Annotated in this window: 197 protein-coding genes and 23 pseudogenes (2 of these 220 cut by a window edge); 112 read left to right on the forward strand and 108 right to left on the reverse strand. The window is 70.2% G+C overall.

Annotated elements, in window-relative coordinates:
• The 3 genes in view from OG462_RS40085 to OG462_RS40095 are tightly spaced (at most 2 nt apart) and all read right to left on the reverse strand, a layout consistent with a single transcriptional unit that may run on beyond the window.
• Positions 1–576 carry the 5' portion of an ABC transporter ATP-binding protein gene (locus OG462_RS40085; protein WP_406066892.1) on the reverse strand. 174 nt of this gene lie to the left of the window's left edge, so the window shows 576 of its 750 coding nt (coding positions 1–576); it begins with the start codon at positions 574–576; its stop codon lies off the left edge, out of view.
• Between the two features lie 2 nt (positions 577–578).
• Positions 579–1,673 carry a peptidoglycan-binding protein gene (locus OG462_RS40090; RefSeq protein WP_406065720.1) on the reverse strand — a complete coding sequence of 365 codons (1,095 nt, stop codon included), beginning with the start codon at positions 1,671–1,673 and terminating at the stop codon, positions 579–581.
• The gene (locus OG462_RS40095) at positions 1,670–2,161 is read right to left on the reverse strand and encodes a hypothetical protein (RefSeq protein ID WP_406065722.1); all 492 of its coding nucleotides are present in this window, start codon (positions 2,159–2,161) and stop codon (positions 1,670–1,672) included. Before OG462_RS40095 ends, OG462_RS40090 begins: the two co-directional genes overlap by 4 nt.
• A gap of 89 nt (positions 2,162–2,250) precedes the next feature.
• Here OG462_RS40095 and OG462_RS40100 point away from each other — a divergent pair, with 89 nt between their 5' ends.
• The gene (locus tag OG462_RS40100; RefSeq protein ID WP_406065724.1) at positions 2,251–2,910 is read left to right on the forward strand and encodes a response regulator transcription factor; all 660 of its coding nucleotides are present in this window, start codon (positions 2,251–2,253) and stop codon (positions 2,908–2,910) included.
• 56 nt (positions 2,911–2,966) lie between these two features.
• Positions 2,967–4,187 carry an ATP-binding protein gene (locus OG462_RS40105; protein ID WP_406066893.1) on the forward strand — a complete coding sequence of 407 codons (1,221 nt, stop codon included), beginning with the start codon at positions 2,967–2,969 and terminating at the stop codon, positions 4,185–4,187.
• 245 nt (positions 4,188–4,432) lie between these two features.
• On the opposite strand, the gene OG462_RS40110 is transcribed toward OG462_RS40105, so the two are convergent.
• Entirely contained in the window at positions 4,433–4,633 is a 201-nt protein-coding gene (locus tag OG462_RS40110) for a VOC family protein (RefSeq protein WP_406065726.1), read from the reverse strand.
• Between the two features lie 176 nt (positions 4,634–4,809).
• Here OG462_RS40110 and OG462_RS40115 point away from each other — a divergent pair, with 176 nt between their 5' ends.
• Entirely contained in the window at positions 4,810–6,150 is a 1,341-nt protein-coding gene (locus tag OG462_RS40115; protein WP_406065728.1) for a glycosyltransferase, read from the forward strand.
• A gap of 174 nt (positions 6,151–6,324) precedes the next feature.
• Here the strand turns inward: OG462_RS40115 and OG462_RS40120 are convergent, their stop codons facing one another.
• Positions 6,325–6,675, reverse strand: coding sequence for an RICIN domain-containing protein (locus tag OG462_RS40120; RefSeq protein ID WP_406065730.1), 351 nt, complete (start codon positions 6,673–6,675; stop codon positions 6,325–6,327).
• A gap of 19 nt (positions 6,676–6,694) precedes the next feature.
• Complete coding sequence (locus tag OG462_RS40125; protein WP_406065732.1) at positions 6,695–7,972, reverse strand: MFS transporter; 1,278 nt, start codon at positions 7,970–7,972, stop codon at positions 6,695–6,697.
• Between the two features lie 155 nt (positions 7,973–8,127).
• Between OG462_RS40125 and OG462_RS40130 the strand changes: the two genes are divergently transcribed.
• The 7 genes from OG462_RS40130 to OG462_RS40160 all read left to right on the forward strand — a co-directional run bounded on the left by OG462_RS40130 (position 8,128) and on the right by OG462_RS40160 (position 15,563).
• Positions 8,128–9,165 carry an ABC transporter substrate-binding protein gene (locus OG462_RS40130; RefSeq protein ID WP_406065734.1) on the forward strand — a complete coding sequence of 346 codons (1,038 nt, stop codon included), beginning with the start codon at positions 8,128–8,130 and terminating at the stop codon, positions 9,163–9,165.
• Positions 9,155–10,351, forward strand: coding sequence for a FecCD family ABC transporter permease (locus OG462_RS40135; RefSeq protein ID WP_406065736.1), 1,197 nt, complete (start codon positions 9,155–9,157; stop codon positions 10,349–10,351). The genes OG462_RS40130 and OG462_RS40135 overlap by 11 nt, the downstream gene beginning before the upstream one ends.
• Positions 10,348–11,160 carry an ABC transporter ATP-binding protein gene (locus OG462_RS40140; protein ID WP_406065738.1) on the forward strand — a complete coding sequence of 271 codons (813 nt, stop codon included), beginning with the start codon at positions 10,348–10,350 and terminating at the stop codon, positions 11,158–11,160. The genes OG462_RS40135 and OG462_RS40140 overlap by 4 nt, the downstream gene beginning before the upstream one ends.
• Before the next feature lie 19 nt (positions 11,161–11,179).
• Entirely contained in the window at positions 11,180–12,055 is an 876-nt protein-coding gene (locus tag OG462_RS40145; RefSeq protein WP_406065740.1) for a Rossmann-like domain-containing protein, read from the forward strand.
• On the forward strand, positions 12,052–13,212 hold the full coding sequence (locus tag OG462_RS40150) for a GHMP kinase (RefSeq protein WP_406065742.1): 1,161 nt from the start codon (positions 12,052–12,054) through the stop codon (positions 13,210–13,212). The genes OG462_RS40145 and OG462_RS40150 overlap by 4 nt, the downstream gene beginning before the upstream one ends.
• A complete protein-coding gene (locus OG462_RS40155; protein WP_406065744.1) occupies positions 13,170–14,249 on the forward strand; it encodes a pyridoxal-phosphate dependent enzyme in 1,080 nt (359 codons plus the stop codon). Before OG462_RS40150 ends, OG462_RS40155 begins: the two co-directional genes overlap by 43 nt.
• Before the next feature lie 84 nt (positions 14,250–14,333).
• Entirely contained in the window at positions 14,334–15,563 is a 1,230-nt protein-coding gene (locus tag OG462_RS40160; protein WP_406065746.1) for a sensor histidine kinase, read from the forward strand.
• Positions 15,564–15,624: 61 nt separating this feature from the next.
• On the opposite strand, the gene OG462_RS40165 is transcribed toward OG462_RS40160, so the two are convergent.
• The 6 genes from OG462_RS40165 to OG462_RS40190 form a co-directional block, all read right to left on the reverse strand.
• On the reverse strand, positions 15,625–17,577 hold the full coding sequence (locus OG462_RS40165) for a hypothetical protein (protein ID WP_406065747.1): 1,953 nt from the start codon (positions 17,575–17,577) through the stop codon (positions 15,625–15,627).
• The gene (locus OG462_RS40170; protein WP_406065748.1) at positions 17,574–21,254 is read right to left on the reverse strand and encodes a vWA domain-containing protein; all 3,681 of its coding nucleotides are present in this window, start codon (positions 21,252–21,254) and stop codon (positions 17,574–17,576) included. The genes OG462_RS40165 and OG462_RS40170 overlap by 4 nt, the downstream gene beginning before the upstream one ends.
• Complete coding sequence (locus OG462_RS40175; protein ID WP_406065749.1) at positions 21,251–22,405, reverse strand: AAA family ATPase; 1,155 nt, start codon at positions 22,403–22,405, stop codon at positions 21,251–21,253. Before OG462_RS40175 ends, OG462_RS40170 begins: the two co-directional genes overlap by 4 nt.
• Positions 22,406–22,635: 230 nt before the next feature.
• The gene (locus OG462_RS40180) at positions 22,636–27,552 is read right to left on the reverse strand and encodes a DNA-binding protein (protein ID WP_406065750.1); all 4,917 of its coding nucleotides are present in this window, start codon (positions 27,550–27,552) and stop codon (positions 22,636–22,638) included.
• Positions 27,549–28,442 (reverse strand): DUF4132 domain-containing protein, encoded by an 894-nt coding sequence (locus OG462_RS40185; RefSeq protein ID WP_406065751.1) that lies wholly within the window; start codon positions 28,440–28,442, stop codon positions 27,549–27,551. The genes OG462_RS40180 and OG462_RS40185 overlap by 4 nt, the downstream gene beginning before the upstream one ends.
• Positions 28,443–28,685: 243 nt before the next feature.
• Complete coding sequence (locus OG462_RS40190) at positions 28,686–29,384, reverse strand: D-Ala-D-Ala carboxypeptidase family metallohydrolase (RefSeq protein ID WP_406065753.1); 699 nt, start codon at positions 29,382–29,384, stop codon at positions 28,686–28,688.
• 411 nt (positions 29,385–29,795) lie between these two features.
• Between OG462_RS40190 and OG462_RS40195 the strand changes: the two genes are divergently transcribed.
• A complete protein-coding gene (locus OG462_RS40195; RefSeq protein ID WP_406065755.1) occupies positions 29,796–30,515 on the forward strand; it encodes an esterase/lipase family protein in 720 nt (239 codons plus the stop codon).
• A gap of 237 nt (positions 30,516–30,752) precedes the next feature.
• Here OG462_RS40195 and OG462_RS40200 read toward each other — a convergent pair.
• Both OG462_RS40200 and OG462_RS40205 read right to left on the reverse strand, forming a co-directional pair.
• Positions 30,753–31,175 (reverse strand): annotated as a pseudogene (locus OG462_RS40200) (lytic polysaccharide monooxygenase); the annotation flags it as partial.
• Positions 31,176–31,258: 83 nt separating this feature from the next.
• Positions 31,259–32,380: a GH12 family glycosyl hydrolase domain-containing protein gene (locus OG462_RS40205; RefSeq protein WP_406065757.1), complete on the reverse strand. Its 1,122-nt coding sequence runs from the start codon at positions 32,378–32,380 to the stop codon at positions 31,259–31,261.
• Between the two features lie 324 nt (positions 32,381–32,704).
• Between OG462_RS40205 and OG462_RS40210 the strand changes: the two genes are divergently transcribed.
• Entirely contained in the window at positions 32,705–34,945 is a 2,241-nt protein-coding gene (locus OG462_RS40210) for a glycoside hydrolase family 9 protein (protein WP_406065759.1), read from the forward strand.
• Positions 34,946–35,011: 66 nt separating this feature from the next.
• Here the strand turns inward: OG462_RS40210 and OG462_RS40215 are convergent, their stop codons facing one another.
• The 3 genes from OG462_RS40215 to OG462_RS40225 all read right to left on the reverse strand — a co-directional run bounded on the left by OG462_RS40215 (position 35,012) and on the right by OG462_RS40225 (position 38,482).
• The gene (locus tag OG462_RS40215; protein ID WP_406065761.1) at positions 35,012–35,419 is read right to left on the reverse strand and encodes an ASCH domain-containing protein; all 408 of its coding nucleotides are present in this window, start codon (positions 35,417–35,419) and stop codon (positions 35,012–35,014) included.
• 137 nt (positions 35,420–35,556) lie between these two features.
• A complete protein-coding gene (ligA, locus tag OG462_RS40220) occupies positions 35,557–37,599 on the reverse strand; it encodes an NAD-dependent DNA ligase LigA (protein WP_406065763.1) in 2,043 nt (680 codons plus the stop codon).
• Between the two features lie 163 nt (positions 37,600–37,762).
• Positions 37,763–38,482 (reverse strand): hypothetical protein, encoded by a 720-nt coding sequence (locus OG462_RS40225; protein WP_406065765.1) that lies wholly within the window; start codon positions 38,480–38,482, stop codon positions 37,763–37,765.
• Positions 38,483–39,030: 548 nt separating this feature from the next.
• Here OG462_RS40225 and OG462_RS40230 point away from each other — a divergent pair.
• Entirely contained in the window at positions 39,031–40,221 is a 1,191-nt protein-coding gene (locus tag OG462_RS40230; RefSeq protein ID WP_406065767.1) for a serine hydrolase domain-containing protein, read from the forward strand.
• A gap of 258 nt (positions 40,222–40,479) precedes the next feature.
• Here the strand turns inward: OG462_RS40230 and OG462_RS40235 are convergent, their stop codons facing one another.
• Positions 40,480–41,016 carry an NUDIX hydrolase family protein gene (locus OG462_RS40235; RefSeq protein WP_406065769.1) on the reverse strand — a complete coding sequence of 179 codons (537 nt, stop codon included), beginning with the start codon at positions 41,014–41,016 and terminating at the stop codon, positions 40,480–40,482.
• 552 nt (positions 41,017–41,568) lie between these two features.
• On the opposite strand from OG462_RS40235, the gene OG462_RS40240 reads away from it, so the two are divergent.
• Together OG462_RS40240 and OG462_RS40245 are read left to right on the forward strand one after the other, a co-directional pair.
• On the forward strand, positions 41,569–42,717 hold the full coding sequence (locus tag OG462_RS40240; protein WP_406065770.1) for a tetratricopeptide repeat protein: 1,149 nt from the start codon (positions 41,569–41,571) through the stop codon (positions 42,715–42,717).
• An 11-nt stretch (positions 42,718–42,728) separates the two neighbouring features.
• The gene (locus OG462_RS40245; RefSeq protein ID WP_406066894.1) at positions 42,729–43,841 is read left to right on the forward strand and encodes a polyprenyl synthetase family protein; all 1,113 of its coding nucleotides are present in this window, start codon (positions 42,729–42,731) and stop codon (positions 43,839–43,841) included.
• A gap of 132 nt (positions 43,842–43,973) precedes the next feature.
• Here the strand turns inward: OG462_RS40245 and OG462_RS40250 are convergent, their stop codons facing one another.
• The 7 genes from OG462_RS40250 to OG462_RS40280 form a co-directional block, all read right to left on the reverse strand.
• On the reverse strand, positions 43,974–44,579 hold the full coding sequence (locus tag OG462_RS40250) for a SixA phosphatase family protein (RefSeq protein ID WP_406065772.1): 606 nt from the start codon (positions 44,577–44,579) through the stop codon (positions 43,974–43,976).
• A 122-nt stretch (positions 44,580–44,701) separates the two neighbouring features.
• Positions 44,702–45,955: an FUSC family protein gene (locus OG462_RS40255; protein WP_406065774.1), complete on the reverse strand. Its 1,254-nt coding sequence runs from the start codon at positions 45,953–45,955 to the stop codon at positions 44,702–44,704.
• A gap of 341 nt (positions 45,956–46,296) precedes the next feature.
• A complete protein-coding gene (locus OG462_RS40260) occupies positions 46,297–49,002 on the reverse strand; it encodes a LuxR C-terminal-related transcriptional regulator (protein WP_406065776.1) in 2,706 nt (901 codons plus the stop codon).
• Positions 49,003–49,100: 98 nt separating this feature from the next.
• A complete protein-coding gene (locus OG462_RS40265; RefSeq protein WP_406065778.1) occupies positions 49,101–50,018 on the reverse strand; it encodes an alpha/beta hydrolase family protein in 918 nt (305 codons plus the stop codon).
• 233 nt (positions 50,019–50,251) lie between these two features.
• Complete coding sequence (locus OG462_RS40270) at positions 50,252–51,406, reverse strand: DUF2254 family protein (RefSeq protein ID WP_406065780.1); 1,155 nt, start codon at positions 51,404–51,406, stop codon at positions 50,252–50,254.
• A gap of 291 nt (positions 51,407–51,697) precedes the next feature.
• Positions 51,698–52,321, reverse strand: coding sequence for a hypothetical protein (locus tag OG462_RS40275; protein ID WP_406065781.1), 624 nt, complete (start codon positions 52,319–52,321; stop codon positions 51,698–51,700).
• Positions 52,318–53,991, reverse strand: a complete 1,674-nt coding sequence (locus OG462_RS40280) for a serine/threonine-protein kinase (RefSeq protein WP_406065783.1) — start codon at positions 53,989–53,991, stop codon at positions 52,318–52,320. Before OG462_RS40280 ends, OG462_RS40275 begins: the two co-directional genes overlap by 4 nt.
• Positions 53,992–54,292: 301 nt before the next feature.
• On the opposite strand from OG462_RS40280, the gene OG462_RS40285 reads away from it, so the two are divergent.
• From OG462_RS40285 to OG462_RS40300, 4 genes are all read left to right on the forward strand, one after another.
• A complete protein-coding gene (locus OG462_RS40285) occupies positions 54,293–54,583 on the forward strand; it encodes a hypothetical protein (RefSeq protein WP_406066935.1) in 291 nt (96 codons plus the stop codon).
• Positions 54,584–54,668: 85 nt separating this feature from the next.
• Complete coding sequence (locus OG462_RS40290; RefSeq protein ID WP_406065785.1) at positions 54,669–55,394, forward strand: alpha/beta fold hydrolase; 726 nt, start codon at positions 54,669–54,671, stop codon at positions 55,392–55,394.
• A 1,039-nt stretch (positions 55,395–56,433) separates the two neighbouring features.
• Complete coding sequence (locus OG462_RS40295) at positions 56,434–56,973, forward strand: hypothetical protein (RefSeq protein WP_406065787.1); 540 nt, start codon at positions 56,434–56,436, stop codon at positions 56,971–56,973.
• 124 nt (positions 56,974–57,097) lie between these two features.
• On the forward strand, positions 57,098–58,009 hold the full coding sequence (locus OG462_RS40300; RefSeq protein WP_406065789.1) for a transposase family protein: 912 nt from the start codon (positions 57,098–57,100) through the stop codon (positions 58,007–58,009).
• 241 nt (positions 58,010–58,250) lie between these two features.
• Here OG462_RS40300 and hemC read toward each other — a convergent pair whose 3' ends face one another.
• From hemC to OG462_RS40315, 3 genes are all read right to left on the reverse strand, one after another.
• A complete protein-coding gene (gene hemC, locus OG462_RS40305; RefSeq protein ID WP_406065791.1) occupies positions 58,251–59,183 on the reverse strand; it encodes a hydroxymethylbilane synthase in 933 nt (310 codons plus the stop codon).
• A 196-nt stretch (positions 59,184–59,379) separates the two neighbouring features.
• Positions 59,380–60,042, reverse strand: coding sequence for a response regulator (locus OG462_RS40310; RefSeq protein ID WP_406065793.1), 663 nt, complete (start codon positions 60,040–60,042; stop codon positions 59,380–59,382).
• The gene (locus tag OG462_RS40315) at positions 60,039–61,166 is read right to left on the reverse strand and encodes a sensor histidine kinase (RefSeq protein ID WP_406065795.1); all 1,128 of its coding nucleotides are present in this window, start codon (positions 61,164–61,166) and stop codon (positions 60,039–60,041) included. Before OG462_RS40315 ends, OG462_RS40310 begins: the two co-directional genes overlap by 4 nt.
• 198 nt (positions 61,167–61,364) lie before the next feature.
• On the opposite strand from OG462_RS40315, the gene OG462_RS40320 reads away from it, so the two are divergent.
• The gene (locus OG462_RS40320; protein ID WP_406065797.1) at positions 61,365–61,787 is read left to right on the forward strand and encodes a DUF6223 family protein; all 423 of its coding nucleotides are present in this window, start codon (positions 61,365–61,367) and stop codon (positions 61,785–61,787) included.
• A 122-nt stretch (positions 61,788–61,909) separates the two neighbouring features.
• Here OG462_RS40320 and OG462_RS40325 read toward each other — a convergent pair.
• Positions 61,910–62,008 (reverse strand): annotated as a pseudogene (locus OG462_RS40325) (DUF6233 domain-containing protein); the annotation flags it as partial.
• Between the two features lie 217 nt (positions 62,009–62,225).
• On the opposite strand from OG462_RS40325, the gene OG462_RS40330 reads away from it, so the two are divergent.
• Entirely contained in the window at positions 62,226–62,615 is a 390-nt protein-coding gene (locus OG462_RS40330) for a VOC family protein (protein ID WP_406065799.1), read from the forward strand.
• A gap of 170 nt (positions 62,616–62,785) precedes the next feature.
• On the opposite strand, the gene OG462_RS40335 is transcribed toward OG462_RS40330, so the two are convergent.
• Complete coding sequence (locus OG462_RS40335; RefSeq protein WP_406065801.1) at positions 62,786–63,394, reverse strand: TetR/AcrR family transcriptional regulator; 609 nt, start codon at positions 63,392–63,394, stop codon at positions 62,786–62,788.
• Between the two features lie 77 nt (positions 63,395–63,471).
• On the opposite strand from OG462_RS40335, the gene OG462_RS40340 reads away from it, so the two are divergent.
• A complete protein-coding gene (locus OG462_RS40340) occupies positions 63,472–63,909 on the forward strand; it encodes a DUF4345 domain-containing protein (protein WP_406065803.1) in 438 nt (145 codons plus the stop codon).
• Between the two features lie 10 nt (positions 63,910–63,919).
• On the opposite strand, the gene OG462_RS40345 is transcribed toward OG462_RS40340, so the two are convergent.
• From OG462_RS40345 to OG462_RS40360, 4 genes are all read right to left on the reverse strand, one after another.
• Positions 63,920–64,207, reverse strand: a complete 288-nt coding sequence (locus OG462_RS40345) for a hypothetical protein (RefSeq protein ID WP_406065805.1) — start codon at positions 64,205–64,207, stop codon at positions 63,920–63,922.
• Between the two features lie 56 nt (positions 64,208–64,263).
• Positions 64,264–64,674 carry a RidA family protein gene (locus OG462_RS40350; RefSeq protein ID WP_406065807.1) on the reverse strand — a complete coding sequence of 137 codons (411 nt, stop codon included), beginning with the start codon at positions 64,672–64,674 and terminating at the stop codon, positions 64,264–64,266.
• Between the two features lie 174 nt (positions 64,675–64,848).
• Positions 64,849–66,024, reverse strand: a complete 1,176-nt coding sequence (locus OG462_RS40355) for a PQQ-binding-like beta-propeller repeat protein (protein ID WP_406065809.1) — start codon at positions 66,022–66,024, stop codon at positions 64,849–64,851.
• 249 nt (positions 66,025–66,273) lie between these two features.
• Positions 66,274–66,636 carry a DoxX family protein gene (locus OG462_RS40360; protein WP_406065811.1) on the reverse strand — a complete coding sequence of 121 codons (363 nt, stop codon included), beginning with the start codon at positions 66,634–66,636 and terminating at the stop codon, positions 66,274–66,276.
• Positions 66,637–67,101: 465 nt separating this feature from the next.
• Between OG462_RS40360 and OG462_RS40365 the strand changes: the two genes are divergently transcribed.
• Together OG462_RS40365 and OG462_RS40370 are read left to right on the forward strand one after the other, a co-directional pair.
• Positions 67,102–67,938 carry a LysR family transcriptional regulator gene (locus OG462_RS40365; RefSeq protein ID WP_406066895.1) on the forward strand — a complete coding sequence of 279 codons (837 nt, stop codon included), beginning with the start codon at positions 67,102–67,104 and terminating at the stop codon, positions 67,936–67,938.
• A 308-nt stretch (positions 67,939–68,246) separates the two neighbouring features.
• A complete protein-coding gene (locus tag OG462_RS40370) occupies positions 68,247–68,891 on the forward strand; it encodes a GAP family protein (protein ID WP_406065813.1) in 645 nt (214 codons plus the stop codon).
• Positions 68,892–69,129: 238 nt separating this feature from the next.
• Here OG462_RS40370 and OG462_RS40375 read toward each other — a convergent pair whose 3' ends face one another.
• The 3 genes from OG462_RS40375 to OG462_RS40385 all read right to left on the reverse strand — a co-directional run bounded on the left by OG462_RS40375 (position 69,130) and on the right by OG462_RS40385 (position 71,271).
• The gene (locus tag OG462_RS40375; RefSeq protein WP_406065815.1) at positions 69,130–70,392 is read right to left on the reverse strand and encodes a serpin family protein; all 1,263 of its coding nucleotides are present in this window, start codon (positions 70,390–70,392) and stop codon (positions 69,130–69,132) included.
• Between the two features lie 172 nt (positions 70,393–70,564).
• A complete protein-coding gene (locus tag OG462_RS40380) occupies positions 70,565–70,786 on the reverse strand; it encodes a helix-turn-helix domain-containing protein (protein ID WP_406065817.1) in 222 nt (73 codons plus the stop codon).
• Positions 70,786–71,271 carry a DUF2975 domain-containing protein gene (locus OG462_RS40385; protein WP_406065818.1) on the reverse strand — a complete coding sequence of 162 codons (486 nt, stop codon included), beginning with the start codon at positions 71,269–71,271 and terminating at the stop codon, positions 70,786–70,788. Before OG462_RS40385 ends, OG462_RS40380 begins: the two co-directional genes overlap by 1 nt.
• Positions 71,272–71,556: 285 nt before the next feature.
• Here OG462_RS40385 and OG462_RS40390 point away from each other — a divergent pair, with 285 nt between their 5' ends.
• The 5 genes from OG462_RS40390 (at position 71,557) to OG462_RS40410 (ending at position 75,355) form a co-directional block, all read left to right on the forward strand.
• Positions 71,557–72,135: an RICIN domain-containing protein gene (locus OG462_RS40390; protein ID WP_406065820.1), complete on the forward strand. Its 579-nt coding sequence runs from the start codon at positions 71,557–71,559 to the stop codon at positions 72,133–72,135.
• Positions 72,136–72,291: 156 nt separating this feature from the next.
• Entirely contained in the window at positions 72,292–72,954 is a 663-nt protein-coding gene (locus tag OG462_RS40395) for a M15 family metallopeptidase (RefSeq protein ID WP_406065822.1), read from the forward strand.
• 74 nt (positions 72,955–73,028) lie between these two features.
• The gene (locus tag OG462_RS40400; RefSeq protein WP_406065824.1) at positions 73,029–73,658 is read left to right on the forward strand and encodes a ferredoxin; all 630 of its coding nucleotides are present in this window, start codon (positions 73,029–73,031) and stop codon (positions 73,656–73,658) included.
• Between the two features lie 240 nt (positions 73,659–73,898).
• A complete protein-coding gene (locus OG462_RS40405) occupies positions 73,899–74,501 on the forward strand; it encodes a TIGR03086 family metal-binding protein (protein ID WP_406065826.1) in 603 nt (200 codons plus the stop codon).
• A 317-nt stretch (positions 74,502–74,818) separates the two neighbouring features.
• The gene (locus OG462_RS40410; RefSeq protein ID WP_406065828.1) at positions 74,819–75,355 is read left to right on the forward strand and encodes a hypothetical protein; all 537 of its coding nucleotides are present in this window, start codon (positions 74,819–74,821) and stop codon (positions 75,353–75,355) included.
• Between the two features lie 166 nt (positions 75,356–75,521).
• On the opposite strand, the gene OG462_RS40415 is transcribed toward OG462_RS40410, so the two are convergent.
• The 4 genes from OG462_RS40415 to OG462_RS40430 all read right to left on the reverse strand — a co-directional run bounded on the left by OG462_RS40415 (position 75,522) and on the right by OG462_RS40430 (position 80,133).
• Complete coding sequence (locus OG462_RS40415; protein ID WP_406066896.1) at positions 75,522–76,556, reverse strand: hypothetical protein; 1,035 nt, start codon at positions 76,554–76,556, stop codon at positions 75,522–75,524.
• A gap of 309 nt (positions 76,557–76,865) precedes the next feature.
• The gene (locus OG462_RS40420) at positions 76,866–77,066 is read right to left on the reverse strand and encodes a hypothetical protein (RefSeq protein ID WP_406065830.1); all 201 of its coding nucleotides are present in this window, start codon (positions 77,064–77,066) and stop codon (positions 76,866–76,868) included.
• 47 nt (positions 77,067–77,113) lie between these two features.
• Positions 77,114–79,216 (reverse strand): histidine kinase, encoded by a 2,103-nt coding sequence (locus tag OG462_RS40425; protein ID WP_406065832.1) that lies wholly within the window; start codon positions 79,214–79,216, stop codon positions 77,114–77,116.
• A 236-nt stretch (positions 79,217–79,452) separates the two neighbouring features.
• Positions 79,453–80,133: a response regulator gene (locus OG462_RS40430; RefSeq protein ID WP_406065834.1), complete on the reverse strand. Its 681-nt coding sequence runs from the start codon at positions 80,131–80,133 to the stop codon at positions 79,453–79,455.
• Positions 80,134–80,290: 157 nt separating this feature from the next.
• Here OG462_RS40430 and OG462_RS40435 point away from each other — a divergent pair, with 157 nt between their 5' ends.
• Genes OG462_RS40435 through OG462_RS40465 form a run of 7 tightly spaced genes read left to right on the forward strand, consistent with a single transcriptional unit; the run spans position 80,291 to position 87,702 of the window.
• Positions 80,291–81,676 (forward strand): hypothetical protein, encoded by a 1,386-nt coding sequence (locus OG462_RS40435; RefSeq protein WP_406065836.1) that lies wholly within the window; start codon positions 80,291–80,293, stop codon positions 81,674–81,676.
• A 37-nt stretch (positions 81,677–81,713) separates the two neighbouring features.
• Positions 81,714–82,457, forward strand: coding sequence for a 2OG-Fe dioxygenase family protein (locus OG462_RS40440; protein ID WP_406065838.1), 744 nt, complete (start codon positions 81,714–81,716; stop codon positions 82,455–82,457).
• A 15-nt stretch (positions 82,458–82,472) separates the two neighbouring features.
• Positions 82,473–83,390 carry a drug/metabolite exporter YedA gene (gene yedA / locus OG462_RS40445; protein WP_406065840.1) on the forward strand — a complete coding sequence of 306 codons (918 nt, stop codon included), beginning with the start codon at positions 82,473–82,475 and terminating at the stop codon, positions 83,388–83,390.
• 4 nt (positions 83,391–83,394) lie between these two features.
• Complete coding sequence (locus OG462_RS40450) at positions 83,395–83,940, forward strand: formyltransferase family protein (protein WP_406065842.1); 546 nt, start codon at positions 83,395–83,397, stop codon at positions 83,938–83,940.
• The gene (locus OG462_RS40455) at positions 83,940–85,142 is read left to right on the forward strand and encodes an argininosuccinate synthase (RefSeq protein ID WP_406065843.1); all 1,203 of its coding nucleotides are present in this window, start codon (positions 83,940–83,942) and stop codon (positions 85,140–85,142) included. The genes OG462_RS40450 and OG462_RS40455 overlap by 1 nt, the downstream gene beginning before the upstream one ends.
• On the forward strand, positions 85,139–86,035 hold the full coding sequence (gene ddaH / locus OG462_RS40460) for a dimethylargininase (RefSeq protein WP_406065845.1): 897 nt from the start codon (positions 85,139–85,141) through the stop codon (positions 86,033–86,035). The genes OG462_RS40455 and ddaH overlap by 4 nt, the downstream gene beginning before the upstream one ends.
• Complete coding sequence (locus tag OG462_RS40465) at positions 86,032–87,702, forward strand: flavin monoamine oxidase family protein (protein WP_406065846.1); 1,671 nt, start codon at positions 86,032–86,034, stop codon at positions 87,700–87,702. Before ddaH ends, OG462_RS40465 begins: the two co-directional genes overlap by 4 nt.
• A 113-nt stretch (positions 87,703–87,815) precedes the next feature.
• Here OG462_RS40465 and OG462_RS40470 read toward each other — a convergent pair whose 3' ends face one another.
• Complete coding sequence (locus OG462_RS40470; protein WP_406065848.1) at positions 87,816–88,787, reverse strand: helix-turn-helix transcriptional regulator; 972 nt, start codon at positions 88,785–88,787, stop codon at positions 87,816–87,818.
• 148 nt (positions 88,788–88,935) lie between these two features.
• Here OG462_RS40470 and OG462_RS40475 point away from each other — a divergent pair, with 148 nt between their 5' ends.
• Complete coding sequence (locus tag OG462_RS40475) at positions 88,936–89,331, forward strand: RidA family protein (protein WP_406066897.1); 396 nt, start codon at positions 88,936–88,938, stop codon at positions 89,329–89,331.
• A 163-nt stretch (positions 89,332–89,494) separates the two neighbouring features.
• On the opposite strand, the gene OG462_RS40480 is transcribed toward OG462_RS40475, so the two are convergent.
• From OG462_RS40480 to OG462_RS40500, 5 genes are all read right to left on the reverse strand, one after another.
• Complete coding sequence (locus tag OG462_RS40480) at positions 89,495–90,217, reverse strand: dienelactone hydrolase family protein (protein ID WP_406065850.1); 723 nt, start codon at positions 90,215–90,217, stop codon at positions 89,495–89,497.
• A gap of 311 nt (positions 90,218–90,528) precedes the next feature.
• Complete coding sequence (locus tag OG462_RS40485; RefSeq protein ID WP_406065851.1) at positions 90,529–91,746, reverse strand: serine hydrolase domain-containing protein; 1,218 nt, start codon at positions 91,744–91,746, stop codon at positions 90,529–90,531.
• 94 nt (positions 91,747–91,840) lie between these two features.
• Positions 91,841–92,509, reverse strand: a complete 669-nt coding sequence (locus OG462_RS40490) for a DUF4097 family beta strand repeat-containing protein (protein ID WP_406065853.1) — start codon at positions 92,507–92,509, stop codon at positions 91,841–91,843.
• Between the two features lie 104 nt (positions 92,510–92,613).
• Positions 92,614–93,591, reverse strand: coding sequence for a GNAT family N-acetyltransferase (locus OG462_RS40495; RefSeq protein ID WP_406065855.1), 978 nt, complete (start codon positions 93,589–93,591; stop codon positions 92,614–92,616).
• 102 nt (positions 93,592–93,693) lie between these two features.
• Positions 93,694–94,236, reverse strand: coding sequence for a carboxymuconolactone decarboxylase family protein (locus OG462_RS40500; protein ID WP_406065857.1), 543 nt, complete (start codon positions 94,234–94,236; stop codon positions 93,694–93,696).
• A gap of 80 nt (positions 94,237–94,316) precedes the next feature.
• Between OG462_RS40500 and OG462_RS40505 the strand changes: the two genes are divergently transcribed.
• Positions 94,317–97,250: an AfsR/SARP family transcriptional regulator gene (locus OG462_RS40505; RefSeq protein WP_406065859.1), complete on the forward strand. Its 2,934-nt coding sequence runs from the start codon at positions 94,317–94,319 to the stop codon at positions 97,248–97,250.
• A 185-nt stretch (positions 97,251–97,435) separates the two neighbouring features.
• Here the strand turns inward: OG462_RS40505 and OG462_RS40510 are convergent, their stop codons facing one another.
• Positions 97,436–98,488: a helix-turn-helix domain-containing protein gene (locus tag OG462_RS40510; RefSeq protein WP_406066898.1), complete on the reverse strand. Its 1,053-nt coding sequence runs from the start codon at positions 98,486–98,488 to the stop codon at positions 97,436–97,438.
• 265 nt (positions 98,489–98,753) lie between these two features.
• Here OG462_RS40510 and OG462_RS40515 point away from each other — a divergent pair, with 265 nt between their 5' ends.
• Positions 98,754–102,437, forward strand: coding sequence for a S8 family peptidase (locus OG462_RS40515; RefSeq protein WP_406065861.1), 3,684 nt, complete (start codon positions 98,754–98,756; stop codon positions 102,435–102,437).
• Positions 102,438–102,689: 252 nt separating this feature from the next.
• A complete protein-coding gene (locus OG462_RS40520; RefSeq protein WP_406066899.1) occupies positions 102,690–103,904 on the forward strand; it encodes an MFS transporter in 1,215 nt (404 codons plus the stop codon).
• 285 nt (positions 103,905–104,189) lie between these two features.
• Here OG462_RS40520 and OG462_RS40525 read toward each other — a convergent pair whose 3' ends face one another.
• Together OG462_RS40525 and OG462_RS40530 are read right to left on the reverse strand one after the other, a co-directional pair.
• The gene (locus OG462_RS40525; protein WP_030303759.1) at positions 104,190–104,405 is read right to left on the reverse strand and encodes a DUF6243 family protein; all 216 of its coding nucleotides are present in this window, start codon (positions 104,403–104,405) and stop codon (positions 104,190–104,192) included.
• A 365-nt stretch (positions 104,406–104,770) separates the two neighbouring features.
• A complete protein-coding gene (locus tag OG462_RS40530; protein ID WP_406065863.1) occupies positions 104,771–105,223 on the reverse strand; it encodes a winged helix-turn-helix transcriptional regulator in 453 nt (150 codons plus the stop codon).
• Positions 105,224–105,317: 94 nt separating this feature from the next.
• Between OG462_RS40530 and OG462_RS40535 the strand changes: the two genes are divergently transcribed.
• Complete coding sequence (locus OG462_RS40535) at positions 105,318–106,583, forward strand: MFS transporter (protein WP_406065865.1); 1,266 nt, start codon at positions 105,318–105,320, stop codon at positions 106,581–106,583.
• A gap of 37 nt (positions 106,584–106,620) precedes the next feature.
• Here the strand turns inward: OG462_RS40535 and OG462_RS40540 are convergent, their stop codons facing one another.
• Both OG462_RS40540 and OG462_RS40545 read right to left on the reverse strand, forming a co-directional pair.
• Positions 106,621–107,046: a hypothetical protein gene (locus OG462_RS40540; RefSeq protein ID WP_406065867.1), complete on the reverse strand. Its 426-nt coding sequence runs from the start codon at positions 107,044–107,046 to the stop codon at positions 106,621–106,623.
• An 86-nt stretch (positions 107,047–107,132) separates the two neighbouring features.
• Positions 107,133–107,309: a hypothetical protein gene (locus OG462_RS40545; RefSeq protein WP_406065869.1), complete on the reverse strand. Its 177-nt coding sequence runs from the start codon at positions 107,307–107,309 to the stop codon at positions 107,133–107,135.
• A 9-nt stretch (positions 107,310–107,318) separates the two neighbouring features.
• On the opposite strand from OG462_RS40545, the gene OG462_RS40550 reads away from it, so the two are divergent.
• The 3 genes from OG462_RS40550 to OG462_RS40560 all read left to right on the forward strand — a co-directional run bounded on the left by OG462_RS40550 (position 107,319) and on the right by OG462_RS40560 (position 110,963).
• Positions 107,319–107,480 carry a hypothetical protein gene (locus OG462_RS40550; protein WP_406065871.1) on the forward strand — a complete coding sequence of 54 codons (162 nt, stop codon included), beginning with the start codon at positions 107,319–107,321 and terminating at the stop codon, positions 107,478–107,480.
• Positions 107,481–107,705: 225 nt separating this feature from the next.
• On the forward strand, positions 107,706–108,128 hold the full coding sequence (locus OG462_RS40555; protein WP_406065873.1) for a hypothetical protein: 423 nt from the start codon (positions 107,706–107,708) through the stop codon (positions 108,126–108,128).
• Positions 108,129–108,260: 132 nt separating this feature from the next.
• On the forward strand, positions 108,261–110,963 hold the full coding sequence (locus OG462_RS40560; RefSeq protein ID WP_406065875.1) for an AAA family ATPase: 2,703 nt from the start codon (positions 108,261–108,263) through the stop codon (positions 110,961–110,963).
• 192 nt (positions 110,964–111,155) lie between these two features.
• On the opposite strand, the pseudogene OG462_RS40565 reads toward OG462_RS40560, so the two are convergent.
• The 3 genes and pseudogenes from OG462_RS40565 to OG462_RS40575 all read right to left on the reverse strand — a co-directional run.
• Positions 111,156–111,281: pseudogene (locus tag OG462_RS40565) on the reverse strand (IS5/IS1182 family transposase); the annotation flags it as partial.
• A gap of 42 nt (positions 111,282–111,323) precedes the next feature.
• Positions 111,324–111,671, reverse strand: a complete 348-nt coding sequence (locus OG462_RS40570; RefSeq protein WP_406065876.1) for a hypothetical protein — start codon at positions 111,669–111,671, stop codon at positions 111,324–111,326.
• 143 nt (positions 111,672–111,814) lie between these two features.
• Complete coding sequence (locus OG462_RS40575) at positions 111,815–112,186, reverse strand: hypothetical protein (RefSeq protein ID WP_406065878.1); 372 nt, start codon at positions 112,184–112,186, stop codon at positions 111,815–111,817.
• A 114-nt stretch (positions 112,187–112,300) separates the two neighbouring features.
• On the opposite strand from OG462_RS40575, the gene OG462_RS40580 reads away from it, so the two are divergent.
• Positions 112,301–113,929 carry an ISAzo13 family transposase gene (locus OG462_RS40580; RefSeq protein ID WP_406053500.1) on the forward strand — a complete coding sequence of 543 codons (1,629 nt, stop codon included), beginning with the start codon at positions 112,301–112,303 and terminating at the stop codon, positions 113,927–113,929.
• Positions 113,930–114,144: 215 nt separating this feature from the next.
• Positions 114,145–114,576 (forward strand): VOC family protein, encoded by a 432-nt coding sequence (locus OG462_RS40585; protein ID WP_406054140.1) that lies wholly within the window; start codon positions 114,145–114,147, stop codon positions 114,574–114,576.
• 66 nt (positions 114,577–114,642) lie between these two features.
• On the opposite strand, the pseudogene OG462_RS40590 reads toward OG462_RS40585, so the two are convergent.
• Positions 114,643–115,409: pseudogene (locus OG462_RS40590) on the reverse strand (transposase).
• Between the two features lie 99 nt (positions 115,410–115,508).
• Here OG462_RS40590 and OG462_RS40595 point away from each other — a divergent pair.
• Positions 115,509–117,137: an ISAzo13 family transposase gene (locus OG462_RS40595; protein ID WP_406053500.1), complete on the forward strand. Its 1,629-nt coding sequence runs from the start codon at positions 115,509–115,511 to the stop codon at positions 117,135–117,137.
• 43 nt (positions 117,138–117,180) lie between these two features.
• Here the strand turns inward: OG462_RS40595 and OG462_RS40600 are convergent, their stop codons facing one another.
• The 3 genes from OG462_RS40600 to OG462_RS40610 form a co-directional block, all read right to left on the reverse strand.
• Entirely contained in the window at positions 117,181–117,951 is a 771-nt protein-coding gene (locus OG462_RS40600) for a hypothetical protein (protein WP_406065880.1), read from the reverse strand.
• On the reverse strand, positions 117,935–119,164 hold the full coding sequence (locus OG462_RS40605; protein ID WP_406065882.1) for a hypothetical protein: 1,230 nt from the start codon (positions 119,162–119,164) through the stop codon (positions 117,935–117,937). Before OG462_RS40605 ends, OG462_RS40600 begins: the two co-directional genes overlap by 17 nt.
• A gap of 516 nt (positions 119,165–119,680) precedes the next feature.
• The gene (locus tag OG462_RS40610; RefSeq protein WP_406065884.1) at positions 119,681–120,442 is read right to left on the reverse strand and encodes a metallophosphoesterase family protein; all 762 of its coding nucleotides are present in this window, start codon (positions 120,440–120,442) and stop codon (positions 119,681–119,683) included.
• Positions 120,443–121,232: 790 nt separating this feature from the next.
• Between OG462_RS40610 and OG462_RS40615 the strand changes: the two genes are divergently transcribed.
• From OG462_RS40615 to OG462_RS40625, 3 genes are all read left to right on the forward strand, one after another.
• Entirely contained in the window at positions 121,233–122,453 is a 1,221-nt protein-coding gene (locus OG462_RS40615; protein ID WP_406065886.1) for an alpha/beta hydrolase family protein, read from the forward strand.
• Between the two features lie 1,086 nt (positions 122,454–123,539).
• Positions 123,540–123,938 (forward strand): hypothetical protein, encoded by a 399-nt coding sequence (locus OG462_RS40620; RefSeq protein ID WP_406065887.1) that lies wholly within the window; start codon positions 123,540–123,542, stop codon positions 123,936–123,938.
• A 244-nt stretch (positions 123,939–124,182) separates the two neighbouring features.
• Positions 124,183–124,620 (forward strand): hypothetical protein, encoded by a 438-nt coding sequence (locus tag OG462_RS40625; protein ID WP_406065889.1) that lies wholly within the window; start codon positions 124,183–124,185, stop codon positions 124,618–124,620.
• Between the two features lie 571 nt (positions 124,621–125,191).
• Here OG462_RS40625 and OG462_RS40630 read toward each other — a convergent pair.
• Positions 125,192–126,100 (reverse strand): squalene/phytoene synthase family protein, encoded by a 909-nt coding sequence (locus OG462_RS40630; RefSeq protein ID WP_406065891.1) that lies wholly within the window; start codon positions 126,098–126,100, stop codon positions 125,192–125,194.
• 940 nt (positions 126,101–127,040) lie between these two features.
• Between OG462_RS40630 and OG462_RS40635 the strand changes: the two genes are divergently transcribed.
• Both OG462_RS40635 and OG462_RS40640 read left to right on the forward strand, forming a co-directional pair.
• Positions 127,041–127,766 carry a hypothetical protein gene (locus tag OG462_RS40635; RefSeq protein ID WP_406065893.1) on the forward strand — a complete coding sequence of 242 codons (726 nt, stop codon included), beginning with the start codon at positions 127,041–127,043 and terminating at the stop codon, positions 127,764–127,766.
• A 24-nt stretch (positions 127,767–127,790) separates the two neighbouring features.
• Positions 127,791–128,663 (forward strand): hypothetical protein, encoded by an 873-nt coding sequence (locus OG462_RS40640; RefSeq protein ID WP_406065895.1) that lies wholly within the window; start codon positions 127,791–127,793, stop codon positions 128,661–128,663.
• Positions 128,664–129,218: 555 nt separating this feature from the next.
• Here OG462_RS40640 and OG462_RS40645 read toward each other — a convergent pair.
• The 3 genes and pseudogenes from OG462_RS40645 to OG462_RS40655 form a co-directional block, all read right to left on the reverse strand.
• A pseudogene (locus OG462_RS40645) lies at positions 129,219–130,062 on the reverse strand (IS5 family transposase).
• 38 nt (positions 130,063–130,100) lie between these two features.
• Positions 130,101–130,307: pseudogene (locus OG462_RS40650) on the reverse strand (IS5/IS1182 family transposase); the annotation flags it as partial.
• A 42-nt stretch (positions 130,308–130,349) separates the two neighbouring features.
• On the reverse strand, positions 130,350–130,910 hold the full coding sequence (locus tag OG462_RS40655; protein ID WP_406065897.1) for a hypothetical protein: 561 nt from the start codon (positions 130,908–130,910) through the stop codon (positions 130,350–130,352).
• 197 nt (positions 130,911–131,107) lie between these two features.
• Here OG462_RS40655 and OG462_RS40660 point away from each other — a divergent pair.
• Both OG462_RS40660 and OG462_RS40665 read left to right on the forward strand, forming a co-directional pair.
• Positions 131,108–131,914 (forward strand): annotated as a pseudogene (locus OG462_RS40660) (IS5 family transposase).
• Between the two features lie 151 nt (positions 131,915–132,065).
• On the forward strand, positions 132,066–132,443 hold the full coding sequence (locus OG462_RS40665; protein ID WP_406065898.1) for a hypothetical protein: 378 nt from the start codon (positions 132,066–132,068) through the stop codon (positions 132,441–132,443).
• Between the two features lie 265 nt (positions 132,444–132,708).
• Here OG462_RS40665 and OG462_RS40670 read toward each other — a convergent pair whose 3' ends face one another.
• Entirely contained in the window at positions 132,709–132,912 is a 204-nt protein-coding gene (locus OG462_RS40670) for a hypothetical protein (protein WP_406065900.1), read from the reverse strand.
• A gap of 379 nt (positions 132,913–133,291) precedes the next feature.
• Here OG462_RS40670 and OG462_RS40675 point away from each other — a divergent pair, with 379 nt between their 5' ends.
• From OG462_RS40675 to OG462_RS40690, 4 genes and pseudogenes are all read left to right on the forward strand, one after another.
• Entirely contained in the window at positions 133,292–133,696 is a 405-nt protein-coding gene (locus OG462_RS40675) for a hypothetical protein (RefSeq protein WP_406065902.1), read from the forward strand.
• 230 nt (positions 133,697–133,926) lie between these two features.
• Positions 133,927–134,550, forward strand: a complete 624-nt coding sequence (locus tag OG462_RS40680; protein ID WP_406065904.1) for a hypothetical protein — start codon at positions 133,927–133,929, stop codon at positions 134,548–134,550.
• Between the two features lie 44 nt (positions 134,551–134,594).
• Positions 134,595–135,371 (forward strand): annotated as a pseudogene (locus OG462_RS40685) (transposase).
• Positions 135,372–135,449: 78 nt separating this feature from the next.
• A complete protein-coding gene (locus OG462_RS40690; protein ID WP_406065906.1) occupies positions 135,450–135,824 on the forward strand; it encodes a hypothetical protein in 375 nt (124 codons plus the stop codon).
• 731 nt (positions 135,825–136,555) lie between these two features.
• Here the strand turns inward: OG462_RS40690 and OG462_RS40695 are convergent.
• Positions 136,556–137,011, reverse strand: a complete 456-nt coding sequence (locus OG462_RS40695; protein ID WP_406065908.1) for a hypothetical protein — start codon at positions 137,009–137,011, stop codon at positions 136,556–136,558.
• Between the two features lie 634 nt (positions 137,012–137,645).
• Here OG462_RS40695 and OG462_RS40700 point away from each other — a divergent pair.
• On the forward strand, positions 137,646–137,957 hold the full coding sequence (locus OG462_RS40700; protein WP_406065910.1) for a cupin domain-containing protein: 312 nt from the start codon (positions 137,646–137,648) through the stop codon (positions 137,955–137,957).
• 98 nt (positions 137,958–138,055) lie between these two features.
• Here OG462_RS40700 and OG462_RS40705 read toward each other — a convergent pair whose 3' ends face one another.
• Positions 138,056–138,460: a type II toxin-antitoxin system PemK/MazF family toxin gene (locus OG462_RS40705; RefSeq protein ID WP_128382092.1), complete on the reverse strand. Its 405-nt coding sequence runs from the start codon at positions 138,458–138,460 to the stop codon at positions 138,056–138,058.
• 155 nt (positions 138,461–138,615) lie between these two features.
• Between OG462_RS40705 and OG462_RS40710 the strand changes: the two are divergent.
• Positions 138,616–138,837 (forward strand): annotated as a pseudogene (locus OG462_RS40710) (IS701 family transposase); the annotation flags it as partial.
• Positions 138,838–138,852: 15 nt separating this feature from the next.
• Here the strand turns inward: OG462_RS40710 and OG462_RS40715 are convergent.
• Together OG462_RS40715 and OG462_RS40720 are read right to left on the reverse strand one after the other, a co-directional pair.
• The gene (locus OG462_RS40715) at positions 138,853–139,461 is read right to left on the reverse strand and encodes a transposase (protein WP_406066281.1); all 609 of its coding nucleotides are present in this window, start codon (positions 139,459–139,461) and stop codon (positions 138,853–138,855) included.
• Positions 139,347–139,907, reverse strand: coding sequence for a winged helix-turn-helix domain-containing protein (locus tag OG462_RS40720; RefSeq protein WP_266977486.1), 561 nt, complete (start codon positions 139,905–139,907; stop codon positions 139,347–139,349). The genes OG462_RS40715 and OG462_RS40720 overlap by 115 nt, the downstream gene beginning before the upstream one ends.
• 90 nt (positions 139,908–139,997) lie before the next feature.
• Between OG462_RS40720 and OG462_RS40725 the strand changes: the two are divergent.
• Positions 139,998–141,104, forward strand: a pseudogene (locus OG462_RS40725) (IS701 family transposase); the annotation flags it as partial.
• Positions 141,105–141,202: 98 nt separating this feature from the next.
• Here OG462_RS40725 and OG462_RS40730 read toward each other — a convergent pair.
• Positions 141,203–141,583 (reverse strand): hypothetical protein, encoded by a 381-nt coding sequence (locus OG462_RS40730; protein WP_406065912.1) that lies wholly within the window; start codon positions 141,581–141,583, stop codon positions 141,203–141,205.
• A gap of 90 nt (positions 141,584–141,673) precedes the next feature.
• Here OG462_RS40730 and OG462_RS40735 point away from each other — a divergent pair, with 90 nt between their 5' ends.
• From OG462_RS40735 to OG462_RS40760, 6 genes and pseudogenes are all read left to right on the forward strand, one after another.
• On the forward strand, positions 141,674–142,489 hold the full coding sequence (locus OG462_RS40735; protein ID WP_406065914.1) for an IS5 family transposase: 816 nt from the start codon (positions 141,674–141,676) through the stop codon (positions 142,487–142,489).
• 1,407 nt (positions 142,490–143,896) lie between these two features.
• On the forward strand, positions 143,897–144,148 hold the full coding sequence (locus tag OG462_RS40740) for a hypothetical protein (RefSeq protein ID WP_406065916.1): 252 nt from the start codon (positions 143,897–143,899) through the stop codon (positions 144,146–144,148).
• A gap of 545 nt (positions 144,149–144,693) precedes the next feature.
• A pseudogene (locus OG462_RS40745) lies at positions 144,694–144,827 on the forward strand (cold-shock protein).
• Between the two features lie 327 nt (positions 144,828–145,154).
• Positions 145,155–146,330, forward strand: a complete 1,176-nt coding sequence (locus tag OG462_RS40750; RefSeq protein WP_406065918.1) for a cytochrome P450 — start codon at positions 145,155–145,157, stop codon at positions 146,328–146,330.
• A 283-nt stretch (positions 146,331–146,613) separates the two neighbouring features.
• Entirely contained in the window at positions 146,614–146,835 is a 222-nt protein-coding gene (locus OG462_RS40755; RefSeq protein ID WP_406065920.1) for a hypothetical protein, read from the forward strand.
• Positions 146,836–147,151: 316 nt separating this feature from the next.
• Complete coding sequence (locus OG462_RS40760; RefSeq protein WP_406065922.1) at positions 147,152–148,540, forward strand: hypothetical protein; 1,389 nt, start codon at positions 147,152–147,154, stop codon at positions 148,538–148,540.
• A gap of 78 nt (positions 148,541–148,618) precedes the next feature.
• On the opposite strand, the gene OG462_RS40765 is transcribed toward OG462_RS40760, so the two are convergent.
• Positions 148,619–148,930, reverse strand: a complete 312-nt coding sequence (locus OG462_RS40765) for a hypothetical protein (RefSeq protein ID WP_406065924.1) — start codon at positions 148,928–148,930, stop codon at positions 148,619–148,621.
• A 599-nt stretch (positions 148,931–149,529) separates the two neighbouring features.
• Between OG462_RS40765 and OG462_RS40770 the strand changes: the two genes are divergently transcribed.
• Together OG462_RS40770 and OG462_RS40775 are read left to right on the forward strand one after the other, a co-directional pair.
• Entirely contained in the window at positions 149,530–149,961 is a 432-nt protein-coding gene (locus tag OG462_RS40770) for a subtilase-type protease inhibitor (protein WP_406065925.1), read from the forward strand.
• A gap of 153 nt (positions 149,962–150,114) precedes the next feature.
• Positions 150,115–150,396 (forward strand): annotated as a pseudogene (locus OG462_RS40775) (IS630 family transposase); the annotation flags it as partial.
• Positions 150,397–150,515: 119 nt separating this feature from the next.
• Here OG462_RS40775 and OG462_RS40780 read toward each other — a convergent pair.
• Positions 150,516–152,645, reverse strand: a complete 2,130-nt coding sequence (locus OG462_RS40780; RefSeq protein WP_406065927.1) for a collagenase — start codon at positions 152,643–152,645, stop codon at positions 150,516–150,518.
• A gap of 1,048 nt (positions 152,646–153,693) precedes the next feature.
• Here OG462_RS40780 and OG462_RS40785 point away from each other — a divergent pair.
• Positions 153,694–154,035, forward strand: a complete 342-nt coding sequence (locus tag OG462_RS40785) for a hypothetical protein (RefSeq protein WP_406065929.1) — start codon at positions 153,694–153,696, stop codon at positions 154,033–154,035.
• A gap of 138 nt (positions 154,036–154,173) precedes the next feature.
• Here the strand turns inward: OG462_RS40785 and OG462_RS40790 are convergent, their stop codons facing one another.
• Positions 154,174–154,623 (reverse strand): MarR family winged helix-turn-helix transcriptional regulator, encoded by a 450-nt coding sequence (locus OG462_RS40790; protein WP_406065931.1) that lies wholly within the window; start codon positions 154,621–154,623, stop codon positions 154,174–154,176.
• 118 nt (positions 154,624–154,741) lie between these two features.
• Between OG462_RS40790 and OG462_RS40795 the strand changes: the two genes are divergently transcribed.
• Positions 154,742–155,869, forward strand: coding sequence for an NADH:flavin oxidoreductase (locus OG462_RS40795; RefSeq protein WP_406065933.1), 1,128 nt, complete (start codon positions 154,742–154,744; stop codon positions 155,867–155,869).
• A 675-nt stretch (positions 155,870–156,544) separates the two neighbouring features.
• On the opposite strand, the gene OG462_RS40800 is transcribed toward OG462_RS40795, so the two are convergent.
• On the reverse strand, positions 156,545–156,742 hold the full coding sequence (locus tag OG462_RS40800) for a hypothetical protein (RefSeq protein WP_406065935.1): 198 nt from the start codon (positions 156,740–156,742) through the stop codon (positions 156,545–156,547).
• On the opposite strand from OG462_RS40800, the pseudogene OG462_RS40805 reads away from it, so the two are divergent.
• Positions 156,733–157,078: pseudogene (locus tag OG462_RS40805) on the forward strand (transposase); the annotation flags it as partial. The gene OG462_RS40800 and the pseudogene OG462_RS40805 sit on opposite strands and share 10 nt — an antisense overlap.
• Here OG462_RS40805 and OG462_RS40810 read toward each other — a convergent pair.
• From OG462_RS40810 to OG462_RS40830, 5 genes and pseudogenes are all read right to left on the reverse strand, one after another.
• Positions 157,015–157,263 (reverse strand): hypothetical protein, encoded by a 249-nt coding sequence (locus OG462_RS40810; RefSeq protein ID WP_406066936.1) that lies wholly within the window; start codon positions 157,261–157,263, stop codon positions 157,015–157,017. The pseudogene OG462_RS40805 and the gene OG462_RS40810 overlap by 64 nt on opposite strands.
• Before the next feature lie 319 nt (positions 157,264–157,582).
• Positions 157,583–158,335 carry a DUF4232 domain-containing protein gene (locus OG462_RS40815; protein ID WP_406065937.1) on the reverse strand — a complete coding sequence of 251 codons (753 nt, stop codon included), beginning with the start codon at positions 158,333–158,335 and terminating at the stop codon, positions 157,583–157,585.
• Between the two features lie 384 nt (positions 158,336–158,719).
• Positions 158,720–159,507, reverse strand: a pseudogene (locus OG462_RS40820) (helix-turn-helix domain-containing protein); the annotation flags it as partial.
• Positions 159,508–159,614: 107 nt separating this feature from the next.
• Positions 159,615–160,426: pseudogene (locus tag OG462_RS40825) on the reverse strand (alpha/beta fold hydrolase).
• A 549-nt stretch (positions 160,427–160,975) separates the two neighbouring features.
• On the reverse strand, positions 160,976–161,539 hold the full coding sequence (locus OG462_RS40830) for a hypothetical protein (protein WP_406065939.1): 564 nt from the start codon (positions 161,537–161,539) through the stop codon (positions 160,976–160,978).
• A 473-nt stretch (positions 161,540–162,012) separates the two neighbouring features.
• Between OG462_RS40830 and OG462_RS40835 the strand changes: the two genes are divergently transcribed.
• On the forward strand, positions 162,013–163,167 hold the full coding sequence (locus OG462_RS40835; RefSeq protein ID WP_406065941.1) for a hypothetical protein: 1,155 nt from the start codon (positions 162,013–162,015) through the stop codon (positions 163,165–163,167).
• Between the two features lie 69 nt (positions 163,168–163,236).
• On the opposite strand, the pseudogene OG462_RS40840 reads toward OG462_RS40835, so the two are convergent.
• Positions 163,237–163,896, reverse strand: a pseudogene (locus tag OG462_RS40840) (leucine zipper domain-containing protein); the annotation flags it as partial.
• A complete protein-coding gene (locus tag OG462_RS40845; protein WP_406065943.1) occupies positions 163,893–164,864 on the reverse strand; it encodes an oxidoreductase in 972 nt (323 codons plus the stop codon). The pseudogene OG462_RS40840 and the gene OG462_RS40845, both read right to left, overlap by 4 nt.
• 55 nt (positions 164,865–164,919) lie before the next feature.
• On the opposite strand from OG462_RS40845, the gene OG462_RS40850 reads away from it, so the two are divergent.
• From OG462_RS40850 to OG462_RS40870, 5 genes are all read left to right on the forward strand, one after another.
• Positions 164,920–165,342, forward strand: a complete 423-nt coding sequence (locus OG462_RS40850) for a MerR family transcriptional regulator (RefSeq protein WP_406065945.1) — start codon at positions 164,920–164,922, stop codon at positions 165,340–165,342.
• Positions 165,343–165,787: 445 nt separating this feature from the next.
• Positions 165,788–166,465 carry a class I SAM-dependent methyltransferase gene (locus OG462_RS40855; RefSeq protein ID WP_406065947.1) on the forward strand — a complete coding sequence of 226 codons (678 nt, stop codon included), beginning with the start codon at positions 165,788–165,790 and terminating at the stop codon, positions 166,463–166,465.
• Positions 166,466–166,733: 268 nt separating this feature from the next.
• Complete coding sequence (locus OG462_RS40860) at positions 166,734–167,981, forward strand: ABC transporter substrate-binding protein (protein ID WP_406065949.1); 1,248 nt, start codon at positions 166,734–166,736, stop codon at positions 167,979–167,981.
• Positions 167,982–167,993: 12 nt separating this feature from the next.
• Entirely contained in the window at positions 167,994–170,861 is a 2,868-nt protein-coding gene (locus OG462_RS40865; RefSeq protein ID WP_406065950.1) for an ABC transporter permease subunit, read from the forward strand.
• Positions 170,858–171,622, forward strand: coding sequence for an ABC transporter ATP-binding protein (locus tag OG462_RS40870; RefSeq protein ID WP_406065952.1), 765 nt, complete (start codon positions 170,858–170,860; stop codon positions 171,620–171,622). The genes OG462_RS40865 and OG462_RS40870 overlap by 4 nt, the downstream gene beginning before the upstream one ends.
• 328 nt (positions 171,623–171,950) lie before the next feature.
• Here OG462_RS40870 and OG462_RS40875 read toward each other — a convergent pair whose 3' ends face one another.
• Complete coding sequence (locus OG462_RS40875) at positions 171,951–172,946, reverse strand: hypothetical protein (protein WP_406065954.1); 996 nt, start codon at positions 172,944–172,946, stop codon at positions 171,951–171,953.
• Between the two features lie 838 nt (positions 172,947–173,784).
• On the opposite strand from OG462_RS40875, the gene OG462_RS40880 reads away from it, so the two are divergent.
• On the forward strand, positions 173,785–174,900 hold the full coding sequence (locus OG462_RS40880) for a PP2C family protein-serine/threonine phosphatase (protein ID WP_406065956.1): 1,116 nt from the start codon (positions 173,785–173,787) through the stop codon (positions 174,898–174,900).
• A 322-nt stretch (positions 174,901–175,222) separates the two neighbouring features.
• On the opposite strand, the gene OG462_RS40885 is transcribed toward OG462_RS40880, so the two are convergent.
• A complete protein-coding gene (locus OG462_RS40885) occupies positions 175,223–175,828 on the reverse strand; it encodes a hypothetical protein (protein ID WP_406065958.1) in 606 nt (201 codons plus the stop codon).
• Positions 175,829–176,085: 257 nt separating this feature from the next.
• Positions 176,086–176,448: a hypothetical protein gene (locus OG462_RS40890; RefSeq protein ID WP_406065960.1), complete on the reverse strand. Its 363-nt coding sequence runs from the start codon at positions 176,446–176,448 to the stop codon at positions 176,086–176,088.
• A 447-nt stretch (positions 176,449–176,895) separates the two neighbouring features.
• Between OG462_RS40890 and OG462_RS40895 the strand changes: the two genes are divergently transcribed.
• The gene (locus tag OG462_RS40895) at positions 176,896–178,098 is read left to right on the forward strand and encodes a serine/threonine-protein kinase (RefSeq protein ID WP_406065962.1); all 1,203 of its coding nucleotides are present in this window, start codon (positions 176,896–176,898) and stop codon (positions 178,096–178,098) included.
• Between the two features lie 289 nt (positions 178,099–178,387).
• Here OG462_RS40895 and OG462_RS40900 read toward each other — a convergent pair.
• Positions 178,388–178,603: pseudogene (locus OG462_RS40900) on the reverse strand (IS5/IS1182 family transposase); the annotation flags it as partial.
• Positions 178,604–178,778: 175 nt separating this feature from the next.
• Here OG462_RS40900 and OG462_RS40905 point away from each other — a divergent pair.
• On the forward strand, positions 178,779–179,021 hold the full coding sequence (locus OG462_RS40905) for a DUF6332 family protein (protein ID WP_406065964.1): 243 nt from the start codon (positions 178,779–178,781) through the stop codon (positions 179,019–179,021).
• A gap of 639 nt (positions 179,022–179,660) precedes the next feature.
• On the opposite strand, the pseudogene OG462_RS40910 reads toward OG462_RS40905, so the two are convergent.
• Positions 179,661–180,158: pseudogene (locus OG462_RS40910) on the reverse strand (transposase family protein); the annotation flags it as partial.
• A gap of 34 nt (positions 180,159–180,192) precedes the next feature.
• Between OG462_RS40910 and OG462_RS40915 the strand changes: the two are divergent.
• Complete coding sequence (locus tag OG462_RS40915) at positions 180,193–181,059, forward strand: alpha/beta fold hydrolase (RefSeq protein WP_406065966.1); 867 nt, start codon at positions 180,193–180,195, stop codon at positions 181,057–181,059.
• Between the two features lie 861 nt (positions 181,060–181,920).
• On the opposite strand, the gene OG462_RS40920 is transcribed toward OG462_RS40915, so the two are convergent.
• Positions 181,921–182,541 (reverse strand): phosphoribosylanthranilate isomerase, encoded by a 621-nt coding sequence (locus tag OG462_RS40920; protein WP_406065968.1) that lies wholly within the window; start codon positions 182,539–182,541, stop codon positions 181,921–181,923.
• Between the two features lie 347 nt (positions 182,542–182,888).
• On the opposite strand from OG462_RS40920, the gene OG462_RS40925 reads away from it, so the two are divergent.
• The 6 genes and pseudogenes from OG462_RS40925 (at position 182,889) to OG462_RS40950 (ending at position 187,791) form a co-directional block, all read left to right on the forward strand.
• On the forward strand, positions 182,889–183,515 hold the full coding sequence (locus OG462_RS40925) for a DUF4232 domain-containing protein (protein ID WP_406065970.1): 627 nt from the start codon (positions 182,889–182,891) through the stop codon (positions 183,513–183,515).
• Positions 183,516–183,931: 416 nt separating this feature from the next.
• On the forward strand, positions 183,932–184,360 hold the full coding sequence (locus tag OG462_RS40930; RefSeq protein WP_406065972.1) for a nuclear transport factor 2 family protein: 429 nt from the start codon (positions 183,932–183,934) through the stop codon (positions 184,358–184,360).
• Between the two features lie 83 nt (positions 184,361–184,443).
• Positions 184,444–184,854 (forward strand): annotated as a pseudogene (locus OG462_RS40935) (transposase); the annotation flags it as partial.
• A pseudogene (locus OG462_RS40940) lies at positions 184,812–185,251 on the forward strand (IS701 family transposase); the annotation flags it as partial. The pseudogenes OG462_RS40935 and OG462_RS40940, both read left to right, overlap by 43 nt.
• A gap of 321 nt (positions 185,252–185,572) precedes the next feature.
• The gene (locus OG462_RS40945; protein ID WP_406065974.1) at positions 185,573–186,175 is read left to right on the forward strand and encodes a DUF485 domain-containing protein; all 603 of its coding nucleotides are present in this window, start codon (positions 185,573–185,575) and stop codon (positions 186,173–186,175) included.
• Positions 186,172–187,791, forward strand: coding sequence for a cation acetate symporter (locus OG462_RS40950; protein WP_406065976.1), 1,620 nt, complete (start codon positions 186,172–186,174; stop codon positions 187,789–187,791). Before OG462_RS40945 ends, OG462_RS40950 begins: the two co-directional genes overlap by 4 nt.
• Before the next feature lie 237 nt (positions 187,792–188,028).
• Here OG462_RS40950 and OG462_RS40955 read toward each other — a convergent pair whose 3' ends face one another.
• Positions 188,029–188,394 carry a hypothetical protein gene (locus OG462_RS40955; protein WP_406065978.1) on the reverse strand — a complete coding sequence of 122 codons (366 nt, stop codon included), beginning with the start codon at positions 188,392–188,394 and terminating at the stop codon, positions 188,029–188,031.
• A gap of 1,072 nt (positions 188,395–189,466) precedes the next feature.
• Here OG462_RS40955 and OG462_RS40960 point away from each other — a divergent pair.
• Positions 189,467–189,904 carry a glutaredoxin domain-containing protein gene (locus OG462_RS40960; RefSeq protein ID WP_406065980.1) on the forward strand — a complete coding sequence of 146 codons (438 nt, stop codon included), beginning with the start codon at positions 189,467–189,469 and terminating at the stop codon, positions 189,902–189,904.
• Between the two features lie 449 nt (positions 189,905–190,353).
• Here the strand turns inward: OG462_RS40960 and OG462_RS40965 are convergent, their stop codons facing one another.
• Positions 190,354–191,265 (reverse strand): LysR family transcriptional regulator, encoded by a 912-nt coding sequence (locus OG462_RS40965; RefSeq protein WP_406065982.1) that lies wholly within the window; start codon positions 191,263–191,265, stop codon positions 190,354–190,356.
• 146 nt (positions 191,266–191,411) lie between these two features.
• On the opposite strand from OG462_RS40965, the gene OG462_RS40970 reads away from it, so the two are divergent.
• Positions 191,412–192,464 carry a YncE family protein gene (locus OG462_RS40970; protein WP_406065984.1) on the forward strand — a complete coding sequence of 351 codons (1,053 nt, stop codon included), beginning with the start codon at positions 191,412–191,414 and terminating at the stop codon, positions 192,462–192,464.
• Between the two features lie 290 nt (positions 192,465–192,754).
• On the opposite strand, the gene OG462_RS40975 is transcribed toward OG462_RS40970, so the two are convergent.
• Entirely contained in the window at positions 192,755–193,642 is an 888-nt protein-coding gene (locus tag OG462_RS40975) for a LysR family transcriptional regulator (RefSeq protein ID WP_406065986.1), read from the reverse strand.
• A 139-nt stretch (positions 193,643–193,781) separates the two neighbouring features.
• On the opposite strand from OG462_RS40975, the gene mgrA reads away from it, so the two are divergent.
• The 3 genes from mgrA (at position 193,782) to OG462_RS40990 (ending at position 197,597) form a co-directional block, all read left to right on the forward strand.
• Positions 193,782–194,774, forward strand: a complete 993-nt coding sequence (gene mgrA / locus OG462_RS40980) for an L-glyceraldehyde 3-phosphate reductase (RefSeq protein WP_406065988.1) — start codon at positions 193,782–193,784, stop codon at positions 194,772–194,774.
• Positions 194,775–194,998: 224 nt separating this feature from the next.
• A complete protein-coding gene (locus tag OG462_RS40985) occupies positions 194,999–195,940 on the forward strand; it encodes a hypothetical protein (RefSeq protein WP_406065990.1) in 942 nt (313 codons plus the stop codon).
• A 205-nt stretch (positions 195,941–196,145) separates the two neighbouring features.
• Entirely contained in the window at positions 196,146–197,597 is a 1,452-nt protein-coding gene (locus OG462_RS40990) for an RNB domain-containing ribonuclease (RefSeq protein WP_406065992.1), read from the forward strand.
• A 646-nt stretch (positions 197,598–198,243) separates the two neighbouring features.
• Here OG462_RS40990 and OG462_RS40995 read toward each other — a convergent pair.
• Positions 198,244–199,149 (reverse strand): S41 family peptidase, encoded by a 906-nt coding sequence (locus OG462_RS40995; RefSeq protein WP_406065994.1) that lies wholly within the window; start codon positions 199,147–199,149, stop codon positions 198,244–198,246.
• A gap of 57 nt (positions 199,150–199,206) precedes the next feature.
• Here OG462_RS40995 and OG462_RS41000 point away from each other — a divergent pair, with 57 nt between their 5' ends.
• Positions 199,207–199,758 carry an ArsR/SmtB family transcription factor gene (locus OG462_RS41000; protein WP_406065996.1) on the forward strand — a complete coding sequence of 184 codons (552 nt, stop codon included), beginning with the start codon at positions 199,207–199,209 and terminating at the stop codon, positions 199,756–199,758.
• 66 nt (positions 199,759–199,824) lie between these two features.
• Here OG462_RS41000 and OG462_RS41005 read toward each other — a convergent pair whose 3' ends face one another.
• Both OG462_RS41005 and OG462_RS41010 read right to left on the reverse strand, forming a co-directional pair.
• Entirely contained in the window at positions 199,825–200,703 is an 879-nt protein-coding gene (locus tag OG462_RS41005; protein WP_406065998.1) for a GNAT family N-acetyltransferase, read from the reverse strand.
• 188 nt (positions 200,704–200,891) lie between these two features.
• On the reverse strand, positions 200,892–201,224 hold the full coding sequence (locus OG462_RS41010) for a hypothetical protein (RefSeq protein WP_406066000.1): 333 nt from the start codon (positions 201,222–201,224) through the stop codon (positions 200,892–200,894).
• A gap of 365 nt (positions 201,225–201,589) precedes the next feature.
• On the opposite strand from OG462_RS41010, the gene OG462_RS41015 reads away from it, so the two are divergent.
• Complete coding sequence (locus tag OG462_RS41015; protein ID WP_406066001.1) at positions 201,590–201,730, forward strand: hypothetical protein; 141 nt, start codon at positions 201,590–201,592, stop codon at positions 201,728–201,730.
• Positions 201,731–201,954: 224 nt separating this feature from the next.
• Here OG462_RS41015 and OG462_RS41020 read toward each other — a convergent pair whose 3' ends face one another.
• A complete protein-coding gene (locus OG462_RS41020; RefSeq protein ID WP_406066003.1) occupies positions 201,955–204,105 on the reverse strand; it encodes a WD40 repeat domain-containing serine/threonine protein kinase in 2,151 nt (716 codons plus the stop codon).
• Positions 204,106–204,718: 613 nt separating this feature from the next.
• Here OG462_RS41020 and OG462_RS41025 point away from each other — a divergent pair.
• Positions 204,719–205,678: a MerR family transcriptional regulator gene (locus OG462_RS41025; protein ID WP_406066004.1), complete on the forward strand. Its 960-nt coding sequence runs from the start codon at positions 204,719–204,721 to the stop codon at positions 205,676–205,678.
• Positions 205,675–206,031 (forward strand): hypothetical protein, encoded by a 357-nt coding sequence (locus OG462_RS41030; RefSeq protein ID WP_406066006.1) that lies wholly within the window; start codon positions 205,675–205,677, stop codon positions 206,029–206,031. Before OG462_RS41025 ends, OG462_RS41030 begins: the two co-directional genes overlap by 4 nt.
• Positions 206,032–206,211: 180 nt before the next feature.
• On the opposite strand, the gene OG462_RS41035 is transcribed toward OG462_RS41030, so the two are convergent.
• Entirely contained in the window at positions 206,212–207,318 is a 1,107-nt protein-coding gene (locus tag OG462_RS41035; RefSeq protein ID WP_406066008.1) for a LuxR C-terminal-related transcriptional regulator, read from the reverse strand.
• A gap of 143 nt (positions 207,319–207,461) precedes the next feature.
• Between OG462_RS41035 and OG462_RS41040 the strand changes: the two genes are divergently transcribed.
• Positions 207,462–208,958, forward strand: a complete 1,497-nt coding sequence (locus tag OG462_RS41040) for an FAD/NAD(P)-binding protein (RefSeq protein WP_406066010.1) — start codon at positions 207,462–207,464, stop codon at positions 208,956–208,958.
• 162 nt (positions 208,959–209,120) lie between these two features.
• Here OG462_RS41040 and OG462_RS41045 read toward each other — a convergent pair whose 3' ends face one another.
• Together OG462_RS41045 and OG462_RS41050 are read right to left on the reverse strand one after the other, a co-directional pair.
• Positions 209,121–209,537 (reverse strand): hypothetical protein, encoded by a 417-nt coding sequence (locus OG462_RS41045; RefSeq protein ID WP_406066012.1) that lies wholly within the window; start codon positions 209,535–209,537, stop codon positions 209,121–209,123.
• A 257-nt stretch (positions 209,538–209,794) separates the two neighbouring features.
• Positions 209,795–211,057, reverse strand: a complete 1,263-nt coding sequence (locus OG462_RS41050; protein WP_406066014.1) for a saccharopine dehydrogenase C-terminal domain-containing protein — start codon at positions 211,055–211,057, stop codon at positions 209,795–209,797.
• A gap of 124 nt (positions 211,058–211,181) precedes the next feature.
• On the opposite strand from OG462_RS41050, the gene OG462_RS41055 reads away from it, so the two are divergent.
• Positions 211,182–211,895: a TetR/AcrR family transcriptional regulator gene (locus OG462_RS41055; protein WP_406066016.1), complete on the forward strand. Its 714-nt coding sequence runs from the start codon at positions 211,182–211,184 to the stop codon at positions 211,893–211,895.
• Between the two features lie 63 nt (positions 211,896–211,958).
• Here OG462_RS41055 and OG462_RS41060 read toward each other — a convergent pair whose 3' ends face one another.
• Positions 211,959–212,276 carry a hypothetical protein gene (locus OG462_RS41060; RefSeq protein ID WP_406066018.1) on the reverse strand — a complete coding sequence of 106 codons (318 nt, stop codon included), beginning with the start codon at positions 212,274–212,276 and terminating at the stop codon, positions 211,959–211,961.
• A 469-nt stretch (positions 212,277–212,745) separates the two neighbouring features.
• Between OG462_RS41060 and OG462_RS41065 the strand changes: the two are divergent.
• Positions 212,746–213,027, forward strand: a pseudogene (locus OG462_RS41065) (transposase family protein); the annotation flags it as partial.
• A 542-nt stretch (positions 213,028–213,569) separates the two neighbouring features.
• A complete protein-coding gene (locus OG462_RS41070) occupies positions 213,570–214,118 on the forward strand; it encodes a DUF1062 domain-containing protein (protein ID WP_406066020.1) in 549 nt (182 codons plus the stop codon).
• A 51-nt stretch (positions 214,119–214,169) separates the two neighbouring features.
• Here OG462_RS41070 and OG462_RS41075 read toward each other — a convergent pair whose 3' ends face one another.
• Both OG462_RS41075 and OG462_RS41080 read right to left on the reverse strand, forming a co-directional pair.
• Positions 214,170–214,505: a hypothetical protein gene (locus OG462_RS41075; RefSeq protein ID WP_406066022.1), complete on the reverse strand. Its 336-nt coding sequence runs from the start codon at positions 214,503–214,505 to the stop codon at positions 214,170–214,172.
• Positions 214,506–214,561: 56 nt separating this feature from the next.
• A complete protein-coding gene (locus OG462_RS41080; RefSeq protein WP_406066024.1) occupies positions 214,562–215,377 on the reverse strand; it encodes a hypothetical protein in 816 nt (271 codons plus the stop codon).
• A gap of 88 nt (positions 215,378–215,465) precedes the next feature.
• Here OG462_RS41080 and OG462_RS41085 point away from each other — a divergent pair, with 88 nt between their 5' ends.
• From OG462_RS41085 to OG462_RS41100, 4 genes are all read left to right on the forward strand, one after another.
• A complete protein-coding gene (locus OG462_RS41085; RefSeq protein ID WP_406066026.1) occupies positions 215,466–216,347 on the forward strand; it encodes an arginase family protein in 882 nt (293 codons plus the stop codon).
• Positions 216,348–216,467: 120 nt separating this feature from the next.
• Positions 216,468–216,650: a pentapeptide repeat-containing protein gene (locus tag OG462_RS41090; RefSeq protein ID WP_406066028.1), complete on the forward strand. Its 183-nt coding sequence runs from the start codon at positions 216,468–216,470 to the stop codon at positions 216,648–216,650.
• Between the two features lie 32 nt (positions 216,651–216,682).
• Positions 216,683–216,940: a pentapeptide repeat-containing protein gene (locus tag OG462_RS41095; RefSeq protein ID WP_406066030.1), complete on the forward strand. Its 258-nt coding sequence runs from the start codon at positions 216,683–216,685 to the stop codon at positions 216,938–216,940.
• Positions 216,941–217,043: 103 nt separating this feature from the next.
• Positions 217,044–217,307 carry a hypothetical protein gene (locus tag OG462_RS41100; protein WP_406066032.1) on the forward strand — a complete coding sequence of 88 codons (264 nt, stop codon included), beginning with the start codon at positions 217,044–217,046 and terminating at the stop codon, positions 217,305–217,307.
• A 321-nt stretch (positions 217,308–217,628) separates the two neighbouring features.
• On the opposite strand, the gene OG462_RS41105 is transcribed toward OG462_RS41100, so the two are convergent.
• From OG462_RS41105 to OG462_RS41125, 5 genes and pseudogenes are all read right to left on the reverse strand, one after another.
• Positions 217,629–218,252: a hypothetical protein gene (locus OG462_RS41105; protein ID WP_406066034.1), complete on the reverse strand. Its 624-nt coding sequence runs from the start codon at positions 218,250–218,252 to the stop codon at positions 217,629–217,631.
• A 171-nt stretch (positions 218,253–218,423) separates the two neighbouring features.
• Positions 218,424–219,068 (reverse strand): RICIN domain-containing protein, encoded by a 645-nt coding sequence (locus OG462_RS41110; protein ID WP_406066900.1) that lies wholly within the window; start codon positions 219,066–219,068, stop codon positions 218,424–218,426.
• A gap of 1,975 nt (positions 219,069–221,043) precedes the next feature.
• Positions 221,044–221,249: pseudogene (locus OG462_RS41115) on the reverse strand (IS701 family transposase); the annotation flags it as partial.
• A gap of 561 nt (positions 221,250–221,810) precedes the next feature.
• Positions 221,811–223,661 (reverse strand): N-acetylmuramoyl-L-alanine amidase, encoded by a 1,851-nt coding sequence (locus OG462_RS41120; protein WP_406066036.1) that lies wholly within the window; start codon positions 223,659–223,661, stop codon positions 221,811–221,813.
• A 187-nt stretch (positions 223,662–223,848) separates the two neighbouring features.
• Positions 223,849–224,157 (reverse strand): annotated as a pseudogene (locus OG462_RS41125) (IS5/IS1182 family transposase); the annotation flags it as partial.
• 242 nt (positions 224,158–224,399) lie between these two features.
• Here OG462_RS41125 and OG462_RS41130 point away from each other — a divergent pair.
• Entirely contained in the window at positions 224,400–224,540 is a 141-nt protein-coding gene (locus OG462_RS41130) for a hypothetical protein (protein ID WP_406066038.1), read from the forward strand.
• Positions 224,541–224,545: 5 nt separating this feature from the next.
• On the opposite strand, the gene OG462_RS41135 is transcribed toward OG462_RS41130, so the two are convergent.
• A complete protein-coding gene (locus OG462_RS41135) occupies positions 224,546–225,217 on the reverse strand; it encodes a hypothetical protein (protein WP_406066040.1) in 672 nt (223 codons plus the stop codon).
• A gap of 87 nt (positions 225,218–225,304) precedes the next feature.
• Here OG462_RS41135 and OG462_RS41140 point away from each other — a divergent pair, with 87 nt between their 5' ends.
• Entirely contained in the window at positions 225,305–225,556 is a 252-nt protein-coding gene (locus OG462_RS41140; protein WP_406066041.1) for a hypothetical protein, read from the forward strand.
• A gap of 25 nt (positions 225,557–225,581) precedes the next feature.
• Here the strand turns inward: OG462_RS41140 and OG462_RS41145 are convergent, their stop codons facing one another.
• On the reverse strand, positions 225,582–226,577 hold the full coding sequence (locus OG462_RS41145) for an SDR family NAD(P)-dependent oxidoreductase (protein ID WP_406066042.1): 996 nt from the start codon (positions 226,575–226,577) through the stop codon (positions 225,582–225,584).
• Between the two features lie 99 nt (positions 226,578–226,676).
• Here OG462_RS41145 and OG462_RS41150 point away from each other — a divergent pair, with 99 nt between their 5' ends.
• Genes OG462_RS41150 through OG462_RS41160 form a run of 3 tightly spaced genes read left to right on the forward strand, consistent with a single transcriptional unit; the run spans position 226,677 to position 228,736 of the window.
• Positions 226,677–227,870, forward strand: coding sequence for a sensor histidine kinase (locus OG462_RS41150; RefSeq protein WP_406066044.1), 1,194 nt, complete (start codon positions 226,677–226,679; stop codon positions 227,868–227,870).
• The gene (locus OG462_RS41155) at positions 227,867–228,520 is read left to right on the forward strand and encodes a response regulator (RefSeq protein WP_406066046.1); all 654 of its coding nucleotides are present in this window, start codon (positions 227,867–227,869) and stop codon (positions 228,518–228,520) included. The genes OG462_RS41150 and OG462_RS41155 overlap by 4 nt, the downstream gene beginning before the upstream one ends.
• A 12-nt stretch (positions 228,521–228,532) precedes the next feature.
• Positions 228,533–228,736: a hypothetical protein gene (locus OG462_RS41160; protein ID WP_406066048.1), complete on the forward strand. Its 204-nt coding sequence runs from the start codon at positions 228,533–228,535 to the stop codon at positions 228,734–228,736.
• Here OG462_RS41160 and OG462_RS41165 read toward each other — a convergent pair.
• Positions 228,709–229,161 (reverse strand): phospholipase, encoded by a 453-nt coding sequence (locus OG462_RS41165; protein WP_406066050.1) that lies wholly within the window; start codon positions 229,159–229,161, stop codon positions 228,709–228,711. The two genes, OG462_RS41160 and OG462_RS41165, sit on opposite strands and share 28 nt — an antisense overlap.
• Before the next feature lie 277 nt (positions 229,162–229,438).
• Between OG462_RS41165 and OG462_RS41170 the strand changes: the two genes are divergently transcribed.
• On the forward strand, positions 229,439–229,612 hold the full coding sequence (locus OG462_RS41170; RefSeq protein WP_406066052.1) for a hypothetical protein: 174 nt from the start codon (positions 229,439–229,441) through the stop codon (positions 229,610–229,612).
• Positions 229,613–229,738: 126 nt separating this feature from the next.
• Complete coding sequence (locus OG462_RS41175; protein WP_406066054.1) at positions 229,739–230,158, forward strand: MmcQ/YjbR family DNA-binding protein; 420 nt, start codon at positions 229,739–229,741, stop codon at positions 230,156–230,158.
• A gap of 166 nt (positions 230,159–230,324) precedes the next feature.
• Here the strand turns inward: OG462_RS41175 and OG462_RS41180 are convergent, their stop codons facing one another.
• Positions 230,325–230,686: the 3' portion of a DUF5954 family protein gene (locus OG462_RS41180; RefSeq protein ID WP_406066056.1), read on the reverse strand. 328 nt of this gene lie beyond the right edge of the window; 362 of the gene's 690 nt are visible here — the last part of the coding sequence; its start codon lies off the right edge, out of view; the stop codon is at positions 230,325–230,327.

Here is a 230,686-nt window from a genome sequence, read left to right on the forward strand (position 1 = left end):
CACCGCCTCCCCGGACGCCGAGTCCAGCGCCCCCGTAGGTTCGTCGGCGAGGAGCAGGGCCGGTTCTCCGACCACGGCCCGCGCGATGGCGACGCGCTGCTTCTGCCCGCCCGACAGTTCGTGCGGCCGGTGGCGCATCCGGTCGGCGAGACCCACCCGGGCCAGCGCGTCGGCGGCCATCTTCCGCCGCCGGGCCCGGGGCAGCCCGGAGTACAGCAGCCCCTCGGCGACGTTCTCCAACGCGCCCACTCCCGGGACGAGGTGGAACGCCTGGAAGACGAAGCCGATACGGCGGGCGCGCAGCGCCGACAGTCTGCGGTCCGTCAGGGCCGCGATGTCGTGTCCGGCGATCTCGACCGTTCCGGCGCTGGGCCGGTCCAGGGTGCCGACGATGTGCAGCAGCGTCGACTTGCCGGAGCCGGACGGCCCGACGATCCCGAGCAACTCCCCTTCCCTGATGGTGAGATCGACACCGTCGAGGGCGCGGACGCCACCCGCGTACTCCTTGGTGACCCCGCGGAGCCGTACGACCGTGGTCGGGGGCAGGGCCGGGGCCGTGGTCATCGTCGTGGTCATGGTCACGCGGACGGCACCCCGACCTTCATGCCCTCGCGCAGCCCGTCACCACTGACCTCGACCCGGCCCTGCCCGAACATGCCGAGCTCGACCTCCAGGTCCCGGGCCGTTCCGCTCTCCACTACCTGGACGCCGAAGCCGCCGCCGGGCAGCGCGAGCAGCGCGTTGACCGGCACGGTGAGGACGTCCCGGCGCGTCTCGCCGGTGAGGTCGACGGTGACCGGGGACTGGTCGATGCCCTTGACCTTCTCCGGCTGGTCGAAGGAGACCGTGACGGGGATCTTCGGGGTCCTGTCCTGCGGGTCGTCGCCCGCCGACGCGGTCTTCCCGACGGCCGACACCTTCCCCGGAAGTTCCGTACCGTCCGGCAGCCGGACCTTCACCCGGGTCCCGGTCTTCGCCGAATCGGCCTCCGACACCGGGATCTCGAAGCGTACGACACGCTCGGAGCCGGTCACGGTGAGCACCGGTCCGCCCGGCGCGACCCGGTCGCCGGGTGCGGAACCCGCCTCCTTGACCCGTACCGCACTGCCCGCGAAGGCGATCAGGGCCGGGCCGACGGTGCCGGTCTGCTTCAGGTCGTGGGACTTCTGCCAGCGCTTGACGGCGGCGGCCGTCTTCGCCGTGTACTCCTCGTCGACGTCGAATCCGACGTAACCGAGGGCGGAGAGGTTCTCCTCCAGCTGACGGACGTCCTTGCCCTTGTCGCCGGTCTTCAGCGTCCGGTACATCGGCTCGACGCCGTACATCAGTCGGACCGGGCGGCCCTCGACCTCGTACAGCCGCTCGTCCCGCTCGACGACCGAGCCGCCGGCCGCGATCCAGGTCAAGACCCCGGCCGGGCCCGCGTTGATCTTCCGCTCGCCGAGGTGGCCGAGGGTGCCGTCCTGCTGGGAGCTGTTGCTGAGGTCGCCCCGGGTGACGGGTGCGGTCGCGGCCGGCAGCCCCTTCGAGCCGGCGGAGCTTCCGGAGCCGTCCTGCGCCTTGTCGGGCGCGGACACGGCGGTGACGGCCGCTCCGCCGCCCGCGACGGCGACGATGGCCGCGAGGGCGAGGACCAGCCGGCGCCGGGCCATCGGCCGTTCGCTGCCGCTCATCGGGCCACGCTCTCGCACGCCTTGGCGGCCTTGTCGAACTTCTGCTTCTCCGCGCCCTGAGGTATCGGCATGGCCGCCTGCGCGCCGCTGCCGAACTTCGGGTCGGGCATGTTGAAGCCGTTCTCACGCATGCACTTCGCGTATGCGAGCGCCTTGTCCTTGTCGGCCTGCGTCGGCTCCTTGCCGAACCCGGCGCCGCCTGCCTTGTCCTGGCAGGCCTTGAACGCCTTCTCCATCTTCTCCTTCGACATGCCGTCACCGCCGATGGTGAGCCCGACGCCCTGCTCGCCCGGCTTCGGCTCGGGCACGTCGAGACCCTGCTCGCGCAGACACTTGCGGTGCTCGAAGGCCTGGTCGGCCTTCTTGCCCTCCTCGCTCACGCTTTTCGAGGCGCCGGTGTCCGATCCGGAACAGGCGGTGGCGAGGAGGGCGAGGGCGGCGGCCAGGGAAGTGGTGGCGGCGGCCCGGGTGATCCGTCGAATCGTCATGGCGTGGAGCGTGCCGCGAAGGGGTGTTTCGTTTCCCTCAGCGGTTTCGTTTACACCGGCGAAAGGTCCCTTTCGGATACACAGGGGGCATGCGCGTACTGGTGGTGGAGGACGAGGCGTTTCTCGCCGAGATGATCGCCGAGGGGCTGCGCCGCGACGCGCTCGCCGTGGACATCGCGGTCGACGGCCTCGAAGCCCTGCGGAAACTGCAACTGGGGGAGTACGACGTACTCGTCCTGGACCGTGACCTGCCCGGGATGCACGGCGACGACGTCTGCCGCCGCGTGGTCGAGCAGCGGCTCATGACCCGGGTGCTGATGCTGACGGCGGCCGGCACGGTACGGGACCGGGTCGAGGGCCTCGGCCTCGGCGCCGACGACTACCTGGCCAAGCCCTTCGCGTACGACGAGCTGCTCGCCCGGGTCCTGGCCCTGGGCCGGCGTGCCCGGCCCGCACTGCCTCCCGTACTGGAACGGGCCGGGATCGTCCTGGACACCGCCCGCCGCCAGGCGAGCCGGGACGGGCGCCATCTGCAGCTGTCACGGAAGGAGTTCGCCGTCCTGGAGGCGCTGCTGCGGGCCGAGGGCGCGGTGGTCAGCGGCGATGACCTGATCGAGCAGGTCTGGGAGGAGCACACCAGCTACCGCACGAACGCGGTGCGGGTCACGCTGAGCAAGCTGCGGGCGAAGCTGGGCGAGCCGCCGGTGGTGGAGACGATCCCGGGCTCGGGCTATCGGATCGGGTCGTGAGGCCGGTCATGAGGGCGGTCGTGAAGCGGGTCACGAAGCCGGTCATGACGCCGGCCATGAAACGGGTGACCACAGGGGAGCGGGCCCGGCTGACAGCCCTGTACGGCGGGCTCCTGCTGTTCGCGGGCGCCCTGCTGACGGGCGTCGTGTACTTCCTGGTGAAGGAGGGCCTGTACTCGTCCATCAGCCTGGCTGTCACCGGGACCGTACCGGCACGGCGACTCGAGGAGCTGCCGAGCGCGTATCCGACGGATCTCTCCAGCGCCGCGCCGGCCAGTGCGGTACCCGCGAGCCCGGCCCCGAGCGGCGCCACCCAGCTCCCCAGCGAAGTGCTGGCGATCACGCGGTCGGTGAGCGGTGCGGCGGAGTCGGCGGCGCTGGAGCGCCTTCTGACGGTGTCACTGATCGTGCTGCTCGTGTACGCGGTGCTCTCCGTCGTGCTCGCGTGGTGGATGGCGGGCCGGGTGCTGCGGCCGGTGGCCGTGATCACGGAGACCGCGCGCCGGCTGTCGGGCGAGAACCTGCACGAGAGGATCGCGCTCGACGGGCCGCCGGGCGAGCTGAAGCGGCTCGCGGACACCTTCGACGGGATGCTCGGTCGGATGGAAGGACTGGTCTCCGCCCAGCAGCGGTTCGCCGCCAACGCGGCGCACGAGCTGCGCACGCCGGTCGCCGTGCAGCGCGCGGCTGCCGAGATCGGGCTCGCGGGGGAGCCGTCGCCGGAACGGGTCGCCCGCATCCGGGCGAAGCTGATCGAGGTCGCCGACGACAGCGAACGGATCATCGAGGGGCTCCTGCTGCTCGCCGCCTCCGACCAGGGGCTGCGGGAGCGGGGCCGGGTGGCGGTCGACGAGGTGGCCCGCCAGGCGGTGGACGCCCTGGCGGCGGAGGCGGCGGAACGGGGGGTGGCGGTGTCGGTACGGGCCCGGCCGCTGACCGTCGACGGCGACGGGGTGCTGCTCGACCGGCTGGTCCACAACCTGGTGGTGAACGGCCTACGTCACAACGTCCCGGGCGGCCGCGTGGACGTCCGTACGGGCCCGGAGGGCATCGAGGTGTCGAACACCGGTCCCGACGTGCCGCCCGGCACGGTCCCGTTGCTGTTCGAGCCGTTCCGCCGACTGACGGAGCGCACCCACACGCCCGGCGAGGGGGCGGGGCTGGGTCTTTCGATCGTCGAGTCGATCGCCAGGGCCCACGACGCCACGACGGAGGCGTTCGCGAACCCGGAGGGCGGCGGCCTGACGGTACGGGTGCGGTTCGGCGCGCGCGGCTGAGAGAGGGGCCCGGGCGGGGGCCGCAGGCGACGATCTGTCCCGCTGGACCACGGCACCTGGGACTGCCCGGCGCCGTCGCCCAGCACGTCGAGGTAGTGCGGGTTGCGCATGATGCCGAGGATGTTGCCGAAGGGGTCGAGCACCGCTCCGGCGCGGAAGTCGCCGTAGTCGTGCAGCGGTTCGTGTTCCTTCGCGCCGAGGCTCAGCAGCCGCGCCGTCTCGGCGTCGACGTCGTCCACGTGCCACTAGGCGACGACTCCGGCCGGGGCGGAAGGGGTTCGGGAGATGCCGAGCTCCGTGCTGTGGTCACCGAGCCGGAACTCGATGTAGTCGGGGCGCTCGAAGTAGGGATCCAGGCCCAGGACTTCGGTGTACCAGGACCGGGCGGCGGCCAGGTCGGCGACGTGAAGGCGGATGGTCGCGAGCCCACGGAATGTCGTCGTCACGGGCGCAGCCTCCCCCGCATCTGGGCCAGTTGCTGTCCTAGGTCATGCCCGATCCGCGAGAGATCCTGCCTCCTCCATGATCAACATATAGTTCACTCGGGGGCTTGTGGCAAGCCCCGGGTCATGGCGCAGAATCGCCGACCTGAGCCAGAACCTGCTGACCATGGAGCTGCGGAATGCGTGTGTTGCTGTCGACGTACGGAGGGCGCGGGAGCGTCGAGCCGATGGTGGGACTCGCCGTGCGGCTGCGGGAACTCGACGTCGAGGTGCTGATGTGCGCACCGCCGGACGAGGAGTTCGTGGAGCTGCTGGCGGATGCCGGGGTGGAGATGGTGCCGGCGGGCAGGCCGGTGCGCCCGGTCGTGACCACGGTGAAGCCGGGGTCGGCGGTGGGCCTGGCGCAGCGCGCTGCCGAGCTGATCGCCGAACAGTTCGGGCCGGTCGCCCTGGCGGCGAGGAAGTGCGACGCGCTGGTGGCGACCGGTCCGCTGCCGGTGACGGCGGCCGCGCGGTCGGTGGCGGAGAAGCTGGGCATTCGCTATGTGCATGCGAGCCACCAGCCCGTCAGCACGCCCTCACCGCACCAGCCGCCGCCCGCACGGCGGGGGAAGGCGCTGCCGCCGGGGGTGGCCGACAACAGCGAGCTGTGGGACATGGACGCCCGGAACGCGAACGAGATGTTCGGCGCGGAGATCAACGCCCAGCGCGCGGCGATCGGGCTTCCCCCGGTGGACAACGTCCGCGACTACGCCTTCACCGACGAACCGTGGCTGGCGACGGACCCGGTACTGAGCCCGTGGCCGGGGCGGAGGCGTCCGACGGAGTCGGGGGAGCCGACGGAGCCGATGGAGCCGGGTGAGTCGGCCGGGCCGGAAGGGCGGGCCGGACGGACGGCTCCGGCGTGGCCGGGCGTCGTGCAGACCGGTGCCTGGATCCGGCCGGACGACCGCCCGCTTTCCCCCGAGCTCGTGGAGTTCCTGGAGGCCGGAACCCTTCCGGTGTACGTGGGCTTCGGCAGCATGCCCTTGGGCGGCGGCGCCTCGAAGGTCGTGGCTCGGGCGGCGGTCGAGGCGATCCGCGCGCAGGGCCTCCGCGTGGTCCTCGCCCGTGGCTGGGCCGGTCTGGAGCCGATCGACGGCCGGGACGACTGCTTCGTCGTCGGCGAGGTCAACCAGCAGGCGCTGTTCGCCCGAGTGGCCGCCGTCGTGCACCACGGCAGCGCGGGCACCACGACGACGGCGGCCCGCGCCGGAGTGCCTCAGGTGGTGGTGCCCCAGGGCGGGGACCAGCCGTACTGGGCCGAGAGGGTCGCCGACCTGGGCATCGGCGTCGCGCACGACGGCCCTGCCCCGACCCCCGCGTCCCTGTCCGCCGGACTCGCGACGGTCCTCGCCCCCGAGATCCGCGCGAGGGCGCGGGCCGTGGCGGACACGGTCCGCACCGACGGAGCGACGGTGGCCGCGAAGCTGCTGCTGGACGAGGTGGGCCGGGGGAGGCGGGGGCCGTTGCCCGAGTGAGCCCAAGGGGACCGACCCCCTCCCCTGGTCACGGCGGGCCGGCTCGGCCACGGCCTACGGGGTGACTTGTCGATCGGACCGGGCTCGCGGCGTGATCGACAAGACGCTCCCCAGGTCGTGTTGGGAAGGTAGCGCCGTCTGCCCGCAGGCCGGGCGGGACACTCCGGACACTCCCTAGGGGCGCGGCATCCTCGGTGATCCGGTCGAGAGGAGCCGCCAGGACTGGTTCGTCCCCTCATGGCAGGTCCAGATCTGCAGGGGGGATCCTTGCCCGGGCGCGGTCAAGGCCGAGTTGTGGGCGTCGAGGCACTTGTTGCTCTGGAACGAGCGGATCCGCCAGGTGTCGTCCGCACGACGTTCCAGGTACCACCGCTGGTCGGGTCCGCCGTGGCAGGGCCACTGAACGACCTTGGCCCCGTCATGCGTCCCGAACCCCGCCACCTCCAGGCGCTGATGCCCTGGTGCACCCGTGCCCTTCCCGCCGCGCGCCCGAGACGGGCCGTGCCGGCCGGGCCGTCGGCGCATGGGCGGGCGGCCCGGTTCGTCAGTCCGTCGAGTCCCGATCCGTGCGCGCGAAGTGGCGGGCGGTGGGCACGAGCGCCGCGGCGGCCGGTACGAGGAAACACGCCGCCGCACATGCGGCGAGTACCGCCGTGACCCCGAAGAGGTCGATGGCGGGGGCGATCAACGCGAGCCCGACGGGCGCGAGTCCGTAGGACACCAGGAAGTCCAGCGAGGAGACGCGGGCCAGCTTGTCCGGGGCCACCTCGCGCTGAGTGGCGGTGAACCAGGGCACGTTGAAGAGCTCGATGCCGATCCCGGCCACGGCGTACGCGACGACGACCACGGCCGGATGCACGGGCAGCATCAGACTCAGCGGCGCGACACCGTACGCGCCGAGCCCGGCGAACGCCGCCCAGCCCTGGGAGCGCGGCCGCAGGCGGGCGATGACCAGTGCCCCGCCGAGCGCGCCCACGGTGTACGCGGTCATGGCCGCGGCAAGAACCCACTGGGTGCCGTAGCGGTCCCGGCTGATCAGGGGCAGCGCGACGCTGGTGGCGGAGTAGCCGAGCGCGATGACGGCGACGAGGGCGCCGAGTCCCGCGAGGAACCACGGGTGGCGACGCGCCTCGCGTATGCCTTCCAGGAACTCGGCCCGGAACCCGGCGCGCGGGGCGGAGCCGACAGTCGACGGATCGGCCGGCTCCGTCGTCCGCACCGCCCCGCGGCCGGGGACGAGTGCGGCGGCCAGCCACAACACCCCGATGCCCAGCAGCAGGGTCCGCACGTCGAGGAGGGCCGCGAGGAGCGCGGTGAGTGCGGGTCCGGCGAGTGTGGAGCTCCGTACGGCCAGGGTCATGGCGGCGTTGGCCTGCTGACGGCGTTCGGGCGCGACGGTCTCGGCGGTGAGCGCCTGGAACGCCGGTCGGCAGGCGCCCTGCCCGGCGCCGGCGAGTGCGGCGGCCGCCGTCATCAGCCCGAGCGAGTGGCCGAGACCGGCGGCGAGGAGGGGAGCGGCGGCCGCGGCCGCGAGGCCGGACCAGAGGACGACCGTGCGGCGCGAGTGCCGGTCGGCCAGGACGCCGCCGACGGCGACGGCGACGAGGAAGCCCGCGGTGCGCGCGGCGAGCACCAGGCCGAGTGCGGCGGCGCCGAGGTCGCGGTGCAGTACGGCGAGCCCGAGGACGAAGGGCAGGGCCCAGGTCGCGAGCCCGGAGGCGGTGGTCCCCGCCCACAGGCGCAGGAACGCAGGGTCCCGGATGATCGAACGCGGGGGCGGGGCAAGGGACTTGGCCGCCGTCGGGGCGGGTGTGGTGGACACGGTGCGATGGCTCCTCGGAGGTGGGGGAGCGGCTCGTGGAACCGCCCCCGGTGTCACTAATGAAAATGATTGCCATTACAGTACCCTTCGAACGCGGCACTCCTGCCCGGTGCACGACAACACCCATGCCCGTACCTCCCAGACCGGAGAACCCCATGCGCCACCCCGCCCGTCTCGGCATCGCCCTGACGCTCGCCCTCGCCACCGCGGGCTGCTCGACCGCAGCCGGTGACCGCCCCGCAGCTGAGCCGAAGCCCGCCACCGGAGCCGGCGCCCGCAAGGCGGCCGCCGTCACCAGCTGCGGCCGTCAGGTCTCCCTGGCCGAGCCGCCGCGGCGGACCGTCGCCCTGGACCAGGCCTCGACGGAGACCCTGCTCGAACTCGGGCTCCAGGACCGGATGGCGGGCACGGCCAACCTGAAGACGAAGATCCCCGCTCCGTACGCGGCGGCCTACGCGAAGGTCCCGGTCATCGCCCCGAAGATCGCCACCGGTGAGCAACTGCTGGCCTCCACCCCCGACTTCGTCGTCGCCGGGTCCGCCGACCTCTACACCAAGGACCGCGCCGGGACCCGCGAGGAGCTGGCCGCCCTGAAGCTCCCCACCTTCGTCAGCGCCGTGGACTGCCCGCAGCACAACCCGCCCGGCACGACCCCCTTCGAGCTGCTCTTCTCCGACTACGAGAACCTGGGGAAGCTCTTCGGCGCCGAGGAACGCGCGCGCAAGCTCGCGGCCGACCAGCGCGCGGCGGTCGCCAGGGCGGGGGCGAACGCCGCCGCGACGCCCCGGGGCGAGAACCGGCCGACCGTCGTCTTCCTCTACTCCGTCTTCAACGGCATGCCGTACGTGGCCGGCGGGACGAGTCTGCCCAGTGAGATGAGCAGGATCGTCGGCGCGAAGAACGCCTTCGACGACGTCGCCGAGGACTGGCCCGAGGTCTCGTGGGAGGAAGTCGCCCGCCGTGACCCGGACTTCATCGTGATCGGCGACCTGTCCGAGCGCGGCAGGCCCGGCGACAGCGCCGCCGAGAAGCGGGGCACGATGACCGGCCACCCGGTGATCTCCCGGCTGGCGGCGGTCCGCGACAACAAGATCCTCGAGGTACCGGGCATAGAACTCGACCCCTCGGTGCGCTCCGTGCACGCCCTCGGACTGCTCGCCCAGGGCATGAAGGACCTCGGGCATGCCCACTGACCCGCCGCCCGGTGGGCCCCCGGGAGGCCTCCTCGTCCCGGCTCAGCCCGCGAACCCTGGTGGGCCCGCGAACCCTGCCCAGTCCATCAACCCTGCTCAACCCGCCAACCCCGCTCCGTCCACCGAGGCAGCTCCGCCGCCCAAGCAGCCCAAGCCCGCACGCACCGCCCCACCCCGTCCCTTCCCCCCGCTCCTCACGGCTGCCACCGCCGCCGCCGTCCTGGTGGCCTCCCTCGCGGCAGCCGTGCGCATCGGCACCGCCGACATCGGCTGGGGTGACCTCGCCCGCGTCCTCGCGACCCACCTCGGTCTGGACGTCGAGCCCCTGCCCCCGCTCGTCGACTCGCTCATCTGGGACCTACGGCTGCCGCGCGTCCTCATGGCCGCCCTGGTCGGGGCGTCGCTCGCCGTATGCGGCGCCGTGCTCCAGGCGGTCACCCGTAACGCGCTCGCCGACCCCTACCTGCTCGGTGTGTCCTCCGGCGCGTCGACCGGAGCCGTCACCGTCGTCGTCCTCGGGATCGGGGCGGGCACGCTCGGCGTCACCGGCGGCGCGCTCGCCGGCGCGCTACTCGCCTTCGGCCTGCTCCTCCTCCTGCTCCGGCGTACCGGACTCGACTCCGTCCGCATCGTCCTCACAGGAGTGGTCGTCGGTCAGCTCCTCACCGCGCTGACCTCCCTCGTCCTGATGGCCTCGGCGGACGCGGACACCACCCGCGCCGTCACCCACTGGCTGCTGGGCTCGATGGCACCGGCCCGCTGGAGCACCGTCATGGTCTGCGCGATCGTCACCCCCCTGGGGCTCACCGTCGCGTGGCTGTGCTCGAACGCCCTCGACGGGCTCGCGTTCGGCACCGACACCGCCGCCTCCCTCGGCATCGGCGTACGGCACACCAGGATGCTGCTCCTGGTGGTGACGGCCGCGCTCACCGCCGTCGCGGTGGCGACCGTCGGCGCCATCGGCTTCGTCGGGCTGATCGTCCCCCACGGGGTGCGGTTCCTCGTCGGTCCGCTGCACCGGGCGCTGTTGCCGTACGCGGCGCTGGCGGGCGCGGTGTTCCTGGTGTGGACGGACGCGCTCGCGCGGATCGCTTTCGCACCCCGCGAGGTTCCTGTCGGCGTGATCACCGCGCTGCTCGGCGTACCGCTGTTCCTCCTCGTCCTGCGAAGGAGGGGCGAGCTGTGAGGATCGCCGCCGAGAACCTGAGCTGGTCGGTCGCGGGCACACCGGTCGTACGGGAGGTCAGCGCGGCCGTAGCGCCCGGTGAGACGGTCGGACTGCTCGGCCCCAACGGCTCGGGCAAGTCCTCCCTGCTGCGCTGTCTCGCCGGGCTCCGCGCCCCCGACACGGGCACGGTCCGCTACGACGGCGAGTCCGTACGGGACTGGAGCGCGCGCCGGATCGCCCGCCACGTCGCGTTCGTCGCGCAGGACTCGGGCGCCGACAGTGACCTGCGGGTCGCCGATGTGGTGGGTCTGGGCCGGACACCGTTCCGGGACCGCTGGCGCGGTCCGGACGCCGGCGACCGCGCGATGACGGCGGCCGCTCTGGAGGCGGTCGGTCTCACCGCGCTCGCCGATCGCTCATGGAAGGCGCTGTCCGGCGGCGAACGCCAACGCGCCCACATCGCCCGCGGGCTGGCCCAGCAACCGCACGCACTGCTCCTCGACGAACCCACCAACCACCTCGACGTCAAGCACCAGCTGGAACTGATGGAGCTGCTGACCGGAACCGACCTCACCGTCCTGGTCGCCCTGCACGACCTGTCGCTCGCCGCCCGGTACTGCGACCGGCTGCTGCTCCTGCACCACGGCCGACTGGTCGCCTCCGGCACGCCGGCCGAGGTGCTGACGGCAGAGCGGCTCGCCGAGGTCTTCGATGTCGACGCCGAACTCACCGCCGATGCCCTGGGACACCCGGCCGTCACCTACCGCGGACCGCTCGGCGCTCAGCGCCTCACCTCACTCCGGGCACTCCGACCCACAACCCTCTGAAACGAGCACAAGGTCCCTGATGAACAGCACTCCCCAGCCCATCACCACCACGCAATCAGCCCTCACCACCACCTCCGCGGCCTCCGTCGACCAGCTCATAGCGGCGGTCCTGGCGGGCGAACACGGCACGCTCCCTTCGGAACTCGTCGCCACCAGCGTGTTCTGGATCCACCACGGCACCCGACTGGCCGGGGGCGACACCACCTACCTCAACCAGTACGTCCTCGTCAGGCTCGGCGGTTCCTTCGGCGGCTGCGCCTTCGAGGCCGGCGAGCTCACCCCGTCGATCTGCCACGACTTCTCCGGCACCCCGCTCGACGTCCTGCTGCGCGACGCCCCGCGCCCCCTGCGGATCGCCGCCCTCGACGCCTGTCTCGCCCATGCCCGCCCGCACCGGACGGCCGCGGACGAGGGCGAAGCCGAGCCCGTCACCCTGCCCGCCGGCACCCCGGAGGTCCGGGCGAAGGCCCGCGACGCGGCCATCGCGGGGCTGCTCGACATCGGGAACGGTGCCGAGGTCGGCCTCATCGGCGTGGTGAACCCCCTGGTCGCGGCGATCCGCGAGCGTGGCGGCGAACCCCTGCCCTGCGACTTCAACCTCAAGGCCACCCAGTGGGGCGACCCCGTCACGGACGACATGCACGAGGTCCTCGACCGGGCCGAGGCGGTCGTCGCCACGGGAATGACCCTGAGCAACGGATCGTTCGACACGATCCTGGAGCGCTGCCGTGACCGCGGGATCCCGCTGATCGTCTACGCGCAGAGCGGCAGCGCCGTCGCCCGCGCCTTCCTCGGATCGGGGGTGACGGCCGTGTCGGCGGAGCCGTTCCCCTTCTCCCAGTTCAGCGGCGAGGAGACGGTCCTGTACCGCTACCGCACGGCGGCCGGCACATGACCCCGGCCGACACCGCCACGGGCACCGGCACGGTCACGGGAACCGGCACCAGCACGGTCATCGGCACCGGCACCGGCACCGGCACCGGCACGGTCACGGGGACCGGCACGGTCACGGGGACCGGCACCGCCACCGGAACCCGCACCGACTCGGACCGAGTCCCGAGCCCGGACCGGGGCACCGGCCATGCCCCCTCCCATCACGGCGAGCTCCTCCAGGGTGTCTTCCTCGACGCCGCCGGGCGCCGGTGCGCGGGCCTGGTCACCCTCCCCCTGGCAGGCCTCGGCAGCCGCGCCGCGTTCGTCCGCCGGTCCGGGACACCGACCCACGCGCTCACCGTCGTGCCCGCCGACCGCACGAAGGCCGCGCGCGCCGCGGCCCTCGCCGTCGCGGAATGTGCCCGGAGGTCCGGACTACCGCCCTGCGGCGGGGAGGTGAGGCTCACCAGTGACATTCCCGTGGGCCTGGGCATGGGCAGTTCCACCAGTGATGTGATCGCGACCGTCCGCGCGGTCGCCGACGCGTACGGGCTCCGCCTCGGCCCCGAGACGGTCGCCCGCCTGGCGGTCCGGGCGGAACGGGCCTGCGATCCGCTGATGCTCGACGCCCGCCCGGTCCTCTTCGCCCAGCGGGAGGGCCGGGTCCTGGAGGTACTCGGCCCGGCCCTGCCGCGCCTGGTCGTCGTGGGCTGCACGCTCGGCGGGGGAGCGCCCGTGGACACCCTCGCCCTGCCCGTACGGGAGGCCACCGACGCCGACCTCCGCGCCTACGAACGGCTCCGCGACCTACTGCGCCGCGCGCTGGCAACCGGCGACGTCACCCTTCTGGGGAAGGTCGCCACGGCCAGTGCCCGGCGTGGCCAACAGGTCCTCAATCACCCGGAGTTCGACGCCCTGCTCGCGATCGCCCGGCGATCCGGGGCGGCGGGCGTGCAGATCGCGCACAGCGGCGCCGTGGCGGGCGTCCTGTTCGACCCGGCAACACCAGGCCTGCGGCACCGGGTCCATGGCTGCCGCCGCTCCCTGGACGCCCAGGGCATCCCCACCGAACGCACCTTCACCACCTACACCGCTCCGCCCGCCCCCACACGTCCTACGACCAAGGAGCTCACCACATGGACCAGCACATCGCGGAGGCGATCGGCCGGCCGGACCTGATACGCCTCGACGACCGGCTCGTGTGCCTGCGCTTCGAGACGATGAAGGTGGTCTCCGCGCTCGCCGCCGTACGCCACCTCCTCGACACCGGAGTCGTACGGCGCGGGGACACGCTTCTCGACAGCTCCAGCGGCATCTACGCGTACGCCCTCGCCCTCGCCTGCCACCGGCACGGCATGCACTGCCACATCGTCGGCTCGACGACGGTCGACCACACCCTGCGCACCCAGCTCGCCGTACTCGGCGCGACCCTGGAACAGATGGAGCCGAGCAGCGACCTGAAGCTCGACCAGAAGCGACGGGTCGAGCGGATCCACGAGATCCTCGCCGCACACCCCGAGTACCACTGGATGCGGCAGTACCACGACGACATCCACTACCTCGGCTACCGCGCGATCGCCGACCGCGTCCGCGAGGAGACCGACGGCGCCCGGCTCACGGTGGTCGGCGGAGTAGGTTCGGGCGCCTCCACCGGCGCCCTCACCCGCTACCTGCGGACCCCGGACAAGGGAACGGCCCACGAGATGGCGGCCGACGTCGAACTCGTCGGCGTCCAGCCCTTCGGCAGCCTCACCTTCGGAGCGCAGCACACCTCCGACCCGGAGATCATCATCGCCGGCATCGGCAGCTCCATCCCCTTCGGGAACGTCTCGCACGAGCTGTACGACACCCTGCACTGGATCGCCTTCGGCGCCGCACTCTCGGGCGCCGTCGACCTCCTGCGCCGGCACGCCCTCTTCGCGGGCCTGTCGACCGGCGCGGCCTACCTCGCCGCGCGCCACGAACGCGAGCGCAGCCCCGGACGGACCGTCCTCTTCATCGCCCCGGACACGGGCCACCGCTACGTCGACACCGTCTTCGCCCGCCACCGCGAGGCGACCCCTCTCACCCACTTCACCCCTGAAGACATCGCCGACCAGGCCGAACTGACGCTCCCGTGGTCCCGCATGTCCTGGAATCGCATGCCCTGGAGCCGCAGGCACGCGGAGCAGGCCACCGAGGGGGCCACCGAGGGGGCGAGGCAATCGGTCCGATGACGCCGCCCACCACCGTCCTGGGACACTATGGGATGTTTGCTGTGTTCACCCCATAGATACCCCAATGGACAGGGAAAGCAGGTAATGGTGCACGACGGTGGCGGCTACGGCGAGGACACCACGGAACGGGGCGACGGCTGGCTCCGGATCCTGCTGTACGTGGCGTTCCTCCTGCTCCTGGGCTCCGCCCTGGCCCGTTTCCTGATCCGGCACACGGGCGAGAACCTCGCACCGTGGGTCGTCTCCCTCTCCGTCACCCTGGCGGTCCTCTACGTCCTCGACCCGCTCCTGGGCCGGCGCCGGACGGCGCTCCGCTACGTCTGGCTCGGGGCGGTCGTCGCCGTCTGGATGGCCCTGGTCTGGCTCGCGCCGAGCTTCGGCTGGTGCGCGGTCCCCCTCTTCTTCATCGGCCTGCGCACCCTCCGCCCGCCGGCGGCGATCGCCCTCATCGCCCTGGTCACCGCCACATCGGTGACCGCACACCTACGGCTCTCGGGACGCCTCGACGTCGACGTCTTCCTCGCGCCGCCGGCCATCGCCGCGATCGCCGTCGCGGTCTTCGTCCAGATGGACCGTCAGTCCCGGCGCCAGCGCGAGCTCATCGACGACCTGATCCGCACCCGGCGAGAACTGGCCGCCACCGAACGCCGCGAGGGCATCCTCGCCGAACGGCAGCGCCTGTCGATGGAGATCCACGACAGCCTGGCGCAGGGCCTGTCGAGCCAGCAGATGCTCCTCCAGGCATCCGATCGCGTCTGGGACACCGACCCGGCGACCGCCCACACCCATGTGCGTACGGCCACCGCGATCGCCGAACACAACCTCACCGAAGCCCGCCGCTTCGTCCACGACCTGGCCCCCGCAGACCTCGCGGACGGCAACGGCCTCGACCAGGCCCTCCGGACGCTCGCCGGCCGAGAGACCAGCGACCGCATCACCGTCCACTGCCACATCGACGGCGCCCCCACCACCCCGCTGCCGGACCGCGTCCAGTCGGCCCTGCTCCGCATCGCCCAGGGTGCCCTCGCCAACGTCCGCGAACACTCGGGCGCCACCACCGCGGCCCTGACCCTGACGTACCTCGACGACCAGGTCGTCCTGGACGTCTCCGACAACGGCCACGGCTTCGACCCCACGACCACCTGGACCGACGGCACATCCGCAGCCCGGGACGCCCGCGGCCCACGCGGCCACGGCCTCCCCGCGATCCGAACCCGCGCCCACCAGCTCGGCGGCACCCTCACCATCGAATCCCACCCGAACGAGGGCACGGTCCTCTCCGCCGCCATCCCCCTCCACCCCGCGACCACCTGATCCTCCTCCGGTCCGACGGGGACCTGCCCTGGAGTTCCTCCGTGCGGGCATGCCGCTCGCGTCAGGACCAGGAAGCCACCACCAACGACCTCTCCGCAGCCGCCAGGTGGACCGCCGAGGCGAGCCACGCCCTCGCGTATCCGTCGGCGGAGGCGTCCGTGAGACGGCCGAAGGCATCGCGGGGGCGGCGGTCCGCCTCCGCAGTCAAGGCCGCCGCCAGATGCGCGGCTCCGCCGAATCCCGCCCGCCGCAGCGGGGCGACGAGGCCGGCCGTGTCCGACCCGCGGCCGGCCTCGGCCACGGCACGTCGCCCACCGGCGACCCCCGTCTCCAGGAGGCGCCGCACCCGCCACAGCGGCGCGTCCGCCAGAGGATCCGGACCGACGGTCACCGGAAGCCCGACAGATCCGGTGCGCGCCGCCTCGGGCGGGAAGTGGCTGCCCTGGAGGCGGTCGTACCCCAGGTCCGCCCGGCCCAGCCACTCCTCCGGCAGTCGCAGCGTGTACGACGCGCCCGGCACCGGGCCGACCGCGAGCGGCCGGAGCGTCGCCGCCCGCTCCGGATCGGGGCGGCCCAACACCCGCAGCGCGAGCCCCGGGCTCTCCGCGATCCGCCGCAGATTGGCGGCGTGCGGCAGTTCAGGATGAGGATGCGCGGGGCGCAGCCGCAGCAGCGGCCCACCCTCGGCGACCCGGACCACGAGGTGCTCCCCGGCCACCCCGACCACCTCGACGTCACAGCCGAGCAGCGCCGCATCGGACGCGCCGCTCCCGGACGAACCGGCGCCGTGAGAGCCGTCACCGAGCGCCGCGGCCATCGCCTCGCGCACCGGCCTTGCGAACAGCTGCGCCACGGGCGCCCCGGACCACTCCACCCCGCGCAACGGGGTCGCGCTCACTCCACGGCCCGCCCCCAGCCGTCCGTCGGCGGAAACGGTCGCGCCGACGATCCTCAGCCCTCCGCGCGCCAGCCCCGCGTGGTCGAGGACGGCCCCACCGAGCGCCACGGACGCGGATCCCGCTCCTCTGGCCCGGGCCAGCCCCCCGGGACGTACGTCGGAAACCGAGTAGCAGGAGCCGTCAGCACCCAGCAGATGGGTGGCGACACCTCCGTACCCCGTGGCCGACAGGACCGGCTCCCTGCACAGGCCGTACACGCGGAGGCTGCCGCCCTGTTCGTACGTGCGGCGCGCGGTCCCGGCCACCCCGGGCGCGGCCGACCCGGAAGCGAGCAGGGCGGCACCGGCCAGCAGCTCCCGGAAGGCGCCGGCGAGTTCGCCGAGGCGCTGCCCCTGGCTGCGCTCCCGTGCGGCACGCAGTCCCCGTACGACGCGCAACGCGGCTGCCTCGGCGTGCGGCAGCCCGGCGAGCCGCGCGGTGTGGGCAGCGCGCAACAGCTCGGCCTGGACCACCGCCCCACCCGCCGTGACACCGGCGGACAGAGCCTCGGCGGCGGCTTCCCACAGCGCGGCCGCGGCCCGCACCTGAGCGGCGGTGAGGGCAGGCTCGGGGCCTTCCACGGCCCCGCTGCCGACGACGTCGTGCACGTCCCGCGAACCGGCGGAGGACGCGGACGACGCGGAGGACGTGGACGGCACCGAGGGGGCGGAGGCTGCGACGGCCTGTTCCGCACCGCCGCCCGCCGCCTCGGAAGTCCCGGACGTCAGGGAGGCAGCGGGCGCCGTGTCCCCGTCACCCTCCCCCTCCCCGGCAGCCACCGCGTCCGCGATCGGCGCCGCGCCGAGCACCGCCGCCCGGTGCAGACAGCGCGGGGCCAGCAGACACGTACACACCGCCTGCGCGGCGTCGGTGACCGCGCCCGACGGGCCGGGGCGCAGAGTGACCACCGCGTCCTCGCCGAACCGCACGTCGACGGACCCGTCAGCGCCCGGGGCGGCGTGCTCGGCGCAGTCCGCGATCGCCGCGTCGAGCTTCTTGCGCAGCCGTGCGCTGAGCTGTTCCACGGCCTCGGCGAGGACCTCGGGGGCGACGGGAGGCAGGACTTCGGTGCTCAACGGGATTCTCCACGGAGGCGGTCGCCCACCCAGCGGGCGAGGGCGAGCGGGCTGAGGGCGGCCACCGGCATCCCGGCGGCGACGAGTTGACGCGCCACCGGCACCGAGTAGCGGGGCGTTCCGGCGTCGTCGAGTGCCGCACAGCCCAGCAGGTGCGCGCCGGACGAGGCCAGCGCCCGAACTTCCCCCAGCAGCCCGGCGAGCGGTGCGCCCTCCTCGAAGTCGCTGACCACGACGACGAGGGTGCGGCTCGGAACGGTGATCAGCGAGCGGGCGTGCGCGAGTCCCGCCGCGATGTGCGTACCGCCCCCGACCCGTACCTCGAGGAGGAGCGACAGGGGGTCGTCCACCCGGTCGGTCAGGTCCACCACCTGGGTGGAGAAGGCCAGGAAGTGCGTGGACAACGTCGGTACACCGCCCAGCACCGCGGCGGTCAGCGCCGACCAGATCACCGAGGCCTCCATCGAGCCGGAGACGTCGACCACCAGGATCAGCCGCCAGTCCGCCTCCTTGCCGACCCGGGTGCTGAACACCGGCCGCTCCGGCACGACCACGACACGGCCGTCGGCCGTGCGCCGCGTACGCGCGAGGTTGGCCCGCAGGGTACGAGCGAGGTCGAGACGCCCTCCCGGACGCCGGGTCGGGCGCGGGGTGGCCAGACCGGAGAGCGCGGGCCGCAACCGGGTGGCCAACTCCCGCGCCAGCTCGTCGACGAGCCGCTTCACCAGCGGCCGCAGCCGAGCGAGTCGTGCCTCGGGCATGCCACCGGCCAGGGAGAGCACCGAACTCAGCAGCTCCACCGACGGCCGCACCGCCGCCGGGTCCAGCTGGGTGAGCACGTCGGAGCGCCCCGCGTCGGCGGCCTCGGCGAGGACCTCTTCGCGTACGTCGGCGCCGAAGAGCGCCTCCAGTTCCTGTGACCACTCCCGGGCGGTGGGGAAGGAGGGATCCTGCCCGCCGCCCTGACCGGACCCGCGGTCCAGGTCGTCGGCACCCTCGCCGCTTCCGCCGCCGTACAGCTCGTCCAGGGCGCGGGCATAGCGGCGCGCGTCGCCGGTGAGCCGGTCCTTGTGGCGGCCGAGGAGGAGTCGCCACCGGTCGGCGCTGCCGAGCCGCCGGTCCGGCGAACCTCCTGTGGTCGTCCCCGCCGGATCGGTGGCGGTCACGCCGGCGTCGGGCTCGGGACGTGGCCCGGACCCGTCCGGACCGGGCAGGGGCCGCACCTTCAGCGCGGCGAGCCCGGCCGCGTCGGCCGCCGCCCAGAGGGCGAGCAGCTCGGGCGGCGCGTCGAGGGAGAGGTCGAGCCGATCGCCGAGGCGCTCGGTCACCGTGGTGAGCAGCCGGTCGCGGGCGGCCGGAGCCAGCACGTCGAAACCGCCCCGCAGGGCCGGGAGCCGGTCGAGGAACTCCTGGTCGGGGAGCGATTCGACCCGGTCGAGCAGCGGGGTGAGCGCCGCCGGCGATGCCTGGAGGAGCGGAGCGGCGGCCGTGAGCAGTCCCACGAGCCGCTTCGTCAGCGCCCGTCGCGTGTCAGGTGAGCTTGCCCCGTCGATCCAACCGGCCGCACGCTCGCCGAGCCCGGACGCCGGATCCAGGTCGAGCATCACCCGTACGGCCAGGGCGGCTCCCTGCATCAACGGCGATGCCCCGGAACCGAGTTCGGCGAGCGCCTGATCAAGCCGGAGGCCAAGGTGCCGGGCGGCCGTCCGGTCGGCGAGTGCGACGAGCGCCCCGGCGTCCGCGGGTGCGTCGCTCCCGGCAAGACCGGGCAGCGAGCGTACGGCGGCTTCGAGGAGCTCGCCGGTGAGGACACCGGCCGTGTCGCGGACGTCCTGGGTGGTACCGGGGTAGTGGCCGCGCCGTATGCCCTCCAAGAGGTCCAGCGCTTCGAGGAGTTCGGGCAGGCCTGCGGCGTCGGGCACTACGGTGGCGGCCTCGTGCAGCCGCGCCTCCACCAGCTCGGGCAGGTCGCAGCGGGCGGCGGAGGCCAGTCCCGCCAGGATCTGGGCCGGGGTGGGGCCGCCCTCGGCCGCTTCGCGGCGCGCGGTCTCGCCCAGGGTGCCGGCGGCTGCCTGGGCCGCGGTGACCCCGCGCGCTCCGGCGAGGTCGAGCCGCGCGGGCACGGACGGCGTCCACGTCAGGCGCCACTTGGTGCCGAGCGCGGTGCCGTCGCCGGTGGCCGCCACGGCGAGGGGTTCGCCGTAGGAGGCGCCGATCACCAGCAGGCGCTGCAGCAGCACCTCGCGGCGGCCGTCCAGCGGCGAACGGAGCGGGTCGAGCCGTACCTCACGGGGCTCGGGGTCCTCCGGACGGGGCAGTCGGAGCCGGCCGAGCTCGTCCTCCACCGAGGGTCCCAGACCCGAGCGGGGCGCGTGCGGGCTGATCCGGCCGCGCGCGGTGCCGACGAACACCGCCTCCAGGGCCCGGGCCAGAGCCCGGCCCCGACCGAGGGGTTCGCCCTGCCCGAGCACGGTGGTGACGGCCTCGAGGAGTTCACCGCGCCCCGGCGCGGGCAGCCCGCGCAGCGTCGCCAGGTCGAAGGCCAGCCGCAAGGTCTCGGCGGCCTCGCCGGTCCCGGCGGTGTGGCCCGCCCGGCGCATCTCCCGGCACAGACCGGTGAGGGCGGCCGCGGCCGCCGCACGGATCCGGTCCGGGTCCCCTCCGGCGGTGAACACGGCCTGCTGCCACAGCGGGTCGCGGATGCCGGCGGGGTACCCGGACCGCGAGTCGAGCAGGTCGAAGGAGTACGGAACGAGCGAGGTCACCGCCGTGCCGATGGTTCCGGGGACAGCGGCCCGAGAGGCCGCCCTGCCGGGTCCGGTCCGTACTGATCCGCTGTCTGCGTCTGCGTCTGCGTCTGTGCCCGTGCCTGCGTCTGTGCTCGTGCCTGTGCCTGTGCCCGTGCCTGCGCCTGCGCCTTCGCTTACGCTCGCGCCCTCGCTGAAGGATCCGTCCTGCGCCTCGGCCGGGCACAACGCAGGCGCATGAAAGGCGCCGACCACGGCGGCGACCCGGCGGCCTCCTGCCGACGCCGTGGCGACCACCTCCCGCATGCGGGACTCGCGGGCCAGGTCGGTGGCGGGCACGGTGGTGGCGTCGGCGCGCAGGGCCCAGCCCACGCCGAGGGCCGCGCGGCGCACCGCCTCGGGGGAGCAGCCGGGAGCGAGCACTTCCACAGTCCGGTCCCACATGTCATCGCCGTCTCGCCCGGTTCCGGCGGCCGCCAGTGCCGAGGCGAAGGAACTCCGCCCCACCGCCTCCTCCGTGCCGGCCCCACCGGCCCCACCCGATCCGGGCGCCGGGAGTTCGGTACCCCGTGCCCAGCCGGGGTCGGACAGCGGCAGGTCGCAGCAGACGACCTCCACCCCGTGGGCCCGCGCCCACCGGACCGCCGCCAGCTCGGGCGAGAAGTCGGCGAAGGGGTAGAACGACAGCCGTCCCCCCTCGCCCGCCCCTGCCAGCGCGACCGGCGCGACAGTCTCCGGGTCCGACAGGTGCTCCAGCCACGGCTGGAAGTCGGCCGGAAGCTCCACACAGACGACCTCGGCGCCCGCCTCCTCCAGCAGGGCGGGCACCACCGCGGCCAGAGCCGGACTGTGGTGCCGCACCCCCAGCAGATACGGGTCGCGCGATGCGGCCAGCGAGTCCACGGCCGCCCGTGGTTCGAGGATCGTCAACGCAGGCTCCCGCGCAGGTCCCAGAGCCGCCGCCACATCGCCGAGCCGCTCTCGGCCCGCCGGCGCACCGGTCCGTCCCAGTAGCCGAGCAGCCGCGCGTGGTCGGCCGGGTCGTCCTTGCGGACGACGCCCAGCAGATGGCCCGGCAGCAGATCGAGGACGTCGCCACCCGGCAGGTAGGCGGCCGCGACCCCCAGCGACGCCGCCACCTGCACCGCCTCGGCGGTGGACATGACGGTACCGGGCCGCTCCACGTCCCAGCCCTCGGTGGAACGGCCGGAGCGCAGGTCCCGGAAGACGGTGACGAGGGCGTCGAGGACGGCGTCGTCGACCCCGAAGGCCGCACCTGCCCGCTGCACCGCCGCGACGGCCTGACGACGGATCAGGACCGCCTCGGCGTCGGCGTCCGCGATCGGATCCACCGTCTCGAAGTTGAACCGCCGCTTCAGCGCGGCGGACATCTCGGAGACACCCCGGTCACGCAGGTTGGCCGTGGCGATGACGGTGAAGCCGGGTACGGCGCCGACCACAGCGTCCTCGGTGGCGGTCAGCTCGGGCACGGTGATCCGGCGGTCGGACAGGACGGAGACCAGGGCGTCCTGCACCTCGGGCAGACAACGGGTGATCTCCTCGACCCGTACGACCCGCCCGGTGCGCATCGCGGCGAGAACGGGGGAGTCGACCAGGGCCTGCGGGCTGGGGCCCTGGGCGAGCAGCAGGGCGTAGTTCCAGCCGTAGCGGAACGCGTCCTCCGTGGTGCCCGCCGTGCCCTGCACGGTCAGGGCGCTGGTCCCGCTGACGGCGGCCGCGAGCAGCTCCGACAGCATCGACTTGGCGGTACCGGGTTCGCCGGTGAGCAGCAGCCCGCGCTCTCCGGCGAGGGTGACCACACAGCGTTCCACCAGAGCGCGCTCGCCGACGAACTTCGGGGCGATCTCCAGCTTCGACGGCAGCCCGGCACGGCGTTCGGGCAGGGGGAGCTCCACGCCGTCGCTGCCGGAGACGAACGTGACGACCGCGCGCGGGGTCAGCGCCCAGCCGGGCGGGCGCGGGCCGGGGTCCTGGGCGGCGAGGAAGGCGAGCTCGGCGGCGTAACGGTCCTCGGCCGGCTGCACCTGCCGGGCGGGGGCGGCCTGTTCGGTGACGGTCATACGGGGATTCCTCCGGGGATGCAGACACGGGGGGTACGGGCACGGGGCCCGACTACGGGGCTAGGGACAGGACGGGTACGGGTGAGATCCCGGCGTGGCGCCCCCGGAAGAGGGAGCGCCACGCCGTACCGCTGGAGCAGCCGGCAGCCGGCAAGCGTGGCAGCCGGCAGCTCGGCGAGCTGACAGCGCTACAGCCGACAGCCGGCAGCCGGCAGCCGGCAGCCGGCAGATCAGCGGCGCCGTCTCGTGCGCCGCACCTTCAGCTCCTCGAAGCGCGGGACGTCACCGTCGAGGATCCGCTGCCACGCCCGGGCGAACAGCTCCGCCGCGGGTTCGGTCGGCACCAGCGCCCCCAGGACCGGTCCACCGCCCGCCGCAGGCCCGTACATCGGCAGCTTCCACTGCTCGACCGGCAGCAGCGGGGCCGACTGCTCGGCCCAGGCACCCGGCAGGAACAGCGAACGTCCCGCCCGGGCCCGCACGGCCGACACCACCAGATCGGTGGCCTCAAGCGCGGCGCGGGCCGCCTTGAGACGGGCCGGCTTCCACCCCGTCCACCGCGCGGTGGTGCGGTCGGTCGGGTCGGGCATCGCCAGCAGCATCAGGTACAGCGCGGCCGCGTCGGCCCCCAGGCCGTGGGTCTCGGCGACCTCCGCCACGAGTGCGGGCACCGAACGCGACGGATCCTGCGGCCACCACATGCCCTCCGCGTCCGGCTCGCCGGCCGGCGGTGCGCCCGGATCGGCGAGGAGTCGCGCGAACACCGGATCGTACGCGTGCCGCAGCGCCGCCTCGACCGCCGTCGGGTGCTGGTCCTGCCCGCGCAGCGCCACCAGGTACGGGTCGGAACCGGTGGAGTCCAGCAGCGTGGGACGGAGCGCCGGCTGGGGCTGATCGTCGTGCGTGGCCATGAGCACCGCGCCGTAGCGTTCGTGATCCGGGGCCGTCTCGGTCGGGACCCCCGCCACCTTTCGGAAGTCCGGGAGGCTCGTGAAACGCCCGACGGACAGCAGCAGTTCGGGTGCGGCCAGACGCTGCCGCACTGCGGTCAGCGCGCCCGGCAGAGCCGCCCGTACGGGATCCCCGGCGGGCAGCCGGTGGGCCAGCCAGGCTGCAAGGTTCAACGAGCCCGCCAGAACCGACGCCGTGAACGGCGCCTCGGCCGGGGTGGCGGTCACCGGCCGGTCGCCTTCGATGTGCCAGGGCACGTCGACACCGAGCTCCGGGGACGACGCCGGGTCGAGCAATGCCGGGAGGGCCCGGTGCACGGGCCAGCCGCTGCGTACCGCGCGCGCGGCCTCGCTCGCCAGCCAGTCGGGCACCTGCGCACGGCGTCCCACGCGCGCGTTCCACACGGCCGCCGCCGCTGCGACGTCGGGGCCCTCGCTCCACAGCCGCGCCGGGTCGGCGGGCAGGAGCGCCGCCACCACGGCCCGTCGTACCTCGATGGTGAGGGCTCGCAGTTCGTCGCGGGCGTGCCCGGCCTCGGCCACCTTCAGACCGAGGGTCTTGCGCAGCTCCGCCGGCAGGAAGTTGTTCTCCCAGCTGTCGATGTCGGGCATGCCCACGAGCACGAGCCGTGCCAGCGCGCCGGAGGCCCCGGTGAGTCGGCTGAACTCCTCGGCCGCCTCCGCGCGGAAGGGGGCGGCTTCCGTACGGGACTTCGCCTCGCGCAGGAAGCCGGACAGCCAGTCGGCGCCGCGCGAGCGGTCACCCACAGGCGCGTCACCGCGCACGGTGTAGGGGCCGGGTACCACGAAGCGGCCGCTCGGGTCGTACAGCAGAGCCCCGAACTCCTGCCCGTCGGCGACGGACTCTTGGTGCTCGGTGATCCCGAGCGCCGCTCCGCCGCCCAGCGGCAGGACACAGCGGTGCCAGGAGTTGTGCGGCAGCCCGTCCGGGGTGTGCAGGTGCGGCGGGTCGAGGTGGACGAGCACCCGGCGCCAGTGAGCGGCCGAACCCGCCACCGAGGCCAGGCCCAGTGCCTCCACCTGGCCGAGTACGCCGAGCAGCGCGGCCCGGTGCGCGTCATCGCTGCCGGCCACGACGGCCCGGTAGGCGATCGCCGCAGGTTCGTCCAGGAGAGAGGTGAAGGGCAGGCCCGAGTACGGCAGCGATGGCAGATCGAAATGCACGTGGCCCGGCAGCGCCGTGGCGGACGTGTCGGCCCCGACCGAAGCCAGCCCGTCCAGGAAGCGGTGCGTCACGTCCTCGTCGGTGCCCGACCGGTAGTAGCCGGAACCCACGATCCCGTTCAGTGCCTTGCTGATGAGGAGATCGGCAGGTCCCTCGACGCGGGCCTGCGCGGGCTCGCCCGACGTGTCGAGCCGAGCGGCCACGGCGTCCAGTGCCTCCTGCTGCCGCGTGGCGAACCGCAGCACCCGCACCACTCCCGCGATCAGCTCGGGCGCGGACATCCCCGGCAGAGCGGTGCTCACCAGCTCCGACAGGTCGGCCGCCCGCTCCGCCAGGGCGGCCGCCTTCAGCAGCGCCCCGGCCGACTCCGCGTCGGCGGCGCGCAGCGCGGCCGAGCCCTCCGGATCCCGCGCGCGCAGCGCGTACAGGTAGGACAGTGGCGGCAGGGTCGCACCGGCGGTGCCGTACAGGCCGTTGCGGTCGCCGTCCGCCGTCGTCGTGACCACGCCGTCCGGGTCGCTGAGCGACAGCACCCGCCACTGGTGGGTCACCGCACGGGGGCGCTGGTCGCCGGGGAACGTCAGCGCCGTGACCGGCAGGTCGGAGCCCTCGGGCAGCGTGACGACGCGACCGGTGGTGTCCTCGGCGTGCCAGCCGTTGCCGGGCAGCCGCACGACACGCCAGCCCAGCAGACCGTTTGTGGACGTCCCCAGTGCCGAACCGTCCACCGACGGCGCGGGACGCAGCCACGACGCGCGCGCGGCCAGCTCGGCCCCGGCCGGGTGGGGGCGTAGCGCGTCGGCGAGGAATCCCGGCTGGGAACGCCGCCCGTACGCTCCCTCCATGGGGTCGTACTCGGCCCAGCCGCCCTCGCCGTGCCGTTCGTCCGCCTCCCACACCCAGTACGAGGTGCCGTCGGACAGCACGGGGTGCTCGGCGGTCAGCTTCGTGTCGCCGTGGTGCAGGACTCCGCCGCCGGTGGTGCGACCCCCGCCGGGCAGCTGCAGGCTGAGGTTCTCCGAACGCAGCGACCAGTAGTCGGCGCCGCCGTCCAGCGTGAACACCCGGTCGGGCTCGGTGTGCCAGTAGCCCTGTGCGTCACCGCCGCGGCCGTAGGTGCTCCAGAACACCATCAGGGCGCCGTCCACGTAGTGGAACCCGTGCCGGTGCGAGTGCCCGGTCGGCACGCGGAGATCGTGCGTGAGCACGGTGGAGTCGGCATCGATGACCCGTACCTGGACGGCATTGGCCACGATCAGATACGGCCAGGCCTCGACGACGGTCAGGCCGTCGGCCTTGTCGCGCCCGGGAGCGAGCTCGGCGAGCGCCTCCTCCCATGCCGGCCAGCGGAACTCCTCCCACAGACCTCCGCGCAGGGTGCGCGCCAGGGTCTCGCCGAGGTCGGCGCAGGCCGCGGCCGCAACCTCCTTCGGTGCCAGCGCGAGCGCCTCGGACGGCAGCCATGACAGACGGGCGAGCGCGCTCGGCAGTCCGGGCAGCCCGGCGGCGACCGAGTCGCGGGCGACGTCCCGCATCCACTCGGCGAGCATCGGGCGACCGCCGGCCGAGGCGGCGAGCCGTCGCATCACGTCCGTCCCGGACGAGCCGCTGCTGTAGCTGTTCGCGCCGTGGCGGAACGCGGGCCGGAAACGCGGGTCGGCGGCGAGCGCCGCCAGGTCCCGGGGCTCCTCCCCGCGCGCCCAGTCCGACAGGTTCAGGGCGTCCTGACGCCCGTATCCGGTGGGCGGTGCGGGGTCGGCGACCGGGATCTCCAGCGACAGCAGCAGGTCCAGCAGGTTCACGTCCTCGACGCCGATCCGCAGGAAGCCCTCGCCCTCGGGCCGCGCCGCCAGTTCGGCACGCAGCCGCCCGGCCGCCCCGTTCACCAGCTCCAGCAGGGCGGGCGGCGTCGGGCGGGGGCCCCAACCCCGGTGCCGGACCGAGTGGAAGCGCTCCAGCCAGCCCGCCGCGCCGTCGGCGCACCGCTCCTCCGCCGGAACGTCCACGCCGGTCAGCCCGGCGTCCGCCCCGGACTCCGCGAGGATCCCCAGCCACAGGTCACCGAACTCACCGTTGTCCCCGGACGGCATCATCGACAGCAACGCGCCCCGTACGGCGGGGACACGACCGGCCAGCCCGACGAGCGCGGCACGGTGCGACTTCCACCAGCCACCTGCCGCCCGCAGCGTCGCCGGCAGCGGCAGGAGCTCCGCGAGGTAATCCTGCTCCGCCTCTCCGGCGGGCAGACCCGCCGCGCGGGCCAGCCGCCGCAGCTCCACGGCGACCTGGGCGGACGGGGCGAGACCCCCGGCGGTCCGGCGCACACACAGCCGCCGGAAGCGCTCGTACGCCTCGGCGGGGGAGAGCCGGGCCGCGAGCTCCTTGCCGTAGCCCGTCAGGACCTTCACCGGCAAGGCGCCTGCCAGGGCGAACTCCAGGAAGACGGCGTCCAGCCGGTCCTCGTCCACCGAGAGACCGTGCTGTGCCTCGCTGGTGCGCGCGCGGCCGAACAACTGGCCCGCGTACGTGGCGTTCTCGACCGCGAGGAAGACCCGCGCGGCCTGCTCGTAGAAGACGGGCAGGAAGTGCGGGACGGCCGAGGCGAGCCGCCCGGCCAGCTCGTGGCAGGCGTCCAGGGCCGCCTTGGGTTTGGTCTTCGCCTGCCGGGCCAGCCGGTCCAGCTCCGGCACGACCGCCAGCGCGTGATGGCCGTCCTGCGGGTGGTGCACGAGCACCCACTCGGGGAAGCCGAGCTCCTGGCGCTGTCCGAGCCCCACCACGACCGGCTCCCCGTGGGCCTGGAGCCCCAGGAAACCGGCGGCGAGGTCCTCGGCGGGGCCGAGCTCGGCGGCGGCCAGCCGGATGACGACCCGGTCCTCGCCGAGTACCGGGTGGCGGTAGGTGCGCGCCGTCAGTTCGACCGCCGAGGCGCCCGCTGCGTCGGTGTCGGCCGGGAGCACGGCTCCGGCCTTGATCAGCTCCGTGTTGCCGGAAGCGGTCGTGCCGGTCACGCGTCCCCACCCTCTTCGATCGTGCGGCCGGCGTACAGAGCCGCGGCCATGCGCATCCCCTCGGACCAGGCCACCGGCCCGACCTCGCACAGCCGCACCGCGCGGCCGTCCTCGTCGTGCCAGCTCAGCGCGCCGGTCTCCGACTCCCCCTCCCAGTACGGCTCGCCGATCCACACGGACGCCTCCGTACCGCGGCCGCCGTCGCGGACCTTGCAGGTGGCGTAGCCGCCGGACACGCGGTAGCCCAGCCCCGTCGCCCGCGCCGCGAGACCGAAACGCGAGGCGAACTTCCCGCCCGCGTAGTCCCGCACCTCGGTGGCGGTGCTCGTGGCGGCGGCAGCACCGGTGGCGGTGGCCGCCTCCTGACGCCCGTCCGCCGGCCTGGTCCAGGTGGCCCGGTGGATCTGCTCCACCCGCTGAGTGATGCCCAGCTCGGCCGCGAAGTCCCGTACGTCGTCCAGGTCCGGAAGGAGCACGGGATGCGGAAGCGTCACCGTGCGCGGGGACAGCCGAACCGTCTCGCCGTCGAGATCGACCACCTTCAACTCACCGTCCACGGTGGCGTCCCGCAGGAAGCCGACCTCGTCCGGGTCGTCGCCCACGACGGCCATGTCGCGCAGGGCGGACTGCCATGCCTCGTCCGGCCATACCCGGGCGATCAGCTCGGTGGGCACCGGCAGCGACGACACCATCCAGGTGTCCACCTGCGCCACACACGCGGCCGCGTGCCGGTCCAGCCACTCGGCGAGCCGCCTCAGCCGGTCGGCCTCGGGATGGTCCCGCAGAGCCTTCGGCAGCGTCTTCAACTGCCGCCCCCCAGCACGCCGGGCGACCACCCGCCCGTCGTCGAGGGTGATCTCGTACCCCTCACCCGCTGCCAGCCACGTCATCAGCCGCGCCCCTCCGCCTGTCCCGTCAGAATCCGCGCAGCTCGAACCAAGGGAGCGATGTCCCTGAGCTGCGGTATGCGGGGAGACTATCCAGGGCCACTGACAACGCGGGTACGGGCGTCGGGAGGGCGGCGCACACGGAGTCGGGCCGCAGGGCCGGCCCGCCGGACGACGGCAAGGACGCGCCGGAGCGCGCCCTTGCCGTGCAGGCCCTTGAGCTGGGGAATCCGGTCCGCCGCGGCGTCAGATGCCGCAGCTGGACGCGGACCAGAAACGGCTGTCCCGGTGGTCGACGTGGGCGTGATCGCCGTGCCCGGGGTAGCCGGGGCCGAGGATCCCGTTGAAACCGTGGTTCCGTGCCTGCTGGGCCAGCAGGCACAGCGAGTGGGGTCCGGCACCGAGGTCGGCCGCGTCGCCGTACAGATGGCGGCTGGACGCGGCGCCGCCGACGGCGTCGTTGCAGGCGTGGCTGCGGAAGCCGCTGGTGACGCGGATGCTCTGGTCACCGAGGGCGTGCCGAAGGGCCTCCAGCTTCCACATGGTGCGCAGGGCGTTGGACTTGGCGGTGGCCGCGCTCACCGCTCCGCCTGCCCAGGTGGTGTTGCAGCCGTTCAGCTCGGCGTAGGAGAAGTGGACCGGGGTGCAGTCGTCGTCCTGGAGTGCGTAGATCCTGCTGAACGTCGCCGGCCCCGCGACGCCGTCGGCGGCCAGCCCGTAGGCGGTCTGGAAGCGTTTGACGGCGGCCGCCGTTCCGGGGCCGTAGTCGCCGTCGATGGCGAGCACCCCGCCGTAGCCGGGGTAGCCGGCCACACGGATCTGCAGGGCCGTGACGTCGGCTCCGGAGGTGCCCTGGGAGAGGGTGCGCGACCAGGTGTAGCAGCCGTCGGCCTGAGCGGTGCCGGCGGTGGCCATCACTCCGGTCAGTGATGCTGTCGCGATCATGACAATCGAAAGGAGCAGGCGCAAGGGCAGCGAACGTGGGGAGCGTCGGGACATCGAACCTCCATGGCCTCACGAATCCGAGGTGACCCAGGACGAGGGTTCCCCCGAGACTGGCGGCCCCGTCGACGCGCGTCAACCACGCCGTGACGAGCGACATTTGTCGGCCCAATGACGCCCGCGAGCACCGGGCCGACGCTCCCGCTTCCGCTCCCGTCCGGGCCGTGCCGACGTAGGGGCGGCCCGGCCGCAGCGCGGTCGAACCGGGCAATCCGCAGGCGCAATAGCCGGTCTCGCCACCGGAGCGACGCCGAGCGTGACATGAGGCGACGTGGTGCACGGGACTGTTCATCCACGCCCCCAGACCCCACCATGCTCCTGACTACTCGTGCGTAACACGTCGTAGGGGGAAGTGTGTTGAAGCCCGGTTCCAGGATCGGTGCCAGGATCACCGTTCCGATGCTCGCCGCCGTAGCCTCCCTGCTCCTGCCGACCGCGGCGGTCGGCGCCGCCCCGTCGCCTGCCCGAAGCGCCGCCGCCCACACCCCGGTCGTCTTCGTCCACGGCTACAACGCCGATCCCGGCGTATGGGGCGGCCTGCGAGAGGACTTCAAGGCCGACGGGTACACGGACGCCGAACTCTTCTCCTTCGGTTATGACACGCACCGGTCCGTCAACGAAGTCCTGTCCGGCGAACTCGCCGCGTACGTCGAGGGCGTGAAGCGGCAGACCGGCGCGAGCCGCGTCGATCTCGTCGCCCACTCCTTCGGCAGCCTCGTCACCCGCTGGTACGTGAAGTTCGACGCCGCCGGTCAGGCGTCGGTCGCCCACTGGGCCTCCCTCGCCGGCCCCAACCACGGCACCAGCACCGCATGGGCCTGCGCCCTGTGGGACCAGGCCTGCCGCGACATGACCCCCGGCTCCTACGTCCAGAAGGGTCTCGCGGCGGACGACGAGACGCCCGGCGCCGTGCGCTACGCCACCTGGTGGTCGAACTGCGACGAAGTCATCAACCCCGACAGCAGCGTCCCCCTGGCCGGCGCGACCAACAGCGCCGCCGGCTGCCTCGACCACAACGAACTCCTCGGCGACGACACGGTCTCCCAGGGCGTCCGCGCCTTCCTCCGCTCCTAGGTCGTGTCCGGAAAGTCCCACCTGGCCCGCGACGCGAACCACGCAAGCGCCACCTCGGCATTGCGCTCGTAGCGTCGGTGGAGGCGGGCGTGCGGGCGTGTCCGACCTGATCGATCAGGCCTTGGCGGCCGGGGCGTCGGGGTCGCAGGAGAGGCGGGCCGCCGCCAGGGCCGGTGCCTCCTCCTTCACGTTCTTGATCGGTGTGGAGCATTCCAGGAGACCTGAGCCGTCGATGCCCCAGTTGCTGTGGGTGACCTGGATGGTCTTCCCGGACGTCAGGTGGGTCCGGGGCCAGTCCGAGCGGGCGGCGTTGTACCCGGTGAAGTCGTATGGCGACCGGTCACCGGCGCTGCACAGCTTTCCGTCCGGGACGTAACCGGGGCCGCGTCCGCCGGCATTGGAGTCGAGCACGGCGAACCAGTTGTACAGCGCGTTCGCGCCGCTCGCCGCGAGCGCCGCCTTGCATGCCGGGTTGGTCGGGTCCAGGGCGCCGGTGCTGGTCTTGGCGTCGAGCCGGCAGAGATAGGTGCGCGATCCGGGGGTCATCGTGACGCCGTGCGCCTGCGCGCTGCCCTGGCCCAGTAAGGTCAGGCCGATGCCGGCGATCAGGGTCGCGAGTACCGCCGCCAGGGAGGCAAGTCGTGTCTTGCGTCCAGCCATGGTGTCTCCTGTGCGTGTGTGGGAACTGTTCTCCGATGGTTCTCCGGTGGGTCTGTGATGGGTTCACGCAGCTGGTACGAGGCTCAGGCGCAGGCATCGCCGTTGAGGCTGAAGCCGGACGGCCGGGTGAACGTGCCGCTGTAGGCGCCCTGGAAACCGAAGTTCTGGCTGGCTCCGGACGCGATCCGCGCGTTGTGCGCGAGCCCGGTCGCCGTCACGGCTCCGGAGGTCGCCGTGACGGCGGCGTTCCACGCCTGGGTGATGCGCTGCCCGGAGGGAAGGGTGAAGGACAGCGCCCAGGAGTCGACGGGGACCGAAGCGGTGTTGGCGACGGTGACGTCGGCGGTGAAGCCGCCGGTCCAGACGTTCGTCGTGTACGTCACCTTGCAGGCCGTCGACGGTTCTGGTTCGCCGGTCCCGGGGGTACCGAGGTTCACGGCCGAGGAGAACGAATTCACCGTGAGCCCGGCGCCGTTCCGCCATGGCTCGAAGCCGGCCTGGACGCTGGTCAGGTACCAGTTGTTCTGGGCCATGCCGCGGGAGACGGTCTCCTCGACGAAGTCCATGACGTCGAAGCTCCAGCCGGGGACGGCCGAAGGGGCGACGAAGGAGATGACGTCGTTGGAGCCGTTGCTGCCCGTCCACACCTGCCAGGTGCGCCCGCCCACGGTGGCGGTGCCGGCCTGTGAGCCGATCGGCTGGATCGGACCGACCTTGTTGAACCAGATCATGATCTCGGTGCGGTTCACCCCGTCGGTTCTGGGGGTGGGGTCCAGCCAGATGTCGTACGAGGCGTTGTACACGGCGTCGCCGACATAGCCGTACGAGATGCTGCTGGGAGCACTGGCGATGCCGCTGACCTGCGCCGGGAGCTTGGTCCCGGGCGAACAATCGGTGTAGTGGCAGCCGTTGAAGATCGAAGGGTACGACTTCGGGGCGCCGTCGGTGGGCGCGGCGCCGTCCGCCTGGGTCACGCGGAAGCCGGTGTCGGTGGCGGTGACGCACTGGGTGGCGCTGGTGCCCCAGCGGTTGTTCTGGACCACGTAGCGGCCCTGGATCGTGGTCGAACCGTACTGTTCGCAGATCAGGGTGTCGGCGTGGGCCGCCGGCGCGGCGGTCACGAGGGCCGCGACGGTGGCGAGAGCGATGAGCAGCGCGCCGAGCATGCCTCGCGCGGTCCTGGGGCGGTGCGGTGACGCTCGCATGCGGGGGCCTCACTGGGGGGTGACCGAACAGGAAGGTGGGGAATCGGAAGCGTCCCGAACGTCCCTGTTGGGAGCGCTCCCACGAGTGGTTCCGGTGGGCACTGTAGGAGTCCGCGGTGGCCGTGACAACCCATCAGGGGCGAGTGCGTGCAACGGGCGTGGACGGCCGGGTCCGACCCGTCTCCCGCGCGCCCGGCACGCCGATCTCATCCTGTCCGGGCCGTTGACGTCCCCGCACTTCGGCCGCGAACATGTCCAGCGCGGCGCTATGGGAGCGCTCCCATAGCGGTGAGTCGCTCCGCACCCCCTACGAGGAGCCCAGAAGTGAACAGACGCAGAACCGCCCTGCTGTCCCTGACGGCCCTGCTGGCGGCGGGTCTCGCCGCGGTGCCCGCCGGCCCGGCCGGCGCGGACGAGGTCGAGCAGGTCAGGAACGGCACCTTCGACAGCACCGTCGACCCGTGGTGGACGAGCGGCGTCACCGTCGGACTGTCCGACGGCAGACTCTGTGCCGACGTACCGGGTGGCACGGCGAACCGCTGGGACGCCGCCGTCGGCCAGAACGACCTCACGCTCGCCAAGGGAGAGTCGTACCGGTTCGGTTTCAGCGCGACGGGCGCCCCCGAGGGCAACTCCGTGCGCGCGGTCGTGGGCCTGCAGGCGGCACCGTACGACGCGTACTACGAGGTCACCCCGCAGCTGAGCGTCTCCGGCAACACCTACACGTACACCTTCGCCTCACCCGTGGACACGCCGCAGGGCCAGGTCGCCTTCCAGCTCGGCGGCGGCACCGACCCCTGGCGGTTCTGCCTCGACGACGTGTCGCTGCTGGGCGGAGTACCGCCGGAGGAGCACAAGCCGGACACCGGCCCCCGTGTCCGGGTCAACCAGGTCGCCTACCTGCCCCGAGGGCCGAAGAACGCCACCCTCGTCACCGACGCGACCGAGCGGCTGCCCTGGAAACTGAAGAACGCTTCCGGCACGGTCGTCGCGCGGGGCTGGACCGTGCCACGCGGCGTGGACCCGTCCTCCGGGCAGAATGTCCACTCGATCCACTTCAGTGACTACCGCGGTGCCGGGGCGGGCCTCACCCTGGTCGCCGACGGCGAGACCAGCCGGCCCTTCGACATCGGCACCGCCGCGTACGAGAAGCTCCGCCTGGACGCCGCGAAGTTCTACTACACGCAGCGCAGCGGGGTCGAGATTCGCGACGACCTGCGGCCCGGTTACGGCCGCGAGGCCGGCCACGTCGAGGCCGCCCCCAATCAGGGGGACGGTGACGTGCCCTGCCAGCCTGGTGTGTGCGACTACACGCTCGACGTCACCGGCGGCTGGTACGACGCCGGAGACCACGGCAAGTACGTCGTCAACGGTGGCATCTCCGTCTGGCAGCTCCTCAGCACCTACGAGCGCGCCCGGCTCGCCCGCACCGGGCAGGCCGAGGAGCTCGGCGACGGCACGCTGAACATCCCCGAGAGCGGCAACAAGGTCCCGGACATCCTCGACGAGGCCCGCTGGGAGCTGGAGTTCCTGCTCAAGATGCAGGTTCCGGACGGAAAACCGCTCGGCGGAATGGTCCACCACAAGATCCACGACGAGCTGTGGACCGGCCTGCCGCTGATGCCCTCCGACGACCCGCAGAAGCGCGAACTGCACCCGCCGACCACCGCGGCCACCTTGAACCTCGCGGCGACCGCCGCCCAGGCGGCGCGCCTGTACAAGGCGTACGACCCCCGGTTCGCCGCCACCGCCCTCGCGGCGGCCCGCAAGGCCTGGGCCTCGGCCCTCGCCCACCCCGACGTCCTCGCCTCCGAGAGCGACGGCATCGGCGGCGGCACCTATGCAGACCGTGACGTCACCGACGAGTTCTACTGGGCGGCCACCGAGCTGTACCTGACCACGGGCGGGAAGGAGTTCCAGGACCACATCCTGAGCTCCCCGGTCCACAGTGCCGACATCTTCGGGCCGGTCAGCTTCGACTGGGCACGTACGGCCGTCCCCGCCCGGCTCGACCTGGCCACCGTCCCGAACCGGCTGCCGGGGCGCGACAAGGTCCGCCAGTCCGTACGCGAGGGTGCCGAGCGCTACCTGGCCACGCTGACGGCCCACCCCTACGGCATGCCGTACGCCCCGGAAGGCCAGAGGTACGACTGGGGCTCCACCCACCAGATCCTCAACAACGCCGTCGTCCTGGCCACCGCCTACGACATCACCGGCGGCGCGAAGTACCGCGACGGGGCCGTCCAGAGCATGGACTACATCCTGGGCCGCAACGCCCTGAACATCTCCTACGTCACGGGCTTCGGCGAGGTCAGCGCGCAGAACCAGCACAGCCGCTGGTACGCCCACCAGCTCGACCCGAAGCTGCCCCACCCGCCTGCCGGTTCGCTGTCCGGCGGTCCGAACTCGGGCATTCAGGACCCGCTCGCACAGAGCAGACTCCAGGGATGCACCGGCCAGTTCTGCTACATCGACGACATCCAGTCCTGGTCGACCAACGAGCTCACCGTCAACTGGAACTCCGCCCTGACCTGGATGGCTTCCTTCGTGGCCGACCAGGGCTGACCGGCCCGCTCCAGCCGACGTCGTCCCCGACGGGCAGGGCCTCACGTCGGATTCCGAGCTGCCGGGTCAGCCGGATGCCGGGGTCGTGCGCGTGAAGTGCAGGCACACCACGGGGGTGGCGTCGGTGATGTGGCGGCCCTCGCTGTCCTGCCAGTACTCGGCGTGCACACGGCGCCAGTGGGCGGCGTCGGTATAGCCCTCGCCCTCGGCCTCGGCGAAGGACCGGGGCACTTCGCCGAAGGGGACAGTCGTCACGGCGGTGACCCGGAGTTCGGCGAGGACCGTGCCGTGGTCGTCCAGCAGGGCGAGGAGCTCCCCGGGGGTCTCCAGGGCCTCCTCCTCTTCGGCGTACTCGGCCAGCAAGGTGGCGGTGGCGGTCTTCGTGCCCGCCAGGACGAGGGCGCTGAGCCGGTCGCGAAGACCGCCCGGAGTGCCCAGTTCGAGGGTCCGCATGTCATTTGCCCGTGGCCACATGCCGTGGAGCCTGATGTCCCGTTCCGGCCATGCGGCGGAGAGGGGCGGTTGCGCGGCAGCGGCAACCACGCCGGTGGGCGCACGGTGGGGCGGTCCTGAGAGGCCACCCCACCCTTCGCCGTGCCGCGTCGCGTCGTTCAGGACAGGTGTTCGCCGAGCAGTTCGGCGAACTCCTCCTCGTTCAGGACCCGTGTTCCCAGCTGCTGGGCCTTGGCCAGCTTCGACCCGGCGCTCTCGCCCGCGACGAGGATCGTGGTCTTCTTCGACACGCTGCCCGAGGACGTGCCGCCGGCGTTCTCGATCAGCTCGTTCATCTGCGTACGGTTGTGGCCGGCCAGGAGTCCGAGCATTCCTCCGGTGACGACGACGACCTCGCCCGCCAGCGGTCCGTTCGCGCCGCCGCCCTGTGCGTCGGGTTCCGTCATGTTCACTCCGGCCGTGACGAGCTTGTCGATGACCGGCCCCATCGCCGCGATGTGCGCGGCGATCTTCGGGGCGTTCGCGCCCGGCAGTTTGTTGACCTGGGCCAGCGCCTCCGCGTCGGCGGCACGGATCGCGTCCATGGTGCCGAAGTGCCGGGCGATCTGACGGGAGAGGGTGCGGCCGGTCCGTACGATGCCGAGCGCGCAGAACACCCGGTTCAGCGGCTTGGCTCTGGCCTGCGTGAGCTGTTCCAGCAGGGAGTCAGCGCGCTTCTCGCTGCGGGCCGCCTCAGCCAGCTGCTCACGCGTGAGGTTGAACAGATCGGCGACGTCGCCGACCGCGCCGGACTCGACGAGTGCCTCGATGTACGTCGATCCGAGTCCGTCGACGTCGAGCTGGTCCCGCCCCACGGCGTATCTGAGGGCCGCGAGCAGTCCGCATCCGCCGCCCGTGCCGTCAGCGCATTCCCAGCGCTCGCCGGACTTGTCGATGTCCCCGCCGCACTTCGGGCACACCTCGGGCAGGACGATCGCGGTCTCCCCACCGGTGCGCAGTGCCACGACCGGCGCCTCGATGCGCGGGATGATGTCACCGGCCTTGAACACCATGACCGTGTCGCCGATCATCATGCCGCTGTCACGGATGAACGCGGGGTTGTGCAGGGTGGCGTACCGGACGACGCTGCCGTCGACCTCCACCGGTGCCAGCTCGGCGCGCGGCGCGATGATCCCGGTGCGTCCGACGTTCCATTCCACGGCCACCAGCTTCGTCTGCACCTCGCTCGGGGGCAGCTTGTACGCGGTCGCCCAGTGGGGATGCCGCGTGGCGAACCCGGCCGCGTCCTGCTCGGCGAAGCTGTTGGCCTTGACCACGACGCCGTCGATCCCGAACGGCAGCTCGGCGCGCAGCCGTCCGATCTCCTCGACCCGGGCCTGGACCTCCTCCAGCGTCCCGTAGACGCGCAGCCCGACCTCGGCCGCTGCGGTCGTCTGCACGCCCAGCGCCCGCACCTGCTCCATGACCTCCTCGTGGGTCCGCCCGCGCAGGAACTCGACCTCGTCCAGGGCGACCGCCCCGTAGGCGAAGAACGTCGTCTCGATCACGTAGGGCCGGTCCTTGGCCCGGAGGGTGCCCGCGGTGCCGTTGCGGGGGTTGGAGAACACCTTCGCTCCGTGGTCGACACGGATCTCGTTGGCCCTCTCGAACTGCGTCCGGGTCATGAGCACCTCGCCGCGGATCTCCACCGTGGCGTCGACCGGAAGGCGCTCGGGCAGGCCGACGATGCTTCCGATGGCGTGCGAGAGGTCCTCACCGTGTGTGCCGTCGCCGCGGCCGACGAGCTGGACCAGGCGGCCGTCGCGGTAGCGGGCGGCGAGCGCCGCGCCGTCCAGTTTCGGCTCCACCGCGTACCCGCCCTCGACGGAGCCGTCGATGCGGCGCGCCAGCGAGGCCTGCCACTTCAGCAGCTCCTCGGCGCTGAAGACGTTGTCGAGGGAGAGCATGGGCACGGTGTGGGCGACGTCGCCGACGGGGGCCGCCCCGCCGCCGACCTTGCCCGTGGGGGTGTCGGCGCGCGCGTGCTCGGGGTGTTCTTGCTCGTACACGGCGATGCCGCGGGCCAGGGCGTCGAACGAGGCGTCGTCGAGCGGGGACTCGCCGTCGCCGTAGTACGCGCCGATCGCGGCGAGCGCCGTGTCCACGGCCTCGTCGTAGGCGGCGCGGTCGGTGAGGGAAGCCACGGGGGCAGCAGTCGTCATACGGTGATCATTACGCAGGGGTCTGACAGTGAGGTCCGGAGGCGGACGCGGCAGAGCGCCCTCCCCTCCCCTCCCCGCCCCGCGGCCCGTGCACCGTGTCCGTGCCGCCCGGACCTACGACGAGGGCGGACAGCGGACGGCGGAAGGCGGACAACGGAAGGCGTCAGCGTCGCAGAGCCGTACGGAGCGTCAGTCCGTGGTCGCGCCGAAGCCGGTACAGCTCCCAGCACGACAGGGTCGTCACCGTGACGGGGGCGCCGAGGACGAAGACCACCCGGGCCCCTACCGGGACCTGGTCGTACGCGCCGGTGATCACGTCCAGGAGTGCCATCTCCCACACGAGGACACCCGCGAGGATCGGCGGCAACACCTCGTGGATGTCGGCGGTGCGGAAGACGTGCACCAGTGAGAGTCCGATGCCGTAGAGGGCGAAGCCGATCGACCACAGGCACAGCACGCCGATGACGATCTTCCCGGGCAGCCCCACGGCATCCCGCAGGCCCGCCAACTCCGGCGCCATGGCGAGGGCGGCCGTGCCCATGGATCCCATGATGGCCAGGACCGAGCCGAGGGGGCGCAGCGTCCGGCGCAGGTACACCCGGCGCAGGCCGTCCCGTGCGGCTGCCACGAAGGCGCCGACCACCACGGGGAAGGTGCAGACGAGGACGAGGACGCTGGACCAGCTCTGGTCGAGGCGGTCGCTCGCCACGCCCTCGACGTCGGCGGCGCTCGCGATGCTGTTGTAGGTGACCATCAGGCCCACCCAGGCGACGAGTCCCAGCGCGGTCCGCCACAACTGGAGCTTGCGGACGTGCGGGTCGTCGACGATCCCCGGGCGCGAGGGGCGGAAGGTCCGCTGGGCGGCGTACAGGGGGTTGTACACGCCACGCAGGATCTTCCGAGCCCGCGACGGCTCTGGGCGCGGAAGCGGGAGGGGCGGGTACATGGGCGCGTACGGGTATCCCGGCGGCGGACCGGACTGGGCGTACGGGTATCCCGGGGGTGGACCGGACTGCGCGTGCGGGTATCCCGGGGGTGGACCGGGCCGGGCGTTCGGGTGTCCCTGCGGGGGGACCGGTGGAGCGTACGGGCGTCCCTGCGGCGGGTTCCCGTTCCCGCCGCCCCCCGGGTCGCCGTACCCGCCATTGCCGTAACCGCTCATGCCACGTACCCCCGATGTCGCTCTCGGTCGAACCCAGGCATCCTAGGCCCGGCGCACCGGGGCCGGTCACCCCGTGCTGAACAGTTTCGTGCCGTCCCCGAGGAACTTGCCGCACGCAGGCCCGCGCCGACGGTCCAGTCCGACCCCAAGGATGGCGTCTGGGCCGGATGGAGCATCGAGGCGGGCGGGACCCGACGGTGCGTCCGATGCTGAGGCGGACCCTCTGAACCGGGTGCCCGTCCGCCCGGCATCACCGTGAAGGAGCTCCTGTGTCGGCACGCTCTCCCGTCCGTTCCCGTTCGCGCGCACGTCTGCACCTGTCCGTCGCCGGCCTGGCCGCGTCCGCGGCGCTCGCCGCCCTGGTCCAGCCCGCACAGGCCACGGGCACGCCGCCGTCCCCGGACAGGGCCCTGCAGAAGCAGCTGAACGACCTCGTCCGTACGGCCGGAGGGCCGCCCGGGGTGATCGCGCTGCTGCGGCAGGGCGACCGGACGGCCGTCTACCGGGCGGGTGTCGCAGACACGAGGACCGGCCGCCCGCCCCGTACCACCGACCACATGCGCATCGCGAGCGTCGCCAAGGCCTTCAGCGGAGCGGTCGCCCTGCGCCTGGTGGACCGGCACAAGCTGGACCTCGGCGACACGATCGGCGAGCACCTGCCGTCACTGCCGACCGCATGGCATCAGGTGACACTCCGTCAACTTCTCAGTCACACCAGTGGGTTGCCCGACTTCTCGACGGCGCCTGCGTTCATCGAGATCCTGCAGGAAGACCCCAGGCATCACTTCGACTCCCGCCGACTGCTCGACTTCGTCGCCGACAAGGACCTGCTGTTCCCGCCGGGATCCACGTACGAGTACTCGAACTCCGACAACATCGCCGTCGCCCTGATGGCCGAGGCGGTCACGGGAGAGCCGTACGAGCGGCTGCTCGGGCAGCTCGTGTACCGGCCCCTCGACCTGGGGCAGACCAGCCTGCCCCAGGGCTACCGGCTGCCGAGGCCGTACCTGCACGGCTACGACGTGACGCCGCCCGCCCCGCCGGAGGACATCAGCGAGGTCCTCAGCGCCTCGGGCGTCTGGGCCTCCGGCGGCATCGTCTCGACGCCGAAGGACCTCAACGCCTTCGTCCGCGCCTGGGCCGGCGGACGCGGCTTCCTGTCGGAGGAGACCCGCCGACAGCAGCGGACCTTCATCCCCGGCGCCGCCTCGGAGCCCGCCGGTCCCGGCGTCAACGCGGGCGGACTGGCGATCTTCCGCTACACGACGCGGTGCGGCACGGTCTACGGCCACACCGGCAACTTCCCGGGCTACACCCAGCTCGCGGTCGGCACGGCGGACGGCAAGCGGTCCCTCACCTTCTCTATCAACACCCAGACCAGCAAGAGCCTGAAGCCGGAGCTGCTGGCCAAGGTCCGGGCCGTCCAGGAGGACTTCGTCTGCGCCCTGCTGCGGCACTGACGCCACACGTGGGAGCGGCGTGCGTCGGCGGCCGGCGGCGACGGGCAGCCGCAGCGCGCGCCGGCACGGGCCGGACACGGTCACGTCGATCGTCGAGGCGCCGGCGTACGCCTTCCAGCCCTCCACCCCGTCCCAGGTGCCGAAAGAACTCGCGGAGTTCCTTTCCGGGCACACGGCATGGCCGTCTGCCGGCCTGGAGGTGGGACCGGGCGGCCCGGGCCCCGGTGCCGGTCCGCCCCACCCCGGGCCCGGGGACGCTCAGTACGGGTGTCCGATGTGTGCGAGAGCCTGCTTGAGGAGCGCTCCGCGGCCGTCGGGCATGTCGTTCTGGACGGTGGGGGAGGCGGCTTCCGCAGGGGTGAACCACACGAGGTCGAGCGCGTCCTGCCGCGGGCGGCAGTCGCCGGTGACGGGGACGATGTAGGCGAGGGACACGGCGTGCTGGCGGGGATCGTGGTAGGGCGTGATACCGGCCGTGGGGAAGTATTCGGCGACGGTGAAGGGCTGGAGCGAAGGAGGGACGCGGGGGAGTGCCACGGGTCCGAGATCCTTCTCCAGGTGGCGGAGGAGAGCGTCGCGGACGCGCTCGTGGTGCATGACCCGGCCGGATACGAGGGTGCGGCTGATGGTGCCGTCCGCGCCGATCCGCAGGAGCAGACCGATGCTGGTGACCTCCCCGCTGTCGTCGACGCGCACGGGCACGGCTTCGACGTAGAGGATCGGCATCTGGGATCTGGTCGTGTTGAGTTCGTCCACGGTCAGCCAGCCGGGCGTGGTTTCAGTCGTGTCGGACATCGCTTGATCGTACTTTCCGAGGCGTGTCGTGGCGGGGATTACGCACTGTCCGGCTGGGTGGCGCGGTGCGGCGAGGTGGGGGAGCAGGCACGGGGCGCGGCTGATCGGGCGTGGTCACACGACGCGGTTCCTGATCGAGGCACACAGACCCGCCTGACAGCAGGTCAATTCCGTAGACAGCCGGAAGGACAGCCTCCTTGGAGAGTCGGAGCCGCGGACGACCCCGTACGAGGGTGCCTATCAGATGCCCTTGGAGCAGCCCTTCTTCTTCACCGGTCACTCCGAGATGGCCTGCGGCCGGCGAGTTCTGGCGCACCGAAAGCTGGGCCGTGCCCGGAAAGTCCCGCCTGGCGGCGAGCGTCCGTGAGGCTCACGGTTCGTCCGCCTGCCCGTGTACGTCTCACTGAGGAGCTCCGGCGGCCGCGTAGTCCTTGAGGAGGACCCGGAGCCCGCACGGAGGCGGACATTGCGACGGATGGGGAACCTGGGCCTGAGATCAACGTCTTGATCCTCGCGTCGGCTTGATCGTCGAGTCGACCCGAGGAGGTTCTGATGGCAGGTCAGGTGAGTGAGAGGCCGACGATGGCGTCGGCGCCGGAGTACCAAGGGGCTCTGGGGTCGCTGTCGGTGAACGCCTCCCTGCCCGAGGTGCTCGCCCGGGGCGTCCAGGAGCTCCGGGCGGCGGAGCAGGCCGGGGACCGGCGAGAGGCGGCGCGCTGCGGGCTGGCCGTGGCAGAGGCATGCCGCAGGCTCGGGCGGATCGAGGAGGCGGACCGGGCGTGGAAGGCGAGCTATCGGGCGGCGCGTTCGGTCGGTCACGAGGGGGCCATGGCGTGGGCGCTGTGGAGCGGCGGCACACTGGCCCGGCAGCGTGGTGCGCTCAGGCTGGCGTACCGGTTGCTGGGGCTCGCGGCCGAGGCGGGCGAGCGGGGCGGGGACGTCGTCGTGCGGGGCTACTCGCTGGCGGGGCTCGCCGAGACCGGTCGTATACAGGGCGATTACGAGGCCGTGGGGAGGCTGCACGAACAGCTGCTGGCCGAGGCCCGCCGCCGGGGCGAGGCCCGGCACACGGTGTGGGCGCTGGAAGGCATAGCGCAGATGCACCGCAACACGGGCCGCTACGACCAGGCCCTGACCCTGTTCGAGGAGGCGGCCGAAACGGCGTCGCGCGCCGAGGACCGGCGCGGGTGGGCGTGGGCTCTGCGGGGCATCGCCGACGTGGTGTCCGTGCGGGACGGGGACGTCGAGCGGGCCCTGTCGCTGCTGTCGCAGGCGGAGGAGGCGTGCCGGGAGATACGGCTGTCCAGCGCGCTCGCCTACAACCACAAGATGCGCGGCAATGTGCTGTACCGGGCGGGCCGCTACGAGCAGGCCCGTGAACTGTACGCGCAGGCGCTGGAGGAGTTCCGTGAGATGGAGGAGCCGAGGGGGACGGCGCTGTCGCGACTGGGACTGGTCAAGGCCGACGCCCGCCTGGGCCGCGACGCCGCGCACACCGCCGCGGAACTGTCCGACCTGCGCTCGACACTGGACCGCATCGGGTTGAGGCACGCCCGGGACATGGTGGACAAGGCCGCGGCCGAGCTGGGCGTCGGGCGGCTGCCGGACCGTGCCGGAGACGGACCGGGGGCAGCTGGGTCGGTGCTGCCGGCCGTCGGGGCGGAAGCCCTGCAGAAGGCCGACGTGGAGGGGCTGCGGTGAGCGCCCTCCCGATGTCTGCCCGGGCGGTCCGCTCGCCCGCCGGCCCGCCAGGCGCCGTGGCCGTGGCCGCGGTGAGTACCTCGTGTGCTCACGAGGCCTCGGTGACCGTCGTCCTGGGGCGGTGCCGTGAACTGGTCCGGCCAGCCCTGGTGGAGGCGGTGGGCCGGTTGCATCCCTGGACCGGTGAGATGGCGGCGTACGCGCTGGGCTGGGCCGATACGGCCGGGAACCCTGACCCAGGCGCATCCGAGGGCAAGGGACTGCGGCAGGCGCTCGCCGTGCTCGGAGCCGAGGCCGTCGGGGCGGACGGCGCCGACGCCGTCCCGGGCGCCGTGGCCGTCGAACTCGTGCACACCTTCTCCCTGCTCCACGACGACATCATGGATGCCGATGCCCTGCGGCGGCAGCGCCCGGCGGTGTGGAAGGCCTACGGGACCGGCCCGGCCGTTCTGGCCGGGGACGCGCTCCTCGCCCAGGCGGTGACGTGCCTGGCCGAGGTCCCGGGCCACCACACCGCGGCCGCGGTCCGGCGCCTCTGCCAGACCCTGAACACGCTGGTGTCCGGCCAGGCGGAGGACCTGCGCTTCGAGCACCGTCCCTGGTACGGACCCGGCGCGGTCGGGCCGGAACAGTACCGGTCCATGGCCGAGCACAAGACCGGTGCCCTGCTGGGGTGCGCGATCGCGCTCGGCGCGATCCTAGGCGGCGCTCCTGACAGGACCGTGACCGCGCTCGACCGGGCCGGGCGCCATCTCGGCCTCGCCTTTCAGGCGGTGGACGACATCCTCGGCATCTGGGGCGACCCTGGAGTCACCGGAAAGCCCGTCCGCGCCGACCTCCGCCAGGGCAAGAAGACCTACCCGGTCCTCACCGCACTCGCCGGCGGAGGCAAGGCCGCGCACGAACTCGCGGTGCTGCTCGACTCCGGCCGGCAGATCGACGGCGAGACCGCCGAACGCGTCGCAGCGCTCGTGGAGGAGGCCGGCGGGCGGACCGCGACCCGCGAGGAAGCGCGCCGACATCTGGACGCCGCCCGCCGCGCACTGCGAGACGTGTCGCTGACGCACACCGCAGCACAGGAACTGGACGTGCTGTTCACCCACTTGCTCGACCGCACCTGGTGACGCGTGCCGAGCACCCGGACCTGTCGGTGGACTCGGGATCGCATGGGCCGGGACGCACAGATCGGTGAGCGTGAACTGGCCGGCCGCCGGCGTGCAGGGGCAGACGCCGGCGGCGCGCGGGTGCGGCCCGGCTCAGGACGAGTCGAGGGCTCCGCGGGGAATCGCCAGCTCCGTCAGGAGCGCTCCGCCCGGGCGGAGGTTCGTCCAGGTGCCGTACCAGGTCAGGACGGCGATCGCGGAGGTCGGGAACTTGGTCCGTACACGGTCCAGGGCGTCCCCGACCGCCCCCGCTGCCTCGTCCGCCCCCGCTGCCGCGTCCGCCCCGGAGGCGAGCAGCAGGACCAGGTCCTCGAGGCCCGGGTTGTGCCCGACCAGGAGCAAGGTCGCGACCTCGTCGGGTACGCCGTGGAGGACATCGAGCAGTTCTGGGCCGTCCGATCCGTAGAGTCGCGGGTCGTGCCGCGTCGGCACAGGGGTGTCCAGCTCCGCAGCGGCCAGCTCCCAGGTGTGGCGGGCGCGCTGGGCCGGTGAGCACAGGACGAGGTCGGGCAGCCCGCCGGTCCCCGCCAGGAAGCGCCCGGCGGCCGGGGCGTCGCGCAGCCCGCGCGGGCCGAGTGGACGGTCGTGGTCGGCAACCCCCGCCGGCCAGGCGCTCTTGGCGTGCCGCAGGACGAACAGCCGACGCGGTCGGCCGCCGGTCGAGCCGACGTGCTCAGGAGTCTCGGTGGAGGGTGGCACATCCGTGAGCCTACGGGGTGGGTCGCCGAACGGCCATGGACGCTACGGGTACGTCCGCACCAGAGTGCGCCCCGTATGAAGCAGAACGGCACCCCCTCGGGAGGAGGGGCCTCCATCTGACGTCACGACGCGCGGCGCGCCCGGGACGCGAAGGCCGTCACGCGGCGGCGGCGTTCCTCACGGGCCCGGGTGTGGCGGTCCAGTTCCTCCATGAGACGCCGCCCCCGATGATCCGGGTCGAGCTCGTCGAGCACGCGGTCGATCTCGGCCAGCAGCGCCCCGTACAGCTGCCAGTGGTCGGGATCGTCCGCCGCATCGCTCCTCAACAGGCCGGCCGCGCGGTCACGGGCGGCGCGGGCAGCTCCGAGCTCGTCCCCCAGGTGCCCCTCCGCCCTCTCCGAGCCGGTGCTCGAATGCGAGGTGACCAGGACCGCGAAGCTCACGAGAACGTCCGCGAGGTGCCGTACGGTCTCCTGGAGGGCTTCGCCCGTCTCCCTGCGGAAGAGCGCCGCGCCGTGCCGTTCCTTGGCGAGGTCCGTCAGCGTACGGGTGAGGACGCGCAGGACCACCGCACAGATCTCCAGTGTGTCGAGCCCGGTGCGCAGCACGATGCGGTGCAGCACTCCCTCCTTGACCCGCGGGTTCAGGCGGAGGCTGTCCTCCGCCTGACGCAGGGCCGCGTCGACGTCGGCGACGTCGTTGTCCAGCAGCCGTGCCTCGTGGAGACGTGAGACGGCCCGCTCCACGGGCGGGGGTGACGCGCCGGTCTCGGAGCTGCGGGCGGGCTCGGCGAGCTCCTCACCGATGTCGAAGAGCAGCCGGCGCATCCGCCGGGCGAGGTCCACGATCGAGTCCCCCGCGGTGTCCACCCAGACCGGCGGCACGAGCACGACGTTGAACAGAAGCCCGACGACCGCGCCGATCAGGGTCTCGAGGACGCGGTCCCACGCCGTGTTGGCGACTTGGGTGACGCCGAGGACGAGCATCGCGCTGATGGCGACCTCGGGGATGAACTCCTCGACCCGGACGAACCGACCCACGACCAGTGACGCCAGGATGACCAGGGCGAGGCTCCACCAGGTCAGGCCGACGAGTGCGCTGAAGGCGATGGCGATGAGGACACCGACGACAACGGAGGTCACCCGCCGCAGGCTGGTCTTGAGCGTCGAGTACAGCGTCACCTGCACGACGAGCAGGGCGGTCAGAGGGGCCGTCAGCGGCGCGGGCTCGGCGCTGAGCTGGAGGGCGACGACGTAGGACAACGTCGCCGCCGCGGTGGAACGGAGGGTCTGGACCACGAAGGGGTCCCGTCGCCACCGCTGCCACCACGGCCATCGGCTCGGGTGGACGACGAGCCAGTCGGAGGGGTGCGGCATGCGTACTCCTTCTCCGTCGGTGGCGGCCTCCGGGAGGCGCCTTCCCGCCGCCGTGCCGTCGAATCGCGATGCTTCGCGGTGTCGGTCGCGAGCGCGCGCCGACGCGCCGACGATCACCGGTCGAATTGTCCGGTTCTCCGTCGGGGCCGACGGTCGACCGGTCGCCGACGGGCCGACCGACCGGCGGGCGACCGACCGGCGGGCGACCGACCGGCGGGCGGGCGACCGGCGGGCCGGTGGATCGGCAACTGACGGATCGGCGACTGACGGCCCGATGTCCTACCCCGCGGTCCACCAGCCCGCGACCACCCGCAAGCCCCCACGCTCCGCCGCGCCTCCGGCTACCCGTCGGTGTCCCACTGCCCGACCACGCCGGGAAGTTCGACGCGGGAACGGATGCCCAGCCGGGAGAAGACGCTCCTGAGGTGGTGGTCGACCGTCCTGGGGCTCAGGGTCAGCCGGTCGGCGACCTCCCGATTGGTGGCGCCCTCCGCCACGAGGCGGGCGATGCGCTGCTGTTGCGGGGTCAGCCGGCCCCATGCCGAGGGGGACACCGCACCGCCGGAGGTGCCACCGGTGGCCCGCAGCTCGGACCTGGCGTGCGCGGCCCAGCCCTCCGCCGCCGCCCGCTCGAAGGTGACGAGCGCGTCGCGCAGCGGCACGCGCGCGTCACCGGGGCGTCTGCGGCGCCTCAGCCACGTACCGTAGGCGAGCAGTGTGCGGGCGCGTTCGAAGTCGTTGGCGGAGGCGTCGTGACGGCGGACGGCCTCATCGAACCAGTACGCCGGTTCCTCGCCCTGCGCGAGCAACGCCCGGCAGCGGGCCAGCTGCGCCGGTGCCGTGCTGTCGATGCCCTGGGCGGTCCAGACGGCGTACTCCTCGGCCGCCTCGCGGGCCTCGGCCCTCCGGTCTGTCGCGAGGGCCGCCTCCACGAAGCAGGGAACGACCAGCATCCGTAGTGCGAAGTGACCGCTCCGGGGTCCGGTCCGGACGAGCGGAACGAGCCGCGCCGCCGCCTGGGCGGCCAGGCCCCGGCCCAGTTCGCTCCGGGCCAGCGCCCACTCGGCGAGGGTGGCCGCCTGGAGGAGGCCGTGGGGGCGGGCCGTCTCCAGAGCCCGCCCTGCATGCTCCACCACCGACCGTTCGTCGCCCACCACCGAGGCCACCAGGGCCAGAACGGCGTGCTGATGGGCGGCGACGTTGCGCTGCCCCGACAGCTCCGCCGCCCGGAGCCCCTCCCGCGCGGTGCGCGCGGCCCGGCTGTACCGGCCGGCCCGGAGTTCCGCGTAGGCGAGGTGTTCCAGGACGCGCGGCAACAGGGCGGTGCGGCGCTCCGCACGCGCCCGGGCGAGCGCACGGGCGTGGACCCGGGCCGCCGCGGTGGTGTCGCCGAGGACGAGAGCGGCCGATCCCGCTCGCAGCAGCAGTCGCGGATCGTCCTCGGCACCGTCGCGCGCGACCACCCGCGCCAGTGGGGGACGGGCTCGGTCCAGCCGTACGGTGAGGGCAGCGCTCAGACCGTCGGCGAAGTCACGCTCCGTACCCCCGGCGTCCCCGCCTCCGTCGAGGGCGGCCAGGCAGGCAGCCACGTCACCCCCGGACCAGGCGGCCTCCATCGCGAGGAACCGGGCGTCGGACGCCTCGACCGGCGCCCGGTCGCGCAACAGCTCCGCCGCCTGCAGCAGCGCCTCGTGCGCGTCCATGACCGGGCCTCCCGCGAGGGCGGCGAGTCCGCGTACGAGCAGGGCGCGGCCGCGGGCCACCGGGGCGAGGGCGCGCCCGGTGGGGGCGCGACCGAGCCGGTCGGCGCGGTGGTCCTCGCCCCGCTCGAGCGCCGCCCGCGTGGCCACGCGCGCACGAGCCCGTTCGGCTCCGACCGCTCCGACCGCTCCGACCGCTCCGACCGCTCCGACCGCTCCGACCGCTCCGACCGCTCCGACCGCTCCGACCGTGCCAACGGCCTCATGGACGCGGTGGCGCCACACCGCCGGAGCCGAGGCGCGGGCGGCCCGGGCGAGGAACGGATCCTCGAAGCGCAGCACGTCGCCCCTGCGGCGCAGCAGCCCGTCCGCGATCAGTCCGTCCAGAGCCTCGACAGAGGTACGGGTCGCCCGCGAGCAGGCGCGTACGGAGTCCATGTCGACCTCGGACGCCGCGGACCCGCCCGCCTCTCCGGTGCGGTCCGTCAGCGCCACCAGGGCGAGCAGACGGCGGGAGTCCGCGGGCAGACGGTCCAGCAGCCCGCCGTACACCTCGGTGAGGACGGCACCGTCGGCCACCGGGCGCGGCAGGGGCGCGTCACCGGCGAGCTGGGCGGGCGTCAGGCGCCGTGTCACCGCGGCGAGGAGGCCGGGGTGCCCGGCCGTCTCGTCGAACAGCCGGTCCGCGATCGGCGGCGCCGGGGGCGTCGTGCACAGGTCGTCCAGGAGGACCCGGGCACCCTCCCGGGTCAGCCGTCCCAGCCGTACGGCCTCCGCGCCCGGCACGTCGGGGAGCCGATGGTGACGGGCAGCTGAGACGAGCCATCCGGGCCGTGCCGATCCACCCCGCCCTGGGCGTCCGGACCACGGATGCCCGGACGCGCCAAGGCCCACGTCCTGCCAGGCCACGGCGAGCGCGGCACGCGAATGGGCGTCCCACAGATGCAGGTCGTCCAGACAGATCAGCGCCGGCCGGCCTCCGAGGAGTTCGGCCACCGACGCGGCCAGGCCGCTCTCGCCCCGCGCCGACCGCAGCGCTCGTCGCGCGCCCGACGGGGTGGGAGCGAGGGCGGCGAACAGGGCTCGCGCCCCGCTCCACGGCCCACGGTGCTCCGGCGCGGCGACCCGGTATCCGCTGCCGGATGCCGGGTGACGGCCGGTACCGGGGAAGTCGTGGGCCGCGCGCGCGAGAAGCGCCGTGCGTCCCTCGCCCGGATCCCCGGTGACGAACAGGACACCGCCGACGCCCGCGTGAATATGGGCCGACAGACGGGCCACCGCGCCGAGTTCGGCCGTCCGGTCGTACAGCCGCCGGGGCGGGGCAGTGGCGTGCGTCGCTCCGCTCACACTCGCCACGTTACCGAGCCGTAAGGGACGACGGAAGGCTCCCGGGTCTGGACCGTGGCCCAGACCCGGGAGCCGCGTTCTGTGACGGAGCACAGCCGTCAGGAGCCCAGCGGGCAGCTGCCCCGGTACTCCTCGATCGTCAGGCTGGGCCGAGGCAGCGGGCAGAGGAACTGCTCGTAGCGGGTGTCGTCGTCGATGAAGCGCTTCAGCCACGCGATGCTGTACGTGGCGATCGTCGTGTTCGAGGCGTTCGGGGTGAAGTGGGTGGCGCCGTTGAGCTCCAGGTACGCCTTGTCGAGTGAGGCGGGAAGGCTCTCGTAGAAGGGCTCGGAGTGGGTGGCGACGGGGGCGATCGTGTCGCCGTCGGCTCCGATGACGAGGGTGGGCGTGGTGATCTCGGGCCAGGTCTTGTCCGTGTTCCAGGCGGTGAGGGGAACCGCGGCCTTGAGGGACGGCCGGCTCTTGGCGGCCTCAAGGGTTCCGCCACCGCCCATGGAATGCCCCATCACGCCGAGCCGGGACGCGTCGACGCGTCCCCGAACGCTGCTGCGCTGGGTCAGATGGTCGAGCGCGGCGAGGAGCTGCCGTCCGCGGCTGTCGGGCTGGTCGAGCGTGGTCAGCGTGTCGATGGTGAACACCACGAAGCCCTGCGAGGCGAGGCGCGGCCCCAGCCAGGCGATGGAGGACTGCGTCGCGGTGAACCCGGGGGAGATGACCACAGCGCCGAAAGTGCCGTCGCTCATGGACGTCGGGTAGTAGATGGTGCCGCCGCCGAAGCCGGTGACGGAGAGGGAGGAGACGGCGGTCTCGGCGACGGCGTAGGGGCCGCGAAGCGCCTCCACGCTCGCCCGGGTCGGCGCGGGACCACGCTCGTACGGATTGGCCGCGGAGGCGGTGTCGGCCGCCCGGCTGCCGGCATCTCGGGCGTCGGCGGCCTGGACGCCGGGGGCGAGGAGCAAGGCGAGGCAGGCCGCGGTGGCGGTCGCGGCGGATGCAGCGGCAAGGTGTCGTCTCATGACGGAGTCGTCCTCTCGTGTCGTGGGGCGGCCGCTCTCCGGGGAAGCAGGTCGACGGCCGCACCGTGAACTGGCCCCGCCACTGTCCGGTCACCACGACACCCGGGCATCGGCAGAACCACCGGCCTCTGCCCCGCACGGTCCGCGGAGGGTGGACGACAGGGCCGCCGCGCAGGCTGGTCGGACACAGGGGGTACGCGACGCCCTTGAAGAGCAGGAGACCCTCGGTCTCGTCAGGCGAGATCCACTGATGGATCCACGGACGCCGCCCAGATCAACGGGTGAGCCCCACGGCCCGTGCGCTCGACCCAATGCAGCCGGTCCTGGACGATGCGGCGGCGGGTCTCGGGACTGCGCTCCGCCACCCGGTGCAGTACGGCTCGCAGGTGCAGCAGAGTCATCGGAGATGCGGCGGCGGCGATGATGACGTCGTCGACAGCCGTGCGGACGAACCGGTCCCAGTCCGGTGCCGGGACGGTGACGCGTACGGTGCCGTCGGCCTCGGTGACACGGCCGACCTCAAGGTCGCGGTCGGCGAGACGAGTCAGCAGGTCCTCGATGCGGTTCAGGCTCTCCACCGCGGTGGCCGGATCGTTCACGGCCGGGGACAGGGCTCGAAGCGTGATGTCGGCGAGGATCCTGAACGGCAGCTCGGGGTCATGATCGAACGTACGCTCCACTCCGGTCGTCACGGCACCGCGCAGCTCGGACTCGGACACTCGGCCCCCCGTCACCTCGGCCAGTGTCGCGCCCCACGACAGGGTTTCGCCGGTACGGACCCGAAAGGTGATGGAACTGCCGCGCTCCCTCGCCATCCCGACCAGCAGGGGCACGTCGATCCGCTGCACCACGCACGCGACACCCGTCCATCGGACGGGGAGACCGGGCGTCGCGGACGACGCCGGGGGAACCCTCCTCGGGTCGTAGGGCAACGGATACGAAGCGGCGAACACCTGGTAAGCACGCGTGGTGATCGCGGTCAGCGCGTGTGCCAGCTGGATCGAGCTGAACGCTCTCGTCTGCAAGGACCACATCAGGCCCAGCGCCGCCAGCAACAGCATCATGGCGACCGTGGGCACCAGGACCGAGACGCTGCCGCGTGTGCCGATCGCCAGGGCCGCCGTGATGGCGAAGACGAACACTCCGACGGTGACGGCGAACGTGCGCCAGACGACGGGCTCGTCGCGGAACAACCCCAGCCGCGGCGTGAACATGCTGGCGGAGAACTGCACGACCAGGAACAGCATCGAGTAGATGATGCTCACGAGGCTGATGACACCGAACCCGATCGTGAACAGGAACGTCACCACCTGCCCGGCGTCCACCTGCGGCCCGCCTGTCACTTCAGGAACCAGCAGCCCCAGGACGAACCCGGCCGCCGCGCACACCAGCCGGGCCGCACTCTTGCGTCCGGCCCGCGAAAGCTGAGGACCCCCTCCTCCCCGGGCCCGCCCTCGCCCCCACCACCGATGCCTCGCCGGACCATCAGCCGAGCCGGACATGCAAGCCTCGCTTCCCATACCCACGTCAACACGCAGATAGGGATGCAACCATGACGAAAACCCCACAAGGAGCCGCCACGCCCGCCACCCGGCGGCCTTGCTCCGGTTCCCATACCGCGTGCCGCCGCCCATGCGGGTCGTGAGCAGCTGCGCCTAAAGATGGGGCAGAGAGGTACTTCAACCTGCCTGGTTCCCTCGGTCGCAGTGGTACGTGAACGTCGCCGATGACGTGTGACCGGCCGGCGCCGCGATCACGAGGCGCGCCACGGCCTGGTGGGTACCGGGGCCGTGGAAGGTCCACAGGAGGTGGACCCTGGCCTCCTTCTGTCCGCGGGTCAGTCTCTCGTGCAGAGCCCCGGACCGGGTTCCGTCGCTGCGTTCCCAGCGGTACGTGACGGTGCCCGGCCGTCCGTCCGTACGCACCACGCCCACGACGTCGGCCGTGCCGTCGCAGCCGAGTTGTTGCGCGGGCGTGGTGACGGTGACGTCCCGTACCGCGACGCGGGGCCCGTAGTGCTGCCAGGCGAGGAACGCGAGGACGGCGGCGAGGACGACGCCGGCGAGCGCGTAACGCCGGGGCCGGCGGGAGCGGGTGGGTCTCGGCGCGGGGACGCCGGGGAGGGTGCCGTGCCAGATCTGGACCGCCGTGGGCGTGTTCTCGGCGCGTCGTGCGGTGGCCGCGGTCACGCCCGGCCCGAACCGCAGGACCTCGCCCTCCACCCGGTCGGGTGCCGCGTGCGGTGTCGGGTGCTCGAACCAGTGGCTGCCGAGTTCGGTGGCGCTGTAGTCGTCGTCGTTCATGAGATCGTGCACCGCCGGATGAAGACCTGCTGCAGGGAGCCGCCGTTCCCGGCGGCGGGATCGGTGGTCGCGCGCAGTCCCCAGTAGCAACCGGCGCCCCGGACGTCGTGGGCGAGCGTCAGGGTGTAGCGGGTGGCTCCCTCGCGGCGATAGGTCTCGGAGCCGTCGGGAGCACCTGGGGCTCCCTGCTCGTCGCCGGTGAACCACTCGATGTGGATCGTCACCGGACCTGTTCCGTCCGTCGTGACCTCGACGGCGCCCGAGGCGGCCGTCGGTCCGGTCTGGCGCAGGCTCGTGACCGAGACGGCGGTCACGGAGACGGGCGGGGACGTGGGAGCCGTGGTCGGGGGTGTGGTGGTCGGCGTCATGCCGGTGGGTGGAGCGGAAGTCGTCGGTGATGCCGAGTCGGCAGGGGTCGTCGGGGGAGCGGTCGTGGTCGGCGCTGTCGTCGTGCCGTCCGTGGAGGATTCGTCCGGGGTGACGGTCGGCTCGGGGCTCGGCGACGAGGACGGCCCCGGAGTCGTCGCTGTCGTGGGGAGTGTTGCCGTCGGCGACGTATCGGGCTCCGTCGGGGGAGCGTTCGGCCCGGTGCTCGGCCCGGTGCTGGTCGTCGCGAAGGCCTGGGCGGCCTGGTCGCCGTCCGCCTCCTCGCCCCCGGCCCGCGCGGCGAGGGCGAGCAGCAGGGCGAGGACGAGCGCGGCCGCCCCCGCCGGCAGTGCGTGCGGGAGGCGCCACCGGGAGCGGGGCGGCGGGGCGGGCAAGGTGGTGGTGGCGAGTGCGGTCGTGCCCTCCGACGTTCCGCCGGTGGAGGGGAAGAGCAGCGGCAGCAGCGCGGCCAGCGCCGCCAGCCGTCCACGACCCCGTTCCTCCCAGTCCGGTCCGTAGGCGGCCAGGGCGACCGACTCCAGCTCGTTCACGAAAGCGGCCGCGTTCTCCGGCCGTTCGTGCGGCGACTTGGCGAGGCCCCGCCGGATGAGCGGGCGCAGCGGTTCCGGCGCCTGCCCGTCGGGTACGGGCGTGTCCAGGTGCTGTAGCGCGAGCTCGGCGAAATTGTCGCCGGTGAAGGGCTTGTGCCCGGTCAGGCACTCGAAGAAGGTCGCGGTCGCCGCGTAGACGTCGGCTGCAGGTGAGGCGGGCGCGCCGTTCCACTGCTCCGGAGCCATGTAGGCGGGGGTTCCGGCGACTCCCGGTGTGTCGCCCCGGCCGGTCGCGATGCCGAAGTCGACGAGCTTGGACGCTCCGTCGGCGGCCACCAGGACGTTCTCGGGCTTGTAGTCGCGGTGCACGACGCCCGCCCGGTGAGCGGCGGCGAGGCCCAGGAGCGAGCCCTTGAGCACGACGAGAGCCGCCTCGGGACCGGTCGAGCCCTCCCGCGCGAGGAGCGCGCGCAAGGCGACGCCGTCGACCAGCTCCATCACGATGGCCGCGCCCCGCGGAGCCTCGACGTACTCGTAGAACCCGACGACGTACGAACTGTCCAAGGCACCGAGCAGCCGGGCCTCGGACCGGAATCCCCGCACGAACCCCTCGTCCGAGCGGAACCGTTCACTCAGGTACTTCACGGCGACCGGCGTGCCGGTCGCGTCGTGCGTGGCGAGCACCACGCGTCCACTGCCGCCCGCCCCCAGCTCGCGGTCCTCGGTGTACCCCGGAACCACCCATGCGCCCATGCCCGTCCCCCTCGACGCCGTGGCCGACATTCCCCCTCACAGGGACAGATTCTCGCCACGGCCGGTTCCCCGCGGAAGGGGGCAACCCGGGCGCACCGCGTACGGTCGATCATCAGGTCGACGGGGCGAAGTCCGGGGCGGTGACGTCGGCCCCCAGCACGTCGAGCCCGGGCACGGGTGGCGCGCGGAGAAAACGTACGTCGTCATCCACGGCGAGCACGCTCTCACTCCGGCCTCGTGCGGGGCCCGGACCGACCGCGATCGACTGACACGCGCGAACGAAAGCACTAGCTTCGTCCCCATGAGCGACGAGATCACGGCAACGGTCGGCGGGACCTTCTACTCGTTCGACGGCCGGGTGTTGGAGATCTTCGGCGGCCACCCCGTCCGTTTCCACATCCGGCACATGCATCTGCGCGTCACGAGCCCGGACAGGAAGGGGAAGCAGACCGTGGAGATCTGCCACGGCCGGCCGGAGGCCCCGGGGGGAAGCCACACATGGACCTACACGGCCGCGGAACGGGACGACCTGCGTGCTCTGACCCCCGTGCTGGAAGCGGTGCAGGCAGCCATCGACTCGATGTCCCGGTGAACCCGAACGACTCCACCGCCCAGCCGCCGACCGTTTCGGGTCACAGTCTCCCGTCACCGCGGCTCGGACAGCGGAGGTACCGCACATGAACGCCGACACCGACCGGCCGACCCTCCTGTTGGTCCACGGAGCCTGGCACGGAGCCTGGTGCTGGGAGCCCGTAAGCACCGAGCTCGACGCCAACGGCTGGCGGTCCCACGTCGTCGACCTGCCCAGCGTCGCCCATCCCCTGGCCGGCCGGCACGACCCCGCCCGCCCGGTGGGCATGCTGGACGACGCGGACGCCATCCGGGACAGCCTCCGGCGCATCGACGGCCCGGTGGTGGTGATCGCCCACTCCTACGGAGGCGTCCCCACCACGGAGGCCATCGCGGATGCCGCGAGCGTGGTCGGGGCGGTGTACCTCGCCGCTTTCCAACTGGACGCGGGAGAGAGCATGTTCACGTTCCTCGGGGCGCCCGTGCCGGACGACGGCACGGGCCACGCCCCGCCGTACGAGGACGCCCGACGGGTACTCTTCGACGACGTGCCCGACGCCGATGCCGACCGTGCCGTGGCCCGGCTGCGCCCGCAGAGCGTCCGTTCCTTCACGGAGCGGGTGACCACGGCAGGCTGGCGCACCGTGCCCTCCAGCTACATCGTCTGCGACCGCGACCAGGCACTCGAACCGTCCCGGCAACGCGAGCTCGCCACACGCGCCGGCTCCGTCCACCGGCTGCCGAGCAGCCACTCGCCGTTCCTCTCGATGCCCCGGCAACTTGCCACTCTCCTGGGCCGGATCGCCACCCCCACCCTTCCCACCCAGCGCTGACGACCCGCTCGGTCCTCGGGATGAAGCGCTGGTCCCGCACGCCGGAGATGGACGCGGAGATGCTCCACAAGTCCGGGTGCGGGAGAGTGGAGGCCCAGGCCTTCTCGGAGCCCGACCCGGAAGCCCTGGGGACACCGATCGCACGGGCCTTGACGAGGCATGAGTCGCCCCCACTTCGCGAGCGAGACTGCGCTGCCGGGCCGACGCCGATCAGCAGGCCTGCGGCAGTGTGATCCGCGCCTGCGAACCGGGCGACCTCGTCCAGATCGACGCCGACAACACGGCGTGACTCAAGGGCATCGTCGCCGCACACGGCCGGCCCGGCATCAACCTCGTGGGCGACGGAGCGGATTCCCGAGGCGCGACCCTTCGTGGAGGAGAAGTACGAACTCCGGATCTGCGACAGCGGCCTCGTGCTCGCCCTGGCGGGCAGAGGCCGGCTGTCTGAGCAGCACGCCCTGACGTGGTCACCGACCCGGGCGGCGACACGATCTGCACACACACCGCCGTGGACGGCCATGATTCGCCGTCCGATCGGATCACCCTGCACCCCAGCCAGCACCACCAGCGAGACCGGTTTTTGCTGCCCATTCCTTCTCGGTGCCCTGGGTAAACCGCCCCTGCTGCCGCGCGGCTTCCCCGCCGGCCGTCAGCCCGCCTGGGGAGCCGCCGCCACCGCATGGATGACCGCTCTGCCCGTCACCGGCCGACCGTCGTCCTGGGCGCCCACCACTTCCCCGTCCGCCGTCCTCCCTGCAGGGTGGCCGTGATCTGCCCGCTTGCAGCGCTGGCGCGAGCGGACGGGCGCCCGTTTGCCGGATCCAGTTGAGCCAGACCCTCCGGTTGAATCGACGCGCGCGTCACCCCGAGCCGGCCAGGGCCCTGCTCTGGTACGCCATTCCGCCCCGCCTTCGTTCGCGCGCCTGTGATTCCCCTGATCACAAGGGGCTGCAAGGTGTCGATCACGTACATGCCACGACCTCCCCGCGCCTAGGCTCTAGAAAAACGACGAACAACGACGGGGGCAGGGACCATGAACATGACGGCGTATCGGGAAGAAGATGCGGGCACGCCGGCCCGGTCTCGACGCTGGCCGCTGCTCCTGGGGATCGTCGCACTCGCACTCACGGTGTCGGCCGGCGGGCTGGTCTGGCTGTTCCAGGACGAGCTGTTCCACCCCTTCGGCGATGTCCGGGCCTGCGAGGGAAGCGATGTGCCACTGCCCGTGGTGATCGACCCTGGGGATGCCGCGCTCCCGGCCGACGCCTCCGACGTCCATTACGTCACCCGCGAGGGCCGCGCCCAGGTCTCCTTCCTGAGCAGCCGGATACCCGACTACCTCCATCGCGCGAGTCTCCTCCCCGACGAAGCGCCCCTGTTCGACGATCGGCACGGCGCCGCCTACGGCCTGGGCGACGGCGAACCCGAGCTCCCCGAGGGACTGTGCGGCTCGCCGCTGCGCGGTCCCGCCTGGTTGTACGGCAACGACTCAGTCGCCGTCCTGGTCGAACGCTCCCCGCTCGCCCCCGATGCCTTCCCGAACCCGGCGCGCGCCATCGTCACGTACGCCCTCCCCTAACGCTTGAGTGAGGCTTGTCCTTCATCACGAAAACCTCAGTAACGAGCTCGTGCACGGTAGGCGGTGAGACGTCGAGCCTCGGATGGTTGACCATGGTCGGGCGGTGGGGAACGCGTCTCGTGCAGTGATCATCAGAAACCACCGGCTCACGGGCCTGTCGACCGATGTAATTGCTGAACTCATCGCCGAGGTAGGTCCGTTGTGGCATGAGCGTCATCTGGACAGGCTTGCGTCTCGGCCGCGGAAGCGGGCCGTGGGCGCCGGTGCGAAGTACCGGCTGGTGTTCGTCGACCGGCTCCTGGTCACCCTCGTTCATCTCCGTCACGGCTCCACCCACGATGTGCTGGCCTGCTGGTTCGGTGTGGACCGCTCCACCATCACCCGCGCCATCGGCGAGATGCGGCCCCTACTTGCCGAGCGGGGATGCACCGTCAGTCCCCGCGTGCGGCTGCGGACCCTGGCCGAGGTCGTCGAGCACCTCGGTGCCGGCGGGAAGACCGGCATCATCGACGGCACTGAGATCCGGGTTCGGCGGCCCGCCGCCGGCCGCAAGGACCGAGACCGGTTCATCTCCGGCAAGAACAAGCAGAACGCCGTCAAATTCATGGTGGTCACGGACGGCGAGGGGCGCGTGTTGTGGTGCCGCCCGACCGAGCCCGGAAGCTGCGCGGACATCACCCACGCGCGTCAATCAGGGCTGGTCAAGCTCCTGGTCGACGGACCCGCGGTCGAGATCCTTGCCGATGTCGGCTACCAGGGCCTCGCCGCCCGGACCGGCGGACGCGTGGTGACACCGCAGCACCGCAAGTTCAAGAAGAACGCCCCCGACGGGTACGAGGAGATGTACGAGCGGCAGCGCAAAGAGCACTCCTCACTTCGCATCCGGGTCGAGCATGGCATCGCCCACATCAAGAACTGGCGGTCCCTGACCCGCCACCGCGGCCGCCGCGAGCACATGAGCGACACCGTCCAGGCTGTGGCCGGCCCGCTCTCCCATCGGCAGACCGCAGACCTGATCCCCGCACAGCAGAGGTGAACACCGAGCCCCGCCGTGATCCTCGACGTCTCACCGCCTGCCGTGCACGAGCTCGCCAGGGCTGGTGACGGCCGAACCGGAGGTGCCGGCGGCGGGCGGTGGTGACGAGCTGGGCGGCAGCTGAGAACAATCGCAGCCGGAGCGGGCGAAGTTCCTAGCGGCGGGGTATGCGTGCGACGAGCTGGTCCGGGCCGGTTCCCGCCCCGGACGCGGCAGGGCGCCGCATGGGGCTGAGGGCAGGTCAGTGCGGGATGCTGTCGATCAGCTCGCGCGCCCCCTCGCGCAGGAGCGCGACGGCCACGGACGTGCCCAGCGTGGACGGGTCGAGGCGGCCGGCCCATTCGTGGGCGTTGAGCACGGTCTTGCCGTCCGGGGTGAACACGCAGGCGCGCAGTGAGAGCTCGCCGTTGCGCTCCACCCGGGCGTAGCCGGCGATGGGGGAGTTGCAGTGCCCTTGGAGGACGTGGAGGAGCATTCGCTCGGCCTGGGTCTCGCGGTGGGCGTCCCGGTCGCCGAGGCTGCTGATCAGGTCGATCAACTCCGTCTCGCCCTCGCGGCACTGGAGTGCCAGTACTCCGGCTCCGATCGGCGGCATCATCGTCTCCGTCGACAGGACCTCGGTGACGACGTCCGTCCGGCCGATCCGCTCCAGGCCGGCGACGGCCAGGAGCAGCGCGTCGGCGTCGCCTGCGGCCAGCTTCTCAAGGCGCCGGTTCGCGTTGCCCCGGATCGGGACGCACACCAGGTGCGGGTGAGAGGCGGCGAGCTGGGCGATCCGTCGTACGGAGGAAGTGCCGATCCGAGTGCCGGCGGGCAGTTCGTCGAGGGTGAGCCCGCCCGGGTGGATCAGGGCGTCCCGGATGTCGTCGCGCTTCAGGAACGCGGCGAACGTGGTCCCGGCCGGGAGCGGCCGGTCGGCGGGAACGTCCTTGACGCAGTGCACCGCGAGGTCGGCCTCACCGGCGAGGAGCGCGGCGTCCACCTCCTTGGTGAACGCTCCCTTCCCCTCCACCTGGGAGAGGTCGCCCATCCAGCGGTCGCCCGTCGTCTTGACCGGCAGGACGGTGGTCTTCACGTCCGGGTGGAGCGTGGCCAGTTCGGCGCGGACACGCTCCACCTGGGCGAGCGCCATCGGCGAATCGCGGGAAACGATGCGAATCAGATCACTCGGCATGAGGGCACGATAGACCTCTCAGATGCGGGCGGTTACCACCAACCCCGACGCCCAGTTCATCTGCGTGGCAAGCCAGTTGGTCACCTCGGGCAGTCGTTCGAGGAACCCGTCCTTCCTGGGCTGCTGGGTGTCCGGCCATGTGGCCTGAGCAGCATGTCGTCCACGACGTACAGCGCGATCCGGGCGTTGTTGGTTGTCAGGTGTTGCGCGGGGTGACCAGGCCGGATTCGTAGGCGAGGACCACTAGCTGGGCGCGGTCGCGGGCGTGGAGCTTGGTCATGGCCCGGTTGATGTGGGTTTTCGCGGTCAGCGGGCTGATGACCATGTGGGCCGCGATCTCGTCGTTGGACAGGCCCTGCGCGACCAGGACGACTGCCTCGCGTTCACGGCCGGTCAGCTCTTCCAGCGCCGTGCCTGTGGAGGTGGGCGGCGGCTGGGTGACGTACCGGTCGATCAGCTTGCGGGTGATCGAGGGGGCGAGGAGGGCGTCGCCGCGGGCGGCGACTCGTACGGCGTGCAGGAAGTCTTCCGGAACGATGTCCTTGACGAGGAATCCGGCGGCGCCGGCGCGCAGCGCGTTGAAGACGTATTCGTCCAGGCCGTAGTTGGTCAGGATGACGACGTGCACCCCGGCCAGGGCCGGGTCGGCGGCGATGCGCCGGGTCGTCTCGATGCCGTCGAGGACCGGCATCTGGATGTCGATGAGCGCGATGTCGGGCAGGTGGACCCTGGCGAGCTCCAGACTTTCGCTGCCGTTGGCGGCCTCGGTAACGACCTCGATGTCGTCTTCGAGGTCGAGGAGTGCGCGGAAGCCGCTGCGGATGAGCGGCTGGTCGTCGACCAGCAGGACACGGATCATGATGCTCGTTCCAGGGGGAGTTCGGCCTGGACGGTGAAGCCGCCCTCGCTGCGTGGTTCGGCGTGGAGCCGGCCGCCGAGGGCGGTGACTCGTTCGCGCATCCCGAGGAGCCCGATGCCTGGCACCGGGGCGGTTTCCGGCCTTGCCCTGCCGTCGTCGTCGATGCGGACCGCGAGGGCGTCCGGCCGGTAGTCGATGCGGACCGACGCCGTACCGGCGTCCGCGTGACGGGCGATGTTGGTCAGCGATTCCTGAACGACCCGGTAGGCAGTCCTGCCTACTGCGGCCGGCACGTCGTGCCGCTGGCCCTCGATCGTCAGTGTCGCCTCCAGGCCGGTCCTGCCGGCCCGCTCGACGAGTTCGGGGACGTGGTCGAGTCCGTGCGGTGGGGTGGTGTCGTCGTCGCGCAGCGCCTCCAGTGTCGCCCTCAGTTCCCGGGACGCCTCCCGGCCGGCCTCCCGGATCGCCAACAGGGCCTCAGGGACTTGTTCGCCGCGCTTTCGGGCCACGTGGACGGCGACTTCGGACTGCACCTTGATGACCGAGATCTGGTGGGTGAGTGAATCGTGCAGCTCGCGCGCGATGTGGAGCCGCTCCTCGTCGGCGCGGCGCCGTGCGGTCTCCTCACGGGTGTGCTCGGCTTCGTCGGCCCTCTGCTCGGCCTGCCGGAGGGCTTCACCGGCGGCGCCGGCTGCGATGAGCCAGGCGATTTCGAGGGCGCCCCGGGCCTGTGCGAATGCCTCGCCCGTATCGTGGAGGCCCGAGGCGAGGGCGGCGATGGGGAGAGCAGCCAGTACGGCCACGCTCACCGCCATCGTGATGACGCGGTGTCCCGCCCGCATGGCGGCGTACACCGCGAACAGGTACGCGACAGCGGCCACGTCGAAACCGGCCGCCTGGTAGCCCACCGCGCACACCCCGGTGACGGCAAGGACGGCAACCGGAGCCCGGCGGCCCGCGGCCAGCGCCAGACCTCCCGCCGTCAGCAGCACGTAGCCGAGCAGGTCGAGGTCCGTGGCGGAGTGCTGCCCTGACAACCCGGTGGCCAGCAGCGCCGCCGCCACGCCGACGGCGACCACCCAGTCCCTGACGCCGGCCGGGACCGCGAACCGTCGTTTGCTCATGTGGCGCACCCTAGCTGGGTGCTCCGGCGGGCGAGTCCCGCTCGTGGACGAGCGGCCGACTACCGCGCTCGCAGTACGTTCGTGGCGCCTGCCACGGCTGCGGCAGTGCGAACTGTCTGCGCCCGTGGGATGACCGGCGGTCGGTCCGGCAGACATGCTCGGACGAGATCCAGCCGTGGGAAGAGAAGGAGCACCCTGATGTCCGTTCGTCGCCTGATCGCCGCTGCCGCGACTGCCCTGCTCGGAGGCGTCGGGCTCGCCGCACCAGCGGCGGCGCACAGCTCGGTCCAGCCGCTCGCCGCCAGTGTCACCGACTTCGGCCTCGGGAGGCTCGGAGCCACCACGGGCGGGCTGCTGGGGCTGGCCGCCGTGATCATCGCCGGGCTGGCGTTGGCCCGCCCCGCGAGTCGTCTTGGCACCGCCAACGGGCCGTTCGGGGCCATGACGGCCATGGCAGCGGGCCTGATCGGCATGACCCTAGGTGGCCTGGTCGCGGCCACCGCCGACGGCGGTCTCGGAACCGGCAACGGGCTGGGCGGGGCCTACGTGGCGCTGCTGCTGGGGTTGATCGGCACGGCCCTCGGCGGGCGGTCTTTCACCCGCTCCCGCCGCACCGGCTGACCGACGACGGTCGTGGGCGAGGCCGAGGATGTTGGCGCCGTGCACGGTGACTCGCCGGCCTCCGGTGGGGGAGGGCGGGTGGCACTATCGGGGCGCCGTCCATACGTCCAGGGTGCATCTGGTCAGTCGAGGATGCCGAGCTCGGCGTCCGGTCGGCAGATCTCACACGCGCGGAGCCCGTCGACGGCCAGGGCCCGGCGGGCCTGCTCCTCGGTGAGTGGTGTGGTGCGTGAGGCCTGAAACTACCAGTCCAAGTTTTAGGCCTCCAGCCGCAGGAGGGCGGCCCTGGGCGAGCCCAGAACGTGGCGACGGCGCAGCCGCGGTCCTGACCGCCTACCGCCGCGCTGGAGCAGCAACTAGGATCTTCAGTGACATCGCGTGTCGGTCGCTGGCTGGGCGAGGCATGGAGGTGTCGGGAGATGCCCTCGGAGGCATTCCGTGCCAGTTGAGTTGAACCACATGATCGTCCACGCCCGGGACAACCGGGAGTCCGCCGAGTTCTTCGCGGGCCTGCTGGGCCTTGAGATCACCGCCGAGTGGGGCCCGTTCATTGCGGTCGACCTGAGCAACCGTGTCACGCTGGACTTCGCCACGATCCGCGCGGACGAGATCACCCTGCAGCATTACGCATTCCTGGTCTCGGAGGCGGAGTTCGACGCGGCCTACGCGCGAATCGCGCAGCGCCGCATCGAGCACTACGCCGACCCGCACCGGCAACACCCCAGCGAGATCAACCACAACGACGGCGGACGCGGCGTGTACTTCATGGACCCGGTCGGCCACTTCATGGAACTCATCACCGTGCCGTACGGCGGCCGGCCGTCGTAAGCGCAAGCGCCGAGGGCAGCACCCCGCGTCGGGGTGCTGCCCTCGACTGCTGCACGGGCCGAGAATCACAGTAGTCCGATGGCCGACCGGTCCGTCACGCCGAGGTTTCACCGGCGTTGGCGGTGTGGGAACGGCGTTGGCGGTGTGAGAACGGCGGGTGGGCAACCGGCCTATCGCGGCCAACCGGGCGCGGGGTCTGTGGGGAGGAGCGGGCGGAGAGCGCCCAGGAGGGCGCCGACGCAGGCGTCGCGCAGCTCGGTGCGGGTGCACGTCTCCGCCGTGAGCCAGTCGACGCAGAGCACCTGGACGAACACAAGCCAGCTCTTCAGGACGGCCGACACGGCGGCCCGGCTGCCGCCGTCGGCGAGCGGGAGCACGTCGAGGAGCCGGGCCCGCAGGACGTCCAGCTCGTCGGTCATGACCGTCTGGATCACCGGATCGCCGGCGAGCACGCGGTTCGCCGCGAGGACGGCGTTGCGGTTGGCGATGAAGTAGTCGAGGTGCACGTCGAGACCGGCGGCGAGTTGTTCGAGGAGGTCGCCGGTCGGGTCGAGCGGGACCTGTTCCAGCAGTCGGTCGGAGGCCTGCTGATAGACGGCCGCGAAGAGGTCGCGCTTGCCGGGGAAGTGGCGGTACAGCAGCGCGCGGGAGACGCCGGCGTGCTCGGCGACGTCCTCCATCAGCACGTCGTCGTACGGTCGGGCGGCGAAGAGCTGCGCACCTACGGCGAGGAACTGGGCGCGGCGCTCGGCGGGGCTGAGTCTTCGGCGGGGAGGCACGGGGAGAAGGTTACTTGACACGCGTCTACTAGTGACGTCTAGTAGACGCGTGTCTACTAATGGGGGTGGGTCGGATCATGGCCGGAGTTCTCAGGTGGCTCGTACGGACGATGGGGATCGCCTGCGTGGCGATCGGGCTGTTCCATGTGGCGCTCGGGAACGGCTCGGTGCCGGGCGCGGACTCGGCCGGCGCGACGGTCGACAGTCTGCAGCGGTTCTTCGGTGCGATCTTCGCCGGCTACGGGCTCGTCTGGCTCTGGGCGGCCCGGCAGTCGCCGATCCCGGCGACGGTGGTTCGGTGGCTGGCCGGGGTGTTCCTGCTGGGCGCGGTCGGGCGGTTGCTCTCGCTCGCCGTGCACGGGTGGCCCCACTGGTTCCAGGTGGTGCTCACGGTCATTGAACTGGTGATGCCGCCGCTGTACTTCTGGCTGGCGGACGCCGAGGAGAAGGCGGTCCGGACCGGGGCCGCGGCAGCCCAGGGATCGCCTAGGCCGGGGACCTACCCGCGCAGCTGAATCGTCTGTGTCAGGCGCCGGCGCCCACGGCATGGTTGCCGCCGAGAGCCAGTCGAGCTCCGCCATGACCGGTCATCTCCGGCTGTGGCGACCCTTGGCCGGCCAGGTGTTCTCTGAGCATGTGATGGATCGTCCGAACGTCGAGCAGCTCAGGCCCGCCCGGGACCCCCTGCCCGAGGATCTGAAGCAGTACGCCCGTGAGGTCGGGGTCGTCCTTGCTCGGGGACGCGATCGCCGCGCGGGTCGAAGATGTCGAGGTCAGTACATAGGTGCCGGTAGTGGCGGCGAGCTCTGCCACGGTTCCCATGGATTCCTGAACGGCCCGCCCGGCCGCCGCAATTGCGTCGGCCTGCCTCACTGATCGAGTACGGCGGCGACGGCCTCGATCTCGACGAGCTGGTCCTTGTAGCCGAGCACGGTGACGCCCATCAAGGTGCTGGGGACGTCGTGGTCGCCGAACGAGTCCCGGACCACCTGCCAGGCGGCCACCAGGTCCTCCTGCCGTGCCGATGCGACGAGAACCCGTGTACTGATGACGTCCTGAAGTGACGCGCCGGCGGCAGCGAGAGCAACCTGCATGTTCTCAACGGCCTTCGACGCCTGACCCGCGTAGTCCCCGACCGCGGCTGTTGAACCGTCGTCGTTCAGGGGACACGCCCCCGCGAGGAAGATCAGGCGGGACTCGGCGGGTGCCGTGGCCGCATACGCGTACTCGGCGACGTCGGACAGAGAAGTGGAGCGGATCAGAGTGATGGCACGAGCCACGGTGGTCGGGTCCTTTCCCATCGGGTGTTGAGTCCGGACATCCTGCCAACGACACGTCGCCGACGCCTCCCCTTTTCCTGCAGCCCACAGCGTCGCCGTCCCTGCTGGCCGACAGTCGTGAAGCGCCGCTCCATCGCAAGGCTCAAGGGAGTCGACGGTCGGCTACACGGTCCGTCAGTCCTTGTGCACGGGGCGGAGGGTGACCAGGTCGGTGCCGTCGCAATAGGTGAGGACGACACCGGGGCCCTTGCCGTGGTGCAGGAAGGCCCGGCAGTCCGATGCACCCTCCCAGAGGGTGTGGTCCTCGTGGTCCAGCAGGAGCAGGCGTCGGCCGTCCTGCCAGAAGCGGTCTGTGAGGACGCGTGCCGCGGGGCTCAGCCCGTCAGGGCGGACCGGCCGGTCGGCTTCGTTGAGGGCCCGGTCCGGCCGGCCGGGTGCGCGGATGATCTCGTTCATGGTGCCGTCCGTGACCAGGTACTCGCCCGGGGCGAGCCGCCGGGAGCGGCCCAGGGTACCGAAGTAGGGGTCGACGACGAGGGCACCCTTGGCGTCCGGCAGCGCCATGGCATAGCCGACGAACAGCGGGAGAGTGCGGTCCCATCGGCATCCGGTGCGCGGGTCGCGCGGGGCCTGGGGCTGGTCCCATACGAAGGTGTGCTGCCAGTCGCGGGCCTCGTGACCGTCGTCCTTCCCGGCCGGCCTGGCGAGGACCGTGACGCGACAGCTGCCCCTGGCCGGGGCGGTGGCCATGGTGATCCGTCCGTTGTGTTCGGTGATCCGGTCGATGCTGCCATGGGGCATCCGGAGGCCCGTCTTCCAGTACGGCCGGCCGCTTTCCGGGTCCAGGGTGGCGATGCGGTCGGGGGTGACCAGATACGGCCGGCAGCGGTCGACGCCGGGGCGTGGGTCGACGGTGAACGTGTCGGCCCGGCAGCCGTCCAGGACCCGTACCGACCCTGGCTCCGTGCGCGTCCACTTGCGCCGCCCGGACCGGGGTTCCCAGCCGGTCAGGTGGCAGGAACCGGGGCGGCAGTCAGCCGCCAGCACCGTCGCGAAACCGTCGGCGTACAGGAATACCTGGCTGCCCGGCGGGACAGCGTGCCGCCAGCTCAGGCGCCCCTGTTCCGGGTCGAGCCCGGCGATCGCGCTCGGCCCTCGGTGGCCTTCGCGTCCGCCGACCATCACGACCCTGTGGCCTTGGACGAGCGCGGAGTGTGCCGCGCCGGGTTGTTGTGAGGTCAGCGCGAACTCGGCGGGCAGCGTCAGCCGCCAGCCCTGCCGCTCCGGCCCTTCCCGCTGAACGAGCATGCGGCCCTGGCCGAGCAGCCCCGCTTCGGTGGAGTTCACCACCCAGGTACCGTCAGGCCCCGGCCGCACCGGCAACCGGACACGCGAAGCTTCCTCGGGAACCGCCTCGCCATCGCCGAACTGCGGCCCTTGCGGGGCGAAACACCCCGCGACCAGCAAGCCCAACACCCCGACCAGCAGCCCCCGCCACCCCCGACGCCGCATCGCACCCCCCGGATCCACGCTCAACATAGAGCGCCCGTCGCCCCACCTGCCATCCCGCAGCATGCATCTCCTGAGAACCATGCGCGGTCACAGCCAGATTGTGGCCAGCCACGTGACGACGGCCGCGGTGCCGACGAGTCCGACGTTGAGTGTGATCCGGCGATCCTCGCCGGTCAGATGGACGGCGATCGCACCGATCTGCAGGAGCAGGAACCCGAAGGCCGCGGGCAGTGCCACCCAGGGTGCGATGCCGGTCAGTGGCGGCAGGATCAATCCGGCGGCGCCGAGTATTTCGACGGTCCCCAGCGCCCTGACGGCGAGCAGGGGTATTCGGTCGACCCAGGCCATCATCGGGCGCAGTCGATCACGACTGCGGATCACTTTCATAGCGCCCGCATAGAGGTAGAAGAGGGCGAGCAGTCCGGCGACGATCCAGTATGCGATGTTCATGTTTTCCCCTCCGTGGTCACCGGTTGCAGGTGGCCAGTCGATTCGCAGGGCTCCACGGCGGCTTCCTTGAAGGAGACCGGGTCATCGTCCGAGGGACTCGGAAGAACGGGGAGCGCCCCTGCTTGGTCGGCCAGGTGAGGGACGGCCGGCTGTTGCCATCCCGTCGGTTTCAGGTGAGGTCAGTGACAGGCACGGTCGCGCAGCGGCTCGTCACATGAATTCCGGCGTGCGGCGTGAGCGGTCGACAGGCGGCGATCACGTCTCTGGAGGTCTCTTGTCGCCGAAGGTGAGCCGCGCCGTTCGCCGGGGCCGGCCACGGATACGGCGGGGGTCCGGCCCGCGATGCGCTGGTCCTGGTTTCGTGAGGCATGTTCCGAGTGCACCGCCGGGCCCCGGCGGCTGTCCAAGATCCATTCCGCGACGCCGATACCTTGTGGGTATCGTTGCAGAGTGGAGCTACGTACCCTGCGCTACTTCGTGGCGGTCGCCGAGGAACTCCACTTCGGCCGAGCGGCCGCTCGACTGCACATGAGCCAGCCGCCGCTGAGCCGGGCGATCAAGCAGCTGGAAGGTGAGGTCGGTGCCCTGCTGTTCGTCCGCACGCCCGCCGGTGTCACGCTCACCCCGGTGGGTGCCGTGCTGCTCGATGAGGCGCGGGCCCTGCTCGCCCAGGCCGACCGCGTCCGCGCACGCGTCTCCGCGGCGGCCGGCGGTGCGAGCATCACGGTCGGCATCCTGGGTGACAGCACCGACCCGGGAGCGAACAGGCTGGCCGAGGCCTACCGCCGGAGGCACCCCGACATCGACGTCCGTATCCGCGACACCGACCTGACCGATCCGACCTGCGGGCTGCGCGCCGGCCTGGTCGATGTGGCCTTGACGCGGGCACCGTTCGACGAAACCGCCCTGACGGTGCGTGAGCTTCGAAGCGATCCGGTGGGCGTGGTCCTGCGCGCGGACGACCCGCTGGCCGCCCGTGAGCGGCTGCGGCTGGCCGACCTGAGCGACCGCCGCTGGTTCCAGTTCCCGCAGGGGACGGACCCGGTCTGGCAGGCGTACTGGAACGGCGGCGAGCCGCGCGAGGGCCCAGTGGTGCGCGTCGTCCAGGAATGCCTGCAGGCCGTGCGGTGGAACGGCACGGTCGGCCTGGCCCCACTCGGACATGACCTGCCCGCAGAGCTGGCCGCGGTGCCGCTGATCGACATGCCGCCCAGCCGAGTGGTTGCGGTGTGGAACAAGGGCGACATGAACCCGTTGGTACGTTCGTTCATCGAGATCGCGACAGCCGCGTACCGCCGCTGAGTACGGCGCAGCCGGTCTGTCAGCCGGATCAGGACGATCAAACGCCAGATGTCCGGTCGCGCAGGCTTCGTACGTCTCCAGCTCGCCCGAGCACCAGCGCCCGCGCCACACCACTACCGCGCCGCCGGATGAGAAGGCAGGTCCGAGGTCCGGATCGATGCGGACGAACGTACGGGCGTGGCCTGCTTGACCGGCCCCTTCACCACCGTCAGAGTCGGGATGCGGCACCGCAGCAGCGCCGCCCGACTCTGCCGACCGGCCCCCCGTCCACCGGCAGACCTCACTCACGTCCAGGAGCGGCTGATTCGATGGTCCCCGACATGATTGTGATCGGTACGGCCATCACCCTGGGGCCTTTGCACAACAGTGCCTTCATCCTCCTGCTCTCCTCGCGGCGCGGCGTTCGTCAGGGGCTGGCGTTCCTGTTGTCGTGGCTGGCCAATCTCGTCGCGGTGATCGCCTGTGTGGTGCTGCTGACCGGTGGTCAGCCCCCCGCACGTCACAGCGCACCCTCGACTGCCGCGATCGTCGCGAAACTCGTCATCGGTGTGGCACTGGTGCTGTACGGCGCGCACCGGCGCCGCCGACCGCCGCGCCCGCACGGCCCGCCACGCTGGACCGCCCGGATCGACGACGCCTCCCCGGCCACCGCAGCCGGCCTCGCATGGCTGCTGCAGCCGTGGGCACTGGTCGGCGCCGGCGCCGCGACCGCCGTCGACGCGAACCTCTCCACCCTGACCGACTGGCTCGCACTGGCCGGTTACTGCCTGCTGGCCACGCTCAGCCTCGTCGTCATGGAGATGTACGCGGTCTGGGCGCCTGCAGCCGCGAACGCCCGGCTGAACGCTCTGCGGAGCTGGCTGGAGCAGCACCAGGAGCAGCTGATCGTCACCCTCTCCCTGCTCGCCGGCCTGTGGCTGACGGCCCGGAGCATCTACGAGCTGGTCGCCTGACACGGACGGCCCCGGCGGCAACGAACACGCCACCCACTGCCCCGAACTCGACGCCCTCACCCGGACCTCCGCTCGTTCGCGGGCGGGCTCCCCGAGCGCCAGGACGAACGCCTCCGCACTGGCGCGACGCCGTTCGGCTGGGCGGCCCCGCCCAGCCTCGCCCGAACGCCGGCTCACCAGGGAGGGCCGTGCTGACCGGCGGGGTCAGGTCCGTCAGGCGCGCGCTTCGTCCTGTCGGTCAGCTTTCCTCGTCGTAGTCGTCGTAGTCGTCGTAGTCGTAGTCCTCGTCGTCTCTCTCGGCGGGTGCGTAGTCGACCGGTTCGGCGACCCAGCCGGCTGAGAGGACGAGCCGGGAGGTGCGGTGGACGGTGAGGAACCCGAAGGGGCGATCGAGGACGAGTCTGATGTGGCGCACGACGTACGGGGTCGCCGACGCCGCGCAGCCGGCGGCGGCGCCGAAGGCCGTGACTGTCGCCGACTGGAAGCCCTCTGCGGTGAAGTGGGCCGATGCCGACTGGTTGGCCTGCTGCACGGCCAGCGGGGCGTCGCTGACACCCGGGAAGTGGCCGTGGCCGGCGTCCGTGGCGCTGGTCAGGCCGAACAGCGCCGGAGTGGCGAGCAGGTCGTGGGCGGCGGTCAGGGAGAACGGGGACGTGGTCACGGACAGGACGTGGTCGCGGTCGCCGGCGCGCACATTGCGGACGTTCAGTCCGGGTCCGGGTTCGCCGAGCGGCAGCCGGTAGCCGGGCACAACCTGGTGTGTGCCGGACAGGATGCCGATTCCGGCGGCAAGTACGGCGCCGGGCGCGGCGTCCTGCTCTCCGAGGAGGAGGTGGACGTCGACGCCGGTGTTGCCGAGCACGTGGAGGACGGTCAGGCGGCCGGTCGGGGTCTCCGTGACACCGACCCGGTCCAGCAGGCTGGTGCGGCGGCTCAGTCCGACCAGGTCCCTGCCTGCCCAGGGGCCCTCGTCGTCCGGCTCCAGCCCGGTTTCCTGGAAGGGGCTCAGCCACTTGGTCCGAACCGCCTGAGCGGCGGCAAGGACGAGCAGCGTCGCCTTGTCGAGGCGCAGCGGCATGGCGGGGATCAGTCCGCCGGTCCGCTCCGTGGCCCATGCGTCCAGGGCCTTCTTGTCGGCCTCGTCGTCGCCGCTGAACCGGCCCAGCGTGGCGTCGGGCAGCCCGGCCGCCCACTGTCCGTGTACCTCCAGCCCGGGACGCACCCACAGCCCGACCGCGGCCGATGAGCCCCTGATACGGGCCAGCGCGCCCAGCAGCCCGCGCGCTGCCTCGGCAGCTTCGTCGGCGCGCATGCCGAGTGCGTCCTCCAGCTCACCGCGGGCCGGTCCGCACGCGCCGTCCGCGAGGAAGGCCAGGAGCGGCCAGAGGCCGGCTGCGGAGAATGCCGTCCCCTTGGCGAGCGCCTCCGGCGCCAGGCCGTCGGCCGCCCAGTGTGCGGTCATCCTGTTGACCGCGCGGATCGTCGCTGATGTCGCCCTCATGCCGCCCCCCAGGGGCGGCAGCTGAGCTGCGCCCCCGTCATCTGTTCGTCCCCTCACGGGCCTGTGAACAGCGAAACCGTACCTGTGGGGGTGCCGTACAAGGGAATGGTTTTCGCAGCTCGCTCCGGGCGCATCAGACGGCTGGCGTCCGCACCGGCCCGCCAGGGGTGTGTCATTCGTCGGTGGCGTCTTCGGCTTCCCAGCGGAGCAGGTCGCCAGGCTGGCAGTCGAGTACGTCGCAGAGGGCGGCGAGGGTGGCGAAGCGTACGGCTTTGGCGCGGCCGTTCTTGAGTACGGCGAGGTTGGCGGGCGTGATTCCCACCCGGTCGGCGAGCTCGCCCACGGACATCTTGCGCCTGGCCAGCATGATGTCGATGTCGACGGTGATGGGCATCAGATGACCTCGTCCAGCTCGTCTCGCATCTGCGTTGCCTCGGCGTCGAGTGCGACGGCTTGGGTGAGCAGCATCCGCAGGACGAGCACGATGAGCGCGACTCCGAGGATGGCCAGGCTGATCCCGCCCATGATGAGGGTGACGCCCGGGTCGTCGCGCTGGCCCGGCGCGTTGATGACGGTGACCGCGAGCCAGAGCAGGGCGGCTGTCACGATCGCGCCGATCACGATGTCGACGTACCGGAAGGCGGCGTGGGAGAACACGGTTCCGCGTCGCACCATGCTGACCAGTCGCCACACGCTGACCAGGGCTGCCTGGGCCGTGAACATGCCCAGGATCGTGATCACGCGCAGCGGGGTCAGGGGGAGCGACCCGTCCTCCGGGTCGGTGGCCAACGCCCACACCATCAATGCCTGTACGAACACAGTGCCGGTGAGCACCACTGCGAGCACGGCCCGCAGCGCATGCACGGTCAACTTCCCCACGACTCATCCTCTCATCGATTTACGATGGGAATCTATCGAATCTCGATAGATAGAGCAATGGTCGGGATGCTGGGGCGGCGGGCTCGCCATGAGGGGGCGCCGCCCCCGTGCCCACGGGGGAGTGCCATGGCGCCGGCCTCCACCGCTGCGTTGGCCTCAGCTGGGCCGGGCCCCGCCTCTCCCACGGCCCGGTGTCACCCGGATGGAGTAGTCCATGACCGGGTGGCCCCCGGACGGCGGCTAGCGTCGGCTTGTAGGTATCCGCCGTTCGGCCGAGGAGGACTCATGACCGGCACGCCCCGGCGTCCCGCGGCCCGCGTGGCCGCCGCCCTCGGGATACTCGCCGCGCAGTCCCTGGTCCTGGGTGTCCTGGGTGTGAGCCCAGCCCACGCAGCCGTGCAGTACTACGAGATCCGCAGCCTGGACGGCAAGTGCCTGAGCGTCGCAGGATCCTCCCAGCGCTCCGGCGCGGACGTGGTCCTGTGGGACTGCCTGGGGATCACGGACCAGCGGTGGCGGGTCACGAACACAGCCGACATGCCCTTCGGAGAGCTGGAGGACCGGCCGCCCGGTAAGCGTGACACCGACCACGTCCTCTTCGTCAAGCTCCGGGCCCAGCACAGCGACAAGTGCCTCGCCATGGCGGGGGACAATTTCGAACCGGGCAGCGACATCGTGCAGGGGGACTGCTCGGACCAGAACCTGACCACGGATTGGCAGATGATCGGTCACGGGGACCGCTTCGAGATCAGCGACCAGCACTGTGTCGGCGTCGCGGGCGGGAGCCACCGCAATGGCACCCCCGTCGTCTATCAGACGTGCACCGAGAACTCCCCGAGATGGCTGTTCAAACCCTGGGAATGAGCCGGTGGGCACCTACACCGGTGGCTCCCGGCCGCGTGCCGAGTTCGAACGCCCGGCGAGCCCGTGGCCGGATCCGCAAGGCCGTCGAGCGCTCGTCGACGCATGAACGAGCACCTCTCGGTCCGACGGGGGTGAGCCCTGCGGAATGATCGGGCCATGACGAAGATCGTGTTGATGTCGGACCCGAAGGTGTCCTCCATACCCGTCGCCGAATGCGGTGAACGCCTTGTGGACGTCCGTCGCAATGGTTCGTTGCTGGTCGATACACGCAAGCAGGACCCGGCGGATGCCTACGCATACCTGCGGGAAGGCGTGCTGGAACGACTGATCGAGGCGCAGGCGATGCTGCCGCAGGGCCTGCGGCTGCTGTTCGTCGAGGGGTACCGGCCTCCTTCTCTTCAGCGGGAGTACTTCGAGGAGTACGCCGGTCAACTGGGGGCCGCCCACCCCGATTGGACCGCCGGACAGATCCACTCGGCGGCAAGCCGGTACGTGTCACCGCCCGACATCGCTCCGCACAGCGCCGGCGCGGCCGTGGACCTCACCCTGGCCGACACCGACGGCCAGGAGCTGGACCTGGGCACACGCATGAACGCGGACCCGGAGGAGAGCAAGGGCGCCTGCTACACCGATGCCGTCGGCATCACCGAGGAGGCCCGCGCCAACCGCGAGCTCCTGGGCTCCGTACTCACGGCCGCCGGACTGGTGAACTACCCCACGGAGTGGTGGCACTGGTCCTTCGGAGACCGCTACTGGGCCTTGATGACGGGCGCGGCGGCAGCTCTCTACGGCCCGAAGGAGATCGGCCCGCGCAGCTGACCCGGGCCCGTCCGGACGCGCCTTTCCGGGCATGGGCAGCCGCCGAACCGGCGGAGCGCGAGCATGGCCGGAGCATGTTCATCGCGGCCGGGCAGAATAGGGCCGTGATCGGCTACTGGAATCCGCTCCCCACGGCTCAACGGGTGATGGAGAACCTCGAGGAGCGTGCGGAGCAACTCTTCACGGGTGCGTGGGACCAACGGAACTGGCGCAATGTTCCGGGCCCTTTCTACGCCGGCGAGACCGACAGCATGGCTACTGGGCGTCTGAACGCTCCGGATCACGTTGCCTATGACGATGATCTGGGCGGCGGTTTCGGCTCCGAGTTCATCTATCGCCAACCGGTCGACGAGGACGAGACCGCGGCCGTGATCCACGGTTGCCGGATGGAGTCGTACCGGGGCTACAACTGGGACGGTGACGACCATTGGACGGTGGAAGCCGTCCGTGACTGGTGGCGGGACCGAGCCCGCGTTCGGGAATGGGCTGTCCTCATAGCCTCCGACTGGGGTGCGGACGCTCACCCGCACTGGGGCTTCAACGCCGACCCGCGTTACCTCGGCCACTATCACGATGCAGCTCAGGGGCATCGTGATTTCATCGCCTACATCGATGGCGGACTGGACATCTACCTGCGCGGCTACCTTTTCTGGCTCGAACACCGCCGCGAGTCACGCGATGACGAAGCCCTTCCTCACCTCTAGGCAGTCCGTCGAAATGACCTTGACTGGTGGATCATGGTGGGGCAATACGTCGCCATGAGCTGACCGATGCCGAGTGGGACCTCGTGCGGCCGTTGCTGCGCCGGCACGAAGCCGTCCCCAAGGGTGCGAACCGCGAAGGAAGGCTCCTCGGCCGCTGGGTGAATCCGTGGCGCGACAAGCGATGAGTTCGTGTTCCGCGCCCGGTCCACCCTTCACCACCTCGTCCTCAAGGAGTGACCGATGACCGATACGACGACGTTCGACCTCGGGCCACAGGCCCGCGTCGTGGCCCGTCTCGCGGAGGGTGTCGCCGACGCGCGCCTCGCCGACCGGACCCCTTGCCCCGATTACGCGGTCAGCGACCTGCTGGGCCACCTCACAGGCCTCACCGTCGCCTTCCGTGACGCCGCCCGCAAGGACCTGGGCTCCACGACGGACACGGCCCCCGGCGCGGCTGCGCCCGCCCTCCCGGACGACTGGCGCAAGGTACTGCCGCAGGTCCTGGACGAACTGGCGGAAGCCTGGAGGGATCCCTCCGCCTGGACGGGCATGACCCGCGCGGGAGGCGTGGACCTGCCCGGCGAGATCGCGGCTGCGGTCGCCGTCGACGAGCTGGTGATCCACGGCTGGGACTTGGCGCGGGCCACAGGCCAGGAGTACGTCCCCGATGAGTCCGCCCTGCGCGCCTCGCACGAGTTCCTGCTGGCGGCCGCCGAGGACGACACCCGCGGCGGCGGCATCTTCGGAGCTGTAGTACCCGTCCCGGACGACGCCCCGCTGCTGGATCGTGCGGTGGGTCTGAGCGGGCGAGACCCGAGCTGGACGCCACCGACGACCCCGTGACGTCGTATCCGGTGCGGCGACGAGTCCCATCTGTGGGCCGTACGAGCTCCAGCAGGCCGGGGGAGCGGCTCGCCGCCACGCGCCAGGGTGCTCCAGGTCTGGGCGCCGTCGGCAGCGGTTCCCCCGTTCGGGTGATCGCCGCCCGGTGTCGCCGAGCCCTGAGGACGCGCCGTCGAGGTTCGTGTCTGCAGGGCTGCCGGTCGGTGGGGTGCAACCGCAGGAGGCGCGCTGCCGGGAAAGTCGGATCCTGTTCTGACCGGCGGTCTACCGTACGGGTGTGCCGCGCTGCCCGCCGCGGTCGCGCGAGGAGGAATCCTGTGTCATCGCCCTGCGACCCCCAGTACGCTCCCGCCGGCGACGTGGGTGCGGCGCTCCTGATGATCGACTCTCGTCTCAAGGCCATCTACGACGGCAGGACCGAGACCGACCCCGAACAGCAGCAGCTGATCGACCAGTTCACCGCCTCGCTGGGGCCCAGGGAAGCCCGTGATGTGCTGGACGGCGCGTGCACGCTCATCTTCATGTTCATGAAGTGGCTGCGGATGGCCTACGAGGACCACGACAAGGACGTCATCGAGTGCGTGGTGCCCAATTTCGTGGCCACGATGCGCATGATGCCCAGGAGCGTCCGTCCCGAGGTCATTCCGACCATGGCCGGTCTCGTCGTCGCGGCGGGCACGGGCCTGAGCCCCAGCCTGTGGCGTCAGCAGTACGGAGACTGGACCGAGGACGAGATGAACCCCCTGGAAGCCACGGCCTTCCTGCTCGCGGAACACATCAACCGGATCACCGACGACCGCGACTTCGCGACACGCCTGATCACCGAAGCCCTGTCCAGGGCGGACCAGGACTGACGCGGTCGGCCGTCGGGCAGGCCGGACCCTCTGCGCGTCATGCAGCGGGCCCGGCGCAGGTGCCCGCACCGTCTGTGCGGTCCGGGGGCGGTTCCGCCCCGGCACTCGGCGCCGGGGCACCGGCTGGGATCTGAGCCGGGGTCGCTGCCTGGTGTCGGGCGTGTGCCTACGCGGCGTCCCCGGTGAGCCCCTCTTCGAGGCCTTCGTCGGGGAGGTCGCTCTCGCCGAGGCCCTCGTCCTGCATCATGGCGCCGAAGAAGCCGCCCATGAGCTCTTCCAGGTCCAGCTCGGTCGCTCCGGCCGGGGCTGTGGGCTTGGTGCCCCCGCTCATCTTCAGCACCAGACCGAACTTCTTGACCTTCGCGTTCTCGGCCAGCTTGGCGAGGTCGACGTGTACCTCGGTCAGGTCACCGTTCTTGAGCGTGAAGTCGGCCGTGACCTTGGTGTCGGGGGCGTCCTTGAGGTCCTTGTCCGAAGGCAGGTCCATACCGGGCGGCAGGTCCTTGGTGAGCGGACGGATCTCGCCGATGAGTTCCGTGATGAGCGTGCGGAACGGGGCCGTGGCGGTGATGTGCTCGGTGCCGTCCTCGCCTCCGGCGGTCGTGAAGTCGACCTCGCGGGCGATGACCTCGCGGAGGGCCTCCAGGAGCTTCTTCTGGGTCTTGGAGTCCAGCGTGGGCTCGGGCGACGGCTTGGCGCCGGGCTCCTCGCCCATCTCTTGGGCCATCTCCTGGCCGGCCTTCTGGATCTCCTTGGTGTTGAACTTGACCCACTCGCCGTCCAGCACCTTCTTGAGGCCCTTGGCCTCCGGGGGGAGTGAATCGGCGGGAGGCATCGGGGCGTCCATCGCCTTGGTGAGGGCTTCGACGTCGGAGCGGACGTAGGTGTAGTCGCCGACGACCCGGTACTCGACGAGGTCGCCGCCGGGAGTGCTGACCTTCATGGCCACACCGACGAAGTCCTTCTCCTCTGACTCGTCGATCGGCTTCTTCGACTCCACCGTGACGCTGATCTTCGCCCCGCTGATCAGCTCCGCGGCCTCGTCGGGGATCTCGTCGCCGGACTCCGGGTCCGACTCGGCGTCCATCAGCTTGAGGGTCTCGGCGTCGACGTCCAGGTCCAGCTCGAAGGAGATCGACTTCTCCTTGCCCAGCTTCTCGAAGGCCTGGTCCAGCTTCTTCCCGGCGGACAGCTGCTCCACCGTGCCGCAGGCGGCCGAACCTGCCAGGACGGCGCCGACGACTGCGGTGGCGGTGAGGGTCTTGCGTATCGCGGTGATGATGGTCTCCTCGTAGGTGCGATCACAAGCGTGATCGTTCAGGAGACTCGCCACCCCCCTGAATGGTTGCCCTCCTGTCCCGTATCTTGCGTCACCCCTACCGATGCAGGGCCTGCCCGTCGGCCCGGTCAGGCCCGACGACGAGGACCACCAGGTGTACGACCGCGGCGCACGGCCCCGCGCGCGACGACGCCCCGGCCCCTCTCTGGGGCCGGGGCGGGGAGGCAGTGCTCACGGGGTGCCGTCGGCGGGGAACCTGCGCTGCTTGCCGGTGACGGTCGGCGTGCCGCCGCCAGGGAAGCGACGGGCCGAGAAGGCAGCCGGGGTGCCGTCTCCGGGGAACTTCCGTAGGGCGGCGACGGCGGCCGCGATGACGGCCGGCGCGATCAGTGCCTTCATTGTCGTGCGGAGGGGGGACTTGGCCTGGGGCATGTCGATCCTTGGGCTGGTCGGGCGGCCGGGCGGGCCGTGGACATACCTCAGTCTCGCCAGGACCTTGTCCCAGGCGCCTGATCCTCAGGTCCCACACGTGTCCCACCTTGCCCGCAGGGCATGACTGCCCGCACGAGCGTCCCGGTACCCGTGTTGACCAGCTCGAACGCTCCGCCGAGCTCCTCGGCGCGCTCGGCCATCGAGCGGAGTCCGACCCCTTCGGCGTGCTCCGCCGGGATGCCGTTCCCGTTGTCGCGGATCTCGACGGTGACCGCCTCGCCCGCGAGGATCACGGTGGCCTCCGCCCGGTCCGCGCGCGCGTGCCGTACCGCGTTGTTGAGGGCCTCGGAGGCGATGCGGTAGACGGCGACCTCGACCGCCGCAGGAAGCTTGGGGAACGGTTCGGGGCACAGGCCGACCGTGATGCGCACCGTACGGCCCAGCTGCTCGGCGAGCCCCTGCAGCGCGCGCGGCAGGTCGGCGGTGTCGAGGGCGGCCGGGGCCAGGCCGACGGTGATCCTGCGCAGTTCGTCGATGGCCCGGCCGATGCCTTCGGAGACGGTGGTCAGCGACCGCAGCGCCTTGGGTTCGGCCGGCATGGCCGACCTGACGGCGTCGACCTGGAGCCGCAGTCCGGAGAGGGCGGGACCCAGTCCGTCGTGGAGGTCGTGCCGGAGCCGCCGTCGTTCCTCCTCCCGCGCCAGGACGATCTGTTCGCGGCTCGTCTGGAGTTCCTCGTAGAGCCGCAGGGAGGCGATGGCCGGGGCGCTGTGGTCGGCCAGGAGGCGGACGGCCTCGCGGTCCTGGTGGTCGAGGGCGAGCTCGCCGTGGCGGGGCGGCACCAGGAGGTGGCCGATGACCTCTCCCTGGTACACGAGCGGGAACAGCTCCTCGCCACTGCCCGGGTAGCCCCTGCGGGCCAGTTCGCGCCGCCCGTGCCGGGTGCTGATGACGAGACGGGCCCCGGGAAGCCTGAGGGTGTGTACCACGGTGTCGCACAGCAGCCGTGGCATGTCGCCGGGGTCGAGGGCGTGCCCGAGCCGGTCGGCGAGCTGGCGCACGGCCTGGTACGGCTGGGCGCGTTCACCGTAGTAGTAGCGGTCGACGAGCCGCGCGGCCCAGCGGGCGGTGGGGCGCAGCAGCACGCCCACGAGGAGGGCGGCGGAGGCGATCAGCGCGGACTTCGGGGTCGTGGTGCCGGGCGCGAAGTACGAGAGGACGAAGCCGCCGCCGACGTACGCCATGAACAGCACGAACGTCAGGACGAAACTGGTCAGGATCCGACGCCCCGCCCGGTCGAGGGCCCAGTTCCGCTCCCGTACGTGGATGTAGCCGAGCGTCGCGGGCCAGGCCGCCGCCGCGATGTACAGGGCGATGACGGTGAGTCCTTCGGGGGCGGCCGTGAACCGGTGGACGTACAGCATCGTGATCCACATCCCGTACGGGATCACGAGCACGGCGTACGTCCGCTCCTGCTTCGGTGTCCGGTGCCAGCGGGCCGCCATGAGGAGTACCGCGGCGGCGACGACGGCCGGCGGCACCCAGCGGACGGCGGTGTCCATCCAGGGGAGGAGCAGGTCCTCCAGCCAGGTCCAGGCGCCGCCCGTCAGGGAGGTGGGCCGCCCGTAGTAGACGAAGCCGGGGCGGGCGAAGGCGTGGAACTGCTGCAGGGCGCTCCACACCGCGATGACCGCCACGAGCGGGCGGCCCCAGAGCGCCGGCAGCCGTCCGCTCGGCAACCACAGGGGGAGGGGATAGATGACGACGCCGAGGAGGGTGTAGGCGAAGAGCGCGAAGAGCAGGACAGCGGCGAAGGCCCCTGGGCCGATCCGGGAGGTCACAGCCATGAGGGAGAGGGTCTGAGCCACCGTCAGGGCGCAGCCGGCGGTGAGAAGAAGCCTGCCCAGGGCCTGGGCGGAGCGTCGGGTGGTGAACACCATGCCGGTCAGCGCGAGGCCCAGGCCGAGCAGGACGTGATCGGCGGCCAGGTGGAGCCGGACGCCCTGGAGAGCGGGGTCCTGCAGCCGAGTGAGGGTGAGCCCCGCCCAGACGGCACCGGCGGCCATGGTGAGGACGCACACCGCGTAGGCGGGCACCATGTCCGTCCTCAACCGGGGGGCGTCCGGCACTCCTCGACGGCCTGCGCGCATATCGGCCTCCTCGCCGGTTCGGCGGTGGTTTCCCAGCTTCGGACGCCCACGGTCCCGGGCGCATGAGACGCGTGTCCCGGCCATGCCCCGGGCCCGGCACCCTGCCCTGGGCCTCCTGTGCCCCGGGGTCCTGCCCTGGGCCTTCTGGGGCCCGGCTCCCCGCCTGGGCCTGCTCTGCCTGGCTCCCTGCCCCGGGCCTTCCCGTGACTGGCGCGGGGTTCGGGCCGCGGGTCGGCTCAGGCCTCGATGGTTGGGTCCTCGCCGAGGCCCGCGTCACGGGCCCGGGCGACGGCCTCGGCGCGCGAGGTGACCTGGAGCTTGTCGAAGACGTGGGTGATGTGGTTGCGCACGGTCTTCTCCGACAGGACGAGCTCACGGGCGATGCGCCGGTTGTCGTGGCCCCGGGCGATCAGTTCGAGGACCTCGACCTCGCGCGCGGTCAGCGTCGGGAAGAGCCGTTCCGCGTCGTGCTGCCGGCCGCCGGACAGCAGCGGCGAGAGTCGGGCCGCGATGTCGGAACCGATGACGGCGCCCCCCGCGGCGACGGTGCGCAGGGCGAACAGGACCTCGTCCGAGCCCGCGCCCTTGACGACGTAGCCGCGGGCGCCGGCCTGGAGCGCGGCGAGGAGGCTGGCGTCGTCGTCGGACATGGTGAGCATGAGGACCGGAAGGCCGGGGTGTTCCTCGGCGAGCCGGCGGGTGGCCTCGATGCCTGAGATGTCGGGAAGCGAGAGGTCCATGACGACCACGTCGGGCCGGTGCTGCGCGACGGCCTCGGGTACCTCGGCGCCCGTCGTGGCCTCGGCGACGACCAGCGCGGCGCCGGTGCTCTCCAGGGCCGCTTTGAGCCCCTCACGGAACAGCGGGTGATCGTCGACAATCAGGACGCGGGGAGCGGAACGATCTTCTTCGGGCACAGCCGGACGCTATCAGTAACCGTCGATCACTTATGGTAACGAGCCTGTCCTCGGCCCGGGCACGGCACGAACAGGGCCGCCGACTCATGCCCTTGGGCACTCCGGCCCCGGATCGTGGCAGTGGAAACCCCACCCGCCCCACGGAACGGGAACCGTCATGTGCCCCACCTTCGCGGCGCTCGCCCTGGACCGGTCCGTCCAGGCCGGCCCCGTGCACGTCCCCGTCCAGGTACGCCCCGACGCCGGCCCCTCGACCGAACTGACGCTGCCCGTACGACAGACCGGCGCCGACCGGGTCGTCGTCCTCGCCGACCCCTCGCTGCCCGAGGCCCACCTCGCCCGCGTGCTGCGCTCCCTGGAGTCCGCGGCACCCACCCGCGTACGGTGGCTGCCCGCTGCGTCCGTACCGGGGGAGCCCCCGGCCGACGGCGCCCGCCCCGTACCGGACGACTCGGTGGTCGTGGCTCTCGGCGGCACCCGGGTCATCAGGGCCGCCGACAGGCTCGTCCGCCCCGACGGGACCCCGCCCCCGCTGCTCCGCCTGCCCACCACGCTCTGCGCCATGACGGGAGCCGCTCTCTCCGTCGCAGGCCGGCTCTCCGTCGCCGGCCGGCGCGGCGCGGCCGACAGGGGCCTCAGCCCCGGCTCCGGGCAAGGCCACGGCCACGGCCAAGGCCCCGCCACAGGTCCCGGCCAAGGGCCCGGCTCCGCACCGGTCCTGGTCCGGTGTCAGCTCGACTTCCTGGAGACCCTCGACGCCACCGCCCTGCGGGCCGGGGTGTGGGGCCTCGTTCGCGACGTGCTCGCCGTCGTCCCCGGCTCGTACGACCAAGTGGCCGCCCGGCTCCGCCGCGGCGGGCGCTACGACGCCGGGACCCTGGCCTCCTTCCTCGCCCTGTGCCTGGAAGTCCGGGCCAGGCTCCTCTGCTACGACCCCTTCGAGACCGGCCCCGCGAGGGTCCTGCACTACGGACGCGCCGTCGCCCGCGCCCTTCGCACGAGTGCGCGCCCCGGCGCCCTGCACCACGGCGACGCGACCGCCCTCGGCCTGCTCGCCGCCGCGCGCGCCGCACGTCTCGCGGGACTTTCCGACGCGGCCTGCCTGGACGCCCACACCGACCTCGTGGCACGGGCCGGCGGCCCGACCGCCCTGCCCACCGGGATCGATTCCGGGGCCGTACTCGATGAGCTGCTTCGCGGCTCCACCGGGCCGCGCCCGCCGCGCCCGCGGGCCGCCGCGGTCGGGGCCCACCGGGTCGGCCTGGTCCTCCTCGACGAGCTCGGCGTCCCGCACCTGGAGCACGGCCGCGCCGTCACCGCCGTCGGAGCCGACGTCCTGCGCGCCGCCCTCGAAACCCTGGCCCCTGCCCCTGCCCCGACGGAACCGGTCGCCGTGCCCGAAACCCAGGCTCCCGCGTCCGCCCCCACCCCCGCCCCGGTGGTACCGGGACACGGACCCGGACAGGAGCCGGGACAACGGCCGGGACCGGGAGGGGACAGTCCGCTCATGTCCTTGGGGCGCCGGGCGCCCGAAAGTCGATGACAGAGCACGAACCCGACACACACCCCGGAGAACCGACATGCCAAGGATCACCTGGTCCCATCCGATCCACAGCGATCTGAGTCATCGCGGCTACGCACTCGTCCGCGGCGCCGACCTCGACGTCGACGCGAGCGCGCGTGCCGCCGCGGCGGCACTGGCCGACGAATGGAACCGGCTGGAGCCCGACCGCTACCTCAAGAACGGCGCCACGTTCCGGGAACGCCGCTACGCCCGCTTCCGGTACCTGCCGCGCACACGCTCCATCCAACTCCTGGCCCACCGGCCGTACTTCCAGTCGACCGAGGCCAACAGGTACGCCGGCGGCATCCGCCGCGAGGTGGCCCCGCTCACCCGGGCCTCCCTCGGGAACGACCTCTTCAACGAGCTGATCCGCTTCGACTTCTCGCAATTCCCCGTCGACGAGGCCGGCCTCGACCATCCCTGGGAGGTCGCCTGCCACCAGTTCCGTACCCGGGCGACCCCGCGGGAGGCGGGCGAACCCACCCCGGAGGGCATCCACCGCGACGAGATCGACTTCGGCGCCATCCACCTGATGGACCGGGTCAACACGCGCGGCGGTGACTCCCGCGTCCACAGCGAATCGGGGGAGCTGCTCGCCGAGTTCCGGCTCGAAGACCCGCTGGACACCATGTTCTGGGCCGACCGTGACGTCCTGCACTCCGTCACGCCCACCGCCCCGGTGGACCCCGCCCGGAACGCGACGCGGGACATCCTCATCCTCGGCTACACCTGCTCGCCCGGACTCCGCGCGAGCGACTGACAGGGAGTCACGGACGTGACAACGCAGACTCAGGAAACCTCGTCCACCCTCGGACCGACCGTGGTCCTCTGCCTCGCCTCCGTCTACGTGGTGTGGGGATCGACCTACCTCGCGATCGACTACACCCTGGACAGCATGCCGCCGTTGCTCATGACGGGCACGCGCTTCCTCGCGGGCGGAATCATCCTCGCCGTGTTCCTGCTTTCCCGGGGGCACACGCTGCCGACCCGTCGGCAGTGGCTCCACTGCGCCCTCGTCGGCGGACTCATGCAGGGCGGCTGCGTCGGCGGCATCGCCATCGCCGAACGCACCCTCTCCAGCGGGCTGGCCTCCGTCGGCATCGCCACCGTCCCCGTCTGGACCGTCCTGATGGTCGGCGTCGCGACCCGCCGCTGGCCCAACCGCATGGAGGCGTACGGCATCCTGCTCGGCCTCGTCGGCGTCGTCCTGCTGGCCGTCGACGGAGGCCTGGGCGGCGGCGCGAAGGGCTCCGTCGTCATCGTCGCCGCGGCGGTCAGCTGGTCGCTCGGCTCGGTCCTCAGCCAGCACCTCGAGCTGCCCCGGGGCCCGATGGCCTACGCGGGCGAGATGCTCGCGGGCGGCACCCTCGTCAGCCTCGTCGGGCTGCTCGCGGGGGAGCGCGTCGACCGCATGCCCGACGCGTCGGCCCTCTGGGCCTGGGGCTACCTCGTCGTCTTCGGCTCGCTCCTGGCCTACAGCGCGTACATGTACCTGCTGACCGCGGTCCGCACCACCCTCGCCACCAGCTACACCCTGGTCACTCCGGCCGTGGCCGTGCTGCTCGGCGCCTGGATTCTCTCCGAGCGGGTCAGTGCCCTGACCGTGCTCGCCGTGGCGGCGGTCCTGATCGCCGTCCGGTTCATCTTCAGAGGAAGGAAGCTTCACGATGCGAACGACACACGCGAAGGATAGGACCGTGCTCTTCATCGGGGACACCTCGCACTGGAGCCGGCTCGCCGCCTCCCACCTGCGGGACGTCTTCGGCCACGTGTCCGTCCTGCTCTGGGACTACGGCGACCCGCCGCCCCGGCTCCCCGAGGAGTGGAACGGCGACCACATCTTCTGCTTCAAGGCCGATCTGCTCCTGAAGCCGGAGACCCTCGCCAGGGCCGCCGTCAGCGCCCTCAACTTCCACCCGGCCACACCCCAGTTCCGTGGTGTCGGAGGCTACGACTTCGTCCTCCGGGATGGCGGCGCGGAGTTCGGCGCCACCAGCCACCACATCGTCCCGCGGATCGACGCCGGTCCGATCGTGAAGGTCTCCCGCTTCCCGATCGCCCGCGGAGAGAACGCGGCCTCGCTCAGCGCCCGTACGGCGGCCCACTGCCTGGTGCTCTTCTACGAGGTGATCGGAATGATCGCGCAAGGACGGGACCTCCCCGTCTCCGACGAACAGTGGGGCGAACGGCTCTACACCCGGGCCATGCTCCGCCGGCTCCACACGACTCTGGGGAGGCAGTGATGAAGATCGTCCTCGCCTATTCGGGCGGCCTCGACACCTCGCTGGCGCTCTCCTGGCTCCAGCGGACCTACGACGCGGAGGTCATCGCCTTCTGCGCGGACCTCGGCCAGAGCGAGGACCTCGCCGAGGTCAGGACCCGCGCCGAGCGCAACGGTGCGGCCAAGGTGTACATGGAGGACCTCCGCCACGAGTTCCTCACCGAGTACGCCTTCCGGGCACTGCACGCCAACGCCGTCTACGAGGGAACGTACTTCATGGCGGCCTCGCTCAGCCGGCCGCTGATCGCCAAGCGGCTCGTGGAGATCGCCCGGGCGGAAGGAGCGCAGGCCGTCGCCCACGGCGCCACCGGCAAGGGCAACGACCAGGTCCGCTTCTACGCGGGCATCACCGCCCTCGACCCGGGGATGCGGATCATCTCCCCGGTCCTGGAATGGGACCTGCACACCCGCGCCGCGCAGATCGCGTACGCGCGCACCCACGGGGTGGAGACCCCCGCCTTCAACTCCAGCCCCTACAGCCGCGACACCAACCTGTGGGGCAGCAGCGTCGAATGCGGCCCGCTGGACGACATCCTGCGGGCCCCGCCGGAGGAGGTCTACACGGCGACCGTGCCGCCCGAGGCCGCGCCCGACCGCCCGGAGCACGTGCGCCTCACCTTCGAACGGGGCGTCCCCACCCACCTCGACGGGGAAGCCCTGGCCCCGGTGGAGCTGGTCCGGCGGCTCGCCGAGCGCGCGGGACGCCACGGTGTCGGCCGGATCGACATCATGGAGAACCGCCTCGTCGGACTGAAGGTACGAGGGGTGTACGAGAGTCCCGCGGCCACCGTCCTCTACGAGGCGCACCGCCAGCTGGAGAACCTCGTCCTCGAACGGGACCTGTTCCAGTACAAGGCGGAACTGGGCCGCCGGTACGCCCAGCTCGTCTACGACGCCAAGTGGTTCACCGGCCTCCGCACCTCGTTGGACGCCTTCTTCGCCGATGTCCAGGAGCGGGTCGAGGGCACGGTGACGGTGAAGCTCTACAAGGGCTCGGCCACCACGGTCAGCCGCTCGTCCCCGCACTCGCTGTACCACCCGGACTACGCCTCCTACGAGGCGGAGAACGAGTTCGACCAGCGCGCGGGCGAAGGATTCTCGTACATCTGGTCGATGCCCGCCAGGGTGGCGGGCATGCGCCGAGGGAGCACGTCATGGACATGAACCACACATCGGTGAAGGGCCGGGCCCCGGACCGTTCGCTCGCCGAGCGCGTCCCGGGGAGCCGGAGGCCGCCGAGGGTGGCGACCGAGCGCCGGTTCCTGATGTGCAGGCCCACCCACTTCGACGTCACGTACTCCATCAACCCGTGGATGCGGCCGGAGCAGGGTGCCGACCCGGCCCGCGCGCTGCGGCAGTGGGCGGCCCTCCGTGACCTGTACCGCCGGCTCGGCCACACCGTGGAGGAGATACCGCCCGACCCGCGGCTGCCGGACATGGTCTTCGCGGCGAACGGCGCCACCGTCATCGGCGGCCGGGTGCTCGGGGCACGCTTCCGCCACCCGGAGCGGGCCGCGGAGGGGCCGGCGTACCTCTCCTGGCTCGCCGACCACGGATACGCGACGGTCCGTGCCCCGCGCTTCATCAACGAGGGCGAGGGCGACTATCTGCTCGCGGGCCGGACGATCCTGGCCGGCACGGGATTCCGCACGGAACCCCGGGCGCACGAGGAGGCCGAGGAGTTCTTCGGCCTGCCGGTGGTGACCCTGACCCTGGTCGACCCCGCCTACTACCACCTCGACACGGCCCTGAGCGTGCTCTCCGACACCGAGATCATGTACTACCCGGCGGCCTTCTCCGAGGGGAGCCGCGCGGTCCTGGAGACCCTCTATCCGGAGGCGATCCTGGCGGACGCGGAGGACGCGGCGGCCTTCGGGCTCAACGCGCTCTCCGACGGGAGGCACGTACTGCTGCCGTCGGCGGCGACCCGGCTGGCCGGGGCGCTCGCGGCGCGCGGCTTCGAGTCGATCGGTGTCGACCTGTCCGAGCTCCTGAAGGCAGGCGGCAGCGTCAAGTGCTGCACGCTGGAGCTGCGTCCCGAAGAGGAGGCGTCATGACCCCCGCGGATGACCGGAACGAGGGCCCCACCACCCCGAAGGGCCCCGCCGCACAGGCGCTGTACCTGGCCATGATCGGGGCCGCGGGGCCGGCGGCGACCGGCTGGACCGGCCCGCCCCGGCTCCCCGCGCCCGCCCGGCGGGGCGAGCGGGTGCTCATCCTGGGCGCCGGAGTCGCCGGTCTGACCGCGGCGTACGAGCTGAGCACGCTCGGCTACGACGTCACCGTCCTGGAGGCGCAGCAGCGGGTCGGCGGGCGCAACCGTACGGCGCGCGCGGGCGACGAGCTGTACGAGATCGACGACAGGACCGGTGCGGCCGTCCGCACGCACACCTGCCGGTTCGACGACGGTCTCTACCTCAACCTGGGCCCGGGCCGCATCCCGCACCACCACCGCCGGGTGCTCGGATACTGCCGGGACTTCCAGGTGGCCCTCGAACCGTACGTCATGGAGACCACGGCCAACCTCGTGCGGCCGCCGCACCGCGCCGAGGCCCTGCCCAACCGGCGGGTGGCCAACGACACGCGCGGCCACTTCGCGGCGATGCTCACCGAGACGCTCACGACGCACGACGCGTTCACCGCCGAAGTGCGCGATCTCCTCCGGGTCTTCGGGGCGCTCGGCGCCGACGGAAAGTACTCCGTGGCGGCACGGTCGGGCTACCTTCACGACCCGGTGGCCGGGGAGCCGTTCCCGGTTCCCGCCGAGCCGCTGACCTTCGAGGAGCTGGTGGAGTCCGGCTTCTGGAGGACCAGCTTCTACCAGCCGCTCGACCACGAGTGGCAGCCGACGATGTTCCAGCCGGTCGGCGGCATGGACCGGATCGTCGAGGCCCTGGCACACCGGGCCCGGCGCGCGGGCGCCGACATCGTGCTCGGTGCCGAGGTCACCGGGATCGCGATCGACGAGGACCGGCGCGGTGCCCGGGTGACCTACCGCAGCGGCGGGCGGATCCTGCGGGCCGACGCCCGGCACTGCGTGAGCACCATCCCCCTACCGGTTTTCAGGGGCGTGGGGCGGACCGGGTTCTCCGCCGCGTTCGAGTCCGCCGTCGGGATCGTGGAGTTCGCGAAGACCTGCAAGGTGGGCTGGCAGGCCGACCGGCGCTTCTGGGAGGACGACCCCGCCGACCCCTCCGCCGGTGCCGGGCGGATCTACGGAGGCATCAGCTGGACCTCCCACGACATCACCCAGATCTGGTACCCGTCCCACGACTGGTTCTCCGGCAAGGGCACCCTTGTCGGCGCGTACAACTTCGAGGGCAAGGCGGGTCGTTTCGGCGGCCTGTCCCCCCGGGAGCGGCTCGACGCGGCCCGCGAGGGTGCCGTGGAACTCCATCCCGAGTTCGCGGACGAGGCCCTCGTCCCGGGGGAGAAGGGCATCACCGTCGCCTGGCACAAGGTGCCGTACCAGCTCGGCGGCTGGGCGCAGTGGGAGCCGGACCGGGAGGACCACCGCGAGGCGTACCGGCAACTGCTCCAGCCCGAGGGCGGTGACGTCTTCCACGTCGCCGGGGACCAGATCTCCCCGCTGCCCGGCTGGCAGGAGGGCGCCATGATGTCGGCCCAGTTCGTCGTCCAGCAGATCCTGGGCGTCATGCCCCGCACGGTGCCGGAGGTGACCACGGTGCCCGACTCCATCGCCCTCACCCAGGGCATGGCCTGACCCGGCCCGCCGGGCGGACACCGCCGGGCCTCACCCAGGGCACGGCCTGACCCGGCCCGCTGTGCGGACACCTCCGGGGACAGCGGAGGCGATCGACAAGAACACCCCGCGTCTCAGGAGGAGTCCCCGTAGCGGGCGGCCATCGCGGCAGCGCGGTCACGGAGGGAGGCGCGCAGCGACTGCGGGGCCAGGGCCTCCGCGTCCGTGCCGAGCTGCCACAGGGCCCACTCGGCGTGTCGTGCGTCCTGGAAGGTCAGCTCCAGCCGCAGCCGGCCGTCTGCGTCGGGTTCCTCGGCGCGGACGGTCAGGGCGGTGTGCAGCAGATCCTCCCGCCGCGCCGGGTTCACGCGTACCAGCACGGTGAGGTGGCCGTCGGAGAGAAACCGCGCGGAGCGTTCCCGCCAGATCCGGTCCAGGTCGACCCGATCCGGCCGCTGTGCCGCTTCGGGGAGTTCCTCGGCTGCCAACACCCGCGACAGCCGGTAGGTGCGGTCCGCGCCGGATCGCGTGGCCAGCAAGTAGCCCCGGTCGCGTACGGTGACCAGGCCGATCGGATCCACCGTGCGCCACTGTGGCGCCTGGCCCGTGGCCGCGTAGTGGATGCGCAGCTTGTGTCCGCCGAGCACCGCACGCCGGACCTCGATCATGGTCCTGTCAGGTACCTCATCGGCGACCATCCGCCGTGAGAGCAGGTCGGTCTCCGGCTCGACGAGGAAGCGCTGGACCGCATCGCTCGCGGTGGCCCGGTGGCCTTCAGGCAGCGCGTCGAGCACCTTCCGCAGGGCCGAAGCGAGCGCCGGGCCGAGCCCGAACCCCTGCTCGCCGCGCCCCGATCCGGCGGTCAGCAAGGCAAGGGCCTCGTCGTGGTTCAGTCCGGTGAGCTCGGTCCGGAAACCGGGCAACAACGCGAAACCGCCGTGCCGGCCGCGTTCGGCATAGACCGGGACGCCGGCCGCGGACAGTGCCTCGATGTCGCGCAGCACGGTGCGGGTGGATACCCCCAGCTCGTGGGCCAGCGTGTTCGCGGTCAGGCGACCGCGCTGGCGCAGCAGGAGCATCAGCGAGACCAACCGATCGGCGCGCATGCGAGAACGCTAACGGAATACATGACCAAGGGTGTCGTGATTTGTTGGCAGGCTCGTCAGCACGACGTCAAAGCCGGCGACGGCCGAGCCGATGGACGTACGTACTCCCCATCAACCTCCCCAACAATCGAATGGAACTGACGTGGCAGTGGAACGAACGGCGGTCAACCCGGTGACGTGGTCGGAAGAGCTGGGCTTCAACCAGGGTGAACTCGTCACCGGGCACACACGCACCCTGTACATCTCGGGGCAGACCGCGATGAGCGACGACGGCAAGCCCCAGCATGACGGCGACATCGCGGCACAGCTGACGCTGAGCATCGACAACCTGGAGGCCGTACTCGGCAAGGCCGACATGTCCCTCGCGAACCTCGTCCGCCTCACCGTCTACACGACTGACGTCGACCTGCTCTTCCCGCACTACGGCGTGCTGGCGGCGCGATTGGGCGCCGCCGGAGTGGCACCGACCTCCACGTTGCTCGGGGTGACACGACTGGCGATCCCCGGCCAGCTGGTCGAACTCGAAGGAACCGCCGTCGCGTGATGCGACTTCGGCGCCGTTGCTACTCGTGCCGGTCGAACCGGCACGAGTAGCAGGCGGACCTCTGTCGCTCTACGGACTCGCCTGATCGCGTACGGCTGGGCTCGATGAGCGGCGTCGTGGCCGACACCGTCCAGCGTCCGCTACCGGGCCTGACGGCCCGGTGTCACTTCAGGTGCCGGCCGAAGAACCGGCCCCCGTCCTCCACCTCGAACCACGGGGTTCCGACGTGTCCGCCCAGATTGGCGTGCAGCGTCTTCTCCTTGCTGCCGAAGGCGTCGAACAGGTCCAGGGCCCGCTGCCGGGGGTTTCCTTCGTCGTCCCACTGCAGCAGGAACAGCAGCGGAATGGTGACCTGCCGGGCCTCCTCGCGCTGGGCGAGGGGCACGTAACCCCCGGCGAAGAAACCGGCGGCCGCGATGCGCGGCTCGACCACCGCAAGCCGAATGCCGACGGCGGTCCACCCCGAGTACCCGACCGGGCCGCCGATCTCGGGCAGCGTGAGGAGGGCGTCCAGGGTGGTCTGCCATTCCGGGACCGCCTTTTCGACCAGCGGGCCGATGAAGGACTCGAAGATCTCGTCGACCGGCTCGCCGGCCTGCACCGCCCGGCGGAGGTCGGCGCGAGCCTGCTCGTCCGCGGCGGAACGGGGCCGGTCACCGCATCCGGCGGCGTCGATGGCAGCCACCGCGTAGCCGTGTGCCGCGGTGTGCCGGGCCCGGGCCACCAGCCGGGACTGCGCCTTGGGCAGGCCGTTGTTGTGGGCCATCAGGACCAGTGGGACCGGTGCGGCGGATTCAGGCGTCCACAGGGTGCCGGGGATCTCGCCGAGGGTGAATTCGCGCTCGAGGACGCCGTCGTCGAGGCGCTGTTCGGAAGTGAATTGCACAGTCGTGCCTTTCGGGAGTGCTCGTGAACGGCGCTCCCGGACGACCTATCGCCCGACCGTGACCCCGGAGGGGAGCACCCATGTCGATACTGCGTTCACGGGTACCACCTCCTCGTTCTCTCGCACGGCCTCTGGAAACGTAGCAGTGTCGCCGTGGCCCGCCAAACGGTTTTCTGCGCGGGCTCCGTGGCCGGATGCCGCGGAGTGGGAACACTTCGCAGAGCTACGTGGGGCCTCATCGCGGTTTCCCGGGGTGAGGCCCTGTGACGGCGGGGCGCACTGGGTACCGGTGCGTAGAGCCGTGCGGGCGATCAGTCCTCGATCGCCTGGTACAGAGTGGTCCAGAAGTCGTGCATCAGGTGGACCGAGTCGGGGACCGATGTGCCGACCTGGGTGAGGAGGATGCCGACGACGTTGTTGACGGGGTCGGCGTAGGTGGAGGTGCCGGAGCCGCCGTCCCAGCCGAACTGGCCGACGGGAGCGTAGTCGCCGCGGTAGGTCCGCACCGCCATCCCGAAGCCCCAACCACCATGCTGGCCCTGGCCGAAGGAGATGTGGACGTTGTTGGTGGCCAGCTCGGAGCGGGCGGCGTTCTGCGCGGGGGTGAGGCGGTTGGTGGTCATCAGCTCCACCGCCTGCCTGGACAGAACGCGCTTGCCGCCGTGCTTGCCGCCGTTCAGCAGCATCCTGAAGTAGGCGTGGTAGTCGTCCGCGGTGGAGACCAGACCACCGCCACCGCCATGGAACGCCGGAGGGATGTTCCACCGGCCGCCCCTGGACTCGTCCCATACGTGGAACTCGCCGGACTCCGGGTCGGGCGCGTAGAGGACCGGCAGCCGGTCGATCTTGTCGTCCGCGACGTGGAAGCCGGTCTCCTCCATCCCCAGCGGGCCGAAGACGCGTTCGCGCAGCGCCTCCTCGAAGGTCTTGCCGGTCACCCGGGAGACCAGTACGCCGGCCAGATCGCTGGCGAGGTGGTACTGCCAGTGGTCGCCGGGCTGGTGCATCAGCGGCAGTGCGCCCAGGCGGCGCAGCCACTCGTCCTGCCCGGGCATCGGCGTGGGCAGGTTGGGGGTCAGCCCCTGTGCGAAGACCTCGTTCATGATCGGCGTACCGATCGAGGTCATGTCCATACCGAGGCCGAAGGTGGAGGTCAGCACGTCCCGGACGGTGATGGGGCGGCGCGCCGGGACCGTCTCGTCGATCGGGCCGTCGAACCTCTTCAGCACCTGACGGTCGGCCAGCTCCGGCAGCCACCGGTCCACCGGGTCGTCCAGCCGCAGCCGGCACTCGTCGAGCAGCACCATCGCCGCGGCCATCGAGACGGGCTTGGAGGTGGACGCCATCCGGAAGACGGTGTCCCGGCGCATCGGCGCGCCGCCGTCGTGCTCCATCGTGCCGAGCGTCTCTACGTGCGTCTCGTCGTCCTTGCTGTACAGGGCGACGATGCCGGGGATCTTGCCGGAGTCGACGTGGCGGGCCAGCACGTCGCGGATCTTGCGCTGCCCTGAAGCGGTGAACTGGGACATGGTGGGGTGCTCCCTGGTCGGGTGAAGGTGTCGGGGGAGGAGGGGAAGAGGGGAGGGGGAGGGGCGGGAGGAGAGAGGGGACGGATGAGGGGAGTCAGAGGAGACTGCGGGCGGAGATGTCGCCGTTGCCGCTGGTGGCGCTGATCTCCAGCACGGGGGAGCCGTTGTTCCTCAGGGCGTTGGTGACGCGCCCGTGGCGGGCGTCGGCGTCCAGCGTGGCGGAGGCGCCGGAGGCGGTGGCGATCGAGATGTCGCCGTGCTGGGTGCGGAGCACCAGGGTGCCGCGCACCGCCTCGCCGATGGTGATGCCGCCCCGCGCGGTGGAGATCTCCGCGGGGCCGCCGAGCCGGCTGACGCGGACATCGCCGTCGACGGAGGTGAGGTGCAGGCCTTCCACGTCGGCGATCTCGATGCGGCGGTGCGCGCCATGGACGGCGACGTCGCCGAGCCGGCCCACGGTGCGCACTTGGGCGGCGGCGGAGGTGGCCTCGATGCGGGAGCCGGTGGGGAGTTGAACTGTCACCTCGACGGATCCGGGGTTGCTCAGCACCTGGTTCTTCGCTTCTGGCGCGATCACGCGCAGCACGCCGTCGCCGAACTCGACCGTGGTCTGTTCCGCGGCCTTCACATCGCGGCCCTTGCCGGCGTCCACGGGACGCACCTCGACCGTGGTCTCGGCATGGTCGCCGGCGAGGAAGCTGATGCGTCCGGTGGGTATCTCCACAACGGCGGCGATCGCGTCGGGGGTCTCGAACTTCTGCATCGGACGTTCTCCTTGGTGGGGGTGGCCAGGCCGTGGGGGTGGCCAGGTGGTGGGGTGGTCAGGCCGTGGGGTGGCCCGGCGGTGGGGTGGTCAGGGCGGGGCGGTCAGGTGGTGGGCAGGTCGAGTTGGTACTTGTGGGAGCTGCGGTGGACACGGAATCCCAGCTGCCGGTTCACGGCGAGCATGTGGCTGTTGTCCTGGGCGTTGTCGGTCTCGATCTCCACGATTCCGGGGTGCTCGGCGCGGAGCCTGCGCACCATCTCCGCCTTGACCCACAGCCCGAGCCCGTGGCCGCGGTGTGCGGGCACCACGACGGTGTCGTACTGCAGGGCCCGGCGGGCCTCCCCGGCACGGATGACGATCTCGGTGTATCCGGCCATCTCCCCCTTGCGGAGCGCCGCGGTCGTCAGCAGTACGTCTCCGCGGTCGGCCAGCACTTCGGCCATGGCCCGGACCCGGTCGGCGGTCCAGGTCTGGCTGCCGTAGTCCATGTCGCCGGTGGGCATGTCGTTCATCGAGTTCTTGGCGGCGGCGAACGCCTCGGCCAGGTCGTCGGGAACCGTGCCGGTCCAGCCGGCCAGTTCGTAGCCGGGGTGCTCGGCGCCGGCTGCGGCATCGTCGGCCAACGGGAGGTCGAGCAGCAGGTGGTCCACTGCCAGCACCCGCCGGAAGCCGCGTGCGGCGCAGAAGGCGTCCGCCGGTCCGCCGCCGGCCACGTCGGCTATCAGACTGCGGCGCTGCTCGGCCTGTGCCGCCTCCACGGCGGTTGCCAGCAGGTGCGAGCCGACGCCCGAGCGCCGCTGGTCCGGGGTGACGTGCAACTCCAGCTCTGCCAGGTGCTTCTGTCCGGGCGAGGTGAACAACCGCAGCCCGGCCACACCGACCACCGTGCCGTCGGTCGCGGTGGCGTGCCAGAGCAGTCGGCGGTTGTCCCGCCCGGCAACCGTGAGTTGGGCGTGGACCTGCTCGAACGTGGGCCGGGGCTCTTCAGGCAGATCGTCGGCGAGCGAGGCCGCCACGACCGCATGCCAGGCGGCGGCGTCTTCAGCGGAGACATGAGTGAGGGGGACGGCGCTGATCATGTGGGGCTCCTCGGTGGGGACGGCAATCTTCTTGTGTTGGGGGGCTGGGGTGATCCGGTTCAGGCGATCCGGCTCTGACCGTGCCATTGCGTTCGCGTTCCTTCAGTCGGTGTGTCGCACGAGCGGCCAGTCGATGTCGATACGGGCGGCCGTGGCGAGGTAGTTGGTGAACACGTTGAGAGCGACATGGGCGATGACCTCGACGATCTGCCCGTCGGACAGGCCGGCGCGCCGGGCCGCGGCCAACCGCTCGTCGGCAACGGCTCCGCGGTCACGGACCGCCACGGCGGCCAGATCCAAGACGGCGGCGGCCCAGGGGTCGTCGGCCTTGCCCCAGCGTGCGCGGGTGGCCTCGGCCGCACTCAGCCCGGCCGTCTTCGTCCCGCGGAACGCATGCACGGACAGGCAGTAGTCGGACTCGTTCTCCTGCGCCACCAGCAACGCGATGCGCTCGCGCACGTCCGCCGACAGGGTTCCCTCCGCGCTCAGGGTGGTGACGACGCCCAAGTACCCCTTCAGTACGGGCAGGCTGTTGGCCATCACCCTGGCCAGGTTGGGGATGAGCCCCAGGGCCTGGTGCGTGGCGGTGAACAGAGCTGCGGCTTCACCGGTCGCGATCTCCGGCTCAACGGTGTGGAGTGGCATGCCGGTAACCCTGCCGGGTGGCCTTGATACATTCCCGATGCTTCTTCGATGTACGCGCTGGTGACCACGGGAGTGACGGCATGCGGTTCACGATCCTCGGCCCGGTGGAGGCCGTGGCTCCCGGTTCGGATGCGTCCGGCCTGGCACCCCGTCATCGCGCGGTGCTCGCCTACCTGCTGCTGCATGCCGGGGTCGCGATCAGTACGGATCGCCTGATCGACGCGATGTGGGGGCCGCTGCCGCCGGATTCCGCCCGCGCGCAGATCCAGACCACGATCGCCGCGATCCGACGGATGCTGCGCGCTTCAGGAGCCGACCGGATGCTGGCCACGCGGCCGGCCGGGTACGTGATCACCCCCGAGCCGGGACAACTCGATCTGGAGGAGTTCACCAGCCTGATCGCCAAGGCACCGGCCATCTCCGACGACCCGGGGGACACCGCGGACCAGATACGTGCAGCGCTGGCGCTGTGGCGGGGAGAGCCGCTGGCCGACATCACCGCCCATTACGTCCAGAGTGCCAGAGCACGTCTGAACGGGCAGCTGCTGACGGCCGTCGAGCGCCTGGCCGAGCTGGAACTGGCCCGTGGGCGGCACGACGACCTCATCGACGAACTGGCCGTCCACGCGGCGGCCAACCCCTTGCGGGAACGGCTCTGCTGCCAGCTGATGCTCGCCCTGCACCGCGCCGGACGCCAAACCGACGCGTTGCACCTGGCGAGAACCTTCCGGGCGACCCTGGCCGAAGAGCAGGGACTGGACCCCGGCCACGCGTTCAGCAAGCTCGAACAGGACATCCTGCGGGACGCCCCCGATCTGCGGCCGCCGGTCACCGCGCCGGCGAAGCCACAGGGGGTCAACTTCCTGCCCTACGACGTCCCGGACTTCACGGGACGCGAAGGCGACCTCGACGGGCTGATCCGCCTGTGGTCGGGCAACAACGGCGGCGTCGTGACGATTTCGGCGATCGACGGGATGGCCGGGGTCGGCAAGACGACGCTCGCGGTCCACGCGGGGCACCGCCTCGCGGAGCACTTCCCCGACGGACAGCTCTTCATCGACCTGCAGGCGCACACCGCCGGCCAGGCGCCGCTCGACGCCGGTACCGCGCTCGAGGTCCTCCTTGGCCAACTCGGCGTGCCCGCACCACACATACCCGCATCGGTCGCCGATCGCGCCGCGCTGTGGCGGTCCGAACTCTCCGGCCGTCGCGTGCTGGCCGTGCTGGACAACGCCCTCGGCGCCGACCAGGTACGCCAGTTGCTGCCCGGAGCCTCCCGCGCCCTCATCCTGATCACCAGCCGCCGACGGCTGACCGACCTGGACGGGGCACACGCCCTGTCCTTGGACGTGCTGCCTGCCGCGGACGCCGTGGAGCTGTTCACGGCGATCGTCGGCGAACGGGCGGCCGCCGAACCCCTGGCCGTCCTCGATGTCCTGCAGTTGTGCGGATTCCTGCCGCTGGCCGTCCGCATCGCCGCCGCCCGCCTGCATCATCGCCCCCGCTGGACCGTCGCGTACCTGGCCGACCGGCTCCGTGACCAGCGCCGCAGACTCTCCGAGCTGGCCACCTCGGAGCGAGGAGTGGCAGCGGCGTTCACGCTGTCCTACGAGCAGCTGACTCCGGATCAGCAACGCATGTTCCGGCTCCTGGGGCTCCAGCCGGGCCGTGACGTCAGCCCCGAGGCGGCCGCCGCGCTGGCCGACCTCCCGCTCGAACAGGCCGAGACGCTCCTGGAAGACCTCCTGGACGCCCACGTCCTGACCCAGCACCAGCTCGGCCGCTACACCTTCCACGACCTGCTGCGCGAACACGCCCTCGCCACCGCGGCCGCCCAGGAACCCCCCAACGCCCAGCGCGAGGCCCTCGGCCGACTGTTCCACCACTATCTCCACACCGCGAGCACGGCCATCGACCACCTCTACCCCGAGGGAAAGAACCGCAGGCCACGCATCCCCGCGCCGGACACCCCGACCCCGCCCCCACAGGACGAGGCCGAGGCGATCACCTGGCTGGACAGCGAACGCGCGAACCTCATGGCGGCCGGCCAGTACGCAGCCGAGCACGACTGGCTCCCACAGACCAGCCAACTGGCCGCCACCTTGCACCGCTACCTGCTGGGCCATGCCCACCAGGCCGACGCGCTGGCCCTCCACGGCCTGGCACTGCGAGCCGGCCGCCGAAGCGGCGATGCAGCCGCCGAAGCGCGCACGCTCCTCGATCTCGGCGAGGTGCACTTCTGGTGGCACGGCGCCTACGAGCAAGCGGCCGAGCACTACAGGCCGGCCCTGGACCTCGCGCGAGAGATCGGCGACCAGGGTGCCGAGGCCCGCGCACTGCAGAACCTCGGCACCTTGTCCGCGCGGCGGCGAGAGTACGACCAGGCCCACGACCACTGCGCGCAGGCCCTCGTACTCTTCCGCGAGCTCGGCGACCGCGGTGGCGAAGCCAGATCCCTGACCGACCTCGGCACCGTCCACGAACGCCAAGGACGCTACGAGGACGCCCATGAGCACCATCGGCAAGCGCTGCACGTGTACCGCGAGACGGGATCCCGCATCGGCGAGACCATCGTGCTGAACAACATCGGGCTGCTGTACCAACGGCAAGGCCGCTACGACGAGGCCCGGCATCATCACCGCGACGCCCTGGAGCTGAGCCGCAGGTTCGACTTCCCCGGAGACGAGGCCGAGTCGCTCAACGCCCTTGCGGAAGCAGCCCGGTCCATGGGCGACCTCGCCCGGGCCGCGGCCGAACACGACAGTGCGCTGACCCTCGCCCGCGAGTTCAGCTACCGCCCCGAGCAGGCCCGCGCCCACGACGGCCTGGCGCACGTCCACCGCGACCTCGGCAGCATCGACCTCGCCCACGACCACGCCCGACAGGCCCTCGACCTCTACACCGCCCTCGCCGTCCCCGAGGCCGACGAGATCCGCACCTTCCTCACCGGGCTGCCGCCGACCGCGGACGAGCCCGAACCGCCGGAGGCATCCACCGCCGACCATCCGTCGTGAACGCCATCGACCAGCACCTCGACCGGGCGTTCCGGATCCGTGCACGGCACGAACCGCGCGGGCTGCCGGCCGTTCCTCCGGGCACCGGACAGTGACGCCCACCAGCACGGAGCCGATGGAGGACGTTCACCTCCAGCAGCTGGTCGATGACCGACTGCTGCGCACGCCGGTAGCGATGCGGGCCCCTACGCCAGCCACCCCCGCTGCGCCGCCTGCCACACCAGCTGCGTCCTGGTCAGGGCCCCGGCGCGCTGCATCAGGACCTGGATCCTGCGCTGCACCGTGCGCTGACTGACCCACAGCTGGGAGGCGATGGCCTTGTCCGCGACCCCGGCGACGATCAGGGACAGCAGATACCGCTCGTCGTCGGCGAGGTGCACCGCCGGGCGCGGGCTGCCGTCGAAGTCGGCCAGTTCGCCGGAGTCCGTCACGTGCAGCGGGGTCGCCGCCGCCCACTGGCTCTCGAACAGGGCGATCAGCGCATCGAGCAGACTGCTGCTGTGGACCACGGCGGCCGTCGGTTCGCCCACCCGGTCGGCCGGACCCGCCGCCCCCTCCGCATCGTCGCGGCCTTCCCCGCTCTCGTACACCAGAGGGCAGATGGCCATCGAACTGTCCGCGATCACCAGCCGGACCGGCAGCGTTCCGACGGCCCGCGCCTGCTCGCCCGCGCGGATGCTCCGTGCAACGTTGTCAACCATGCCGGGACCCTCCAGGAGCTCGCGCTCGTAGATCGTCTTGTACCGCACTCCCCGGGCGAGCAGCTCCCACTCCTCGTCGTTCTCCGCCGCCGCCAGGGCGACCGGGCGGGCCTTGCAGAGCCAGCGCATCTCGCCCGCCCCGTACGCCATGTGCCGCAGCCGCTGCCGGATCACGCTCGCCCCGGTGATCACCTCGACGAGCTGCCCGGCGTCATGCCGTCGCCCTCCCGCCCGGTAGTCCTCGGAGAGCTGTTCCACGCCTCGCCGTGCCCATTCGAGTGCTTCGTGCCCGCGCAGCAGCAGCGGGCGCAGCGCGGCGTCGGGCGCCATCGGCACGTACCGCTCGGGACCGCCCTGCGGCGGCCCGGAGGCCATCCCCACCAGGCCCTTGTCGTGGAGTGACGCCAGCAGCCAGTGGACCCGTGTCACGTCGATCCCCAACTGCACGGCGATACCGGCGGCGTCGGCTTCCCGAACCTCGACGAGGAAGCGGTACACCCGTCCCTCCGCGGCGCCGACCCCCGCCGCCTCCAGCATGTGTCCTTCCACGATGCGTTCCCCCCACCTCGGTTGACGTGACGCCCCCGCATCAGGCGTGATCAAACCACATCAACCCCGTCGGAAACGAGAGCCCGCATTACCACGCGGGCACCGGCTCGGGCCTGCGGTAACCGCAATGTGGCGGCGGGTGGACATGTCGCTTCCTCGCCAGCCGCAGCCTGTGGCGAAGGTGATCGTTCCTGTTGACTCTTGGTTCCGCCGGACACGGATCCCCTCCGCCGGCGGAAGGAGTGCCCTCAGCATGCGCAGCAGACGGAGAACCGCACTGCTCAGCTTTGCCCTGGCAGCCACCATGACCGCCGGCGGCTTCGCGTACGGCGCCGCACCCATCCCGGCGACCGGGGAGGACGCGGTGACCGCCGCGCCCCGGGACGCCGTCCGCACCGCGACGGTCACCCTGGTGACCGGCGACAAGGTGACGGTGGCCACCCGGGCGGGCAAGACCGTCGCCGTCGACGTCACCCCGTACCGGGGCAGCGGCGCCGGACTGCGGACGTACACCGTCGGCACCGACGTGTACGTGATCCCCCGGGACGCCGAGGCGCTGATCCACAACGGCCAGGTCGACAAGCGCCTGTTCAACGTCACCCAGCTCGTCGCCCAGGGCTTCGACGACGCCCACCGCGCGTCGACCCCGCTGATCGTGCGCTACGACTCCACCGGCACCACCACCCCCGGCGGGGCCCGTCTCACCCGCAAGCTCCCCGGCGTGCGCGGCGCCGCCGTCACCGCCGACAAGGCGAAGGGCGACACCTTCTGGGAAGCCGTCGACGACGACAGCACCCGCGCCGGAACCCTCAAGTCCCGTCTGTCGGGCGGCATCCAGCGCCTCTGGCTGGACGGCAAGGTGGACGCGCTCCTGGAGAAGAGCGTCCCGCAGATCGGGGCACCGGAGGCGTGGGCCGCCGGCTACGACGGCACCGGCGTCAAGGTCGCGGTGCTCGACACCGGCGTCGACGCCACCCACCCCGACCTTGCCGACCGCATCGTCGAGAGCCGCAGCTTCGTCCCCGGCGAGACCACGCGCGACGGCCACGGCCACGGCACCCACGTCGCCTCCACGATCCTCGGCAGCGGCGCCGGCTCCGGCGGCAAGTACCGGGGCGTCGCACCGGGCGCCAAGCTGATCGTGGGGAAGGTCCTCGACGACGGCGGCTCCGGCTCGGAGTCCGGCATCATCGAGGGCATGGACTGGGCCGCGCACTCCGGCGCGAAGGTCGTCTCCATGAGCCTGGGCGGCCAGGAGGGCGCCGACGGCACCGACCCCATGTCGCTCGCGGTCAACGAACTCACTGCCAGGACAGGCGTCCTGTTCACCATCGCGGCGGGTAACAGCGGCCCCGGCGCGAGGACCGTCGGCTCGCCCGGCGCCGCCGCCGCGGCCCTGACGGTCGGCGCCGTGGACTCCACCGACGCCGTCGCGAGCTTCTCCAGCCGGGGCCCGCGTGGCGACGGCGGCCTCAAGCCGGAGATCACCGCACCGGGCGTCCGGATCGTCGCGGCCCGCGCGGCGGGCACGACGATGGGCACGCCGGTCGGCGACCTCTACACCACCGCGAGCGGAACCTCCATGGCGACGCCGCACGTGGCGGGCGCGGCGGCGATCCTCGCCCAGCGCCACCCCGACTGGTCGCCCGCCCGGCTGAAGAACCAGCTCACCAGCACCGCGAAGACCACCGTCGACACCTCCGTGTACGCCCAGGGCGCCGGCCGGGTCGACGTGGCGCGCGCGGTCCGCCAGCCGGTGTCCGCCGACGGCACGGTCGACTTCGGCCTGCGGGCCTGGGACGACTCCGCCACCGTCGACAAGACGATCGAGTACGTCAACGACGGCGACGCACCGGTCACGCTGGCACTCTCGCTGGAGAACGCGGGCGAGACACTGCCGGCCGGCACGCTCACCCTGGGCGCCGACTGGGTGACCGTCCCGGCGCACGGCACCGCCGAGGTCGCCCTCACCCTCGACAGCGCCGGCGTCACCACAGGCTCGCACGGCGCGCACGTCACCGCGCGTGCCACCGACGGGACGACGGCGGTGACCGCGGTCGGCTTCGGCCGGGACGTACAGCGCTACGACGTCACCCTGAAGGTCCTCGACCGCGATGGCAAACCGACCGACGGCATCGCCGCCATCACCGACACCACCCTGGACAAGGCGGTGCTCCCGGAGACGTACCCGGTCGCTGCCGACGGGACCGTCGTGGTGCGGGTGCCGCGCGGCGAGCACTCCTTCATCGCGGAGATCTTCCACTACAGCCCCGACTGGAGCATGCTCCACGAGTACACCTACGCGGCCCAGCCCGGCACTCTCATCGACTCCGACCGGACGATCACCTTCGACGGCTCCGGAGCGAGCCGGGTCACCATGACCACGCCCCGCCCGTCGGAGACGAACCGCCTCCGGGTCGGCATCGCCTCCCGCCCCTCCTCACAGGCCCTCGTCCATGACCGCGAGACGTGGCTGGGCGGGGAGACGGCGGTCTACGCCGTGCCGTCGGCCACCACCGACGCCGCCCTCTTCGAGTCGCGCGTCGGCTGGTCGCTCGGCGCTCCCGCGCTCTCGGCCCGGCTCGCCGGACACGGCAGCCGCGCCGTGAACGTCTCCTACTTCCAGGGCTGGACGGGCTCCGCGCGCTTCGACGGCAGCCGGACCCTCCGGGTGGCCAAGCCCGGCGAGGACGTCCGGGGCAAGCTCGCGCTGGTGAAGCGGGACTCCGGGACCACCACGTACGCGCAGGTCGACGCGGCGGCCGACGCCGGAGCGCTGGCCGTGCTCGTCTACAACGACACCCCCGGCGGCTGGCTGGCGGGCAACTGGAGCCCGAAGGAGACCCGCATCCCCGCGATGACGGTCTCCGGCACCGAGGGCGAGCGGCTGCTGGCGCTGTCCGGCGCCCGTATCACCTTCACCGGCACGGCGGTCAGCCCGTACTCCTACGAGCTGCTCAAGTACCGCACCGGCGGCATCCCCGCCGACCAGCGCTACCGCGTCCGGACCGGTGAACTGGCCACGGTCGACTCCCGGTTCCACGGCACGACCGCCGGAGCCGAAGCCGGATACAGCCGGCTGACGCACTCGCCGATGCAGCCGGTGGCGAACTTCTCCTTCGGGCGGGTGACGCTCCAGCGCACCCTGACCGAGTACGTCACCACGGGCCTGCGGACGTACGAGGCCATGAAGCTCGGCCCCGTGTGGACGGCGGGCGGTACCTGGCAACTGACGGCCGCCACGAAGTTCACCCCCGGCCAGCAGGTGCGCCGCGACTGGAACAAGGCCGTGGTCCGCACCGCCCTGCCGAGCGACCTGGACAGCGCGGCCGCCCGCGACGGCGGCGTCGGCGCGATCACCGCCGCAGGACTGCTCGACAGCGGATCCGGACAGTGGGCCGTCATGCGCAACGGCACCGACAAGGAGCTGACCACGGTCTACCGGGACGGCGTGCTGCTCGGCACCGCGCCTGCCACCGCAGTCGCCTTCCCGGTGGTCCCGGAGCGCGCCGAGTACCGCGTGGTCACCGACGTGCAGCGGCAGGAGCCCGGCTGGAACACCTCCACGAAGGTGCGCACCGACTGGCGCTTCCACTCCGCACAGGGCGAGGGACGGACGCTGCTGCCCGTCCTGTCCGTCGACTACCGCCTCGGTACCGACCTGGCCAACAGCGCCCGGCCCATGTCCCGGACGACCGTCGGCCTCGGCGTGCGGCACCCCAAGGGCCTGACCGGCCCGGCGATCACCAAGGTCCAGCTGTGGGCCTCGTACGACGACGGGGCCTCCTGGCGGCAGGTCCGCCTGGACGGCCGACTGAACGGCACCATCGACAACCCGGCGACCGCGGGCTTCGTCTCGCTGAGGACCACCGCCACCGACGCCGACGGCAACACCGTCGACCAGACGGTGACACGCGCCTACCAGATCCGCCGCTGACCAACCGCAGCCGGAAGGCCGGGGCACCCGCACGCGGGCGCCCCGGCCTTCCGCGTCCGCCGGACGAACCGCAGTCGAACTGGCCCGGTCCCTCGGAACCGTGTGAATGCGGTTGCGGTGGACCGGTAAGCCCGGTGAGGTACCTCCATGGACGGTGCCACGGAGCAGGTGCAGCGGGCGAGGTCAGGAAGAGACCGCCTGGTCGCGCCACGATCGGCTCCCTGGCACGGGCTGGCGGTGCTGGTAGCCCTGATGCTGGCCGCCTTCACTTTCAACACTGCGGAGAACCTACCCATCGGCCTCTTGGAGGTCATCTCAGAAAGCCTGCAGGTGTCAGTGTCAGCGGTCGGTCTTCTGGTCACCGGCTATGGCGTGACAGTGGCCGTCGCGTCTCTTCCGCTCGCCCACCTCATGCGGGCAGTGCCCCGACGCCACGTGCTCACGGGACTATTGGCCGCGCTGGTCGTTTCCAGTCTGGTCGCGGCGCTGGCGACCTCCTATTGGCTGCTTCTCGTGGCGCGGCTGCTGACCGCGCTTGCTCAAGCACTGTTCTGGGCCGTGATGGGTCCGGTCGCAGTGGGTCTGTTCGCGCCCGAGGTCCGTGGGCGTGTGGTCGGGGCACTGTCCGTCGCTGGTTCGCTCGCACTCGTGCTCGGTGTTCCTGCCGGGACCTGGCTGGGCCGGCAGCGAGACTGGCAGGTGCCAGTGGCCGTGCTGGCGGGTCTGGGGCTCGTCTCCCTTGTGACAGTCGCGGTACTGCTGCCGACCTCGCGTCCGGAAGAAGAGCGCGCCGCCTTCGGAACCAGTCCCGACGCCCGCCGGTTCGGGATCGTGCTGGCGGCCGGGACCTTGTCCGCTACGGGGGCGTTCACGGGATTCACCTACATGGTGAAGTTCCTGGGTGACGTGAGTCAGTTCCCCCCAAGCACGGTCAGTGCCGTGTTTGTAGGCTTCGGCACTGCGTGTTTGGCCGGGGTGAGCATCACCGGGGCGCTGCTGGACCGCTTTCCGCACGCCTTGCTCACCACTGCCGTGGCCACGCAGGCGGTGGGCATGCTCGGCCTGTACGCGGCCGGCACCGATCCGGTGGCGGCGGTGGTGTTCCTGGTGCTGATGGGCGGTGCACTCGGGCCGGTGTTCATGACCACCCAGAACGCGATGCTGCATTGCGCTCCAGGCCGCACGGACATCGCGCTCGCAGCGAACTCCGGTTCCTACAACGCCGGCATTGCGGCTGGCGCCGCGCTCGGAGGACTGGTCCTGCCGCTTGCCGACGTGCGGGGCACCTTCCTCGCAGGAGGCCTGCTGACTCTCGCGGCCTGCGCGGTGCTACTCGGTGGGCGGCTGCTGCGTCAACGACCGGAAGAGGAGTTGCCGAGCTGGCGGCAGGTGCATACCAAGTTCGGGCGGATCAGCAACCGACCTCGCCCGCACCGGTTCGAAGATCAGGTACGGGACAACCCATAGCTGCGGTGCCGCCCGGGCTGGGTACGGGGAACCCGCTGGTGGTGACGCTCTTGTTGGTGCAGCTCGGGGTGGAGGCGGTGACGGGGCTGCTGAATCTGCGGCTGCCCCGGGGGCGGTCGGCTGAGCCGCGGCTGGTCGGCCGAGAGCTGAGCGTGACCGGCCGCGCCCGGTACGGCAGCAGGGCCCCGGCAAGGCAGCAGGGCCCCGGGACGGCAGCAGGCCCCGGACCGCGCGTCGCGGTCCAGGGCCTGCTGCCGTGCGGTGTCGCCCTGCGGCGGCGGTGCGTCAGCTCTGTGCGGTGTCGTCGCCCGCCTGCCCGGCGCCCTCAGCTGCGCCTGCCTTCTCGCGCATCTTGCGCACCAGCTCCGCCTTCTGATCGGCCGCACCCTGGCGGTCGAGGTTGCGGTGCGGACCGTTGTTCTGCCGTTCGGCGCGGGACAGCCTCTTGCGCTGGCCGCCGCCCTGGCCCACGGGGTTGTTGATGTTCTTGCTCACGGTCACGGGTTCTCCCGGGTAATGATGTGGAGTGATCTACGGATTCATCGGGGGGCGACGTTGAAGGACGTCAGCAGAGGCCCATCACGCTCTCACTCGTAAATCGGCGTCTGGAAGAACATGACAAAGACGTTACCCGGTTCCGTAGGCCCCGCGCACCAACCTCTTCGCCGCCCCGACGTCGGCCGGGCCTTCGGCGAGCGCCCGGGGCCAGCCGTTTCCTGCCGGGAATCTCACACAGCAGCACCCGCCGGTGGTCGCCGCCCGCCCGGGGCGCGCTTGGTCCAGCGGAGGCGGTCGCGCAGTGGCTCGTCCGATCGGTATGCGTGGGACTGGGCCGCAGTGTGTCGACACCGGGCCTCCGACTCACATCACTGGTTGGAGATCTTGTGGACGGCGGTGTCGTCGGGGTCCAGCCGTCGCCCGTCCGCAGACAGTACTTCCAGTGCGCGGAGGCGATGTCCCTGTAGGCGGTCGACCAGCTGTGAGTGTGGTTCGCCGGGGGCGAAGAAGTTCTGTTCGCCCCACTGCCGCAGTGCCACGATGACGGGGAAGAGCGCCTTGCCCTTCGGAGTCAGTACGTACTCGCGGTAGGCGCTGCCGTCCGAGGCGGGGACGGATTCGAGGACACCGCCGGCGACCAGGGTGCGCAGACGCGCGGTGAGGATGTTCTTCGCCACGCCGAGGCTGCGCTGGAAGTCGCCGAAGCGTCGGCTTCCGTCGAAGGCGTCCCGCACGATCAGCAGGGACCACCAGTCGCCGATCGCGTCCACCGACCGGGCGACGGGACATTCACTGTCGTCGAATCGCGTCCTGGTCACCATGGTGTCCCTCTCTCACTCTGGTTGCAACATGCTACCAACATGGTTACCTTCGCCGCTGGTAGCAAGATGAAACCAGAAGTGAGGAGGGGTGCTGATGCCCGGCAACTGTGAGGCTGTGGCACGACGGACCGAGGCACGAAGCGGAGAAGGTTCCGCGTTCGTCCTGTCCCGTGGCGTCGTCATACTGTTCGCCGTCGCCTGCGGGGCCGCGGTGGCCAATGTCTACTGCTCCCAGCCGCTCCTCGTGACCATGGGCCACGACCTCGCCATGAGCCCGGCGCTTGTGGGCAGCGTGGTCACCCTCACGCATGTCGGATACGGGCTCGGACTTTTCCTCCTCGTGCCGCTGGGCGACGTAGCCGAGCGCAGACGGCTCATCGTGGTCCAGTTGCTGCTCCTGGTGGTGGCGCTGGCCGTGGTGGCGACCGCCCACACGGCGGCGATCCTGCTCGCGGGCATGGCTGCGACGGGGCTTCTCGCGGTCGTCACGCAGACGCTGCTGGCCTTTGCGGCATCACTGGCTCCCGCCGCCGGGCGCGGCCGGGTCGTCGGTCTGGTCACCAGCGGCGTGGTCATCGGCATCCTGCTCGCCCGCACCGCATCCGGCCTCATGGCCGATCTCGCAGGCTGGCGCTCCGTCTACCTCGCCTCGGCGGCGCTCACCGCTCTGCTCGCCCCGGTCCTGTACCGAGTGCTGCCACGCCACAGCATCGCTCCGCCGACAACCCTGCGCTACGGACAACTCCTGCGCTCCACGGTCACTCTTTTCGCAAGGGAACGACTGCTACGGCTTCGGGCCCTGTTCGGTCTGCTGATCTTCGCCGCCTTCAGCACCCTGTGGAGCAGCATCGCGTTGCCGCTCAGCGAGGCCCCGTACTTCCTGTCCCACAGCGCGATCGGGGCGCTGGGGCTCATCGGTGTCGCCGGCGCCCTGGCCGCGACCGCAGCGGGCCGCCTGAACGACCGCGGACTCTCCCGGCGGACCACCGGTATCGCCCTGGCACTGCTCGCCGCCTCGTGGCTGCCCTTGGCCTTCACCCGCAGCTCGCTCTGGGCACTGCTCGTCGGGGTGATCCTTCTCGACCTCGCCGTACAGGCGGTCCACGTCACCAACCAGACCCTGATCTACGCGCTGCACCCTGACGCGGGCAGCCGGCTGATCGGTGGATACATGGTCTTCTACTCGATAGGCAGTGCCACGGGCGCCATCGCCGCCACCTCCCTCTACACGGTGGCCGGCTGGGGCGCCGTATGCGCACTGGGTGCCTCGTTCAGCTGCCTCGGGCTCGTGCTGTGGGCATTCACTCGTGACAGCGCCCCGGATTCCGCTGCCAAGGTGACCTCGCGTGGCGATTCCTGATGCTGTTCGTCGAGCCGCTTCGGTCAGGTCCAAGGAGTCAGGTGGGCGACGGAGTGATGTCCACGCTGACGGACCGGCTGCGCAGCCCCTCGGCCAGGTATGCCCCCTCCACGGACGTGCCGGCCAGGCCAACCCCCTTGAGGTCGGCGGCCATCCGCCGTGCCTCGGCCAGCGTGAGGTGCTGCATCTCGCGCAGGGCCCGCAGTACGGGAACAAGGCTCGCGTCATGGTTCGCAAGGAAGAGCCGAACGGCCCCGTGTGTGGTCAGCAAGGCCTGCCTGATCTCATCGGGAGCCGGGCCTGTGTCCGTCTCGCACCATGCGTTCGGGCAGTCTCGGCACCGCCCTTCGACGCCCCACGACAACCGGCCCAGTTCGATGAACTGACCGACGTCGCGGACCAGTTCGCCGCCACAGCTCTCACACTGCGATGTGAGCTTCACTCCCTGGGTAGCGGTGATCACTCGTCTCTCCCTGCGGCATCGATCCGGCTGATCCTGCCTCACGCGGAGGGATCTGGCGACCGGATTGTACGCAAGGCCGGCCGGTCTCAGGTGGTCTGGCGCGGTCGGGTGGTTGCCCGGGGAGCGGAGGCGGTGGGGGTGACCGCGTGCGGTGGCAGTGAGCGTTCGGCGCACAGGAGGATCACCGCTCCTGTGAGGACTATCAGTGCGAGGACGGTCCACAGCTGCCACTGTCCCGTGTCGAGGAGGAATCCCAGGAGCATGGGCGCGATGTGTCGACGATCCTGTGTGACGTCGGCGGGCGCCAGTTCGAGGTCTTGCTGACAGCCGGGGAGGAACAGCTTCTCCAGGCGGTGGCGGCCCGCCTCTCGGACGGCGGCAAGGAACACGGCGCAACCAGGAACGGCATCCAGCGGAACACCTCGGGCGCGTAGACGCGCCGGATCACCTCGGGCGCGTAGTCGCGACGCACCACAGAAGTCGAGCCAGACACCGTCTCCTGTGCGGGCCCGGCCTCTCCCTGGTGGGCGTGGTCGATGGCCTCACCGAGGACGTGAACCCTGAACTCCTCCTGATATAGGAGGAGAAACAGCCTTCGGGCGATCGGTGCGCCCTACCCTGATCGCCAGAAGGGTCATTCGGGCGGCGAGGGGGACGCGATGGATCCGATCACTGTGGCAGGACTGGCAGGCACCGCACTCGTGGGGGCCATGGCCACCGATGCCTGGCAGCAGACGCGGGACGGCGTCGTCGCCTTGTGGCGCCGTGTCCATCCCGAGCGTGCGCAGGACGTCAGCCAGGAGCTCACGCAGCTCCGCTCGATCGTCGACGAGCGAGGTAACGCCGAGGTCGAAGCGGCGATGACGCAGCTGTGGCAGCTGAGGCTGCGCGATCTGCTTCTGGCAGACCCGGCCCTCACCGCCGAGCTCACTGCTCAACTGGCTCGCCTCACTGACGACATCGCCGCGCGCCCTGAGTCCCCGGACGCTCACGTCGTCGGCAGTCAGCACCTGGAGGCCCACGCCTCCGGAAGCGGCCGGATCTACCAGGCCGCGCGGGACATGACCATCACCGAGCGCTGAGGGCTGGTGTCCATGGGTGTGTCGGAGGCGGCGGGGGAGCCGTGGCGAGTGACGGTTCCCCCCACGGGCGCCGAGTCGGACGCCGGTCCCGATCCGGATTCGAGCGCAGGGCCGTCTGTGGGAGCAGATTCCGTGGCACCGCCGCGGCCTGTTCGGCTGGAGGCCTTCGCATCCGGCGGCCGGATCTACCAGGCCGCCCGCGACCTGTATGTCTCGGAGTCCCACCACGTCAGACCGGCCGGTCCTCTGGCCGTCGTCGAACCCGTGCTGCCCACCGACGAAGCGGCGGCCGAGGTCTTCGTGGGCCGCAGCGCTGAGAGGGGGGAGGTCTTGGCTGTCCTCGATCCGGCCCACGGCGCCACCGGCATGGTCGTCGCCTCGTCCGTCGCGGGGCTCGCCGGCATCGGCAAGACCGCCCTCGCCCGCTCCTGCGCCGCCGAGGCCGTGGCACGGGGCTGGTACGAGGGCGGCGCCGTGTTCGTCGACCTCAACGGTTACGCTCCCGACCCCGCCGACCAGGTCATGCCCGAACACGTCTTCGCCCCCATGCTCCACGCTCTCGGCTTCCAAGGCCGCCTGGACGCCTCAGCCGGCGGGCAGGCCGCCCAGTACCACCGGCTGCTCGCCGAGCGAGCTGCCGAGCGACGTCCGGTCCTGCTCGTTCTGGACAACGCCTCCAGCACTACGCAGATCGCCGACCTCATGCCGCGCTCCAGGGTGCACCGCACCCTCATCACCTCGCGGCACACCCTGGCCACGCGAGGCTCCCGCACCCTCGAACTCGGCACCCTGTCACCCGTCGGCGCCCGTAACCTCGTCGAGGAACAGCTCGAGTTCCTCTCTCCCGGCGAGACCCGCACCCGACAGGACGCCGAAGGCACGGAGCGCCTCTGTCGCATGTGCGGCCGTCTGCCGCTGGCCCTGCACATCGCCACCGCCCTCCTCGCCCGCGATCCGGACCAGACCCCGGGAGCCCTCGCGGACGAACTCGCCCGCGCACGCAGCAAGCTCGACGTCCTCGACGACGGGGAGCGGGCGGTGCGCGCCGCGTTCGAACTCTCCTACCGCCGCCTGACGCCCGAGCAAGCGCTGCTCTTCCGACTGTTGCCCCTCAACCCCGGGCCACACATCGCCACGGGCGCCGCCGCACGGCTCGCCGACATGGCCGACGACCAGGCCGTACAGCTGATCCGGGAGCTGGCCCGCGCCCATGTCGTCGAGCGGGCGGGCACCAGCGTCTGGCGACAGCACGACCTCATGCGCGCGTACGCGATCGAACTCCTCGGCCGCCACGGCGACGACCAGGGCGCGGCCTCGAACCGGCTCATCGAGCACTACATAGCCCTGGCAGCCGACGCCATGTCGAGCCTGGACACCGACAGGCACTCAGAGCCCTTCCATACCGTGGAGGACGCGCTGGCCTGGTGCGACCGTGAGCACCCCAACCTCCAGGCCGCGATCTCGATGGCCGCGACCTTCGGCCACGGCGACGGTGCCCTGCGCATCCAGGAGACTTTGATCGCCGTGCACGCCCACCGGGGTGAGACGGCCGAATGGGAGGCCGCCGCCCGGATGGCCGTACGCTTCGCGAGAGAAGCGAAGGACCACGCCGGCAGATCCCGGGCACTGCACCAGGTGATGCTCGCCCTGGAATCCGCAGGCCACGCAGACCAGGCGGTGGAAGCGGCCGGGACGTTGCTGCGCTTCCAGTACGTAGTCATCGAGGCAGCCCTCCAGGCCGAGAGCCCCACCGACTGCCGGCACCTCCTGCAACACGCCGTCGCCGCAGTGGCGGAGAGCGAGCGTCTACTCGGCGAACGCGAGCGTCGGTTGGTGCACACGCGGCGCGAGGACATCGCACGGGTGGCAAGCACCCGTCGCCTGGACGAAACCATTCAAGAGATCGGCTCACAACCTCCGCGTGACACGACCGAGCCACCCACCGAACGTCCGCTGAACGCCCCGGCGGAGGCGGTGAAATGGGCCCGAAGAGCCTTGGAGCGCCTGGCGAAGGCTTCCTTCCCCGACGACGTTTCCGACCCCTACGTCACCCACGCCGAGAAGGCGGCACGGCACGCGTTGTCGCTGATCCCCGAGGATCTGCAGCCGCAGGAGACCGAGGAGTGGAGGGAGGTGTGCGACCTGCTGGCCCACTACGCCGCGGAACGGCTCGCAGGCGGCGCGGCGTCGCGCACCATGGGGCAGCACGCCCAGGTGATCTGGACGGGGCGAACCCTGCCCAACGTGACCCGCACGTATCAGAACGCCGTCGAGGCCTACGAACGCATCAACGATCCCGCGGCCCAGGCACGCCTGTACACCGACCTCGCACGCGAGAGCTTCCAATCCGGGCAGTACGCACGGGCAATCGGCTGCCAACAGATCGTGGCCGGGATCGCGGAAACGAACGGCGATGAGGCAGGCCAGGGCGAGGCCCTCTCCGCCATCGCGTACGCCCACCTGCTGCTTGAGAACCACGAGAAGGCCATCCCGTTCGCCGAGCGCGCCGTATCCCTCCTCACCGACGCGAACCGCCCAGGGCCCGCCAGCCGAGCCCTCACCACCCTGGCAAACGCCTGCTATGGCCTGAACCGCCCCACCCAGGCGCTCTCCGCCGCCCTCAACGCCGAAGCCCTCGCCGGATCAGCGGACGATCTGCAGGGCCGCACAGCGGCGCTCCTCGTTCTGGGTCTCGCCCAGCGCGACACCGGCAGTGCCGAAGACGCCTCCGTGTCCTGGAGGACCGCGTTGCGCATCGCCCGGACCCTCCAGGACCCCTATCTCACCCGCGAGACAGAAACCTTCCTCAGGAACGTGGACTACCTGCGCAACTGAGACGCGACGGACCAGGAGGGCTTTGAGAGTGGCCACCTGCGGAAACGGGTCAGCTCCGGTGCTACCCGACGAACCGGAGTAGCCGCGCGTCGTGCGCCCTGGTCGCGCGATGCTCGGCCGCGTGGGCTTCAGGCCGTTACGCAAGTGGGTACTCGCCTGAGTCGGCCGGCCGAGTTGCGGCCACTGCAGCAGTCCTCTGCGGACCGCGTCGTCTCCTTCCCGCCGCAACTGTGTCACCAGCGTGCCGAAGAAGCGGGGGCTCAACCCGGTGAACGGGGCTATCCAGGTCGGCTGCGACGCCGTGATCACACCAGCCACGGCGGGAGCCTCACACGGTTCCCGCCGTGGCTGGTGTGCTGATCACTTGCTGGACAGGCGGAGATCCCCGGACCAGGTGTCACACCGGACACGGCCAGAGGCGAAGGAGATCTCCAGTGCGAGCCGCCCGCTGCCCGGGGCACCCTCTTCGCTGACCGCCAGTACCGTCTTGCCGAGGTGATCCGCGAACGGGGTCTCGCCGCTGACAGGCGCCACCTCGACGCGGCCCGACTCCGCCATGTCGTATCCCGCGAAGGGGGTCGACGTCTCCACGATCAGGCACCAGTCCGAACCGGTCGTGATGTGCGTGGCGACCGCCTCACTGTCGATCAGCCACACGTCCAGCGGGCCGGACGGAGCCCCCGAGCCGTACAGATGCCACGAAGCCACCACTTGCTCAAGCCGCCGCCCGACCAGGTAATCGGGACGCACACCGACCCCGTGCAACGGGCACTCGCTCACACTCATCGACTCCACCCAACGACCGTACCGTCAGGCGGATCCCCAGGTCATGCCGTTATACGGGACAAGCCCTAGACCCATCCCTCGTCGAGGCAGACCGTCCAGATGTCTCCCACTGCCCGGTGAAGTTCGACCAAGGCCGCAACGTCAGCGATGGCTGCCGGCGCATCGGACAGCCGCAACGGGGAGTCCGGGACACCGCTCCTGGTGTAGGTCGGCAACTCGCCGTTGCAGCTGAAGACGTGGAGTGGCAGAGGACCATCCCCGAACCATGCGGGGCAATTCTCCTCCGCCCACGCGGCTACGGTGTCGACACGATCCACATGCGCCAGCAGGTGCTCAGGAGCGGGACCGCCGCTGAACTGCACGAGGAAGCCCTGAGCATCGACCGCCCACCAATCCCACATGAACCCAGGTCGAGGGTGCCGCAGGATCGTCGCCATTTCGCCATCGTATCCAAGCTGCACAAGGCTGGTGAAGATGATCCGCAGGAAACGATCTAAGGGTCTGCCGATCATCAAGGTGTTGCTTTCAGAGCTCGGGCTCGTTGGTGTCGTATGCGCATCCCGGACGAGACTCGTGATCAACTTGCCGTGAAGTTCGCGGTGTTGTTCCCACACCTGGACGAACGACAGCGGCGGCTGCTGATGGCCGCGGAGGCCCGAGGACTGGGCCATGGCGGCATTCGGGCCGTGGCCCGGGCGGCCGGGGTGAGCGGGACGACGGTTCGCAAGGGCATGTCCGACCTGGAGACAGGCCAGTTCCTGACCGGGCGGGTGCGGCGGCCGGGCGGCGGACGCAAACGCGTCGCGGACCTCGACCCTGGACTGCGGGGTGCCCTGCTGAGCCTGGTCGAGCCGGACGAACGTGGTGATCCGATGTCGCCGTTGCGGTGGACGACGAAGTCGACCCGCACGCTGGCGGCCGAGCTGACCCGTCAGGGTCACCGGGTCGGTGCGGACACCGTCGCCGGTCTGCTGCGGCAGGAGGGGTTCCGGCTGCAGGCCAATGCCAAGACACTCGAGGGCAGCCAGCATGCCGACCGGGATGCCCAGTTCCGGTATCTCAACGAGCAGGCACGTGATCACCAGGATGCCGGCCAGCCGGTGATCAGCGTGGACACCAAGAAGAAAGAGCTGGTCGGCGACTTCCACAACCATGGCCGTTCCTGGCGGCCCACAGGCGAACCGGTGCCGGTCCGCGTCCACGACTTCGCCGATCCGCTGCTGGGCAAGGCCATCCCTTATGGCGTCTACGACCTGGCGGCCAACACCGGCTGGGTCAATGTCGGCACCGACCACGACACCGCCGCGTTCGCGGTGGAGTCGATCCGACGCTGGTGGCACGGTCAGGGCCGGGCCGACTACCCGCAAGCTTCCCGGCTGCTGATCACCGCCGATGCGGGCGGGTCCAACGGCTATCGCGCCCGGGCCTGGAAACTCCACCTCGCCCGCCTGGCCGCGGAAACCGGGCTGGTCATCACGGTCTGCCACCTGCCGCCGGGCACGTCGAAGTGGAACAAGATCGAGCACCGGCTCTTCTCCCACATCACGATGAACTGGCGCGGTCGCCCGCTGACCAGCCACGAAGTCATCCTCGAGTCGATCGCCGCGACCACCACCCGCACCGGACTGCGGGTGAAGGCCGAGCTGGACACCAACACCTACCCCACCGGCGTCGGTGTCGGCGACGCGGAGATGGCGGCCCTGCCGCTGACCCGGCACACCTTCCACGGCGAGTGGAACTATGCCCTGCACCCCCAGCCGAGCCCGGCCGTCCCGGCAGCCCGCAACGGCCGGCCACCGACACCGCCGTGGCACTCGGCGCTGCTGTCCGACCCCGAACTGACGGGCCTGACTCCACACCAGCTGCAGAACCTCATCCACACCCTGGCCGCGAAGGGCCTTCCCCGCCGCGGACGCCCACCCCGCCTCACCTTCGCCGACCAGGTCCTGGCCACCGTGCTCCACCTGCGCGTCAACCTGGCCGCGGAACCTCTTGCCGTTCTGTTCAACAGCAGCCGCACCGCAATGCACCGCACCCTGCTGAAGATCAGGAAACTGCTTGAAGCACAGGGCATCATCATCTCGCCGGCCGTCATCCCACCGACCGCCCTGCCAGCCCTTCGAGCCCGAGTGGCCGCCCAAAGCAGCAGCCCCAACAGCAAGATCAAAGCGGCAGGTTAATGATCGGCAGACCCTAAGGGCTGTCCCGTAACTGATCTTTGGCACGAGAGTGGTCGGCTGAGTCGGATCCTGGGTCCCACCCTTTGGGAGAGGCGCCGACCTCGGTTCACCCCTGTGACCGCACGACACAGCAGCGGATGGCAGGGGCCGTCCTCCCGCAACGTGTGGATCCACCCGCCTGGGGAGATGAGCAGGGCCCCTGTTATCGTGCGCCGATGTCAACGATCAAGCAGTTCCAAGTGACCTTCGACTGCGCGGAACCTGCGCGCCTCGCCGCCTTCTGGTGCGAGGTGCTGGGGTACGTCGTACCGACAGTCCCGGAGGGCTTTGCCACGTGGGAGGAGTACCACCACTCGCTGCCGCCTGAGGACGAGGTCTACTTCGCGTGCGCTGATCCCTCGGGTGTGGGCCCGCGCGTGCTCTTCCAGCGAGTTCCCGAAGGCAAGGTCGTCAAGAACCGGGTGCATCTTGATGTGCGGGTCGGCACAGGGCTCGTGGGTGACGAGCGCCTGGCCACACTCGAGTCCGAATGTGCACGGCTGATGGCGCTCGGCGCGAAACACGTGCTGACGCAGCGCGCCGATGGTGTCAACGAGTCGTGCATCACGATGCAGGACGTCGAGGGCAACGAGTTCTGCCTCGCCTGATTCTCCTCCGAGACTGCGAGTGGGGGCCGTCTCCCGGGGCCTCTCAGGTCTCGTATGCGGCAGAAGCTATCCCGTGAGAGCGAGGTCGTGCAGTCGGGCGATGCCGAGCATGGCGTGTCGGACCCCGTCGCCCTTGAGACGGCAGTCGCGGAGGATCTTCCAGGTCTTGATGCGGGCGAAGACGTGCTCGACGCGGGCCCGGACCTGTTTGTGCGAGCGATTGTGCTCGCGCTTCCAGCCCGGCAACTCTTCGCCCGGGGTGCGGCGGTGGGGCATGAGGAGGCCGGTGCTCGGATAGCCGCCGTCGGCCATCGTGAGGGTCTTGCCCACGGCGGCCTTCGCGCCAGACTCCTCCCATGCCCGGCAGTCGTTGCGATTGCCGGGCAAAGGCTCAACGACCACAACGACCAGGCGGGTATCCGCGTCAATGACGACCTGGTGGTTGGTGGAGTACCGGTAGTTCTTCGACTGTTCAGCGATGCTGTGGTCTCGGGTAGGCACCAGGGTGCCGTCGACTACCAGCACGGTGTCCTTGGCGAACCGGCGCCGAGGCTGGAATGCGATGAGCGGGCCGAGCTGGTCGATGATGCGGTCGGCCGCCGACTTCGAGATGCCAAACAATGGGGCGAGTTGGCGCATCGTCAGGTTCGTGCGCCAGTAAGCGACTACCAACAGCACCGGTCCTCCAGCGGCAGACCCCACGGCCGCCCCTGGCCCGGGGAGCTGGCGCCCTCGCGGCGAAGCGCGGTCACCAACTTGCCGAAGACGCGCGGGCTCAGCCCGGTAAACGGGGCTATCCAGGACGGTTCCGACGCCGTGATCACACCTGACACGATCAAGATCATTGCAGGGCGAGATCACTTACGGGACAACCCTTAGGGTCTGCCGATCATCAAGGTGTTGCTTTCAGAGCTCGGGCTCGTTGGTGTCGTATGCGCATCCCGGACGAGACTCGTGATCAACTTGCCGTGAAGTTCGCGGTGTTGTTCCCACACCTGGACGAACGACAGCGGCGGCTGCTGATGGCCGCGGAGGCCCGAGGACTGGGCCATGGCGGCATTCGGGCCGTGGCCCGGGCGGCCGGGGTGAGCGGGACGACGGTTCGCAAGGGCATGTCCGACCTGGAGACAGGCCAGTTCCTGACCGGGCGGGTGCGGCGGCCGGGCGGCGGACGCAAACGCGTCGCGGACCTCGACCCTGGACTGCGGGGTGCCCTGCTGAGCCTGGTCGAGCCGGACGAACGTGGTGATCCGATGTCGCCGTTGCGGTGGACGACGAAGTCGACCCGCACGCTGGCGGCCGAGCTGACCCGTCAGGGTCACCGGGTCGGTGCGGACACCGTCGCCGGTCTGCTGCGGCAGGAGGGGTTCCGGCTGCAGGCCAATGCCAAGACACTCGAGGGCAGCCAGCATGCCGACCGGGATGCCCAGTTCCGGTATCTCAACGAGCAGGCACGTGATCACCAGGATGCCGGCCAGCCGGTGATCAGCGTGGACACCAAGAAGAAAGAGCTGGTCGGCGACTTCCACAACCATGGCCGTTCCTGGCGGCCCACAGGCGAACCGGTGCCGGTCCGCGTCCACGACTTCGCCGATCCGCTGCTGGGCAAGGCCATCCCTTATGGCGTCTACGACCTGGCGGCCAACACCGGCTGGGTCAATGTCGGCACCGACCACGACACCGCCGCGTTCGCGGTGGAGTCGATCCGACGCTGGTGGCACGGTCAGGGCCGGGCCGACTACCCGCAAGCTTCCCGGCTGCTGATCACCGCCGATGCGGGCGGGTCCAACGGCTATCGCGCCCGGGCCTGGAAACTCCACCTCGCCCGCCTGGCCGCGGAAACCGGGCTGGTCATCACGGTCTGCCACCTGCCGCCGGGCACGTCGAAGTGGAACAAGATCGAGCACCGGCTCTTCTCCCACATCACGATGAACTGGCGCGGTCGCCCGCTGACCAGCCACGAAGTCATCCTCGAGTCGATCGCCGCGACCACCACCCGCACCGGACTGCGGGTGAAGGCCGAGCTGGACACCAACACCTACCCCACCGGCGTCGGTGTCGGCGACGCGGAGATGGCGGCCCTGCCGCTGACCCGGCACACCTTCCACGGCGAGTGGAACTATGCCCTGCACCCCCAGCCGAGCCCGGCCGTCCCGGCAGCCCGCAACGGCCGGCCACCGACACCGCCGTGGCACTCGGCGCTGCTGTCCGACCCCGAACTGACGGGCCTGACTCCACACCAGCTGCAGAACCTCATCCACACCCTGGCCGCGAAGGGCCTTCCCCGCCGCGGACGCCCACCCCGCCTCACCTTCGCCGACCAGGTCCTGGCCACCGTGCTCCACCTGCGCGTCAACCTGGCCGCGGAACCTCTTGCCGTTCTGTTCAACAGCAGCCGCACCGCAATGCACCGCACCCTGCTGAAGATCAGGAAACTGCTTGAAGCACAGGGCATCATCATCTCGCCGGCCGTCATCCCACCGACCGCCCTGCCAGCCCTTCGAGCCCGAGTGGCCGCCCAAAGCAGCAGCCCCAACAGCAAGATCAAAGCGGCAGGTTAATGATCGGCAGACCCTTAGGAGGGTTATTCAAAAGCCCTCAAGGTCAGACGGGCGGCGTCAGATCGCTCTCGCTGATGGTGTACGTCAGCAGGGGATAGATGAAGTCCGTCTCATTGTTCTCGCGGCGCCGCAATTGGTAAAACTCGCGCCTCTGCTCATCGTCGGCCGACATGAGACGCGTGCCCTGCGGGAGGTATACGTGCGCGTCACGAAACCGAACGAAGGTCTTTGACGTTCGAAACGTCACACCCAACCATTGGTTGTCCGCCGTCTGGGCGGACGCGTCTAGTACGATTTTGTGCCTGAGTCGCCGATTCGAGTCGATGGAGAACACGACGATACTGTTGTGGGCGAGGGGGATCTCGAACTTCTCGCCACCGGACCCCTTTGATTCGAAAATCAGCTTCCTCGGCGGGATCGCTTCGGGGCGTTGGTAGCAGGAGAAGACGGCGATGAACGACTCGTCGGCCAGATCGAGGGCTTGGTCGGAATGGCTGCCCATGGTTTTGTAAGCGTTCGTGTAGCTCTCGATGAGAGCGTTGTTGAAGCCGACCGAAAGCGCCGCACGTTCTTGAATCTGCTGCGCCAGCCGTTCGTGCACCGCCCGGAAACGCTGCGTCGGGCTGCCGTATCGAGTGGTGGTACGTACGAGAGGCACACCGCCCGCCTCGTCGATCTTGGTAATCGTGGCGCCTCGCCGGCCCTTTCCTACGTCTTCCAAACGAGCCGACGCGGACAGCTCCGCAAAGAGATTCTCCTCGATTGGCAAGGTACACGAGAGGATCTCATCCGAGATCCTAGACTCGGGGGGCAATGTAGTCTCCCGTGTTCATACTGAAGAGGAATTCGTCGCCGTAGTCAACGAAGGACGAGGTCCTGTTCTCCTCGGCGTACAGCCTGCGCAGCTCGTCCACGTCGGCCGGCCCGGGTGGTCCCAGCTTCACCAAATCTCCGGCCGCTTTGAGGAATGTTTGGCCGTTCTTGTGAACGGCTTCGGCGCTCGAACAGCGCACCACGTATCCCAGGCGGGTCGGGAGCAGCTCGGCGTCCAACGCTGAGGGCCGGATTTCGTGCGTATACAGGCGGTTGGTGGACAGTGGCATGAAGAATACGGAGCCGGGGTAGAGGGTCACGGTGAACTGCGGGGGGAGCGCGACCCCGTCGCGTTCTTCGGTCGGCTCCTTGAGACGGAAGTGGAGTCTGGTCAGCCCGCTGGCACCCTTCACACCGTAGTCGAAGGCGTCTTCGTCCAGGGGCTGCAGCTTGTCGAACTGGTCATAGAAGGTGCAGAAGGCCATGATGCCATTGGCCGGCATGTCCTTGGTCTTGTCGGCATGGGCCGAGATCTTGGCCTTGGACTGCTTGCGCTCGGCCGTGGCAAGGGTGTTGTGGTAGATCTGAGCGAGGACGTGATTCAGCGGTGCCTGGTTCCGGAAGACGGCGGCGGCCTCGCGGTTCAGAGCCTCGACGATGTGTGTGTCGGTCGCGCGAAAGCTCTCGGTCGGCCCCGAGAGATTCGTGGAGCACCGGAGCAGGCGGAAATGCAGTTCGTCACCGTTCTGTGTGACGGGTGTCAGATAGATCCCGCTGCGATGGGCGGTTCCAGGCTTGGTGGACTCCGTCAGGGACTGGAACGCGTGCTCCGCGCGGATCCGTCCGAAGTGATCGGCGCCGAGTCCGAAGAATCGGCGGTAGTACACGCCGACGCCGTGTACGTGGATGGGAACTCGGCCGACGTCGACGAGGGTCCAAGGTGTATCGAGGTCCTCACGGTAACCGTGCGATAGCTCCCGGATGACGAATACCCGGGCAGCCGCATGCAGTTGGCGGCCGCTGATCCCGGATATATCGCCACACAGGTAGACGGTCTTCTGTGCGAGGTCGGGCGAACCAGAAGCAAGGTCCTCTGGCGTGATTGTGGACCCGAAGAAGTCCCTGATCAGGTCATTGCTCTGCAACGTCGAAGGCGCAACCAAGGTGTTGTTTGCATCCTCGATGCAGGCTTCTGTCAGCTCTGCTGTGCACATCAAACGGTACCTGCCATTTGCAGATCTTGGTGGATTGCTCAAAACCGTGGACATGGCAACGGCCCGCACTCTTTCACTTGCGTTGCGAAGCGTAAACGCAAGGAGACGGACCGTTCAACGTTGATGCTCTCACGGGGCTCGACAGCAGGCAAAGGGTTCTGTTGTACGGGCAGTTGCGAAGCTGCTCGGCGAGGTTGTGAGGCCGGGCGGACGGCGCTGCGGCGATCGGGCTGTACCAGTCGGTGATGCTGGTGGTCTGCCTGATGCGCAAGAACCTGGTGCGTGCCGCCGTCGTTTTCCCTCATTCTTGCTCCGCTCTCCCTTGCCCCCACGGCCGAGGCAGCGCGCGCGGACGCTGCCCCGGCTGCAGCCGTGCTCGCCTTCGCCGACGCGGTCGAGTAGATCCCAGTCGCCGACGAGGCGCGCGCGGGGTACAGCCGAGATTCCTTCGAGCACTGGAACGCCGACGCCGACCCCGCTGCGGCCACCCCTGCTGTCGTCGATCGGGAGCGAGTGTCACGGACTGTGGTCGCGTCCGTCCCGTGGGGCGAATGCTGCGAGGGCATCGGCGTCGGTGGCGCGAGCGTGTAGGAAGTAGTCGGCCCACGCCGTGATGTCGGGGTAGGACGAGCCCTGGCTGAGCTGGGTGGCTGCGGCTTGGAGGTCGAAGTGCGTGGTGCGGAGTTCGACGCCCGGGCCCAGGAGGGCCCAGTGTGCTCCCGTTCGTCCGTATGGCATGCCGATGCTGCCGGGGTTGATCACGAGTCGGCCGTGGACGAGGCGGACGTACGGCATGTGGGTGTGGCCGCAGACCACGGTCTGGATGTCGGTATCGAGTCCGTTGAAGACCTCCTTCCAACGGTCGAGACGGGAGTCGACCAGGACGACCTCCTCGTCGTCGCGAGGGGTGGCATGGCAGAACAGCACCTTTCCCAGGCCATTCACGGACAGGGAGAGTAATCGTGGCAGCGAGCTGAGAAGGTCGAGATGGTCCTCGCGGAGCTGTTCGGCTGCCCAGGGGGCGATCGGGTCGGGGATCGTGTCGCGTTGTCCCCGGCGGTATTCAAGGAGTTCACGGTCGGCGTTGCCGCTGATCCAGATGACGCGGTCGCCGAGGCCGGTCAGCAGGTCGAGAACCTGCGTCGGTTGCGGGCCGGCGGTGATGTCGCCGGTGAGCACGATGTGATCGGCGGTGCTGACGTCTGGTTCGGCGAGTACTGCCTCCAGGGCCGGCAGGACTCCGTGAATGTCGGACAGGACGGCTACTCGGTTCAGCATGGTCACCACTGTGGGGTGAAGACACCCGAGTGGTGTGATCTTTCGCCCGACGCGTAGTTCAAGAGGGGCCGGTCAGCGTGTGGGCCCGAAAGGTGAAGCAGCTCGACGAGGCCACCGAGTGGATGGTCGACGACGTCGAGGTGTTACGCGCCGACCTGCCCCTCGACCCACCTGCGCGAAATGATCGGCACGTACGTGGCGTACGCCAGGGCGGTGGTGCTCTCCGAGCGCCAGGACGACAGGAAGGCCGAGCTCCCGGCTGAACGCACCACTCCCGTGTGGGAGGTCTTCGGCTCACGGGGCCTGGCAGCGTGGTCCCCGGCTCCTCCCCGGGTCGATCCATCGCCTCACCGCGACCGTCGAGGCGAACCAGAACGAGGCCGACCGGCAATCGATGCCCGGGTCGCGGCTTCCTGGCGGCGTCGGCGTCGGCGCCGTTGACCCGGGCATGGAGTCCACGTCGCAGACGCACGCGCAGACGGTGGCTCAGCACGCCGACACCGTCGCGGAGGCGTCGTGCGAGCTCGCCGACGCGGCAGCCGCAGGGACATGGACCCCGACGGCGGCGAGGACGTCATTGAGGCATCGAGACCCTCGCCGAGGCGCTGCTGACCGCGAGCCCGAGGCGATCGGAATGGCCTCGCGACCGGACGACACCGCCGACCCCATCGGCCCCAGGGTGTACACCCGTGGGCCGATGCTGCGCGGGAGGGGCACGTGACAGCGTTCCCCTGTGCCCACGGACTGGCCGTCACGGCACAGTTGACGATCCATCACCACGGGAGGACTCATGGCCACCACGCCGTTCATCAGCCGGAAGGGCATGACGCGCCGCGGCATGCTGGGAGCCGCGCTTGTCGCCGGGGCCACCGTGCCGCTTGCCGCCGTCGCCGGCCCCGCGTGGGCCGACCCGGCCGCTGCCGCCCCCGCCGCGACGGGGCTCATGCTACCCGGGCCGACCGGGCCACACCCGGTGGGCACGGTCCAGCTCCACCTCGTCGACCGGTCGCGTCCGGACGACATCGCGGGCCCCGGGCACTTTCGCGAGCTGATGGCCACCGTCTGGTACCCCGCCCGGAACGTCCAGCGGTACCCGGTGGCGCCCTGGATGCCGACCGGCGCACTTCAGGCGTTCCTCGCCGACGCCGGGTTCAGCGCACTGGCTTCCCTGGGGCCGCTCACTGCCGGCCACGTGGGCGCTCCGGTGCGGCGGTCGGGCCGACGGCTGCCCGTCGTCGTGTTCTCGCACGGCGCGCACAGCCACCAGGGCGACCACACCGTCGTGGTCCAGGAGCTCGCCAGTCACGGATACGCGGCTGTGACGGTGGCTCACCAGTACGACACGTACACCGAGTTCCCCGACGGCCGCGTCGCCGTCCCGCTCCACGACAGGCAGGCGCCGACGCTGCCCGGGGACTTCGCCGCTGACCTGCGCTTCGTCCTCGACTGCGTCGAGCAACTCGCCGCCGGGCATAATCCCGACGTCGATCAGAGGGAGCTGCCGACCGGGCTGCTCGGCTCCCTCGACCCGCGGCGCATGGGCGCGTTCGGCTGGTCGAAGGGCGGGACAGCCACTGCCTGCGCCACGCTCGCGGACGAGCGGATCAGGGCCGGGCTGAGCCTCGACGGCCCGATGCAGATGAACCCGCCGCTGGCCGGCGACTTGGACCGACCGTTCATGATGATGTCCGCCGAGTTCACCCGGGCCACGGATCCGGAGGCCGCCGCATTCTGGTCGCACCTGCGGGGCTGGCGGCTGAACATCCAGGCCCAGGGCGCCGCCCACATCTCGTACGGCGACAACGAGGCGCTGTTCCCGCAGGTGGCGAAGCTGTTCGGATGGAGCGGGCAGCAGCTCCAGGACGTGATCGGCACCCTCGATCCCGACCAGGCGGTGAAGATCCAGCAGGCGTACCCTCTCGCGTTCTTCGACGAGCACCTTCGCCACCGCCGGGGGCACCTGCTCGACGGGCCGTCCCCGGCCTTCCCGGCAGTGACGTTCCTCCCCTGAGTACCGGAGACCGCAGCACCGAGGTGCCTCGCAGGCCTTTCAGGGAGCAGGACGACTGGGCCGAGCTCCATGCGAACCGTCCGCCTCGGCTTCAGTACGCCGTGGGCTCATCCGGGCGTAGCCCTGCGCGCGCAGGCGGTCGGCGTACTCCGCATCGACCACGAGCTCGATTCCCGGCGGGTAGGAGGTGCCGTCGACCTCGTGGTGGTGCGACATCGTGACCGTGACCGTGACCGGGCGACCGGGCGACGGAGCGGCGCGAAATGTGGTCTCGATTGACGGCCCCAATTACCGACTCAGGAACCCGCTCACCGCCATCGAAGGAGAAGGCGGTGTCGTCGCCTAGCAGGTCTGGCAGATCATCAACGACCTTGTGGTGAACTCTTGCCCCGGGTCTGCCTGTCCAGGTGCTCGATCAGCTTGGCCTCGCTCCCCCCGAGGAGACGCTCTCGCTGATCGTGGGGCAGCGATGCCAAGGCGTCAACGAGAACTCGCTTGCGGGGAACCTGAACCATCGAGCCGGAGAAGATCCGGCACCCAGAACACCACGCGAACGCGACGCACCGCTCGAACACGGAGGACTCGGGTGGATGGAAGCGGTACCAGTAGGAACGGACAGGCGTCCCGCAGTCGGCACAGACCCGCTGGTCTCCGACCAAAACCGTCTCCCAGGTCCCGACCTTCAGCCAGGCCCGGCGCTCCGCCGGTGCTCTTCAAAACGTCATGCGGAGCATTCTTCCTCACGGCGAACCCTCCTGCCAACAACCCGGGGCTACCGCAAGCGGCTCCGTACGTTCCCTCATGCGGACCTCTGCACTTCGACTCTCACGCCGACACATCAGTCAGGTGCGCGGCGCGGCCGGGAAGAGCGGGAGGGCTAACGGGGCCCTGACCTGCGAACCACTGTGCAGGCAGACCTGGGACGCGGTCCCTGTCTACTACCGTCATTTCCCCGCGACTCCCCGCCCGATCTGGCACACGTGTGGCACGGGACTTCCCGAGCCGACTGGGGGCGCTCGCGGACAGGAGCTCGATCGCTACGCCTAAGATCCGCCTTTGGCGGTCAGGATCGGAGTGAGGGCACTCATGGAGCAAGCGTTGTATGTCCGGTTCCAGGGAACAGTGCGGCATTCACGAGGACACTTCCCCGGCGTCTTCGTTCTAGCCAATGAACTCGCTGCGCAGGGCAAGTTGACTGAGCAGCAATACCAGTTCTGGAGGTCCAACAACGACTGGTATGACGCCAACTACACCAATCCAAGCAGAATTGATCCACAAGTGTACGACCCCAAGGTGCACCCGGGCGCCGTGGCCTGGTTCAAGTCGTCTGCTGAAGTGCTCATCAAGCGGGTGGACGGGTACTTGGAGCTTCTCGCCGCACATGGTGTTGAGTGCCGTCGCTTGGTGTCTTCGAACCCCGGCCGAGTCATCTACGAGGATGAGAATCAGATCGTGGTTGTGCCGGTAGGAGAGTCGGGCGTCTAAACCGTCGTGGCAGCGATGTCACCGTGGGTTCAAATCCCACACCCACCGCAGGTGAACGGCCCTTGAGCAGCCAAGACGGTCAGGGGCCGTTCCCGTGTCCTTGACCGTGATCCCGCGGCGTTCCCCGTGCTTCCCTACTCGATCGGGCACGTAGGGGCACGGCGACGACGCTGCGGTCTCCAGAACTGCGCTTGATGGCGACCTGCCGTTTCGCCCCATCAGGACGTCAAGCATGATGTCCGGCATGCTGCTGACCTTCGGCCCCGACCGCCAGACTCGCGAGTTCAAGTGCGACTGCTGCGATGCCCCCATTGAGCGGGCCTGGGACTACATCTACGCGGACGGAAGCCCGTATGCCGTCTACTTCGCAAATTGCTATCACCACACCGACCGAGACCACGACGCATGGATAGACGTGATCTTTGGTACGTGGGGCGTGAGCCCCGACGAGTGGACAGATCATGTCGCGTTCGCCTGCCGAGTGGGCCCAGTAGCGGGACAGTCCACGCCTGCCTCCACCCTGGTGACTGCTGGCCTCGCTAACCCGGACGGGCCTCTCTTCGGCCTCAAACTCGATCGGGAAGCCGCCCTGCAACATCCGAAGGTGAGTGAATTCTGGAAGGTCTCGGACTTCATTCTGGAGAACGACCCCCTGGTGCGCGGGCACGTCTACGGTCCCTGAGGTGGGGGGGCGACGAGCTGCCGGAGGACGGCTGAACGACACGCGCATCAGCCACAGCGAGACGGGTACCGACGCGGAGCGACCACACCGGCCGCGGCCACAACGCGGCAGCAGCTGCTCCCCGTCCGCCCATTTCCGGTGGTGCGTTCGCCTCACGCACCCGTCATCCGTGACGGCGGGGGTACGGCGCCCAGCCCCACTCGGTGCCGGCAGACGGCCGACCCTGCGCAAGAGGCCACCCCTCCTTTCCAGCAGTCTTCTGTCTGGGCGAGGTCACGGTCGAGGAGCGTCGCCGATTGGGACAGGGGCATGAACGGGCTGGTGGATGAACTGAGCAACCGGAAGGCGCGTGCCTGTTCCGCGTCCAGACAGGTGTAGTCGCGTTCGAGGACTGGCTGTACTGCCAGGTCGCCTGCCCGTAGTTCGGCGAGGCGACAGGCCTTGGCGGCCGGCCGTGATGCCACGTGCCCGATCGGCCAGGTGCGGCGGGCCACAAGTCGGCACCGCACAGATCCTCTCGGCAGGTACGAATCACGTCCGCCCTTGGCACCATGACCCACTGGACACCCCTTCAGTACCCGGCCCGCAGGCCTCGCCGGGCTCGTGCGGCTGTCTCCCGCAGCAGCAGTACGGCGGCCGCCGGTGCCGGGGGACCGGAGGTCCGTGTCGCGAGGGACGCGCCCGCGTGGCGTACCGCGTCGAGGCGGAGGCGCTGGACGCCGACGAGGGCTCGTAGGAAGGGCCGGTACGAAGGGTCCACCACGTCTGTGAGGCAGGCAGCCGCCGCCAGGTCGGTGTTGGCCTGGTCTGCCTGCTGTGCAACGAGCCGGCCCAGCGCCGCGCTGGGCCGACTGAGGTCGGCGCCGTGGTGCGCCACCGCGTCGGCGGGCACACCCGGCCGGCCATCCCGCACATCCTCGGAGAGGTCCTCCAGGAAATCGATGCGCTGCATGGCACGCATCAGCCGGCGGCAGCCGCCGGTGAACACGGCCCGCGTCCCCTTGTCCGCGGGCGCCAGGAGGCAGGCCGTGAGCATCAGCGCGGGCAGCGAGTACTCCTCCACGTACTGCTCAAGTTCCTCCTCGTCCGCGATGCTCCGCCACGCGACCTCACGCTCGCAGCCCTCCAGGAACACCTCCACGTACGCGCGCACGTCCGGGTGGCGCTCGGCGGTGCGCACCAGGCAACGCAGCACAGGCAGCCCGGAGCCACTCTCGGCGAAGGCCTTCCGTACGAGCCCGTCCCACTCCGTGAGCGCGGCCGCCCGTTCACCTGGAGCCCCGCGGTCGATCCGGTTGTCGGTGTCGTGCATGAACGCGACGGCGGCCACGACGTGCGGCACCAGCGCGGCGGGGAGCAGCAGCCGAGCGGCCGCGTACTCGGCCGCCGCGAACCGCCGCACCGCTCGCCGCTGCTCGGTGTAGTCCCGCCGCAGCCGCGGCTCCCTGACTCCGGCCCGGTCCAGGGCCCGCTTCCACATGTCGATCTCCTGTCGTCGTCGGCTGCGAGCCTACGGGCCCCGGGCCGCAAACCCCGAGGGAGCCCCAGGCATCCTGTCTGCCGGACTCGCCGCGGTGTGCGAGGGGTTCGGGATGTACGAGGCCGGTGGCGCTACCGAGACACGTGTGAAGGTCTGGTGCCGGACCGAGGGGGAGTGGGCGGCACGTCGATGCTGATGCCGAGGCCGCGCGCAGAAAGACGAAGGACGTGGGGTGACCATACCGGCGGCCCCTCCCGCCTCTACGAGGCCCGACCGGTTGCGTGCCAAGCGGACCCGGCTTGCCGGCGTCTGTGCGCTCTGTCCCTGAGTTGGTGGGGCCTCGGACGCTGTCGGCCCACGGAGCAGCGTTGGACGGCTTTCCGGCGGTTCCGATGCCGAAGTCACCGTCCTTGGCGAGGCGTAGTCGTGGTTGTGGTTGTGGTTGTGGTTGTGGTTGTGGTTGAGGTTGAGGAGGCATTGGAACTGAGTGACGTTGGGTGCCGACCATGCCTTTGGTCAGGATCACTCTGCGGTTGGGCTTGTCGTGGGCTCACGCGGTACGCCCTCCCTTGCCGAGAGATGTAGACGTGGTCGGGGCCGTGATGGGTGCGGGGGCCGCCGTCCGGGCCGGCGGCGTCGCCGTCTCTGTCACCCGGGGGGCCGGGGGCGTGGCCAGGGAAGCGGGGGGGGGCTTGTCCTGCGACGTCTGGCTGGCCGGGGGAGTGGTGTGCTTGACGCCGGACGCTACTTCGGGCTCGGAGGGGTTCGCTGTTGCCGGGGCCGGTGGTGGGGCGGACGGCTACCCGAACGGCGGTTTCACCCGAGATGACACCGTTTTAGTCTGCCGGAAAGAGGAGCGGAGGCACTCCGCCCCCACGCAGTGGGATCGGGAGGCTCCATGCGCGGCCGGACGACTCGTCTCTGGAACAGGCCGGGGGGCGTGTTCCTCGCACTCGTTCTCGCCTGCGCCGTGGCGGTCCCGCTGACCGGCTGCACCTCCGGCGACGACCCCGAACCGCGCCCGGACACCAACGTCACCGACCCGACGACGGAGGAAGAGCAGGAGACGGAGCAGGAGACGGAGCAGGAAAGGCAGGAGAGGGAGAAGCGGGAGAGGGAGAAGGACGACGGGAGCTTCAACCGCGCGGGTCGGCTCTCCGACGGTTTCTCGGGCCACTGGCCGCAGAGCTACAAGAAAACGGTCACGAATCCGTCCTCCGAGCCGTACGTGGGCACGCTCGAAGTCCTGGACTGTACACCGGGCGAGGGGAGCCGGCCCGCCATTCCGCCCAGCCAGACCGTGACCGTGTCCGCCGGGGGCGAGGTCGCACCAGAGTTCAAGTTCTCGGAGGAGGGCGGGAACTCGAAGTCGACCCGCCAGGTCTGCGCGACGCTCCGGAACGAGGCCGGGGTCTCCGACGAGGTCAGTGAGTCGATCTCCGCGGATCTCGTGACGCCACCCGGCGAGACCACGGGCGAGACCACCGGCGAAACGACCGGGGAGACCACCGGCGAGACGACGGGCGAGACGACGGGCGAGACCACGGGTGAAACGACGGGCGAGACCACGGGCGAAACGACCGGCGAGACCACGGGCGAAACGACCGGGGAAACGACGGGCGAGACCACCGGCGAGACCACCGGCGGGTCCGACGAGAACCGCTGAGCCCGCCCGAGCGAAGGGGGCCTCATGGCCGAAGCGGACTCCGACAGTGGAACGCGCCCCTGGGGCAACTGGGTCGTCACTGTCGCCACACTGGCCGCCCCGACCACGTTCATCGGCGCCCTGCTGCTCTACTTCGGCTTCGCCTACACCGACGCCCTCTATGCGTACTTCGGCGTCGACGCCGCGACCCTCGGCTTCTCCACCCAGGAGTACGCGCTGCGCAGTGCCGGGGCCCTCTACGTCCCCGCGGGCGCGGCGCTCACCGTCGCGCTTGCCGGCGTCCTGGTCTACTACGCGGCGCGCACGCTGGGAAACCGGGGCGCGCCCCTGCCGCCGGGGGGCCGGCTGGCGCCGTATGTCATCTCGGCCTGCGGCCTGGTCATGTTCGTCCTGGGCGTCCTGGGTGGTTTCTCTGTGTGGCGGGCCGGAGCGATGGACACCCCGCTGCTGATCGGCGGCGGACTGGTGCTTGTCGTGTTCGGCAGGGCCCTGTCCTTCAAGCTCACCGGCGCCGCCTACCCGGTGGCACGCGAGCGGCTGGCGCTCGCCCTCGTCGCCGCGCTGGTCGGCCTGTGCTGCTTCTGGGGGGTGCACGCGTACGCCAAGAGACACGGCGCCGACGACGCCCGATACCTGGCGCGGCACCTGTGGCTGCGTCCTGCGGTGACGGTTGACACGGCGGAGCGCTTGTACTTCTCCCATCGGCAGGTACGTGAGACGGCCCTGCCGGTTTCGGGTCCCCCGCAGCGGTACCGGTACCGATACGAGGGTCTACGGCTCCTCGCGGAGGTCAACGGCCGCATGTTCCTCATCCCCGAGGACTGGGCGAAGACGGGCGGCGGCGTGCTCGTCGTGCCGGCGGACGGGGCGGTGCGCGTCGCCTTCCGCTCGGGCTGAGGCGTCCGAGGTGGCTCGAGGTGGCTCCTGTCGACCAGGACCAGCCGGGCGAACTGCACCGGATGCTGCCCGGTCTGGGGCTCGCCGCGATGAAGCGCCGGTAGCAGGGATGGCCGATGTGTTCGTCGGCGCGTGGGCTCGACATCGATCCGGTCCGTGCGGTCGTTGCTAAGCGGGCGGCGTGGTTCGAGCCGACCCTGCCCCAGCACTCGGCCGCCGAGCGGATCGGCTGGCACCGGAGAGACAATGCCCGCTTGGGCCGCGAGGGCCGCATGGCTAGGCGGCTATGCGCGGTGACCGCACGCGGCCGAACGGGCCGCAGGTCCTCTGCGGCGCTATGCCGCTGGTCGGAGTCACGCCGTCCGTCCACGCCGTCCGTCCACGACGCGGCCGTGATCCAGCACGTCGAGGACAACGACCTGTGGCCTGTTCTTCCGCGAAGACCCGCGCGGACGTCCGAGCGTCGCGGTAGGGAGAGGGCGAGGCGCCTACCGTGGGAGCACCGATGCTCAGAGGCGTGTCCCGCCGGGGTGGGGCTGGGGCCCTTCTTTCGGATCATCTTGCTGACCAGATGAAGATGGCGGCGAGGTGGAGTCCGGCGAGGTAGATGGTGGCGGTCTTGTCGTATCGGGTGGCCAGGCCGCGCCACTGCTTGAGCCTGTTGATGCAGCGTTCGACCGTGTTCCGCTGCTTGTAGGCCTCGCGGTCGAGGGCAGGCGGACGGCCGCCGAGCGGCCGAGCCGCTTGCGGTTCGCGGCCTGGTCGGCCGGCTGAGGGATCACCGTCCGGATCCCGCGCCGCCGCAGGTGACTTCGGATCGCCCTGGACGAATACGCCTTGTCGGCCAGGACCATATCGGGCGTAGTCCTGGGCCGGCCGATCGGCCGGGGCACTCGTAACCGGGCCATGACCTGGGTGAACGCGGGCGCGTCCCCTGCCTGGCCGGGCGTGAGAACGAAGGCGAGGGGGCGGCAGCGGCTGTCCGAGACGAGGTGGATCTTGGTGGTCAGCCCGCCGCGAGACCGTCCGAGGGCATGATGGCCCGGCTCGCCGGCCGGGGCCCCTTTTGACGGGCTCCGGCGGCGTGCTGGTGAGCTCGGACGATGGTTGAGTCGACCGCGACGACCCAGTCGACGTCGCCTTCGGTGTCGGCCTGGGCGAGCAGGGCGGTGAAGACCTTCTCCCAGGTGCCGTCGGCGGCCCACTTCCGCAGGCGGTTGTGGGCGCCTTTCCACGAGCCGAAGTGCTCGGGCAGGTCCATCCATGGTGTTCCGGTGCGGTACTTGAACGCGGTCGCGTCGATCACCTGCCGGTGATCCCGCCACCGCCCACCCCGCTTCGGTGTCCTGTCCGGCAGCAACGGCTCGATCCGCCCCCACTGGGCATCAGTCAACGACACACATCAACCAACGATCAGATGATCCGAAGGAAACGCCCTAGCTGCCGCAGTGTCAAGTTGGTTCGCCAGTACGCCGTGACCAGCAGCACCCGGTCCTCCAGCGGCAGGCTCCACGGCCGGCCTCTGCGAACCGCGTTAGCTCCTTCCCGCCGAAACTGTGTCACCAACATGCCATGGCAGCGGGGGCTCAACCCGGTGAACGGGGCTATCCAGGAAGGCCCCGACGCCGTATTCACACCAGACACCGCATGATCTTTTCACGGGCTGCGGTGCCGACCTGCGGATAGTCAGGAGGGGTATCGCTGCAGTTCCACAGCCCTGAGCAGGCACTCGCGGTCGTCTGCGCTGATGAGTCCGTCCGGAAGAGTCTCGTCCTCCAGCAACGCGCGCAGGGCGGAAGCGTGTGCGGCGAAGGCGGCCCTGCACCACTCGCGTTCTGGGTGGTCACAGTCCTTCCCGAACAGCACCACCCGGCGTTCATCGTCGGCGTCGACGGGCAGAGACAGCTCTGCGGCGACGACCAAGAATTCCACCAGGCCGGACCGCACCGCGATGTCAGGGACGGCTGCCAGGCGGATCAGGAAGGGCAAGGCGGCCGGCATCACGGCGCTCCCGTGGAAGACACTGTTCATCAGGACGTTCTCCAGCACAGGCAGGGCCTTGGGGCCGGCTGCCTCATCCAGGAGACCGCGGAGCAGGACCGGGATCCCGGCAGGGCACCCGGGAATCCGCGACCAGCCAACATCCGCGCAGCCCAGCAGCGCGGGGTGGTCGCGTGCAGCTCGCACCATCTGCGTATATTCGCGGAGAAACCTAGCAACGGCAGCCTCTTTGACCGCCGCATCCATCACACACATCGCTCTGCCCCTGCCCCACGGCTTCGCCCCGAACGGCGTCCGCGAGACTCTTCCCGGGGCGGACGCCGAACGCAAGTGCCAGGCCAGTAGCGGCAACCTCCCGCCCTGGGTAGCGGCGCCCCAGCCCGACACTTGATTCCGGGACAGCCCTTTAGACCCCGTTTCCTTTGGTGGTTTGGCTCGCTGCGCTGGGCACGACGAGTCTTGCCCAGCGGCTGGTGCCGGATGAGTTGTGGGAGTTGTTCCGGCGAGTGGTACCCGAAACGGTGATAGCGCGGCCACAGGGAGTGGCCGTCGGCGGGCGGGGGATCGTGAGTGTCTGACCGCGATTGTGTTCGTGGCCACGTCGGGTTGCACATGGCGGCAGGTTCCGCCGCTGTTCGGGCTGGCATGGCCGACGGTCTACCGGCGCTTTGCCCGCTCGATCAAGGACAGGGTCTGGGCCCGTCTCCACCGGGTCATCCTGGACGAACTCGGCGCCAAGGGGGACCTTGGACTGGTCGCGCTTCGCCATCGACTCAGTGAGTGTCCGGGCCCTCAAAGGGGGCTGCTGACCGGACCGAATCCGACCGGTCGCGGCAAGAGAAACGGATCGAAGATCCACCTCATCACCGACCGATCCGGACTTCCGATCGCGGTCGCCATCTCCGCGGCCAACACCCACGACGGTCTCGCGCTGAAGCCGCTCGTCGCGTCGATACCGCCGATCCGCAGCTGCGCCGCAGGCGGCCCGACAAGCTCCACGGCGACAAGGGCTACGACTACCCCACTTGCGGCGCTGGCTCCGCTCTCGCGGCATCACGCCACGGATCGCCTGCCGGGGCATCGATACCTCACAACGACTTGGGAGCCACCGATGGGTCATCGAGCGAACCATGTCCTGGCTCGCCGGCTGCCGTCGGCTCCACCCACGCTACGAACGCAAGCCAGAACAATTCCTCGCCTTGGCAGCCATCGCCACCAGCCTCATCAACTACCGACGACTCACCAAGTGAAATGATGCCTGAGGCGAAAACGCACGTGCGGCGGGGGCGCCCGAGTTGGCTGCCTGAAAAGAGGGATTCAGTTACTGATCTGCCACGAAGGGTCGTTTGGTGGATGGTTGCCGCCGGAGGGGTTCTCGTTGCGGCGTTGATCAGTTTCCTGATGGACCTGACCGAGGATCAAAGCCGTGCGCCACTCACGGTCACTGACGTGGAGGGCGTCTGGTCTGCTTCAGACGGCGGACGCCTGACGGTCAGGGCCGACGGGTCCGCAGAGCTGGAGCGGGTGATGGTGCCGGAGACGGGCTGCGGGCGGTCTGCCGGTCAGGTTCACTTCTCGTACACCGGTCCGGCGACCTGGGTGTTCGACACCTGGCCCGACGAATCACCGGGAATCAGGTTCGACCACCGAGGCGCGGCCACAGGCAAGACGTGCAAGGTCTACCTCTCCGTCTCGATCTCTGACCAGACCGGCAGCGTGGGGTTCCTCCCGCATAACCCCGAGCCGTTGTACACACGGGGCGCCGCGCATCCGGGCTAACCGCATCGGCGGCCCCATGGTTCGGACTGTGAACCGGCACCCATGACTCGTCCGGCATGAGCCGTTCAGTCAGGTCCGTCGCGGACTCTCCGACGGTGCCGCCATAAGAAACCACGTCTTAGCAGCAGCGTCCGGCGGGGAAACGTGGTCCTTGACCTGCCATTAACATCGCCTCGTCACCGCAGGGTCGGAGCCTTGATCCCGCCACGGTCGGCCGGATGACGCTGGGGGAACAGGCGACCAGCGGATGGAGCCAGCGGGTGAGTCACGCCTGGCCGGTGCCGGGCCGTTCCTGGGTCATGTCCCTTCCTCGTCCGGCTGCACGGCCGCTGGCGAACACGCCACGGCCGCGGAGCTCGTCGAGGTCGGGGAGGCGGACGCCCGGGAGCTCGTCGAGGAGGTCGGCCTGGGCGGCACGGATGCGGTCTCGGATCTGTGGCCCGGGGCCGAGGGCGCAGCGTTCGGTCACGCGGTCATCGTGCGGCGGGGGAATACCAGCGCGGACGCCCTTTGAATATTCAATGTATAGCCACACAAGGTGTCCCTATCGTCTGCCGCTCGATCAGGGCACGCACAATTTGCCACTTTTCCGCGGCCGTCAGTAGACTGACTGGAAGAATGGATGGCTCCAGCTGGACCTTGGCCACCGGGTGGCCACCCGGTCGGCCGTGTCGGAGTCCCGAGTCTGCAAGGACCACCAAAACTAGTTCGGCGTGCCTTCATGACGCCCGAATAGCTGGAATCGATGCAACGTCGACTCCATTAATCCGCGAGGAACGCACATGGGTATCCTCGGTAAGTCGAATCTGCGTCATCGGCGGCGTATAACTGCCGCTATGGCGACTGTCATGGCAGCCGCGATCGGCCTCACTGCTCCTGGTGCAGCATCGGCGCACGCAACTCCGGTAAGCGATAACGCCGTGATCTCTGGGGTGAATTGTGCGCCCACTCCACCGTGGGTGTCGACTTACGCCTTCGATGGCGATTTGAAGGTGGAAGGTGGCTGCTTCACCGAGAACGGTCGGGTCTACGTTATGGTGAAACACAATAACGGCACCTTGTATTTCAAAAAGTGGGTAACGGCCCGGGATCACCCCTTCCTTGCGGGAGGCTGGATCAATGTCAATACGCACCTCCGTGCTCCCTGCAATGGCATCGAGAAGAACGGATATGCGCGTGGGTATGATTCGGTCACGAAAAAGTGGTCAGCCAAGTTTCCCGTACCGATCTGTATTCTCTATGACGACAACTGATGACGAAGGTGACCAGGGTTGCGGTTGTCGTGGTTCCGAGGAATACGTAGCCGTGCTTGTCATAGCGGGTGCCCATTGCTCTGGCGTGCTTGAGTCGGTTGATCGCCCGCTCGACGGTGTCACATGATCGGCCGGACAAAGTCTCAGTCAAGAGCTGTCCCGTAACTGGACGGCGCCTCCTTGCCGATCCCGGATCGGACCGTGTCAGTGGCTGGTGACAGGATCGAGGGGTGCTGATCAAGGGATACGACGTCGGCCCGATGGTGCCAGGCGAGTCACTGCTGGTCCACCCGGGCTTCTGGTCGAACCACCTCTTGGCGATGTGTAGCGACGGGGGGTGTGCCGAGCGCCCGGTTCCGGAGTGGTTCGGTGAGGACGGCGCCGATGCCGATGCCCTGTCCGAGGTCCTCTTTGATCCTGAGCACTGGCCAGTGTTCAGGATGCCGGCAGAAGACGGCCCCGGAGCCGTGGTGATCTACCGCAACCTGGATGGCGACTACGGCATTGACTACCTCCTCACCCATCCAGGCAGAACCTACGTCGAGCAGATCGCCAGCTGGGACGGAGATTTCTCTGGCGCTGGGCTGACATGGCGGGAACTGATACGGATCGCCGACAGCCCGTCCCCTGCGGACGAAGGCGTCCAGGACACGGCCACCCGTTTCTTGCTGTTGCTTTCCGTCCTCACCGACCCGGACGTGCCGGAAACAGCATCGGCAAGGCTTATCGCCGCCCTGGCCGCGGTAGGCGCGCCGAAAGACACTGCCCCCCTCGCGGCGGAGCACCTGCTGGCCCACCTCACGAGGAGATCCCGACACGACCCAGCGTGGGCGTCTCCGCTGAGCGGCAGCTGAGAGGTGGGCCAAACCGCTGATCACACCCGTGGAACGATCTTGGTATGGCTGGTGTGAGCACGGCGTCGGAATCTTCCTGGATAGCCCCGTTCTCCGGGCTGAGCCCGCGCTCCTTCGCCAAGCTGGTGACGGTTCTGCGGCGCCAGGGTGCGGATGCGGCCCGCACGGGCCGGCCGTGGAGCCTTCCGCCGGAGACCGGGCCCTGCTGGTCGCCGCGTATCGGCGTACGAACCTGACCATGCGCCAGTTCGTACCGCTGTTCGGGGTGGCCAAGTCGGCGGCGGACCGGATCATCGACCACACTCGGGCCGATGCTCGCCCTGCACCCACGCAAACGGTTCGCCAAGGACACCGTGCTCATCGTCGACGGCACTCTGGTTCCCACCCGGGACCACACCATCGCCGAGCGGTCGAAGAACTACCGGTACTCCACCAACCACCAGGTCGCGTCGACGCCGACGCCTGCCTGATCGTGGTGGTGGCCGCCGCTCGCCGACAACCGCAACGACTGCAAGGCGTGGGAGGAGTCCGGCGCCAAGGCTGCCGTTGGCAGGACCCTCACGATCGCCGACGGCGGCTACCTGGGGACCCCGGGGACCAGGCTGGTCATCCCATACCGTCGTGAGCGCAGCCAGACCGAGCTCCCGGTCTGGACAGAGGACCGCAACAGGTCCCACAAGCAGGTCCGTGCCCGCGTCGAGCACGTCTTCGCCCGTATGAAGACCTGGAAGATTCTCAGCGGCTGCCGCCTCAGAGACGACGGCGTCCACCACGCCATGCTCGGCATCGCCCGGATGCACAACCTCGCCCTCGCCGGATAGATCGACGGACTTCACCGCGATCCACCATGCCTGAGGCGACTCGGAGAACATTCACGGGACAACCTTTAGGCTCAGTGGATGGAGCGAGCTGAGGTTCTGAGGCGAGTGATCGGCATCCTGACGGAGGCTCAGGAGATCCGCCGGGCCGTGGAGGACGAGGGCGAGGAGGTGCTTGAGTCGGTGTCGGAGATTGAACCGCGGGTGGTCACGCAGATGCTGAACGAGATGCTGCCCCACATCAGGGTGCCGGCCGACGCCGCTCCGCAGGACGTCGCCCACCTCCTTGCCACGGCCCTCGGTCCCGCGCTCTACACCATGGTCTCCGGGTTCACCCTGGCCTTCACCAGTCTCGCAATGGCGCACGACGAGGGGCGGGTCGACGTCTCCTCGGCCGAGGTGCTGCAGACCCTCGCCCTCCAGGTGGAGGCGGGCCGCTTCGACGAGGGCGCCTGAACGGACCGTCCCTGACCGGCCGCGTTCGCAGGCGTGACCGCACCTAAGCCTGATCGGCACACCTGTCAGCTGTTCAGACCGATGATGACGCGGCCCTGGTAGCGGAGGTCGCCGGCGGCGACCACCCAGGTCCGCCAGGGCGGTCGCCACGGCGTCGAGGAACACCCCCGCCTGCGCGAGGACCGCACCAAGTGCCTGCAGATCGTCGTGTCGAGCATCGGAACAGCCCTGCCTATGCGGGGTGGCCCGCTTCGAGGAGACCTCTTCCGAAGAGCGGCTTGAACTGCTTGTGGGGATGAACCGGGAAGAGCTCGCCGAGCGTCGTGAAAAGGTACGGACAGCCGTCGACCGGATTTGGCGTCGTGCAACCGGAGGGATGGAGCACCAAGCAGACCCTTCCTGTCGCTGGGTGGCCCGCAACTCCGCCGGCTTGCTCATGGAGTGGATGAGTGCACGAACAACCCCCGATGGCTTCGACAACGCTCCCAACCGCGTTTCGGATACGGCCACGAGGGCCGATCCACCTCATTGTGCGAGGGGTTCTGAAGCCAGGCGAGTTCGTTGTGCTGGGCAAGGCGACAGGAATATCCCGACCGAACCCCTAAAGCGGGTTTCGCAGGTTCGAATTCTGCCGGTGGGAACAAGAATGAAGAGCACCCCTTGCGTTGACGAGTGCTCTTTGGTTCTTCCCTGAGCCCAGTAGGTGAATTACCCGCATGCCCGTGCCCGGTTCAGCGGTCCTTCACCATCAACAAGGTGATGGTGACGTTCCGGCCGGACGTGTAGTCGGTGCGGTCCCACACTGACATGTGGGTTTTGTCCTTCAGTCTCAAGTGCAGCACTTCGTTCGCGTTGCTCCAGTTGTAATAGAAGAACCGGAAGTTCCTTTCCGGGGTGGCCTGGAGCTTCTTGTTTCCCCAGCTGCAGTCACGCGTGGCGTCGGCCTTGCAGGTGGACCACGCTCTGGCGTAGAGGTTGCAGTCCTCTCCAGGCCAGACGTCGATGCGGCTCAGTCTGTCATCGGACGAACGCCACGTTCCCCCGAACCCACTTGCGACACACGAGGCGGATGCGCGCTTCTCCGAGGTGAACGAAAGAATGACAGAGAGGGAAAGTGTCAAGGCGGCCGTCACGAGCAGGGCCAGGATTTGACGTAGTGTACTTCGGGCAGGAGAGGCGTGTGTCATCGTGAACCTCCGGTAGCGATTCCTGATGGTCTCGACGACGGCCTATTCCAGACCAGCGCTCTTGGATCCTGACCGCAAGTCGGGATCTCGGCTTTGCGCACCGTTCAATGATGAATGCGATCCAATGTGGATCGGTCAACGAGTTCTGCCTCGGAATTCCGTGCCCATGTCCTGGCAGTTCGACATTGCCTTCGCGTAGGCGGGTGCACCACGCCGGCGGATGGGTCGGTTCCGCACCGACGGATGAGTGGGTCAGAGGCCGCGAACGATGTATGACGTGCTGGCCTGTTGGTTCGGTGTTGCTGACAGACGGACCCGACGTCGAAATCCACGCTGATGCCCGACTATCAGGGCTCGGCGCCCAGGCCGGGGGCGAGTGGTGACGCTCGGCCGCGGCATGCACCACGGCGCCAACGAAGAACAGGCCGACGGCAATACGCACACCACCAACACCACCCGGAGTGGGGTGTGGTGCATCCAGACGAGGCGTTGCTGCGGCGGAGAGGTTTTACCCAACGGTCGACCAGCAGCGCGCTGTGGCGTCGTAACGTCACTGCACCCCTTGAACGCGATCGCGGGAGTCTCCGGCGGCTCATTCAGTCCTCCGACGAGACGACCCGTCAGGAGACATGTCATGACCGTTGTGGATACACGCAGCACCGCCGCAGAACTGCCCGGCGGCTGGAGCTCGTTCGTGCTTGGGCAGGTCGGGAGCACGGAATTGAAGGTGTTGCGAATGGACGGGCGTGTTTTGGAAGCAGAATCCCATGACGCAGCGGAAGCACTGATGGTGATGGACGGCGCACTGCACCTGATGGCCGGCGGCATCGAGGTCGAAGTACGCGCCGGGGAGATGTACATCGTCGCGGCGGGAGTCGAGCACGCCGTGCTCCCCGGCAGTCGAGGCACGCTCGTCATCATCGAACACAGTTCAAACGCGCCCTAGTACTCCAGCCGTAGATCGTGATCTTGTTGCTGGAGTGCGGTGGAGAGGGGGCAGCGGTCAGTCGTCGACGAGATCGAGCTGGGCAGCACAGGCGTCCGCTACTCAAGTCCTTCGAGACGGCGGGCATCTTTGATCTCGCTGATCCTGGCAGCCGTCATCGGGGTCCACTCCCTCCTCTGGCCAGCGGCACGGAGGGCTTCTCCAACCTCGCTGAGCTTCACGGAGGACAACACGCCCGCCCGCTCGATCAGGTCGTCCCGGGCCACGGTGGTCAGCCATGTGCACGGAGTAAAGCCTGGACGCGGGAACGCGAACCGCAGCACACCTTCGAAGGGCAGTCCTTCCGGGGCTCCTACGGCCACTTCAACGCCCAGGCCGCTGATGTCGACGCCCGCTGGCGCAACGACCTGCATCGCCTGAAACCCGGATGACTCCTCGTCCGAGAGCAGCACGACCGGGCGTCGCTCATCGAAGTCGACCCACCAGACTTCACCGCGTTGCATGTGTCCTCCTGGCACGAGACGGCGGGCGAACGCTGCGTGCCCCGTGCGGGACACGGAAGGGATGCGGCCCCGTCTTCGCACGTCGTGACCGAGGGGCGGTGAAGGCGGGCGCGGCCACCGTTGATCATCGGTGTGTGAAGACTGAAGATCATGCGGTGACCGCGAGTCACAGCGTAGACCCTGCCCGCTGGCAGGAGGCGTTCGAGGTCCTGATGTCCCGGACAGCGGGCCGGTTCGCGCGGGTTGAACCCCGGCGTCGGGTGCGGGACTTGGTGCTGGGGCTGTTGTCGGACCTGCCGCGCAAGAACTGCTGGAGCATCGCCGAGTGGGCCGGGCAGGCCAGTTCGCATGAAATGCAGCACCTGCTCGGCCGGGCTACTGACGTCAGCTCGTCAGGGTGATAGTTGCTCGACGAGGGTCAAGCCGGTCCCCGCTATGAAGCCGTCGAGGGTGTGGGACCGGTATTGAAGGCGTTTGAGCCTGTTACGGACAAGGGCTTCGAGCTGGTCGAGGGCCATGACGGCGAGGTTGGCGAGGCTGCGTTTGACGTGGGCCCATACCCACTCGACGGGGTTGAGGTCGGGCGAGTAGGCGGGCAGCAGGAACACCGTCAGCCATGCCCGCTCGGCCACGAGGGCCTGCATCCTGCGGGACACGTGGGTGTTCAACCGGTCCCAGACCAGCACGATTGGTGCCCCGACCAGCTGGTGGACACCGTCGATCAGCGCGATGAAGTCCCGCTCGCCCATACTGCGACGGGCACTTTTCCCCGCGGGATGACTCCGCAGGCGGTGACACAGCCGGGTCCGGGAACCCGGCCGCATTGCAATCAGCCCGGCCACTGACAGCCGGCCCGAACGGCGGCCGCTGATGGTGACAACCGGGGTCACTCCGCGCCGGCCCCAGGTCCGTCCCCGCGGCGGCCTGCGGGTGAACCCGGCTTCGTCCTCGAAGCAGACGTAGCCCCCGCAGGCCGCCCTCGCCCTTTTACCTCCGCCCAGGTCGCCTCCTTCCATACGGCGACAGCCTGCTCATCGCGCTCCGCGACCCGCCGGGCGGGCACCTGCGGGCTGAAGCCCAGCCGGTGCATCAGCCGGGTCGCACCCGAGACGCTGTAGGAGACATGGAACTTCCTGCCGATCAGCGTGGCCACCCGCGAGGCGGTCCACACCTGGTCCTCCACCCAGCCATGCGCGGCCGGCCCCTGCTCCAGATACGCGGCCAGCTTCTCCAAAGACCGCGGGGACAGCCGGCACCGCGACCCGCTCGGACCACGGGAGGCCAGCGCCTGAACACCGCCATCCCGCCACAACTGGTGCCACTGATAAGCCGACTTCACACTCACCCGCAGCCGCCGTGCGACTTCCGACGGCTTGATCTGCTGCTCGAACAGTTCAGCCGCCTGCATCCGAACCGTCTCCCGACGCCGGCGCCCCGTCGGCGTCAGCCCGCCCCCATCTGCATATCTCACACCTCACGGATACAGCCACCCGCCTTCACCCGTCAGGGACTTCACACAGATTCACCCCGACGAGCTGAAGTCAGTAAGTGGGATGCCGACACCGTGCGCGATGACGTGCGCGAGTACGTGCTGGAACATCTGCACGACGACGATGCGGTGCTGGTCGTCGATGAGACCGGGGACGTGAAGAAGGGCACGCACACCGTGGGTGTCCAGCGCCAGTACACCGGCACGGCCGGGAGGATCGAAAACGCTCAGGTCGCTGTCTACCTCGTCTATGCAGGCCGCCGCGGACACGCGGCGATCGGCCGCGAGCTGTACGTCCCGCGCTCGTGGACGTGCGACCCGGACCGCTGCCGGGCGGCGGGACTGGGCGAGGACACCGTCTTCGCGACCAAGCCGGAGCTGGCCGCCCGCATGATCGGCCGGTTCCTTGATGCCGGGCACCGTGTGGGCTGGGTCGCGGGCGATGCGGTCTACGGCGGCAATCCCAAGCTGCGGGCCGCGCTGGAAGAGCGCCAAGTCGGCTACGTGCTCGCCGTTGCTTGCTCGGCCGAAGTCACTACGGGCGCGGGGAAGTTCCGCGCGGATGCCCTGGCCGTGAAGGCGCCGAAGTGGGCCTGGCTGAAGCTGTCAGCAGGGGCCGGCGGCAAGGGGCACCGCTTCTACGACTGGGCCGTCATCGACCTGGCCGAACCCCGCCTCGGCAGCCACCAACTGCTGATCCGCCGCAACCGCACCACCGGTGAACTGGCTTACTACCGTTGCTGGTCGCCGGCTGCGGTGCCTTTGGCCACGTTGGTGCGGGTCGCCGGGTCGCCGGGTCGCCGGGTCGCCGGGTCGAGATGGCGTGTGGAGGAGACCTTCCAGTCCGGAAAGGGCCTGGCCGGACTGGAAGGACACCAGGTCCGCCGTTTCACCTCGTGGTCTCGCTGGGTCAACCTGGTCATGCTCGCCCACGCCTTTCTCGCCGTCGTCCGCGCTGACGAACACGCCCGCCATTCCGCCCCGGACGGGCTGATCCCGCTCACCTGCAACGAGATCCAGCGACTATTCACCACGCTCGTCGTTCGGCCCGTGCACGGTGCAGCCCACCGGATCGGCTGGTCCGACTGGCGACGCCGCCATCAGGCCCGAGCCCAGGCCAGCCATTACCGCCGACAAGCCGCGAATCAGACCTGAAGATCACGATCTACGGCTGGAGTACTAAGACGCTGTCTCACGTGGTGATCTTGCCCGCTGCACCGTCATAGACGCTCGGGGTGCGGACGGCCGGCCTGTCAGGCCGGCCAGCTGAGGCGGCCGTCCACGATGGCCGGTAGAGACGTCGGCATCTCGTCGGTGACCCAAGCGAACTCCAGAGCTGTGAGAGTGGCTCCCCGGTCCGTCCATACGAGGATCTTGCCGGTGTAGGCGCCGGAGGGGTCATGGACTTGCGCATCTACGGGCACGAGCTCTTTCGGCAGTGCTGCATGCTCGCAGGGTTCCCGAACCTGCAGGTCGACGCTCACGGAGTCGGGCCCCCAGACAGCGATCACCTCGGTGTGGTCCAGCTGACTCCGCAGTTGCGACGCGCCGACGAACTCCGCTGACAGGACGTGTTGAAGCACTGCGCGCTCGTCGGCGTTCAACGGGCGCGGATCGACGGAAGGGGGAGTCATGCGCCCATTCTGACGTGGCGGGGGCAATCAGCCCAACGCCTACACCGACCGTCGCCGGGGGGCCGCCCGGCAGCGGCATCATGATCGTTCATGGGTGGGGATCTGTCGCAGCGGCTCGTGCCGGATGATCTATGGGCAATGGTCGAGCCGGTACTGCCGTCCTTCCGCTCGCGCCCGCGGGGCGGTGGCACCGCGCCGATTGACCAACATGCCGTGTTCACGGCCGTCGTGTACGTGCTGACCGGCGGGTGCGCGTGGCGGTATCTGCCACCGACGTGCGGAGTGTCGCCGGCGACGGCTCACCGGAGGTTCTCCGTCTGGACCGCATCCGGAGTGTGGCGTCAGCTGCACCGGGTGGTTCTGGACGAGATCGGAGCCCGCGGCGGACTGGAGCTCCGTGATCGTCGATGCCGCCTCGGTGCGCGCGAAGAGGGGGGTCCGCTGACAGGGCGGAATCCGGTCGACCGAGGCAAAGCGGGCAGCAAACCGCATGTTCTGACCGACGCGCAGGGACTGCCTGTGGTCGTCGGGGTGTCCTCTGTCGCGAACGTCAACGATGTCCCAGCGCTTCGCCCACTCATCCTCGGAATCCCGGCTGTCCGCTCACACCGCGGCCCCCGTCGGCGACACCCCGACAAGGTCCGGGCCGGCAAGGCGTACCACTCGGCCGGCAACCTGGCGTGGCTACGCGAACGCAACATCACTCCACGGATCGCCCGGCCGGGCGTGGAGTCCTCCGAACGTCTCGGAAGGCGCCGGTGGAAGATCGAGAGGTCGATCTCCTGGCTGTTCGGATACCGCCGTCTGACCGTCCGCTATGAACGCAAGGGCGGTCACTTCCTCGCCATCCTTGGGCTCGCCGCAGTCATGACCTCTTACAAGAAGCTCTCCAAGATCGCCACATGAGACACCCCCTAAGGGGTCGTTGTCACCCATAGTGCCCGTGTATTTGTCGATTCTTCGAGTGCGGGATTACGGCGATGGTGAGGCTGCAGGTGTGGTTGAGGCCTGCCGGTTGGGTGGGGTGACGAGTGCGGCGGGATGTGTCTCGTGCCTGTCTCATCTCGGGACGTCCGCCTCTCCGCCACCCGCTACGTCTTGTCAGTACAGCCAGAGAAGCGCAACGGTCTCATCGCCCCGTAAGCCGCCGAAGACATTGGCGATGGACCGGCTCGTACCGGACCGGCTCCGATGACGGACTCCTCGATCAGTGTGGTGCGTTTCTGGCCCGGAGCTGCGCGGCAGTTCCTCGTCGGCGGGAGGGGTGATGCCGGGCCAGTGGGTGGGGCAGGGCGTGACCAGGGCGCCGAGGAAGCGCTGGGAAACCGCGCCGAGTTGGCCCAATTGGGGGTCCAAGCAAGGTAAGCCCAAAAGGGGCAGTGGGATGACTTGGTGAATCAGCGGTGCGGTTCAGCGAAAAGCGTCCTCGGCCGGGCCGCGCTCGTCTTCCTGGCCGCCCTGAGCGGTCCAGGCCCCGAAGGGCCCAGGTAGGCCTGGTTCGTCGGAGCCGCTTGGCAGCATCGTGTACCGGCTTGTGGTGACGTACATACGTACCGGCGCCGCGTCTGGGCGGCGCACGAAGCGTGAGGGGCAACGGCCCAGCTGCCTATGGCGGCGTCTCCGCGCTCTGTGTCCGTGCCCGCCCGCCGAAGGCCGTGACCAGCCCGAGAACGCGCGCTTTCGCAGCCGGTGGTTGAGAGTTCGTTGAACTGATCGGTGGAGCGGGCGCTGCGTCAAGTCGAAGGCTGCCTTCTGCCTCCGCGTCTTGGAATCGAAGGCCTACGCGGGCTCATGCAGCAGAATGCCAGCGGCGCGTAACCCGGGCGGCCTTCTGGCCCCGATTCAGCGTTTACCCGTCCGCACGATCCGGTCGGCGGATCCGCCCCGGTGGAGTCTTCGGGCTGGCCCCTGTCGGGCAGGGCCGGCGGGAGGCGGTCGGTGGTGGGCCTGGGTGGGAGCGGGGCGCAGTCGCATTACGTGTCTCAGCCACTCCCAGGGAATCACGTGGGCGCGAGCGATCGGTGGGTGGCGAATTCCCGAGCATCCCCCTGCTGCCCTTCCTCAATGCCGACAGGGAGCCAGGGAGCCAGGGACGGCAGCTCCCGCATACGGGAGGTGCCCTGCGCTGTCTATGTCACGCGGTGCGTTACCCGCTCCTGGCGGTCGCGCCCCTTGGTCTCTGTGAGCCATTGGCGCTGCGTTCCCGAACTTTCGGGCTTGACCCCCCTGCCGCAGGGTGGCACGGGGTGGCTTTCCGCGTGGTGCGGGGTCCTTCGGGATGCGGTGGCTGTCGTGGGAGTCGAGGGTGGAGGCATGGAGATCATGGTGGTGCAGGAACTGCGCAAGGATTTGTCCGGGGACTTCGGTCCCGGCGATCCTGCGGCACGCATCGAGGCGGTCCATGCCGTACCCGTGGAACCGGGTGACCGGACTCTCTGCGGCATTCCAGCGGAGGACATGGAGCGATTGGCCTATCAGCCCAGCGGCCCGGACGTGCCGTGGCTGCCTCCCAACAAGCGGGACTGGGAATGCTCCAGCTGCGCAGAGGCGCTCCGCGTCGCGTGAACGGTTCGACCGCAGCGTCCGGGCCACGGCGTGTAAACACCAGCGGTACGCGGGCTACGGGCGGGCAGGCCGAGGGCAAGGGGACGCGGTCCCTGCGTCGGGGTGTGCGCGGCGGTGACGTGCTGGGCGCCGAGTACGAGGCGGCCTGTGCGCAGCGGCCCTGCCACGGATGAGACGAAGCAACCGCCACCGTGGCGCTGCCCGACGCCAACCCCCCGATGCCACCCGAGCCCGGAGCCCTCCACGCCTCGGGCATCGGCAGCCGCCATTGCCGCCGCGCCGCTGGTGCGCCCTCCACGCTGCCGACCCCAGCGTCACGCCGCACCTTCGCAGCGCCCCAGGGCGGGCCGCGCCGCGGTCGGCCCGGACTGCGGTCGGCCCGGACGGCGGTCGGCTCGGACGACGTCGGCCGTCCGGCTTGTGGACTGATGATCGAAAGAGTGGGCCGTGGGTGGGGTAGGGCGGAGGCCCGGTGTCTTCCTTCAGAGGAAGACACCGCTACTCATCCCGGCCGGCAACCCCGGCACGTTCGAAGGACACGCGGTATGGCCAGCGGCATCGTGAAGTGGTTCAACTCGGGTGCAACGGGTACCGGGAGCTCGTCGAGGGCGAGACGGTCACCTTCGACGTCGCCCAGGGACAGAACGGCCCCCGGGCCGAGAACATCGTCCGCGACTGACGTCCGCGGAGCGTGCCGGCACCGGATCTCTGTGCAGAGCTGCACCACTTCTTCTCCAAGACCACCCGGTCGACCGACCCCCAGCGAAACGCCCATGACACTCAAGGCCAGATGACCGGTGTGCCGGTGCCGATCGAGGTGGCCCCGAGTGAAATAGCCATCGCCTGCGCCGGTTGGACCGCACCCGGCGGTGATGCCGGGCGGGCGGCCCGGAGTGGCACTCTCGCGAATCCCCGCCCCGAGGTGGCGGTCGGGCGTTGACGATCGCCAGCCGTGTTGGGCGTGTCGCTGTCCACGGCCAACCGGACCCCGTTGGAGCCTGAGGGAATGACCGACGACACTCAGGAGTCCCGCTTCCTCCAGGACCCCTATCCGGCCTACGCGGCTATGCGCTCCATATCTCCGGTGCGGCCCGTCCCCGGCACCGGCGGGCGCCCCCGCTATCTGGTCACAGGCTACGCGGAAGCCAGAGAAGCCCTGGGCGACGCTCGCCTTTCGAAGGATACGGCCGCGTTCTTCGAGGGCAAGGGGTCACGGCGCCGTCTGCACCCCGCGGTCGCCCACACGATGCTGGCCAGCGACTCGCCCCAGCACACTCGGCTGCGCAAACTGGTGACTAGGGCGTTCACCACGGGGGCTGTCGCGGAGCTGCGCCCGTTCATTGCCCGGGTCACCGACGAGCTGCTGGATCAGTGGCCCGTCGGCGAGCCGTTCGACTTTGTGGCCAGCCTGGCGGTGCCGCTGCCAGTCATCGTGATCTGCGAGCTGCTCGGAGTCCCGCAGGCGGACCGGCCCGATGTCCAGCGCTGGTCCGCGCAGCTCTTCGCGGCAGGGGAGCCCGATGTCATCGACGCCGCCTCGCACTCGATGGCCGACTACATGACGGGCCTCATCGCCACCAAGCGCATGGACCCCGGCAGCTCCCTCCTTGACCGGCTCATCGCTGCCCGCGACGGAGACGATCACCTGAGCGAGGAGGAGCTGGTCTCCCTGGCTGTGCTCCTGCTCGTGGCCGGCCACGAGACCACCACCAGCGCCCTCGGCAACGCTCTTCTGGCACTGCTCCGGCACCCAGCCGCGCTGGATCGCCTTCGGGTGAATCCCGATGACGTCCCTGCCGCACTGGATGAACTGCTCCGCTTCGACTCGGCGGTGAGCACGGCCACCTTCCGGTTCACCACGGAAGCCGTGACTCTCGGCGGTTCCGGGATCCCGGCCGGAGTCCCGGTCCTGGTCGCACTTGGGGCAGCCAACCGAGACCCAGCGCGGTTCCCGGCGCCGGATCAGCTCGACCTGGACCGGAACGCGGCTGCCCACCTCGCCTTCGGCCACGGCATTCACCGCTGTGTCGGCGCGCCCCTGGCGAAGGCAGAGGCGGAGATCACCCTGCGAGCCGTCCTGACTCGATTCCCCGGCATCCGTCTTGCCGTACCAGCGGATCGGCTGGAATGGCGGCACACCCGACTCGTCCGTGGGTTGGCATCACTACCCGTCCTGGCCTAGCTGAACGCCGCACAGCCGCCAGTGTCGACGATCGAGTTCTTCGGCTCTGTCGGTCTCCTTCAGTTCTGCGACGTCGGCAGCGGCGAGGTGCTGTGGGTGCGTCATGATCCAGCGGACGATGCGTCGGGGTTGAGGGGCGGGCCTGGGCTGCGGCCGGGAAGGCCGGCTGTTGCCTCCGTCCTGGTCGGCGCGGAGGTCTGACGGCGCGGAAGTAGCGGCGGAGGCAAGGGGACTGTGCGGGCGGTTGCCGTCTGGCCGACTACCGCATCAGCTCGGAGTGGGCTTGACCGTCGGCGAACTGCGCGAGGCTGGCCGCGAGGTGGACGCCGAGGTGCTGACGCACATCTCCCCGGCCCGCCGCTCGGTGGTGACCAATTACGGCTTTATCACCGTCGACTACGAGGACGAACTGGCCCAGCCCGGCGAGCAGGGACACCGGCCGTTGCGGACCGTGGCCGTGGTCGATCCCGGAGCCGGGCCGTCGAGCAGGAATCCGACCCGGTGAGGTGCCGGGCGCCCGGAGCGTCGGGCCCGTCAGGGAATGGGTGGCGGAAGGCCGGACGTCTGCGGGTGGCGCAGTGCGGTCGAGCGGGAAGCACGGGCCAAGCGCGGCGAGCTGCGTCACAGCGGACGGGGCCGGTCCAGGGCGCCCCCGTTCGCGCGCCTTGGCCCGTTCGCGCGCTTTCATGCTCCGTACGGGCTGCCCGCCAGCCCGTACGGATCACGCCTGGAAGCCGACGGCGGTTGCGCATGGTCGGCTGGGCTTGGCTGGTTGCGGTCCCCTGACGGCCGGCCGTACACCGCAGAAGGAGGAGTCTCCGATGTCTCGTCGGCATGTCCCGGCCGTCCTCGGCCTAGTGGCGGGCGCGCTGGTGGCGGTCCCCGTCCCAGCGGCTCAAGCCGCCACGGTGCAGGTTCGCTGCTCGGTCCCGGATCTCGTCGCGGCGATCAACGCCGCGAACAGCTCACCCGGACCGGACACGCTCCGGCTGGCGCGCAAGTGCACGTACAGGCTGACGGCGCCCGACACCGTGAACCCCGGCAACGGGTTGCCGGTGATCGCCAGTGAGATCACCATCGACGGGCGTGGGGCCACGATCAGGCGGGAGGGGCGACAGAACAACGTGCCGAAGTTCCGGATCCTCTTCGTCGGACCGGCAGGAAACCTCACGCTCACGCATACGACGATCAGTGGTGGCTTCGCCACGGACTGCCCCGCTTTCCCCGTCCCCGAGGGCCTGGCCTGCGGCGGCGGCATCTCCAACACCGGAACGATGAAGGTGACCCGCAGCAAATTCATCGGCAACACATCCCGGTCCGACGTGTTCGCCCAGGGCGGCGCCATCGACAGCCCCGGCAGCGGAAGCGTGAGCGAGACCGAAGTCACCGGAAACCACGTCATCTACAGCGGGAGCGAAACCGGCGGCGGTGCTGCCGGAGGCGCCATCGCGAACGACGGCCCGCTGACGGTCACCCGCTCCCGGCTGACCGGGAACACCGCGACCGTCACCAAGGACACCCAGAGCACCGCCTTCGGGGCCGGCATCATCAGCTTCGCCGAGACGACCGTCGAGGACACGGTCATCAGCAAGAACCGCTCCTTCGCCCCGGGTGGATTCGCGCGTGCCGCCGTCTCCAACGGCATCCCGGAGCCCGGCAGGCTGACCGTGACCGGCGGCGCGATCAGCCACAACACATCGGATGCTCCGCACGGTGTCGCCCAGGGCGGCGGCATCGCGAACAACGGCCTGATGACCGTGAGCAGGGTGGAGATCAGTGGCAACCGGGCGGTAGCCAAGGGCGGCACCGCGCGCGGTGGTGGCGTCCGCGTGGGCCCCTTCGGCACGCTCGACCTGTCCGACAGCCATGTCAACGGCAACACCGTCGGCGCACCGAACGGTACGGCTCAGGGCGGCGGCCTCGACAACCCCGACGGCGGCACCCTGACAGCCAGGCGCAACAAGGTCCTTTACAACACGGTCACCGCCAAGGACGGCACAGCGCAGGGCGGCGGCCTCTACCACGCCGGCGGAGCCACGGGGATGGGCACCACCACGCTGGAGGGGAACACCATCAGCCGCAACCGGGCGGGCGACGGCGGCGGCATCTTCAAGGCGTCCGGTGTCCTCACCCTGAACGGCGATGTCGTCCGCGACAACCAGCCGAACAACTGCAGCCCGGCCGGCGGGGTCCCGGGCTGTACCGGCTGACGGTCCCCAGAAGCACGCATCCACCCGAGCGCAGGATGGCAGCGGCTTGCCGCAGTGCCGGCACCTGCGCACGCCCAGTCACCCCTGATGCAGAGCAAAGCCGCCAAGCCGCTGCGGGGCCTGGAGGGCGAATGAAGGAGGAAGAGCAGGGTTCCGGAGTCGGAGGAGGGCGAGCCCGCAGCCGCCGTCCGTGGCGAGGGCCGCGCAGTCGAGGGAGGCGATGTGGGAGAGTGCGCCGTGCCTCTCCCACTCCAGCCAGGGCTGGTCGAGCGGCAGTTCCGGGAGCCCGCAGAGCTGCCCGGCCACCGGCCCGTCGCCCGCGTAGGCCAGACGTAGACCCGGGACCGAAGCTTCACATTCACCCAGCACGTCACACAGCCCGGTGTGCATCGGCCGTCTCATCAGCTGGTGATCGGGGCCGACCGTTGGACCTGTCGGCTGGGCTGCGGAGGTCCTTCACGGGTTTTCCACGCGGAGGGGTGGGGAGATCCGCAGGACTCGACCGTGGAGCATGCTTCGGAGGACTGGGTTCTGCTGGTTGGCGCGGGTCGAAGAAGGCCATCACGCGCTGCCTCATGCCTACTCTCAGATGGTCGTAGCTGCCGCCTGACCGTCGCCTGGCAGCCGGAAGAACTGCAAGGCATGGGGGTGTCCGGCGCGAAGGACGTCGTCGGCCGGCCCGTGTGCCCGTGAGCGTCGTTAATCGGTCGTACTGAACGACCGGTCGGTAAACCTGACGCGTCCTTGCGCAGGCCGGCAGTCGCTGCGGGGCCGGAGAGAGCGGGTGCGGGCCCGCGGCGGAGTCGCCCGGCATCGGGTCTGACCTGCTGAACATTCATTCGATCACCGGCATATGGGCGTAGGTGTCCGGATAGTGACCGCGAAGGTGCGATCGCTCTGCGTGTCAGACACACTCCGAAGCGCAAGCGAGGTGGTGATCGGAAGGTGGATGCCGCCTCAACTCTTCGAATCGAAAGTGAGTCCCCTTCATGCTTCGCCGTTTCGCTGCGGTCTCCGCGTCCGCTCTCCTCTGTCTCGTCGGCACCGCCGGTGTCGCGGAAGCCCGGACCGACAGCCTGTACACGCCCTCCGCCGTCGTGCTGAGCATCAGCAAGGGTGCCGACGCGAGTTCGGCCACTGTCCTGCGTGCGGTCACGCTCAGCTGCGCGCCGACCGCCGGCGGAACGCACCCCGCCCCCGAGGCCGCCTGCGCCGAGCTCAAGGCCACCTCCCAGGGTGGCGCCTTCGAGGGGCTGCTGGCCTCACCGGACCCGGACCGCATGTGCCCGCAGCACTTCGACCCCGTCACCGTCACCCTGGACGGAGTGTGGGAGGGGTCCCGCACCTCGTGGCAGTACACCTTCGCCAACACCTGTGCCATGGGTGTCACCCTGAACGACGGGGCGGCCTTCGCGTTCTGACCGGCTCAGGTGGGCTGCGTGGGGCTGATGACGCTCCGGCCGAAGGCCGAGCCGACATGGTCGGACGAGGAGCGGGCCACATTCGAGGGGCGAGTGCGGCCCGTGGTTCCGCGCGTGGCGAAGGAACTGGGCCTGTGGCAGTCGGCCGGGTCGCGGATCTGGCGGGCGTTGGGCCTGCAGCCGTACCGGACGGAGACGTTCAAGCTGTCGACGGATCCGTGCGTAGTCGACAAGGTCCACGACGTCGTCGATCTCCACCTGGATCCACCTGAGCGGGCTCTGGTGTTTTGTGTCGACGAGAAGTCGCGGATCCAGGCCCTGGGCGCTCGCTGCCGGTGCTGCCGATGATGCCCGGAGTTCTGTAGCGGACCACTCACGACCACTCACGACTACGTCCGGGCCGGCACCACCATTCTGTTCGCCGCTGTGGAGGTTGTATTGCTCGGATTGTTTCTCGTATCGGCGATCGGCGATCGGCTGTTCCGCCAAGCGTGATGCAGCCCCGTGTGGTGCCGTGACGTTCGCCGGGGCCTGGTAGGCCCCGGCGAACCGCTTCACTTGGACTGCGTGGAGAGGCTCACACCGCTGAAGTTCTGCGCGGCGGCGAGGCTGAAGTAGACCCAGCCGGACGGCGGGTTGTCGATCGTCAGGGTCTCGCTGTTCCCGGCATTGGTCGATTTCGACTGGTAGCTGCCGGTGGTGGCCCAGCTGCTGCCGCCGTAGTACAGGTCGGCGTTGCCGGTGCCACCGCTGCTGGTGATCGTCAGCTGCTTGACGCCGGCCGGCAGGTACACGAAGTGGTAGCTGTAGTTGCCGGTGGAGGCGGTGAGGTTGTCCCGGCGGCAGTTCTGCTCGAACTGACGGGGGTCGCTGATGGTGCAGAGAGGGGCGGAGACGGCCGAGGCATCCGGCAGCGGGCCGCAATCGTTGGTCGCGCAGTCGGTCGTCAGCCAGGTTGCGAAGTCCGCGTCGTAGCGGGTGCCGATGGTCTGCTTGAGGAAGGTACGGGCCCCGGTCCAGTCACCGGAGCGGTACTTGTTGAGCACGGTCTCCACGTCGGCGGGGTGCTTCTGGAGCATGTAGCGGACCGCGAGGAATCCCCAGCGGTAGACCCGGTTGGAGTTGACCTCGGGGTCCTCCTCCTGGCCGTAGACGGTGTCGAACAGGTCGCTGAGCTTGTACGTCTTCTTGCCGGCCTCGGCGATCGCGTCGGCGTTGCGCTCGTTGCGGTAGCCGAACGAGATGTTCTCGGCGATGCCCTCGACCCACCAGATGGTCGGCGTGGTCATGCCCGCCTCGAAGTCGCCGTACATGTTGTAGCGGCCGTCGAGGTAGTGGGTGTACTCGTGGTTGAGGTTCCAGATCTGGAAGTCCGGGCGCAGCCAGTGGGCCTCGTGGGCGATGAAGCGGGCCTGGTTGCCGGGAGCGGCCGGGTTGCCCTCCTCGTACATGCCGCCGTTGTCGACGTCGATGTTGTAGATGGCCCAGGCGTACAGCGCGTACTGGGTGTAGTCGTCGAAGACGACGACCTCCAGGTTGGTGTTCACGTCGCCGGGGATCGCGCCCTTGTCGCCGATGACCCGGTGGAAGTAGGCGTCCTGGTTGACCAGGCTCGTGCAGGTGCTCGCCAGCTGGCCGGGGGACATGTCCTGGGCGTGGATCTTCAGGCCCGGGTTGCACGTGTGCTGGATCGGCAGGACCGCGGGAAGCACGCGCTCGCCCAGGTCGCAGATGGCGTAGGCCGCGCAGTTGTTCCTGTCGTACTGGCGCGTGTACCAGCCGAGGTTCATGGTGATCGGGGCGGTGGGGCCGACGTTCGGGTACCTGTTGATCAGGTTCTTCAGCAGCGGTCGGACCCGGTCCTTGAGCTCGGGGACGTCGAGGGCGTAGCCGAGGTAGCGGCCGACGTTGCTGACGACGTCCAGGCGGTTCAGCTGCGCGCCGTTGCGCGTGATGAAACCGGCCCAGGTGTCGAGGATGGCGGGGTCGGCCTTGAGGGCGGCCCGCCAGCCGCGGCCGTCGTTCTTGGCCTTGAAGCCGTTCTCGACGACCCACTCGACGTGCTGCATGGCAAGGTTCATCTGACCGGGCCACGTACCGTCGTAGCTGCCGAGCATCCACTTCAGGACACCGGCGTACCGGCCCGCCTCGTGGGTGCTGTCGATCAGGGTGACGACCTCGTTGAGGATCTCGCCGTTGGCGTCGGTGACGTCCTTGCTGCGCGGGGAGGCGAAGAAGGCGTCCAGCGCGCCGCGTGCCGCGCCCTCCAGGGCCGTGCCGTAGTCGCCTACGACGTCCGCGTTGTTGTCCTGCACGTAGTAGCCGGCGCGCAGGAACAGCACCAGCTGCCCGGTGGCGGTGCTGTTGTTGCCCGCGTACGTCGCGGAGTTGTCGCGCAGCGCGTTGGCGACGGTCACCATCTGGGCTTCGCGGAAGGTCTTCCGCGCGTTCTCCCCGGTGAGGTTGAACAGCGGGTAGGTACAGGTGATCTGGGGGAGCGCCTTGAGCTGCTGGACCAGCGCGCTGCCCGTGGAGTTGATGACGCCGGAGAGGTCGCTGCACGCGTCCGCGGGGGCGGCCGACGACCACTTGCTCGCCTTGGCGGCGGGCGCGGGTGCGGGCGCCGAGGGGGACTCCTCGGCAGCGTCCTGCGAGGAGAGCCGGAAGCGGGGGGTGACGCTCATCGCGTCGGGCGACTTGGGGACCGGGATCGACCGTGGTGCCGAGGCTGCGGTTGCACCTGCGTTCGCACCGGTCGGAGCCGTGGCGTTGATGGGGGCGGCTTGGCTCTGCGGCGTGAACAGCCCGAGCGTGATGAAGACGGCTGCGCCGAGCACGGGAAGTCTTCGCGCGCGGGTCTTCGATATCCGGAAGGGATGCATCTGCGGGGGCCTCCGGGGCCGTTGTGGCCACGTGCTGGGGAACACGGGCGGCTGACACGTGACGTGTAAAATTTCACATGTCGCATTGTTCTGGAAGCCTTCTGGCTGGATTCGTCGACCGTCGCAACGGAAAAGTTGCCGACCTCCCGCCCCGAATCCCCACTAACCACTCACATCGGTACGTGAGTTGGAAGTGCCCCGCCGTCCCGGCGCCCCTACATGACCGCGTGGAGGGCGTTCGCGGCGCCCCGGGGTGGGCGCTGAGGCACGCCGACGAAGGCAGGCGAAGGCAGAGGAAGGCAGAGGAAGGCAGAGGACCGGGCCTGCGGCTCAGAACAACCAGCCAGGCCCAGGACCGACCGACCGACCGACGGGCGGGCCTGGCCGGACCGCTGCTGGGACAGTGCTGCGCGGCGTGAGGGCCGGCAGTGCGGGGCCAACGTGCCGTGAGAACACCTGGCTCTGCGCATCCGGCGCCATCCGGCCCCATCGGCTCTACCTATGAGTGATGAGTTGGGGCAGCCCATGGAGCCTGTACTGGGGTGACTCGAATCATCGCTGGCATCTCGGTCTCTCTCGGCGGATTCGTCACCGGGCCTTGCCCCGGCCCGGACAACGGTCTGGGCGCCGGCGGCGCGGCCCTGCACGCCTGGGCCGTTCTCCGACGACCTCAGCGACCCGCAGAACTTCCAGAAGAACGTCCACTGTCCGCTGGGGGAGTCCGCCATTGCCCTTCGTGTGCCATGCCAGGTCGTCGAGATTCACAGGTCACAAGCCTGGAAAGCCACCCCGCGGGGCCGTTTGTCCGGGTGCTGACACCCGCCTCAATGCCGCCGGTCGACTCGCTTTGGTGGCTTCCGTCGCCCTCGCGGTGACGGCCCGTACGGCTCTGACCGCCGCCCCCGCCCCCGCCCCCGCCATCCCGGCCGTCCCGCTGGCGGCGTCGGCCCCCGCCGTCTCCGCGCAGGCCGCGCAGGAAGCAGTCGCTCCGTTGGCCGTCCCCGCCGACTCGGTGATCGTCAGCGCGGGCAGGACCGGCATCTCACCCGTACCGGCCCGGACAGCGGTACCGCCCACCGGTGGAGGGGCCACAGTCGACGGCGCGACCACCGTCCTCCCGGTCTGGTCCTACCAAGGCGGCCCGGGCCTGGGCATCATCGTTCCCCAGGCCAGGGTGCCGAGGGAGACGTAGCCGTGCTTGGCGTAGCGAGAGGCGACCGTCTGCGACTGTTGGAGACAGCTCGCCGCGCGTGTTGTGGGGGGCGACGGTCAGGCGCACGTCATGGGTGTGAACGGCCATGCGGCGACCCGGCGGCGCGGGCCATCCCGGTCAGGTGGCAGGCTGGGAGGCGAAGACCCGTTCCAGGAGGGCGTACAGGCTGTCCCGGTCCTGGTCGCTGAGCCTGTCCAGGCCCTCTTGAGTGGTACGCATCTTCGCGCGGATCGCGTCGGTGACTCGCTCGCCCTCGTCCGTGAGGATGACGTTCTTGACGCGCCGGTCGGATGCGCTCGCCTCGCGGCGTACGAGCCCTCGCTTCTCCAGCCGGTCGATGATCCCGGTCATGTTGGAGGCGTCGCAGGTCATGGTCTCGGCCAGGGCGCGCATCGCGGCGGGACCCCGGCGCAGCACGGTCAGTGCCTTGCCCTGGCTCGCCGTGAGGTTCTCGCTCGCCGCCGCGACCGTGAAGTCGCCGTAATAGATGCCGAGCGACACCGAGAACAGCTCCATGAGCTGGGCCGTGTCGACGCGGGGGGCTTCTGCGCGAGGAGCTCCTGTCATGAGGACCACTCTATCCCGAGAAGCTTGACTATCTCAAGTATCTACCTCTACCGTCCTTTCATTGCGTGAAGTTCTCAAGCATCAAGGTTGTCAAGTAATACCCATGAGGAGCGTCCCTGTGACCGTCACCACGTCCCCCGCCTCCCGAGCGGCCGAGATCCTGTCCCGGCCCGTCGCGCTGAACGGCCTGACCATCCCGAACCGCATCGCGATGGCGCCGATGACGCGGATGTTCTCCCCCGGTGGCGTCCCCGGCGAGGACGTGCAGTCGTACTACGCCCGCCGCGCCGCCGCCGGCGTGGGCCTGATCGTCACCGAGGGGACCTACGTCGGCCATGAGTCGGCCGGGCAGAGCGACCGTGTGCCGCGGTTCCACGGTGAGGAGCAGCTGGCGGGGTGGGCGAAGGTCGCCGAGGCGGTGCACGCGGCAGGCGGCACGATCGTTCCGCAGCTGTGGCACATCGGCATGGTGCGCAAGCAGGGCCAGGCGCCTTACGCCGACGCCCCGGCCATGGGCCCCTCCGGCATCCGCCCCGACGGCACCGAGGGGACCGGCAAGGCGATGACCCAGAGTGACCTGGACGACGTCATCGGCGCCTTCGCCGAGGCAGCCGCGGCCGCCGAGCGCATCGGCTTCGACGGCATCGAACTGCACGGAGCCCACGGCTACCTCCTGGACCAGTTCCTGTGGGCGGGAACGAACCGCCGTACCGACGCGTACGGCGGCGACGCCGTGGCCCGTACGAAGTTCGCGGCCGAGATCGTGGCCGCGGTCCGCGCGAACGTCTCGTCCGACTTCCCGGTGATCTTCCGCTACTCGCAGTGGAAGCAGGACGCCTACGACGCGCGGCTCGCCGAGACCCCGGAGGAGCTGGAAGCGATCCTGACCCCGCTCGCCGCGGCCGGCGTCGACGCCTTCCACGCCTCCACCCGCCGCCACTGGATCCCCGAGTTCGAAGGCTCGGACCTGAACCTGGCGGGCTGGACCAAGAAGCTCACCGGCAGGCCCACCATCACCGTCGGCTCGGTCGGCCTCGACGGCGACTTCATCCACGCCTTCGCGGGCGAGGGCGCCCCGGTGCAGGGCATCGACGACCTCCTCGACCGCTTGGAGCGCGACGAGTTCGACATGGTCGCCGTCGGCCGCGCGCTGCTTCAGGACCCGGAGTGGGCGGCGAAGGTCCTGGCGGGGCGGACCGATGAGATGAAGCCGTACGACGCGGCTGCGGTGAAGACGCTGAGCTAGGGCGCGCAGCACGGTGCGCCCCGCATCACGTCGACGTGGGGCGACGCTGCGGCGTCCGGTCCAAGCAGACTTCAGCTGGCGAGTCGAGTGCCCACCGGGCCGCTCCCTGACCAAGCCGCACCCAGCAGCTCGAACCCTCGAACTCGCGACCATCGCTGTCGTGCCAAGGGTGGCCGCGTGGGCGGGCCGGTCTGGATCGGTGTCCGACCCCGGGCGCTGGCTTCGGCCCCGTCCGTGCTGGTGCCACTCGGACCCCTGTGCGCCTCGTCCGGCGGTGGAACCCGGGCGGGGCGTGCTGCTGTGTCCGGACAGGTTGTCCGCGACGCCGGTCGTCCGGCTGTCTCGTCGGGTGGTCCCCGGTGGCCCCGCCCGCCGCTTCTGCCCTGCGCGGCCACTGGCCGGACAGATCGCCCGCTCGGGAGCTCGGGAGCTCGGGAGCTCGGGAGCTCGGGTGCTCGGGTGCCCTGGGGGCTGGCTGCGTGTGGCTGTGGCCCACTGGACCAGGAGGTGCTGGTACTTCTCGGTGTGCAGCTCCTGGTCGGGCTCCCCATCCATCAGCCGGCGGATGGCGTGGTCGATCTCGACGACGGCAGGCCGCAGAAGGCTTCGGGGCTGGGAGCGGGGAGGCGTATTCATCACGGTAGGGGTCGGGTCTGACCCGTTGCGGTGATCAGCTCAAGCCGCCCCGTACTCGTGCGCGCGGCCGCCCCTCCATTTCACCCAGGCGGGTTCGTCGAGCAGGGTGTCGGTGTCTGGGTGTCCAGCGCGCCGGAGGAACTCGACGACGTCCCTGTCGCTGTGGGCGAGGCCGAGGATGTTGTCGCCGTGCACGGTGACTCGTCGGCCTCCGGTGGGGGAGGGTGGGTGGACCACTGTCGGGGTGCACTCTGACCGGCGGCAACTTCAACGACGTCACCCAGCTCATCCCACTACTCCGGGGCGGGACGCCCGTTCGGGGCAAGCGCGGCCGGCCGCGGCGCCGCCCCGACGTGGTGCTCGGCGATCGCGGCTACGGTCACGGCAAGTCCCGCCGCCTCGTCCGTGCGCTCGGCGTGAATCCGCTGATCGGCCGCCGGGGCACCGAACGGCTCCGAACACGGCTCCGGACTCGGCGCCCCACGCTGGGTAGTCGAGCGAGCCTTTGCTCACCTGCACTGGTTCCGCCGCCTGCGGATCCGCTGGGAGATCCGCGACGACATCCACGAAGGTCGTGGACCTGCTCGGTGGTTCCGTCCGCCTTCCACTTGGCGTGATGCCCTCTCACTGCGCATGGTGTCGCCCAGCGCGCCGTTCTGGCGGCGCATCTCCTGGGCGCCGGTGTAGAGGAGGCCGACGTCCTCGTTGCGCACGGCCGGGACGTCCAGGTTCTCCACGTCCTCCGGCGGGCTCGACACGCGTTCGTCCCCTCGTCCTTGCGGACGCGAACACCCAATCTCGATCGTCCCGGTGCAGCTATCGGTGTGCGTAGCCGCTGACCTGCAAGATCACATGTGAACGAGCGGGGACCCACGCAGGGACACGGCTGTCGCGGTTCTGGTCGTCAGAGAGCTGTGCCCCCGTACGAGATGGGGGCACCAGGGGTGTCCAACGACCACTCGGCTCGCCTGACCCGGGCCGTGTCCCCCGCAGGGACCGCCGTATCCCCACCCAGCGATGGGGGTGCGACGGTCCCCGCGCCACTCCTCACTCAGTACCTAGCGATGGCGCCACTTCTCAGAGCTGGGTGATGGGGCGCATCGCAAGGCCCTCGGTGCCGGCCCAGCCGTTCACCCGCGCCGCGTCGTCGACGGAGACCGTGCCGAGGGCGTCGGGCAGGTCGAAGATGAGCGTGCCGCTCAGCTCGGTGCCCTCACCGGCGACCAGGGTCGCGGTGAAGCGGTCGGACTGGTCGTACTCCGCCTCGCCGCCCTCGTCGTTCCCGAAGACGTACAGGCCGGCGTAGGCCTTGCCGCCCCCCTCGACGACGACGGGCTCGGTGTCCGGCTCCCCGAGCGTCTCGACGATCGGGGCGTCGTTGCCGGCCTTGAGCCGCACCTGCGGCGCTTCGTTGAGGACGCACGGCGTCTTCGCGTTGTTGGTGACGGTCAGCAAGAAGTGGCGGGGGGTCTTCCCGGTCTCGTCCTGGAGCTCGACGGCGGTGGTGAGCCCGTCCGCCTCGCAGTCCGCGTACTTCGTGCCGTTGCCGCCGCCGGTCTCGCCGCTGTCCCCGGTCCCAGTGGCCGTCGGGCTGCTGCCGCCGGTCCCGGCGTCGCCCGTGGGCGCGGTGGTCTCCGGATTGCTCCCGCCGGCCGACGAGGAGCCCGAGGGGGCGGCGGTCGACGGGGCGGCGGCGGGCGGCGACGCGGCGGCCTGGTCGTCGCCCTGGCAGGCTGTGGTCGTCAGCAGAGCCGCGACCACGGCCGCGCCCAGGACAGCGCCGCGCAGGCATCGACGCGGTGAACCGTCTCTGACCGTCTTCGAGTTCATGCCGTTCTCTCTTCCCCCGTGACCGACCCGGAGCCGGTCCGTGTGCAAGCGACATCGCTATTGTTGCCGTGTGGGGAAGCCGGTTCACCAGCATCCCGCGTCTGTTACAGGCCTCGTACGAACCGGCAGCCATGACGTGACCGGGGCGGCGCAGGGGCCGTTCTCAAGCGCGCGCGGGGAGCAGCGCACGGTGCACGACTGATGTGTGGGTGGCTGGCGGACATCCCTGCGGGCGCGGGGAGCAGCAGGCCGATCGCGCTATGGCCGCGGACGGCATCGGGCCATTTCTGGGGATGCGGGGAGCAGCGCCCTTCTCATCCGGGCACGTGCTGAGAGACGATGCGTCGTCTCTCGTGGGACCTCAGCTCGCTTCGCCGGAACCTGACGGATCGGAGACGTCGACGGTGTCAGGTCCGTGAGCGAGGTCGGCCACGCGACGTCATCGATGGCGAGCCACGGCGCAGCGGCTACGGCGGTGGGTGTCACCCCGGTGAACGCCTTGACCTCGCGGTGGAGGTGGGCCTGGTCGACGTAGCCGCTTGCGGCCGCCACCTGGGCGGCGGCGTTACCCGCCGCGAGGAGATGGGCGGCGTGGTCGAAGCGCACCAGCCGGGCGGCGCGCTTGGGGGTGAGGCCGATCTGGGACCGGAAGCGGGACCACAGGCGCTTACGCTCCATCCCACCTCGTTCGCCAGACTGTCGACGCGCACCCGTCCCCGGCTGGTGAGCATCAGCCACCAGGCAGCGGCCACCTCTGGATCAAGCGACGGGCGGGCGCTCATCCGTCGGCCAAGGGCATCCACTGCGATCGTGAACCGCTCGTCCCACGACCCGGCCGCCCGCAGCCTTTCCTCGGCTCGCCCGGCGTCGCGGCCCCAGACATCCTCCAGGGAGACCACCGTCCCGCTGAGGTCGGTCGATGCGCCGAGCACCGCAACCGCCAGGACCGGTGACAAGCGGATCTGGAGGCACTCGATCCCCCCGGCCGCCCGGCCTCCGAGCCGAAGGTCGCCCGGTACCAGTCCAACGACCGTGCTGCCGCATTCGCGCCGGCCGTGGGCGTCGTAGACAAGGCTGTCTCCGTCGCTCAGGTCCACGAACAGAGTGACCGAGGGGTGCGCGACCATGGCGATATCAACGCGTTCCGGAGCACGTTGGCGAAATCCAGCCATGCTGACCCCCGGCAGCCGGCCCGGCTGCCGGGGCACGGCTACCTCTACCGACGCCCAGTCAGGTGGTGATTCGGAGGACCTCACAGCACCAGGCTAGGCGATGGGTGTCAGAGGCCCGTCGCTGCGAAGCGCAGCAGCAACTCGCCGGTTGCCTCCGGCGCTTCGAGCATGGGGAAGTGCCCGACGTCGGGCAGCTGCTCGACTCGCGCGTTCGGCACCGTGTCGTACTGGTGCGCCGAAGACGGATCCCAGCGGGGGTCGGCAGCGCCGAAGATCACCAGAACCGGGACGTCGAGTGCGGTCAGGCGCGCGGGTATGCTCCTCTCGGCGATGTACGCGCCGTTTTGGCGCAGCACCGTCCTGAACGTGCGGTAGCCAATGCCCCGTACGTCGGCGATCAGGTCGTCCGGGACGTCCACCGGGCGGTTGCACACCGCGGTCACCCCCCCCGGCGGAGCATCGCGTCGGAACGGACTCTCCATAGAAGCGGGCCGAGCGGCGGGCCGATCAGGACCCGAAGGAGGACGGGCTGCGGAAGGAGCGCGTCGGGACTCGGGCCACTGCTGATCAGTGCGAGCGAACACACCAGGTCCGGGCGCTGTTCGGCGAGGGCGGTGGCGATGTATCCGCCGCTGGAGTGCCCGGCCACGGTGACTGGACGAAGCCCGAGCTCATCGAGCGCCGCGGCCAGGCTGGCTGCCTGCTCAGCCACGCCGTACGACGGCGCGGGCAGGGACTGACCGTGTCCCGGGAGGTCGATCCGGATGACGTGAAACCGGCTGGCCAGTGCCGGCACTACCGGGCCCCAGGAGCTGCCCGAGGCCCCCGATCCGTGGATGAGCACTAGCGGCGGCGCCTCCCGCGGGCCGTCGTGGACCACGTGCATCCCGTGCAAATGCTTACCGTCGTAGATACCCATACACGGGAGGATGCCTGGGCTGCCGGTCCTCGGTCTTGTACAAATGTCGTCACGGGGCCGACGATCGCCAGGCTTCCGTCTCCACGGCGAGCAGGAGGGCAACTACGCATGTGCCTTGCCCCCCGGTGCCCCTGCCGGTCTCGGACCCGTTCGGCCTCGTGATGCGCAGTGACCGGTTGTTCCTGCTTGGCGCGGACGAGCGGGGCATCGACACCGCTACCCGGGCGGATGCCGTCCATCACCTCCGACTGACGGATGACGGAGCTGTCATCATCGGCCGAGAGAGCCTCGTCTTCCCGAACGGCGCCCCGCCAGACGCTATGGCCGCCCCGTGTGCCGGGTTCCGCACGTCTTCCTACGCGCCCTCCATAGGCTGCGGCTTGGTGGGTACTGACCGTGCCAGCGCCCTCGGCCGGTACAGGGAGGTGGGCGACCTGGCACCACGAACTCCGGCCGTCTTGAAGCTTGGGTGCCGTACCTGCCGTACCTGCCGTACCTGCCGTACCTGCCGTACCTGCCGTACTGGCCAGGTACGGCGCTCGGACGGCGTCAGCGGCGGGACGTTCCGAGGGTCTGGTCGGCCGTCGCGAAGCGGTGCTCCGTCGGGTTCAGCACGTCGTAGAGATGGCCGAAGTACTCCGTCTCCGCCGTTCCTGTGAGCACCGCCGACAGGAAGGCGAGGCACCCCATGTCGTGCTGCTCCCACAGGGGTCCGCGCCCCTCGTTGTAGAGCACGGTCCACTCGTCGGGCTGCTGGCCGGGTCGCGCCAGCCAGTACAGGAACGCCCCCGTGCCCTCCTCGAATGCCCACGGCAGGACCCGCGCCCCCTCTTCCAGCAGGCCGGCCGGCTTCGCCTCGAACTCCCACAGGTCGGTCAAGACCTCCTCCCGTTCCGTCGTCTGCGCATGCAGGTCGCAGTCGCTGTAGGCGGAGTTGGGGACGAGCAGCCAGATCGTGTCGTCGAAGATGCCGTCGCCGTATGTCTCGACGAGCTGCTTGTAGTCAGCGGGTAGAGCCGTTCCCAGGACGCGTTCGGCCTGCGCCCAGGCCACCGCGGGCGGCGGTTCGGCGGGCGGCGGGCAGAGGCGGACCAGGGCATCGAGGGCGATCATGGAACGGACGCTACTGGTACTTCAGACGGTGCTCGTAGGCGGGCGGCCAGGGCGGGACGGGGAACCGCCCCCGAGTGAAGGCCTCGGGACGTTCTGAGCGCGCACTTGGCCGGACAGGTCATCACCGTGCGCAAGTCACAGTGAGTGTGACTGCGCAGCTCGGTTGGCACTTGTGTATTTTCGTTGGCGCGCCGCGGGCTCTCCAGGTGACGGGGATCCCTGACGTGTGGACGCGCTCAGTCACACCCGCCCCCGGATATGACATGCAGCAAGTCATTTCGTGCACGTTGCGGCATTGCGGGTCAGCACCCCGCCTCGGTTCGCCTGAGACCGGACATCTACGCTCAGTGCCCGGGGCGGCAGTGATCGGGCGGGACGGGTTCCGAGGGGAGTGCGCGGTGCGCGCTGGGTGGATCAGGCTGTGGCAGTGGACGGCGTGTGGCGGGATCGGGTTGAGTCTGTACGCGGGCTGGTTGACGTTCGATGACATCCGGGACCGTGCTGCCAGTGAGCGCGACATCAGCGCGGCGTGCGATCGGCTCGTGTCCGGGGCCGCGGTGATGGATCTGCACGGCGGGATGGTCCGGGCCAAAGGCAGCGACTACGACAAGTTCAGACTCGATGTGGGCGAGCTGCCCGGTTCCTGCACGGTCTTTGAGGTGCCTGGTCCCGGCAAGACCACAGGCCTGTTCACCTTGACCGTGCGGGTCAGTGACCCTGCCAAGCCGTTGCACTGGATCGGTGACGACAACGATCTCGAGCCGTTCCGCGACAGTCTCGGCAGCCAGAAATCCGATGTCACCGCGATCGCCGACCGGCGCCCCGAACCGCGACCGATCGGCGATGGCACCCTGGGCCGGTACGGAAACTGGTACACCACCATCCGCGCCGAGTGCGGCGCCGGCAGCCGCGCGACGGCTCCGAGGCTGGTGAACGTTACGGCCGGCGCCGACTACGACGACGTCTCCGCAGCGGACCGTGAGCGTCTCGCCCATATCGCCCGCTCGGCCACCGAGGAGCTCACCGACCGGATCGGCTGCCAGGGCCAGCTGCCCGCCCTGCCTGACCACCCGTTGCCGTCCGTGCCGTCTGACCTGCGCCCCGCGCAGGCGACGGACGGTTCATGCCGCTGGTTCGCCCGACACATCCAGGAGCAAGGGCAAGGCCGGCTGCCCGACCGTGCCCTTGCGACACCTGCCCTGGACGCGTCCCCCATCGAAAGCTGCCTTCTGGCGGTCAGCCCCGACCAGGTGGGCCGTATCGACGACGGCTTGCCCGACGACGAACACGATTCCGCACGCAGTGCGCTCACTCACTCGCCGTGGTGGCTGCGTACCGGCTCCTACTTCGACGCAGAGGCGCACACGGTGGGATTCGACGCCTTCGGCGGCGAGGACAAGATCGTCACAGCGGGAACGGCCGGACACGCAAGCGGCGCGTGGTGGGCCTCCTCCATCTGCGACGGCAAGCCCGCACTGCACACCCTCAGCTCCAGCTACACCTATGACAACGTGCTCGGCCCCCAGACGCTGTCGGCCCTGTTCCGCGCGTACGTCGACGACATCACGAAGCGGCGCGGCTGCACCCACGTGACGTACCCGGAAGCGAAGGACTTCCGTGCCCCCTGAGCACCAAGCGGCATCGTCCCGTTGACGCTGGCGACGTCCGCGACCGCGCCTAGGTGTAGCGTTCCCTCTTCTGTTGTGGAAAGCGGCTGCCGCGACGCCCTTCTCGTCGGCGAGCCCCTCGGTGCAGGCCGGCCGGGAGATGCCGTCGATGGCGGAGTGCAGGTAGACGTAGCCACGCTTTGCACCTGCTGACTTCGTGCGGCTCGGCGCCTTGGCCCGCTCTGAGTCGCGACCGTGGACGCGCCAGCCGCCCCCGTGGGGAATCCGTCCGCCTTTCTTCACGTCCAGATGCAGCATGTGGCCAGGCCGGCGAGCGGTGATCCTGCCCGGCTTCCGGTTGCTGTCACCGCACGGATCGAGGAACCGGCGGCGTCCGAGCCCAGCTTGGTGAGGTGTCGTGTGACGGTGCGGCGGTTGACCAAGTAACCGATTCCGGCCGGCTCAGGGGTGATCCGCTGCGCGGACCACCCCTCCTGCCGCCCCAGGACTCGATCTTCTCGATCACCCACGCCGGTGTCGTGTCGCACGCGGGATGTGGTGCGGGGGCGACGGACGGTCGAGCAGGCCGATGTCACCAAGACGGCGCGAGCGATTGACCCACTTCGAGCCGCACGCTCGCGAGATTCACCTCTCGGCGGCGACTTGCGCGATCGTGCGGGTGCGACAGCGTTCGACGAGGCGACGCCGACCCTCGACCGAGAGAGGCGCATTCCGGTGCGGCGGGGTCATCGGGCGATCGGGGTGGCGCCGGTCGCGGCGACGGAAAGGTCCCACAGCCGTGCGGCCGAATCCGGGTCGATGGCGTATGCGCGGACTCCGCCGCCGTCCATGGGAGCCTCGGGAGCGGAGACACCGGCGATGTCGCAGTCCTCCAGGTAGAGGCCGCCGAGGCCGTCGAGGAGGAGGGATGTGGCGGCCCACAGGCCGGTGGCGGCGCCCTGAGCCGGGGTCTTGAAGTCGGCGCCGATCACCTTGCCGTGCTCGTCCACCCACCCGCGGTCGATCTGCTCCTGAAGGGTCATCTCCCGCTGCAGCCCGGTGATGATCTTGCCCGGGTGGAGCGCGAACGCGCGGACGCCGTCGCCGCGGCCGAGGGCGTCGAGGTGCACGGCGAAGAGGGCGTTGGCGGTCTTGGCCTGGCCGTAGGCCAGCCACTTGTCGTAGCCGGTACGGAAGTGCGGGTCGTGCCAGCGAATGTCGGTCAGAGCGTGGCCGGCGGAGCTGTTGACCACGACGCGGGCACTGCCGGCGGCGGCCAGGAGCGGGTAGAGCTCACAGGCGAGGGTGAGGTGTCCGAAGTGGTTGGCGGCGAGCTGGCTCTCCCAGCCGGGCCCCACGTGTCGTTGGGGGGTGGCCATGACTCCGGCGACGGCCATGAGCAGGTCGATCTTGGTCAGCGAGTTGCCGATCCGTGCGGCGGCGGCGCGCACACTGTCGAGGTCTGCCAGGTCCATGGGGATGACCTCGCAGCCCTCCACGTCTGCGAGGGCGGCGCGGGCGATGTCGGGCCGGCGTGCGGGGACGAGGACCTGGGCTCCGGCGGCTGCCAGGGCGCGGGTGGTTTCCAAGCCGAGTCCGGAGTAGCCCCCGGTCACGACGGCGCTCGTGCCGGAGAGGTCGAGGCCGGCGGTGATGTCCTGGGCGGTGCTGGTGGCGGAGAAGGGCGAGCCGAGCGGCTGCTGATCAGTGCTGGTCATGCCGACGACGCTACGATCTGGAGTGAGGTCTAGATCAAGTCCTAAACTGTGGCGCATGGCAACCATCGAGACTCCTACGGAGCCACTGGGCATCGGCGAGGTGGCCGAGCAGACCGGACTCAGCGTGCACGCTCTGCGCTTCTACGAGCGCGAGGGCCTGCTGGTCGGGCCGGTCCAGCGCACCTCCGGCGGTCGGCGGCGGTACACCACCTTGGATGTCGACTGGCTCCTGATCTGCGTCAAGCTACGGGAATCCGGGATGCCGTTGGCTGACCTCAAGCGGTTCGCCGAGCTCGTACGCCAGGGTCGGGGCAACGAGGCGGAACGTCTGCAACTCCTCGATGCCCACCGGCAGCGCGTCGACGCCCAGATCCAGGCTCTGGAGGAGTGCCGCTCCGTCATCACCTGGAAGGTCGGCGTCTACGCCGAACACCTCGCCCGCGGCGAGGCCGACGGACTCTGGGCCCCGACGGCCTGAGTCCTGGGACATGCTCTCCGTGCCTTGCGGGGCCCGCCATCGCAGTCGCCCCGCATCACCATCCCCGGAACCGAAGAGCGCCTCCCTGCTCACCGAAAACGTCATCAACGTCTCGGCTCGCAACACCTGGTAAGCCCGGCAGCCCTTTCACGACGAGGCGGGGCAGGTCGTGCTGCGGAATACCGCGGATGTCGTCGTACGCCTTGCCGCACAGCCGGCATCCGACGGGCCGTTCATCGCCGACGGAGATGACCACCGCGAAGAGGGTGGCTTCGGAAGCGTCGCAGGGTACATCTCGCGGGTGCAGGGAGCAGTACACGAACGCCATCCTGGCCCACGACCAGAAGGGACCATCCTCCGACTGCGTTGCCGGAAAGCTCCGGGCGGGTGGGCCCGCCCGTGGTACGAACCCCACGTACGCACCCTGCGACGGAAGGGACTCAGAATGGACCACGACGGTGCGAAGGGGCAGTCGGTGTCAGCGGCGGAGCTGTTTGACGGCCTGGGGATCGACTACGAACGCGCCTTCGTCCGGCTGCCGGCCCAGCTGGCGGCGATCGAGTGGCTCACCGCACGGCTGGGCGCGGGGGCCAGGGTCCTCGACGTCGGCAGCGGTACGGGACGCCCGGTGGCCGACCTCTTGGTGGGCGCCGGCTTCGAGGTGACCGGCATCGACGTGTCGGGCGAGATGGTCGCCCTTGCGAGCGCACAGGTGCCCGGGGCCCGCTTCGAGCAGTGCGACGTGCGCGCATTCGACGCGCCGGCGGGCCACTTCGACGCGGTGTGCGCGTTCTTCCCGCTTCTGATGATGAGCCGGGCGGAGGCGGCCGCCACGCTCAAGCGCATGGCCGGCTGGCTGGCGCCGGGCGGCTTCCTGGTGACGGCGACCGTGCCCGCGGACGTGGAGGACCTCGAGATCGTCTGGATGGAGCGCACGGTCAGGGTCTCCAGCTTCTCGGTGGAGGAGTATCTGCGCCTCCAGAGGGAGGACTGCGGCCTCGACGTGCTCCACCACGCGGTGTCGGTCTTCGTCCCGGACGACGAACGCGCGGCTCCCGAGGACCACCTCTTCACCTATGCCCTCCGTGAGGCCCTCACGGAGGGTGGGGCATCGGCGGTCTGACGTTCGTCGCCGGCGCGTCACCGGTGCGAGCGGAACTTCCCTTGCGTTCGCACCATGTCCTGTTTCTGGCCCGGTGCCATCCCCTCCAGGCGGAGATGGACTCCGGAACCGGAGCCCGCCCCCGTCGGCGGAAGTCGTGACGCACCTACGGCTGATCGCGGCAAGGCTGCGAGGGAGAATCTGACGGTACGTCAATTGACGACGTATCGGTTATTGACGGTTCATCAGTTCGGTCACAGAATGCGGTCACCCGACGGATGGATCGCCCGTGCCTCGACCGTTGCGCGTCATCGCCGCCGCCTTCGCCCTGCTCCTCGTCACTGCCTGCAACTCCGCTTCCACCAGTGGAAGTAGCCCATCCTCCGTACGCGGAGTCACCGCCGACTCGATCAAGGTCGGCGGCATCGTCTCCATGACGACTGCCAGCGGCTACTCCAAGAAGGACACCGACCTCGGCGCCCGGGCCCGTTACGATCGGGCCAACGCCGAGGGCGGGATCAACGGACGGAAGATCGAGTACCTGGGGGCCGAGGACGACGGCCAGGACCCCGCCAGGAACCTGGCCGCGGCTCGCAAGCTCATCCAGCAGGACAAGGTCTTCGCCGTCTCGCCCATGAGCTCGGTCACCTTCGCCGGGGCCGACTTCCTGGAGGCCCAGAAAGTCCCGACGGTGGGCTGGGGCACGCTCCCCTCGTTCTGCGGGCCGGCCCATCTGTACGGATTCAACGGCTGCCTCGTCCCGATGCCCGGCGGCACGCTCAACCAGACCTGGCCCGAGGGTCTCGCGAGTGTCCTCGGCGGCTCGCGCGGCAAGTCGGTCGCGCTGATCGCCGGCGACAACGACGCCGGCAAGTTCGGCATCCGTACCTTCACCCAGGGCTTCAAGGCGGCCGGCTTCCAGGTCGCGTACGCCAAGGCCGTGGTGCCGGCGACCTCGATGCCCAGCGACTGGTCGGCGTACACCAAGGAGATCCTCCGCTCAGGCCCCGGCGGCGCCGCACCCGACGCCGTGGTCTCCGTGATGCAGACGCCGTACAACATCGGCCTGTTCACCGCGCTCAAGCGTTCCGGCTACAAAGGGGTCATCTCCGACCCGACGGACTACGACCCAGGGCTGCTCGCGAAGGACGCGACGAAGCAGGCCCTCGACGGGGTGCACGTGCTGCTGCAGTTCCAGCCCTTCGAGTCGGACAGCCCCGCGATGCAGGTGTTCAAGGCCGACATCAGGAAGGCCGCCGGCGGCGAGGACGTACCCCTCAACATGCACATGATGACGGGGTACATGAGCGCCGACCTCTTCCTCTCGATCGCCGAGAAGGCCGGCAAGGACCTCACCGTCGAGTCCTTCCAGAGAGCCGCCGACGGCTTCTCCGACACCGGGACGCTCGTGGGCGACCGCGCCGAGCCCAAGGGCAAGAAGGAGAGCTTCGGCTGCGGGGCGCTCGTCCGGTTGAAGAACGGGCGGTACGAGGTGGCGGTCCCGTTCAAGTGCTATCCGCCGATCCCCTTCGGCTGAGGGGCGCGTCACGTGGGTGACCTGCTGGGCTTCGTCCTGAGCGGGCTGGTCTCCGGCGCGCTGTACGCGCTGCTCGCGACCGGCCTCGTGCTGTCCTACTCCGCCTCCGGGCTCTTCAACTTCGCGCACGGAGCCACCGCCTATCTGTGCGCGCTGGCGTTCTACGAGCTCCACTCCGGCTTCGGCTGGCCGGCCGTTCCCACCGCTCTGTTCCTGGTGTTCGTGGTGGCGCCCGGCCTCGGCTGGGGCCTGGACCGGCTGATGTTCAGAAAACTGGCCAGGGTCGGCGAGACAGCGCAGATCGTGGCCACGATCGGTCTTCTGGTCGCGCTGCCCGCGGCCGGACTGTGGGTGGTCGAACTCCTGGAGCGGGCGGGCGCCCCGGTCCAGTCCGCCGAGAACCAGTTCGGGCTGCCGGGCGTCGGGCCGAGCCCCGCAGTGTCCTGGCAGCCGCTCGACGGCGTGGGCATCGACTCCGACCAGCTGATCACCTGGATCGCCACCGCCCTCGCGGCGGCCGGCCTGTGGGTCCTGATGCGGCACACCCGGCTCGGCCTGCGGCTGCGGGCGGCGGTCGACAACCGCGCGCTGACCGAGCTGCGGGGCATCAGCGCGGACCGGCTGTCCTCGATCGCGTGGATGCTGTCGTCCGGCCTCGCGGGCCTCGCCGGTGTCCTCGCCACCCCGCTCCTCGGGCTCTCCGCGCACGACTACACGCTGTTCCTGTTCGTCTCGGCCACCGCGGCGGTCCTCGGGCGCTTCGCGTCGGTGCCGCTCGCCTTCGCGGGCGGCCTCGGGCTCGGGGTGCTGCAGAACCTGGTGGCGGGGTACGCGTCGTTCGCCGAGGGCATCACCGGCTTCCGGACGGCCGTACCGTTCCTCATCCTCTTCGCCGGTCTCGTCGTCCTGGGGCGGCGCCGCCGCCGCGCGGCGGGCACGGCGGCAGCGGACCCACCGCCGGTCGACTACCTCGCCGGGAAGGGATGGGGCCGCCGCTGGGGCGCGTGGGTGGTGGCCGGCGCGCTCCTCGGCACGGCGTTCTACACCGTCACCACGCCCTTCTGGAGCGGGATCCTGGCCCAAGGGCTCGCGATCGGCCTCGTGTTCATGTCGTTCACGGTGGTCACCGGTCTCGGTGCGATGGTGTCGCTGGCCCAGGCGACCTTCGTGACCGGCGCCGCCCTGGTCGCCGGGCTGCTGATGAGCCACGGCTGGCCCTTCGTCGCCGCGGCGGCCGTCGGCACGGCGGCGGCGGCCCTGCTCGGCGCGGTGGTCGCACTGCCCGCACTGCGTCTCGGAGGCAGATCACTGGCCCTGGCCACCCTGGCACTCGCCTTCCTGGCGGATCAGATGCTCTTCCAGCTCGGCTGGCTGCGCAACGGCGACACCGGGTGGGAGATCCCGCGCCCGGTGGCCGGACCGGTGGACCTGGGCGACGACAGGGCGCTGGGGCTGGCGCTGGTGCTGCTCAGCGGGGTGATGGTCGCCCTGCTGAGCTGGCTGCGCGGCTCCCGCTGGGGCCGGGCCATGCTGGCGGTCCGCTCGGCCCCGGAGGCCGCCGCGGCGTCGGGGGTGTCGGTGGTACGGACGAAGCTCCTGCTGTTCACGGTGTCGGCGGGCCTCGCGGGCTTCGGAGGGGTGCTCTACGCCTCGTACAACACCAGGATCACCGCCACGGACTTCACGGCGATGACGGGCCTGGTGTGGCTGGCGGTCGTGGTCGCGGCGGGGGTGCGAAGGCCACAGTTCGCTGCGGTGGCGGGGCTGGTCTTCGCCGTTGTGCCGCATCTGATGTCGACGTACGTGACGGAGTCCGCACATCTGCCGGTGATTCTCTTCGGTCTGGCGGGGCTCGCACTGGCGAACGATCCTGACGGGTACTGCGCCGCGCTGCCGTCGAGGCGAGCGGCCCGGCGCGCCGCGAAACAGGGGACGGCGGCGCGAGGGCCTGTGGCGGGGAATGTTCGCCCACCCCTCGTGGCGTGGGGGGACCCACACGTCCCGGAACAGGCGACAAGCCCCCGGCCCCCGGAGGGCGACAGCCGAGCGCCGCGGAGCGGAACCGGCGCCGCTCGGGCGGGCGACGCCCCGCCTGTGCCGTGGCTCGCGCGGACGGCCGAGCCGCACATCGTCGGTGCCGGGGATACCGCCCCGGAAACGGGCAGCGGCACCGGCGAGGCACCGAGCGCGCTCGAGCTGAGCGGCGTACACGCCGGGTACGGCGGCGCGCCCGTACTGCACGGCGTGGACCTCGTGGTGCGCGGCGGCGAGGTACTGGGGCTGCTCGGGCCCAACGGGGCCGGGAAGTCCACCCTCTGCCGCGTGGCGGCGGGACTGCTACGGCCGGCCGGCGGTCTCGTGCGGGTGGAGGGCGAGGACGCCACCCGCGACGTGGCGGTCGCCCGGGCGCGCCGTGGAGTGCGTCTGGCTCCCGAGGGGCGAGGCATCTTCGCCGGGCTCACGATCGAGGAGAACCTGGCCCTGCAGCTGACGGGAGCCGAGGACCGCGACGCCGTGTACGCGCGGTTCCCCGCGCTCGCCGCACGCCGCGCGGTCGCCGCCGGGTCCTTGTCGGGCGGCGAGCAGCAGCTCCTTGCCCTCGCCCCGCTCCTCCAGCGACCGCCGGCCGTCCTCGTCGCCGACGAACCGTCTCTCGGCCTCGCGCCGCGCGTCGTGGACGAGGTCTTCCGTCTCCTGACCGAACTCCGCGACCACGGCACCGCGCTCGTCCTCGTGGAGGAGAAGGCGGCCGAGGTGCTCGGCATCGCCGACACCGTCGCGTACCTCGCACAGGGCGAGATCGCCTGGTCCGGGCCGCGGTCCGAGGTGGACCCGGACCGGCTCGCCGAGGCCTACCTGGGAACGGGAGCCCGCCGATGAGCACCACTCTGCTTCGCGCGAGCGGGATCGACGTCCGCTTCGGCGGCGTCCACGCCCTGCGCGACGTGACCGTCTCCGTCGGCCCCGGCGAGATCTGCGGCCTCATCGGGCCGAACGGCGCGGGCAAGACGACGCTCTTCGACGTACTGTCGGGGATGCGGCGGCCGGACGCGGGAGCGATCGCGTACGACGGTACGGACATCACCCGCCGAACCCCCGTCTGGCGCGCCCGGCACGGCATCCGCCGCACCTTCCAACGCCAGCAGCTCTTCGGTCAGTTGACCGTCGCGGACAATCTCGTCGTGGCCCAGGACTGGCGGAGCGGAGTACGGCCTGCGGCACGCCGCCACCGGGAGCGGGCCGCCGCCGTGCTCCACGAGTGCGGGCTCGACGCGCTCGCCGGCTCGTACGCGGGCGGCTTGCCCGTCGGACAGGCGCGCATGGTCGAGGTGGCCCGCGCGCTCGCCGATCCGCCCCGGGTCCTGCTCCTGGACGAGCCCGCATCCGGGACGACCGCCGAGGAGCGTCGCGGACTCGCCGCCGTCATACGGCATATGGCGGACGAGGAGAACTGCGCGGTGCTGCTCGTCGAGCACAACGTGGCCTTCGTGATGGAGCTGTGCTCACGCGTCGTGGTGCTCGACCTCGGACGGGTTCTCGCAGAAGGGACGCCGGCCGAGATCCATGCGGACCCGGCGGTGCGGGAGGCGTACCTCGGCGCCGGTCCCGGCAGGGCGGAATACGATCGCCCCGGTCGTTGACGCCGGGACTGTCACTCGGCGACGTAGGGACCCTTGAGTCACCCTCGTCTCGCCGTCAACCTCCTTTGCGTCATGGTGAGTTACCGGAACTGTCGGATGGCGGGGGAGGCGTCTGATCACGACGAGTCGATGCTGATCGAGTAGCCGGCGTCGACCTCCTCGAAACCCCGGGCGACGGTGGCCCCTGCGGGCCGGGAGGCGAGGATGTCGAGCCCCGCCGCAGAAGATAGTTGGCGGTGCCCGCTTCGGAGCGGGACCGCCCAGTTCTACCAAGCAGCCGTCACCCTCCCATCGCCCTGATGTGAGCGTGACACTTTGACGGCATCCTCTAGGAGAGCACCCATTGGGGTGGGTGTCCGGGGTCGGCCGGGCAGGTGAAGACATGCAGGTCCCGGTCCCGGCCGAAGCGCAGCCGAGTGGGTCCGGCAACGGACTGACCGCCCCGGACCGACGCCTTCCCTCGCAGGGACGGGTCGCGGTCCTCCAACGGCATCCAGCTGTGTGAGGCGGCGTCCATCTCGTCGCCCCCGGCAGTCAGCAGCAGCCCCATCGGGGTCGCACAGGACTCGCAGGCGATGGCCAACGGGCCTGTCGACGCCCAGCTGGGAAAGCCACCGACTCGCCACCCGGGTGGGATCGACAGGTCGCATTGGTAGCTGGGGGCGTCGGGGCCGTGTTCCGCCGTCTGGGCGTCGTCCCAGGAGTCGATGAGGGCGATCAGTGGGGCGGGCAGGGTGTCGTCCTCAGCCCAGGGGTAGGTGTCCACCTCTTCGGGATGCAGGACACACGGCTCGGGGAGCTCGTCTTCCCATCGCAGCAGCGGTACTTCGGGCGGAGCGGCGAGGAACCGCGCCGCGCGCTCGGCCTCCTCCGTCCGTCGCCACCGCAGGTGGTAGGCGCGCTCCAGGTACGGACCGTGGGTGAACGGGCAGCGGAAGAGCTGCACCAGGTCCGCGCCGGCGGGCCCGGCCGCCAGGCCCGGGACGTCCCGGCGGAAGAACTGGGCGAGCCCCACGAACGGCACCGGTCCGTCCTGACCAGGCGTGCCGGTGCCGGGCCACGGCCGGCTTCGCGGCCACAGGCCTGCGGCCCGGGCGCTGCGGATCTCGTCCGGCGCGTATCCTTCGGTCTCGCGCTGGTGTGGTTCGTGGCAGGCCGGCCATGGTTCGAGCTCCGGCCAAAGGATCGGTCCGCCGACATGGCTGTCGTGTATGCCGGGCCGTCCCGGCCTGGGGTGCAGCCGGGTCGTCCGGGCTCGGTGGGCGGCCAGCTCCGGGAAGACGGCCTCCACGGATGCCGGTCTGGCCGGCGTGGTCCTGGACATGTGCAGACCGTACGTGGCGGGGAGGATGCCTCGCGAGCGGATTGCCGCGAGCCCGTCCGCGATGACACGCGGCGCCTGGGTGCATGGCCGAGTTCTCCTCGGTGCGTCGTGCTGAGCACAACCACGGTCCTAGGGAAAGCACTGAGGCGTTCTCGGAGCTCGGCATCATCACTTTCCGGAGGACAGGACCGTTCCTGCCGCCGAGTAACAGACTTTCTCGAAACCCACCACCTACAGAGCCAGTGAGCACGCCTGCGAGGACGAGATCCTGCTCCCCGTATGTACGGGGATGGCCCCTGGTACGTACGGGGATGGCCCTTGGCGCACCGCCCGAGCCGGCGTCTTCTCCAGGTGCTCACCGCGCCCGCGGGCCGAGGAACCGGCGAGGAAGCACGTCAGAGCCGCCCAGGCCGGTCTCCTCCGTCCCGGAACGTCCTGGTGGCGAGCCACGCGCCCGGGGCGCCGTCATGATCCTGACGGCGACCGGTGGAGGGAGCGGTGCCCTACTACTGGGTCACCGATCCTTCCGGTGACGGGTCACGGCCTGCTTGCGCGGAGGTGGGGCGAGCAGGTTGCGGGGAGACGGTTGCTTACAGGGGAGCGGTCACCCCAGCCGCTGCCCTACTGCCCGCGGTGAGGAGAGTTCCCGGTGGCCGGCCCTGTCGAGGCCCGTTTCGAGGACGGCTGGTCGCCGGTCGGCACTGGGTGATGTACGCCGTCGCCGCTCTGTCCAGCAGCGCTGCCGGCCCTTGGGCCTCTGCTGGACCTCCGCCGTCATCTGTGGCCGGCCATGTTCTCTGAAGCGCTATGTACCTCTTGTGTGGATATTCTGTCCGGTGTGATCGAGTCTGGACGACTACGGCTACGGCTTCGCCGGCGCTATGGCCCGGGGGTGCTTGTGCGGCTATCACCGGTCATTCTGACCGTGGTGATCGCCTCACTGGCCTACACCACTCCGCCGGAGATGGCTTTCAGTCGCCTCCTGCCTGCCGCACCGGCCCTGGCCGCCGCCATGTGGCCGGTCCTGCCCACCGTCCTGCTCGGCACGGTCTGCCTGCTGCTGATGATCGGCCTCAGCCTCGTCTTCCCCGACCTTGGAACGTGGTGGACGGTCGCGGGGATCATCGCCGTCACCGTGGCCGCCGCGTACGGAAGCCATGTCCGGCTCCAGCGGGAGCGCACCCTCCTCCAGGTACGGCTCGTCGCCGACGCGGCGCAGCAGGTGGTGCTGAGCCCGATGCCACGCCGCTTCAGAAACGTCCAGATCGAGTCGCTGTACCTCGCGGCCGCGGCGGAGGCGCGTATCGGCGGGGACTTCTACGAGGCGATCGACACGCCGTATGGCGTCAGGCTGCTCATCGGTGACGTACGGGGCAAGGGTCTGCCGGCAGTGGGAGCGGCCGCGGCCATCGTCAACGCCTTCCGCGAGGCCGCCTACAGCGAGGCCGACATGGTCCACGTCGCACGCAGGCTCGACGCCAGCTGCACCCGGTACAACGGCGCCTTTCCCCCCGAAGGGACGATGGAGCGCTTCGCCACCGCGCTTCTCGTCGAGATCCCGAACGACGGCGGGAGGATTGACGTCCTCAACTGCGGACACCCGCCCCCGCTCCTCCTGAACCGCACGACACTCCGCGTCCTTGAGTCGAAAACCCCCTCGCCATTGCTCAGCCTTGCCGACCTGCTGGGTGATCACTACAGCGTCGACAGCTGCGCCTTCGCCCCCGGTGACCTGCTGCTGCTCTATACCGACGGGATCGCCGAGGCCCGCGATCGTAACGGCGAGTTCTTCCCGCTCGCAGCCTGGATGCGTCGACAGCCCCTGACGCCACCCCGCGAACTTCTCACGGTGCTTCACCGCGATCTTCTCCGCTACACCAAAGGACGTCTTGACGACGACATCGCCGCCCTCGCCGTACGCCTGTACGAGCACCGAGCCACCCCGTCCCAGTGAGCGACTCGCCATGTCTGCACAGCGAACGATCTTGGCAGGGCGATCGGAGATACGGCGGGTGACGTAGGTACATGGTCCATCAGTGACTCCCCGCCGCCTTGCGGGCCGTCGTCGCATCCCTGAATCAGCACGCCGAGAGCGTGACACCAGCTACAGACACAACCACGGGAACACCGATGCGCACTGACGTCGAGGTCGTCTGGGACGTACCCGAGATCCCACCCGGACTCGCGGGCCGCGGGCAACGGTTCATGGGCCGGCAGCGCACCACCGCGCTGGCCAATGCCCGAGACGCGCGCGGACCTCGGGCTCCGACCCCTCTTCAAGGTCGGAGCCCGACGTGTTTGAGGGCGACCGCGCTGAGGTCGGTGATGGCTTGCCGGTCCCCTTGACGCCAGGCATCGGCCCATCCGCCTGGCGGGACCGGCAGTTTGGCGAGTGCGCCTGGAGGACCGACGAGGGCGCGCAGGGCGAGCAGGTCGGCGCCTCCGGGAGCCTCGGCGAGGCGGCGCAGGGTGCTGCTGCGCCGGATCCAGAGCAGGCGCGGCGGGAGCCACAGCAGCAGGACGAAGAACACCGGAATGACGATGAGGGCCGTCGTGACCACGTTGGCGACCTGGCTGACAGCCTCCTGGAGCGACACTCCCGCGTCGGCGAAACCGGAGCTCGCGTCGGCCGCGGCCTGGAGCGGCTTCTTCAGGACGCCGCCGATGAACGGCACGTCCGACGCAGCGTCTCCCGCGTTGCCGAGCTCCTCGGCAAGACTGTCGCCGGAACTCTCCACCTTGCGCCCCGGTACGGCCAGCAGCATGATCGTCTCGCGGACGACGAGGGCTGCCCACACGGCGGCGGCGATCAGTGCCACGGCGATCAGGTCCACGAGCACCTGGCGGTTCCGCCGTGCAGGTGTCTGGGCGTAGAAGCGCAACGGAGGCTCCCGTTCGAGTCATGGCGTCGAGGTGGTCCGGCCGCCCGGGCCGCGACGCGGCCGACCGGTCGTCGGATTAACTCTCCCACCGCGTCTCACGGGCAAACGTGCGACACACGAGGCACGCGGGAGTCCCGGCGTGGGCGCTCGCAGGGGGGTGGACGGCGTACTCCCGACGCAGAGGCTGTGGGTTCGCATCCCGCCTCGGTCGTCGAGCCGTAGAGGAGTCGGGCCCGACCGCACACGTGTCCAGGGCGTCAGTCGACTGAAGAGCAGGCCTCGCGTACTTGCTGACGCGTGGGCGATCTGCCACTCCACGGCACCCTGACGAGCCGGGGTTGGCTGCCGACCCGGTGTCTCACGTCGCTGGGGGCGGTGTCGAGGTCGACGAAGGCACTGGTGAACGCCCCGGCACTGACTTGGTGGTGGTGCCACTCCGGGGAGTTCACGACCTCGTCGAACGCATCCCGGACGTCGGGGGCGTCGTACGCGAGCAGGGTCATCCCCGCCAGCGCGGTCAGCGGGCCCTCAGGGTACGGAGGCAGCTCGGGCGGGGCGGGGTGCGGGCGGGGGAGTGGGCCCGCGGGGACGTGCAGCACTTGGGAGCCGGAGCCTTGCACGTCCTCCTTGTGGCCGCGCCTCGGTGGGCGAACCTGATTCCCGGTGATTCGTCGGGCCAGGTGTCGAACATCCAGGTCGCCGGACCGGTGTACGAGAAGTGAACCTGCCCGACAGACTGCCCGCAGCCCGTCTCCGGCACCATCACCCGCTCCAGCTCTGCGGACCCGTCGGCCCAGACCGTCAGGCGTCCGCGGTCTGAAGCAGACCAGACCCCCTCCACGTCAGTGGCAGTGAGTGGCGCACGGCGTTGATCCTCGGTCAGGTCCATCAGGACTCTAGGTTGCCCTGCTCCACCTTCGCGCTGTGAAGCCACAGTCCTGCATGCCCAAAGGGCTCATCGAGCACCTACACCTGTGAAAGTCTGATAGGCGACACGTACGCTCTGGTCAGGACCGTCAGGGGTGGTCAACTCGCTGAGAGGTGGGGCGTTGGGAGCTCAGGAGGGGGTGGACCGGGTCGTCGGCGGGCGGTACCGGCTCGTCAAACAACTCGGCTCAGGGGGATTCGGTCGGGTGTGGAGGGCGTACGACGAAATGTTGGACGTCGACGTGGCAGTCAAAGAGGTGTGGCTGCCGCAGCAGGCCGCCTCCGCTTCCGGTGCCGAGCATCGTGAGCGGGTGGTGCGTGCCGCGCGTGAAGCCCGCAACGCCGCCAAGCTGCGCGATCATCCGCACGTCGTCGCCGTCCATGACGTGGTCATTGAAGACGGCACTCCCTGGATTGTCATGCGCCTGGTCGAGGGGCGATCCCTGGAAGGGCACCTGCGCACGGACGGGCCGCTGCCCGCCCCGCGCGCAGGCGAGGTCGCGGCCGCGCTGCTCAAGGCGCTGAAGGCCGCCCACACCGCCGGGATCGTGCACCGCGACCTCAAACCGGCCAACGTGATGCTCACTGACGACGGCCAGGTACTGCTCACCGACTTCGGCATCGCCGTCCACGAGACCGACACCAGACTCACCGTCACCGGAGGCGTCATCGGCTCCGCCGAGTACATGGCCCCCGAACGCCTCCAGGGCATCCAGGACCAGGCCGCCGGCGACCTGTTCTCGCTGGGGGCCACCCTCTACGAGGCGGTCGAGGGCATCTCCCCGTTCCGACGTGAGACCCCCGCAGCCACCATGGCCGCGGTCGCTCTCCACGAGCCCCCGCCGATGCAGCAGGCCGACCCCGTCCTCGCCTCCCTCATCACCGCCCTCCTCGCCAAGAACCCCGAAGACCGTCCGACCGTTGACAGCACCCTGGCCATTTTGCGGGCCGGCGCCCCCACGATCACCGCAGCGACGCCCATGCTGCCGCGCGCACCCCAGTCATCGACCGTGCCCGCTGCATCGACCGAAACCGCGGCGCCGGTGTCCCGGATAGCGCGTGTAGGGCGTCTGATCACGGGGAGCTGCTTCCTCGTGATCGGACTTGGCATCGTTGCATTCGGTTGCAGCGTGTTCATCCGCTCTGGAGGTGGCGCACCGGCCTTCGGCGTCTCCCCTGTCGCCTCCGCTCTGGTCGCAGTGCTCTTCGGAATGGCCGCGATGTTCTACCGATGGAAGGACCATGGCAAGCCGTCTTTCCGGATCGTCGGCGGGGTCTTCCTCCCCGTCTTCCTCCCACTGACCCTGATCTGGGAAGTCTGGAACGCGGTGCTGCTCGCATAGCGGTACGATCGAGGGCGCGCGGCATTCTCGATCATCCACAACTGACAGTCCGGCGCAGCTGCTTCATGAAGAGCTCAACTCGCCGTACGGGCATGCTTCGTGGTCGCTTTCGGTAGATGTAGCGGGTCGTCGCCTATCGGGGCACCGCAATGGCGCTCCCAGCGCCTCCCATGGCTGCTCGCTCGTGGCGTACTCCCGCGGAGCGATAGGTGCGCCGAAAGGAAATCCGGAAGCGTTTCTCCCGGAACACCTCCTGCGCCATGTCTCTCCCCTGGACAACGCTCGTGAATCACAGCCAGATGCTGATCGCGGCTATGTGAACCGTGGCCTCGAAGCAAGCGGCGAGCTTGTCGAAGCGCGTGGCCACCGCCCGGTGCTGCTTGAAGCGGTTGATCCCGCACTCGACCGCGTGCCGGGCCTTGAGGTCCTCCCGGTCGAAGGCCGGGGGCCGCCCGCCGTTGCGACCGCAGCGTTTGCGGTTCCTGGCCTGGTCAGCGGGTTCGGGCCTCCCGTCGCGGAGGCGGCAGGCTCTGTGCGATCACGCGCTGACGTCGGCGGCACCGCCATCGAATCCAACACCGGTTCCTGCCGCCTCTCCGGCGCCAGCGCGGTGTCGAAGCGCCGGCCAAAGTCGGCTGGTCTCGTGGACGACCCGCTGCCCCCGGTGCGATTGTTCAGCCATGACGACGAGACGACGAAGCCAGGCCGAACGAGACGAGATCACGGTGGAGATCGGTTATGCGCTGTTGAGCGCATGCTTTCTCGGTGTCGTGGTGTTCGCGACGATCGCCGGTCCGGCGGCTGTCTGGAACCTTCCTTCGGCGGTCGAGAAGTTCCTTCTGGTCGCGGGGGCTTCGGTTGCTGGAGTTCTTGCGGTGATCCGTGTCATTCATGTCCTCTGGCGACACGGACAGCGCCGCTAACACGCCCCGTCGCGCGCGAGGGCCGGGCCGTCACCCGCATCGGAAGTGACGCCTGTTCGTCGCAGGGGGTATCAGGCAGCCTTCGTCTCCCTTGAGTATCCGCAAGCAGGCAAATCTGCCCCGGCCCCCGAGCGCATTGGCAATCTCTGTTCCGGGAAGGGAACAAAGTCACCCCGCATGCGCGGTGATGGTCCCGCTGACTCGCCGGGGCTCCTGTGCGGTCGCGCGACTCTCCGCGTGTCTGTGGGGAGGTTCCAGCAACGGTTTCCCGGCGTCCTCGGTCTGCTGTCTGCCGCTCGTGGGATGGTTCCGGGTGTGCCGTGATGTGTGAGGATCTCCGGCCGTGGATCCCCTCGGTTTGGATAGTGCAGGGTGACTGGGTGTCTGTCGATGAGTCAGGGGAGCGACTCCGGCCTCGGCTGCGGATCGGTGAGTGCCCTACGAGCTTGGGAGCGATTGATATCGAGGCATGCCGGCCTGGCGGGTCGGCTGGTGGGTGATCAGCAGGCGGGCTGCTGGGCGAGCACCAGTTCGGCGCTTGGCTTGCGGCGGCGGTTGCCCGGCGGGCGGAGAGGTCGGAGACCAGGCTGGCGATCGCGAGATGGGTATCGGCGTAGGTATCGCGGCGGCCAATGAACCGCCGGGGCGGCCTGCGCGCGGGCGGCGGACCTGCACCTCGGTCCCGTCGATCCGCAGCTCAACGCCTTCTGCGTCGGTGTAGGCGAACAGGTCCTCCAGCGTGCGCAGCCGCACACCTGGGCGGTCGGGGACAGCGAAGCCGCGGGCCGCGAGCAGCGGGCGGACCTTGTGGAGGGCTCCGGACACGGTGGAGCGGTTCACCCCGTACAGCTCGGCCAGCGCCGCGTGCGGCAGCCCCAGCCGCAGGTGGACCAGCGTGGCCAAGAGCCGGTCGGTGAATACCAGACGCTGCTTGGGCCCCGCGCCAGCGGCCCGCCGCCGGCCCCCGCCGCGGCGCTCGTGGAGTGCCGACTCCCGGGTCGCTCCCCACTGCGGCGCGAGTTCTTCGAGCAACTCGCCGAAGTGTGCGCGGGAGATGCCGGACAGGGCAGGATGGGAACAGGCCGCACGGGCCCAGGCTTGCGTCACAACTTGCCCAACCCGTGCGGCCCTTCTCATGTCACGGCCCGAGGCGAGGCGCGATACTCGGCCAGTGGACTCGATCTACCGCAGTACGACGGGCAAGGAACTCATCCGACGCTGGTGCCTCGACCAGCTCGCCGCGTGGCCGGTGCCGCACGAACGGAAGACGGTGACCGCCAAGGGCGCACAGACCCACGTGGTCCTCGCCGGCTCCGGCGCGAAGACGGTTGTGTTCGTCGCGGGCACCAACTTCAACGCCGCCGCGTCTCTGCCGCTGGCCACGGCCCTGGTCGCCACCGGCTACCGGGTCCTGCTGGTGGACGTCCCTGGCCAGCCCGGCCTCAGTTCTGGCGAACGTGGTCTCTCCGGCGGCCGGTTGTCCTGGTATGGGGCGTGGCTGAGCGAGGTGATCGAGAAGATCTCGTCCGAGCCGGTAGCGGTGATGGGCCACTCCTTCGGTGCCGCCATTGCTCTGTCCAGCGACTCTCCCCGGATCGACCGGCTCGTCCTGGTTTCCCCTGGCGGTCTGACCCGGCTGAGGTTGACCCCGACTGTGCTGGCCGCCTCGGCGGCCTGGTTCCTGCGGCCCGCACCGATGCACAGCGCCCGGCTCCTGCGCGCCATGCTCGCGCCTGGCCATCCGCCGCGCGAGGAATTGGTGGACTGGATGACACTGGTCGCCCGGCACGCGCGCTCCAGCGGGGCGCCCGGCGCTGCCACCCTGCCAGCGCAGTCAATTCCACGCCTGGTCGTCACTGGGGAGCACGACGTCTTCCTCCCTCCACGGCGGCTCGGCCCGGCAGTACGCGCCACACTCGGCACTGAGCTCGGTGTGGTCTCCGAAGCCGGACACCTCGTGGTCGAAGAGCGCCCCGAATGCCTGTCCACCTTGCTGGAGATTCCGGGCCGGCCCACCTCCGATGCCCCCTTGGTGTAGCCGACCTCCGAGTGCCGTGCCCGCCGACCGTCCAGGAGCCGGGCCCACACACAGCGGGGTACTCCTATCGCTCCCCAAGTCGTCACTGGGACCGTCGCGCATGTTCCCCAGCCCGCGGGCATCGGGATCTTCGTTGATCTGGGGCTTTCCGTGGGTGGTTTCGTCGACGTTCTCCTTCTGCCGCGCGACCCGGACCGGTGGCCGGCCGAGGGGACAGTGGCGAGGTTCGAGACCTGGTGGATGGATCAGCGGGCACAGATTCGCCTCAAGCCGGTCGGGTCGGCGTACCCGTTGGAGGACTTCGATCGATGGGTCACGCAGCAGAACAGCGTCGCGGCTGAGCAGCGGCGTCTGAGAGCGCAGGGGAGAGACAGGGACGCGTAGTCACCCGAGAGCGGTTTCTCGATCTTCGCCAGGGCCGCGCTCGTCTGCTCCCCGCGTCTGGCGGGGATGGGCCCTTCGCCCGGCGCGTCGCACCCGGCGGGATTCTCTGCTTCCGGGCACGGTCGGGTTGGCCCGAGTGCCAGGGCGCGCAGTACGTCGGCGCGGACTGCTCCCCGCCCGCGGGGGCGACCTCTCCCGGTTCGTGGCTGGGGCGGCGGTTATGTGATCTTGGTGATCCCGAGGGCCTTGGCGGCCTCAGGTGTGGGTGCTCCGTCCCTGCGGGAGTGGCTGAACGTCTCGCACGTATCCCCAGCACCCCAACTCCGGGTGCGCACAGCCGAACTTTCCGCCGTTCCTCGGCTCGTGCGGTTGTGGGTGGCGGGGGGTGCGGGTCCAGGACTACCTGGGTGGCGATTCCGGCGACAGGTTCTGAAGCATGTCGTGGATGTGAAGCGGCCGTTCCTGGCCTGGCCAGGGTCAGGCCTCCTGCGAAGTCGTCTGTTTCGCGGTGGCGAGGAACGTACGAATCCGGTGGTGGTCCTTGACGCCCGGGGCGGATTCGACGCCGCTGGAGACGTCGACCCCCCAGGGGCGGGCCCGGCCGATCGCCTCGCTGACGTTCTCGGGTGTGAGCCCGCCGGCGAGCAGCCACGTGCCTTCGGGGCGGGCCGTCTCGAGCAGCGACAGGTCCCACGACTCGCCCGAACCTGCCCGGGGCGAGTCGAGGAGGAGGACTTCCTCGCCATAGGCGCCGACACGCGTGTCGGGCCGCTCACTCAAGGACGTGGCCCGCCACAGCCGCGGAAAGATTTCCGCCGCGGCCGCGAAGTCCTCTTCGCGGTACGCCCGACCGTGCAACTGAAGCGTGCTGAAGCCGAGTTCACCGGCCAGGTGGGCGGCTTCGGCGGCAGGCGTGTCGTTGACGACCAGGACCGACAGGACCTCAGGCGGTACGTGGGCGGCGAGCCGCGCTGCCCGGTCCCGGTCGAGCCCGCGCACGCTGGTCCGGCTGATCACCAGACCGATGGCGTCCGCGCCTGCCGCGAATGCCACATCGATGTCGGCGGCCGTCCCCAGCCCGCACACCTTGACGAACATGTTTCTCTCCTCTGCTGCCCCCGGCGCGGCACCTTGAGCCTACTCACCCTTGACCACCCGCGGACGCGGACTGCTTCGAGGAACGCTGACCAGCCGCTCGCGCGTGCCGGCAGCAGACGATCGGGGTGATCGGCCGTCGCCACAGGCCGCCAGCCATCAGGGCCGCTGCGATGGAGTGGGCCTTACTTTCACGGCAGGAGGAGTCCTCCACCACTGGAGCGGGGCGGCGCCCTGGGATGAACCGTGGTGAATTCGGCAAGACGCCGTCACCGAACTGTGAAGCACGCGCGCGAACCTGGTGCCCACCACAGCGCAGTTCGTGCGTTGCCATCGGGGGGAGCACCACCATGAGTACCGTCCGCAGAGCCGTCGTCCTCGTAGCCGTCTCCGCACTGGCCCTGACCGCCTGCGGGCCTTCTGAGGAAGGCACCGCGGGCGGGAGTGGCGTGCCGACCGCGACTCCCACTGCCTCCGCGTCCCCGTCCGCGCCGGCCAAGCATTCGAAGCCGACGAAGCCGACGAAGCCCGCCAAGCCGGTCTCGCCGTCGACCGATCCGGACTACGACGTCTTTCCCTGCAGCACCTACGACGTGACGTTCACCGCGAGCCTGGCCGAGCCCACTACCAGCAGCTACCTGCTGAAGATCACCAACAAGTCCGGCAAGCCGTGCCGGGTACTCGGCCACCCGGTCGTGACCTTCGGCGACCTGGACGGGCAGGCGACGGAGCGCGGCACTGCCCCCGGGATCGAGGAGGCCATCCGGCTCGCACCGGGCCAGTCTGCCTACGCGGGGCTCATGGGCGGTCCGAAGGACGCCGAGAGCGAGACGGTCTCCTCGATCGCGATGACCATGAACACGGAGTCCGACCTGAAGCAGGTGCCGCTCAAGGCCTCGACGCCCGGCCTGAACGTCTCCGACGGCAATTCCGTCACCGCGTGGATGGGCGATGCCGAGGACGCGCTGAGCCTGTAGTCAGGCCCTCCTCCGGCACCTGTCGAACGCGGGTTACGGGCACCGGCGTACTCCGAGGCGGCGAGCCCGACCACGCCTGCGGCCCGCACCCGCGGGTATGGCCCCGGCTGCACGCCGGGGGAGTGGGCCGGCTGAACGACTGGCTGTGGTCCTTGCTCGTCTGCAGGGATGATCTTGCCTCAGGAGTCTGACTGTCTGGGGTGTGGCGAGTGGTGTCGAGGCGTGGTTCACCATCGCAGCGGCTGCTCATCACCGCACTCGCCAAGGCTGCTCCCTGCATGCGCAGCCGATGCTCCCGGGCGGCAGGCCGGGGGCCGCAGGGGGCACCCAGGCCCGGCTACGAGAGGGGTGAGTGACTGTCATAGGTGCTTGCTACCGTCGTCGCGTTACGAAGATCCTTAACTCAGGGGGTTGTTGTGGGCGACAACGGCATGCGCGCGTTCGGTATCGGCCTGTTCGACCAGTGGACGGCCATGTGGAACGGTGACCTCGATCTCGTCAACGAGATCATGGCGCCCGAATTCGTGTTGCGTTATGCACAGGCGGGCACCGACGCCTTCGACGAGACCCGCACTCCGCAGCAGCTTGCCGAGACTGTCGCTGCCTGGCACAAGTCCCACACTGGGCTTCTCTTCGCAGCGGAGGGGACCGCCACCGTCGATCTCATGCCTGCCGACGGCGCACCGACCGGACTTGTCGCGCGCCCCTACCATGCGAGCTTCGTGGCCGACGACGGTGGGAAGGTCGCCAGGAGCGGAATCGACATCCTCAGGGTCTCCGATGGGTTGATCGTCGAGGTCTGGTCGGTCTCATCTGGTGCCGCTGGCCGGACTTTCTACCGCTAAGAGCGTGACTCCCTAGCCGGCAACCCGAGTGCGGCTTTTGATCATCCGCGCGAGATCATCCCGGTATGCGTGATGGGGATGGGTTGTTTGCGGTCGAGCCGGTCGAGAAGAGGCAGCCGCAGGGCCGTGGGGCTGCGGCGGACAAGCGGTTCAGGGTGTTCGGTCCGCACCAGGTTCTGCTGCTGCCCCCCGTCGCCGGGCAACTGGCTGCCCCAGGACCATCTCGCCCGGTTCGTCGCCGACATGGTCGACGAGGTGCTGGACCCGGGACCGATCCTGGCCCCACTACACCGAGAAGCGCGGCTATCCGCCGTACGATCCCCGGCTGATACTGCGTCTGCTGATCTACGGCTACACCAACGGGGTGCGCTCCTCGCGGGCGATCGAGCGTAAGCGCGGACGACGACATCACGTTCCGCTACCTGGCCGCTGACCAGGCCCCGGACTTCCGCTCGATCTCGCGGTTCCGCCGCCGCCACCTGGACGCGCTCGCCGCCGCCGCTGCCGCTCCACGGGGCCCGTCCCCTTGCGCGCCCTGGTCAAGACGGCCGGGTCCCGGTGGCGGATGGAAGAGACCTTGCAGGCCGAGAAGGGACTGGCGGGACTCGATGAGCATCAGGTCCGCCGCTACCCCTCCTGGGCCCGCTGGGTCATCACGGCCACACGTGCCCATGCCTGCCTCGCCGTCGTCCGCGCCGACGAACACGCCCGCCGGTCAGGCCCAGACGACATGATCCCGTTGCCCTGCAACGAGATCCAGCGCCTGTTCATCTCACTCGTCATCCGGCCCGTCCATGACGCAGCCCATCGGCTCGGCTGGTCCGACTGGCGACGCCGCCACCACGATCACGAACCATCCATTACCGGCGACAGACCGCGACCCAGACATGAGGATCCGATCTAGACCTGGAGTACAGGGGCAGCCGAGGGCATCCACCCGACCCCATCGTCGGCCCGCCCGGCGCATTCGCCGGACCGGTCGTGCCGAGCGGCCTGCCAGGCCCCGTGGGCGGCCCGAGACTCAACCGTGACCTGCGGAAAGATCGACGACGGGGGTTACCGCGGGTTCCGTCGCCGCGCACACAGGATCGTCACCGAACCGACATACCGAGCGGTCGGAAACCCTCTTACGCAGGAGCTATACCCATGAGTAACGTACGCGGACCACCAGCGCCACCCGCCCGTTCCCCGGGGCGGCAAGGAGCAAGATCGATGTCGTACCACCAGCCTTTCCCCGGCCCACCGCACGTACCGCAGCACCGGAATGCCGGGCGGCACCGCCAAGAGGCGGCGTCGCAGTCCTGGGAGGGCGGATCGCCGTCCTGGGACACCGATCCACAGGCAGCCTGGGACTCGTCCCCGCGAGCGTGGGACTCCTCGCCGCAGGGCTGGGACTCCGTACAGCAGCCCTGGGACGCGTCCCCGCAGCCGCAACCGCCCGCCGCCACCGACGATCGTGATGATCTGCGCCGGCTCGGATCGGCCTACCGCAGGCTCCGCCGCGTCGCCACCTTCACCGCGCTCGGCTACTTCGTCATCTTCCTTTTCCTGTCCGGCTACGCCCCCTCGATGATGACCAGCAACATCACCGGTGGTCTCACCACCGGTCTGGTCCTGGGGCTCCTCCAGCTGCCCGTGGCGCTGGCTGCGATCGCGCTGTACGAGCGGATCGCACGCAACCGCGTCGACCCGCTCGCCGCGGCGATCCGCGAACGCGCCGAGCAGGCGGCCGCGGCAGCCGCGCCCGGGCCAGAACGCCAGAGCCGCTCCGGACGTCCCGTGTGGCGGAAGCCCACCGGAGGTGCGCGCGCATGACCAGCTTCAGCTCCGGGGCCCAGACCATGTCGCTGATGGCGTTCATCGCGGTCATCACTGTCACGCTGCTGCTGTGCGTGATGACCGGCCCCGATCGTGACGACCTGGGCGATTTCTACACCGGCTACCGCTCGCTCTCCCCCGTGCAGAGCGGCCTCGCGATCGCCGGCGACTACATCTCCGCCGGCACCGTGCTCGGCACCATCGGCATCATTGCGCTCGTCGGCTACGACGGCGTCACGCTCGCCCTGAGCACCGTGCTCTCGCTGGTCCTGATGATGTTCCTGCTCGCCGAACCGCTGCGTAACGCCGGCCGGTTCACGATCGGCGACGTCTTCACCCGGCGTCTCCCCGGCCCCGCCGTGCGGATCACCACGGCCGCGGTCACCCTGACCGCACTGCTGCCGCTGGTGATCTTCCAGCTCGCGGGCGCCGGCGATCTCCTCTCCGTCGTCCTCGGCTTCCACGCCGACGGCTTCAAGACCGGGGCGATCGTGTTCCTGGGCCTGCTGATGATCGCGTACGCGGCGATCGGCGGCATGAAGGGCACCGCCTTCATCCAGATCGTCAAGACCGTCGTCCTGCTCGGCGCGTCCCTCGCAATCGCCGCGCTCATCCTCAACCGCTTCGACTTCAGCCTGCCCTCCCTGCTGGACGCCGCCAAGCGCGGCAGCGGGGCGGGAGACGCCTATCTCGCCTCCGGTCTGCAGTTCGGCGGCAACGAACTCGACATGATCAGCACTCAGTTGACGGTCGTGCTCGGCGCCGCGGTGCTGCCGCAGATCACCATGCGCATGTTCACCGCGCGCAGCGCGGCAGCCGTGCGGCGCTCGATGTCCTGGGCCGTGTCGACCGTCGTCGTGACCTGTCTGCTGATCGCCGTCATCGGCTTCGGCGCGGCGGCGATCGTCGGCCACCAGGGGATCGTCGCCGGCGACCCGCAAGGCAAGACAGCGTTCCTCATGGTCAGCCAGGCCGTCTTCGGCACGGACCAGACGACCGTCGAGACACTGCTGTTCACGGCCGTGACGACAGCCATCTTCCTCACCCTGCTGGCCTCGGTCGCCGGGATCACCCTCGCCTGCGCCAACACCCTGGCGCACGACCTCATCACGCACGGGCTGCGCCGCAAGGCGCAACTGAAGAACTCCACAGAGATGGCCATCGCCCGGACCGCCGCGGCGGGCGTCGGGTTCGTGGCGATCGCGATCGCCGCCGGTGCACGGCATCTGAACCTTCAGGCACTGCTCACCCTGTCGTTCTGCATCGGCGCGTCCGCGGTCGCACCGGCCCTCATCTACAGCCTCTTCTGGCGCCGCTACTCCCGTACGGGACTGCTCTGCACCCTCATCGTGGGCAGCGCCTCCGCGTTCATCCTCATGACCGGTAGCAACCTGGTGTCCGGATCGCCCCAGGCGATCTTCCCGGACCAGGACTTCAACTGGTTCCCGTTCACCACGTCGGGCATCCTCTCGGCCCCGCTGGGCTTCCTCGCGGGCTGGCTCGGCACGGTGCTCCATGAACGCGACCCGGCCGACCAGCGCATGCGGTACGAAGCGGTGGAGGAGACGATCCTGGCCGGCACACCCGCGGCGAACAGCGCCTCCGCGTCCTGACGCGCATGCCCCGACGAAAGGGCGCCCGGCCTGAAGTTCCAGGCCGGGCGCCCTTTCGGCTGTCCCGAGGTGCCTAGGGCCTCTCGTTTGGATCTTGCCGGGCTCGCGTGCCCTGGTGCCGCACCGCGCCGCGTTGTCGTCGGTCCGCATGGCGCTCCGCCATGCCTCCCTCCTCAGCCTTGCGATCCACGGCACCAGACCCCGCTCACTGATCCGGCCTGATCCAAACGAAAGACCCTAGGCGCAGATGCGCTTGAAGGCACTCGCACCAGGCCGGGCACGGAACTTCACCTCATGCCCGGCATCGTCGGTGAAGACGGCCTCCGTCTCGGACTTCAAGGTCATCGTGCCGCGCTGGGTGGGGTTGTCCCACCCCTCGGGTGGGCTTCCCGAGCCATCGGAGAGCGGGGTCACCGCTTCGAAGTACGTCGAGCCGATACGGGCCTCGTCGATTCCGCAATGCGTATAGAGATCGAAGGGAATCGTCCGGCCGGACGGTGTCGCCCGGACGACGTCTGCCCCCTCGTCGGCAGAGGCGCAGCCTGTGAGCACCCCAGCAGCCAGCGTAAGGGCGAGGATGATTTGTCCAGCTCTCTCAGTCATGGCCTTTCGACGCTCAGCCCAAGTCGGCGGTTCCGCACCTCACGGTTGTGAGCCACGCGGAGGGGTTGTGCAGCGACGCCCATCGGCTCGGCTGGTCCGACTGGCGACGCCGCCATCAAGCCCGGTCCCAGGCCTGCCACTACCAGTGGTAGGCCGCTCAACAAGAATCAAGATCACGATCTATAGCTGGAGTACTAGGTACCCCTCGGGTCAACTCACCCAGGCGGGTGGCGGTTTTCGCTGCACACACGATCACTGCACGGTCGGTCACCGTCTGGTTTCGAGGGCTCGCCGATGTACTGGGAGGCGGCAAGTCCAGTCGGTGCCAGTTCGTCGGCGCCACTGTTGCGTGGTGTCGACGTGCACGCCGACAAGCGGCGCGAGACGGCAGGGGGCATGTCCTGGGCAAGCTGGATCAGGGCGGTTGTTCGGGAGCCCGGATGGGGACTCCATGTGTGGTGAGAGCGCGTGCAAGAGGGCCGGTGGATCGGTGGGCGCCTGGCCGCTTGCCAGGGAAGAGGCAGGTACTGGGGGCGTTGGAGTTCCAGCCGTGCCGTGGCTGTTCGTCGGTGAGCCGCTTGAGAAGGGCGGCGAGTGAGCCGGGTAGGCGGTTCGGGGTGTCGCCGACGCAGAGTGACGTGAACGCCGGCCTCACCCAGGCGCCCGGTGGTCAGGGCGACGATGCGGCTGACGTGCTGGCCGAACATCAGCACCAGGGACCCGCCCGTGTGCGGGCCCGCGGCCGGGAAGCCCTGCCGCATCCACCCACCGAAGAAGGCCGATCGAGATAGCCGAGCGGACCGTGGGCTGGATGTCGGCTGGCCTTGAAGTGGGCCGTGCGACCTGGAGGGATGCGACGGCGGTCTGGCCTCAGCCGCTGAAGACCGACAGGGCCACCGCTCCGCTTCGACCAGCAGATCACTGTGGGATGACTTCGACACCACCAGTAGAGCGGCCATGCCCGCCCGTGCTTTCTCCGAGCACACGTGCGCAGGCAGAGAATCGCCCTGGACACGTCAGGAGAGCGGATTGCTCCGAAGGTGCGTCCCGGCCGGTCGATAGCCTGCGCCTCATGATGCGTATGTGGGCTTTGCCGATACTGCTCGTGCTCTGCGGCTCGGCCGCCGCGACCGGACTCGTCCGCAAGGAGCGCCCCGGCGAGGCAGTGGCACTGCTCGCGGCGTTCCTGCTGCTCGCCGCGGCGAACTCCCCTCTGATCTTCCCGAAGTCGATCGGCGCTCTGGAGGCGCAGCGTCGCAGCGCGGACGACGGCCGGCCGGTCGTCTTCTGGAGGCCGGGCTGCGCGTACTGCCTGCGCCTGCGCATCCGGTTGGGGCGCAGCGCCCGACGGATGCATTGGGTGGACATCTGGCGTGATCCGGCAGGTGCGGCGGCGGTGAGGGCGGCCAACGACGGCAACGAGACGGTGCCGACCGTCGTCGTGGCGGGCCGGCCCCACGTCAACCCCGATCCCGCTTGGGTGCGGGAGCAGCTCCGCCGTTCCGCGTGACCGGAGAGGCGCCGCCCGCCGCGCCATGGGCGGCAGATCGCCAAGCGCCTATGACAGTTGTCCCTGTCCCTGTCCCTGTCGCTTGCGTCGTTCGAGAGGTGGACTTGACGCATGGATGATGTGGCTGGGATCCCCACTCCCGACATGAACGACGAGCACTTCTGGACCACCGTCTTGACCCTGGTGGAGCCCGTCTGGAAACGAGCCCACCCAGGGCGACACGTTCACCATCGACGACCGGGTCCTCGACGCGGCCCGCTCACCTGGGCTCGGCCTGGCGCGCTGGCCGGGGGAGCAGTCGGAAGCTGCGCGAAACGCAGCCCTGGGTGCCGAATTGGTGCCGAATGGGGCTGGCCGGAAGTCGTTGACGCGCCCTCACCCCGGGTGCGGGGTCAGGGCCGCTGATCGTCAGCGGCCCTGCTCGGGTGCAGGGTGGTGCCGCGCGGGGATCAGCGCTTGGCTTCGCCGAATCCTGCCGGGGCGAGGACGGCGGCAGCCAGGTGCTCGCGGAACCAACTGTGACCCGGGTCGGTCGAGTTGCGGGGATGCCAGGCCATCCCGAGGTCCATGGGTGCCAGGTCGAGCGGGATGGCGAACGTCCGCAGTCCCATGGCGGAGACGGTGTCGGGGAGCCAGTCGGCCAGGCTGAGCGCGACGAGGTCGGTGTCCCGGGCGAGCATCATCGCGCTCGTGTGGCTGGATACCACGATCGCGGTTCGGCGCCGCAGTCCGAGTTCTGCCAGCGCGTGATCGATGGGTCCGAGGCGCTTGCCGAGCCGGGAGATGCCGATGTGGTCGGCCGCGGCGAACCGACGGGCGTCGATCGGCCCGTCGAAGAGAGGATGATCCTGGCGGGCGATGCCGACAGGCGTCATCCGCGTGAGCTGTCGGGTTCGGATCTCCGGGTCCAGGTGTCCGAGGACGCCGAGTTCGACGTCCACCCAGCCCTGTCGCAGCCCGGGGCCGCCCTCGACCGCCTCGGGCAGGAAGACGACGTCCACCTGCGGGGCCTCCGCGTGGATCCGCGCGGTCAGGTTCGCGGCCAGTCCCACCAGGAGCAGGTCGGCGGCCTGCACCGTGAACGTGCGCTGGAGACGTGCGGCGTCGAAACCGGGACCGGGCCGCAGGACGTTGTCGCAACCGCGCAGCAACGCGCCCACCTCTTCCCGGAGTTCCAGGGCGCGCGGGGTCGGGACCATTCCCTGGCCGGCCCGGACGAGCAGCGGGTCGCCGACCGCACGGCGGAGCCGGGCCAGGGTGCGGCTCACTGCCGCGGGCGAGGTACCGAGGCGTTCCGCTGCTCGGGTCACGCTGTTGTCCTGGAGCAAGGCGTCCAGGACGCGCAGCAGGTTGAGATCCATCAATGGCTCCTGAACTGCAATTTTGCATCTGAGGCAATGATTGGATGCTCATCTTTGCATTGTTGTGGCGCTCTGTGGCCCGGAGAGTGGAGACGCCCGCTGAAACGCGTGGCATCCCTCCCTCCGCCCCATCTCAAGGAGCCGCTGTGCACCAGTCCCCCCGTACCGGTCGGGAAGGCGATGTCCTGGCCGTCGTCAGCCAGAGCGGGCCGACCGTCTCGTTCTTCGACGCCGCGTCCGACCGCCACCTCGGCCACGTGCAGGTCCCGGCCGAGCCCCACGAGTTGTGCTTCGACGCGAGGCGCCGGCTCCTGTGGTGCACTCTGACGTACCGCTCGGGCTACTACCACGCGAACGGCGGCCGGCGCACCGACCTGGCCGTCATCGACCCCGACACCCGCCGGATCGTCGAGATCGTCGACATCGGACCGGAACACGGGCCGCACGGCCTGGCGCTGGACCCGGCGCGCGACCGGATCTACGTCAGCGTGGAGGGCGCCGCGAACCGGCCCGGCGGTGTCGTGGTGATCGACACGGCGACCCGCCGGCCTGTCGGCAGGATCGACACCGACGCGCCCGGCCCGCACTGGTTCGCCATCGACCCGGCGGGCAGGACGGGGTACGCCACCAACAAGGAGGCGCCGTTCGTTTCGGTCGTCGACCTCGAACGAGGCGTCCTCACCTCTAAGGTCGAGGTACCGGGCAGTGAGGGCCTCGCCGTCTCCGCCGACGGCACGCACGCCTTCGTCGCCGCGCCCTACGGCGACTTCTCCGCCGCCGCCGAAGGGCGCTCGACCACGGGAATCCGGATCATCGACGCCCGCACCGCGTCCGTCGTCGACACCCTGCCCACGGAAGACATCGTCCTGCCGGTGCATCTGACCTCGACGGGGAAGCTGCTCGCGGGCGAAGTGCGCATGGCACCCGATCCGGGGTCGCGACTCGGACGCCACGCACCGGGCCGCCTCACCGTGTTCGCTGCCGACACCCGCAAGCAGGTGGGTGAACTCGAGGTCGGGCTCTTCCCGCTGACCATCACCTCGTCTCCCGACGGCCGACTCGCCTATGTGGCCTGCGCCATCTCCTCCACCGTCGATGTCGTCGACCTGGAGTCGCTGGATCGCCTGGCCCGGCTGGACATCGTCAAGCTCGGCGAGGCCGGCGCGCACGGCCTGGCGTATCTCCCGCGCCCGGCCTGATCGCCGTGCGGGGCGGAAGTGGACGTACTCGCCGTCCGCCCCGGCCGCGCACGGCAGTCGCTGGCTCGCCCCGTTGACCGCGAGCTTGCCTCCCCTCTGGTCCTCAGCCGCCTCCGCGGTCGCCGGCAGCGACGGCGCGACCGGCGCCCACGCCGGCGTCAGGACACTTCCCCGTCCCGCATCACCAGACCAACGGTCCGGTGATCGGAAGGGCGCCCCGTGGAGTGCGCGCTGCCCGACATCGCCCGCACCCGGTGACAATCCGCGTAGCGCGGGCGTTCTCTCGCGCATCAGCGGGCGGTTCCCCGCTCCAGAAGTGTCATCAGCGCCCGGGCTGCCGGGCTGGTGCCTTGCGGCGGTGGCAGCAGGGCCACTGTCTCGTAGACCGCCTCGCCGGTGTCGGCAAGAGGCACGGCGTGCAGGGAGTCCCGCTTGTGCCGGAAATGCCGCGGTACGGCGGCGACACCGAGGTTCTCCTCCACCAGGTCCAGGAGGCTGTGCACGTCGTTCACCTCCAGGGTCACGGTTCGCGGTACGCCCGCGGAGGCGAACGTCGCGTCCGTGGCCCGACGTGGTCCCCAGCCGGGGTGGAAGTCGACGAAGTCCTCCTCCATGAGGTCTTGAAGCGCGAGGACCGGCCCAGCCGCGGTGAGCGGGTGCTCGGGGTGGCACAGAAGCGCCATCGGCTCGGCTGCCAGCGGCACCGAGCGTAGTTGGTCGGAGTCTGCCCGGGTGCGGTAGGCGAAGGCCAGATCGAGGCGTCCAGCGGAGACGTCCTCGGCCAGCGCGAGCCCACCCTCCTGACGGAGCCGTATCTCCACCTCGGGGTGCCGCCGCCTGAACGCCGCCAGCAGCCCCGCCACGTGCACTCCCGCGACGCACTGCTCGGCCCCGAGGCAGAGCGTGCCGCGCACTACGCCCTGCACGGCCGCCACTGCCTCGTGAGCGGCTCGTACCTGCGCCAGGATGCGCTCCGCCTCGACCAGCAGCGCCCGCCCGGCCTCCGTCAGCGTCACCCGGCGGGTGCTCCGTACGAACAACGGAGCCCTCAGATCCCGCTCCAGGGCCCGGATCGACGCCGAGAGCCCGGACTGGGAGATCATGAGCCGCTCCGCGGCCCGCGTGAAGTGCCGGGCCTCGGCGACGGCGACGAAGTGCTGGAGATGCCGCAGTTCCATGATTCAGAAGCCTATGCGCTGAATCCCATCGGATTCTCCTGTTGGATTCATGCCCATGGAGCAAGGGAGATTGATGGCGGCACGACAATCTCCCCGCCGCCCCCGTCCACCGGGGGCGTCCCCACGCCATGGAGCCGCGTTGTACACCGCACATTCCGATCGTTATGCCGACATGCCCTACCGGCGCACCGGGCGCAGCGGCCTGAAGCTCCCCGCCCTCTCCCTGGGGCTGTGGCACAACTTCGGACCGGACCGCCTGGCGGAGACCCAGCGCGCCATCCTGCGCCGTGCCTTCGACCTCGGAATCACCCACTTCGACCTGGCGAACAACTACGGCCCCCCGCCCGGCGCGGCGGAGTCCGCCCTCGGCGACTTCCTGCGGACGGACTTCGCGCCCTACCGCGACGAACTGGTCGTCTCCACCAAGGCCGGATACCTGATGTGGCCTGGCCCGTACGGCGAGTGGGGCTCCCGCAAGTACCTGCTGTCGTCGCTGGACCAGAGCCTGCGCCGGCTCGGTCTCGACCACGTCGACATCTTCTACTCGCACCGTTTCGACCCGGAGACGCCCCTGGAAGAGACCATGGGCGCCCTGCACTCCGCGGTCCATCAGGGCAAGGCACTGTACGTCGGCGTCTCCAACTACTCCGCCGAACAGACCCGCGAGGCTGCCCGCATCCTCGCCGAGCTCGGCACCCCACTCACCCTGCACCAGCCCCGCTACTCGATGCTCGACCGACGCCCGGAGGACGAGGGCCTGCTCGACGCCCTCGACGACCTGCGGATCGGTTCCATCGCCTACTCACCGCTGGAACAGGGCCTGCTCACCGGCCGCTACCTGGACGGCATCCCCGAGGACTCCCGGGCCGCGAGCGACAGCCCCTTCCTGAACCGGGACGCCGTCACCGAGGACCTGGTGACCCGGTTGCGCGCCCTGAACGACATCGCCGCGTCCCGTGGCCAGACCCTGGCCCAGCTCGCCCTCGCCTGGGTGCTGCGCGGCGGCCGTGTCACCTCCGCCCTGGTGGGAGCGAGCAGCACACGACAGCTCGAGGACAGCGTGGCCGCCCTCCACAACCTCGACTTCGACATCGAGGAACTGGCCCTCGTCGACGTGCTGGCCCGTTCCTGAAGCGCGAGAGCCGTCCCTCAACCGGGTTGGGCGCCCGCTCCTCACCGACCCCGAACGCTCCGCGGCGTGGTCCCTGCAGGCTCTGGCCGCGCGGTTCGCCACGCGCGCCGGGTTTCCGCGGCTTCGGCGTCCTCTGATCACCGCGGGTGGCTGCGGGAGGCAACTTCGATGCCCGATCCCACGTCTGGCAGTCCGTACGAACCCTCCCGGAATGGAGCCACTCGGTGCTCGTAGGACTGCTGACCGCCATCGCCGCCTCGATCTGTTACGGCACGGGTTCCGTCCTGCAGGCCGTCGGGTCGCGCAAGTCCGCCCGGCGCGAGGCGGCCGCGGGGCGGCTCACGGAGCGCGGCGGGCCGAGTCTGTCCTCCACCGCCAAGGCGGCGACGACCTGGGAGTTCGTCGTCGGCACGATCCTGGACTTCATCGGTTTCGGTCTCGGGGCGCTCGCGGCCCGGCTGCTGCCGCTGTTCCTGTCCCAGACCGTGATCAGCGCGAATCTGGTCGTCACGGCGGTCCTGAGCGTCCGGCTGCTCGGGATCCGGCTGACCCGCGCGGAGTGGACGTCGATCGGTGTGGTCTGCTCAGCGCTGGTACTCCTGGCGAGCGCCGCGGGCCCGGAGGGCCATGGGCACACCCAGGTCGCCACGCACTGGTGGCTGCTCGCGATCTCCCTGCTCCTGATGGCGGGCGGCACGGTTCTCGTACGTTTCCTGGGCGCGCGGGCGGCGATCCTGGCCGGTCTGCTTTCTGGGCTCGGCTTCGGCGCGCTGGGCGTCGGAGTACGGATCCTGAACGGCATCGACCCCTTCGACCTCGGCACGCTCCTCGCCGACCCGGCGCTGTACGCGATCCTCGTCGCCGGGATCGGCGGCATGTATCTGCACACCGTCGCACTCCAGATCGGCTCGGTGAACGGGGCCACGGCGGCGTTGGTGGTCGGCGAGACGGTGCTCCCCGGCATGATCGGGGTGTGGTGGCTGGGCGATGCCTCACGCCCGGGCTTCGCCTGGCTCGCCGTCCTCGGCTTCGTCCTCGCGGTCGTGGGCGCGGTCGCGGTGGCATGGTTCGGCGCTCCGGAGGGCCACGGGGCGGAGGACGGGACCGCGCCGGAGAGCCTCGGGGCGGTGCCCGGGAGCCTTCCCAGTCCCGTACGTGTTCCCTGAGTACGAGACCCGCAAGGGACGGCACTGCGAACTGCGGGACTGTCCTGGTGGATGTCGAGACGCGCCGGCCCGTCGACCTGCTGCCCGACCGGGAAGCGGCCGGCCTCGCAGCCTGGCTTGGCGAAGCGGCCGGGGATCGAGGCTCTTTCCCTCGCCCGGACCCGCTCACTGCGCCGCTTCGTAGTTGCCGTCCTACGCTCGGGACATGCGACGCCGCCAGATGCACATGTCCCGTGAGGCCCAGGACGTCTTGCTCACGGCACTGCAGGAGCTACGGGCCGAGCTGAAGGCCGCTACGGAGTTTCCTGTGCATGTGCTGGAAGCGGCGGAGGCCGCCAAAGCTGCGGTCCGTCTGCCCGACAAGGACGCTACCCACCTGCCGTTGTTCACGATCGACCCGCCGGCCTCGAAGGACCTCGACCAGGCCATGCATCTGGAGCGGCGGCCGGGTGGTGGGTACCGTGTGTATTACGCGATCGCCGACGTGGCGGCCTTTGTCAAGCCCGGTAGCCCGCTGGACGCTGAGGCTCACGACCGGATCGAGACGCTGTACTTCCCCGACCTGAAGGTGCCCCTGCACCCGCCGTCGATCTCCGAGGGACCGGCCAGCCTGCTTCCGAACCAGGTCGTTCCCGCCCTGTTGTGGCAGCACGACCTCGACGCCGACGGCAACGTGACCGACTCGACCGTGAGCCGGGCGAAGGTCCGCAGCCTGGCCAAGCTCAACTACGCGGGGGTCCAACAGGACATCGAGGCCGGCACGGCCGAGGAGTCCGTCGCCCTGCTGCGCGAGATCGGCAGGCTGCGGGAAGCTGTTGAAGCCGCGCGCGGCGGCGTCTCGGTGAACCTGCCGGACCAGGAGGTCACCCTGAAGGACGGATCGTTCCGGCTGAGCTATGTGGCGGCACTGCCGGTGGAGGGCTGGAACGAGCAGATCTCCCTCATGACCGGAATGGCTGCGGCCCGGATCATGCTGGACAGCGGTACCGGGATCCTGCGGACCCAGAAGGAGCAGGCCGACCAGCACGTGGTCCGGCGCGTGCACGACATCGCAAAGCTCCTGGGCATCGACTGGAAGCCCGGCGTCTCGTACGCCGCGCTGGTCAACTCCCTCGATCCGGCTGACCACAAGCACATGGCCTTTCTCAGCGAGGCCACCGCCATGTTGCTCAAGGCGGAGTACACCACCTTCCGCGACCACCACATCCCGGAGCACACGGTCCACGCGGCGATCGCGGCCCCGTACGCCTACTGCACGGCCCCGTTGCGGCGCTTGATCGACCGGTACACCGGTGAGCTGTGTGTGGCCGCGTGCGCCGGCCAGGCTCCGCCGAACTGGGTGCTCGACGCCCTGTACTGCCTGCCGTGCGACATGGCGCGGGGGAAGGGGAAAGTGGCGGACCGGCGCGCGGTGGACCTGGCGGAGGCCGCGGTGCTCAAGAACCGGGTGGGCGAGGTCTTCGGAGGCACGGTCATCAACACCGACGCGGAGGACGACAGACCGAAGGAGGGCATGGTGCACCTGGCGGAACCCGCCGTGATGGGCAGGATCACGTCCGGTGCCGAGCTCGACCTGGGCGCGAGCGTCCAGGCCAAGCTCACGCGCGCCGACCCCCTCTTCTCCGGCAAGCACAAGATCCTCTTCAATACGGTGTAGCGGCTCGTCGCCCCGGCGGGCCGGGCCGCCCGCGCGGCCCGCACCGCCGCGACGAGGGCCGCCGAGTCGCCGGCGCGGGAGCCAGGGCCGGTCGCCTCGCGGGCGCCGCCCGCCGGGGCAAGGACACCGCCGCTCAGCCCTTTCTCGAAATGGACTGAACAGGCTCGGTGAACTCTCGTCCGCCGAGTCCCAGCCGGTGCCCCGCAAGTTGTCTGTGCCGGCGGCTGGCGACGCGGGGATGGTCCCAGGTCGTCGTTAGTCGGTTGTCTGCCGTCGTGGTCGTCCTGCTCCCCGCGTCCGTGGGGATGGTCTCCTCGGATCGCCGCTCCCCGCGTATCGCAGGTCGTTCGACTTGCCCGGAAGCTGCTCCCTGCACAGCGCGGGGATGGTCCCTATGACGGCGTGGGTTCGCAGAAGTTGCGCCAGAACCCGATCTCGTGAACAACGCCAGAACGAGTGTCCCTTGTCATCCAATCCAGGTGTTTGACAGCGAACCCGGCCCTTTCGGCTTCTATGACGGTGAACCTATTCGCCGGGGTGAGCGCGCAGGGGGTCGCCGGACGCTGGGGCCTCCGCCGCCGAAGTCAGCGGCTGACGTGGATAGGGGGAGGTGCTGCGCGCAGTGCTGTCGATGAGCCGGACCGGGTCAGCCCGCCAGTCGGGCGAGGGCCAGAGCGTGCGCGTGGTCGAGGGAGTCAGCAGCAGCGCAAGGGACATCCGGCTGCACACCGGTGCCCTCCCAGTTCGCGCCGGAGACGGGGTTGATGGCGCGGCCGACGGGGATGGTGGCTTCCAGGTGGGGATGCACCGTCCAGCCCTTGCACGGATGTGCGCCGCCGCGGGTGGGCTCGCCGACGACTGTGGCGCGCCCGAGTTGCTGGAGGTCGTAGGCCAGTTCTTCGGCGGCGGAGAAGGAGCTGTCGCTGGTCAGCACATACAAGGGCTTGCTGCCACCGAAGCGCGCGCCGGGAACGTGCGGCAGGCTCCAGGACTGCTCACTGCGCTCGCCGCTGCGCCAGTGCATGGTGTTGAGGTGGGTGCGCTTGTCCAGGAGGTAACTGCAGACGAAAGCAACGGTGTCGGGGTCGCCGCCCCGGTTGGCGCGAAGGTCCACGATCAGCGCCTGGGCGCGGGAGGCCAGGGTGAGCGCGGCGCCCAGCGGTTCGGCGGCCCACTCCAGCGGAAACAGCATCGGTGCCAGCTCCACCACGGCGACCCCTCCGTCGAGCAACTGCACCCGCGGCGCACCGCCCAGCGAGGTGTCGAAGTCCCGGCGCATGGCGTCCAGGGTGGCCGCCCCCTGCTTCGGGGACACCGGGTCGGCGTGGTGCTTCAGCCTCAGGTGTCGGTCGCCGTTGACGGACTGCAGGTCCGCGGTGACCAGACGGGCGAGCTCCTCGGCGCCGTCGATGTCGTAGGCGCCCTCGGCGAGGCGTCGTTGCAGCAGGTCGGCGAGCTGTTCGGCTATCTCGGGGAAAACGTAGTGCTCGATCACGAGCCGGGCTGTCTCGTCGATGACAGGGGCCGGCGAAAGCTTCGTTGAAGTCGTCATGGCACGGAGTACAGCACCGCCCTTGCAGAAGCGTCAAAGAGTTTAGACACTTTCGGTATGCGTGATCAGCCTCCCTATCTGCCACCTCCTCAGGACGTGCTGGAGATCGGTGCGCCTGAGCAGTTCGCGGCGCTCGCCCACCCGTTGCGTCAGCGGCTGCTCTTCGCCCTGGGCCACCGGCCTGCCACCACCAGCCAGCTTGCGGCGCAGCTCGACGCGAAGAAGGGCAACGTGGCCCACCACCTCAAAGTGCTCCGCGAAGCCGGGCTGGTCCACATCGCCGAGACCCGCCAGGTCCGCGGCGGCACCGAGCAGCACTACCAGCGCACGGCCCGCCACATGGTCGTCGCCGAACCCCAAGCGGCCGGCACCGCCGCGATGCTCGCCGCGGTCGCCCAGGAGCTGGGCCGCTCTCCCGCCGAGACCCACCTGACACTACGCCACCTGCGTCTCAGCCCCGCGAAGGCAAGAGAACTCGGCGAGACCCTCGCCCGACTGGTCGACGAGGCCGAGGAGAACGCAGAGGACCAGCCCTTGCACGGCGTGTTGGTGGCGCTCTATCAGCAGGCTCTGCCCACCAGCACCAACGTCACGAGACAGCACACCTAGGGTTTGTTGTGAACGTGCCGACGGGCCGGACCAGGTGATGCCCAGGTCCGGCCCGTCGTCTCATCTCTACAGGTCGAGTTGGTACTGGACTGTCGTGTGTGTGGGCACGTAGTCGAGGCTGTCGCTGATGTGTCTCATGTGCGTGTTGCTGTCGGCGGTGTCGGTCAGGAGGCCGCCGAGGTCTGGATAGCGCCCGTGGGCTTGTCGGATCGACTCGGCCTTCATCCATCGGCCGAGGCCGTGTCCGCGGTGCTCGGGCAGCACGCCGGTGCCGTAGTGCTGGCCATCACCCGTGCCGTTGCCGGGGACGACGAGTTCTGTGAACCCGGCGATCGAGTCGTCGGTCGTGTCGATGGCGACGACCGTGTGCAGCTGGTCTCCGCGGTCTTGAACGGCCTTCGCTGCGGCCCGGACCCGGTCCACGTCCCAGGCGACGGTGCCGTAGTCGGTGTCTTCCATGGGCATGTCGTCCATGGCGCGGCGTGAGGCGGCGAACGTCTGGGCGAGGTGGTCGGGGACGGTTCCCCGCCATGCCGCCAGCCGGTAGCCGGGGTGCGGACGCTCGATGATCTCGGCGAGGGCGGTGGGGTCCACGTCGGCCAGTGGCAAGCGGGCGAATCTCAAGGTGAGCACCTTGCGGAAGCCGTGGGCCGGCAGGAAGTGATTGCCGGGCGATCCGGCCTGGGCCTGCGCGCTGACGCAGCGTCGGGCGTTGTCCCGGGCGGCGGCCACGGCGGTGTCGAGGAGTCTGGAGCCGACGCCCTTGCGGCGCTCCGTGGGATGGACGCGGAGGGTCAGTTCGGCGAGGTGCTCTTGTCCGCCATCGAACAGGCGCAGAAAGGCCGTCCCAACGGGGATGGAATCGGCGTCGGATGCCAGCCATGCAAGGCGTCGGCTGTGCGCCCCGTGAGCGGGGTCGGTCAGTGGGGTGATGCGAAGCGACAAGGTGTCTCCGTCGTGAGGAGGTGGCAAAGGTCAGTACGCGGGCTCACCTGCTGGGCACTCGTGCGCATGTGCTCCACACCTCCTCGTCGACAGTGCCGGTCCGGAACAACATGGACGGCTTGGGCGAACTTAGTCGGACCATCGGTTCCTCGGCAAAGGGATAACTGAAGGCAGGTGCGACCGTGGGGTCACAGCCCCTCGTTCATGGCCGCGATCAGTACGGTTGCCTCATAGCGAACGGCGAGCTTGTCGTATCTCGTGGCCACGGCCCGGCGGCGTTTGAGGCGATTGATGCCGCATCCCACAGAGTGCCGCTCGCGGTAATCGATCTTGTCGAACGCCGGGGGCCGACCGCCGCGGGAACCGCGCTTCTTGCGGTTGCGGATCTGGTCCCGCTTCTCCGGGATCGTGCACACGTACGCCCCGAACAAGTGCCTGGAGACAGCCGACTGGAGCACGCAGGCGGGCGCCCCCGCGCGGCTGTGGTCGTGCACCCAGAACCCCAACCAGACCTTCAGCATCGCGGCCGTGGACTGGTAAGCCCCTGGGCGGGCGTCGGGCAGCTGCCGACGCCCGCCCGTTCACGCGGATGAACAGCCTGCCGCGCCGGGCAGGCACCTACCAGACTCCGGGGACCGACGCTCATCCAGCAGCCGGTCGTAGATCCTCTTCGCTGTATGGCGCTGCTTCCGAGGTGCGGTCAGATCGGCTGTGAGGATGCCGTCGACCGCCGACCTGCAGGGGCCAGACGCGTTTCCCGTGGCTGCCTCTTCGTCCAGTGGTTTCTGCAGCGCCGACACCAGTGCCCTGTGTACGGACTCGTAGCCGACGCCGTAGCCAATGAGGCGGTCTGGCGACCAGGAAAGACACCGACGAGGAGATCGAGGTGGCCCTCGGCAGCACGGAGAAGGCCACCGCCGCCCGGCTGCGCCGGTACGACAGCCGCCGCTCCACCGACCCGCACGCGGTGAGCGTCGGCCCCTGCTCGGGGAAACGAGGGACCGGGACCGGTGTCGGCCTGGAGTAGCCCACCGTCCCGTCTCCACGAGCATGACACCTGCGGGGGGCGGCCCGGTCGGGAACACGGGGTCGACCTGGGTAGCGGTGGCGCTGCCGGGGAGCAGGCGGCAACAGCGGAGCATCCCGCTCCCACGGGTCGTCCGGAACGAGATCAGCACGCACGCGGGCACGCTTGTCGACGAGGATTGCCGAACACAAGTCCCGCAGCTCATCTCATTCTGAAACGATCAGTCATGCGACTTTCCAGACGCATAGTTGGTCGAGGAAGGACGCTGCCAGCATCGTGCCGTCCGGGCTGTACGCCACGTTGGAGGCCCCGCTCTCCGCGGCTACGGGGGGAGGCACCTCGTGGAGTTCCCGCGTGGCGACGTCCCAGACCTTCAGCCCGCTTCCGGTGGCACCGGCGAGGGTCTTGCCGTCGCGGCTGAATGCGACCTGGTAGATGAACCAGTCGAAGTTGCTGCTTCCGCCGTCGAAGGAGAGGGCGCCGATCCTGGACCGGAAGTCCGTGTTCCACAGCAGCACCCTCTCGTCGGCGGTGGCGCTCGCCAGCATCGTGCCGTCCGGGCTGTAGGCGAGGCCTTCGAAGCTGTCGTCTGTGGTGATGGAGGCCGTGCTCTTGTGGCTGGAGACATCCCAGAAGCGGATGATTCCAGCCTCGTTGCAGGCCGCCAGTGTTCTGCCGTCCTCGGTGAACACCAGGCCGGTGTGCGCTTTGCCTTGGCTGTTCGTGCGGGCGACGGGGTCGACGAGGGTCGTGATCCGGGTGTGGTCGGCGGCGTCCCACAGGGGGATCGTGCCTTTGGCGTTGGCGCAGGCAAGGATCGTGCCGTCCGGGGCGAACGCCAGGCGCTGCACGGTGAGCGGGTCGTACGCGGCGTCGGTCAGACGGGCGATCGGCCTGCCCGAGGCGACGTCCCACAGGGTGGTGGCACGGTCCTCGGCCGCGGCGAGCACCGTGCCGTCCGCGCTGAACGCCACATCTCTGATCCCCTCATACCTCACCTTCGTGCGATCGTTGAAGGTCGCGGTCCGCTTCAGGCCGATGCTGTCCCACAGCGTGACGGCACCCTCGCTCGTACCGACGGCGATGACCGAATTGTCCGGGGCGAACGCCAGGCACTGCACGGCGCCGCCGTGCTTGGGCGAGACCCGGGGGCCATAGAGGGTGCCCGGGCGCCGCGTGGGTGACGGGGGAGTCGTGCGCCCGGCCGGTTTCGTACTCGGCGTCGGGGCGTTGCCCTTGTCCGATGCGGCGCCTCGGCCGTCGAACAATTTCCAGCCGATGGGTACGGCGACGGCAGCCGCGATCCCCGTGCCGATCAGCAGCGTTCGGCGGCTCGGGCGGGAACTCAGTGCGCCGGCGGGCGGCAGCTGGTCGGGGCCATCGGCCGGAGACTGCGGTACTGCTGGTGGGAAGGATGGCCCCACGAAAGTACGGACGATGGTCGTCGCGTCGGCCGAGGCGACCAGCGTGTCCCCGGCCGACATGCCCAGATACCGTGCCACCTCGGCTTGCTGAGCGTCGATCAGCGCGTGCACCGCGGGCGGCCAGGGGCGCCCGGAGTCGACTTCGTCGCTCCCGATGGACGCCAGAACTTCCGCCGGCGCGGGACGCGCATCCGGGTTCTTGGCGAGGCACGGAGCGATGATGTCCCGCAGCCGTCTCGGGAGAGCACCGAGGTCGGGCTCCTTGTGTACGACGTTGTACAGCGTCTGCGGCGTGGAGTGACCTGCGAACGGGCTCGTACCGGTGTAGGCCAGCAGCAGCATCGTGCCGAACGAGAACATGTCGCTGGCCGGCGTGATCCGCCTGCCCTCCGCCTGCTCGGGCGACATGAATCCCGGTGAGCCGACCAGCCAGCCAGTATGCGTGATCTCGCTGCCGCCGTCGCTGTCGGTGGCCCGTGCGATGCCGAAGTCGATGACCCGGCACCCGTCCACGGTCAGCAGTACATTGGACGGCTTCAGATCGCGGTGGATCAACCGCGCACCATGGACGTCGACCAGGGCCGACAGAAGCCCCGCGGCCAAGTGCAGCACCGCGCGAAGAGGCAGCGCGCCCGAGGTGTCTATGACCTCGCGCAGTGAGGGCCCTGGCACGAACACGGATGCCAGCCAGGGGAGTTCTGCATCCGCGTCGGCGTCGATCACCGCTGCGGTGTGCAAGCCGGACACCCGGCGGGAAGCCTCGACCTCGCGGCGGAACCGCGCCCGGAAGCCCTCGTCCTCCACCAACTGCGCACGCACCACCTTGACCGCGACGACCTGCCCATCGCGGGTACCGCCCAGCAGCACCCGCCCCATCCCGCCCCGGCCGAGCTCGGCCACCACCCGGTACGGACCGACCTCCGGTCCATCCGACGCTTCCAGCGGCTTCACTGGCCCTCCCCGGTCAGAAGACGGTTCCATGCGACGTCCGTGCCGCGTAGATCCGCTTACATCCTTCCCCACCACCCTGCGGGACGGACCATCCGTACCACCACACCGGTCCTGCGGTGAGATTTCCCGGTGGGCAAAGGGTGATGACGGTCAGTCAGCGCCCGGAGAACCTGATCACCTGGGCCGCGATTACGCTGACACCCGGCGAGCGGCCGTCACCGGGGACTTCCTGCCCCACGACATGGACCGGCCGCTGGGACGAAGCCTGCCCAGACTCGTCGATCGATTGGCCCGCCACTCAAGTGGATTAGTCCTGTCGGTCGTTCCTGGGCCCGGCGGGCTTCAACTGAGGCTGCGGAGCAGGCAGGGACACCATGCTTGAAACACACCATCACAAGGGACGCCGTCAGCTACAGCGCGACCGAGGGTGAGGACTACTCCTGCACCGGAGTCGGGCGCCGGTCTCACATTCGCCCGCGAAGCCCCGGAGAGATGTAGGCGACTTCGACGCGGAGGTCGGTGTTCTCCGGGCACCTGCGCAGAGCCCGTGGTTGCCGCAGGAAGTCTTGGCCCCGGTTGAGTCTCCCGTGGGGGGAGACACCAAGCTGGGGGCATGGACAGCGACACGCTCTATTCCATCGGAGAGCTATCCCGCCGGACCGGACTGCCGGTGAAGACCATTCGGTTCTATTCCGACAAGGGCATCGTCCCGCCAACCGACCGGAGCCCGGCGGGTTACCGGCTCTACGGCCTTGACGCACTCGCGCGCCTGGATCTGGCCCGCACGCTGCGTGATCTCGGGCTCGATCTGGCGACCGTGCGCAGGGTGCTGGACCGGGAGGCATCCATGCCGGAAGTCATGGAAGCACACGCCAACGCCTTGGACGTGCAGATCCAGACTCTTCGCCTGCGCCGAGCAGTACTCCGCGCAGGCGCCAGACGCGGCCCCACCGCCATGGAGATGGACCTCATGCACAGACTCGTCACGCTTTCTCAGGCCGAACGACGCCGACTGGTATCCGGATTCATCGACGACGCGTTCAAAGGTGTTCACGCCAACCCCGAGTTCGTGATCCTGATGCGATCCGCCATGCCCGATCTCCCCGACGATCCCACGCCCGAACAGGTCGAGGCCTGGGTGGAACTCGCCGGGCTCTGCCAGAACGCAGACTTCCGTGTCGCGATACGCCGGACAGCTGAGGAGCAGGCGGAAGAGCCTTCCCAGCAGGACGTCGGCACTCTGCACGACGCTCTCAACCAAGCGATGCGTGAACGAATCGCCGAGGCCGTATCCGCCGGCCTCCTGCCGGCCGCCGCCAAAGCTGCATCCCTTACCGACTCGCTGGGCGGCCTCTACGCCGACGCATTCGAGCGTGCCGACGCAAGCGATCTGCGCCGCTGGCTCCTCGCCCGCCTGCAGACAACCGCCGACCCACACGCCGAGCGCTACTGGCAGCTCATGGCAAAGGTCAATGGATGGCCCGCATCACCAACGCTCGCTCCCGTTTACTCCTGGTTCACCGCCGTCTCCGCCAAGAGCGCTGACGACCATCACAAAGGTCTGATGCGATGAGGACACGCGACCTGAAGTTCGGCTTGTACGCAGACGAGCAGGGGCTGGCATGGGCCAAGAAACTTGTTGAGGACGCTGTGGTCTCCCGGAGCGCTCTGATCATCAGCGAGACCGTCGCACACACCTTTGACGGGAGCGAGCTGTCGACCGTCGACGTGTACGACTTTCTTGCGGACCAGTGGGCCGTGGAACATCCTGCTCAGAGCAGCGGCGCACGGCAACTGATCGAGCTGCGCGTCCACTTGTCGTGTTCCCTGCGGACATGGCGGGCGATCCGCAAGGCAGTGATCAAGGCCTGGTGCCCAGAGGGAACGGCCCCCCACACCTGCCGTGTTCCATGGATGGCTGCCTGAAATGGGTTCGCGCTGCCTGGTGGCGCATGAGACGGCCGCCGTGTGGATCGCGGCCATACCAAGTCCCGACCCGCGGGCCGTATCACCGGGTGGGGCAGGACTGAGGGAACCGGGGAAGGCGAAGAGAACCCGCCAGTAACCCTCTGCGACGGATTCCCCAAGATCTTCCGGGTGGGGTGCTCACACGGCCCGATAGTGCTCGCCGAAGAGTCGTGCGACGAGTTCGCCTCGGCTGGAGACCTCGGCCTTGCCGAAGACGGCCTTGAGATGGTCGCGCACGGTGTGCGGGGAGATGAACAGTGTCGCGGCGATCTCAGTGGTGGGCAGCCCGCGCGTGATGAGCTGGGTGATCTCCAGCTCGCGCGGCGTCAGGCCGTACGCCTCGGCGATGAGGACCGCCCGGTCGGTGGCGGTCGCCGGTTCGATGACGAGTGCCACGGGACCGGGTTGACCAGCGGGGCCGCTGAGACAGGAGGCGTGGCAGGTCAACCAGCGGCCGTCAACGGTCCGGATGCGCGTCCTCGCGCCGCCTGCCCGGTCGCGGCCCCGGGCGATCGCCCGGGCCTGCAGCGCAGTGGCGACCACCCAGATCGGCAGGCGCAGGCCCAACTGCGAGGGAATGGAGGGACCTTCGGGGAGCTGAGAGAGGTGCTGCCGCGCCTCTTCGTTGATCGACGTCGGCTCGCCGGAACGATCGAAGAGCACCAGTCCGGGCGCGGGCGCGTCGGTTACGCCGCCGGACGCGGACGGGCGGGCGAACCGGCGCACCCGCGAGGCCAGCGGACCGGACAGACCGGCGAGCAGCGTGGTCTCGGCCGGGCCGAACGGGGCGCCACCGCTCATACGGAACAGACTCACCACGGCCCATGGCCGGTCGCCGACCCGCAGCACGGCCCGTAGCTCGTCGTCCACGCCCTGACCCCCGAGGAGCCGGCGGAAGCGCGCGCTGCGCGCGGGCAGGTCGCCGGTGGCCGCGCGCAGACCGGCCACCGGGACGGCGGCGCGGGCAAGGTCCCGAAACGGGAGGACGTTCTCCTCCAGGAGTTCGCTCTCCCAGTACTCGGCGCAGCCCTCGCCGGAGCCGAGGTTCTCCACCAGCATCGGCGCGGTGATGAGACCGGTTTCCGGGTCGGTGGCCGCCCATACGGCCGAGTCGAACGGAATGAGCCGTCGCAGCTTGGCGGACGTCCGGCTGAAGAGTTCACGTGTGTCGGTGACCCGATCCGCACCCGACAGCACCTCGGCGTGACCTGACAGCGCCTCGGCGTGGCGGCGCGCATCGGACATGGAGATATCCCTCCCGTGGTCTGGATGCAGGCCAGCCTGCCCGCCCTCCTGTCCTCCGCCAACCCCCCCCGTTTGAGGGGGATATTTCCGGCCGGTCACCCCTGGCGGGGGATGGGGCTCGGCACTGGGGGCGGCGAGTCTCGATGAGGCCGCGGCTCCTTTCGGCGGCAGCCCGGAACGTGAAGGGAAGAACGAAGAACATGGACATCGCAATAGTCGGAGCGGGTGCTGCCGCGGTCGGTCTGCTGGACAGCCTGGCGGCCACCGCCGACAGCCCTGGGGCCATCACGGTGTTCGAGCCGTCCCCGCATCTTTGGCGTGGCCGCCCGTACGGCCCTGACCTGGACACGGTGCTGGTCAACGCACCACCGGCCATCATGTCGATCCGCCACCTGGACTTCGGGCACCACGCGGCCTGGCTGGGCACGCGTGGCCCGGCTCACCTCGACGAACGGCTGGGCCAGCCGCTGGTTCCGCGATCGCTCTACGGCGAGTACCTGGCACACACCGCGGAGACGGCCTTGGCCACCCTGCGCGAAGTCGGCTGGCGGGTGCGGGTCGTCACCGCCCGCGTCATCGGCGCATCCCGGTCCGGGGCCACATGGTCGCTCCGCACCGAGGACGGACGTGGGCACGAGGCCGACCACGTGGCCTTGTGCGTGGGCGGGGGGACGCCACAAGACCCATACGGTCTCGGCGGCGCCTCCGGTTTCGTGGACGATCCGTACCCGCTGGCACGCACCCTCGACCGGGTCGCGGCCGGCAGCAACGTCGCGGTCATCGGGAGCGGTCTGACCGCGGTCGACGTCGTCGTGTCGCTCGCCGCGCGCGGGCACACCGGGCCGGTCACGGTGCTGTCCCGAAGCGGTGTGCTGCCCCATGTCTGGCAGCGCCCGGTCGAGCACCGGCCGCAGCATGTGACCGCCGAGCGGGTGGCGGTGCTGCACCGGCAGCACGGTGCCGTCACCCTCAAGGACCTCATGGGGCTGCTGCGAGCCGAACTGGCGGAGACCGGAGAGGCCTTCGAGGCCTTCGTGGCCGACTTGCTGGCGACCACAACCGAAGATCCGGTCCGGCGCTTGCGGGCGCAACTGGACGCTGTCGACGACTCCAGGATCGGCCGCCGGGTCCTCCAGGAGACAGCGCACAGCGTTGGCCCGTACGCGTGGCGGCTGCTGCCCGAGCCCGACCGTGTGCGGCTGCAGCGCCACTTCCGCATGGCGACGAGCGTGGCCTCACCGATGGTCCCGGTGAACGCCGCCACCATCATGCGGATGTTGGACTCCGGGCAACTCGCCGTCGCCGCGGGCGTACGCAAGATCGAGGCGGCGGAAGGGGTGTTCCGGGTACGCCTCGACGACGACGAACGCACGTTCGATACCGTCATCAATGCCGTGAACCCGCCACCGCAGGCGATCCCTCGGGGAGCCGGGCAGTTGGTCACCGCCTTGCTGGCCGACGGCTCCGCCGAGCTGCACCCGGCCGGTGGACTGGTTCCGGGTGACCCGCGCCTGTACGTGGTGGGAGACCTCGCCGGGGGCGGTCCGTTCATTACGTCAAGCATTGCGGGCATAGCGGCCCAAGCGGCACGGGCCGTGCAGACGATCGTCGCGGCCGGCGATGGGGGAGCCATGTCATAACCGATCATGGAACGTGCGGGTCGAACGGGTTTTCTGCCAGGGTGCCCTTTCCGTTGTACGTGCATGAAGGCAGGGCCTCTCGGTAGCTCGGGGATGCGAATCCGACCGAGCAGTGCCGGGAGGCCCTGCTGTCGTTGCTGTACGCGTCCGCACCCATTCAGTTCAACTCGGCTGCTCCAGCGTGTGATTGCCTCGCATGTGTACGGCAATGCGGCCGAGCATCCGGACCGGGAACGCCGGTCTCCCTGCGACATGTCGGACGCGGAGTGGGCGGCCGTCCGGCCTTTGCTGCCGGTGCCGGCCTGGCTTCAGGGGCGGGGCGAGCAGTGGTGCCAGCCGGGCGGGGTCGTAGTCAGCCCGCCGGCTTTCCAGGTCGTCGTCCGCATGGGCGACCTCCTCCACCACCCATACGTCGCGCCTCGACTCCCTGCACCCCTCGGCCAGATCCGTCGGCGAGTCCAGCGTGACGTACGGCCACCAGCCGGTCTCGCCGTGCCTGCCGCGCCACTCCTCCCGGACCTCTCGGGCCCGCTCGCGCGGCACGCACACCCCGACGACGTCGAAGCCAGCCGTCGTCACAGCCCGGTCGCCCTCAGCTGTGGGGAAGCACATCTGCAGGCGGAGAAGGAGGTCATGGGAGGAAGGGACGAGGCCGGTGGAGGAACGAACTCATGAGATCTGGCCCCTAATCGCCACCGACACGTCTCGCACCCGATATCTCCGCCTCCTGGAGCGTCGCCCTGGTCCCTGCCATCTCCGGGGGCGCAGGAAGCAAGGTGTGGGCGGCAGTTGTCCAGCATGCTGATCGGCGTGCGGGGGTCTTGGGCCGGAGGGCGTCAGGCGGGGCCGGGGGCGCTGCCGGATGTGGGGGTCGGTTGCTGTTCGCGCAGGGCCCAGGGGGAGCCGTAGGCGGTGAGCAGGTCGAGGAAGGGGCGCGGCGGCAGGGCTTCGGGGCCCAGGACGCCGGGCCCGGTCCAGGCGCCGGTGGCGAGGAGTTCGAGGGCCACCACCGGGTTGACGGCGGTCTGCCAGACGACGGCCTGGGAGTCGTACTCCCTCATGGACCACTGGTTGTCGACCACGTGGTAGAGGTACACCTCGCGGGGCACGCCGTCCTTCGTGCCCTTGACCCAGGTCCCGGCGCAGGTCTTTCCGGTCATCCGCTCTCCGAGTGCCGCGGGGTCGGGCAGGCAGGCGGCGACCACGTCGCGGGGCGAGACGCGGGCCGGGCTGCCGTCCTCGCCGCGGACGGTTACCGGCGCGGTGGAGTCCAGGCCCAGGGCGTGCAGGGTCTTGAGCTTGCCGATGAAGTCCTGGCCGAGTCCGTATTTGAAGGTGACCCGGCGGGCTTGGACCCAGCGCGGGATCAGGAGGACTTCCTCGTGCTCGACGTTGACGCACTCGACGGGGCCGATGCCCTCGGGGAAGTCGAAGACCTCCGGCTCGCTGAACGGGGCGGTGGTGAACCAGCCGCGTTCTCGCTCGTACACCACGGGAGGATTCAGGCATTCCTCGATCGTCGTCCAGACGTTGAAGGACGGCGCGAAGTCGTAGCCCTCGACGGACAGGTCGGCGCCGTCGCGGATGCCGATCTCCTCGATGTCGTCGAAGAGCTCGTCGGCCGCGTAGCGGGCGAAGACGTCCGAGAGCCCGGGCTCGACACCCATGCCGACGAGCGCGATGCGGCCCGACTTCTCCCACTCGGCGGCCCGTTCGAACTGCTCGTCGCCGAGCTTCACCCCACACATGCTGTGCGGGTCGTCGGGGTGCGGGCGGGAGAGGGACATGGCCATGTCGAGGTAGTGGCTGCCCGCCGCCAGCGCGGCGTTGAACAGGGGCATCACGAAGCGCGGATCGGTGGCGTTCATCAGGACGTCGCAGCCGCGCTCGGTGAGCAGCCGGGTGACCGCCGCCTCGTCGGAGGCGTCGACGCGGCAGGCGCTGAACCGTGTCTCCTCGCCGCCCAGGGCCGCGACCGCGGCCTCGGCCCGGGCCAGGTCGTAGTCGGCGACGACGAAGCGGTCGAAGAAGCCGCGGCGGGCGGCGATCTTGGTGATCGCGCTCCCGACACCGCCGGCGCCCACAAGCAGAACACGCATGGCACAGTCCTTTCTCGGTGAGGCGGGTGCCTCAGGGGGCTGATGGAACCCGGCGCTCCGAGTTAAGGTCAATGATGTTGGCATAAGGCGGCGGACCCGGACGGCGACACGGAAGAGCGTGGCGATGGCGAAGGAAGTGGTCCCTGAGGAGGCCCGCAGACGGCGGCGCCCCACTCGGCAGGGGACGGTGCTCTCCGAGCGGCTCATAGTCGAGACGGCGCTGCGGATGGTGCGCGAGCACGGGAGCGCGGGCCTGTCCGCCCGGCGGCTCGGCGCCGCGCTGGGGGCGGACCCCAGCACCCTGTACCGGTATTTCGACGGCATGGACGGACTCAGACTCGCCATCGGCGAGGAGCTGATCGGCCGGGCGACGGCCGGCTGGGTCGCGACGGGGCACTGGCGTGCGGACCTGCGCTCACTGGGCCTGCGCATCCACGGCGCCTACCTCGCCCATCCGCAGGCCGCGCTGCTGACCGCGAGCCGGGTGACCGGCCGGCCGCGGGAGATCACCGCCGACGAGGCGATCCTCGACAGCCTTCGCGGCGCGGGGTTCGCAGATGTGGACGCGGTGCGGATCTATCACGCCTACATCGATCAGTGCCTGGCCTTCGCGGCGCTCGACGCGGGCGCCCTCGCGCTGACGCCGAAGGCGCGCGAGGCGGACGAGGAGATGTGGGAGTCGACGTATGCCCGGCTGGGAGCCGACGCGTACCCGAACATCGCGGCCACCGCCGGGCTGCTGGCCGAACGTATGCCCCACAGCGCGTACCCGGTCGCGCTGGACATGCTGCTGGAGAGCGCCGAACGCCAACTGGCGGCCGGGGGCGCCGCCGGCTGAGCGGGCGGGGCTTATGCCACCACCATCGATCCCCTGTGCGGCGCGCGGGTTTCCTCTTCGCATTCACGCCCCGTCCACGCCGCACCAGTGAGGGACCATGGCCGAAGACACCCCGCGGACGGCGGCCGCAACGCTCGAACCGAACGCGATCGGGTTCGTCGACGTCTTGCGGACACGGGACGGCAGACGGACCCCGTCGCTGAACTGGAGTCCGTCCTCACCGACGAGGCGGCCTCGTCGGTCGACGAACGCCTGTTCGCCCAGGCCCGGCTCACCTTGGCGCGCGGTGTGCGGAAGCTGGACGAGTTCCTCGCCTCGGCGGAGGAGTTCCTGCGTCTCGCGGACACCGTCGCGGCCTGGGAGGACGACCGCACGATCCACAACCTGATGGCCGCGGAGGCGGCGACGACGCCGGCGACGGCCGACCGCTGGGAGGCAGCCGGCACGGCGTACGAACGGGCGGTCGCCGCGTACGTCGAGGCGACGCACCAGCTGATCATCCACATGATGCGCGAGTTCGCCCGTCTCACGGTGTCCTCGCGGGAGGAGGAGGGCGACGTCGAAGCGGCGCTGCGGCACTGGCGGACGCCGACGCGGTCCTCGCTGCGGTCCCGGGACGGCACCGAGGGCTTCCACTCCTGGTACGAGAGCGGCGAGATCCAAAACCGCCGGGCCTGTGTCCCCGCCCAGGCGGAACGCTTCGCGGAGGCCCTGACCGAGGCAGAGGCCGCGGTCGCCGCGCACGAACAGGGCGGGCAGCAAGGCGAGATACCGCGCGCCGAGGCAGTCAAGTTCGCGGCCCTTGTCGAGGGCAACGGCCCGGGCCACGTTGAGGAGGCCGTCGCCCGCCTCAGGCCTCGCGCAACACTGCGAAGGCGTGACCGTGCTGGCCGACGGCGCCTACATCAACACCGGCCTCGTCGTCACGCACCGCAAACGCATCCGACGAGCCCTGCTGCCAGCCGAAGAGGAGGAGCCAACGCCGAACACCGCAAAGTCAGAGCCCGCATCGAGCACGCCTTCGCCCGGACGCAGCACTACAAGATCCTCCGCGACTGCCGTCAGCGCGGCGCTGGCCTCCACCACGCGGTCCAACGTCGCCCACATGCACAACTTCGCCCTCGCCGCATGACCAGAACGGCCTCAACCCGGCGCTGACCTACCACGAGCTGCGCACCCTGTTCGCCAGGGACGACGCCTTCCGCGCCTCGGTGGAGGCCTTCGGGCGCGCCGACCACGCGAAGCACTTCGCCACGGTCGATGACGCGGAACGCCGGCGACGCGTCACCACTCCAGCGCATATTTCCTCGAGGAGTTCGCCGTCTTCTGCTGCCTCACCCGCCGCGACCTGCCGGTCATGGTCCACCCCGGGCAGTGCAGCACCCTCGCCGAGATCGCGGCCCGGCACCACCCCCAGGCGCCCGACGAACTCCGCGACCTGACCCTCGTCTCCCTCTGCGTCCAGGGCCGGTAGCGCAGCCCCGCACGCACCCGCGAAAACCTGTGGAACGGCGGCACCGTGCGCCCGTACCGTGCTGCCGAGCCACGTCGTCGAGCCAAGGGCAGGCCGTTGTACACCGTGTGAGACCCCCCGAGCGCTGAATCGTCGCGCGTCGCGCCTGCGCGCCGCGCTCCTTCTTGCTGCGGATTTCTCACTGAAACCGGTGTACTCCTGTGCTCAACAGCTGGGTGGTCATGCCCACCTGCCTTCCTGTAGTCCTCCGCCGTTGCCACACCTGCGCCTCCGAGCGCTTCCGGGCGAACGGCAAGTTCCGCGTCAACGCGAACCACAAGCTCCTCGACGCCTGGCTCCTCGTGCTCTGCACCTCCTGCGGGGAGACGGCCAAGCTCACGGTCCTGGAGCGGGCGAACGTCCGCTCCGTACGACCTGAGCTGCTCGACCGGATGCACGACAACGACCCGCGCCTGGCAGCCGTGTTGCTCCAGGATCCGGTCCTACGGCGACGCAACCGCGTCGCCCTCGACTGGGACGGCGCCTGGCGCCTCGACACCGGCGGATCGGATCACCTGGGCGGCGAGGCCGTCGACGTCTCGGTCCGCTTCGCCGCCCGGATTCCCGTACGGCCGGTCCGGCTGATCGCAGAAGGCTTCGGTCTGTCACGGGCCGAGGTCGAGAGACTGGTCGCGGAGGGCAGGATCGTCTCGGCGGACCGGCTGAGCGGCCGGCTATCCGGCGACTTCACCTTTGTGCTCAAGCGCTGAGCCCTCACGGGACCAGGGACCTGTCCGGCACGATCCACCGCTGGGCAGGCCTTAGTCCTGCCAGTAGAAGAGCAGCGCGTCGACCGTGAGGGGGTTCCGTCCGCCGAAGGAGTAGACGCAGAGGTCCGTGACCCGGATCGCTCCCGTCTCCCCGTCGATCCAGCGGAAGCCCGCCGATTCGAGTGCACGCCAGGCGGCGTCGGGAGCGTCCTCCTCGGCGGTCGCGAACGGGCCGAGGGTACTGATCAGGAGCCGGTCCCCACCGACCTCGATCACGTGGTACGTCCCGTCCCCCTGCTGGTTGTCGTCGCCGCAGGAGACCGGGGGCTTCGGCGCCAGGCCGGCCGCCGTGAGGGCGGCCGTCGCCCGGCGGAGCTGGTCGTCCACGTCGGGGCGGGCGGGCGGCTCGGCGCAGACGGCCTCGATCCGCCACCGCGGGTCGCTCAGGCGCTCACAACCGGGACCGTACTCGTGGACGATCGCATTGCGGGCTCCTCGTCCAGGCCCTCGACCTCGACTCGGGGGCGCCCCAGGCGTTCGTAGACCGCCCGGGCCTCGGCCCTGTTCTCGGTGAGGCCGTACAGCGCGTACGCCGCCCAGACCTTCGCCTCGGTCGTCGGCGCCTCGTCGAGGTAGGCACGCAGTCGGTCCGCGTCGGTCGCGAGCGACTGGGCGACGTATGCGACCCGCCGGTCCGGGTCCGCGAGCGCGTAGGTCACGTCCTCGTCGCCGCGGTACCGCATCCAGACGCGGAACTCCCGGTCCTCGGGGTGATCCTCGCCGAGCTCGGCCAGGATCGCGTCCGCTCCGTACCGGTCCACGAGCCCGTCCAGACCTGCATCGCCCGCGTCACGGGCGCTCCGCCACGGCGAGGCGGCGAGCGTCGCCAGCTCGCGAGCGGCCGAGTGGTCGCCGAGCAGCCCTCGCGCCTTGAGGAAGGCCTCTCCCATGCCGTACGAGGTGTCGGAGGCGCGGTCCTCGTGCCGCAGCCAGGGCAGCAGCTCCGTCCGGTCGGCGAGCAGGTCGAGCAGGGCCCTGCGCACCTCGGAGGTGTCCTGGGGGTCCTGGACGCATGCGATCAGCTCGGGGACGTACCGCTCGGGGACCCGGCCGGTCAGCGCGATCACGCACGGCCTGCGGCGCCACCACGGGTGCCCGGGGTCCGCCACGTACCGGGCGACTTCCTCCGCGCCGACCTCCCGCAGGCCTGCGGTGTCGTCGAATCCGGCCTGCGGTATCAGGGCCTCGATGCTTTGCATCCGGGGATGCTACTGCCCCGGCAATGCGCTGAGCAGGCCGATGTCACCTACGCGCGCACGGTCTGCCCGATGGGGACAATATGGACGTATGACGCTGCTCTGCGAGCGTGGCCTCGCCGTCGTCGAGGCGCCGTCCGTGCTCGGGTTGCGGCCGTCCGGGGGCCAGGAGCTGCCGGAGGCCGTGCTCGGCGGAGTGGCGCGGGTCGCGCGGGTCGAACCGCTTGCGTACGACCCGGTGCGGGACATCGAGACCGGGGTGCTCAACCCGGGTGGGATCGCGCGGTACTCCGTACAGCTGGCGGACGCCGTCGGCGAGGTGCTCGACTCCGGGCGCTTTCCCGTCGTCCTGGGCGGAGACTGCAGCATTCTGCTCGGGAACCTGCTTGCTCTGCGGCGCAGGGGGCGGTACGGGCTGCTGTTCCTCGACGGACACACGGACTTCTACCAGCCGTCCGCCGAGCCCACCGGCGAGGTCGCGTCGATGGAACTCGCCCTGGCCACCGGGCGCGGCCCCCGGCCGCTCGCCGACCTGGAGGGGCGGGGGCCGCTGGTGCGGGACGAGGACGTCGTCGCGTTCGGGTTCCGGGACGCCGACGAGTCCGCCGCGGCGGGGAGCCGGCCGCTCCCGCCGGGGCTGTACGCCCTCGCCCTCGACGACGTGCGCACGGCCGGCGCGGGCGCGGCCGCGCGCGGCGCCGTCGCCCGGATCGCCGAGCGGGACGGGTACTGGGTCCACCTCGACGTCGACGTCCTGGACGACGCGATCATGCCCGCCGTCGACTACCGGCAGCCCGGCGGGCTGAGCTGGGCCGAGCTGGAGGACGTGCTGAGGACGGCCCTGGGCCACGAGCGTGCCGTCGGGTTCGACGTCACGATCTTCAACCCGCGGCTCGACCCCGACGGGACGATCGCCGGCTGCCTGACCGACTGCCTGCGGCGGGCCCTGGCGGTCCAAGGCCCGCCGGTCTAGCGCTCTGGCGCTGTGGAGCCCTGTCGGCCCGGGACCTAGTGGGGACTACAGGAAGCCACCCGCCAGTTCCTCGGCGTACGCCACGCTGCTGCGCCGCACCCGGCCGAGCGGCGAGCGTATATGCCTCAGCAGCGGAGACAGCCTGGCGCGCAACGCCCTCGCCTCGCCGTGAGGCATCTAAACCCCAACGACCCGTCCCGCGCTCTGCTCTGGGAAGCGGACCTCACCAGTGCGAACCTGTCCGGGGCGAACCTGACGGAGGCGGTCCTGGCCGATGCCGACCTGACGGGGCGTCCTTGGTGACCGCCCGCCTGTGCGGTGCAATGTTCAGCACCTTGGACACGTCTCTCCGGGCGAGGATCGTTTCCGGCACCGTCACGGAGAGCGCGAACCTCACCGACGCCGATCTGACGAGAGTTGATCTCAGGGGGGCTGACCTGCGCAAGGCCAACCTGGCCGGGGCGATACTGAACGGGCCCGACCTGACCGACACGGACCTGCGGGGCGCACGGCTCACGGGCGTGACACTCAACGGAGCCAAAGGGAAAGAGGCTCGCGGTCTGCCGACCCAGGGGTGTCCGGTCGATCTGTAGGGACCCCGCCCGCGTCGGTCTTGAACTTCCCCACACGTCTTCGGATGGGGCCGAGCGTCCGGGTTCCGGATGGGCCCGGCCGCCGAGGTTGCCGGGGCGGCGCTTGTGCGGGGTCCTCGGCGACCGCTACGTCGACGTCTACTCCTCCAGCGTGGGCCACGACGCCTGCCGACCCGCGGGCACCAAGTGGATCGAGGGCATCTGCGGCGACCCCGAGGATTACTGGCCCACCAGTCTCCCCGGCACGGTGCTGAACTGCGGTCTCATCGGCAAGCGCATCACCGTGGTGCACTCCAAGGCCGAAGGACACGCCAACACCGCCGCCCACGTGGAGCGAGCGATCCGCATCGCCCTCCTCGAACGCTGACCAGCCGGGGGAGACGGGCAGCCCCGCGGCACGCGGGCTCGTGAAGCACGACCTCCCGTTCCTCCCCGCGGCAGCCGCGCGTTCGTCAAGGCCCGCGCCTCTGCATGCTGGGCGGCACGGGCTCGGCCGCCGTCCTGGACGTCTCCATGGACATCCCTCCACGCCGCCGCGCACCGGCATCTCGCCCCAGCCCGGAGCGCCCGGCGACACGTTCAATGTCGAGCTTCCCCGCGGTATTGTCCGGTCCCCTGCCGTCGTGCAAGGGGGTCGGAGGCGCTCCAAGCGGACCGGGTCGAGCAGGGCGCGGTCACCCGGCCGCCGTCAGCGCCGACCTCCCCGCCTGCGTCGTATCCAGATCCCGGCGGCGGCTCCGGCGAGTGAGGCGACCGCGAGTCCGACCGTGGTCAGCCAGGGACCCCAGGTCTGCTCGTCCTCATCTTCGGCCGCGGAGCGAGACGTCGACGGGGACCGGGAAGCCTCCGGAGCCGGCGAAGTCTCCTGCATCCCTGTAGGAGTGCGGGTCGGCGTGGCCGCGGTCCCGCCCGGAACCGACGAGGCACCGGGCGAGGAGGGGGCCGCCGCAACCGCCAACTGCCGCTCGGCGTGCCCCAGTGCGGGTTGTCCGGCTGCGACCGTGACGTTCCAGATGCCGGTCGGCAGGGCTTCGGCGGTGGTCCAGTCGGTCGGGCGGGCGCCGCGGACGAGTTTCCAAGGGCCCGCCGTACGGCGGCCGTCCGCGCTGACAGCGCTGACCAGTGCGGCGACCTTTTCGTCGACGGCGTCGCCGTCGTTCTCCCAGGTCACCTTGGTCAGGACGTGGCCGTCCCGGTGACCAGTGATGACCACTTCCAGGTTGTCGCCGTGTGCGGCGGCGGGCTGCGGCAGGGCGAGGCCGAGGACGAGCGCTGCGGCGAGGACGAGTGCGGGTCGGGTGGCGGTGTGCATGGCGGTGCTCCGGTCCGGTGGTGGAGGGAAGGCGTGGGCTTGCGCGGCGTGGGCCGGCGCGGCTGGGGGCCCGCGGGGCGCGGGGGCTCGCGAGGCGCGGGGGCCCGCGAGGGCGGGCCGCCGATCGGCGGCCCGCCCGAGAGGCGACGCGGATGCGACCTGCGGGCCGGCTCAGCCGGCCCGGCGGGCCGTCCAGATCTGAGCCGGCCGTCCGTCCACGCGCTGGAGGTCGAGCAGCCAGGTCCCGTAGTACGGGCGGTTGCTGACGGTCAGTGCGTAGGACCCGCTCCGGTCGGTGAGCGTGACCGCGCCGTTCACGACCGTCATCCGCCACTGCTGGGCAGAGGAGCCGGCGGCACAGGGCTGCTGGGCCACCCACATGCCGGGGGCAGGCGTGCCGCCGGGCTGCAGGCACTTGGCCGAGGCCGCCGACCGGACGCGTACGAGACCGCTGCCCGCGTCGTCGAAGTACCACTGCTGCTGCTCGTACCCGTTGCTCTGAGCACCGACCAGGACCGTGCCGTCGGCGCTCCGGCCGCCCCACAGCTGGGCGCTCAGCCCGGTGCTGCCGTTGGAGAGCAGATAGCGGGTGTCGGGGGTGGTGGTGCCGCCCGCCCCGGCGGTACGGAAGCTCGTCACCCGGCCCGGTCCGCTGTCACGGCCCTGGCCGTCGCGGACGGAGACGGAGGCGGTGTGCGAGGTGCCCGGCCGCAGGTTGTAGATCCGCAGCGCGGTGCCCTGGACCCAGGTCAGGTGCCTGCCGTCGAGGAGTACCTGGTACCAGGACGCTCCGCTGACCCGCGGCCAGCTCACCACGACGGAGTCCGCCTGGATCTGGCCGACCGTCACGTCCGGTCCGGCGCCCGGCCGGGGCCCGGTCGGCGTGGGCGTGGGCGTGGGCGTGGGGGACGGGGTGGGGGTGGATGTCGGGCTGGGTGTGGGGTTCGGTGTCGGGTCCGGTCCGGTACCGCCTCCCTTGGTCCGCATGAGGAACTGGTTGTCGGCGATGTTCCAGTGCGTGGCGAGATAGCTGCCGGGCCGCGGGCTGGTGTGGAAGTAGTCGTCGTGGTTGCAGTCGAGGATGTTCTCGGAGGCCCGGTTGGTGCAGACGTTACGCATCTGCGGGTAGTACGGGCTGTCCGAGTAGCACATCACGTCCCACTCGTCCGTACAGTGCGCACCCCGGCTGGTGTTGGGCGCGCTGTTGTTGACCGCGCCCAGGTTGTGGCCGAGTTCGTGGGCCGCGGTGTGCCCGCCCCAACAGCCGCTGTCAGTACGCCCGTACGAGGGGCCAAAGTTGCTCAGGTTGGACTGACCCGGCCGCTCGTCCCCGGCGAAGGTGCCGATGCCGCAGTACACCTGCGCTTCGGCGAAGATCATGTACTTGCGATCGCGTCGGTCGAGGCCCTTGGCGGCGAGCGCGCGGTTGGTGGCGCTGAACTCGGCCAGTGCGGAGTCGGGGAGTTCGATGTCGAGGACGGTGGGCGTGCAGTCCGCGGCCGCCACGTACCGGATGTGGCGGACGCCGCCGGTCTCCTCGGCGCTGGCCGAGTAGATGAGGTCGGCGTCGGCGGCCCACTTGCGGAAGGAGGCGAGGTACTCGGAGTACCGGTCGCGTCCCGGGCCGTGGACGTACAGGACCTGGACCCGGTTGCCGGTGCTGCCGTCGCTGTCGCACTGGACGGTCTGCCCGGCGGGCCCCGCGGCGGTAGTGGTGGTCCCGGTGCCGGCCGGAGCGGTGGCGGTGGAGGGGCTCGGCGACGCGGCGGCGGCCGTGGTACGCGGGGCCTGCGCGTCGACGGCGGGCGTGTCCTGCGAGGGTCCCTGGCTCTTACGGGGCGCGGGCTGCGGCGCGGTCGGCTCGGCGGGATCGGCCGCGGGTGTCACGGACTTGACCGCGGGTGGAGTGTCCTTCTTGATGTCGACGCCCTTGGGCGGCGCGTCGGGGCCGTGGGTGCACAAACCGTTGGCGGTGGCGTAGACGCCCGCGCAGCGGTCTCCCTCAGGGGCCACCTTGAGCCCGTCGTACACCATGCCCCTGGCCGGCTCGTTGGTCGGCTTCTTCTGGATCGGCTCGGGCTCCACGCTCCTGGCCGGCGCAGCGGCGGGGACGGCGGTGTCGGCGATGTCGGTGACGGGGGTCTCGATGCGGGCGAGCGGAGTCTTGCCCGAGTCCGCGCGTCCCGCCCCGTAGGCGATCCCCCCGGCTATGACCGCCGCGATGGCCATCGCGGCGGTTACGCCTATGAAGGGTCTGCGAGGCCGTGCCCCGCGTGCCTGACTCTCCTTCGGCTTCCTATGTCTAGGCATGCACACCTCAACTCTTTGGTCAGAAGACTGGGTGCGCGGAAGCCTGTCAGAACCTCCCGGTGAAGAATTCGGACAAAGGGGAGAGTGCTCAAAGAATCCATTCCGTTACCTACGCTACCGTTTCTGATGAACACTCAACTCGCTCTGGATTAAGGGCAGTTGGTTGCATCTCAAAGACTTGGTCCAGGCCTTTCCGGTGATCCTGTTATGTAATTGAAATAAACTCGGATGGTTATTGACGTGAATTCAGTGAAGGATTCATCTAATTTCTCACCTCGCGAATCCCTTCGATCACCACCCGTGAGCAACCGGCAGCTCGCCCAGCCCGCATACCGCCGGTGCGGCCGTCCATCCCTGCAAGGGAGAGATGGGGATGCTCGGTCGTCCCGGACGTCACCGGGCTGATCGCCGGGCACGCGGGCTATCCGCTGGTGGACCCCGCCATGGGGCGGCCGGTCGCCAGACAGACCGGGCTGCCCGGCAGCCGGTGGATCCGGTCCGGACCCGCATGCCCGGCCTCCTCGGCCAGCGTCCAGCCGTTCTTCCGCTCCAGCGGGGCGATCAGCCCGCGCATATGAGCCAGCGCCGACTCACGCGGCTCCGACCTGGCAATCGGTGTACGAACCGCTCGTGCAGAGCACTCGGTTCGCCCACCCATAACCGGACGTCAGACAGTTCCCCACCCATGACCAGACCGACGAACCACCTCTCCAACCGTCATGACAAAGACCGTTGCAGTACGAGAGCGGCTGCGCACGGTCCTGTCTGGTCCTCGGCACAGAACGGATCCCGAGTGAGCTGGTCACCAACGCCATCCAGACATGGCGCCAGCCCGATCGGCGTGCGTTTGGTGTGTGCGCGGACGCTGATCTGCCAGGTCGCCGACACCAGCGGTACCTCGCCGCGAGTGCGCCTGGCCGTGGACACTGATGAGGGTGGGCGGGGTCTCATCCTGGTCGGGCAGATCGCCCACCGCTGGGGGAGGGGGATGCGGTACTCCGAGACCGGGAAGATCATCTGGACCGAACCGCAGTTGCCCTGACTGCAAGGCGCCGTGTGCTCGCGGCTCGCCGTGATGAAGCCCGAAGCCCGAAGCCAGATCTGTGACGTCGGGCTGTACGCGCCAGGACCCTGGCCTCGCCAGGGGCGCTGGCCTGGTCGTTCTTCCGCCTGCCAGATGTCATGAACCCAAGCAGCTGCGCCAGATCACGGAATTCGTGCCAGAACCGAAACTCAGCTCCGGGGCTATCAGCCTGTCTCCGCGGTGTTCACCGTAGCCAGGCGCCGGTTGTACTGGATCACGTCATACCTCTGGTCACCGGTGACCACAACCTCCGGGCGCGTGGGTGTGGCAGGGAAGAAGTCGTCGGCGTCCACCGATGTGCGAGCGGCCACGTACGCCTGACCCTGAGGGAACGCGTACATGTCGAACCGCGTCTGGTCCGATGCAGGCACTCCCTGGGGGTACTCGTCGGCTCGAGGGTAGGCCGCTGCGTAAATGGAGACCGACTTCGCCCCGATCGCGGGACGGACGATCCGCGCGTTCGGGACGGGGCGAGTGTTCATGCCCGCCGGGTTGTGGATCCATCCCTTCTGCCCACCGAACCAGATGGCCGTCCAGTCCCCTCGCATGTCGGCGACCACGAATTCCTGCCCCCACATCACGGTGGATCCCCAGTCGTCGATGCGGTCGCTTCCCGCCGACCCGTCCGGGCGAAGGGCGAGGTCGGAGACGAGCGGAGCGTCGGCGCGGGGCTCCGTGCGCACGTAGAGGAAGTTCGAAGGCTGTGTCTGGGACCGGCACGTCGGGGCGCACACCGTCACCGTCTGCGCGTTCTTGCTGTACGCCGGGGCGATCGTGACCGCCTGTCCGATTCCGATGTTCCCGCCCGTCTCTCCTCCCTCGGCCTCGCGCTCCTGGCGGTGATCGGCGGCGAGGAGAGCCATGAACTTCTCCCAGTCCCAGTAGGGGCCGGGGTCCCAGTGTGCGTCCGGCGCGCGGGCCGGCCTCGGCGGAAGGACGTTGTCGTGCCCGATGACGTGCTTGCGGTCCAGCGGGACATCGAAGCGCCGTGCCAGGTAGACCACCAGCGCGGCAGTCGCCTTGTACTGGGCCGGAGTGAACCAGGTGGGCCCCTGGGCAGCGTATCCCTCCAGTTCGATACCGACGCCGTGCAGGTTGATCCAGTAGTTTCCGGCGTGGAAAGCAATGTCCTTGGTGGCAACCATCTGCGTTGCCGAACTGCCGTCGGCCTTCATCACGTAATGTGCGGAAACCCCGCTGACGGGATCCTGGAACCAGCTGATTCCCCCGTCGTAGGACCCTTCGAGGTCGTGAATGACGATGAAGTTGACGTCCATGCCGTTCGAGTTCCGCGTGGACACCTGGTAGTTCGAGGCAGCAGCGGGAACGAACCGGCAATTCAGCTCGCTGGGGCACTCCGGCACTGCCGCCGCGGCCGACGTCCGCAGCCCCAGGGACGCGAGCTGTGACCTCGTCGGACGGACGGACGGCGTCTTCGGCAAGGACACCCTCTGGCCGTCCTTACGCACCCTCTGCTTGCCGGTGCGGATCACTGCGAACACGCCGTCGGCGAACCGCCCGGCCGCGGCGGTGTCGGCGGCCTGGCTGTAGTGCGCCACAGCCCCGTACCAGCTACCTGGGTCGGGCGGCATCTCACGGGTGATCTGCCGTTGGTACGAGGCGAGCAGTGCAGCGCCGCCTCGAAGGTTCTGCAGTTCGTCCCGCTTGAGAGTCGGGGGCGCCACGCCGATCATCGCGGCGGCAGCCTGCAACGTGTGCTCGGACGGGTCGTCGGTGCCCGTTGCGTCCACCGGCCCTTCGCCTGGGCGATGGTCGTACGTTCTCCCGGACGTCGTGTCCGTCAGGTGCATCGGACCGTAGCCACCCTTGGTGCTCGGGTGGCCGTCATTGGCCTCCCACCACGAGGACTCGTAGCTGACTCCGAGAAGTACTTCCTTCGGCACACCGAATTCTGCTGCCGCTTGCTCGGCCGCCCGCTCGAAGCCGCCGGGTGCCGCGTCGGAGGGCCGGGCATTCCCAGCAGTGGCACATCCCCAGATGAGGGCTACCGCCACTCCCGCAGCGCCGAAACCCCGGTGCCGCCTGTGTCTTCTGGTCACACCATGTCCATTTCGCTGTGGCGGTCGTGGTTCGGTCCAGGGCCGATGCTGCGGCCGTCACAATCCTTTGGACGGGGGCCTTTCGGTCCCACCGACACGCCCAACACATACAGCCCCGTCACCGCACCGGAGCAGCGATCCCACGCGTGGGGGCCAGGGTGCCGTCTGCGATCAACACGGTGTCCTTCGCGAACCGCTTGCGGGGTCGCAGCGCGCACATCGGCCCGAGATGGTGAGTGATCCGGTCCGCCGCCGGCTTGGAAATCCCAAGCAACGAAGTCAGTTGGCGCATGGCGAGGCTCGTACTCCGGCGGGCGCGATGAGCAGGGCCCGGTCCTCATGCGACAGGCTCCACGGCCCACCCCCGCACACCGCGTCCACAACCTCGCGTCGCAGAACCGTCACCGGAATGCCGACCTGCCACAGGAGCAGCCCGGTGAACGGGGGCCATCCAGGAACGCTCCGACGCTCGTGATCATGCCGCCCACGTCAGGATCACCGTATCGGGCCAGCGTGTCCCCCGCAGTAAGCCCCCGCCTCAGAGGAACTCGTGGACCACCTGGATCTCGCCGACATCGGGGTCGTCGAAGCCGTCCAGATCCTCGGCAGGAACCCGGCGCTCGAGGATCGCCGTTCGCCCTCTCTGCAGGTTAGGGGCGAGGCTGAATCCTGCGCCGCGGGGTGGAACACGGGATGAGCCCCCTCGCCTTCGCTCCCTATGACCGCGAGCGCCTGGAGCTCGCCACCGCGATCACGGTCGCCCGTGTCCTGGTCCACCGCGTCCCGCTGCGGGCAGTGCTCGCCGGCGCCGGCGAGACTCTGGATCACTCCTGATGTCCTCAGGTGGTGCTGTCCTTGACGCCTCCTCGCAGGCCCCACTCATCCAAGCCGGAATAGATCAACGCGGTGCGGCCCTGCGGAAAGGAGAGGGTCTCGGCCTCACCTGTATAGACCACCACCAGCGAGTCGGCTCCTCGCCACCAGGTGTCGGCCAGTCCCATCACTTCGCGCACCGGCTCGAACCCGTCCAGCACGATGCCATCGACATCGTCGCCGGTGACCTTGACGATCTGCTTCGCCCACATGGACGCGTGGTGGGTCAGCGCGAGCGACTCCACCCAGCCTTCGACGGTGGCATGGAGAGGCACCCACTGACCTGAGTGAATGCCGAACTCGCCAGACGGCCCGATCGTGAACCTGTACGGGACCGCGCTCCTCTGCATCCCAGCCTCGAACCACCAACCTTCAGATTCAGAGCCTTCAGGGGAGTCTGCTTCGAGGTACCTCGGGCCGCCGTCGTACCGAGATGCGGGTGGTAGGACCAGACCGCCCCAGCGCTCCTCATAAGCCGCCATTCGGTCGATGACCGCCGCCGGGATGTCTCGCTCAAGCCACCACTGTCTGTGGTCCTCGACGTGCCTGACGTCGACTTTGACTCCGTGCACTTGGACGAACGATCGAGCTCGTCGAGTCAGGCCGTCGGGCACATCGTTGAAGAGGTTGAGATTCACCAGAAGGACGCTACCGAGTAGCCCAGGGACAGCAGGCGCCGGCCCCCTGTGCCTCCTGTGGCACCGTGTCCCGGTCGAGCTGGAGGCATGGGCCTCATTGCCCTATTCCGCACGCCCGAATATCGGAACCTACCAACACTCGCTGATCGGGTGGGCAAGCGCGGCTGCATTGACCACTGCACCGCCACCCGCGTCAACGACAAGGGCGAGATCACCACCGAGCTCTTCGGGCCCGGCACAGCCCTGAAAGAGCTCGACTCCGCGTTCCACCGCGCGATCGGCATCGGCGGTGCCGCGCTGACGGCCTGGTTCGCCACCCGCGGCGGTGTCCGCCGATGACCGCCCAAGGGGCAAGGGCCCAACCTCAGGCACTGTTCGGTTGGATCATTTTCCGGCCCGTGGTGCTTCCGCCGTCCACGGAGACCGACGCACCCGTCATGTAGGGGAAGTCGTCGGACGCGAGCCCGAGCACCGCGCGCGCGATCTCCTCGGCATCGGCCATCCGTTCGAGACCGTCGACGTTGAGCGGCCCCCATGCCTGCTTGTACCTGGCCCAATCCGCGTCCGGGATTCCCGGCGGGCGGACGAAGGGGGTGTCGGTGGTGCCGGGCAGCAGGGCGTTGAGCCTGATTCCCTTGGGGCCGTACGCGAGCGCTGCGGACTTCACTATTCCCTGCACCGCCCGCTTGCTTGCGGTGTATGCGGCGCTGTTCGGCCGCGCCTGTTCGGCCGCTGACGACGAGGTGCAGATGATGACGCCGCGCTGCGCCCTGAGCATGTGCGGGATCTCGTACTTGATCGCGAGGAACACGCCTCGGGCGTTGGTGGCCTGGACGTCATCCCACTCCTCGACGCTCATCTCATGGGGCAGTTTGCCGCCGCCGATGCCGGCGTTGTTGAAGGCCACGTCGATGCCGCCGTAACGGCTCGCGACCCGGTCCACGAAGGTCTGTAGCTGGGCGGCTATCCGGACATCGGCCTGGATGTACGTGGCTTCGCCGCCCGCGTCCCGAATCTCCCGTTCCACCTGGCGTCCCAAGTCGGCTCGCCTGCCACAGAATCCGACATGGGCGCCCTCCTCGGCGAACGCCTTCGCCGTCGCCCTGCCGATACCCGATGTGGCTCCCGTGATGAGCACCGACTTTCCCGCAAAGCGGCCTGCCGCTTTGCGGGACCTGGGCTGGGCGCCGACCGCATGGGCGGTGGTGCCGAAGGCCGCGGTCGCCAGGCCCAGGGCAGCTGCACCACCGAGGAGGGCCCGCCGCCCCGTGGCCTCGGATTTCGCGTTCGTGTCGGTACTCATATCCGTGTTCGCGTTCGTATCCATGACGAGCACATTGGCAGCCCGTTCCGGGCGCACGGCTCCCTCCTCGGGCCGGACATCGCGGCCGGTAGGAGGAGTTGCCCTCCTCCCATGGCAGGACCCCAGGAGCACGGGCGCTCGCCTATCGTGGGCCGCGTGAACCGATCTTGGATCGAGCTTGCCTTCGACAGGAGATTCGCCGTCACACGGGTCTTTGCGCTCGCCGGCGTGCTGATCGGCGATTTCCTGCTGCTGCAGCGGCCGTCCGGAGCGCAGGACTGGGGCCTTGCCGCAGCCGCGCTCGTGCTGTGCCTGGTCGCGGGTAAGTGGGCGTTCGGCGCGCTCCTGGCGCAGTCGGGCCTGCTCGTTGTCGCACACGCGCTGGGTGCGAGCACCGTTTCTTCGTTGAAGGTGCTGGCCGCCGTGACTCTCTTCGAGTTGGCGGTTCGGCAGTCCGGGCGCCGCCTGGCCGCCGGAACGACGGCACTGGCGCTCGCCGTCGCTGTGAACCGACTTGATGGCCTGCCCGGCGAACTCCTCCCGGTGCTCTACAAGATGGGCATCGTCGCAGGCCTGCCACTGCTCCTGGGCGCGTACGTACGGGTGACCCGCGACGCCGCAGTGCACGCCCGTCAGTTCGCAGAGCAGCAGGGACTGCGCGCCGAACAACAGCTGCTGGCCGCCCGCGCAGCGGAGCGCACCACCATCGCGCGCGAGTTGCACGACCTCGTGGCCCACCACGTCTCCTCCATGGTGCTGCGCGTTGGTGTCGCCCGGCATGTCATCGCCGCCACCAGCACCACCGACCCGCGGATCACCGAAGTCCTCGACGACCTGCACTCCAGTGCCGGCGCGGCACTGGCCGATCTGCGGCGCCTGGTGGCTGTACTGCGCGCCCCGGACCGTACCGGTGCCGACACGAGTTCCCTGGTCTCGCCCGGGGCACTGTCGACGGCATTGGAGTCGGTGGTGCAACACAGCCGCCAGAGCGGCCTGGCCGTAACCGCTTCCGTGGACCCGCGTGTCGCACGGCTCGACGCGGTACGTGGCCTCGCGGTCCTCCGCCTGGCCCAGGAGGGCTTGGCCAACGCGGCCAAGCACGGCGGGCCCGGCGCACATGCCGAGCTGGCCGTGCGGGTGGCCGATAGCGCCGTACACGTGACGATCCACGACGACGGGGCCGGAAGAACCCGGCCACCGGCCTCGGGTTCATCCGGACACGGCTTGATTGGCATGCGCGAACGCGTGGACCTGCTCGGCGGCCGGCTGGATGCGGGCCCCGCGGCTCGGGGCTGGCGACTCACGGCCGAACTGCCCGCCTTCACGCCTGAGATGGAGCCCAAGCCGTGATCCGCATCCTCGTTGTCGACGACCAGCAGCTCGTCCGCATGGGGCTGCGCATGCTCTTCGAGCAGGCTCAGGACATCGAGATCCAGGCCGAGGCGGACAACGGGGCGGAGGCGGTACGACTGGCTGAACGCCTCACTCCCGACGTCGTCCTCATGGACCTGAGGATGCCCGGCATGGACGGCATCACGGCCACCCGCCGCATCCTGGCGGCGCGCCCTGCCACCCGGGTCGTCGCCCTCACGACGTTCGACGATGACGACCATCTGTATCCGGTGCTCGCGGCTGGAGCCTGCGGGTTCCTCGTCAAGGACACCCCACCGACCGAACTCCTGGATGCCGTACGCCGATCCGCCAACGGAGAGGCCTCCTTCAGCCGGGACATCCTTGACCGTCTCGTCGCCCGGGCTCTCCACGCCCGTTCCTCCTCCGACACCCGTACGGACCTCCCGGGACCGGCTATCACCCCGCGCGAGCGGGAGGTACTCGGCCTGCTCGGCGTGGGCCTGTCCAACAAGGAGATCGCCGACCGGCTGCATCTCGGGGTCACCACGGTGAAGACGCACGTGGCGAGCCTGATGGCGAAGACGGGCCGAGATAACCGCATCCGTCTCGCCGTTCTCGCTGTCCTCACTGGCATCACTCCGGACTGACCGTGGCTGCGGGTGGATGCGGTCTGGGCTGACGCGGAGCGGTTGCTGTGCTGTTCCGAGGAAGCGGAGGCCATCGCCCGTACCGGAATGGCGCTGCTGCCCCGGCCGCTGCCCGCCGTGCTGTCCGCCGAGGCCACTGAGCTGCTCTACGGGTACGGGCTGGTGCACGTCCTGCGCGGCATGGTCGATCAGCCGAAGGCCTTGACCGCCTGGTAGTAGGTCCACGCCGTGCTGTTGCACGTCGTCTTCGTGGCACCGCTGTAGTTGAGGCACACGCGCTTGAGGTCCTCGTACAGGGCGCTGTCCAGACGGGACTTGTTGGCGCTGAAGGTGCCGGCGGCCTTGTAGTTGCGGTAGCCGAAGTCGTGTCGGGCGCACGACATCGCGAAGGGGAAGCCAAGGGGGTTGTCCGGCGAGGTGGAGCAGTAGTCGGTCGACCAGTCGAAGGCGTAGGCGGACCATGCACCCTGATTGGCCCGGGCGGCGGCCCAGAGGTTGTAGCTCGACGCGCTGGTCTGCGTCCAACTGGAGAGCACCTGGGGTTTGTCGGCAGGGGCAGCCGTGGCGACAGTGGCGGTGACGACGGTGGTGAAGAGGGCAAGGGCCGAGGCGGACAGGCCGACGGAAAGTCTTTGGTGCATCCCACACCTCCATGAGACTGCGGCCCGCCTTACGTGCCGCAGGTACATGACAAGATGATTGACGGGGCAACAGCGTTTGTATAGACCTTGGCGTGTTGGCCTTCGCAGGGAGTTGTCGGCGGGAGCGGCCGCGGGAACCGCGAGCGGTACCTTCCGATGTCATGGGGCGGCTCTACCCTGCCGGGCGAGTCACCGCCTGGATTCCGGCAGTACCTTCAGCCGCTGTTCGCGGACGTCGTCCTTCACCACGCATCGACATGAGGTTGGGAAAGGCTCCGTGCCCGGCCGCCTGCGCGTGGACCGCATCGTCGACGAGGCACGCCACAGCGCCGACCCCGTCCAGCTGATGGGGCTCCTCGGCCTCTCACCTCTCCGCCACCCGCGCTACGTCCTGTCGGCACACCCGGAAAAGAGAAATGGCCCCTCGCCCCGCGTGCACCACGGGCACTGATCACCACGCACTGGTTTCGCGTAGGGCCCCAGCAACCCGCCAGGCGCTGGGGCTCCGCGCCGCCACGCGGGTTCCCTGCCCAGCCGCGTCTGGCGCGGAATTCGCGGCGGTCGATAGTGTCGGCCTATGTCCAGTCCTGGAGACGTGCCGCCGGAGATCCTGAACAAGTTGCGGTCGATCTGCCGGCAGCTGCCCGAGTCGTACGAGGAACCAGCCTGGGTCGGCGTGCGCTGGCGGATCCGTACGCGGACGTTCGCCCATGTCTACACGCCGGACGTGGATCGCTCCCCGGTCTACGCCTCGTATGTAACCGCAGATCAGGAACCGGTCGTGATGACTTTTCGGGTACCCGCCGACGACCTGCTCGGCCTGACCGCCACCGGGTTCCCGTTCCTCCGCGCCGGCTGGGGCCATAACGTCGTCGCCGCCCTTCTCGGTGACCACACCGACTGGACCGAGCTGGCCGAACTGATCACCGACAGCTACCGCGAGATGGCTCCGAAGTTCCTCGCCGCCCGGCTCCCCCTCCTGCCACCGCTCAGCTGACCGGCGGCGGGCCTCGACGTGGAAGTCCAGCGATCTCGCCCGCGTGCTGAGGGCAGCACCGCCCGTCCCCGCTAGGCCGTCCCCTCGCACAGCGTGACGGTGTCGTGGATCAGACGCCTGGGCGTTCTCCCGGGCGCTGAGCGGGCGGTGGGGCCCGCTCACGCGGTCAAAAGGCGGCTTGGTCCTCCGCGGGCTCTTCGAAGTGGAGCGCGCCGTGCTCGTCGAGGTGCGGGTGGAGGGCGCCGGGGGCGTGGGTGTTGATGTCGGAGAGGCGGGGGCCTTCCGGTCCGTCGGGGCCCCCGCGCAGCAGCCGGGGGGCGCGGGCTATCCGGGAAATGGTGTCGTGGACCTCGACCTGGTTGAGCCGGCGGTCGGCTCGGAGCCGGACTGCGGCTTCGGCGAACGCCGCCACCTCCGCGAGCGCGGGGCTGGTGTTCTCGGCGACGACGGTGTGCGCGTCGACATCTGTCTCCGCGTCGTAGGGGATCAGGCCGCGATTGCGCGGTTCCCACCAGGCAAGGGCGAAGG

It is taken from the genome of Streptomyces sp. NBC_01077 (assembly GCF_045162855.1).
In the GTDB taxonomy this organism is placed as follows: Bacteria; Actinomycetota; Actinomycetes; order Streptomycetales; family Streptomycetaceae; genus Streptomyces.

Coding starts and splice junctions, on each gene's coding strand:
- OG462_RS41035 (WP_406066008.1), bottom strand. CDS start 207,318: ATGTCCGATGCGCGCCGCCACGCCGAGGCGCTGTCAGGTCACGCCGAG.
- OG462_RS40340 (WP_406065803.1), top strand. CDS start 63,472: ATGGCCGGAGTTCTCAGGTGGCTCGTACGGACGATGGGGATCGCCTGC.
- OG462_RS40845 (WP_406065943.1), bottom strand. CDS start 164,864: ATGACCAGCACTGATCAGCAGCCGCTCGGCTCGCCCTTCTCCGCCACC.
- OG462_RS40995 (WP_406065994.1), bottom strand. CDS start 199,149: ATGACGACTTCAACGAAGCTTTCGCCGGCCCCTGTCATCGACGAGACA.
- OG462_RS40945 (WP_406065974.1), top strand. CDS start 185,573: ATGTCGTACCACCAGCCTTTCCCCGGCCCACCGCACGTACCGCAGCAC.
- OG462_RS40420 (WP_406065830.1), bottom strand. CDS start 77,066: ATGCCCCAGGCCAAGTCCCCCCTCCGCACGACAATGAAGGCACTGATC.
- OG462_RS40690 (WP_406065906.1), top strand. CDS start 135,450: ATGGAGCGAGCTGAGGTTCTGAGGCGAGTGATCGGCATCCTGACGGAG.
- OG462_RS40515 (WP_406065861.1), top strand. CDS start 98,754: ATGCGCAGCAGACGGAGAACCGCACTGCTCAGCTTTGCCCTGGCAGCC.
- OG462_RS40780 (WP_406065927.1), bottom strand. CDS start 152,645: ATGAGCGTCACCCCCCGCTTCCGGCTCTCCTCGCAGGACGCTGCCGAG.
- OG462_RS40675 (WP_406065902.1), top strand. CDS start 133,292: ATGGCAGCCGCGATCGGCCTCACTGCTCCTGGTGCAGCATCGGCGCAC.
- OG462_RS40395 (WP_406065822.1), top strand. CDS start 72,292: ATGACGAAGATCGTGTTGATGTCGGACCCGAAGGTGTCCTCCATACCC.
- OG462_RS40465 (WP_406065846.1), top strand. CDS start 86,032: ATGACCCCCGCGGATGACCGGAACGAGGGCCCCACCACCCCGAAGGGC.
- OG462_RS40320 (WP_406065797.1), top strand. CDS start 61,365: ATGTCCGTTCGTCGCCTGATCGCCGCTGCCGCGACTGCCCTGCTCGGA.
- OG462_RS40625 (WP_406065889.1), top strand. CDS start 124,183: ATGCTGCTGACCTTCGGCCCCGACCGCCAGACTCGCGAGTTCAAGTGC.
- OG462_RS41175 (WP_406066054.1), top strand. CDS start 229,739: ATGTCCAGTCCTGGAGACGTGCCGCCGGAGATCCTGAACAAGTTGCGG.
- OG462_RS40175 (WP_406065749.1), bottom strand. CDS start 22,405: ATGACCGTCACCGAACAGGCCGCCCCCGCCCGGCAGGTGCAGCCGGCC.
- OG462_RS40400 (WP_406065824.1), top strand. CDS start 73,029: ATGTTCATCGCGGCCGGGCAGAATAGGGCCGTGATCGGCTACTGGAAT.
- OG462_RS40235 (WP_406065769.1), bottom strand. CDS start 41,016: ATGTCCGACACGACTGAAACCACGCCCGGCTGGCTGACCGTGGACGAA.
- OG462_RS40290 (WP_406065785.1), top strand. CDS start 54,669: ATGAACGCCGACACCGACCGGCCGACCCTCCTGTTGGTCCACGGAGCC.
- OG462_RS41000 (WP_406065996.1), top strand. CDS start 199,207: ATGCGTGATCAGCCTCCCTATCTGCCACCTCCTCAGGACGTGCTGGAG.
- OG462_RS40115 (WP_406065728.1), top strand. CDS start 4,810: ATGCGTGTGTTGCTGTCGACGTACGGAGGGCGCGGGAGCGTCGAGCCG.
- OG462_RS41055 (WP_406066016.1), top strand. CDS start 211,182: ATGGCGAAGGAAGTGGTCCCTGAGGAGGCCCGCAGACGGCGGCGCCCC.
- OG462_RS41080 (WP_406066024.1), bottom strand. CDS start 215,377: ATGCAAAGCATCGAGGCCCTGATACCGCAGGCCGGATTCGACGACACC.
- OG462_RS40705 (WP_128382092.1), bottom strand. CDS start 138,460: ATGCAACGCGGTGAAGTCTGGTGGGTCGACTTCGATGAGCGACGCCCG.
- OG462_RS40150 (WP_406065742.1), top strand. CDS start 12,052: ATGACCCCGGCCGACACCGCCACGGGCACCGGCACGGTCACGGGAACC.
- OG462_RS40360 (WP_406065811.1), bottom strand. CDS start 66,636: ATGAACATCGCATACTGGATCGTCGCCGGACTGCTCGCCCTCTTCTAC.
- OG462_RS40100 (WP_406065724.1), top strand. CDS start 2,251: ATGCGCGTACTGGTGGTGGAGGACGAGGCGTTTCTCGCCGAGATGATC.
- OG462_RS41085 (WP_406066026.1), top strand. CDS start 215,466: ATGACGCTGCTCTGCGAGCGTGGCCTCGCCGTCGTCGAGGCGCCGTCC.
- OG462_RS40700 (WP_406065910.1), top strand. CDS start 137,646: ATGACCGTTGTGGATACACGCAGCACCGCCGCAGAACTGCCCGGCGGC.
- OG462_RS40750 (WP_406065918.1), top strand. CDS start 145,155: ATGACCGACGACACTCAGGAGTCCCGCTTCCTCCAGGACCCCTATCCG.
- OG462_RS40240 (WP_406065770.1), top strand. CDS start 41,569: ATGGCAGGTCAGGTGAGTGAGAGGCCGACGATGGCGTCGGCGCCGGAG.
- OG462_RS40505 (WP_406065859.1), top strand. CDS start 94,317: ATGCGGTTCACGATCCTCGGCCCGGTGGAGGCCGTGGCTCCCGGTTCG.
- OG462_RS40500 (WP_406065857.1), bottom strand. CDS start 94,236: ATGCCACTCCACACCGTTGAGCCGGAGATCGCGACCGGTGAAGCCGCA.
- OG462_RS41030 (WP_406066006.1), top strand. CDS start 205,675: ATGAGGACACGCGACCTGAAGTTCGGCTTGTACGCAGACGAGCAGGGG.
- OG462_RS40875 (WP_406065954.1), bottom strand. CDS start 172,946: ATGTCCAGGACCACGCCGGCCAGACCGGCATCCGTGGAGGCCGTCTTC.
- OG462_RS40375 (WP_406065815.1), bottom strand. CDS start 70,392: ATGAGGGCGACATCAGCGACGATCCGCGCGGTCAACAGGATGACCGCA.
- OG462_RS40920 (WP_406065968.1), bottom strand. CDS start 182,541: ATGTTCGTCAAGGTGTGCGGGCTGGGGACGGCCGCCGACATCGATGTG.
- OG462_RS40975 (WP_406065986.1), bottom strand. CDS start 193,642: ATGGAACTGCGGCATCTCCAGCACTTCGTCGCCGTCGCCGAGGCCCGG.
- OG462_RS40245 (WP_406066894.1), top strand. CDS start 42,729: ATGTCTGCCCGGGCGGTCCGCTCGCCCGCCGGCCCGCCAGGCGCCGTG.
- OG462_RS40215 (WP_406065761.1), bottom strand. CDS start 35,419: ATGTGGCCACGGGCAAATGACATGCGGACCCTCGAACTGGGCACTCCG.
- OG462_RS40815 (WP_406065937.1), bottom strand. CDS start 158,335: ATGAACTCGAAGACGGTCAGAGACGGTTCACCGCGTCGATGCCTGCGC.
- OG462_RS40470 (WP_406065848.1), bottom strand. CDS start 88,787: ATGCGCGCCGATCGGTTGGTCTCGCTGATGCTCCTGCTGCGCCAGCGC.
- OG462_RS40440 (WP_406065838.1), top strand. CDS start 81,714: ATGCCAAGGATCACCTGGTCCCATCCGATCCACAGCGATCTGAGTCAT.
- OG462_RS40585 (WP_406054140.1), top strand. CDS start 114,145: ATGTCAACGATCAAGCAGTTCCAAGTGACCTTCGACTGCGCGGAACCT.
- OG462_RS40575 (WP_406065878.1), bottom strand. CDS start 112,186: ATGGCGACGATCCTGCGGCACCCTCGACCTGGGTTCATGTGGGATTGG.
- OG462_RS40870 (WP_406065952.1), top strand. CDS start 170,858: ATGAGCACCACTCTGCTTCGCGCGAGCGGGATCGACGTCCGCTTCGGC.
- OG462_RS40640 (WP_406065895.1), top strand. CDS start 127,791: ATGGCCGAAGCGGACTCCGACAGTGGAACGCGCCCCTGGGGCAACTGG.
- OG462_RS40205 (WP_406065757.1), bottom strand. CDS start 32,380: ATGCGAGCGTCACCGCACCGCCCCAGGACCGCGCGAGGCATGCTCGGC.
- OG462_RS40390 (WP_406065820.1), top strand. CDS start 71,557: ATGACCGGCACGCCCCGGCGTCCCGCGGCCCGCGTGGCCGCCGCCCTC.
- OG462_RS40315 (WP_406065795.1), bottom strand. CDS start 61,166: ATGAGCAAACGACGGTTCGCGGTCCCGGCCGGCGTCAGGGACTGGGTG.
- OG462_RS40155 (WP_406065744.1), top strand. CDS start 13,170: ATGGACCAGCACATCGCGGAGGCGATCGGCCGGCCGGACCTGATACGC.
- OG462_RS40185 (WP_406065751.1), bottom strand. CDS start 28,442: ATGACGTGGCTGGCAGCGGGTGAGGGGTACGAGATCACCCTCGACGAC.
- OG462_RS41165 (WP_406066050.1), bottom strand. CDS start 229,161: ATGCACCAAAGACTTTCCGTCGGCCTGTCCGCCTCGGCCCTTGCCCTC.
- OG462_RS40960 (WP_406065980.1), top strand. CDS start 189,467: ATGATGCGTATGTGGGCTTTGCCGATACTGCTCGTGCTCTGCGGCTCG.
- OG462_RS40605 (WP_406065882.1), bottom strand. CDS start 119,164: ATGTGCACAGCAGAGCTGACAGAAGCCTGCATCGAGGATGCAAACAAC.
- OG462_RS40830 (WP_406065939.1), bottom strand. CDS start 161,539: ATGATCGCCCTCGATGCCCTGGTCCGCCTCTGCCCGCCGCCCGCCGAA.
- OG462_RS40135 (WP_406065736.1), top strand. CDS start 9,155: ATGCCCACTGACCCGCCGCCCGGTGGGCCCCCGGGAGGCCTCCTCGTC.
- OG462_RS40130 (WP_406065734.1), top strand. CDS start 8,128: ATGCGCCACCCCGCCCGTCTCGGCATCGCCCTGACGCTCGCCCTCGCC.
- OG462_RS40955 (WP_406065978.1), bottom strand. CDS start 188,394: ATGACTGAGAGAGCTGGACAAATCATCCTCGCCCTTACGCTGGCTGCT.
- OG462_RS40520 (WP_406066899.1), top strand. CDS start 102,690: ATGCTGGCCGCCTTCACTTTCAACACTGCGGAGAACCTACCCATCGGC.
- OG462_RS40765 (WP_406065924.1), bottom strand. CDS start 148,930: ATGCACACCGGGCTGTGTGACGTGCTGGGTGAATGTGAAGCTTCGGTC.
- OG462_RS40405 (WP_406065826.1), top strand. CDS start 73,899: ATGACCGATACGACGACGTTCGACCTCGGGCCACAGGCCCGCGTCGTG.
- OG462_RS40855 (WP_406065947.1), top strand. CDS start 165,788: ATGGACCACGACGGTGCGAAGGGGCAGTCGGTGTCAGCGGCGGAGCTG.
- OG462_RS40740 (WP_406065916.1), top strand. CDS start 143,897: ATGGAGATCATGGTGGTGCAGGAACTGCGCAAGGATTTGTCCGGGGAC.
- OG462_RS41090 (WP_406066028.1), top strand. CDS start 216,468: ATGCCTCAGCAGCGGAGACAGCCTGGCGCGCAACGCCCTCGCCTCGCC.
- OG462_RS40265 (WP_406065778.1), bottom strand. CDS start 50,018: ATGAGACGACACCTTGCCGCTGCATCCGCCGCGACCGCCACCGCGGCC.
- OG462_RS40145 (WP_406065740.1), top strand. CDS start 11,180: ATGAACAGCACTCCCCAGCCCATCACCACCACGCAATCAGCCCTCACC.
- OG462_RS40295 (WP_406065787.1), top strand. CDS start 56,434: ATGACGGCGTATCGGGAAGAAGATGCGGGCACGCCGGCCCGGTCTCGA.
- OG462_RS41140 (WP_406066041.1), top strand. CDS start 225,305: ATGGGCCTCATTGCCCTATTCCGCACGCCCGAATATCGGAACCTACCA.
- OG462_RS41010 (WP_406066000.1), bottom strand. CDS start 201,224: ATGCTGAAGGTCTGGTTGGGGTTCTGGGTGCACGACCACAGCCGCGCG.
- OG462_RS40730 (WP_406065912.1), bottom strand. CDS start 141,583: ATGACTCCCCCTTCCGTCGATCCGCGCCCGTTGAACGCCGACGAGCGC.
- OG462_RS40770 (WP_406065925.1), top strand. CDS start 149,530: ATGCTTCGCCGTTTCGCTGCGGTCTCCGCGTCCGCTCTCCTCTGTCTC.
- OG462_RS40105 (WP_406066893.1), top strand. CDS start 2,967: ATGAAACGGGTGACCACAGGGGAGCGGGCCCGGCTGACAGCCCTGTAC.
- OG462_RS40285 (WP_406066935.1), top strand. CDS start 54,293: ATGAGCGACGAGATCACGGCAACGGTCGGCGGGACCTTCTACTCGTTC.
- OG462_RS40090 (WP_406065720.1), bottom strand. CDS start 1,673: ATGAGCGGCAGCGAACGGCCGATGGCCCGGCGCCGGCTGGTCCTCGCC.
- OG462_RS40485 (WP_406065851.1), bottom strand. CDS start 91,746: ATGTCCCAGTTCACCGCTTCAGGGCAGCGCAAGATCCGCGACGTGCTG.
- OG462_RS40370 (WP_406065813.1), top strand. CDS start 68,247: ATGGTCCCCGACATGATTGTGATCGGTACGGCCATCACCCTGGGGCCT.
- OG462_RS40950 (WP_406065976.1), top strand. CDS start 186,172: ATGACCAGCTTCAGCTCCGGGGCCCAGACCATGTCGCTGATGGCGTTC.
- OG462_RS40990 (WP_406065992.1), top strand. CDS start 196,146: ATGCGACGCCGCCAGATGCACATGTCCCGTGAGGCCCAGGACGTCTTG.
- ddaH (WP_406065845.1), top strand. CDS start 85,139: ATGAACCACACATCGGTGAAGGGCCGGGCCCCGGACCGTTCGCTCGCC.
- OG462_RS40535 (WP_406065865.1), top strand. CDS start 105,318: ATGCCCGGCAACTGTGAGGCTGTGGCACGACGGACCGAGGCACGAAGC.
- OG462_RS40655 (WP_406065897.1), bottom strand. CDS start 130,910: ATGGATGCGGCGGTCAAAGAGGCTGCCGTTGCTAGGTTTCTCCGCGAA.
- OG462_RS40850 (WP_406065945.1), top strand. CDS start 164,920: ATGGCAACCATCGAGACTCCTACGGAGCCACTGGGCATCGGCGAGGTG.
- OG462_RS41050 (WP_406066014.1), bottom strand. CDS start 211,057: ATGCGTGTTCTGCTTGTGGGCGCCGGCGGTGTCGGGAGCGCGATCACC.
- OG462_RS40620 (WP_406065887.1), top strand. CDS start 123,540: ATGGAGCAAGCGTTGTATGTCCGGTTCCAGGGAACAGTGCGGCATTCA.
- OG462_RS41105 (WP_406066034.1), bottom strand. CDS start 218,252: ATGCACACCGCCACCCGACCCGCACTCGTCCTCGCCGCAGCGCTCGTC.
- OG462_RS40615 (WP_406065886.1), top strand. CDS start 121,233: ATGGCCACCACGCCGTTCATCAGCCGGAAGGGCATGACGCGCCGCGGC.
- OG462_RS40545 (WP_406065869.1), bottom strand. CDS start 107,309: ATGCTCCTGGGATTCCTCCTCGACACGGGACAGTGGCAGCTGTGGACC.
- OG462_RS41040 (WP_406066010.1), top strand. CDS start 207,462: ATGAGGCCGCGGCTCCTTTCGGCGGCAGCCCGGAACGTGAAGGGAAGA.
- OG462_RS40255 (WP_406065774.1), bottom strand. CDS start 45,955: ATGCCGCACCCCTCCGACTGGCTCGTCGTCCACCCGAGCCGATGGCCG.
- OG462_RS40425 (WP_406065832.1), bottom strand. CDS start 79,216: ATGCGCGCAGGCCGTCGAGGAGTGCCGGACGCCCCCCGGTTGAGGACG.
- OG462_RS40595 (WP_406053500.1), top strand. CDS start 115,509: ATGCGCATCCCGGACGAGACTCGTGATCAACTTGCCGTGAAGTTCGCG.
- OG462_RS40120 (WP_406065730.1), bottom strand. CDS start 6,675: ATGCGCCGACGGCCCGGCCGGCACGGCCCGTCTCGGGCGCGCGGCGGG.
- hemC (WP_406065791.1), bottom strand. CDS start 59,183: ATGCCGAGTGATCTGATTCGCATCGTTTCCCGCGATTCGCCGATGGCG.
- OG462_RS40555 (WP_406065873.1), top strand. CDS start 107,706: ATGGATCCGATCACTGTGGCAGGACTGGCAGGCACCGCACTCGTGGGG.
- OG462_RS40610 (WP_406065884.1), bottom strand. CDS start 120,442: ATGCTGAACCGAGTAGCCGTCCTGTCCGACATTCACGGAGTCCTGCCG.
- OG462_RS40190 (WP_406065753.1), bottom strand. CDS start 29,384: ATGATCGCGACAGCATCACTGACCGGAGTGATGGCCACCGCCGGCACC.
- OG462_RS40280 (WP_406065783.1), bottom strand. CDS start 53,991: ATGGGCGCATGGGTGGTTCCGGGGTACACCGAGGACCGCGAGCTGGGG.
- OG462_RS40665 (WP_406065898.1), top strand. CDS start 132,066: ATGGACCTGACCGAGGATCAAAGCCGTGCGCCACTCACGGTCACTGAC.
- OG462_RS40760 (WP_406065922.1), top strand. CDS start 147,152: ATGTCTCGTCGGCATGTCCCGGCCGTCCTCGGCCTAGTGGCGGGCGCG.
- OG462_RS40735 (WP_406065914.1), top strand. CDS start 141,674: ATGGGTGGGGATCTGTCGCAGCGGCTCGTGCCGGATGATCTATGGGCA.
- OG462_RS40965 (WP_406065982.1), bottom strand. CDS start 191,265: ATGGATCTCAACCTGCTGCGCGTCCTGGACGCCTTGCTCCAGGACAAC.
- OG462_RS40435 (WP_406065836.1), top strand. CDS start 80,291: ATGTGCCCCACCTTCGCGGCGCTCGCCCTGGACCGGTCCGTCCAGGCC.
- OG462_RS40490 (WP_406065853.1), bottom strand. CDS start 92,509: ATGCAGAAGTTCGAGACCCCCGACGCGATCGCCGCCGTTGTGGAGATA.
- ligA (WP_406065763.1), bottom strand. CDS start 37,599: ATGACGACTGCTGCCCCCGTGGCTTCCCTCACCGACCGCGCCGCCTAC.
- OG462_RS40580 (WP_406053500.1), top strand. CDS start 112,301: ATGCGCATCCCGGACGAGACTCGTGATCAACTTGCCGTGAAGTTCGCG.
- OG462_RS40495 (WP_406065855.1), bottom strand. CDS start 93,591: ATGATCAGCGCCGTCCCCCTCACTCATGTCTCCGCTGAAGACGCCGCC.
- OG462_RS40905 (WP_406065964.1), top strand. CDS start 178,779: ATGACGACGAGACGACGAAGCCAGGCCGAACGAGACGAGATCACGGTG.
- OG462_RS40630 (WP_406065891.1), bottom strand. CDS start 126,100: ATGTGGAAGCGGGCCCTGGACCGGGCCGGAGTCAGGGAGCCGCGGCTG.
- OG462_RS41130 (WP_406066038.1), top strand. CDS start 224,400: ATGAGCCCCCTCGCCTTCGCTCCCTATGACCGCGAGCGCCTGGAGCTC.
- OG462_RS40925 (WP_406065970.1), top strand. CDS start 182,889: ATGAGTACCGTCCGCAGAGCCGTCGTCCTCGTAGCCGTCTCCGCACTG.
- OG462_RS40510 (WP_406066898.1), bottom strand. CDS start 98,488: ATGCTGGAGGCGGCGGGGGTCGGCGCCGCGGAGGGACGGGTGTACCGC.
- OG462_RS40095 (WP_406065722.1), bottom strand. CDS start 2,161: ATGACGATTCGACGGATCACCCGGGCCGCCGCCACCACTTCCCTGGCC.
- OG462_RS41025 (WP_406066004.1), top strand. CDS start 204,719: ATGGACAGCGACACGCTCTATTCCATCGGAGAGCTATCCCGCCGGACC.
- OG462_RS40695 (WP_406065908.1), bottom strand. CDS start 137,011: ATGACACACGCCTCTCCTGCCCGAAGTACACTACGTCAAATCCTGGCC.
- OG462_RS40275 (WP_406065781.1), bottom strand. CDS start 52,321: ATGAACGACGACGACTACAGCGCCACCGAACTCGGCAGCCACTGGTTC.
- OG462_RS40310 (WP_406065793.1), bottom strand. CDS start 60,042: ATGATCCGTGTCCTGCTGGTCGACGACCAGCCGCTCATCCGCAGCGGC.
- OG462_RS40790 (WP_406065931.1), bottom strand. CDS start 154,623: ATGACAGGAGCTCCTCGCGCAGAAGCCCCCCGCGTCGACACGGCCCAG.
- OG462_RS40380 (WP_406065817.1), bottom strand. CDS start 70,786: ATGCCCATCACCGTCGACATCGACATCATGCTGGCCAGGCGCAAGATG.
- OG462_RS40455 (WP_406065843.1), top strand. CDS start 83,940: ATGAAGATCGTCCTCGCCTATTCGGGCGGCCTCGACACCTCGCTGGCG.
- OG462_RS40160 (WP_406065746.1), top strand. CDS start 14,334: ATGGTGCACGACGGTGGCGGCTACGGCGAGGACACCACGGAACGGGGC.
- OG462_RS40530 (WP_406065863.1), bottom strand. CDS start 105,223: ATGGTGACCAGGACGCGATTCGACGACAGTGAATGTCCCGTCGCCCGG.